At 62.6% G+C, this 230686-nt stretch carries 208 protein-coding genes, 2 tRNA genes, 4 pseudogenes and 3 riboswitches (2 of these 217 only partly in view); of the genes and pseudogenes, 93 read left to right on the top strand and 121 right to left on the bottom strand.

Translation table 11 applies throughout. The annotated features are described in order from the left end of the window. Positions 1-639: the 5' portion of an MBL fold metallo-hydrolase gene (locus MNR02_RS01330; RefSeq protein WP_241947812.1), read on the bottom strand. The gene continues 444 nt to the left of window position 1, outside the view; only the first 639 of its 1083 coding nucleotides appear in the window; its start codon is at positions 637-639; the stop codon falls past the left edge of the window. A gap of 306 nt (positions 640-945) precedes the next feature. Here MNR02_RS01330 and ffh point away from each other — a divergent pair, with 306 nt between their 5' ends. From ffh to trmD, 5 genes are all read left to right on the top strand, one after another. Continuing rightward, positions 946-2502 carry a signal recognition particle protein gene (ffh, locus tag MNR02_RS01325; RefSeq protein ID WP_241947811.1) on the top strand — a complete coding sequence of 519 codons (1557 nt, stop codon included), beginning with the start codon at positions 946-948 and terminating at the stop codon, positions 2500-2502. Between the two features lie 11 nt (positions 2503-2513). Then, positions 2514-2840, top strand: a complete 327-nt coding sequence (locus tag MNR02_RS01320) for a chorismate mutase (RefSeq protein ID WP_241601031.1) — start codon at positions 2514-2516, stop codon at positions 2838-2840. 36 nt (positions 2841-2876) lie between these two features. Next, positions 2877-3239 (top strand): 30S ribosomal protein S16, encoded by a 363-nt coding sequence (gene rpsP, locus MNR02_RS01315; RefSeq protein WP_241601030.1) that lies wholly within the window; start codon positions 2877-2879, stop codon positions 3237-3239. Between the two features lie 137 nt (positions 3240-3376). Further along, complete coding sequence (rimM, locus tag MNR02_RS01310; RefSeq protein ID WP_241947810.1) at positions 3377-3952, top strand: ribosome maturation factor RimM; 576 nt, start codon at positions 3377-3379, stop codon at positions 3950-3952. Position 3953: 1 nt separating this feature from the next. Next, complete coding sequence (trmD, locus tag MNR02_RS01305; protein ID WP_241601028.1) at positions 3954-4649, top strand: tRNA (guanosine(37)-N1)-methyltransferase TrmD; 696 nt, start codon at positions 3954-3956, stop codon at positions 4647-4649. Here trmD and MNR02_RS01300 read toward each other — a convergent pair. Beyond that, a complete protein-coding gene (locus MNR02_RS01300; RefSeq protein ID WP_241947809.1) occupies positions 4631-5377 on the bottom strand; it encodes a sulfite exporter TauE/SafE family protein in 747 nt (248 codons plus the stop codon). The genes trmD and MNR02_RS01300 overlap by 19 nt on opposite strands. Positions 5378-5664: 287 nt before the next feature. On the opposite strand from MNR02_RS01300, the gene rplS reads away from it, so the two are divergent. The 5 genes from rplS (at position 5665) to MNR02_RS01275 (ending at position 10196) form a co-directional block, all read left to right on the top strand. Beyond that, positions 5665-6201, top strand: a complete 537-nt coding sequence (gene rplS, locus MNR02_RS01295; RefSeq protein ID WP_241947808.1) for a 50S ribosomal protein L19 — start codon at positions 5665-5667, stop codon at positions 6199-6201. A gap of 149 nt (positions 6202-6350) precedes the next feature. After that, complete coding sequence (locus MNR02_RS01290) at positions 6351-7148, top strand: basic amino acid ABC transporter substrate-binding protein (RefSeq protein ID WP_241947807.1); 798 nt, start codon at positions 6351-6353, stop codon at positions 7146-7148. Between the two features lie 9 nt (positions 7149-7157). Next, positions 7158-7973 carry an amino acid ABC transporter permease gene (locus MNR02_RS01285; RefSeq protein WP_241601024.1) on the top strand — a complete coding sequence of 272 codons (816 nt, stop codon included), beginning with the start codon at positions 7158-7160 and terminating at the stop codon, positions 7971-7973. Positions 7974-8203: 230 nt separating this feature from the next. Beyond that, the gene (gene leuC, locus MNR02_RS01280; protein WP_241947806.1) at positions 8204-9613 is read left to right on the top strand and encodes a 3-isopropylmalate dehydratase large subunit; all 1410 of its coding nucleotides are present in this window, start codon (positions 8204-8206) and stop codon (positions 9611-9613) included. 70 nt (positions 9614-9683) lie between these two features. Then, on the top strand, positions 9684-10196 hold the full coding sequence (locus tag MNR02_RS01275; RefSeq protein WP_241947805.1) for a histidine phosphatase family protein: 513 nt from the start codon (positions 9684-9686) through the stop codon (positions 10194-10196). 113 nt (positions 10197-10309) lie between these two features. Here the strand turns inward: MNR02_RS01275 and MNR02_RS01270 are convergent, their stop codons facing one another. Then, complete coding sequence (locus MNR02_RS01270; RefSeq protein WP_241947804.1) at positions 10310-11140, bottom strand: aldo/keto reductase; 831 nt, start codon at positions 11138-11140, stop codon at positions 10310-10312. Positions 11141-11245: 105 nt separating this feature from the next. Next, the gene (locus MNR02_RS01265; RefSeq protein WP_241947803.1) at positions 11246-11791 is read right to left on the bottom strand and encodes a L,D-transpeptidase; all 546 of its coding nucleotides are present in this window, start codon (positions 11789-11791) and stop codon (positions 11246-11248) included. Between the two features lie 111 nt (positions 11792-11902). Between MNR02_RS01265 and MNR02_RS01260 the strand changes: the two genes are divergently transcribed. Together MNR02_RS01260 and MNR02_RS01255 are read left to right on the top strand one after the other, a co-directional pair. Next, positions 11903-12586, top strand: a complete 684-nt coding sequence (locus tag MNR02_RS01260) for a response regulator transcription factor (RefSeq protein ID WP_241601019.1) — start codon at positions 11903-11905, stop codon at positions 12584-12586. Between the two features lie 69 nt (positions 12587-12655). Further along, positions 12656-13111: a cyclic nucleotide-binding domain-containing protein gene (locus MNR02_RS01255; protein ID WP_241947802.1), complete on the top strand. Its 456-nt coding sequence runs from the start codon at positions 12656-12658 to the stop codon at positions 13109-13111. Between the two features lie 90 nt (positions 13112-13201). Here the strand turns inward: MNR02_RS01255 and MNR02_RS01250 are convergent, their stop codons facing one another. The 6 genes from MNR02_RS01250 to tesB form a co-directional block, all read right to left on the bottom strand. Beyond that, on the bottom strand, positions 13202-14008 hold the full coding sequence (locus MNR02_RS01250) for an exodeoxyribonuclease III (protein ID WP_241601017.1): 807 nt from the start codon (positions 14006-14008) through the stop codon (positions 13202-13204). A gap of 86 nt (positions 14009-14094) precedes the next feature. Beyond that, positions 14095-14769: an outer membrane lipoprotein carrier protein LolA gene (locus tag MNR02_RS01245; RefSeq protein WP_241947801.1), complete on the bottom strand. Its 675-nt coding sequence runs from the start codon at positions 14767-14769 to the stop codon at positions 14095-14097. 121 nt (positions 14770-14890) lie between these two features. Beyond that, on the bottom strand, positions 14891-17545 hold the full coding sequence (locus MNR02_RS01240) for a DNA translocase FtsK (RefSeq protein WP_241947800.1): 2655 nt from the start codon (positions 17543-17545) through the stop codon (positions 14891-14893). A gap of 241 nt (positions 17546-17786) precedes the next feature. Beyond that, entirely contained in the window at positions 17787-19142 is a 1356-nt protein-coding gene (locus MNR02_RS01235; RefSeq protein ID WP_241601014.1) for an ammonium transporter, read from the bottom strand. A 29-nt stretch (positions 19143-19171) separates the two neighbouring features. Beyond that, complete coding sequence (locus MNR02_RS01230; protein ID WP_160872107.1) at positions 19172-19522, bottom strand: P-II family nitrogen regulator; 351 nt, start codon at positions 19520-19522, stop codon at positions 19172-19174. A 218-nt stretch (positions 19523-19740) separates the two neighbouring features. Continuing rightward, positions 19741-20628, bottom strand: a complete 888-nt coding sequence (gene tesB / locus MNR02_RS01225; RefSeq protein ID WP_241947799.1) for an acyl-CoA thioesterase II — start codon at positions 20626-20628, stop codon at positions 19741-19743. 84 nt (positions 20629-20712) lie between these two features. Here tesB and MNR02_RS01220 point away from each other — a divergent pair, with 84 nt between their 5' ends. Continuing rightward, the gene (locus tag MNR02_RS01220) at positions 20713-21948 is read left to right on the top strand and encodes a ubiquinone biosynthesis hydroxylase (protein ID WP_241947798.1); all 1236 of its coding nucleotides are present in this window, start codon (positions 20713-20715) and stop codon (positions 21946-21948) included. 22 nt (positions 21949-21970) lie between these two features. On the opposite strand, the gene MNR02_RS01215 is transcribed toward MNR02_RS01220, so the two are convergent. The 4 genes from MNR02_RS01215 to MNR02_RS01200 all read right to left on the bottom strand — a co-directional run bounded on the left by MNR02_RS01215 (position 21971) and on the right by MNR02_RS01200 (position 24482). Further along, a complete protein-coding gene (locus MNR02_RS01215; RefSeq protein WP_134649258.1) occupies positions 21971-22159 on the bottom strand; it encodes a Trm112 family protein in 189 nt (62 codons plus the stop codon). A 9-nt stretch (positions 22160-22168) separates the two neighbouring features. Continuing rightward, positions 22169-22849, bottom strand: coding sequence for an LON peptidase substrate-binding domain-containing protein (locus MNR02_RS01210; RefSeq protein ID WP_241947797.1), 681 nt, complete (start codon positions 22847-22849; stop codon positions 22169-22171). Positions 22850-22956: 107 nt separating this feature from the next. Next, positions 22957-23916, bottom strand: a complete 960-nt coding sequence (gene trxA / locus MNR02_RS01205; RefSeq protein WP_241947796.1) for a thioredoxin — start codon at positions 23914-23916, stop codon at positions 22957-22959. 56 nt (positions 23917-23972) lie between these two features. After that, positions 23973-24482: a prolyl-tRNA synthetase associated domain-containing protein gene (locus MNR02_RS01200; RefSeq protein ID WP_241947795.1), complete on the bottom strand. Its 510-nt coding sequence runs from the start codon at positions 24480-24482 to the stop codon at positions 23973-23975. A 216-nt stretch (positions 24483-24698) separates the two neighbouring features. On the opposite strand from MNR02_RS01200, the gene MNR02_RS01195 reads away from it, so the two are divergent. Continuing rightward, positions 24699-24773, top strand: a tRNA-Gly gene (locus tag MNR02_RS01195). A gap of 265 nt (positions 24774-25038) precedes the next feature. Continuing rightward, the gene (locus MNR02_RS01190; protein ID WP_241947794.1) at positions 25039-26706 is read left to right on the top strand and encodes a hypothetical protein; all 1668 of its coding nucleotides are present in this window, start codon (positions 25039-25041) and stop codon (positions 26704-26706) included. A gap of 15 nt (positions 26707-26721) precedes the next feature. Here the strand turns inward: MNR02_RS01190 and MNR02_RS01185 are convergent, their stop codons facing one another. From MNR02_RS01185 to thiB, 10 genes are all read right to left on the bottom strand, one after another. Beyond that, positions 26722-27735, bottom strand: coding sequence for an aldose epimerase family protein (locus tag MNR02_RS01185; protein ID WP_241947793.1), 1014 nt, complete (start codon positions 27733-27735; stop codon positions 26722-26724). Positions 27736-27826: 91 nt separating this feature from the next. Continuing rightward, a complete protein-coding gene (locus tag MNR02_RS01180) occupies positions 27827-28279 on the bottom strand; it encodes a GNAT family N-acetyltransferase (RefSeq protein ID WP_241947792.1) in 453 nt (150 codons plus the stop codon). Between the two features lie 4 nt (positions 28280-28283). Continuing rightward, entirely contained in the window at positions 28284-29207 is a 924-nt protein-coding gene (gene metA / locus MNR02_RS01175; protein WP_241947791.1) for a homoserine O-succinyltransferase, read from the bottom strand. Positions 29208-29267: 60 nt separating this feature from the next. After that, a riboswitch (SAM riboswitch) is annotated at positions 29268-29345 on the bottom strand. A 102-nt stretch (positions 29346-29447) separates the two neighbouring features. Then, a complete protein-coding gene (locus tag MNR02_RS01170; RefSeq protein WP_241601002.1) occupies positions 29448-29663 on the bottom strand; it encodes a hypothetical protein in 216 nt (71 codons plus the stop codon). Between the two features lie 115 nt (positions 29664-29778). After that, positions 29779-31611 (bottom strand): ABC-F family ATP-binding cassette domain-containing protein, encoded by a 1833-nt coding sequence (locus MNR02_RS01165; protein WP_241947790.1) that lies wholly within the window; start codon positions 31609-31611, stop codon positions 29779-29781. Positions 31612-31614: 3 nt separating this feature from the next. Next, positions 31615-32274, bottom strand: coding sequence for a thiamine diphosphokinase (locus tag MNR02_RS01160; RefSeq protein ID WP_241948798.1), 660 nt, complete (start codon positions 32272-32274; stop codon positions 31615-31617). A 718-nt stretch (positions 32275-32992) separates the two neighbouring features. Then, complete coding sequence (locus MNR02_RS01155) at positions 32993-34414, bottom strand: M48 family metalloprotease (RefSeq protein ID WP_241948797.1); 1422 nt, start codon at positions 34412-34414, stop codon at positions 32993-32995. A gap of 297 nt (positions 34415-34711) precedes the next feature. Continuing rightward, complete coding sequence (thiQ, locus tag MNR02_RS01150; RefSeq protein WP_241947789.1) at positions 34712-35431, bottom strand: thiamine ABC transporter ATP-binding protein; 720 nt, start codon at positions 35429-35431, stop codon at positions 34712-34714. Then, positions 35424-37052 carry a thiamine/thiamine pyrophosphate ABC transporter permease gene (gene thiP, locus MNR02_RS01145; protein WP_241948796.1) on the bottom strand — a complete coding sequence of 543 codons (1629 nt, stop codon included), beginning with the start codon at positions 37050-37052 and terminating at the stop codon, positions 35424-35426. Before thiP ends, thiQ begins: the two co-directional genes overlap by 8 nt. Positions 37053-37069: 17 nt before the next feature. Further along, positions 37070-38077 (bottom strand): thiamine ABC transporter substrate binding subunit, encoded by a 1008-nt coding sequence (thiB, locus tag MNR02_RS01140; RefSeq protein ID WP_241947788.1) that lies wholly within the window; start codon positions 38075-38077, stop codon positions 37070-37072. Positions 38078-38115: 38 nt separating this feature from the next. After that, positions 38116-38228, bottom strand: a riboswitch (TPP riboswitch). A gap of 191 nt (positions 38229-38419) precedes the next feature. On the opposite strand from thiB, the gene MNR02_RS01135 reads away from it, so the two are divergent. Continuing rightward, on the top strand, positions 38420-38596 hold the full coding sequence (locus MNR02_RS01135) for a hypothetical protein (RefSeq protein WP_241947787.1): 177 nt from the start codon (positions 38420-38422) through the stop codon (positions 38594-38596). 123 nt (positions 38597-38719) lie between these two features. Here the strand turns inward: MNR02_RS01135 and MNR02_RS01130 are convergent, their stop codons facing one another. The 7 genes from MNR02_RS01130 to MNR02_RS01100 form a co-directional block, all read right to left on the bottom strand. After that, complete coding sequence (locus tag MNR02_RS01130; protein ID WP_241600997.1) at positions 38720-39580, bottom strand: RNA polymerase factor sigma-32; 861 nt, start codon at positions 39578-39580, stop codon at positions 38720-38722. A 231-nt stretch (positions 39581-39811) separates the two neighbouring features. Beyond that, positions 39812-40381, bottom strand: coding sequence for a CarD family transcriptional regulator (locus MNR02_RS01125; RefSeq protein ID WP_226921750.1), 570 nt, complete (start codon positions 40379-40381; stop codon positions 39812-39814). Positions 40382-40750: 369 nt separating this feature from the next. Further along, positions 40751-41089: a ferredoxin FdxA gene (fdxA, locus tag MNR02_RS01120; RefSeq protein ID WP_241600996.1), complete on the bottom strand. Its 339-nt coding sequence runs from the start codon at positions 41087-41089 to the stop codon at positions 40751-40753. A gap of 218 nt (positions 41090-41307) precedes the next feature. Then, positions 41308-41727, bottom strand: coding sequence for an RNA-binding S4 domain-containing protein (locus tag MNR02_RS01115; RefSeq protein WP_241600995.1), 420 nt, complete (start codon positions 41725-41727; stop codon positions 41308-41310). Between the two features lie 3 nt (positions 41728-41730). Further along, on the bottom strand, positions 41731-44802 hold the full coding sequence (locus tag MNR02_RS01110; RefSeq protein WP_241947786.1) for a helicase-related protein: 3072 nt from the start codon (positions 44800-44802) through the stop codon (positions 41731-41733). A gap of 275 nt (positions 44803-45077) precedes the next feature. Continuing rightward, positions 45078-45659 (bottom strand): RNA 2',3'-cyclic phosphodiesterase, encoded by a 582-nt coding sequence (gene thpR, locus MNR02_RS01105; protein WP_241947785.1) that lies wholly within the window; start codon positions 45657-45659, stop codon positions 45078-45080. Between the two features lie 82 nt (positions 45660-45741). Next, positions 45742-46386: an arylesterase gene (locus tag MNR02_RS01100; RefSeq protein WP_241947784.1), complete on the bottom strand. Its 645-nt coding sequence runs from the start codon at positions 46384-46386 to the stop codon at positions 45742-45744. Between the two features lie 59 nt (positions 46387-46445). On the opposite strand from MNR02_RS01100, the gene MNR02_RS01095 reads away from it, so the two are divergent. The 6 genes from MNR02_RS01095 (at position 46446) to ispG (ending at position 54189) form a co-directional block, all read left to right on the top strand. Further along, a complete protein-coding gene (locus tag MNR02_RS01095) occupies positions 46446-47159 on the top strand; it encodes an ABC transporter ATP-binding protein (RefSeq protein WP_241600991.1) in 714 nt (237 codons plus the stop codon). Next, positions 47156-49708, top strand: a complete 2553-nt coding sequence (locus MNR02_RS01090) for an ABC transporter permease (protein WP_241947783.1) — start codon at positions 47156-47158, stop codon at positions 49706-49708. The genes MNR02_RS01095 and MNR02_RS01090 overlap by 4 nt, the downstream gene beginning before the upstream one ends. Before the next feature lie 191 nt (positions 49709-49899). Then, the gene (locus MNR02_RS01085) at positions 49900-50643 is read left to right on the top strand and encodes a Bax inhibitor-1/YccA family protein (protein ID WP_241600989.1); all 744 of its coding nucleotides are present in this window, start codon (positions 49900-49902) and stop codon (positions 50641-50643) included. Positions 50644-50802: 159 nt separating this feature from the next. Next, positions 50803-51573, top strand: coding sequence for a DeoR/GlpR family DNA-binding transcription regulator (locus MNR02_RS01080; protein ID WP_241947782.1), 771 nt, complete (start codon positions 50803-50805; stop codon positions 51571-51573). Between the two features lie 30 nt (positions 51574-51603). Further along, a complete protein-coding gene (locus MNR02_RS01075; protein ID WP_241947781.1) occupies positions 51604-52797 on the top strand; it encodes an MFS transporter in 1194 nt (397 codons plus the stop codon). 138 nt (positions 52798-52935) lie between these two features. Then, positions 52936-54189 (top strand): flavodoxin-dependent (E)-4-hydroxy-3-methylbut-2-enyl-diphosphate synthase, encoded by a 1254-nt coding sequence (ispG, locus tag MNR02_RS01070; RefSeq protein WP_241600986.1) that lies wholly within the window; start codon positions 52936-52938, stop codon positions 54187-54189. A gap of 15 nt (positions 54190-54204) precedes the next feature. On the opposite strand, the gene MNR02_RS01065 is transcribed toward ispG, so the two are convergent. The 3 genes from MNR02_RS01065 to MNR02_RS01055 all read right to left on the bottom strand — a co-directional run bounded on the left by MNR02_RS01065 (position 54205) and on the right by MNR02_RS01055 (position 56975). Then, positions 54205-54849: a LysE family translocator gene (locus tag MNR02_RS01065; RefSeq protein ID WP_241947780.1), complete on the bottom strand. Its 645-nt coding sequence runs from the start codon at positions 54847-54849 to the stop codon at positions 54205-54207. A 148-nt stretch (positions 54850-54997) separates the two neighbouring features. Further along, positions 54998-56053 (bottom strand): histidinol-phosphate transaminase, encoded by a 1056-nt coding sequence (gene hisC, locus MNR02_RS01060; protein ID WP_241947779.1) that lies wholly within the window; start codon positions 56051-56053, stop codon positions 54998-55000. 4 nt (positions 56054-56057) lie between these two features. Continuing rightward, positions 56058-56975 carry a polyprenyl synthetase family protein gene (locus MNR02_RS01055; protein WP_241947778.1) on the bottom strand — a complete coding sequence of 306 codons (918 nt, stop codon included), beginning with the start codon at positions 56973-56975 and terminating at the stop codon, positions 56058-56060. Positions 56976-57111: 136 nt separating this feature from the next. On the opposite strand from MNR02_RS01055, the gene mtgA reads away from it, so the two are divergent. From mtgA to MNR02_RS01035, 4 genes are all read left to right on the top strand, one after another. Continuing rightward, positions 57112-57867 carry a monofunctional biosynthetic peptidoglycan transglycosylase gene (gene mtgA, locus MNR02_RS01050; protein ID WP_241947777.1) on the top strand — a complete coding sequence of 252 codons (756 nt, stop codon included), beginning with the start codon at positions 57112-57114 and terminating at the stop codon, positions 57865-57867. A 70-nt stretch (positions 57868-57937) separates the two neighbouring features. Continuing rightward, positions 57938-58585 (top strand): glutathione S-transferase family protein, encoded by a 648-nt coding sequence (locus MNR02_RS01045; protein WP_241947776.1) that lies wholly within the window; start codon positions 57938-57940, stop codon positions 58583-58585. A gap of 147 nt (positions 58586-58732) precedes the next feature. Further along, a complete protein-coding gene (gene rpmF, locus MNR02_RS01040; RefSeq protein ID WP_134648268.1) occupies positions 58733-58918 on the top strand; it encodes a 50S ribosomal protein L32 in 186 nt (61 codons plus the stop codon). A 172-nt stretch (positions 58919-59090) separates the two neighbouring features. Beyond that, a complete protein-coding gene (locus MNR02_RS01035; protein ID WP_241600980.1) occupies positions 59091-59498 on the top strand; it encodes a hypothetical protein in 408 nt (135 codons plus the stop codon). Positions 59499-59533: 35 nt separating this feature from the next. Here MNR02_RS01035 and phaR read toward each other — a convergent pair whose 3' ends face one another. Next, positions 59534-60112 (bottom strand): polyhydroxyalkanoate synthesis repressor PhaR, encoded by a 579-nt coding sequence (phaR, locus tag MNR02_RS01030; protein WP_241600979.1) that lies wholly within the window; start codon positions 60110-60112, stop codon positions 59534-59536. Positions 60113-60406: 294 nt separating this feature from the next. Here phaR and MNR02_RS01025 point away from each other — a divergent pair, with 294 nt between their 5' ends. The 5 genes from MNR02_RS01025 to MNR02_RS01005 all read left to right on the top strand — a co-directional run bounded on the left by MNR02_RS01025 (position 60407) and on the right by MNR02_RS01005 (position 64061). After that, positions 60407-61588 carry an acetyl-CoA C-acetyltransferase gene (locus MNR02_RS01025; RefSeq protein WP_241947775.1) on the top strand — a complete coding sequence of 394 codons (1182 nt, stop codon included), beginning with the start codon at positions 60407-60409 and terminating at the stop codon, positions 61586-61588. Positions 61589-61674: 86 nt separating this feature from the next. Beyond that, a complete protein-coding gene (locus MNR02_RS01020) occupies positions 61675-62400 on the top strand; it encodes a beta-ketoacyl-ACP reductase (protein ID WP_241947774.1) in 726 nt (241 codons plus the stop codon). Positions 62401-62472: 72 nt separating this feature from the next. Further along, positions 62473-62781 (top strand): 4a-hydroxytetrahydrobiopterin dehydratase, encoded by a 309-nt coding sequence (locus MNR02_RS01015; protein ID WP_241947773.1) that lies wholly within the window; start codon positions 62473-62475, stop codon positions 62779-62781. 71 nt (positions 62782-62852) lie between these two features. Next, positions 62853-63242 carry a YkvA family protein gene (locus MNR02_RS01010; RefSeq protein WP_241947772.1) on the top strand — a complete coding sequence of 130 codons (390 nt, stop codon included), beginning with the start codon at positions 62853-62855 and terminating at the stop codon, positions 63240-63242. A gap of 315 nt (positions 63243-63557) precedes the next feature. Further along, a complete protein-coding gene (locus tag MNR02_RS01005; protein ID WP_241947771.1) occupies positions 63558-64061 on the top strand; it encodes an invasion associated locus B family protein in 504 nt (167 codons plus the stop codon). Between the two features lie 53 nt (positions 64062-64114). Here the strand turns inward: MNR02_RS01005 and MNR02_RS01000 are convergent, their stop codons facing one another. Next, positions 64115-65509 carry an MFS transporter gene (locus MNR02_RS01000; RefSeq protein ID WP_241947770.1) on the bottom strand — a complete coding sequence of 465 codons (1395 nt, stop codon included), beginning with the start codon at positions 65507-65509 and terminating at the stop codon, positions 64115-64117. 126 nt (positions 65510-65635) lie between these two features. Between MNR02_RS01000 and MNR02_RS00995 the strand changes: the two genes are divergently transcribed. Then, positions 65636-66556 (top strand): LysR family transcriptional regulator, encoded by a 921-nt coding sequence (locus MNR02_RS00995; protein ID WP_241947769.1) that lies wholly within the window; start codon positions 65636-65638, stop codon positions 66554-66556. Positions 66557-66694: 138 nt separating this feature from the next. Then, positions 66695-67924 (top strand): 23S rRNA (adenine(2503)-C(2))-methyltransferase RlmN, encoded by a 1230-nt coding sequence (rlmN, locus tag MNR02_RS00990; RefSeq protein ID WP_371746725.1) that lies wholly within the window; start codon positions 66695-66697, stop codon positions 67922-67924. Between the two features lie 48 nt (positions 67925-67972). Here the strand turns inward: rlmN and MNR02_RS00985 are convergent, their stop codons facing one another. The 5 genes from MNR02_RS00985 to ccmA all read right to left on the bottom strand — a co-directional run bounded on the left by MNR02_RS00985 (position 67973) and on the right by ccmA (position 71089). Beyond that, entirely contained in the window at positions 67973-68587 is a 615-nt protein-coding gene (locus tag MNR02_RS00985; RefSeq protein WP_241947767.1) for a DsbE family thiol:disulfide interchange protein, read from the bottom strand. Further along, entirely contained in the window at positions 68584-68751 is a 168-nt protein-coding gene (gene ccmD / locus MNR02_RS00980) for a heme exporter protein CcmD (protein ID WP_241947766.1), read from the bottom strand. The genes MNR02_RS00985 and ccmD overlap by 4 nt, the downstream gene beginning before the upstream one ends. Next, positions 68748-69509 (bottom strand): heme ABC transporter permease, encoded by a 762-nt coding sequence (locus tag MNR02_RS00975; RefSeq protein ID WP_241947765.1) that lies wholly within the window; start codon positions 69507-69509, stop codon positions 68748-68750. The genes ccmD and MNR02_RS00975 overlap by 4 nt, the downstream gene beginning before the upstream one ends. A 73-nt stretch (positions 69510-69582) precedes the next feature. Continuing rightward, the gene (gene ccmB, locus MNR02_RS00970; protein WP_241600969.1) at positions 69583-70242 is read right to left on the bottom strand and encodes a heme exporter protein CcmB; all 660 of its coding nucleotides are present in this window, start codon (positions 70240-70242) and stop codon (positions 69583-69585) included. A 205-nt stretch (positions 70243-70447) separates the two neighbouring features. Further along, positions 70448-71089: a heme ABC exporter ATP-binding protein CcmA gene (gene ccmA / locus MNR02_RS00965; protein ID WP_241947764.1), complete on the bottom strand. Its 642-nt coding sequence runs from the start codon at positions 71087-71089 to the stop codon at positions 70448-70450. Between the two features lie 267 nt (positions 71090-71356). Between ccmA and acnA the strand changes: the two genes are divergently transcribed. From acnA to MNR02_RS00950, 3 genes are all read left to right on the top strand, one after another. Beyond that, on the top strand, positions 71357-74050 hold the full coding sequence (gene acnA / locus MNR02_RS00960; RefSeq protein WP_241947763.1) for an aconitate hydratase AcnA: 2694 nt from the start codon (positions 71357-71359) through the stop codon (positions 74048-74050). A 266-nt stretch (positions 74051-74316) separates the two neighbouring features. Continuing rightward, complete coding sequence (locus MNR02_RS00955; RefSeq protein ID WP_241948795.1) at positions 74317-75030, top strand: thioredoxin family protein; 714 nt, start codon at positions 74317-74319, stop codon at positions 75028-75030. Positions 75031-75359: 329 nt separating this feature from the next. Next, the gene (locus MNR02_RS00950; RefSeq protein WP_241947762.1) at positions 75360-75734 is read left to right on the top strand and encodes a DUF2794 domain-containing protein; all 375 of its coding nucleotides are present in this window, start codon (positions 75360-75362) and stop codon (positions 75732-75734) included. 27 nt (positions 75735-75761) lie between these two features. Here MNR02_RS00950 and MNR02_RS00945 read toward each other — a convergent pair whose 3' ends face one another. From MNR02_RS00945 to MNR02_RS00935, 3 genes are all read right to left on the bottom strand, one after another. Beyond that, positions 75762-76313: a GNAT family N-acetyltransferase gene (locus MNR02_RS00945; RefSeq protein ID WP_241947761.1), complete on the bottom strand. Its 552-nt coding sequence runs from the start codon at positions 76311-76313 to the stop codon at positions 75762-75764. 146 nt (positions 76314-76459) lie between these two features. Continuing rightward, positions 76460-79918 carry a pyruvate carboxylase gene (pyc, locus tag MNR02_RS00940; protein ID WP_241947760.1) on the bottom strand — a complete coding sequence of 1153 codons (3459 nt, stop codon included), beginning with the start codon at positions 79916-79918 and terminating at the stop codon, positions 76460-76462. 115 nt (positions 79919-80033) lie between these two features. After that, positions 80034-80774, bottom strand: a complete 741-nt coding sequence (locus MNR02_RS00935) for a LuxR family transcriptional regulator (RefSeq protein WP_241600963.1) — start codon at positions 80772-80774, stop codon at positions 80034-80036. 305 nt (positions 80775-81079) lie between these two features. On the opposite strand from MNR02_RS00935, the gene MNR02_RS00930 reads away from it, so the two are divergent. Further along, a complete protein-coding gene (locus MNR02_RS00930) occupies positions 81080-82840 on the top strand; it encodes a glucan ABC transporter ATP-binding protein/ permease (protein WP_241600962.1) in 1761 nt (586 codons plus the stop codon). A gap of 6 nt (positions 82841-82846) precedes the next feature. Here MNR02_RS00930 and MNR02_RS00925 read toward each other — a convergent pair whose 3' ends face one another. Both MNR02_RS00925 and MNR02_RS00920 read right to left on the bottom strand, forming a co-directional pair. Continuing rightward, entirely contained in the window at positions 82847-84016 is a 1170-nt protein-coding gene (locus MNR02_RS00925; RefSeq protein WP_241947759.1) for an OpgC family protein, read from the bottom strand. Positions 84017-84040: 24 nt separating this feature from the next. Next, a complete protein-coding gene (locus MNR02_RS00920; RefSeq protein WP_241947758.1) occupies positions 84041-92554 on the bottom strand; it encodes a GH36-type glycosyl hydrolase domain-containing protein in 8514 nt (2837 codons plus the stop codon). 405 nt (positions 92555-92959) lie between these two features. After that, a riboswitch (cobalamin riboswitch) is annotated at positions 92960-93188 on the top strand. Between the two features lie 95 nt (positions 93189-93283). Here MNR02_RS00920 and MNR02_RS00915 point away from each other — a divergent pair. Together MNR02_RS00915 and metH are read left to right on the top strand one after the other, a co-directional pair. Continuing rightward, the gene (locus MNR02_RS00915; protein WP_241947757.1) at positions 93284-93499 is read left to right on the top strand and encodes a hypothetical protein; all 216 of its coding nucleotides are present in this window, start codon (positions 93284-93286) and stop codon (positions 93497-93499) included. Between the two features lie 82 nt (positions 93500-93581). Next, complete coding sequence (gene metH, locus MNR02_RS00910) at positions 93582-97373, top strand: methionine synthase (protein WP_241947756.1); 3792 nt, start codon at positions 93582-93584, stop codon at positions 97371-97373. Between the two features lie 6 nt (positions 97374-97379). On the opposite strand, the gene MNR02_RS00905 is transcribed toward metH, so the two are convergent. Further along, positions 97380-98414 carry a YeiH family protein gene (locus MNR02_RS00905; RefSeq protein WP_241947755.1) on the bottom strand — a complete coding sequence of 345 codons (1035 nt, stop codon included), beginning with the start codon at positions 98412-98414 and terminating at the stop codon, positions 97380-97382. Between the two features lie 78 nt (positions 98415-98492). Between MNR02_RS00905 and MNR02_RS00900 the strand changes: the two genes are divergently transcribed. Then, positions 98493-99347: a LysR substrate-binding domain-containing protein gene (locus MNR02_RS00900; RefSeq protein ID WP_241948914.1), complete on the top strand. Its 855-nt coding sequence runs from the start codon at positions 98493-98495 to the stop codon at positions 99345-99347. On the opposite strand, the gene cobM is transcribed toward MNR02_RS00900, so the two are convergent. Then, positions 99344-100105, bottom strand: a complete 762-nt coding sequence (gene cobM / locus MNR02_RS00895; RefSeq protein ID WP_241600956.1) for a precorrin-4 C(11)-methyltransferase — start codon at positions 100103-100105, stop codon at positions 99344-99346. The two genes, MNR02_RS00900 and cobM, sit on opposite strands and share 4 nt — an antisense overlap. Then, entirely contained in the window at positions 100102-101373 is a 1272-nt protein-coding gene (gene cbiE, locus MNR02_RS00890; RefSeq protein ID WP_241947754.1) for a precorrin-6y C5,15-methyltransferase (decarboxylating) subunit CbiE, read from the bottom strand. Before cbiE ends, cobM begins: the two co-directional genes overlap by 4 nt. Between cbiE and MNR02_RS00885 the strand changes: the two genes are divergently transcribed. After that, positions 101357-102127, top strand: a complete 771-nt coding sequence (locus MNR02_RS00885) for a cobalt-precorrin-6A reductase (protein WP_241947753.1) — start codon at positions 101357-101359, stop codon at positions 102125-102127. The two genes, cbiE and MNR02_RS00885, sit on opposite strands and share 17 nt — an antisense overlap. Here MNR02_RS00885 and MNR02_RS00880 read toward each other — a convergent pair. The 6 genes from MNR02_RS00880 to MNR02_RS00855 form a co-directional block, all read right to left on the bottom strand. Beyond that, the gene (locus MNR02_RS00880; protein WP_241600953.1) at positions 102091-102855 is read right to left on the bottom strand and encodes a precorrin-3B C(17)-methyltransferase; all 765 of its coding nucleotides are present in this window, start codon (positions 102853-102855) and stop codon (positions 102091-102093) included. The two genes, MNR02_RS00885 and MNR02_RS00880, sit on opposite strands and share 37 nt — an antisense overlap. After that, positions 102852-103586, bottom strand: coding sequence for a precorrin-2 C(20)-methyltransferase (locus MNR02_RS00875; protein ID WP_241600952.1), 735 nt, complete (start codon positions 103584-103586; stop codon positions 102852-102854). The genes MNR02_RS00880 and MNR02_RS00875 overlap by 4 nt, the downstream gene beginning before the upstream one ends. Beyond that, on the bottom strand, positions 103583-104215 hold the full coding sequence (locus tag MNR02_RS00870; protein WP_241947752.1) for a precorrin-8X methylmutase: 633 nt from the start codon (positions 104213-104215) through the stop codon (positions 103583-103585). The genes MNR02_RS00875 and MNR02_RS00870 overlap by 4 nt, the downstream gene beginning before the upstream one ends. After that, positions 104212-105567, bottom strand: a complete 1356-nt coding sequence (cobG, locus tag MNR02_RS00865) for a precorrin-3B synthase (protein WP_241947751.1) — start codon at positions 105565-105567, stop codon at positions 104212-104214. The genes MNR02_RS00870 and cobG overlap by 4 nt, the downstream gene beginning before the upstream one ends. Continuing rightward, positions 105564-106343, bottom strand: a complete 780-nt coding sequence (cobF, locus tag MNR02_RS00860) for a precorrin-6A synthase (deacetylating) (RefSeq protein ID WP_241947750.1) — start codon at positions 106341-106343, stop codon at positions 105564-105566. Before cobF ends, cobG begins: the two co-directional genes overlap by 4 nt. Before the next feature lie 127 nt (positions 106344-106470). Further along, positions 106471-107292 carry a helix-turn-helix domain-containing protein gene (locus MNR02_RS00855; RefSeq protein WP_241600948.1) on the bottom strand — a complete coding sequence of 274 codons (822 nt, stop codon included), beginning with the start codon at positions 107290-107292 and terminating at the stop codon, positions 106471-106473. A gap of 108 nt (positions 107293-107400) precedes the next feature. On the opposite strand from MNR02_RS00855, the gene MNR02_RS00850 reads away from it, so the two are divergent. Further along, entirely contained in the window at positions 107401-108603 is a 1203-nt protein-coding gene (locus tag MNR02_RS00850) for an MFS transporter (RefSeq protein ID WP_241600947.1), read from the top strand. A 59-nt stretch (positions 108604-108662) separates the two neighbouring features. On the opposite strand, the gene MNR02_RS00845 is transcribed toward MNR02_RS00850, so the two are convergent. Continuing rightward, a complete protein-coding gene (locus MNR02_RS00845) occupies positions 108663-109946 on the bottom strand; it encodes an FAD-binding oxidoreductase (protein WP_241947749.1) in 1284 nt (427 codons plus the stop codon). Positions 109947-110062: 116 nt separating this feature from the next. Further along, a complete protein-coding gene (locus MNR02_RS00840) occupies positions 110063-110959 on the bottom strand; it encodes a LysR family transcriptional regulator (protein WP_160871780.1) in 897 nt (298 codons plus the stop codon). A 168-nt stretch (positions 110960-111127) separates the two neighbouring features. On the opposite strand from MNR02_RS00840, the gene MNR02_RS00835 reads away from it, so the two are divergent. Genes MNR02_RS00835 through MNR02_RS00820 form a run of 4 tightly spaced genes read left to right on the top strand, consistent with a single transcriptional unit; the run spans position 111128 to position 116738 of the window. After that, positions 111128-112525 carry a VOC family protein gene (locus MNR02_RS00835; protein WP_241947748.1) on the top strand — a complete coding sequence of 466 codons (1398 nt, stop codon included), beginning with the start codon at positions 111128-111130 and terminating at the stop codon, positions 112523-112525. Positions 112526-112536: 11 nt separating this feature from the next. After that, positions 112537-113955, top strand: a complete 1419-nt coding sequence (locus tag MNR02_RS00830) for an FAD-binding oxidoreductase (protein WP_241947747.1) — start codon at positions 112537-112539, stop codon at positions 113953-113955. Positions 113956-113975: 20 nt separating this feature from the next. Next, positions 113976-115499, top strand: a complete 1524-nt coding sequence (locus MNR02_RS00825; protein ID WP_241947746.1) for an aldehyde dehydrogenase family protein — start codon at positions 113976-113978, stop codon at positions 115497-115499. Between the two features lie 6 nt (positions 115500-115505). After that, a complete protein-coding gene (locus tag MNR02_RS00820) occupies positions 115506-116738 on the top strand; it encodes a pyridoxal phosphate-dependent aminotransferase (RefSeq protein ID WP_241947745.1) in 1233 nt (410 codons plus the stop codon). A 250-nt stretch (positions 116739-116988) separates the two neighbouring features. Here MNR02_RS00820 and MNR02_RS00815 read toward each other — a convergent pair whose 3' ends face one another. Continuing rightward, a complete protein-coding gene (locus MNR02_RS00815; RefSeq protein WP_241947744.1) occupies positions 116989-118089 on the bottom strand; it encodes a saccharopine dehydrogenase family protein in 1101 nt (366 codons plus the stop codon). A gap of 82 nt (positions 118090-118171) precedes the next feature. Between MNR02_RS00815 and MNR02_RS00810 the strand changes: the two genes are divergently transcribed. Then, entirely contained in the window at positions 118172-118642 is a 471-nt protein-coding gene (locus MNR02_RS00810; protein WP_241947743.1) for an Lrp/AsnC family transcriptional regulator, read from the top strand. A gap of 6 nt (positions 118643-118648) precedes the next feature. Here MNR02_RS00810 and MNR02_RS00805 read toward each other — a convergent pair whose 3' ends face one another. Further along, the gene (locus tag MNR02_RS00805; RefSeq protein ID WP_241947742.1) at positions 118649-119902 is read right to left on the bottom strand and encodes an FAD-binding oxidoreductase; all 1254 of its coding nucleotides are present in this window, start codon (positions 119900-119902) and stop codon (positions 118649-118651) included. Between the two features lie 38 nt (positions 119903-119940). Next, complete coding sequence (locus MNR02_RS00800; protein WP_134648363.1) at positions 119941-120636, bottom strand: GntR family transcriptional regulator; 696 nt, start codon at positions 120634-120636, stop codon at positions 119941-119943. Positions 120637-120774: 138 nt separating this feature from the next. On the opposite strand from MNR02_RS00800, the gene MNR02_RS00795 reads away from it, so the two are divergent. Continuing rightward, the gene (locus MNR02_RS00795; protein WP_241947741.1) at positions 120775-122124 is read left to right on the top strand and encodes a glutamine synthetase family protein; all 1350 of its coding nucleotides are present in this window, start codon (positions 120775-120777) and stop codon (positions 122122-122124) included. Continuing rightward, complete coding sequence (locus MNR02_RS00790; RefSeq protein WP_241947740.1) at positions 122124-123428, top strand: FAD-binding oxidoreductase; 1305 nt, start codon at positions 122124-122126, stop codon at positions 123426-123428. Before MNR02_RS00795 ends, MNR02_RS00790 begins: the two co-directional genes overlap by 1 nt. Before the next feature lie 53 nt (positions 123429-123481). Here the strand turns inward: MNR02_RS00790 and purU are convergent, their stop codons facing one another. After that, complete coding sequence (gene purU, locus MNR02_RS00785; protein ID WP_241947739.1) at positions 123482-124366, bottom strand: formyltetrahydrofolate deformylase; 885 nt, start codon at positions 124364-124366, stop codon at positions 123482-123484. Between the two features lie 212 nt (positions 124367-124578). Then, positions 124579-125814, bottom strand: a complete 1236-nt coding sequence (locus MNR02_RS00780; protein ID WP_241947738.1) for a TIGR03862 family flavoprotein — start codon at positions 125812-125814, stop codon at positions 124579-124581. A gap of 112 nt (positions 125815-125926) precedes the next feature. On the opposite strand from MNR02_RS00780, the gene MNR02_RS00775 reads away from it, so the two are divergent. After that, on the top strand, positions 125927-126331 hold the full coding sequence (locus MNR02_RS00775) for a cupin domain-containing protein (RefSeq protein WP_241947737.1): 405 nt from the start codon (positions 125927-125929) through the stop codon (positions 126329-126331). Between the two features lie 27 nt (positions 126332-126358). Here the strand turns inward: MNR02_RS00775 and MNR02_RS00770 are convergent, their stop codons facing one another. From MNR02_RS00770 to lsrA, 10 genes are all read right to left on the bottom strand, one after another. Next, positions 126359-127981 carry an ABC-F family ATP-binding cassette domain-containing protein gene (locus MNR02_RS00770; protein WP_241947736.1) on the bottom strand — a complete coding sequence of 541 codons (1623 nt, stop codon included), beginning with the start codon at positions 127979-127981 and terminating at the stop codon, positions 126359-126361. 98 nt (positions 127982-128079) lie between these two features. Further along, entirely contained in the window at positions 128080-128706 is a 627-nt protein-coding gene (locus MNR02_RS00765) for a class I SAM-dependent methyltransferase (RefSeq protein ID WP_241600930.1), read from the bottom strand. A gap of 10 nt (positions 128707-128716) precedes the next feature. Beyond that, positions 128717-129385: an RluA family pseudouridine synthase gene (locus tag MNR02_RS00760; protein WP_241947735.1), complete on the bottom strand. Its 669-nt coding sequence runs from the start codon at positions 129383-129385 to the stop codon at positions 128717-128719. 63 nt (positions 129386-129448) lie between these two features. Next, entirely contained in the window at positions 129449-129733 is a 285-nt protein-coding gene (locus tag MNR02_RS00755; protein ID WP_241947734.1) for a YciI family protein, read from the bottom strand. Positions 129734-129743: 10 nt separating this feature from the next. Beyond that, positions 129744-130334 (bottom strand): TetR/AcrR family transcriptional regulator, encoded by a 591-nt coding sequence (locus MNR02_RS00750; RefSeq protein ID WP_241947733.1) that lies wholly within the window; start codon positions 130332-130334, stop codon positions 129744-129746. Between the two features lie 133 nt (positions 130335-130467). After that, positions 130468-131721 (bottom strand): class II aldolase, encoded by a 1254-nt coding sequence (locus MNR02_RS00745; RefSeq protein WP_241947732.1) that lies wholly within the window; start codon positions 131719-131721, stop codon positions 130468-130470. A 66-nt stretch (positions 131722-131787) separates the two neighbouring features. Then, the gene (gene lsrB, locus MNR02_RS00740; protein ID WP_241600925.1) at positions 131788-132819 is read right to left on the bottom strand and encodes an autoinducer 2 ABC transporter substrate-binding protein LsrB; all 1032 of its coding nucleotides are present in this window, start codon (positions 132817-132819) and stop codon (positions 131788-131790) included. 2 nt (positions 132820-132821) lie between these two features. Next, entirely contained in the window at positions 132822-133835 is a 1014-nt protein-coding gene (locus MNR02_RS00735; protein ID WP_241947731.1) for an autoinducer 2 import system permease LsrD, read from the bottom strand. Continuing rightward, complete coding sequence (lsrC, locus tag MNR02_RS00730) at positions 133832-134863, bottom strand: autoinducer 2 ABC transporter permease LsrC (protein WP_241947730.1); 1032 nt, start codon at positions 134861-134863, stop codon at positions 133832-133834. Before lsrC ends, MNR02_RS00735 begins: the two co-directional genes overlap by 4 nt. Next, positions 134856-136358: an autoinducer 2 ABC transporter ATP-binding protein LsrA gene (lsrA, locus tag MNR02_RS00725; RefSeq protein WP_241947729.1), complete on the bottom strand. Its 1503-nt coding sequence runs from the start codon at positions 136356-136358 to the stop codon at positions 134856-134858. The genes lsrC and lsrA overlap by 8 nt, the downstream gene beginning before the upstream one ends. A 237-nt stretch (positions 136359-136595) precedes the next feature. Here lsrA and MNR02_RS00720 point away from each other — a divergent pair, with 237 nt between their 5' ends. From MNR02_RS00720 to MNR02_RS00710, 3 genes are read left to right on the top strand one after another with little or no spacing between them, the layout of a single operon-like run. Next, complete coding sequence (locus tag MNR02_RS00720; protein WP_241600921.1) at positions 136596-137543, top strand: sugar-binding transcriptional regulator; 948 nt, start codon at positions 136596-136598, stop codon at positions 137541-137543. Between the two features lie 3 nt (positions 137544-137546). Next, the gene (lsrK, locus tag MNR02_RS00715; RefSeq protein WP_241947728.1) at positions 137547-139109 is read left to right on the top strand and encodes an autoinducer-2 kinase; all 1563 of its coding nucleotides are present in this window, start codon (positions 137547-137549) and stop codon (positions 139107-139109) included. A 41-nt stretch (positions 139110-139150) separates the two neighbouring features. Then, positions 139151-139456: an antibiotic biosynthesis monooxygenase gene (locus tag MNR02_RS00710; RefSeq protein WP_241947727.1), complete on the top strand. Its 306-nt coding sequence runs from the start codon at positions 139151-139153 to the stop codon at positions 139454-139456. Between the two features lie 38 nt (positions 139457-139494). On the opposite strand, the gene MNR02_RS00705 is transcribed toward MNR02_RS00710, so the two are convergent. Further along, a complete protein-coding gene (locus MNR02_RS00705; RefSeq protein WP_241947726.1) occupies positions 139495-140139 on the bottom strand; it encodes an alpha/beta hydrolase in 645 nt (214 codons plus the stop codon). A 10-nt stretch (positions 140140-140149) separates the two neighbouring features. After that, positions 140150-141106, bottom strand: a complete 957-nt coding sequence (locus tag MNR02_RS00700) for a VOC family protein (RefSeq protein WP_241947725.1) — start codon at positions 141104-141106, stop codon at positions 140150-140152. Between the two features lie 164 nt (positions 141107-141270). Between MNR02_RS00700 and MNR02_RS00695 the strand changes: the two genes are divergently transcribed. Continuing rightward, entirely contained in the window at positions 141271-142263 is a 993-nt protein-coding gene (locus MNR02_RS00695; protein ID WP_241600916.1) for a LysR family transcriptional regulator, read from the top strand. Positions 142264-142334: 71 nt separating this feature from the next. On the opposite strand, the gene MNR02_RS00690 is transcribed toward MNR02_RS00695, so the two are convergent. The 9 genes from MNR02_RS00690 to MNR02_RS00650 are packed head-to-tail and all read right to left on the bottom strand — an operon-like array spanning position 142335 to position 151584. Beyond that, positions 142335-143219, bottom strand: a complete 885-nt coding sequence (locus MNR02_RS00690) for an intradiol ring-cleavage dioxygenase (RefSeq protein WP_241947724.1) — start codon at positions 143217-143219, stop codon at positions 142335-142337. A gap of 7 nt (positions 143220-143226) precedes the next feature. Further along, entirely contained in the window at positions 143227-144981 is a 1755-nt protein-coding gene (locus MNR02_RS00685) for an FAD-dependent monooxygenase (protein ID WP_241947723.1), read from the bottom strand. Next, the gene (locus MNR02_RS00680) at positions 144981-146066 is read right to left on the bottom strand and encodes a branched-chain amino acid ABC transporter permease (RefSeq protein WP_241947722.1); all 1086 of its coding nucleotides are present in this window, start codon (positions 146064-146066) and stop codon (positions 144981-144983) included. Before MNR02_RS00680 ends, MNR02_RS00685 begins: the two co-directional genes overlap by 1 nt. A gap of 1 nt (position 146067) precedes the next feature. Further along, positions 146068-146931, bottom strand: a complete 864-nt coding sequence (locus MNR02_RS00675; RefSeq protein ID WP_241947721.1) for a branched-chain amino acid ABC transporter permease — start codon at positions 146929-146931, stop codon at positions 146068-146070. Continuing rightward, on the bottom strand, positions 146928-147638 hold the full coding sequence (locus MNR02_RS00670) for an ABC transporter ATP-binding protein (RefSeq protein ID WP_241600911.1): 711 nt from the start codon (positions 147636-147638) through the stop codon (positions 146928-146930). Before MNR02_RS00670 ends, MNR02_RS00675 begins: the two co-directional genes overlap by 4 nt. Further along, entirely contained in the window at positions 147638-148357 is a 720-nt protein-coding gene (locus tag MNR02_RS00665) for an ABC transporter ATP-binding protein (protein WP_241947720.1), read from the bottom strand. Before MNR02_RS00665 ends, MNR02_RS00670 begins: the two co-directional genes overlap by 1 nt. A 3-nt stretch (positions 148358-148360) precedes the next feature. Then, positions 148361-149638: an ABC transporter substrate-binding protein gene (locus MNR02_RS00660; protein ID WP_241947719.1), complete on the bottom strand. Its 1278-nt coding sequence runs from the start codon at positions 149636-149638 to the stop codon at positions 148361-148363. A gap of 24 nt (positions 149639-149662) precedes the next feature. Continuing rightward, positions 149663-150727 (bottom strand): maleylacetate reductase, encoded by a 1065-nt coding sequence (locus MNR02_RS00655; RefSeq protein WP_241947718.1) that lies wholly within the window; start codon positions 150725-150727, stop codon positions 149663-149665. Further along, complete coding sequence (locus MNR02_RS00650; protein ID WP_241600907.1) at positions 150724-151584, bottom strand: dioxygenase; 861 nt, start codon at positions 151582-151584, stop codon at positions 150724-150726. Before MNR02_RS00650 ends, MNR02_RS00655 begins: the two co-directional genes overlap by 4 nt. An 80-nt stretch (positions 151585-151664) precedes the next feature. Between MNR02_RS00650 and MNR02_RS00645 the strand changes: the two genes are divergently transcribed. Then, positions 151665-152615, top strand: coding sequence for a LysR family transcriptional regulator (locus MNR02_RS00645; protein ID WP_241947717.1), 951 nt, complete (start codon positions 151665-151667; stop codon positions 152613-152615). Positions 152616-152650: 35 nt separating this feature from the next. On the opposite strand, the gene MNR02_RS00640 is transcribed toward MNR02_RS00645, so the two are convergent. The 12 genes and pseudogenes from MNR02_RS00640 to MNR02_RS00585 all read right to left on the bottom strand — a co-directional run bounded on the left by MNR02_RS00640 (position 152651) and on the right by MNR02_RS00585 (position 165120). After that, entirely contained in the window at positions 152651-153265 is a 615-nt protein-coding gene (locus MNR02_RS00640; protein WP_241947716.1) for a flavin reductase family protein, read from the bottom strand. Beyond that, positions 153262-154488 (bottom strand): acyl-CoA dehydrogenase family protein, encoded by a 1227-nt coding sequence (locus MNR02_RS00635; RefSeq protein WP_241947715.1) that lies wholly within the window; start codon positions 154486-154488, stop codon positions 153262-153264. The genes MNR02_RS00640 and MNR02_RS00635 overlap by 4 nt, the downstream gene beginning before the upstream one ends. A gap of 59 nt (positions 154489-154547) precedes the next feature. Beyond that, positions 154548-155327: an alpha/beta fold hydrolase gene (locus MNR02_RS00630; protein WP_241947714.1), complete on the bottom strand. Its 780-nt coding sequence runs from the start codon at positions 155325-155327 to the stop codon at positions 154548-154550. Between the two features lie 24 nt (positions 155328-155351). Then, positions 155352-156365 carry a zinc-binding dehydrogenase gene (locus MNR02_RS00625; RefSeq protein ID WP_241947713.1) on the bottom strand — a complete coding sequence of 338 codons (1014 nt, stop codon included), beginning with the start codon at positions 156363-156365 and terminating at the stop codon, positions 155352-155354. After that, complete coding sequence (locus MNR02_RS00620; RefSeq protein ID WP_241600901.1) at positions 156362-157405, bottom strand: branched-chain amino acid ABC transporter permease; 1044 nt, start codon at positions 157403-157405, stop codon at positions 156362-156364. The genes MNR02_RS00625 and MNR02_RS00620 overlap by 4 nt, the downstream gene beginning before the upstream one ends. 4 nt (positions 157406-157409) lie before the next feature. Then, on the bottom strand, positions 157410-158267 hold the full coding sequence (locus MNR02_RS00615) for a branched-chain amino acid ABC transporter permease (protein ID WP_241947712.1): 858 nt from the start codon (positions 158265-158267) through the stop codon (positions 157410-157412). Next, on the bottom strand, positions 158254-158985 hold the full coding sequence (locus MNR02_RS00610) for an ABC transporter ATP-binding protein (protein ID WP_241947711.1): 732 nt from the start codon (positions 158983-158985) through the stop codon (positions 158254-158256). Before MNR02_RS00610 ends, MNR02_RS00615 begins: the two co-directional genes overlap by 14 nt. Continuing rightward, the gene (locus MNR02_RS00605; RefSeq protein WP_241947710.1) at positions 158982-159677 is read right to left on the bottom strand and encodes an ABC transporter ATP-binding protein; all 696 of its coding nucleotides are present in this window, start codon (positions 159675-159677) and stop codon (positions 158982-158984) included. Before MNR02_RS00605 ends, MNR02_RS00610 begins: the two co-directional genes overlap by 4 nt. 157 nt (positions 159678-159834) lie before the next feature. After that, a complete protein-coding gene (locus tag MNR02_RS00600; RefSeq protein WP_241947709.1) occupies positions 159835-161133 on the bottom strand; it encodes an ABC transporter substrate-binding protein in 1299 nt (432 codons plus the stop codon). A 79-nt stretch (positions 161134-161212) separates the two neighbouring features. After that, entirely contained in the window at positions 161213-162031 is an 819-nt protein-coding gene (locus tag MNR02_RS00595; protein WP_241947708.1) for an SDR family NAD(P)-dependent oxidoreductase, read from the bottom strand. Positions 162032-162633: 602 nt separating this feature from the next. Further along, positions 162634-163781: pseudogene (locus MNR02_RS00590) on the bottom strand (IS3 family transposase). Between the two features lie 202 nt (positions 163782-163983). Next, entirely contained in the window at positions 163984-165120 is a 1137-nt protein-coding gene (locus tag MNR02_RS00585) for a sugar transferase (protein ID WP_241947707.1), read from the bottom strand. A 482-nt stretch (positions 165121-165602) separates the two neighbouring features. Here MNR02_RS00585 and MNR02_RS00580 point away from each other — a divergent pair, with 482 nt between their 5' ends. Both MNR02_RS00580 and galE read left to right on the top strand, forming a co-directional pair. Further along, entirely contained in the window at positions 165603-166931 is a 1329-nt protein-coding gene (locus MNR02_RS00580) for an O-antigen ligase (protein ID WP_241947706.1), read from the top strand. An 87-nt stretch (positions 166932-167018) separates the two neighbouring features. Next, positions 167019-168032, top strand: a complete 1014-nt coding sequence (gene galE / locus MNR02_RS00575) for a UDP-glucose 4-epimerase GalE (RefSeq protein WP_241947705.1) — start codon at positions 167019-167021, stop codon at positions 168030-168032. Between the two features lie 47 nt (positions 168033-168079). Here galE and MNR02_RS00570 read toward each other — a convergent pair whose 3' ends face one another. From MNR02_RS00570 to MNR02_RS00510, 13 genes and pseudogenes are all read right to left on the bottom strand, one after another. Continuing rightward, complete coding sequence (locus tag MNR02_RS00570; protein ID WP_241947704.1) at positions 168080-169231, bottom strand: glycosyltransferase; 1152 nt, start codon at positions 169229-169231, stop codon at positions 168080-168082. Beyond that, positions 169228-170313 carry an EpsG family protein gene (locus tag MNR02_RS00565; RefSeq protein WP_241947703.1) on the bottom strand — a complete coding sequence of 362 codons (1086 nt, stop codon included), beginning with the start codon at positions 170311-170313 and terminating at the stop codon, positions 169228-169230. The genes MNR02_RS00570 and MNR02_RS00565 overlap by 4 nt, the downstream gene beginning before the upstream one ends. Positions 170314-170335: 22 nt before the next feature. Continuing rightward, positions 170336-171409, bottom strand: a complete 1074-nt coding sequence (locus tag MNR02_RS00560; RefSeq protein ID WP_241947702.1) for a hypothetical protein — start codon at positions 171407-171409, stop codon at positions 170336-170338. 434 nt (positions 171410-171843) lie between these two features. Continuing rightward, positions 171844-172467, bottom strand: a pseudogene (locus MNR02_RS00555) (IS3 family transposase); the annotation flags it as partial. Between the two features lie 13 nt (positions 172468-172480). Continuing rightward, positions 172481-173623: an N-acetyl sugar amidotransferase gene (locus MNR02_RS00550; RefSeq protein ID WP_241947701.1), complete on the bottom strand. Its 1143-nt coding sequence runs from the start codon at positions 173621-173623 to the stop codon at positions 172481-172483. A 22-nt stretch (positions 173624-173645) separates the two neighbouring features. After that, positions 173646-174404: an AglZ/HisF2 family acetamidino modification protein gene (locus tag MNR02_RS00545; protein WP_241947700.1), complete on the bottom strand. Its 759-nt coding sequence runs from the start codon at positions 174402-174404 to the stop codon at positions 173646-173648. Beyond that, positions 174398-175060, bottom strand: a complete 663-nt coding sequence (gene hisH / locus MNR02_RS00540; protein ID WP_241947699.1) for an imidazole glycerol phosphate synthase subunit HisH — start codon at positions 175058-175060, stop codon at positions 174398-174400. The genes MNR02_RS00545 and hisH (MNR02_RS00540) overlap by 7 nt, the downstream gene beginning before the upstream one ends. Beyond that, positions 175053-176312 carry a hypothetical protein gene (locus MNR02_RS00535; RefSeq protein WP_241947698.1) on the bottom strand — a complete coding sequence of 420 codons (1260 nt, stop codon included), beginning with the start codon at positions 176310-176312 and terminating at the stop codon, positions 175053-175055. Before MNR02_RS00535 ends, hisH (MNR02_RS00540) begins: the two co-directional genes overlap by 8 nt. After that, on the bottom strand, positions 176309-177622 hold the full coding sequence (locus tag MNR02_RS00530; RefSeq protein ID WP_241947697.1) for a lipopolysaccharide biosynthesis protein: 1314 nt from the start codon (positions 177620-177622) through the stop codon (positions 176309-176311). The genes MNR02_RS00535 and MNR02_RS00530 overlap by 4 nt, the downstream gene beginning before the upstream one ends. Further along, the gene (locus MNR02_RS00525) at positions 177600-178706 is read right to left on the bottom strand and encodes a DegT/DnrJ/EryC1/StrS aminotransferase family protein (protein WP_305854507.1); all 1107 of its coding nucleotides are present in this window, start codon (positions 178704-178706) and stop codon (positions 177600-177602) included. Before MNR02_RS00525 ends, MNR02_RS00530 begins: the two co-directional genes overlap by 23 nt. Continuing rightward, positions 178690-179262: an acyltransferase gene (locus MNR02_RS00520; RefSeq protein ID WP_241947696.1), complete on the bottom strand. Its 573-nt coding sequence runs from the start codon at positions 179260-179262 to the stop codon at positions 178690-178692. The genes MNR02_RS00525 and MNR02_RS00520 overlap by 17 nt, the downstream gene beginning before the upstream one ends. 5 nt (positions 179263-179267) lie before the next feature. After that, a complete protein-coding gene (locus MNR02_RS00515) occupies positions 179268-180362 on the bottom strand; it encodes a Gfo/Idh/MocA family protein (protein ID WP_305854506.1) in 1095 nt (364 codons plus the stop codon). Continuing rightward, entirely contained in the window at positions 180331-181653 is a 1323-nt protein-coding gene (locus MNR02_RS00510) for a nucleotide sugar dehydrogenase (protein ID WP_241947695.1), read from the bottom strand. Before MNR02_RS00510 ends, MNR02_RS00515 begins: the two co-directional genes overlap by 32 nt. A 279-nt stretch (positions 181654-181932) precedes the next feature. Here MNR02_RS00510 and MNR02_RS00505 point away from each other — a divergent pair, with 279 nt between their 5' ends. The 9 genes from MNR02_RS00505 (at position 181933) to hisF (ending at position 191110) form a co-directional block, all read left to right on the top strand. After that, complete coding sequence (locus tag MNR02_RS00505; protein WP_241947694.1) at positions 181933-183081, top strand: glycosyltransferase family 4 protein; 1149 nt, start codon at positions 181933-181935, stop codon at positions 183079-183081. 321 nt (positions 183082-183402) lie between these two features. Beyond that, positions 183403-184446, top strand: a complete 1044-nt coding sequence (gene pseI / locus MNR02_RS00500; protein WP_241947693.1) for a pseudaminic acid synthase — start codon at positions 183403-183405, stop codon at positions 184444-184446. 539 nt (positions 184447-184985) lie between these two features. Beyond that, positions 184986-186017: a UDP-N-acetylglucosamine 4,6-dehydratase (inverting) gene (gene pseB, locus MNR02_RS00495; RefSeq protein ID WP_241947692.1), complete on the top strand. Its 1032-nt coding sequence runs from the start codon at positions 184986-184988 to the stop codon at positions 186015-186017. Positions 186018-186033: 16 nt separating this feature from the next. Further along, positions 186034-187188: a UDP-4-amino-4,6-dideoxy-N-acetyl-beta-L-altrosamine transaminase gene (gene pseC, locus MNR02_RS00490; RefSeq protein WP_241947691.1), complete on the top strand. Its 1155-nt coding sequence runs from the start codon at positions 186034-186036 to the stop codon at positions 187186-187188. Next, positions 187185-187883: a pseudaminic acid cytidylyltransferase gene (pseF, locus tag MNR02_RS00485; protein WP_241947690.1), complete on the top strand. Its 699-nt coding sequence runs from the start codon at positions 187185-187187 to the stop codon at positions 187881-187883. The genes pseC and pseF overlap by 4 nt, the downstream gene beginning before the upstream one ends. A 15-nt stretch (positions 187884-187898) precedes the next feature. Next, a complete protein-coding gene (locus MNR02_RS00480) occupies positions 187899-188549 on the top strand; it encodes a pseudaminic acid biosynthesis-associated methylase (protein WP_241947689.1) in 651 nt (216 codons plus the stop codon). A 26-nt stretch (positions 188550-188575) separates the two neighbouring features. Then, positions 188576-189700: an N-acetyl sugar amidotransferase gene (locus MNR02_RS00475; protein ID WP_241947688.1), complete on the top strand. Its 1125-nt coding sequence runs from the start codon at positions 188576-188578 to the stop codon at positions 189698-189700. Between the two features lie 7 nt (positions 189701-189707). Beyond that, a complete protein-coding gene (gene hisH / locus MNR02_RS00470; protein WP_241947687.1) occupies positions 189708-190337 on the top strand; it encodes an imidazole glycerol phosphate synthase subunit HisH in 630 nt (209 codons plus the stop codon). Positions 190338-190339: 2 nt separating this feature from the next. Continuing rightward, the gene (hisF, locus tag MNR02_RS00465) at positions 190340-191110 is read left to right on the top strand and encodes an imidazole glycerol phosphate synthase subunit HisF (RefSeq protein ID WP_241947686.1); all 771 of its coding nucleotides are present in this window, start codon (positions 190340-190342) and stop codon (positions 191108-191110) included. A 159-nt stretch (positions 191111-191269) separates the two neighbouring features. Here hisF and pseG read toward each other — a convergent pair whose 3' ends face one another. The 3 genes and pseudogenes from pseG to MNR02_RS00450 form a co-directional block, all read right to left on the bottom strand. After that, positions 191270-192757 (bottom strand): UDP-2,4-diacetamido-2,4,6-trideoxy-beta-L-altropyranose hydrolase, encoded by a 1488-nt coding sequence (gene pseG, locus MNR02_RS00460; protein ID WP_241948911.1) that lies wholly within the window; start codon positions 192755-192757, stop codon positions 191270-191272. 522 nt (positions 192758-193279) lie between these two features. Next, positions 193280-194427, bottom strand: a pseudogene (locus MNR02_RS00455) (IS3 family transposase). A 15-nt stretch (positions 194428-194442) separates the two neighbouring features. After that, entirely contained in the window at positions 194443-195462 is a 1020-nt protein-coding gene (locus MNR02_RS00450; protein ID WP_241947685.1) for a site-specific integrase, read from the bottom strand. 182 nt (positions 195463-195644) lie between these two features. Between MNR02_RS00450 and MNR02_RS00445 the strand changes: the two genes are divergently transcribed. The 3 genes from MNR02_RS00445 to MNR02_RS00435 all read left to right on the top strand — a co-directional run bounded on the left by MNR02_RS00445 (position 195645) and on the right by MNR02_RS00435 (position 198011). Next, the gene (locus MNR02_RS00445) at positions 195645-196928 is read left to right on the top strand and encodes a PAN domain-containing protein (RefSeq protein ID WP_241947684.1); all 1284 of its coding nucleotides are present in this window, start codon (positions 195645-195647) and stop codon (positions 196926-196928) included. Positions 196929-197122: 194 nt separating this feature from the next. Then, on the top strand, positions 197123-197662 hold the full coding sequence (locus tag MNR02_RS00440; RefSeq protein WP_241947683.1) for a Panacea domain-containing protein: 540 nt from the start codon (positions 197123-197125) through the stop codon (positions 197660-197662). Continuing rightward, complete coding sequence (locus tag MNR02_RS00435) at positions 197628-198011, top strand: hypothetical protein (protein WP_241947682.1); 384 nt, start codon at positions 197628-197630, stop codon at positions 198009-198011. The genes MNR02_RS00440 and MNR02_RS00435 overlap by 35 nt, the downstream gene beginning before the upstream one ends. A gap of 114 nt (positions 198012-198125) precedes the next feature. Here the strand turns inward: MNR02_RS00435 and MNR02_RS00430 are convergent. Continuing rightward, positions 198126-198215, bottom strand: a tRNA-Ser gene (locus MNR02_RS00430). A gap of 339 nt (positions 198216-198554) precedes the next feature. On the opposite strand from MNR02_RS00430, the pseudogene rplU reads away from it, so the two are divergent. The 4 genes and pseudogenes from rplU to MNR02_RS00410 all read left to right on the top strand — a co-directional run. Next, a pseudogene (gene rplU, locus MNR02_RS00425) lies at positions 198555-198866 on the top strand (50S ribosomal protein L21); the annotation flags it as partial. An 88-nt stretch (positions 198867-198954) separates the two neighbouring features. Beyond that, positions 198955-199224, top strand: coding sequence for a 50S ribosomal protein L27 (gene rpmA, locus MNR02_RS00420; RefSeq protein ID WP_134648437.1), 270 nt, complete (start codon positions 198955-198957; stop codon positions 199222-199224). 127 nt (positions 199225-199351) lie between these two features. Continuing rightward, on the top strand, positions 199352-199984 hold the full coding sequence (locus tag MNR02_RS00415) for a GNAT family N-acetyltransferase (RefSeq protein ID WP_241600895.1): 633 nt from the start codon (positions 199352-199354) through the stop codon (positions 199982-199984). After that, positions 199981-200571: a GNAT family N-acetyltransferase gene (locus MNR02_RS00410; protein ID WP_241947681.1), complete on the top strand. Its 591-nt coding sequence runs from the start codon at positions 199981-199983 to the stop codon at positions 200569-200571. Before MNR02_RS00415 ends, MNR02_RS00410 begins: the two co-directional genes overlap by 4 nt. Before the next feature lie 31 nt (positions 200572-200602). Here MNR02_RS00410 and MNR02_RS00405 read toward each other — a convergent pair whose 3' ends face one another. Continuing rightward, complete coding sequence (locus MNR02_RS00405) at positions 200603-201463, bottom strand: endonuclease/exonuclease/phosphatase family protein (RefSeq protein ID WP_241947680.1); 861 nt, start codon at positions 201461-201463, stop codon at positions 200603-200605. Between the two features lie 85 nt (positions 201464-201548). Here MNR02_RS00405 and obgE point away from each other — a divergent pair, with 85 nt between their 5' ends. The 10 genes from obgE to MNR02_RS00355 all read left to right on the top strand — a co-directional run bounded on the left by obgE (position 201549) and on the right by MNR02_RS00355 (position 211445). After that, entirely contained in the window at positions 201549-202559 is a 1011-nt protein-coding gene (gene obgE, locus MNR02_RS00400; RefSeq protein ID WP_241947679.1) for a GTPase ObgE, read from the top strand. Between the two features lies 1 nt (position 202560). After that, positions 202561-203733 carry a glutamate 5-kinase gene (gene proB, locus MNR02_RS00395; RefSeq protein ID WP_241947678.1) on the top strand — a complete coding sequence of 391 codons (1173 nt, stop codon included), beginning with the start codon at positions 202561-202563 and terminating at the stop codon, positions 203731-203733. Continuing rightward, positions 203726-205003, top strand: a complete 1278-nt coding sequence (locus tag MNR02_RS00390) for a glutamate-5-semialdehyde dehydrogenase (protein WP_241947677.1) — start codon at positions 203726-203728, stop codon at positions 205001-205003. Before proB ends, MNR02_RS00390 begins: the two co-directional genes overlap by 8 nt. A gap of 37 nt (positions 205004-205040) precedes the next feature. Then, on the top strand, positions 205041-205649 hold the full coding sequence (locus MNR02_RS00385) for a nicotinate-nucleotide adenylyltransferase (protein WP_241948910.1): 609 nt from the start codon (positions 205041-205043) through the stop codon (positions 205647-205649). Positions 205650-205672: 23 nt separating this feature from the next. Further along, positions 205673-206161, top strand: coding sequence for a ribosome silencing factor (gene rsfS, locus MNR02_RS00380; RefSeq protein WP_241947676.1), 489 nt, complete (start codon positions 205673-205675; stop codon positions 206159-206161). A 136-nt stretch (positions 206162-206297) separates the two neighbouring features. Beyond that, a complete protein-coding gene (rlmH, locus tag MNR02_RS00375) occupies positions 206298-206780 on the top strand; it encodes a 23S rRNA (pseudouridine(1915)-N(3))-methyltransferase RlmH (protein ID WP_241947675.1) in 483 nt (160 codons plus the stop codon). 167 nt (positions 206781-206947) lie between these two features. Beyond that, positions 206948-208333, top strand: coding sequence for a murein hydrolase activator EnvC (locus MNR02_RS00370; protein WP_371746759.1), 1386 nt, complete (start codon positions 206948-206950; stop codon positions 208331-208333). Next, complete coding sequence (locus tag MNR02_RS00365; RefSeq protein WP_241600887.1) at positions 208323-209645, top strand: S41 family peptidase; 1323 nt, start codon at positions 208323-208325, stop codon at positions 209643-209645. Before MNR02_RS00370 ends, MNR02_RS00365 begins: the two co-directional genes overlap by 11 nt. 69 nt (positions 209646-209714) lie before the next feature. After that, positions 209715-210908, top strand: a complete 1194-nt coding sequence (locus MNR02_RS00360) for a divergent polysaccharide deacetylase family protein (RefSeq protein WP_241947673.1) — start codon at positions 209715-209717, stop codon at positions 210906-210908. Between the two features lie 9 nt (positions 210909-210917). Beyond that, positions 210918-211445, top strand: a complete 528-nt coding sequence (locus tag MNR02_RS00355) for an RNA pyrophosphohydrolase (RefSeq protein WP_241947672.1) — start codon at positions 210918-210920, stop codon at positions 211443-211445. Between the two features lie 60 nt (positions 211446-211505). On the opposite strand, the gene bfr is transcribed toward MNR02_RS00355, so the two are convergent. Both bfr and MNR02_RS00345 read right to left on the bottom strand, forming a co-directional pair. Beyond that, positions 211506-211991 (bottom strand): bacterioferritin, encoded by a 486-nt coding sequence (gene bfr / locus MNR02_RS00350; protein ID WP_241600884.1) that lies wholly within the window; start codon positions 211989-211991, stop codon positions 211506-211508. Next, complete coding sequence (locus MNR02_RS00345) at positions 211957-212268, bottom strand: bacterioferritin-associated ferredoxin (RefSeq protein ID WP_241601200.1); 312 nt, start codon at positions 212266-212268, stop codon at positions 211957-211959. The genes bfr and MNR02_RS00345 overlap by 35 nt, the downstream gene beginning before the upstream one ends. A 366-nt stretch (positions 212269-212634) precedes the next feature. Here MNR02_RS00345 and MNR02_RS00340 point away from each other — a divergent pair, with 366 nt between their 5' ends. Continuing rightward, positions 212635-213078: a metallopeptidase family protein gene (locus tag MNR02_RS00340; protein ID WP_134648461.1), complete on the top strand. Its 444-nt coding sequence runs from the start codon at positions 212635-212637 to the stop codon at positions 213076-213078. A 93-nt stretch (positions 213079-213171) separates the two neighbouring features. Here MNR02_RS00340 and MNR02_RS00335 read toward each other — a convergent pair whose 3' ends face one another. Then, the gene (locus MNR02_RS00335; protein WP_241600883.1) at positions 213172-213378 is read right to left on the bottom strand and encodes a DUF1737 domain-containing protein; all 207 of its coding nucleotides are present in this window, start codon (positions 213376-213378) and stop codon (positions 213172-213174) included. Continuing rightward, the gene (locus tag MNR02_RS00330; RefSeq protein ID WP_241947671.1) at positions 213375-214283 is read right to left on the bottom strand and encodes a CoA ester lyase; all 909 of its coding nucleotides are present in this window, start codon (positions 214281-214283) and stop codon (positions 213375-213377) included. The genes MNR02_RS00335 and MNR02_RS00330 overlap by 4 nt, the downstream gene beginning before the upstream one ends. A 109-nt stretch (positions 214284-214392) precedes the next feature. On the opposite strand from MNR02_RS00330, the gene MNR02_RS00325 reads away from it, so the two are divergent. The 5 genes from MNR02_RS00325 to MNR02_RS00305 all read left to right on the top strand — a co-directional run bounded on the left by MNR02_RS00325 (position 214393) and on the right by MNR02_RS00305 (position 217839). Next, positions 214393-214647, top strand: a complete 255-nt coding sequence (locus MNR02_RS00325; RefSeq protein WP_241600881.1) for a hypothetical protein — start codon at positions 214393-214395, stop codon at positions 214645-214647. 150 nt (positions 214648-214797) lie between these two features. Beyond that, positions 214798-215403: a 3-isopropylmalate dehydratase small subunit gene (gene leuD, locus MNR02_RS00320; RefSeq protein WP_241600880.1), complete on the top strand. Its 606-nt coding sequence runs from the start codon at positions 214798-214800 to the stop codon at positions 215401-215403. Positions 215404-215407: 4 nt separating this feature from the next. Further along, positions 215408-215788, top strand: a complete 381-nt coding sequence (locus MNR02_RS00315) for a RidA family protein (protein WP_241600879.1) — start codon at positions 215408-215410, stop codon at positions 215786-215788. 108 nt (positions 215789-215896) lie between these two features. Beyond that, positions 215897-217006, top strand: a complete 1110-nt coding sequence (gene leuB / locus MNR02_RS00310) for a 3-isopropylmalate dehydrogenase (RefSeq protein ID WP_241947670.1) — start codon at positions 215897-215899, stop codon at positions 217004-217006. A gap of 137 nt (positions 217007-217143) precedes the next feature. Next, a complete protein-coding gene (locus MNR02_RS00305; protein WP_241947669.1) occupies positions 217144-217839 on the top strand; it encodes a phosphatase PAP2 family protein in 696 nt (231 codons plus the stop codon). Between the two features lie 59 nt (positions 217840-217898). Here MNR02_RS00305 and MNR02_RS00300 read toward each other — a convergent pair whose 3' ends face one another. Next, on the bottom strand, positions 217899-219788 hold the full coding sequence (locus tag MNR02_RS00300; RefSeq protein WP_241947668.1) for an MFS transporter: 1890 nt from the start codon (positions 219786-219788) through the stop codon (positions 217899-217901). A gap of 491 nt (positions 219789-220279) precedes the next feature. Between MNR02_RS00300 and MNR02_RS00295 the strand changes: the two genes are divergently transcribed. Further along, positions 220280-221314 carry an aspartate-semialdehyde dehydrogenase gene (locus tag MNR02_RS00295; RefSeq protein ID WP_241947667.1) on the top strand — a complete coding sequence of 345 codons (1035 nt, stop codon included), beginning with the start codon at positions 220280-220282 and terminating at the stop codon, positions 221312-221314. Between the two features lie 208 nt (positions 221315-221522). Then, positions 221523-222344: a lytic transglycosylase domain-containing protein gene (locus tag MNR02_RS00290; RefSeq protein ID WP_241948909.1), complete on the top strand. Its 822-nt coding sequence runs from the start codon at positions 221523-221525 to the stop codon at positions 222342-222344. A gap of 89 nt (positions 222345-222433) precedes the next feature. On the opposite strand, the gene MNR02_RS00285 is transcribed toward MNR02_RS00290, so the two are convergent. Together MNR02_RS00285 and pdxY are read right to left on the bottom strand one after the other, a co-directional pair. After that, positions 222434-223075, bottom strand: coding sequence for a carbonic anhydrase (locus MNR02_RS00285; protein ID WP_241947666.1), 642 nt, complete (start codon positions 223073-223075; stop codon positions 222434-222436). A 92-nt stretch (positions 223076-223167) separates the two neighbouring features. Further along, the gene (gene pdxY, locus MNR02_RS00280; protein ID WP_241947665.1) at positions 223168-224043 is read right to left on the bottom strand and encodes a pyridoxal kinase PdxY; all 876 of its coding nucleotides are present in this window, start codon (positions 224041-224043) and stop codon (positions 223168-223170) included. Positions 224044-224331: 288 nt separating this feature from the next. On the opposite strand from pdxY, the gene MNR02_RS00275 reads away from it, so the two are divergent. Together MNR02_RS00275 and MNR02_RS00270 are read left to right on the top strand one after the other, a co-directional pair. Further along, positions 224332-229101, top strand: coding sequence for an NAD-glutamate dehydrogenase (locus tag MNR02_RS00275; RefSeq protein ID WP_241947664.1), 4770 nt, complete (start codon positions 224332-224334; stop codon positions 229099-229101). A gap of 89 nt (positions 229102-229190) precedes the next feature. Continuing rightward, entirely contained in the window at positions 229191-230570 is a 1380-nt protein-coding gene (locus MNR02_RS00270) for an MFS transporter (protein ID WP_241947663.1), read from the top strand. Positions 230571-230627: 57 nt separating this feature from the next. Here the strand turns inward: MNR02_RS00270 and purH are convergent, their stop codons facing one another. After that, on the bottom strand, positions 230628-230686 hold the 3' portion of the coding sequence (gene purH / locus MNR02_RS00265; RefSeq protein ID WP_241947662.1) for a bifunctional phosphoribosylaminoimidazolecarboxamide formyltransferase/IMP cyclohydrolase. 1552 nt of this gene lie beyond the right edge of the window; the window shows 59 of its 1611 coding nt (coding positions 1553-1611); its start codon lies off the right edge, out of view; it ends in the stop codon at positions 230628-230630.

Genomic DNA, 230686 nt, shown 5'->3' with positions numbered 1-230686 from the left:
GAGCGTCACATCGGCCGTCAAGGGCGTACTGCCGCCCCAATCCATGGTCGTGACGCGCCCCTTGCCAGCGACCGGTCCGATGATCCTGTCATTGCCGAGCGGCGTGAAGATCAGGCAATCGTCCCGCCTGGCCAGCGTTTTCAGCGTTGCGAGGTCGAGATGGTCGTAGTGGTTGTGCGTGACGAGCACGATGTCGATCTTCGGCAGGTCGTCGAGCCGGATGCCCGGCGGATTGACGCGCTTGGGCCCGGCAAAGGGCAAGGGGCTCGCCCGGTCGCTCCAGACGGGGTCGGTCAGGATGTTGAGGCCAGCGGTCTGGATCAGAAGGGTGGCATGGCCCACCATGGTCACGACAAGGCGATCGTCCGCCACGCGCGCCTCCGGCACGGCCGGTGGAAAAGGGCTCGGCCAGTCGGTCGGCCAAGCCACGCGTCCGCCACCGAATTGCCAGCGCAGCAGCTCGACAAAATTGTTCGGCTCCTCGCCATCGGGATTGAAGAAGCGCGTTCCGTCGAAATGGTCGCTGACGGGGCCGTCATAATAACGGTTCGCCCCCCGGCCCGTGCCCGCAACTGCGCCGCCCGAAGGCATCGCGAGAGCGCCTATACCGGACCATTTGAGAAATTTGCGACGATTCATCGCCAGAAGATAGGTGCGCGCGCCTTTTGTCGCAACGGCCCGGCGCGGGCTCTCGCAAATGTGACGACGAGCCGGATTTGGCGATGTCCTTGACTTTCCAGCCCCGATGAGGTTAAAGCCGCGCCATCAGCGACAAGTGAGAATGCTTGAAGCCGCCGACCGGGACCCGCGAAGGTATAAAGAGATCCCGGAGGTCAACACCCGACAGCGCGATGCGCCCTCGGGTGCTTTTTGGCTTTGCGTCTTGTTTTCGTCGCCGATAGCACCGACGTTTCCGGCACAACTGGAAACAAGAAGGAAGACGTGATGTTTGAAACACTCCAGGACCGCCTTGGCTCCATTCTGAATGGACTGACAGGCCGTGGCGCGCTTTCCGAGGCCGATGTCTCGGCGGCACTGCGCGAGGTCCGCCGTGCGCTTCTGGAAGCGGACGTGGCGCTGGAAGTGGTGCGCTCCTTCACCGATGCGGTGCGCGAGAAGGCCGTCGGCGCGGAAATCCTGAAGTCGATCAAGCCCGGCCAGATGGTCGTCAAGCTCGTGCATGACGAGCTTGTGTCGATGCTCGGCTCCGAGGGCGTGTCGATCGATCTCAATGCGGCCGCTCCCGTCGTCATCATGATGGTCGGCCTCCAGGGCTCGGGCAAGACCACCACATCGGGCAAGATCGCCAACCGGCTGACCACGCGCGACAAAAAGAAGGTCTTGATGGCCTCGCTCGATACGCGCCGCCCGGCCGCGCAGGAGCAGCTTCGCCAGCTCGGCGTCCAGACCGGCATCGATACGCTGCCGATCATTGCCGGCCAGTCGCCCACCGATATCGCCGCGCGTGCCGTGCAGGCCGCCAAGCTCGGCGGCCATGACGTCGTCATCCTCGACACCGCTGGCCGCACCCATATCGACGAGCCGCTGATGATCGAGATGGCGGAGATCAAGCGGAAGTCCAATCCGCATGAAATCCTGCTCGTCGCCGATGCGCTGACCGGTCAGGATGCCGTCAACCTCGCCCGCAATTTCGACGAACGCGTCGGCATTACCGGCCTCGTGCTGACCCGCATGGACGGCGATGGCCGCGGCGGTGCTGCCCTTTCCATGCGCGCCGTCACCGGCAAGCCGATCAAGCTGATCGGCGTCGGCGAAAAGATGGGCGAACTGGAGGAATTCCACCCCCGCCGTGTCGCAGATCGCATCCTCGGCATGGGCGACATCGTCTCGCTCGTCGAGAAGGCAGCCGAGAATATCGACGCCGAAAAGGCGGCCGCCATGGCCGCCAAGATGGCCAAGGGCAAGTTCGACCTGAACGACCTTGCCGACCAGCTGGCCCAGATGCAGAAGATGGGCGGCATGGGCGGCATCATGGGGCTGATGCCCGGCATGGCCGGCATGAAGGACAAGATGTCCGCCGCCGGCCTCGACGACAAGCTGTTCGGCCGCCAGATCGCCATCATCAATTCGATGACCAAGGCCGAGCGCGCCAACCCCGACATTCTCAAGCATTCCCGCAAGAAGCGCATCGCCGCCGGCTCCGGCACCGATGCCTCCGACATCAACAAGCTTCTCAAGATGCATCGCCAGATGGCGGACATGATGAAGATGATGGGCGGCAAGAAGGGCGGCATGATGAAGCAGATGATGGGCGGCCTGGCCGGCAAGATGGGCCTCGGCGGCCTTGGCGGCGGCATGCCGGACCTGTCGAAGATGGACCCAAAGCAGCTCGAGGCGCTGGCCAAGCAGGCCGAGGCCGCCGGCATCAAGCCGGGCAGCATGCCGGGTCTGGGCGGCGGCGGTCTGCCGGGCCTTGGCGGCGGGCGCCTTCCCGGTCTCGGCGGCCTTCCGGGCCTGCCCGGCCTGCCGAAGAAGAAGTGAGGGGCTGAGGCATGAGCATCGATCCGAAAGTCCGCGAACAGCTGGGCGAGTACCGGCAGTCGATCGACAATATCGACGCTGCCCTCGTGCATATGCTCGCCGAGCGCTTCCGCTGCACCCAGGCAGTGGGCGTGCTCAAGGCGACGCATGAACTGCCGCCGGCCGATCCGGCGCGCGAAGAATACCAGATCGAACGCCTCCGCCGCCTGGCGAAGGACGCCAATCTGGATCCGGATTTCGCGGAGAAGTTCCTGAACTTCATCATCCGCGAGGTGATCCGGCATCATGAAGCCATTGCCGCTGAACACAGCGGTGCAAACCAGAATACCCCTGCGTAAACCAAGCGCAGGGTCACCACATCGAAGGAGAAAAACATGTCCCTGAAAATTCGTCTCGCCCGCGGTGGCTCCAAGAAGCGTCCGTACTACCAGATCGTCGTTGCAGACGCCCGTTCGCCCCGTGACGGCCGCTTCCTCGACCGCCTCGGCGCCTGGAACCCGATGCTCCCCAAGGACGACGCCAACCGCGTCCAGATCGACGCCGACCGCGCCAAGGAATGGATCGCCAAGGGCGCCCAGCCGACCGACCGCGTTGCCCGCTTCCTGGACGACGCTGGCGTTCTGAAGCGCGAAACCCGCAACAACCCGAACAAGGCAAAGCCGGGCAAGAAGGCTGTCGAGCGCGCCGCCGAGAAGAAGCAGAAGGAAGAGGACGCCGCTGCTGCTGCCGCCGAATAATCGACGGCACGTTCATTTCGAAGCGGGCGGCGTGTCTCATGCCGCCCGTTTTCGTTTGGAGCGTGGCGCGGAACGTCGTAAAGCGTCTTCGCCCGCCCTTGTCTGAAACCGGAACGATCGAACGCTCGGAAGCAACCATGGTGAAACTGGAAAATCCCGTCCTCATGGGCAGCATCGGCGCCGCGCAGGGCCTGCGTGGCGAGGTCCGCGTGAAATCCTACACCATCGACCCCACCGCCATCGGCGATTACGGCCACCTGCACACCGACGATGGCCGGTCCTTCGAGGTGCTGGAGGTGCGCGAGGCGAAGAACGTGGTCGTCGTGCGCTTCCGCGGCATCAACGACCGCAATGCCGCCGAAGCGCTGAACGGTCTCGATCTCTACATTGAGCGCGACAACCTGCCGGACGAGGAACTGGACGAGGACGAGTTCTTCTATGCCGACCTGGAGGGGCTGGAAGCGGTCGACGAACAAGGTCGCAGCCATGGCACGGTGACGGGCATCTTCGATTTCGGCGCCGGCGACCTCCTTGAACTCAAGGGGCCCGGCAAGCGGCCGGTGCTCATTCCCTTCTCCGAAGCCGCCGTGCTGGAAATCGACGTCGAGGGCGGAAGACTGCTCATCGACCCCGTCGCCGCCGGCCTGGTTGACGACGAGAAGGAAAACGGACCAGGTCGCCGCCGCCCGCCGCTTTCAGACGGCGGTGAATGACGTGGCTTTCCGCGCCACCGTCCTGACGCTCTACCCGGAAATGTTTCCGGGCCTGCTCGGCCAGTCGCTGTCCGGCAAAGCGCTTGCACGCGGCGACTGGGCGCTGGATTGCGTCCAGATCCGTGACTTCGCCACCGACCGCCACCGCTCCGTCGACGACACGCCGGCCGGCGGCGGCGCGGGCATGGTGCTGAAGCCCGACGTGCTGGCGCGGGCCATCGACCATGCCAGCGAAGGCGACGAGCGCCCCCGCTTGCTGATGAGCCCGCGTGGCCGGCCGCTCACCCAGAAGCGCGTGCGCGAACTTGCAGCCGGCGACGGCGCCATCATCGTCTGCGGCCGCTTCGAGGGCGTCGACCAGCGCGTCATCGACGGGCGCGGGCTGGAGGAAGTCTCCATCGGCGACTACATCCTCTCCGGCGGCGAGCCGGCGGCCATGATCCTGCTCGATGCAGTGGTTCGCATCCTGCCCGGCGTCATGGGCAATGCGCTATCGGGCGAACATGAAAGCTTCGAGGGCGGCCTGCTGGAGCACCCGCATTACACCCGCCCGCAGGTCTGGGAAGACCGGGAAATTCCCGCCGTATTGACATCCGGCAACCACGCGGCAATCGAGAAATGGCGCGGCGAGGAAGCCTTGAAGCTGACGCGCGAACGCCGGCCGGACCTTCTGGCCGCTCAGCCCATCACGAAATAATAGACGGTCAGCGCCAGCCCCACGGCAACGACAAGGCCGCGAATGACCGGCTGCGGCACGCGCCGCGCCGCCCAGACGCCGGCATAGCCGCCGACGGCCCCGGCCGGCACCATGATCGCGGCCTGCGGCCAGGCCACCACATCGCCGCTCGCGAAAACGACGATCGCCATGCCGGCGATGACGAGGGCCAGGAAATTCTTCAGCGCATTCAGCCGATGGTAGTCGCCGCCCTTGGTGAGGCCGAGTACCGCGAGCGTCATGATGCCCATGCCCGCGCCGAAGAACCCGCCATAGATCGAAGTCACGAACTGGCCCGCAAGCCCGGCCGGCGAGACCGGCTTTTCCGGCGAAAGCGTCTTCGGCCGCAGATAGGGCCCGGCCGCGAAGACCAGCGTCGCGCCGAGGATCAGCCAGGGAACGAGCACGCGGAAGGCCGCGTTCGACATCGACACAAGGATGAGCGCGCCGATCAGCCCGCCCACCAGCGACAGCGCCCCGAGAACCATGGCTTCGCGCTTGTCTGCGCGGATTTCGCGCGCATAGGCGAGCGTCGAGGTAACATAGCCGGGAAACTGCGTGATTGCGGAGGTGGCGCTGGCCACGATCGGCGGCAGGCCGGTCAGCGTCATCGCACCGAAGGTCAGGAAGGTGCCGCCGCCGGCAATGGCGTTCACCACGCCCGACAGGAAGCCGGCGACAAACAGGAAAACGGCATCGACGATCGTCATCTCACTCCCACGGGCCTGAAAAGGCCTCCCCTCGATTGCTGATAGCGGTCGACGCGGGGGCCGGCAAGGCGAGAAAATTCGCCCGCACAGCCCGATTCTTCCGGCATAAGGGATGACAAGGCGGCCCGATTGGTGTATTGGCCCGCTCGGATTTGGGATTATCCCGCCGACCTGCAATCAAAGAATGGCGAATCCGCTCCGTCCGGCAACGGACTACCAAAGGAGGCATGACCTCCGAGGGACCGTCGAGCGCTCTGGCTGTTTCAGAACAACCGAAGGTTAGACCGATGAGCATCATCAAGCAGCTCGAGGCCGAACAGGCCGCCAAGATTGAAGCCAAGCGCACCCTGCCGGAATTCTCCCCGGGTGACACCGTTCGCGTCAACGTACGCGTTACGGAAGGCACGCGTACCCGCGTTCAGGCCTATGAAGGCGTCTGCATCGCCCGTTCCGGCGGCGGCATCAACGAGAGCTTCACCGTCCGCAAGATCTCCTACGGCGAAGGCGTCGAGCGCGTATTCCCGGTTTACTCGCCGCTCGTCGAAGGCGTCGAAGTCGTCCGCCGCGGTAAGGTCCGCCGCGCCAAGCTCTACTACCTGCGCGATCGTCGCGGCAAGTCGGCCCGTATCGTCGAGAACGTCGGCACCCGCGCCCGCAAGCTGAACGACGCCGAGCGCCAGGCCATTGCCGAGGAAAAGGCACGTCTGGAAGCCGAGAAGGTCGCAGCCGCTCAGGCGCTTGCCGCTGAAAAGGCCGCAGCCGAAGCCGCCGAGAAGGCCGCTGCTGAAGAAGCAGCAAAGACTGCCGAAGGCGCCGCCGAATAATCGGCAGGCCCTTGGAAGAATTGAAGCCGTCGGCCCTGGCCGGCGGCTTTTTGTTTTACGCAAACGCCTTGCGGCGCACGCGTCGTGCTTGCCTCACCGCCTGAACCTGTGACAGTGTTTCACCGCCACAATTCCAGGAGTTCAACTCGATGTTTTCCCGCCGCACCGTCCTTGCAGGCCTCGCCGCCGCTGCCCTCATGCCCGCCGCCGCGCTCGCCTCGGACCTGCCCGATCTCGGTGGCAGGACCGTCGTCGTGGTCACCGAGAACGCCTACCCGCCGCTGCAGTTCGTCGATCCCAAGACCGGTGAGCAGATCGGCTGGGAATATGACGCGATGAACGAGATCGCCAAGCGGCTGAACGTCAAGGTCGAGTACCAGAACACCTCCTGGGACGCGATGATCCAAGCCGTTTCCGACAACCAGTACAACATCGGCATGACCGGCATCACCATCAAGGACGATCGCAAGGAGAAGGTCGATTTCTCCGATCCCTACATGCGCTCGCAGCAGTTCATGCTGGTGCGCGCCGATGAAAGCCGCTTCACGGACGCCAAATCCTTCGCCGCACTCGAGGATGGCCTGATCGCCGCCCAGCCCGGCACGTCGCCCTTCTACACCGCCGTCTACGAAATCCTCGACGGCAACGAGCAGAACCCGCGCATCAAGCTGTTCGAAACCTTTGGCGCCACGGTGCAGGCGCTCCAGGCCGGCGACGTGGATCTGGTGCTGACGGACAGCGTCGCGGCGAAAGGCTATGTCGATTCCTCGGGTGGCAAGCTCAAGGTGGTCGGCGAGCCGCTCGGCACGGAGGATTTCGGTTTCATCTTCCCCAAGGGCTCCGACCTCGTCGCGCCCGTCAACGCGGCGATCGCCGCGCTCAAGGCGGACGGAACGCTCGACGCGCTCAACAAGAAATGGTTCCTCGACTACAAGATGGGTGAGTGACGGGCCGACATGGCATCCGTTTCCCCCGGTGCTGACAAGGGTGACTACCCCTGGTGGCTGGTTGCCCTTGCCCTGATCGCGCTCACGCTTGCCGGCGTCATCGTCGCGAACGATCTCTACAGCCAGGTGTTCGGCGTCGTCCTGAAGGGGCTGTGGGTGACGATCTTCGTCACCCTCGTCGCCTTCCTGCTCGCCACCCTGCTCGGTCTCGGCATCGCCCTGATGGCCCTTTCCGAAAGCAAGGTGCTGCGCCAGATTGCGCGCTTCTATACGGAGGTCATCCGGGGCGTGCCGGTCCTCGTGCTGCTCTTCTACATCGCCTTCGTCGGCGCGCCGGCGCTGGTCGCGGTCATCAATTTCATCCTCAGTCCGTTTGTCTCCGCAGGCTTGATGGAGCCGATGCTGGTGCGCGACCTCTCGCTGATGTGGCGCGCGATCATCGCGCTGATGATCGGCTATTCCGCCTTCATCGCCGAAGTCTTCCGCGCCGGCATCCAGTCCGTCGACAAGGGCCAGATCGAGGCGGCCAAGGCGCTTGGCCTCTCCCGCGTCCAGCGTTTCCGGCTCGTGGTCTTTCCGCAGGCGATCCGCGTCATCCTGCCGCCGCTCGGCAACGATTTCGTGGCGATGGTGAAGGACAGTTCGCTGGTCTCGGTGCTCGGCGTCGCCGACATCACACAGATGGGCAAGGTCTATGCCTCCGGCTCCTTCCGCTTCTTCGAGACCTATTCCATCGTCGCCTATGTCTACCTCGTCCTCACCATAGGCCTGTCGCTGGCGCTGCGGGGGCTGGAAAGACGGCTGCGGCGCGGCCTGCATCCATGATTCTTCGTGGATTGCCGAAACCCGTAAAAATCGCTATATGCGGGATCATGGAATCCAAATTCGGATGCACGGAAAAGCATGTCGTCGTGCTGCAGGACCACAAGCGCCTGCCGGCACGCTTCTTTGCGCGTGTATTCGGGGCGCTCACCAGCCGCCTATCCTGATCCCTTGCGATCTGCAGCCTCGCGCTGCCTCTCCCTTATTTCCACATGCCAGACGGATGAAAAGCCATGAGCGCACCCCGTACCCTCTATGACAAGATTTTCGACGACCACATCGTCAGCCGCCAGGAAGATGGCACCTGTCTTCTCTACATCGACCGTCACCTCGTTCATGAAGTGACGTCGCCGCAGGCCTTCGAAGGTCTGCGCATGACCGGCCGCAAGGTGCGCGCGCCGGGCAAGACGCTCGCCGTCGTCGACCACAACGTTCCCACCTCGCCGGATCGTGCCCAGGGCATCAAGAACGAGGAAAGCCGCATCCAGGTCGAGGCGCTGGCCAACAATGCCGCGGAATTCGGCGTCGAATACTATTCGGAAAAGGATGTCCGACAGGGCATCGTGCACATCGTCGGCCCCGAGCAGGGCTTTACCCTGCCGGGCATGACCATCGTGTGCGGTGACAGCCACACCTCCACGCACGGCGCCTTTGGCGCGCTCGCGCACGGTATCGGCACGTCGGAAGTGGAACACGTTCTGGCCACCCAGACGCTGATCCAGAAGAAGGCCAAGAACATGCTGGTGCGCGTCGACGGCCAGCTGCCGGAAGGCGTGACCGCCAAGGACATCATCCTTGCCATCATCGGCGAGATCGGCACGGCCGGCGGCACCGGTCACGTCATCGAGTTCGCCGGCGAAGCGATCCGCTCGCTTTCGATGGAAGGCCGCATGACGGTCTGTAACATGACGATCGAAGGCGGCGCCCGCGCCGGCCTCATCGCGCCGGACGAGAAGACCTTCGAATACATCAAGGACAAGCCGCGCGCGCCCAAGGGCAAGGCGCTGGAAATGGCGCTCGACTACTGGAAGACGCTCCACACCGACGAAGGCGCGCATTTCGACCGCGTCGTCGTGCTGGATGCCGCCAACCTGCCGCCGATCGTTTCCTGGGGCTCCTCGCCGGAAGACGTCGTCTCCGTCGAAGGCGTCGTGCCGAACCCCGATGACATCGAAGACGAGACCAAGCGTTCCTCCAAGTGGCGCGCCCTCGATTACATGGGCCTGAAGCCGGGCACGAAGATCACCGACATCGCCGTCGACCGCGTCTTCATCGGCTCGTGCACCAACGGCCGCATCGAGGACCTGCGTGCCGTCGCCGCCGTCGTCGAAGGCCAGAAGGTAGCCTCCACCGTCAATGCCATGATCGTTCCGGGCTCCGGCCTCGTGAAGGAGCAGGCCGAGAAGGAAGGTCTCGACAAGATCTTCAAGGAAGCCGGTTTCGACTGGCGCGAGCCGGGCTGCTCCATGTGCCTTGCCATGAACGACGACCGTCTGAAGCCGGGCGAACGCTGCGCTTCCACCTCGAACCGCAACTTCGAGGGCCGCCAGGGCTTCAAGGGCCGGACGCATCTCGTGTCGCCCGCCATGGCTGCCGCCGCCGCCATCGCCGGCCACTTCGTCGATATCCGCGACTGGCAGTAATCCCGGCATCATCGCCATCTTGATAGAAGGCCGGGAGCATGCTCCCGGCCTTTTTGTTTAAGGAAATAGGATGAAACGCCTTCTCCTGCTGCGCCACGCCAAATCCGCCTGGCCCGATGGCGTCGAAGACCACGACCGCCCGCTGAGCGAGCGAGGCCGCCGGGACGCGCCGCGCATGGCCGCCTACATTGCCGCCGCCGGTCTCAGGCCGGATTTCGCGCTGGTGTCATCCGCACGACGCACGCAGGAGACCTGGGCTCTGGTCGCGCCGGCACTCGGCGGAGGATGCCCCTCCCGTACGGTGCCGTGGATCTACGAAGCGGAGCCGGAGGCGATTCTCAAGGCAATACAGGACGCGCCAGAGGAGAGCGAAACGCTGCTGGTCATCGGACACAATCCGGGCTTCGAGAATGTGGCCGCATTGCTCGCGCCGCACGGCGATCATGAAGCCCTCGCACGAATGAAAACCAAGTACCCGACGGCCGGTTTGGCGGTAATCGCAATCGACCGCCAGCGCTGGACTGACGTCGCGCCCGGCTCGGGCCGGCTTGAAACCTTCGTCACGCCGAAGACGTTGCCGTAACTGGTAAACGACGGCAGAGCCTGCGATATCCCCCTCATACGGCTCTTCGAGCCACCATCTCCCCGGCAGAGAGAAGGTGTCGGCAGGCGGATGAGGGGGCTCTCTTCAATCAATCAGAACGTCGCGGTCTTCGGATCCGGCCCGATACGCTTACCGTTCTTCTCCAGGCTGGCGAGGGTCGTGAGGTCATCGGCGTCCAGCTTGAAGTCGAAGACCTTGAAGTTTTCCGCGATGCGCGACGGCGTCACCGATTTCGGGATTACGACGAGCCCGTTGTCGATATGCCAGCGGATGATGACCTGCGCCGGCGTGCGGCCATGCTTTTGCGCGACCTGCCCTACGACAGGGTTTTCCAGAAGCTTGCCCTGACCGAGCGGGCTCCACGACTGGGTGACGATGCGGTGCTTGTCGTGCCAGATCCGCGCCTGCGTCTGCGGGAAATCGGGGTGCAGCTCGATCTGGTTGATCACGGGCGTGATGCCCGTCTCGTCGATCAGGCGCTGGAGGTGCTCGGGATAGAAGTTGGACACGCCGATGGACCGGGCCCGGCCCTCCTTCTGGATCTGGATGAAGGCCTTCCAGGTATCGACATACTGGTCGCGATTTGGCGCAGGCCAGTGGATGAGATAGAGGTCGACATAGTCGGTGCCGAGACGCTTCAGGCTGGCATCGAACGCTTTCAGCGTCGAATCGTAGCCCTGATCGGCGTTCCACAGCTTGGTCGTGAGGAAGATTTCCGAACGGTCGACGCCGGAGGCGCGGATGCCTTCGCCCACCCCCTGCTCGTTCTCGTAGATCGCCGCCGTATCGATATGGCGGTAGCCCTCCGAAAGGGCCGCCTTAACCGCTGTCACGGCCGTGTCGTTCGGGGTCTGCCAGACGCCGAGGCCGACCTGCGGAATGCTGTTGCCGTCATGAAACAGGATTGTTGGTTGATCGCTCATCAGAATATCTCCCTGAAATGAGGGTGCGCCCGAGCCATCGAGGGCTCTCCGTCGCCATGGACCGACGCCGGTGCGGCAACCGATATAGGGCCGCGATATGCACTTTTAAAGAACGCGCACCGTGGTGCCGCGGCGCAGATGCGGCAGGATGCGCAGCATGTCGCGTCTGGCCACGGCGATGCAGCCGGCGGTTGGCTCGTAGCCGGGGCGGGCAAGATGGAAGAAGATTGCCGAGCCGCAATGGCGCCGCCGCGACGTCACGTTCCAGTCGAGCACGAGGCAGATATCGTAGAGTTCGTCCGAGCGCTGCATCTCCTCGTGGCTCGGCCGGAACGGGGCTCTTACGAGCCGGTTATAGCTCGGATGGCCAGGTGCATCGCACCAGAGCATCGACGGCCGGATGCGTCTGAGCGAAAGTCCGCTCGCCGGTGCGCAGAGCCGGTCCCCGCGCAGGAAGCCGTAGAGCAGCGGCATGGCCGCAATCGGTGTTGCGCCGTCGCCCTCGCGCTTGCGGCTGGTGCGGCCCGAGCGGCCGAGGGCCGCCGGCAGGCGAAGGGGCCCGAGCTGCACGATCGCCCGGCTGCGGTTTCCCGCCACCGGCCGCACGACAATGGTCTTCACGCGATGTTCATCAGATGTGATCCCGCTCATTTTATTCCGCCATATTCGCGCCACGCCACGACTCTCTTGGCTAAGTCCATGGGCGGGCTTGCCAAAAGCGCCAGTTCCCTTACTTTCCAGAGGAATGCCGAGAGGTAAAGCATGACATCCCGCACCATCCTTCTTGTCGATGACGACAACGACCTCCGTGAGACGCTCGTCGAGCAGCTTTCGCTCTACGAGGAATTCTCCACGCTCGAGGAATCCACCGCCGGCAAGGGCATCCAGACCGCGCGTGCCAGCCAGATCGACCTCCTCATCATGGATGTCGGCCTGCCGGACATGGACGGCCGCGAGGCCGTGAAGCTCCTGCGCAAGGGCGGCTTCAAGGCGCCGATCATCATGCTCACCGGGCACGACACCGATTCGGACACCATTCTGGGGCTGGAAGCCGGCGCGAACGATTACGTCACCAAACCCTTCCGCTTCGCCGTGCTGCTCGCGCGCATCCGCGCCCAGCTACGCCAGCACGAGAGCAGCGAAGACGCCACCTTCACCGTCGGCCCCTACACGTTCAAGCCGGGCCAGAAGCTGCTGACGCTGGAAAACGGCCAGAAGATCCGCCTGACGGAAAAGGAAGCGGCGATCATCCGCTACCTCTACCGCGCCGATCAGAAGGTTGTGACGCGCGATGTGCTTCTGGAAGAGGTCTGGGGCTACAATTCCGGCGTCACGACCCACACGCTGGAGACCCATGTCTACCGGCTGCGCCAGAAGATCGAGCGGGACCCTTCCAATGCGGAGATTCTCGTGACAGAAAACGGCGGCTACAAGATCGTACCGTAACGTTTTTCGCGGCCGGCATGGCGCAGCTTCGTGCAGCGCCATCGACCGCAACACAAGGAGACGCCGAACGTGGCTCTCAGCGATGATATCGCCCTTCTTTCGCGCGTGCCGCTTTTCGCGGGCCTTGCCGATGACAAGCTGCGCCTGATGGCCTTCGGCGCCGAACGCCGGCGGCTGGTCGAGGGACAGACGCTGTTTCGCGAGGGCACCTCGGCCGATTGCGGCTTCGTCATCGCGGAAGGATCGTTCCAGCTCACCTCTACCCTCCGCGACGGTTCGGTGCGCGACGAGGGGACGGCCGGCGCCGGCACGCTTTTGTCGGAACTCGCGATGATCTCGGCCGTCGAGCGCAAATATACGGCACTGGCGATGGAAGACAGCGAGGTCATCCGCATCAACCGCCCGCTCTTCCGCCGCATGCTGGAGGAATATCCCGACGTCGCCGTCCTGGTCGATGCCCGCATCCGCGAAAACCTCGCCGCGATGATCGAGCAGATGCGCGGCCTCACCGGCCGCTTTGCCTGAAACAATGCCTGTAGAGAGTTGGGTCGCCCCTCACCCGCGGGGGCTATACTCGCTGGAACGACACCAGACCGAGAGCCTCCCCAAGCAACCTCAGAAATCGAATTCCGCGATAACAGGCACGTGGTCGGACGGCCGTTCCCAGCCGCGCGCCTCGCGGATGACGGCGATGTTGGAAAGATGCGGTTCGAGATCGGCGGATGACCAGATATGGTCGAGGCGGCGGCCCTTGTTGGCGGCCTGCCAGTCGGCCGAACGGTAGCTCCACCACGTATAGAGCTTCTCGGTAGCCGGCACCTTGCGCCGCATCAGATCGACCCAGGCACCCTTCGTCATTACGTCGGTCAGACCCTCGGTCTCGATCGGCGTGTGGCTGACGATTTTCAGGAGCTGCTTGTGCGACCACACATCATGCTCCAGCGGCGCGATATTGAGGTCACCGACGAGGATGGAGGAGATACCGGCTTCTGCCTCCGCATGCAGCAGCTTCATTTCCTCGATGAAATCGAGCTTGTGGCCGAATTTCACGTTGATGGTGCGGTCGGGCTCGTCGCCGCCGGCCGGCACATAGAAATTGTGCAGGCGGATCGACTTGCCCCGGTGATGAAACAGCACGGAGACATGGCGCGCATCGCCGACGCCGCAATAATCACGCCGCTCGACCAGCTCCGTCAGCGGCAGGCGCGAGACGGTGGCGACGCCGTGATAGCCCTTCTGGCCATGCATGACGATATGCTCGTAACCCAGCGCCTTCAGCGGCTTGGAGGGAAACTGGTCGTTCGGGCACTTGGTCTCCTGAAGGCACAGGATATCGGGCGAAAACGTCTTGAGGAAATGCTCGACGAGCGGCATGCGCAGCCGAACGGAGTTGATGTTCCACGTCGCAATCGAAAGTGCCATGCCCGTCCCCGAAAACTGTTCCGGCCCGTCAGGCGGGCCGGTCGGGGCGTCTTAGCGCATGTGCCGTGAAAACGGAAACGTCTTTGTCACCGGGCGCCGCGGTTGCGGATCTCGTCATAGGGGATGGCGAAGACCCGGTCGTCGAGCTTCATGCCGGTCTGCACGTTGAAGATCATGACCGACGTGTCCTTGCCCTGCGCATCGGTGATCGTCCACTGGCGCAGGTCGTAGGTCTTCGGGTCGAACATCATGGTGATGGTGGAATCGCCGAACATGTTCTTGTCGCCCAGCACGATCGTCGTCAGGTCCGCCTCTTCCTTCACGTTGCGCACCATCCGGGCCGAAAGGTCGATCTTGTTGCCGAGCAGCAGGTTCAGCGGCGTCTTGGACAGCGGATAGATGTCCCAGGTCTTGAGCTTGCGATTGCCGATAACCACCGACTTGCCGTCCGCGATGACGCGCATCGGCGAGGGGTCCTCGTAGTTGAAGCGGATGCGGCCGGGGCGGTCGATATAGAACTTGCCGCCGGTCTGCTCGCCGCGCGGGCCGAACTGCACGAACTCGCCCATCATCGTCTTCACCGATGCGAAGTGGTCGGCGATCTTCTGGGCGGCGGCACTTGCCTGCGCGGCGGCCTCACCGGGCGACAGCACCGAAAGGCCGGTCGCAAGCACAAGACCCATCAGACCGGTGAAACCACGACGGGTGAGAGAGGGGGCCACGCGGCCGGTTGCGGATCGGTTCATGTCGGTCTCCTTCATGCGTCTGTCATGCGGGCCAAACGCGGCGCCATAATGGCATCGGCCGGCGCACGGCTGTGCGCGGGGCTTGCCGGGCGAAACGCCGCAGCGGGCGGCGCGTTCCCGGTCACCGCCGCGAAATTTAGTCTTCCGTCGGCACCAGAATTTCCCGCTTGCCGGCATGGTTGGCGGGGCCGATCAGCCCCTCCTGCTCCATGCGCTCGATCAGCGAGGCGGCGCGGTTGTAGCCGATGCCGAGGCGGCGCTGGATATAGGAGGTCGATGCCTTGCCGTCGCGCAGGACCACGGCAACGGCCTGGTCGTAGGGATCGTCGGAATCCTCGAGATTGGCCGTGCCGGCCGGACCGTTACCGCCCTCGCCGTCCTCGTCATCATCCTCGGTGATCGCGTCAAGATATTGCGGGGCGCCCTGCGTCTTCAGATGCGCGACGACGGCCTCGACCTCGTGGTCGGAGACGAACGGGCCGTGCACGCGCTGGATGCGCCCGCCGCCGGCCATGTAGAGCATGTCGCCCATGCCGAGCAGCTGTTCCGCGCCCTGTTCGCCGAGAATGGTGCGGCTGTCGATCTTCGAGGTCACCTGGAAGGAAATGCGGGTCGGGAAGTTCGCCTTGATCGTGCCGGTAATGACATCGACCGACGGGCGCTGGGTCGCCATGATGACGTGAATGCCTGCCGCACGCGCCATCTGGGCAAGCCGCTGCACCGCGCCTTCGATATCCTTGCCGGCCACCATCATCAGGTCGGCCATTTCGTCGATGATCACCACGATGTAGGGCATCGGCTGGAGATCGAACTCCTCCGTCTCGTACATCGCCTCGCCGGTCTGGCGGTCGAAGCCGGTCTGCACCGTGCGGGTGATCTGCTCACCCTTGGCCAGCGCCTGCTCTACGCGGCTGTTGAAGCCGTCGATGTTGCGCACGCCGATCTTCGACATCTTCTTGTAGCGCTCTTCCATCTCGCGCACCGTCCACTTCAGCGCCACGACGGCCTTCTTCGGATCGGTGACGACGGGGGAAAGCAGATGCGGGATGCCGTCATAGACGGAAAGTTCCAGCATCTTCGGATCGATCATGATCAGGCGGCACTGCTCCGGCTTCATGCGGTAGAGCAGCGACAGGATCATGGTGTTGATGGCGACCGATTTACCCGAGCCGGTCGTGCCGGCCACGAGCAGATGCGGCATCTTGGCGATGTCGGTGATGACAGGCTCGCCGCCGATCGTCTTGCCGAGCGCCATGGCGAGGCGGGCCTTCGAAGTTTCGAAATCGCGGCTGGCGAGCAGTTCGCGCAGATAGACCGTCTCGCGGGTCGCGTTCGGCAGCTCGATGCCGATGGCGTTGCGGCCCGGCACGACCGCGACACGAGCGGCAATCGCACTCATCGAGCGGGCGATATCGTCGGCAAGGCCGATGACGCGCGAGGACTTGATGCCGGGCGCCGGCTCCAGTTCGTAGAGCGTCACGACGGGGCCGGGGCGCACATGGATGATCTCGCCCTTGACGCCGAAATCCTCCAGCACGCCTTCCAGCATGCGGGCGTTCTGCTCCAGCGCATCGGCCGAAAGCGTGGCATCGCGCACCTGGCCCTTCGCTTCGGCGAGCAGGTGCAGCGAGGGCAGCTGGAAGCCGTCCTGCCCGACGAAGGAGGTCTGGGCTTCGCGCTCGATCCGCTGGCCGGGCTTCGGCCGCGACGCAGGCGGCACGACGCGGGCACTGGCCGAAGGCAGCGGCGAGCGGGCCGGGGCGCGGCGCGGCGCCCAGTCGGCGGCGATGTCGTCGGAATCCTCGTCCGGAAGGATGCCGCTCGGATGCGACAGCGGACCGTCGTCGAAGGGCATGTCGTCGTCATCGTCGAGCGCGATGGACGGGGCCGATACGGCGCGGCGGCCCTCCATGGACGGCTCGACGCGCTCGGTCGAGCGGCTGGCACGCGCGCGCACCGGCTCGTTCAGCGTGCCGAACTCGTCCTCGTTGAAATCATAGGGCTGCTCGATGCCGCGCGCCCGGCGCCGCTGGTTCGACAGCCCGAACAGACGGCGCACGCGCGCCTGCGCGGTGTACCAGGCGTGGGTCATCGCACCGGCAAGAACCGTGAAGGGCCCGCTACGCTCCTCATCCTCGTTGTCATCGTCCTGCACCGCAGGACGGTTGCGGCTTGCGACCGGCACGGGGGCAAAGTCCTCTTCGTCATCGATCGAAACCGTGCCGATGAGGCCGGACGCAAACACCATGAGCCAGATCGCAGGAACGGCGATGATCGCGCCGACGATGCTGGCGAACATGCCGGTCGGATAGGCGCCGGTGAAGAGGGCGGGGAAGCGCAGGATCATGTCGCCGAACACGCCGCCGAGCCCCGTCGGCAGCGGCCAGGTCACCGGGCCGGGCACGCAGGCGAGTGCCGCGGACGCCAGGATGGCGCCGCCTAGCCAGGCGGCGGCCCGTTGCAGGATACGGTTGAAACGGCGCCCGCTGATCAGGCCGATGGCCCAGGCGACGACCGGCAGCAGCGCAATCACGCTGGCAAGCCCGAAGAACTGCATGAAGACGTCGGCGAAGATGGCGCCGGGATAACCGAGAATGTTCTTCGGCTCGCCACTCGAGGCATAGGACAGGCTCGGGTCGGACACGTTCCATGTCGAGAGTGCGGCGATGGCGAGCGCCAGAAACAGGAAGACGCAGAGGCCGATGAGGATCTGTACCTGTCGCCACACGAAGGCCGACAGCACGAAACGGTCGTGCCGATTGTCCAGTCCTGCCGAGATGCTTCTGCTCATGGTTCAGCCTGTGTCCGCTCAGGGAAGTTTGCACCGGCCCCGCATGATTCGCGCGCGGTGCCTCACTGCAAACCCTACGAAGGAAGCCTTAATGGCGTGTTAACCATGCATATTCGTCATTCGTTTATTATCGTGCCGCCGAAACGAAAAAGGCCCGGACACACGGTCCGGGCCAGGAACGGCATGGTTTCCCATGACCGCGACGGGATCGTGGCGGCGGCCTTGCGGCCGCCGCGAGCCCTTACGAGTGGTAGGCTGCTTCGCCGTGCGAGGACAGGTCGAGACCTTCGCGCTCGGCTTCGACCGGCACGCGCAGGCCGACGATGAGATCGACGATCTTGTAGAGGATCGCCGAGCCGATGCCGCACCACAGGATGGTGACGATGACCGACTTGATCTGGATCCAGACCTGCGCGCCCATCGTGATGCCTTCCGCATAACCGACGCCGCCCAGCGAGGTTGCGGCGAAGATGCCGGAGCCGATGGCGCCGACGATGCCGCCAACGCCGTGGACGCCGAAGACGTCTGCCGTGTCGTCATAGCCGAACTTGTTCTTCACGACGGATACGAAGAAGTAGCAAAGCGCCGAAGCGATCGCGCCGAGGAAGATGGCACCGATCGGGCCGACGGCACCGGCGGCCGGGGTGACGGCGACGAGGCCGGCGATGACGCCCGAGGCGGCACCGAGCATGGAAGCCTTACCGCGCGAGACGGTTTCAATGACGCACCAGGCGACGACGGCGCCGGCCGTTGCAGTGAAGGTGTTGATCATGGCGAGACCGGCAACACCGTTTGCAGCGGCAGCCGAACCGGCGTTGAAGCCGTACCAGCCAACCCACAGCATGGAGGCACCGACCATGGTCAGCGTCATGGAGTGCGGAGCCATCATGTCCTTGCCGAAGCCCGTACGCTTGCCGACCATGATCGCGCCGACCAGACCGGCAATACCGGCATTGATGTGAACGACGGTGCCGCCGGCGAAGTCGATCGCACCCCAGTCCCACATCAGGGCGCCGTCACCCGACCAGACCATGTGGGCCATCGGGAAATAGACGAAGGTGACCCAGAGAATGCAGAACAGCATGACGGCCGAGAACTTGATGCGCTCGGCGAAGGCGCCGACGATCAGGGCCGGCGTGATGCAGGCGAAGGTCATCTGGAAGGCGATGAAGACATATTCCGGAATGGAGCCGGAAACGCTGTCGGGCGTCACGCCGGCGAGGAACAGCTTTTCGAAGCCGCCGACGAAGGTGTTGAGGCCGCCGCCGTTGGTGAAGGCGAGGCTGTAACCGTAGACGACCCAGACGATCATGATGGCCGCAGAGACGACCAGGCACTGCATCAGGACCGACAGCATATTCTTGCTGCGCACCAGACCGCCGTAGAACAGCGCAAGACCCGGCAGGATCATGAAGAGAACGAGAACGGTGGAGGTCAGCATCCAGGCGGTATCGCCGGAGTTGATCGTTGCGGCGGCTTCCGGCGCCGCGGCTGTTGTTTCTGCTGCTTCCTGCGCAAAGGCCACGGCCGGTGCCAGCAGACCTGCTGCGGCGATACCGACGCGGGTAAGTGTGTTGATGATGGGGTTAGACGACATTGAACAATGCTCCCTGATAGGCCGTTTGCTTAGAGCGCTTCGGAATCGGTTTCGCCGGTGCGGATGCGCACGGCATGGTCGATGGCGTAGACGAAGATCTTGCCGTCACCGATCTGGCCGGTCTTGGCAGCGGATGCGATCGCTTCGACCGCGCGGTCGACGAGGTCGCCGGGCACGGCGATTTCGACCTTCAGTTTTGGCAGGAAGCTGACGGCATATTCCGTGCCGCGATAGATTTCCGTGTGCCCCTTCTGACGTCCGTACCCCTTCACCTCGGTAACGGTCAGGCCCTGGATACCAACGGCGGTGAGGGCTTCGCGCACCTCATCGAGTTTGAACGGCTTGATAATCGCCATTACGATTTTCATCTGGTTTCCCATCCTTCGTGCTTGTCCCCCAGCCGGGGCCATCTCTCCTCGCCGTTGGCAACGTCATGTCCGCAACGACTGGCGATATACATTCAAGGGGCGTGCCAGATTCAAACGCACTAAATAAGATATTGAAATAAAACGGATAAAAATGACAAAAGCGGCTAGGCGCAAAAAAACGCCACCGCTAATGGTGAAAAAATAGGCGCTATTGGGACAATGGGTAAAATTTAGTCAGTTGCCTTTTTCCGAATCAACCCTTCCTGGGCGACGGAGGCAATGAGGGTGCCGGAGCGGGTGAAAATCGCGCCACGCGTCATCCCGCGGCCGCCGAAGGCCGATGGGCTGTCCTGGCTGTAGAGCAGCCAGTCGTCGAGTACCGGCGGGCGGTGGAACCACATCGCATGGTCGAGGCTCGCAACCTGCAGCGACCGGTCGAGCACGGAGGTGCCGTGCGCGAAAAGCGATGTGTCAAGCAGCGTCATATCCGAGAGATAAGCCAGCACGGCGGCCTGCAGACGCCGCTCGGCCGGAACCGGTCCCGTCGTGCGCACCCAGATGTTCTGGCGCGGCGCCAGTTTATCGTTGGAGAGATAGTGCGCGAGCCCGACAGGCCGCAGTTCGATGGGGCGCGGACGCTCCCAGTAGGCGCGGATCGGCGGCGGCGCCTGCTGCATGAAGCGCACCTTCAATTCGGCCTCGCCGGGCAGGTCTTCCGGCTGCGGCACGTCAGGCATCGCCACCTGATGCTCGAAGCCGTCCTCGTCGTCCTGGAAGGACGCCGTCATGAAGAAGATCGGCTTGTCGTGCTGGATGGCGACGACGCGCCGCGTGGCGAAGGACCCGCCGTCTCTGATAATCTCGACTTCGTAGAGGATCGGCACGGACGGATCGCCCGGCCGCACGAAATAGGCGTGCAGCGAGTGCACGTAGCGCTGCTCCTGCGTGATCGTGCGCGTCGCAGCGACCAGCGCCTGGCCGATCACCTGCCCGCCGAACACCCGTTGCCAGCCGACCTGCGGGCTGCGCCCGCGAAACAGCCGCCCCTCCAGCCGTTCGAGATCCAGCGTATGGAGCAGCACATCCATGGCGGGGTTCGGGGCATTCTGGCGCGACATTTGGACGTGGCTCCCACGGTAGGAAACGGACTCTTCCTCCTCTATATAGAGCAAAGAAAGACCTCAAGCGTCCAGGAGGACACCATGCCCGAAGCCACATCGCTCGACGTTCTGGTCGCCGGCGGCGGTTATGTCGGCCTGTCGCTCGCAGTGGCGGTGAAGAAGGCGGCGCCGCATCTGGCCGTGGAAGTGGTCGATGGCGCGCCGGAGCATGCCTGGCAGAAGGAGGAGCGCGCCTCCGCCATCGTCGCGGCCGCCCGCAACCTGCTCGATGTCCTCGGCGTCTGGAGCGAGATCGCGGCGGACGCCGAGCCGATCCGCCGTATGGTCATCACCGATTCGCGCACGGCCGATCCGGTCCGCCCGGTCTTCCTCACCTTTGACGATGCGGCGTCCGACGAGGACGGCCAGCCCTTCGCCCACATGATCCCCAACCGCGCCATGATCGGAAGCCTGCTTCGTCAGGCTGACGCCCTCGGCATCCCGGTGCGCTGGTCGACATCCGCCACGGACTTCAAGACGGGCCAGCACTCAACGCAGGTCAGCCTTTCCGACGGATCGGAGGTCAGCACACGCCTCCTCGTCGCCTGCGACGGCGCCCGCTCGAAACTGCGCGACATGGCAGGCATCAAGACCGTGCGCTTCGATTACGGCCAGTCCGGCATCGTCACCACCGTGGAGCACGAACGCCCGCATGACGGCACGGCCGAGGAGCATTTCCTGCCCGCCGGCCCCTTCGCGACCTTGCCGCTCACCGGCAACCGCTCCTCGCTCGTCTGGAGCGAGCGCACGGAGGATGCAAAGCGCCTCGTGGAAGGCGACGATCTGGTCTTCGAGGAAGAGTTGGAACGCCGCTTCGGCCACAAGCTTGGCAGCCTCAGGGTCGTCGGCGGCCGCCGTGCTTTCCCGCTGGGTCTCACGCTCGCCCGCGCCTTCGTCGCCCCGCGCTTCGCGCTGGCAGGCGATGCCGCCCACGGCATCCACCCGATTTCCGGCCAGGGTCTCAATCTCGGCTTCAAGGATGTGGCGGCCTTGGCGGAAACCATCGTCGAGGCCGACCGGCTCGGTCTCGACATCGGCGCGCTTTCGGTGCTGGAGCGCTACGAGACATGGCGCCGCTTCGATACGGTGCGCATGGGTATCACCACGGATGTGCTGAACCGCCTGTTCTCCAACGACGTGACGCCGCTACGCGTGCTGCGCGATGTCGGCCTCGGCCTGGTCGATCGCCTGCCGGGCCTGAAGTCCTACTTCATCCGTCAGGCCAAGGGCACGGCGGGCAGCGGCCATCCGCGCATGCTCGTCGGTCAGCGCATCTAGACCGATCGCCACGCGAAAGGCGTCAGTCCTTGATCTCGCGTGCCTCGGAAATCAGCATGATCGGAATGCCGTCACGGATCGGATAGGCGAGCTTCGCCTTTTCGGAGACCAGCTCGCCCGCCGCCGCGTCATAGCTCAGGCGCCCCTTGGTGAGGGGACAGACGAGAAGTTCGAGCAGCTTGACATCCACTCCGCTTTTGCCGGCGCTCATCGTCCCCCCTTACTGCAGCCGCGTATCGACATCGCCATAGCTGCGCGCCAGAACGATCTCGGTGATGGCGATCAGCGTTTCGGCCCGGGTCTTCAGGTCGGGCGCCTCCAGCAGCGCCTGCTTTTCCGCCGGCCCGTAGGGCGACATCATCGCCATGGAATTGACCAGCGTCGCGTTGCTGGCGCGCTCCACGCTCTCCCAGTCCGCTTCCAGCTTGTTGGCGTCCAGATAGGCCCGGAAGGCTGACAGGAGCGCATCGCGGTCGACGCTCTGCTCGTCGTCGTGCGCCGTCAGATCGGCGATGAAGGGCGCGATGCGGAAGCTGCGATAGGCTTTCGTGCCCCGCACCTCTTCCATCAGCCGGTAGCGGCAGATGCCGGTGAGCGAAACGATATAGCGGCCGTCGCCGGTCTCGGCAAAGGAGGTGATGCGCCCGATGCAGCCGACCTGGCACAGCGCCGGGGTCTCGGCCTCGTCATCGTCCTTGCGCTCGCCGCCAAAAACGGGCTGCACCATGCCGATCAGCCGGTGCGAGGCAAGCGCATCGTCGAACATGGCAAGGTAGCGTGGCTCGAAGATATTGAGCGGCAGCTGGCCGCCGGGAAGAAGCAGCGCGCCCGTCAACGGAAAGACCGGAATGGTCTCCGGCAGGTCTGCCGGTTTCAGATAACGCGCGTTTCCCACTTGCATTGCAGTGCCTTCCATTCCGCGGCGCAGCCCGCAGCCTCGCGCCTTACCCCGAATGTGGGGTAGGCCCGGCGATTCTCAAGGGAGGCCGGGCCGCTGACCTGAAAAACTCAGGAGAACAGGATCGACGACATCTTGCGGCGGGCGGCAATTGTCGCCGGATCCATCGGGCCCCAGACCTCGAAGAACTGCAGAAGCTCGCGCCGCGCGCCGTCATCCTCGAAGGCACGGTCGCGCTTCATGATCAGTAGCAGGTGGTCGGCAGCAGCCTGCCGATCGCCCTCGACATTGCGGATCTTCGCAAGCTTCATGCGCGCGGCATGATCGTCCGGGTTGACGGCAAGCGCGTGTTCCAGCGCAGCCGGATCACCGAGTTTGCGGGCTTCCTCGATCTGGTCGAGCTTCTTCAGCACCGCGCTGACGGCAGGGTCGGCCGCCACCGCCTCGGGCAGGTTGGTGAGCGCCTGGCGGGCATTGTCATGCTGGCCGACGGCGATCATGCATTCGGCGATGCCGGCGAGCGCGCCGGCATTTTCCGGATCGGCCTGCAGCAATGCGCCGTAGAGATCGGCCGCACCCGCGACATCGCCGGCTTCGAACAGCGTCTTCGCCTCGGCAAGCAGCGCCTCGATCTGGGCCTTCTCATCGGCGTCGGCCGGACCGGCGATCTTGTCGATGAACTGGCGGATCTGGCTCTCCGGCACCGCACCCATGAAGCCATCCGCCGGGCGGCCGCCGACGAAGGCGACGACGGCCGGAATGGACTGGATGCCGAGCTGGCCGGGAATGGACGGATGGTCGTCGATGTTGAGCTTGACGAGCTTCACGCGGCCCGCACTTTCGCGCACGACCTTCTCGATAACAGGCTGCAACTGCTTGCAGGGCCCACACCAGGGCGCCCAGAAATCGACGAGCACCGGCTGATGACGCGAGGCCTCGAGCACATCGCGCGCGAAGTTCGCGGTCGTCGTGTCCTTGATCAGGTCGTCGGCCGCGGGCGCGCCGCCGCCATAGCTCGCGGAAACGTTCATCTGCCCGCCATAGGACGATGCATAGGGATTGTCGCTCATGGTGTCTCCTGTCGCGCGTCGCGCCCGAATATCGCTTCAGCGCCCAAAATCGTATGTCAGGCCGTGACTTTCAAGACAAGCGGCTCATGTCCCGTCGCTTCGATGAAGCGCATGAGGTCCTTGGCGCCAATCGAGGTCGTCGCATCGTTGCGCAGCGGATGGCAGTTGATCGTATCATACGCCATCAGATCCGCATCGATGATGATCTTCACCTTGCCCTCGGTGTCGTTGATCACGCCGAAGGCCGTGACGGCGCCGGGAATGACGCCGAGATATTCCATCAGCTTCTCCGGCTTGCCGAAGGACACGCGGCTTGCCGCACCGATGATGCTGTGCACCGTCTTCAGGTCCACCGTCGCATGCTCCTCGACCGTCATCAGGAAATAGTTGTCCTTCTTGTCCTTCACGAAAAGGTTCTTCGTGTGGCCGCCGGGAATTTCATCGCGCAACGAGACCGATTCGGCGACGGTGAAGACCGGCGCGTGTTCCTTGGTGCTGTGCGTGATTCCCAGTCCGTCGAGGAACGCGAAAAGCTCCTTGTCGGTCTTCGGCTGCATGTCCGTCATCTCTTTGGCTCCGGCCCGATTTGTCCTGTCCGCTGATAGGCCGTCACCCGTCTTCACGCAACCGCCCGGGAATCAGGGAGTTTGGGAGCGGACGCATTTTTTTCTGAAAAATCCTTCATTTCCCTGTTGCAATTGAAAAGGCCTTGGGTCATATAGCGCCCGTCGCCGCAACGCAGCGACCTTCGGCCAACCACTACCCCAGGCCGTCGACGATGAGCGGGTGTAGCTCAGGGGTAGAGCACAACCTTGCCAAGGTTGGGGTCGAGCGTTCGAATCGCTTCACCCGCTCCATTCTTTTCAAAGTTTCGAAGCCTCGGTTCGCAGGGGCTTTTGTGCTTTTTGGCCACGCCGTCGCTATTCTAGCGCGCTGCAATTACCAGAACCATCCGGCTCGAAGCGCCTTGAACGCCAGTTGTTCGCTTGCAAGCAAACGTCTGCAATCTGGCATTGTTTTTTACCGTTATAAATGAGACTTCTGGTATTGTTTTCCCAGCCCCCTAAGGCATGGCGTTTCGCCAACCGTATCGGGAATGCTCCGTGAGGAAATTCCAAGGCAATGCGCATAACGCCCTCATCACTCCCGATATCCCTTATTCTTTTTGTCGCGATCATTCCGATCTTGATAGTTTATTTTCTCGAGATCAGTTTTGCGGCCTTTCTCCTTATCATCGTCGGGCCTGCTCTGCTCGTGAACGCGGGCATGGTCGGTATCGGCGCAGAGGCACTCTTCGGGCGGGTATCGCGTTGGTGGTTGTTGGTTCCCCTTGTTTTTTACGGCTGCTACGGCGCAGTGGCCGTTCACGACCGCATCACGCTAAGCTCGCTCACCGCAGCTTATGACGCGGAAAATGCACGGATAACCATCCCGTTCGATCCGGCGGTTCATTCGCTGGCCGTCGATGACCATTCCGGCGAATGGCTCACACAGAATACCGACTTGCCCGTCGCTTACGCTGCCAATCCGAATTTCCCCGAAGGATATCTTTCGTATCGGGTAGCGGATAAAGCGGTCTGCGACAGAGTCCGCAGCGTCCGCGCCTTGCGAGCCGCCGCCATAAATAGCTTGGGATTCCACAATGAGGGCGTCACAACCGCGCAGCGGTTCGAAACCCGCTTCTGCCAACTTTCAATGCCCGAACGGCCGACGCTTTCTCTGGCGAGAGTCTCCCTTGCAACCGAAAATACACGAGTAGGATGGCTGCCCGTTCGGCGGTCCACTACAACCGTTACCATGCCGGACGGAAAACAATTCCATCTCCTCGGAGGTGATGCGTTTCCCCTGCGCTGGTTACCCATCCCGATGTTCGGATGCGGAGTGATCTCGACACGAGCGGATGGCAAATGTAGCGCATCCTTCTTGCGTGAGAGATACTGGCCTATCGTGTCAGGAGAGATGGAATACAACCGGGATAAAGTGGTCCTGGCGCGCGCCTTGGGACTGAACCTCGTAACGGCTGAGGATCGTAAGGGTGGAGACCCGACATTGGTCGTTGAAAAGATCGCAAGCGTGGAACAGGCGGCAGTTAAGCAAGAGTTGGCAGCGCTCGATATCCTGGCCGCCAACCCTGCGGAAAAAATCAAGGGCTTTGAGATCGATGATATTATCCATCGCCCTGATGCCCTGGCCTCGCGCGCAGAGGTTATCATGGCCGCGCTGGAGCGATCGGCAACCATCAGCGATCGGGATAGTGCAGCAGAGAACGGTGCGATCTTTGCGCGGCTGCTTGCAAGCCTCCCCCGCGATCATTTCAATGAATTTGGGCCTCGCATCCTCGCCCTTTACCATCACGCAGACGACAAGCATTGGCTGTGGAGTGTGGCCGCGCTGTTGGGACGACTCGGCGATCTGGGCCCGGATGCGCTACCTTACTTGCGCCGCGCGCAGGCATTGGCGCTTTCTCCTGACAGCGCCGTAATCGAAGGCCTTTGCCGCATCGGCCCGCCCGCTCGCGCTGTCGCGGAACCGATGCTGGTCGACTTCTGGTCGAAAGTACGTGACGGACGCGAGCGAGACCTCCCAGCCGCCATATATGTTGCCATGCGCCGTATCGGAGGCTCGGACAGGCTTCTTGTAGAAGGTGGGCTGAGTCAACTGAGCCTCCTGCAGTCAAAGTGGCCTGGGATCTCGCCACGTTCACCGTCTCGCGTCTGCAACATACCCGCCGAACGCCGAGCACGAGACGAGGAGAAGTCCGGCGGCAAGCGCCTCTCCAACCTTTATTGAGCGACGGGCTCCACCTCACCCCTTGCCGAACACGTAGTCCGTCTTCTGCCGCAGGGTCTCGCCGGGGCGCAGGATGGCGTTGGGGAAGGTCGGGTGGTTGATGGCGTCGGGCCAGATCTGGGTTTCGAGGCAGAGGCCGGAGAATGCGTCGTAGCGGCGGCCTTCGAGGCCCTCCAGCGGTTTGATATAGGCGCCGGTATAGAGTTGCAGGCCGGGCTCGGTGGTCACCACCTGGAGCGAGAGGCCGGAGGCGGGGCTGCGGACCTCAGCGACGAGGCGCGGGGCCTCGCGGCCATGCGACAGGCAGAAATTGTGATCGAAGACCACGCCGCCTGCCTCCATCTGGCGGCGGAGCGGCGTCCAGCCGCGCAGATCGAACGGCGTGCCGGCGACTGGGCGGATTTCGCCCGTCGGGATCAGGTTGTCATCGACAGGCAGATAGTGTTCCGCCTTGATGCGGATTTCATGATCGAAGATGTCCTCGCCGCCGTCGAGAATGAAATAGCTGTGCTGGCACAGATTGACCGGCGTTGGCGCATCCGTGGTTGCCTCGTAGGTGACGGAGAGGGTTCCGTTGCCGGATAGCGCATAGGTGCAGGCGATGGCGCAGGTGCCGGGATAGCCGGCACGGCCGGCAGGGTCGGTCAGCGTGAGGGTAACGAAGTCGGTGCCGCTCTCGGCGATGCGCCAGTTCTGCTGGCTGATGCCGTCATGGCCGCCGTGCAGGTGGTTCACGCCGCGCTCGTTGCATTCGAGCTGGTAATCCGCGCCGTCGATGGTGAAGCGGCCGCCGGCGATGCGGTTGGCGCAGCGCCCGGCTGACGCGCCGAAATAGGTGATGTGCGTGAGATAGCTTGCGAGATCGTCGAAACCCAGCACGAGCGGCGCATCATGCCCATCAAGGCGCAGGTCCTGAATGATCGCGCCGAAGGTCAGCACCTTTGCGGTGAGCCCGCCACCGCGGATCGTTACGCGCTCGACGACCTCGCCGGAGCCGAGCCGCCCGAAAATCTCCTGTCCTGCACCCATGGCCATCTCCTCCCGCTGCCTGATCATTGGCCGGCAAACTGCGGCAATTCCAGGCGATCCGCAATCGAAAAGTCATACTTTTCGATGTGTTTCAGAGGTTCTTCTGGTACACGATGAAGGGCGTCTTTTCAGCGATGCGGTCATAGAGCTGGCGTGCTGTGGCGTTGAATTCCTGCGTCATCCAGTAGACCTCCGGCGAACCCGCCTCCTTCGCCTTGGCATAGACGCCTTCGATCAGCGCCCGCCCGATGCCGGAGCCGCGCACATCGGGGTCGGCGAAGAGGTCCTGAAGGTAGCAGACATTGCCAGTCGTCCAGCAGGAGCGATGGAAGAGATAATGCGCAAGGCCCACCGGCTTGCCATCAAGCGTGGCGAGAAGGCCGCGATACTCGCCCCCTGCCGCCTCGCCCGTCAGCCGGGCGAAGGTGCTGGCATAGACCTCCTCGGACAACACCGTCTCGTAGAAGGCGAGATAGGCGGTCCACAGGCGGCGCCACGCGCCCTCGTCGTCCTTGTGCAGCGGGCGAATGACGACGCGGCTCATGGCATCAGGCTCCTGTTCCGATCTTCTCGAGGTCATAGGGCGTGGTCTGGTAGATTTCGTTGATCCAGTTGCCGAACAGCAGATGGGCGTGCCCGCGCCAGCGGTTCTGCGGCGGCAGGGCCGGATCGTTGTGCGGGAAGTAGTTCCGCGGCATCTTGATCGGCACGCCGGCCGAGACATCGCGGAAATATTCGTCTGCGAGCGAGGTCGAATCATATTCGACATGATTGAAGATGTAGAGGCGGTTGCCCGCCTTCTCCTGGACGAGGCAGACACCCATTTCGTCCGAATCGAGCAGGATTTCGAGGTCGGGCACGGCGCGGATATCCTCCGCGCGGATCTCCGTCCAGCGCGAGACCGGCACCTCGAAATCATCCGAGAAGCCGTTCAGGTAGATCGACGAGGGCTTGCGGTTGTGGTGACGGTAGACGCCGAAGGCCTTTTCATCGAGCGTGTATTTGGGCACGCCGTGGAAATGGTAGATCGCCGCCATCGCGCCCCAGCAGACATTGAGCGTCGAATGGACATTGGTCGTCGTCCAGTCGAAGATCTGCTTCATCTCGTCCCAATAGGTGACTTCCTCGTAGTCGAGGGTTTCGATCGGGGCGCCGGTGATGATGAAGCCATCGAACTTGCGGTGCTTCACCTCTTCCCAGGTGTCGTAGAAGGCGAGCAAGTGCTCCTCCGAGGTGTTCTTCGCGCGGTGGCCGCCGACGCGCACCAGCGACAGCTCGACCTGAAGCGGCGAGGCGCCGACGAGGCGCGCCATCTGCACTTCCGTCTTGATCTTGTTCGGCATGAGGTTGAGCAGCCCGATCTGCAGCGGGCGGATATCCTGCCGGATCGCCACCGTTTCGGTCATCACCCGCACGCCCTCGTTGACGAGGGTCTGGAAGGCGGGGAGCGTATCGGGAATCTTGATGGGCATGTCTCAACTCGATCCAAAACAAAAACCGGCCGCAACGATGTCGCAACCGGTCCACGTAAGGCTCTTCCTCGCGCGGCCCTTTAGCGACTTGTTTAACGTGGCTGCAAGCCGGCCGGCCAAATCACCACGGCCTCCTAGATAGCGCCTGTTTGCCGGCGAATCAATCCGCCGGTCTTCAAGTGTAAAGGGCCCGGATGCGGCGGGCATCCGGGCCTCGTCTTTTGCTGCGGCAAGCAGCGCTCAATAATAGCTGTAGTAGCGCTTGCCGACGACGATCCTCACGCCGTAGTGCCCGCCGTAATGACGCTTGGCATAGTGCTTCCTGTAACCGTGATGCTTGTAGCCATAATGCTTGTGGCCATGGCTCTTGTAGCCGTAGGAGCCGGCATGGGAGGGCGCGGCGAAGGAAATGGCAGCGACGGCGGCGACAAGGGCGGAGATGATGAATTTGCGCATGGGACTCTCCTGATCTCTTTCGGTTGCAGGATGAGGTCCTCTCATCCAATGACCGAACGATCGCATGCCCAGGCGGCGGCCGCTGTTTCGCGGGGAACAGGGCTTCGAGACCGTCTCAGCCCTCCAGCTCCTCCCGCAGCATTTCCAGCTCCAGCCATTCCTCTTCCATCTTCGTGAGCGAGGCGCGCAGCTTTTCCATTTCCGCGGCAAGCTTGTTGAAGGTGGCGGGGTCCTTGGTGAAGAGGTTGGGATCGGCCATCTTCGCCTCGCGGGCGGCGATTTCCTTTTCGGCCTTCTCCATTTCCTTCGGCAGGTTTTCCAGCGCGAATTTCTGCTTGTAGGAAAGCTTGCCCTTGGCCTTGCTGTCAGACGGCGCGGTGGCGGCGGGCGCGGCTTCCGCAGCCTTCGCCTTCTCGGCCTTCTCCGCCCGGCGCTTGTCTTCGATGACGCCGCGGCGCTGCGCCATCATGTCGGTATAACCGCCGGCATATTCGATCCAGCGCCCATCCGGATTTTCCGGATCGGCCGGCGCGATGGTGGAGGTGACGGTGCGGTCGAGGAAATCGCGGTCGTGGCTGACGAGCAGCACCGTGCCGGTGAAGCCGGCGACGATCTCCTGCAACAGGTCCAGCGTCTCGATGTCGAGGTCGTTGGTCGGCTCGTCGAGGATGAGCAGGTTGGTCGGCCGCGACAGGATGCGCGCCAGCATGAGGCGGGCACGCTCGCCGCCGGAGAGATTGCGGATCGGCGTGCGGGACTGCTCGGGCTGGAACAGGAATTCCTTCATGTAGCCGGTGACATGGCGCTGCTCGCCGTTGACCAGCAGCGTCTCGCCGCGCCCGTCGGTGAGGTAATGGGCGAGCGTGTCGTCGAGGTTCAGGTCCTCGCGGCGCTGGTCGAGCGTGGCGATCTCCAGATTGGTGCCGAGCTTCACCGTGCCGCTGTCGGGCGCGAGCTGGCCGGTCAGCATCTTGAGCAGCGTGGTCTTGCCCGCACCGTTCGGGCCGACGAGACCGATGCAATCGCCGCGATGCACGCGGATGGAGAACGGCGCGACGATGGTGCGGTCGCCATAGGCCTTGGTGATCTTGTCCGCCTCGATGACCAGTTTGCCGGATTCCTGCGCATCCGAAACGCTGGCCTGCACGGTGCCCTGCGGCCCCTTGTGGCCGCGGTAGCGGGCGCGCAGATCATGCAGCGCGCCGAGGCGGCGCATGTTGCGCTTGCGCCGCGCGGTCACGCCATAGCGCAACCAATGCTCCTCACGCTCGATGGCCTTACCGAGCTTGTGCTGTTCAAGCTCCTCGGCCTCCAGCACCTCATCGCGCCAGGCCTCGAAATGGCCAAAACCCCGGTTGAGCCGGCGCGACTGGCCGCGATCGAGCCACACGGTGGCGTTGGAGACCTTTTCCAGAAAGCGCCGGTCATGCGAGATGACGATCAGCGCCGAGCGGGTGGATTGCAGCTCGCCTTCCAGCCATTCGATGGTCGGCAGGTCGAGATGGTTCGTCGGCTCGTCGAGCAGAAGGATATCCGGCTCCGGCGCCATGACGCGGGCGAGCGCCGCACGGCGCGCCTCGCCGCCCGACAGGGACTTCGGATCTTCCGTGCCGTCGAGACCGAGATGTTCGAGCAGGTAGGTGACGCGGTAGGGGTCGTCGCTCGGGCCAAGACCCGCTTCGGCATAGGCCGCGACCGTGTCGTAGCCGTCGAAATCGGGCGCCTGATGCAGGTAGCGGATCGTGGCGGACGGGTGGCGGAAGACTTCGCCCGACTGCGGCTCGGCGAGGCCGGCGGCGATCTTCATCAGCGTCGACTTGCCCGAGCCGTTGCGACCGACGAGACAGATGCGGTCGCCGGGCTCAACCTGCAGGCTTGCGCCCGCAAGCAGCGGCGTGCCGCCGAAGCTGAGGAAGATATCATCGAGTTTGAGAATGGGCGGTGCCAAGGATCAGGCTCCTGAGAGATCATAGGGCCGGGCGATGAGGATCGCGCGGCCGGAGGCAAGCGAAACGCGGATAGGACCTTCCGCGACATTGGAGATGGTGCGCGACGAGCCGAAGGGCAGCGCGAAATCGGTGAGCGGGTAGCGCACGTTTTCGAGATAAAGCCCCGACAGCGGCGTGAGGCCGAGCACGGAAAACAGGCTGCCGGCGGGCAGGTCGATATCGCGGCGGCCCGGCAGGAGCGGCCACGCCTCCTCCTCGCCGGAGGTGAGCTTGATGGCGACGCCGGCTTCCGCAAGCGAGAGGGCGTGGATGAGATGCATCAGCGCATGGTCGCTGCGCTCGCCGCCGAGCGCGCCGGCAAGGAGGATGGAGCGGGCGCCGCGCCCGGTGGCAACGGACACGGCAAGCTCGCCATCCGTTTCGTTCTTGGCGGCCGGATAGGGCTGGCGCTCGACATCGGGCCATGCGGCCAGAAGCTCCGGCGGCGTCGAATCGAAATCGCCGACCCACAGATCCGGCGTCACGCCGAGGCTTTGCGCATGGCGCATGCCGCCATCTGCCGCGATGAAGCGCGCGCCGGCAATATCGGCCGCCAGACGCCTCGTCGCGACGAGCGCGCCCCCGAGGAGGACGACATAGGTTTCATCTGTCGAAGCCGGCATGGTCATGGCTGATGCCCTTAGCGCATGTTGCGGGGAAAGGGAAAGAATTTGGCGTTGGCGGGCGTGGGCCGGGCCGCCAGCACGACGATCCACGTGGCGGTTTCGCCCGTGGTTCCAAAAAGCATTCGGACGTGGCGCTGCAAGCTGCCTTATCTGAATGGTATGTAAATGGCACCTTTCAGCGCCCCGTTCAGCGGTTTTTGCCCGCGACTCCGGTCTCTCTGCAAAGGCGGGAAAGGAGGATGTTGACCGCCGGTTTCCGGGAAGGGCATGGCCGTTTGACAACCGGAGCGCACGCCTTGGCGATACGGCGGAAAGTGTTGCCACCTCCCGGCCTGTTTCCATCCCGGCGGACGATGCCGACGCATCCGCCAGTTCCGCCCCCTTGTGTGCCGCACAGGCACGCCCGACGCGCCGTTCGGGGCTTGAAACGGCAGGATCGGTCCGACATCCCGCCATTTCCCCCGTGTCGCCGGAGGGAGACCACTTTCCGCGAGCCCGGTGCATGAGGTTTCGCGTCATCCCCTCACGCCCCGCGCCGACCCCGCCTCGCCGCAACGCCTTGCGGTGTATCCGAGGGCGGGATGGGGGGATTGTAGGCACGGATGATGCGGGCGGGGAAAACGACGCCGAATTTTGCTGCGAAATCAGGGCGTGCGCTGGGTGTATGTCCTCGGGTCACGCCCAGGCGCCCACCACCACAAAGGGCGGGTGCGTGCTATTCGGCGATGATCTTGTACTTCTCGCCGGGGCGGACCGCGCTGCTGACGGTCATGGCGTTGATCAGGCGGAAGAGGTCGAGCTTGCGGTCGGTGCCGAGCATGCGGCCGGCCAGCGTGGCGACGGTATCGCCCGGGCGGGCGGTGACGACGCGCACGCGCAGCGGCTTCAGGCTCTCGACTTCCGCCGGCGTGAGCTTGCGGAACGAGTTGCGCAGGATGTTCGCCGTCGGGTCGAGTGCCGGCGAACCGGTCGGCACGGCCGTCAGGAAACGGTAGATCTTCTTGTCGATGCGCACGACGGTCACGTCGAACTCCCAGCGGTCGGCGGCAGCGCGCGCGGTTGCGGCCTCCAGCCCGTTGAGGCTGACGGAACGGATGGTATCGGGCCTCAAGCCCGTCACCCAGCCGCTGGAAATGTAGTTGACGAGGTTCTGGCCGCGGCTGTCGGCCACGCCGTCGAAACGGATGGCGACATCACCGGGGCCGGTCGCCAGCACGGCATCGGCCTTGTTGTCGATCTGGAATCCGGCCGGCACGTCGAAGCGGATGCCGAGCTTGCCGTGCAGGAATGTCTGCCCGCGCACATAACCCTCTTCCGGCGCATCGCCGTAGAGCAGCCCGTCGATGCCGGCGAGATAATAGTCGCGACCGCGATCACCCACCTGCCCTTCCGCACCGAAGGCACGGGCATGCATGCGCGCCAGCTCCACGCGCTGCGGCGCGTTGGGATGGCTCGACAGGAAGTCGAGGCTCTGGTCGGCATCGGGGTCGACCGCCGTGAAGCGGGCATAGGCCGCCATGGAATCGAGGAAGCGGGCAGCGGCATAGGGATCGTAGCCCGCCTCGCCCAGCATGCGCACGCCGATGACGTCGGCCTGGAGTTCCTGGTTGCGCGAGAAGGCTGCAAGGCGCAGCTTGCCGCGCGCCAGCGCCTGCTTGCCGGCGATGTTGCTCGACAGAACCTCGGCGACCACGCGGCTGGCGATGACCTCGGCCTCTTCCTTCTTCTGCCGCTCGATGCCGTGATTGGCGGTGACATGCGCCATTTCGTGCGACAGCACGGCGGCGACCTCGGAGGCATCGTCGGCAAGCGCCAGGAGGCCACGCGTCACGTAGAGATAGCCGCCCGGCAGCGCGAAGGCATTGATCGCGGGCGAATTGAGGATGGTGATGCGGTAGGACTGGTTCGGGTTTTCCGAGACCTGAGTCAGCGCGCCGGCGATGCGCGCGACGAGCCGCTCCGTCTTGGCGTCCTTGTACTCGCCGCCATAGCTCGCGACGATGCGCGGATGCTCGCGCGCGCCCATCTGGGCACGCGGATCGTTCTTCTGTACCTCGTCGACGATCTGCGGATTGGAGGACGGCGCGATCGTGGGCTCATAGCTCTGCTCGATCAGCGACTGACAGGACGTCAGCATCGTGGCGGCAAGCAAAAGGGCCGCGACAGGTCTCTTCACCCCGCGTCCGGATACGATTGCAGCTGCCTGCCTTGCCTTCGCCATGTCTCTTGCCCACGCCCCTTGATGGGTCCGCCCCTCGTCTGCAGTCAAAGGATGCAGACACGGCGCGGCTTGTGCGTTTGTGAATGCAGGAGATAGACGCGCCCCATACAGTCGGCAACTCCCCATTCAACAAACGGTTCCCATGTGGCTCCGGTGACACAGGGGGGCGACCAAATTGTGGCGCCGGGCGCGGCAAAAGCACCCCGGCTTTCGCTAAAGCACGGAATGGCCGAGGAATTTCGCGATGTCGGCGGGTTCGCGCCGCGCCAGGAAATCGCTGGCCGGCTCGTGGAAGCGGATCCTTCCATCCGTCACGTAGATCACCTGGTCTGCCAGCCGGCCGATATCCTCGGGCTGGTGGGTGATGAACAGCATGGTCGCCTTCGTCTCGGCGACGAGGTCGGCAAGCAGCGCCGCCATATCCGCGCGCATGGCTGGATCGAGCGCGGCGAAGGGTTCATCGAGCAGCAGGATCGGCCGGCGGCGCACCAGCGCGCGGGCAAGCGCCACACGCTGCCGCTCGCCGCCCGACAGCGAGCCGGGCAGGCGCTTCTCGTAACCGCCGAGGCCGACGCGGGCGAGCGCCTCGGACACAGTGCGCCGCGCAGCCGCATCCAGACGCAGCCCCGGATCAATACCGAGGCCGACATTGTCGGCGATGGTGAGGTGGGAAAACAGGTTGTTGTCCTGGAAGACGATGGAAACCGGCCGCTCGGCGGGATCGCGGCCCGCCATGTCCTCGCCAAGCAGGCGTACCGTACCGCTCGCAGGCGTCTGGAAACCGGCAATGACGTTAAACAGGGTCGACTTGCCCGCCCCCGACGGCCCGACCACGGCGATGGCGGAACCGGCTTTTATGGCGCAGTCGAAGGCGAGCGTCTTTTCGGCAAAGCGCACGGTGACATCGGAAAGGACGATGGCAGTCTCAGGCATCCGGGCCGGTCCTTTCGGTTGCGCGCTCGGGCGCGGTCGAGGGCAGCGTCAGGAGCAGGCAAAGCACGCCGAGGATGAGCGCGATGCCGGCCGCATCTGCCGTGCGGTAACTTGCCATGCGTGAGTAGAGCAGCCAGGGCAGCGTGACGAAACCCTCCGCACCGAAGATAGCGACGGCGCCGAGATCGCCGAGCGACAGCGCCATGGCGAAGGCGAAGGCGGTGAGGAACGGTTTCTTCAGCGCCGGCCAGTCGATCGTCATGAGGCGCCGGCGACCCGTGATGCCGAGGCTGAGCGCCAGGCGTGCGGTGCGCGCAAGATGCGTGCGGTAGGCAGGCTCCAGCACGCGCACCACGAAGGGCAGCGCCATCAGCGCATTGATGACGGTGACGATGGCCGGGGCGAAGCGGCCGGTCTCCCCGAACAGCCGCAGCATCAGGAACCAGCCCGTCGCCACGACGACCGGCGGCACGAGCAGGATGAGCGAGCCGACTGCCGGCAGCCCGACCGCCATGAGCCGCCGCGCCGGCCGCGACGCGCCGCTTTCGGCAAGCTGCGGCACCAGCACGACGGGCAACGCGATGGCGAGGCTGAGGCTGGCGGAAGCAAACGAGATGGCGAGGCTGGTGAGGAGTGCCCGGTGCAGCATCGGATCGAGCGCCAGCCTGCCGAAATCGGCGGCGAGGCCCGAAACGAGCGTCGCCAGCAGCGGGGCGGCGGTGAAGAGGGTGAAGGCGAGGATGACGAACCCGTCCGTGAGGCGCCGCCGGCGGCCGTCGAAGCGGCGGATGGCGCGGCCCGCCGTCACGCCCTCATCCTGCGGCCGGCCGAACAGCGAGAGGACGAAGAGCAGCAGCGCCGTGACCGCGATCTGCAGGAAGGCGAGCAGGACGGCGCGGGCGGGATCGAAATCGAAGCGCAGCGCCTGGTAGATCGCCACCTCGATGGTGGTGGCCGCCGGCCCGCCGCCAAGCGTGAGAACAAGGGTGAAGCTCGTGGCGCACAGCATGAAGACGAGGCCGGCAATGCCCGGCAGCACGCGCCGGATGACCGGCCATTCGATGAGCCGGAACACCGCCCCGCCGCCCATGCCGAGATTGGCCGAACTCAGCCAGTATTCCGGCGGGATGCGGTCGAGCGCGGCAACGAGGAAACGCACGGCAAGCGGCAGGTTGAAGAACACATGGGCAATGAGGATGCCCGTCAGTCCGTAGACGCTGACCGGGTTCTGCAGGCCCGCAAGCCGCAAGAGATCGTTGACGACGCCCTGCCGGCCCCAGATCTCGATGACCCCGAGAGCGGCAACCAGCGCCGGCAGGCCGAGCGGCACGGCTGACAGCCGCAGAATCCAGACACGGCCGAAAAAGGCGCGCTGGCGCGCCAGGGCACGCGCCACGGGAATGGCCAGCGCCACCGACAGGAGCGTGGAAAGGGTGGCCTGAAGAAAGGTGAAGCGCGCCACCCGCAGGATATAGGCATCGAACAGCGGCGCGTCCGCGCCGGACCCTGTGCCGGCATGACCGAGCAGCACGGCGGTCGCCGCGCCGACGAACGCCAGCACGCCGCCAAGCGCGAGCGCGCCGGCGATATCGAGCGTGCGTCTTTCGGCGCGGGCGAAGATCACGATGCTTATCCGGCTTACTTGGCGCTCATCACGGCGAGCCACTCGTCGATCCAGGCCTTGCGGTTGGCCGCAACCTCTTCCGGTGACATCAGGAAGGTCTTTTCCGGCTTGACCAGCGCATCGAAGGCGGCGGGCAGCGGATCGCGGGTTTTGGCGGCCGGCATCATCCAGTTGGTTTCCGGGATGATCGACTGGAAATCCGGGCCGGTCATGTAGGTGAGGAACTGGCGGGCGAGATCCTTGTCACCAGCGGTGCGGGTGAGACCGGCAACCTCGATCTGGATGTAATGGCCCTCAGAGAAGGCGGCCGCCTTGTAGCGCTCGCTCTTCTCCGCGATGACGTGATAGGCGGGCGAGGTCGTGTAGGACAGCACCATCGGCGCCTCGCCCTTGGTGAACAGGCCATAGGCTTCCGACCAGCCGGGCGTGACCGTGAGCACACGGCGCTTGAGCTTTTCCCAGGCCTCGGGCGCCTTGTCGCCATAGACCGACTTCACCCAGAGCAGCAGGCCGAGGCCCGGCGTGGAGGTGCGCGGATCCTCGATGACGATCTTCTCCGCGGGATCGCCCTCGACCAGTTCCTTGAGGCTGGTCGGCGGGTTCTTCAGGGTCTCGCTGTCATAGACGACGGCGAAATGGCCGTAGTCATAGGGCAGGAACGTATCGTCGGAGAAGCCGCCGGGCACCGTCAGGTCCTTGGGCGAGAGACCGTGCGTCTCGAACAGGCCCGTGGCCTTCGCCTCGGCGATGAGATTGGTGTCGAGACCGAGCACGATGTCGGCCTTGGTGCCCTCGCCCTCCAGCTTGAGGCGGGTCAGGAGTTCCACACCGTCTGCAACGCCGACCCATTCGACGTTGCAGCCGCAGGTCTTCTCGAACTCTTCCTTGACCTTGGGGCCCGGGCCCCATTCGGCGATGAAGCTCTCATAGGTGTAGACGGTGAGCGTCTTTTCCTGCGCGATGGCAGGAGCGGCAATGCACACGGCAAGCGCCGCAGCCAGAGTGGAAAATAGCGTGCGCATCCGCGCCTCCTTGTTTGTCACAAACGGGAATAGGGCGCTGGATTGAGCCGTCTAATCCCTCCGCCGGTACGAGCCGGATCAGGTTCTTCGGGTTGGCGGTACCGCCTCTCAGCCAGCAGACCGAAACCTGCGGGCACCCCGTTAGAGCAGAACAAGGCATAATCCGGCCTGCGACGGCGCGCAAGGGGCCGGTGGGGCAACAAGCCCTGACGGGCGGGAGTGGGCGGAAAATCGGCCTGTTCCGTAGGAAACAGCGGACAATGCCGCACGGTGCGATCTTCTCATCACCGGACGAGAACAGCTCGTCGCAAGCGAGGTCAGGCCAGACATCAGGAGAGCCCCATGCGCAAGACCATCGTTTCCGCCACTATTGCCCTCGTCGCCGCCGTTTCCGTCGCAGCGCCCTCGTATGCCTGCGACGACAGCTACGGCTACGAACCGCAGTGCTTCATCAAGAAGGTGAAGTCCTACGACTATTACGGCGATGTCGTGATCCGGAAGATCAAGGTCTGCAACTGAACCATATCGTCAACGACCTCCCGAAAGGCCCGGATGTCCCTGCATCCGGGTCATTTGCATTGGGGGGCGTGTGGGCCCTTGGGTCGGGCCCGAGGGCCCGTGAAGACCCGGCGCGACTACAGCTCAGGCGTAGGCGAAATCCGTAGTCTTGCTGACGAGCACGGCCTTCAGCTTTTCGAGCGCCCGGTTCTCGATCTGGCGGACGCGTTCCTTCGAGATGCCGAGCAGGACGCCGAGTTCCTCAAGCGTCGCGCCGTTTTCAGCGAGGCGGCGGGCGCGGATGATCTTCATCTCGCGTTCGTTGAGTTCGCCAAGCGCGGAATGGAGCCAGTGGTGACGGCGTTCGCCATCGATGGAGCCTTCGGCCTGCTCATCCGGCAGGGGGGCCTCGCTGGCGAGAAGATCGATGCGGCTGGCGCCTTCGCCCTCATTGGGCGAGATCGGCGCCTGCAGCGAGATATCCGACGAGGACAGGCGCGCATCCATGGTGCGCACGTCGGCGGTGCTGACACCGATGGCGGCGGCGATTTCCTGATGCATGGCCTCGGCGGTCAGGCGGGTATCGCCGCGGGCGAGCCGGGCGCGCAGGCGGCGCAGGTTGAAGAACAGCGCCTTCTGCGCCGAGCTGGTGCCACCGCGCACGATGGACCAGTTGCGCAGCACGTAATCCTGAACCGAGGCGCGGATCCACCAGCTGGCATAGGTGGAGAAGCGAACCTGCCGTTCCGGCTCGAAGCGGGCGGCGGCCTCCAGGAGACCGATATAGCCTTCCTGCACGAGATCGCTGAGCGGAAGGCCGAAATTGCGGAACTTGCCCGCCATCGAAACGACAAGGCGCATATGGGCCATGGCGATGCGGTTACGGGCTTCCTGATCTTGATTGTTCTTCCAGGCCTGGGCAAGAGCCTGTTCCTCGTCCCTCTCAAGGTAGGGCGCGGACATGGCAATCTTGATCATGCGGCGCTCTGCAGTCGTCGTAGCCATCAGTCTCTCCACGTGAACCGAAACGGCTCCGGGGAGGCACGCGCCGCCCGTTCGCCCATAGAGAAGACATTCCGGAGAGGCCAATGGATTGCCCGGCACGGCCGGGACAATGCCGCGGCACAACGCCCTTCGGTCATCCTCGGCCAGTCAAACGGGCATGCTGCAAAAAAGTTCCATAAAAAAACCCGGCTGTCGCCAGCCGGGCTTTAAATCGTGACGGAGCGCCCTAGATCAGGCGGCCTCGTCCTGGCTGTCATCTTCCTCGATGGCCTTGCCGCGCTTCGGACCCTTGGCGAGGTTCGTCTCCACGAGGCGAACGGCTTCGGTTTCCGACATCTTGTTGACGGCGGCGATTTCGCGGGCCATGCGGTCGAGAGCGGCTTCGTAAAGCTGGCGCTCGGAATAGGACTGCTCCGGCTGGTTCTCGGCGCGATAGAGGTCACGGACCACTTCGGCAATGGAGATCAGGTCGCCGGAATTGATCTTGGCATCGTATTCCTGCGCGCGGCGCGACCACATGGTGCGCTTCACGCGGGCCTTGCCCTGGACAACCTTCAGCGCGCGTTCGACGAAATCGGTCTCCGACAGTTTGCGCATGCCGATGGATACGGCCTTGGCAACCGGCACCTTGAGACGCATCTTGTCCTTTTCGAAATCGATGACAAAAAGCTCGAGCTTCATGCCGGCGACTTCCTGCTCCTCGATGGCCACGATCTGGCCGACACCGTGAGCGGGATAGACGATCGACTCGCCGGTCTTGAAGCCCTGGCGCGTGGAAGATTTCTTCTGCTGGGTCGTCATTCTGTTCAAATACTCCCTGTTACACTCCCCGATGAGGCCGGGGTGGGTCCGGGGACCCGGGAAAGACGGGGGGCACCCTGCGGTGTCACCACTCTGGTCCGTCCGCCATGCGCAAAGAGGTCCACTGCAACGCGATCACATGCGAGCAACCGAGGTTGCCTATGGGAGGTGAGCGACGGTGAGGGATCGTTTGCTTTCGTGGTGGTGTTCGGGCACGCAAAATGCCGCGATGTGGATCAGTATCAGGACCCTACCACAAAAAAGTGCCGAAATCAATAATTTGCTTCGCATGGGTCATCAAGCCTGCCCTATCGCCTTTTGGCGAGGACAAGCTTTTTTCCCCAGCTTCGGCGGCCGCGGTGCGACCGGTCAGTCGCCCTGGCCCGGATTCGGCGAGAAGTACTGCTCGTACTTGCCTTCCACGCCGTCCATTTCCTTGGCCTCGGGCATCGCATCGCGCTTGACGGTGATGTTGGGCCAGATCGACGCGAATTCCGTGTTGATCTTCAACCACTTGTCGAGGCCCGGCTCCGTATCGGGCTTGATCGCCTCGGCGGGACATTCCGGCTCGCAGACGCCGCAATCGATGCACTCGTCCGGGTGGATGACCAGGAAATTCTCGCCTTCGTAGAAGCAGTCGACAGGGCAGACTTCGACACAGTCCGTATATTTGCAGCGGATGCAGTTGTCGGTCACGACATACGTCATGATGAACTCCAGAAAAATCACTAGCAGGCGAACGGCGGAACCGTCCATCGCCGCAAAGCCTGTCACGCAATCGGCTGGCAGACAGCAGAAGATGCGAGAAGCAGGCTGTCCGGTGGCTGAGGTAAAGGCTTTACGGGCGCTTTGCAAGCGTAATACATGCGCGATTGGCGTCTTGCGAGGTATAGAATTCTAAAGCGCGGCCTCAGGCCTGACTGTGTTCAGTCGTCGCCCTCGCCCGGATAATCGTGCAGGCGGTCGATCTCGCGGCGCTCTCGCTTGGTGGGGCGGCCCGCGCCGCGCTCGCGCGTGGCCTGCGCGAAGAGATTGCGCTCCTCGCGCGGCGGCGGGGGCGGCGTCATGTCGCTGTAGAGAAGGCGGGCCTCCTCATAGGGGCCGCGGCGCTCGCCGGTCTGGAGCACCTTCACCACCATGTCGTGGCGCTCGAGCGAAAGCACGATGACATCGCCGGGACGCACGGCATAGGAGGGCTGGCGGATGGCGAGGTCGTTGACGCGCACATCGCCCGACTCGACGGACTTCGCCGCCAGCGAGCGCGACTTGCGCAGGCGCGCGAAGAACAGCCATTTGTCGATGCGCTGTCGCGCCTGACCTGCCGGCTGTTCCTCGTCGCGCGCCATGGCTTACTTCTTCAGCTGCTCCTTGAGCGCTGCGAGCTTTGCGAAGGGTGAATCCGGATCGATCGGCTTCTCCTTGCGGGGCGGACGGGCCTCGAACTTCGCCTGCTGCGGCTTTCCGCCGCGATCGTTGCGCTCGCCGCGCTGCTCGTTGCGATCGGGACGGTTGCCGCCCTGCGGCTTTCCGTCGCGGTTGCCGCGATTCTGGTCGGGACGGCCGCGGCCGCCTTCGCGACGCTCGCCGCGCTCACCGGCCTGCTGGCCGCGATTGCGGTCACCGCCACGGCGCTCGCCGCGTTCGGGACGCTCACCGCCCTGACGGTGGCCGCCCTGGCGCTGGTTGTCGTGACGCGAGCCCGGACGCCAGAGCAGCACGGGCTTGACCTCGACCGGCTCGGTGCCTTCGCCGGCAGCCTCGGGGGCTGCGGCTTCCGATGCAACTGGGGCTTCCGCCGTCTCGGCGGCCGGCGCCTCTTCAACAGGTGTTTCGGACGCAGGTGCTTCGGCAGCCGGAGCTTCGCCTGCCGTCTCTTCGGCAGCGTCGGCCTGTGCTTCGTCCGCCTCGGCATCCTGTTCGCCGGCGGTGTCCGCCGGAGCGGCAGCGCCCGCATCGGCCGGAGCCTGCGCGGCGAGGAAGGCGGCGGCCTCTTCGGCCGTCACGCTGTCGGCACGGTAACCAAGACCCTTGAGGATCTCTTCCATGTCGTCGGGCGTGGCACCGAGGATGGAGAGCATGGCGGTCGTCGCCGTGAAGCGGCGGCCGTCATAGGCGCCATCGGGACGCGGCGTGCCCGGCTTCCACTGCAAAAGCGGGCGGATGAGATCGGCGAGGCGCTCGAGAATGTCGATGCGCACGGCGCGCTTGCCGAGGAACCGGAAGCCGGCGAGCTTGTAGAAGGTGCGCTCGTAGCTCGGATCGGTGACGACCGAGGTGCGGCCGGCGGCCAGAACCGGAATGAGATCGCCATAGCCCGGCTTGTCGAGTCCGTCGTTCTTCAACGCCCAGAGCAGCGTGATGAGTTCGGCCGGTGCCGGCTTCAGGAGCGCGGGCATGAAGATGTGGTAGGCGCCGAAGCGGATGCCGTGCTTGCGCATGGAGGCGCGGCCGTCCTGATCGAGCGACTTCACGTCATCGGCCACATCACGGCGGAACAGCACGCCGAGGTTCTCGACGAGCTGGAAAGCCAGACCCTTGGCGAGACCCTGCAGGTCTTCGGCGCGCGACAGGTCGTCGAGCGGCTTCAGGACGGTGGCGATGTGATGGTTCACGAAACGCTCGATGCGGGCGGCGACATGATCGCGCGCATTGCCCGTCAGCTGCTCGTCGGAGAGCAGGATGACGCGCGGACGCATGATATGATCGGACGCGGCAAGACGCGCGACGGGATCGCCGAGCCAGCGCACGGTGCCGTCGGAGCCGAGCGCGAGATCGCCGTTGCCGGCCGCATGCAGGCGCGCGGCCCGGGCTTCGAACTCCAGGGCGAGCGCCTTCTGCGCAGCCGCCTGCACGGCCTTCGCATCGGGACCTTCCGTTCCGGAGACGAGCGTGAACCGGAAACCGGCCAACTGCCCGACATGATGTCCTTCCACGAAGACATCGCCATTCACACTGATTTCAGCTTCCAGCATCGCATTCTCTCTCAGGCGCTTCATGAGCACAGATGTCCTGCGATCAACAAAGCGTTTCGTCAACCGTTCATGTAACGCATCGGACAATCGGTCTTCGATTTCCCGCGTCTTTTCCTGCCAGTGTGTCGGATCGGCAAGCCAACCGGGCCGATTCGACACATAGGTCCACGTCCTTATCTGCGCGATTCGCGCCGAAAGCGTGTCGATCTCGCCATCCGTGCGATCCGCGCGGCGGACCTGATCGGCCATGAAGTCCTCATTGACCGTGCCACGACGGACGAGATCCGCATAGAGCGTCGAGATGAGGTCGGCATGCTGGGCCGGCGTGATGCGGCGATAGTCGGGCAGCGCGCAAGCCTCCCACAGCTTTTCGACACGCTGGGGCGTGGTCGCGAGTTCGCGGATATCGGGGTAGCGCGACAGATGCTCCAGCGCCTGTTGGTCGACCGCCGGAAGCGCGCGTGTCAGCCCGCCGATCGGCGGCACGGCCTCGAGCGACAGGCGAAGCGATTGCAGCGAGGAATAGTCGAAGCGGGTCGTGCGCCATTGCAGCACCTTCACCGGATCGAACTGGTGCGTCTCGATGCGCTCGACCAGCTCCTCGTCGAAGGGATCGACGCGGCCCGTGACGCCAAAGGTGCCGTCACGCAGGTGGCGGCCGGCGCGGCCGGCGATCTGGGCAAGCTCGGCCGGATTGAGATTGCGGAACTGGAAGCCGTCGAACTTGCGGTCCTGCGCAAAGGCGACGTGGTCGACATCGAGGTTGAGACCCATGCCGATCGCGTCCGTCGCGACGAGATATTCGACATCGCCCTCCTGGTAGAGCGCGACCTGCGCATTGCGGGTACGCGGCGAAAGCGCGCCCAGTACCACCGCCGCCCCGCCGCGCTGGCGGCGGATAAGTTCGGCGATGGCATAGACCTCGTCGGCCGAGAAGGCGACGATGGCCGTGCGCTGCGGCAGGCGGGTGATCTTCTTGGAGCCGGAATAGAACAGCTGGGAAAGCCGCGGGCGCTCGATGACATGGATGCCCGGCAGCATCTGTTCGAGGATCGGCTTCATGGTGCCCGCACCCAAAAGCAGCGTCTCGTCGCGCCCGCGCAGATGCAGCACCCGGTCGGTGAAGATGTGCCCGCGCTCCAGATCTCCGGCAAGCTGCACCTCGTCGATGGCGACGAAGGAGGCGCGCGTCTCGCGCGGCATGGCTTCCACCGTGCAGACCGAAAAGCGCGCCATATGCGGCGTGATCTTCTCCTCGCCGGTGATGAGCGCGACATTGTGCTGGCCGACCCGCTCAACGAGGCGCGTATAGACCTCGCGCGCCAGAAGGCGCAGAGGCAGGCCGATAATGCCCGTCTCATGTGCCACCATGCGTTCGATTGCGTAGTGGGTCTTGCCCGTATTGGTCGGGCCGAGCACCGCGGTGACCCCGCGGCCGCTCACAATCATGGGTGCTTGCGACAAGACATGCCCCGGCTGGTTCAGTTTCCGGCAACAGATGCCCATCACAGCCGCCGATGGCAAGGGGCAAGGCGAAATGCGGCGGATTTTCCGGTCTTTTGCCGGCTCGTGGAACAGCCGCGGAACGAAACGGAGACGAATCGCTGACTCGCCCGCATTCCGGGTTTGTTCACCGCAAGTCCTTGATCGGACTCACAATCCCGCCACAAGATGCTGAATCGGACCCACGACGATGCACGGTTTCCTGAAACCGAAAATGCCTCTCACACCGGATGATCGTACAGATCCGTACCGTCCCAGGCGCTTCCCGTGTCGTAGAGCGGGAAGACCTCTTCCGTGAGGTATGGCCCGCCGCCGACGGATTCCTTGGAGGACATCAGGACGAAGCGGTTCACCATGAAGGGGGCAGTGTGGAAGTTGCCGCGGCCGGTGAGGTAGCGCGCGACATCCTCGGTGCGGGCATTGCGCAGGCGCGCCAGCGTGACATGCGGCGTGAACTTGCGCGGATCGGCCGGCAGGCCGAGCCGCTGGCAGATGCGCTCGATTTCCGCCTGGAGCGCAAACATATCCGGCGCCGGCGTGACACCGGCGAAGACGGAATGCGGCTTCTTCGACCCGAAGGAGCCGATGCCGGACAGCGCAAGCTGGAATTCCGGCCGCTCGATGCGGTCGAGCCGGTCGACCACCTCGTCGGCCGTGCGACCGTCGATGTCACCGATGAAACGAAGGGTTATGTGGAAGTTCTCGACATCGATCCAGCGGGCTCCGGGAAGGCCGCCTCTCAAAAGCGAGAGGCTCATCGCGGCATTGCGCGGCACTTCGAGGGCGACGAAAAGTCTTGGCATGGTGACTTCTCCCTACTGGAATGTAACGTCAGCGAATCACGCAAAGCCGTTTCGCGCAACCCTAATTTCGCACCCGCGAAAATTACTCCCCGGCCTTGATGGAAGTCAGGAAACCTTCAACGGCCGGCAGCATCGCCTGCACCATCGCATCCACGCCGCGCGCATTGGGGTGCATGCCGTCCTCCAGCTGGAGATCGGCCTTGGTGACGACGCCTTCGAGGAAGAACGGATAGAGCGGCACGTCATGCTTGTCGGCAAGCTTCTGGTAGATGGCGTTGAAGCGCTCGCCGTATTCGGGGCCCATATTCGGCGGCGCGAGCATGCCGGCAAGCAGCACGGAAATGCCGCGCTCCTTCAGCCGCGTCAGCATCGTGTCGAGATTCTTTTCGGTCTCTTCCGGCGCAACGCCGCGCAGCGCATCGTTGGCACCGAGTTCGAGGATCACGCCCTGCGTGCCATCCGGCACCGACCAGTCGAGACGGGCAAGGCCGCCCGAGGTCGTATCGCCGGAAACGCCGGCATTGGCGATCTCCACCTCATGCCCCTTGGCGCGCAGGGCGGCTTCCAGCTTGACCGGGAAGGCATCGCCCGCCGGAAGCTGGTAGCCGGCCATCAGACTGTCGCCGAAGCCGACGAGCTTGACGGGCTCGGCGCGCGCAGCACCGACGGATAACAAAGCTGTGATCGCAAGGGCGGTTAAAAAACCGAGCTTCGCTTTAAACGCCATGGCGAGGTTCCTAGATTGCTGGCATTGCGGTTCTTCACAATCATATAGGGCAGAATTCCTTGGCCAAAAGCATCATCGATCTCAAAAAAGCCGATCTCACCCTGGGCCAGGCGGCCGCCTCGGTTCATGTGCTCAAGGGAATCGACCTTTCGATCGATGCGGGCGAATCGGTCGGCATCGTCGGCCCCTCGGGTTCCGGCAAGTCGACGCTGCTGATGGTTCTGGCCGGCCTGGAGCGGCTCGACAGCGGCGAAATCCACATCGACGGCGCCGGGCTGCACGGCATGAACGAAGACCAGGTGGCCGATTTCCGCGGCCGTAACATCGGCATCGTCTTCCAGTCCTTCCATCTCATTCCCAACATGACGGCGCTCGAAAATGTCGCGGTGCCGCTGGAACTGGCCAATACGCCCGGTGCCTTCGACATCGCCCGGCGCGAACTGACGGCCGTCGGGCTGGGCGAGCGCCTGTCGCACTATCCCGGCCAGCTTTCGGGCGGTGAACAGCAGCGCGTGGCGATCGCCCGGGCGCTCGCGCCCTCGCCGAAGCTGCTGATTGCCGACGAACCGACCGGCAACCTCGACACCGAGACCGGCCGGCAGATCGCCGACCTCTTGTTTGCGAAGCAGGCCGAGCGCGCCATGACGCTGGTGCTGGTGACGCACGATCCCGCCCTTGCCGCTCGATGCAGCCGGCAAGTCGCCATGCGCTCGGGCGAAATCGTCTCAGGTGCCGCACCCGCGGCAACCATTTCCGAGGCGGTGCCGGCATGAGGATCGGCACGGTCCTCAAACAGTTTCCGCTTGCCCTTCGCCTGGCGCTGCGCGAGATGCGCGGCGGCCTGAAGGGCTTCTACATCTTCCTCGCCTGTATCGCGCTCGGCACGGCGGCGATTGCCGGCGTCAATTCCGTCTCCAGCGCCATCACGCAGGCGATCGCCTCGCAGGGCCAGACGCTGCTGGCCGGCGACGTGCGCTTCGAGCTGCGCAACCGCATGGCGACGCCGGAGGAAATGGCCTATTTCCAGGGCCTCGGCGACGTCTCGTTGTCGACCGGACTGCGCTCCATGGCGCGCATGCCCGACGGGTCCGACCAGACGCTGGTGGAGGCGCGCGGCGTCGACGGCGCCTATCCGCTCTACGGCACGCTGGAAACCGTGCCGCAGCAGCCTTCCTCGGAGCTGCTCGGACGCAAGGGCGACGCCTGGGGCGCCATCGTCGCGCCGCTACTGCTCGACCGGCTCAACATCGCCGTGGGCGACGAGATCCTGCTCGGCAATGCCAAGATCAAGGTGACGGCCACCATGGCGCGCGAGCCCGATGCCGTTTCCGAAGGCTTCGGGCTGGCCCCGCGCCTGATGCTTTCGCAAGAGGCCTTGCAGGCCAGCGGGCTGATCCAGACCGGCAGCCTTGTCGAAAACGCCTACCGCATCCGCCTGACCAATCCCGACGCCTCCATCGCAACGATCCGGGACGATTCGGCAAAGGCGTTCCCGACCGCAGGATGGTCGATCCGCACCGCCGACAGCGCGGCCCCCTCGCTCACCGCCAATATCACCCGCTTCTCGCAGTTCCTGACGCTGGTCGGCCTCACGGCGCTGATCGTCGGCGGCGTGGGCGTGGCGAATGCGGTGCGGGCCTATCTCGATTCCAAGCGCTCGGTCATCGCCACCTTCAAGTGCCTGGGCGCGCCGGCCTCGCTGGTGGCGCTCGTCTATCTCACGCAGATCGCGCTGATTGCCGCCGTCGGCATTCTCATCGGCCTCGTCGCGGGCGCGCTGATGCCGCTCATTGCCATGCAGTTCCTCGAAGGCGTACTGCCGGTGCCGGCGGAGGCGCAGCTCTATCCGTCCGCCCTGCTGCTGGCCGCCGTCTTCGGCCTTCTGACGGCGCTCGCCTTCGCCATCATGCCGCTCGGCCATGCCCGCGAGGTGCCGGCAACCGCGCTGTTCCGCGAGCAGGGCTTTCAATCGTCACGCCTGCCGAGCTGGCCCTATGTGCTGGGCGCGGCCGCATTCCTCGCGGCGCTGGCGGGGCTGGCGATCTTCACCGCCTATGACCGCTACATCGCTTCGGTGTTCCTCGGCGCCATCGCCTTCGCCTTCGTGGTGCTGCGCGCCGTCGCCATGCTGATCACGGCGATCGCCAGGCGCAGCCCGCGCGTGAATTCGCCGTCGCTTCGGCTTGCCATCGGCAACATCCACCGGCCGGGCGCCCTTACATCGTCCGTCGTGCTGTCGCTCGGCCTTGGGCTGGCGCTGCTGGTGACGCTGACGCTGATCGACGGCAACCTGCGCCGTGAACTGACCGGCAGCCTGCCGGACCGCGCGCCGAATTTCTTCTTCGTCGACATCCAGGGCGGCGAGCTCGACGGCTTCCGCAGCGTGCTTTCCTCCAACATGCCCGAAGGCAAGATCATCGAAGTGCCGATGCTGCGCGGTCGCGTGATGGAGCTGAACGGCGTGGATGTCGCCAAGGTCGACGTGCCGCCGGAGGGCCAGTGGGTGCTGCGCGGCGACCGCGGCATCACCTATGCGAAGAACGTGCCGGAGAATTCGACGCTGAGCGCGGGCGAATGGTGGCCCGAGGACTATACGGGCGAACCGCTCGTCTCCTTCTCGACCGACGAGGGCCGCGAACTCGGCCTGAAACTCGGCGACACGGTGACGGTCAATGTGCTCGGCCGCAACATCACCGCGCGCATCGCCAACTTCCGCAATGTCGAGTGGGAATCGCTGTCGATCAACTTCGTGATGGTCTTCTCGCCCAACACCTTCGCCGGCGCGCCGCATGCCTGGCTCGCCACCGTGATCGATCCGGGCGCGACCGCCGCGCAGGAAGCCGCCACCTTGAAGGCGATCACTAACGCCTATCCGACCGTGACCAGCGTGCGCGTCAAGGATGCGCTCGACGTGGTGAACGAGCTGGTGGGCCAGCTGGCGACCGCCATCCGTGCCGCCGCCGCCGTGGCGCTGATCGCCTCCATCCTTGTGCTGGCCGGCGCACTGGCCGCCGGCAACCGGGCACGCGTGCACGATGCCGTCGTGCTGAAGACGCTGGGCGCCACCCGCGCCACGCTGATCCGTGCCTTCAGCTACGAATATCTGATGCTGGGACTGGCGACGGCGCTGTTTGCACTCTTTGCGGGCGGGGTATCGGCCTGGTTCGTGGTGGCCCGCATCATGAAGCTACCGTCGAGCTTCCTGCCCGACGTGGCCGTCATGACGGTGGTGACGGCTCTGATCATGACGGTCGGCATCGGCCTTGCGGGAACGTGGCGCATTCTGGGACAGAAGGCAGCACCGGTGTTGCGGGAGCTCTAAATCGGCATCCCTGCGGCTCTCCCTGATGTCGCAGGTCTTGTGCACAACGCAATTGATGCGCATATTTACATCAGGCAAGCTGGAGCCCCGCAGCGGCTGCCCGGACCCGCAAGAAGCGCTTCGAACCGTCGAAGCGAATAACCAGGCGCCCGACACCGTATAGACCATGGGGCTTGAACATAGAGGAAAACATGGCTGATCTCCGTAACTACCAGACTCGAACGGTGAATTCCGGCGCTCAGGCCGGCGCCGTCATCGACGAGGGCCTGCGCGCCTACATGCTTCGGGTCTACAACCTGATGGCACTGGGTCTCGCCATCACGGGTGTCGTCGCCTACTTCGCTTCGCAGGCTGCCTTTGCCGGCGGCCAGCTCACGAGCTTCGGCTACGCCATCTATGTGAGCCCGCTGAAGTGGGTCGTGATGCTCGCCCCGCTCGCCCTCGTCTTCTTCCTGAGCTTCCGCATTAACTCGATGAGCGTCGCTGCCGCGCAGACGACGTTCTGGATCTATGCGGGCCTGATGGGCCTGTCGCTCTCGTCGATCTTCCTGGTCTACACGGGCGCCAGCATCGCGCAGACCTTCTTCGTCTCGGCCGCCGCCTTCGGCGCCCTGTCGCTGTTCGGCTACACGACGAAGCGTGATCTCTCCGCGATGGGCTCGTTCCTGATCATGGGCCTGTTCGGCCTGATCATCGCCTCGCTCGTCAACCTGTTCCTGCAGTCTTCGGCTCTCGACTTCGCCATCTCCGCGATCGGCGTTCTTGTCTTCGCCGGCCTGACCGCCTGGGACACGCAGAAGATCAAGGAAATGTACTTCGAAGCCGACGACGTCGCCGTGGCCGGCCGCAAGGCCATCATGGGTGCGCTGACGCTCTACCTCGACTTCATCAACCTCTTCCTCTTCCTGCTGCGCTTCCTCGGTAACCGCGATTAAGCACGGCAGCCGAAGGGCTGGTCATGGAAACCCCGCTGGAAACGGCGGGGTTTTTGTTTGTCCGCATGGCAACCGGACCGGAACCAGATCGCTGCAACCATTGACGGCTTTGCCGAATCATGCATATTCTCACGCGATTATGCATGATTGGTAAAGATGATGTCGATACAAGACCTATTGCTGGGCGAGCGACAGGCGCTGATCCGGACACGGCTCGATCTGTCGGGGCGGGTGATCGCGGCGGATCTGGCTCAGGAACTTGGCGTGTCCGAAGACACGATCCGGCGGGACTTGCGCGAGATGGCATCCGCCGGGCTGTGCCGCCGCGTCTATGGCGGGGCGCTACGCCTCTCCCCGTCGACGACATCGATGAACGAGCGGATCGGCATTGCCGGTGAGAGCAAGGCCGCGCTGGCGCGCACGGCGGCGGGGCTGCTGCCCGCGGGCGCGACCGTCTTCCTTGATGCGGGCAGCACCAATCACGCGCTCGCGCGCGCCTTGCCGACGGGTGCAGACCTGACGGTCGCGACCAATGCGCCGGCCATCGCCGCCGCTTTGCTGGAGCGCGACATCGCCACGATCCAGCTCGGCGGCATGGTCGATGCGCGCGTCGGCGGCGTGATCGGCACCAGCGCGATCCGTGATGCAGAGGCGCTGAGGCTGGATATCCTCGTGCTCGGCGTATGCGGCATCGACCAGGACGCCGGCGTGACCTGCTATTCCTTCGAGGACGCTGAATTCAAGCGCTTCGTCGCCCAGCGCAGCAGGAGCGTGCTGATCTCGGTGACCAACGACAAGCTTTCCATTGCCGCGCCCTATTCGGTGCTGCCGCTGTCGCGCGTTTCGCGCGCGATCATCGAAGCGGATGCGGACGCAACGCAGGCGGCGGCGCTGGCCGCTGCCGGCATCGATATCCTGCGCGCCGTCTAGGCACGCACTTTCCACAATGATGGACCTTCCATGACGACGCCCGACCAAGCCCTTGCCGCCAGATCCTTCTTCGGCAGCTATTTCCCGCCAACCCGGCGCGCCATTTCCGGCCTCTTCCTGCTGAACGGGCTCTATGCGGGTGCCTGGGCGCCGAAGATCCCCGAATTCGCCGGCCGGCTCGACATTTCCGAAATGCAGCTCGGCCTGATGATCATGTGCTTCGGCATCGGCTCGCTGATCCTCATGCCGATTGCCGGCGTGCTGATCGCCCATTTCGGCTCGGCGCGCACGGTGAAGGGCGCGGCGCTGTTGTTTCTGCCGACGCTTCTCCTGCTGTCGCTGGCGCCGAACATCGCGCTCGGCGTCGCCGCGATCTCGCTGTTCGGGGGCCTGCTCGGCACGATGGACGTGGCCATGAACGGCAATGCCGTGGAGGTGGAGAAATCCATGCGCCGCGCGATCATGTCTTCCTGCCACGCCTTCTGGAGCCTCGGCGCTTTCATCGGCGCCACGACCGGCGGCTATCTCATCGAGACCATCGGCGTCATAGGCCACGCGGCCCTGCTCACCGTTTTCGCCGCCGTCGCGCTCGCCTTCATCTGGCCTTTCGTGCTGCGCGACGCGCCGCACCGGACCGAGGAGCGCAAGAAGGTGGGCCTTCCCGTCACGCCGCTGCCCTGGCTGATCGGCCTGATGGCATTGTTCTGCATGGTGCCGGAAGGCGCGATCCTCGACTGGAGCGCGCTCTACATGCGCAACGAGCTCGGCGCGCCGCTGGCACTCTCCGGCTTCGCCTTCGGCACCTTCTCTCTGACCATGGCGGCGATGCGCTTTGCCGGCGACCATGTGCGCGACCGCTTCGGCGCGGTGAAGACGTTGCGCTATTGCACGGTCATCGCAATGGCCGGCATGATCATCGCGGGCACCGCGCCGCACGGCTATGTGGCGGTGCTGGGCTTTGCGCTGTGCGGCGTGGGCATTTCCAACATGGTGCCCATCGCCTTTTCCGCCGCCGGCAACCTGCCGGGCTACGCGCAGGGCGTGGCGCTGTCGGTTGCGACCGTCATGGGCTATTCCGGCTCGCTCTTCGCACCTTCCGTCATCGGCTTTATCGCCGAGCATACGGGCTTTGCCATCATCTTCGCGCTGCTGCCGGTGCTTTTCATCGTCGTTCTTCTGCTCTCGCACCACGCGGTCCATGCGGATGTGCGCGAGCGGCACTGACAGCCATGGGCGGTAAGGGCGATCAAATCGTCGCGCCTGCCCGCGCCTGCGGTTGACAAGCCCCTTTTCCTGCGCCACCTGAGGGCAAAGGCCGCGCTGCAAGCCCCGCGCGGCCGCGTTCGCGCAAGAGGCCCCAAGATGTCCTTCTCCTTCGACTTTGAACCGAAGCCGCGGCGTCAGTCCGTCGGTGTCGATGTCGGCGGCGTGCTGGTGGGCGGCGGTGCGCCTGTCGTCGTCCAGTCGATGACCAATACAGACACGGCCGATATCGACGGTACCGTGGCGCAGGTCGCAGCCCTGCACCGCGCCGGTTCGGAAATCGTGCGCATCACCGTCGACCGCGACGAGAGTGCCGCCGCCGTGCCGAAGATCCGCGAGCGCCTGGAACGCCTCGGTCTGGACGTGCCGCTGGTCGGCGACTTCCACTATATCGGCCACAAGCTGCTGGCCGATCACCCGGCCTGCGCCGAAGCGCTGGCGAAATACCGCATCAATCCGGGCAATGTGGGCTTCAAGGACAAGAAGGACAAGCAGTTCTCGGCCATCGTTGAGACCGCCATCCGCTATGACAAGCCGGTGCGCATCGGCGTAAACTGGGGCTCGCTCGACCAGGAGCTCCTGACCCGGCTGATGGACGAGAACCAGGACAGGGGCTCGCCGCTCACCGCCCAGCAGGTGATGCGCGAGGCGATCTGCCAGTCGGCGCTGCTTTCGGCTGAGATGGCCGAGGAAATCGGCCTGCCGCGCAGCCGCATCATCCTCTCGGCCAAGGTGTCCGCCGTGCAGGATCTCATCGCCGTCTACGCCATGCTTTCCTCGCGCTCCGACCATGCGCTGCATCTCGGCCTCACCGAAGCCGGTATGGGCACCAAGGGTGTCGTCGCCTCCTCCGCCTCGCTCGGCATTCTCATGCAGCAGGGTATCGGCGACACGATCCGCATTTCGCTGACACCCGAGCCCGGCGGAGACCGCACCCGCGAGGTGCAGGTGGCGCAGGAACTGCTGCAGGTCATGGGCTTCCGTCAGTTCATTCCCGTCGTCGCCGCCTGTCCGGGATGCGGCCGCACCACCTCCACGGTGTTCCAGGAGCTCGCCCAGAAGATCCAGGACGACATCCGCAAGAACATGCCGGTGTGGCGCGAGAAATATCCCGGCGTCGAGGGCCTCAAGGTCGCCGTCATGGGCTGCATCGTCAACGGGCCGGGCGAAAGCAAGCATGCCGATATCGGCATCTCGCTTCCCGGCACCGGCGAACTGCCGATCGCGCCCGTCTATGTCGACGGCAAGAAGGCCATGACGTTGCGCGGCACCAACATCGCCGGCGAATTCGAGACGCTGGTCAACGATTACATCGAGAAACGCTACGGCCAGGGCCAGGCTGCGGCGGAATAGGCTTTCCGGCGCGGCTCAGAGCCGCGTCGTCAGGAGCTTGAAGCCGGCAAAGGCGAAGAAGGCGGCCATGACGCCTTCGATGGCGCGACGTGACTTGAGATAGGCGCGATGCACCGGGCCAAGCGAAAAGACCAGCGCGAAGCCAAGGAACACGCAAACGCCTATAATCATGCAGCCGGCGATGAAGGTTGCCATGACCCCGCCGGGCGCGCCCGGCGGCATGCCGAGCGATGTCAGCATGATCCATGCAAAGATCGCCTTGGGATTGGTCAGGTGGATGCCGAGGCCCTTGAGATACTGCCGCCGCAGCGACAGCGCCGGCATGGCGATCATGCGCGCACGGTGGCTCTCATCGCTCCGGCACGCGGAACGCCAAGCGTTCCAGGCAAGGTATAGCAGATAGCAGCCGCCGACGATCTTCAGCACGACGATCGCCTCGCCATAGGTGCGGATGAGGGCGGAAAGGCCCGACGCGGTGAGGATCGCCCAGATATACGAGCCGGTGAGGACGCCAAGCGCAAGTGCCACGCCCGCCTGCCGGCCGCGACTGACCGAGGTCGCGATGATGGCGAGAATCGCCGGTCCCGGCGAGGCCGTCGCGATGAAATAGGCCGTCCAGGCAACGGCAAGCTGCGGCAGATAGGGCGTAAGATCGGGCATGGGATTTCCGGATGAATCTCCGGAAACGATATCCGATCCTTTCGCCGTCTCACAGGTGGAGAATTGCACCACATGTCCCTGTCGGGCCGCGGTTGACGCATCCCCTCATCCGACTGCCGGCAGGCGGATGAGGGGGGCTCGCGAAAATTCAGAGGATCTCTTCGAGCGCCGCGATCAGGCGGTCGCATTCTTCCGGCGTGCCGATGGTGATGCGCAGGAAATCCGAGATGCGGGGCTTGGCGAAGTGGCGCACGAGCACCGCCCGCTCGCGCAGGCCGCTGGCGAGCGCCTCGCCGCTGTGATCGGGATGGCGGGCGAAGACGAAATTGGCCTGCGAGGGCAGCACCTCGAAGCCGCGCTGGCGCAGCGCGCCGGTCACGCGCTCGCGGCTCTCGATGACCTTGCCGCGCGTCTCGTCGAACCATGCGCGGTCGTCGATGGAGGCGGTCGCGCCGGCCTGGGCGATACGGTCGAGCGGATAGGAGTTGAAGCTGTCCTTGACGCGCTCGAGCGCATCGATCAGCGGGCGCTGGCCGATGGCATAGCCGACGCGCAGGCCGGCAAGCGAGCGCGACTTGGAAAGCGTGTGCACCACCAGCAGATTGTCGTATTTCTTCGTCAGCGGGATCGCGCTCTCGCCGCCGAAATCGATATAGGCCTCGTCGATCACGACCGGCTGGTCGGGATGGGCCACAACCAGCGCCTCGATGGCCGAAAGCGGCAGGCCGATGCCCGTGGGCGCGTTCGGATTGGCGATGATGATGGCGCCGCAGGGGCGCTCGTAATCCTTGAGGTCGACGGTGAAATCGTCCTTCAGCGCGATCTCTTTCGCCTCGATCCCGAACAGGCGGCAATAGGTCGGGTAGAAGCTGTAGGTGATGTCGGGGTAGAGGAGCGGCTTCTCGTGCTTGAGCAGGGCGGCGAAGACATGCGCCAGCACCTCGTCCGAGCCGTTGCCGACAAAGACCTCGTCCACCGCCACGCCATGGAAGCGGGCGATCGACTGGCGCAACGCCAGCGCGGACGGATCGGGATAGAGCTTCAGGCTGTCGGCGACGGCCGCCTGCATGGCGGCCATGGCCTTGGGCGACGGCCCGTAGGGATTTTCGTTGGTGTTGAGCTTGATGAGGTTTTGGATGCGCGGCTGTTCGCCAGCGACATAGGGCTTGAGCGTGGCGACGATCGGCGACCAGAATTTGCTCATGGCGTCAGTTCCTGCGATTGGCGATGAAGTGGGCGGTTTCGACGAGGATCCCGGCCCGATGGCTGAACGGCGCAAGAAGCGCCTCGGCCTCCTTCACAAGCGCCTGGAGGCGATCTTCCGCCCAGGCCTGGCCGCGGCGCGCCACCAGCGTCGCCTTGCCGCGCTCCGCATCCTTCCCGGTCGCCTTGCCCATGGTGGCGGCATCGGCTGTAAGATCGAGCAGGTCGTCGGCGATCTGGAACGCCAGACCGACGGTTTCGCCGTAGCGGCGCAGCGCCTCGCGATCGGCCGGCGACGCCCCCGCGATGATCGCGCCCGCTTCGCAGGCAAAGCGCAGGAGCGCGCCTGTTTTCATCGCCTGCAATGTGACGATGCCGGCCTCGTCGGGCGCCGCCTTTTCCGCATCGAGATCGAGCGCCTGGCCGCCGGCCATGCCGCCGATACCGGCCGCGCGCGAAAGTGCCAGTACAAGCGCAGTTTTCGTGGCGTCGGGCAGCCGCGTCTCGGGCGACGCCACGATATCGAAGGCGAGCGTCAGCAGGCTGTCGCCGGCAAGGATCGCGGCGGCTTCGTCGAAGGCGATGTGCACGGTGGGCTGGCCGCGGCGCAGGTCGTCGTCGTCCATGGCCGGCAGGTCGTCATGCACCAGCGAGTAGCAGTGGATGCATTCCAGCGCGGCGCCGACGCGCACGGCCGTCTCGCGCTCCACGCCGTCAAACAGCGCGGCCGCCTCGATGACGAGAAACGGGCGCAGGCGCTTGCCGCCGTTCAGCACGCCATGGCGCATGGCGGCGAGAAGCCGCGCCGGGCGCGCGATCTCGCCCGGCCGCACATCCACAGACAACAGCGTGGCCAGCACGGCCTCCACCGCCTCGCCATTGTTCTTCAAGAGGGACAGAAATTGCTGATGACGCTCGCTCATGGCCGCTCTTTGGCATGGCCCCCCGGCCGAAGCAACGGGAAGGACGGGATGGCGACAAAGAATCGCGGCGCAGTGCTGGTTTTTGGCGCGCCGGAACGGTATGAAGTCGCAACACTGGAAGGACGGGCGCCGACACTTGGACATCGTACCTGAGACGCGGGAAGACACGATCGAAAGAAAGGCTGAGCCCGATGCCAGGGATGGCTGGATGACCCGCCTCCGCAGAAACTGGCGTCGCCTCTGTCTGGCGCTCCTGGCCTTCATTGCCCTGCCCTATGTGCTGATCGTGCTCTACACCGTGGAATTCGTCCGCCCGGTTTCCACCCTCATGCTGCGCGACGTCGTGCTGCTGCGCGGCTACGACCGGCAATGGGTGGATTTCGAGGACATCTCGCCCAATGTGGTGCGCGCCGTGATGATGTCGGAAGACGGGCAATATTGCCGTCACGCCGGTGTCGACTGGGGTGCCATGCGCGAGGTCGTCAACGAGGCGCTGGCCGGCGAGCAGACGCGCGGCGCAAGCACCATTCCCATGCAGACCGCCAAGAACCTCTTCCTGTGGAACGGCCGCTCCTTCGTGCGCAAGGCGATGGAGGTGCCGCTCGCGGTGGTCGCCGATTTCGTCTGGAGCAAGCGCCGCCTGATGGAAATCTATCTCAACGTCGCCGAATGGGGGCCGGGCATCTACGGCATCGAGGCGGCGGCGCAGTACCATTTCAACGTTTCCGCTGCCAAGCTCTCGCGCCGCCAGGCAGCGCTGCTCGCGGTCTCGCTGCCCAATCCCTATACCCGCAATGCCGGCAAGCCCGGTCCCGGCCTGCAAAGCCTCGCACGGCTGATCGACCGGCGGGCCGGCCGCTCCGGCGATTACATCAAATGCCTTTATGACTGACGTCACGGCTTTTCATTGGTACCGGCACCGCTGAGCGCGTTACCATGCGGCCTCTCACGGAGCCCATGCCATGTCCGACCTCATCCTCTATATCGGCAACAAGAACTACTCGTCCTGGTCGCTACGGCCGTGGATCGCCATGCAAGCGGCCGGCGTGCCCTTCACCGACCATGTGATCCCCTTCGATTTCCCGGCGGGCAACCCGAAGTTCAAGCCGATTTCGCCGACGGGGCGCGTGCCGGTGCTGCATCACGGCGATGTGCGCGTGTGGGAATCGCTCGCCATCATCGAATATGTCGCCGAGCTGTTTCCCGATGCCGGCATCTGGCCCAGGGATGCGGGCGCCCGCGCCCAGGCCCGCGCGATTTCAATGGAAATGCTGTCCGGCTTCCGCGCGCTGCGCAATGCCTGCCCGATGAACATTCGCCGCCAACCGCGCGCCATTGCGCTTCCCGAAGGCGTGATGGACGACGTGGCGCGCATCGAGACGATCTGGAAGGAAACGCTGGCGCGCTCGGGCGGGCCGTTCCTGTTCGGCGCCTTCTCGGCGGCGGATGCGATGTATGCCCCCGTGGTCAACCGGCTGGAAACCTACCGCCTCACGCAGGACGATGCCGTGCTCGCCTATATCGCGCGCGTGAAGGCGCATCCGGCATGGCAGACGTGGCAGACGGCCGCGCTGGCCGAACCGTGGATCGTGCCGGAGGACGAGGCATAGGGGACTTATTCGAAAAAAACCGGCCGGGGACTGGTCAAGCAGGGTTTTGCTGTGTATAAGCCGGCCCAATTTCCGAGATAACGACATGTTCTTGTCAGCCATTCGGTGGCGCGAGGATGTGTTTGCCTGATAAGTGGAGTTAGTCAAATGGCTGTACCGAAAAGAAAAGTGAGCCCGTCCAAGCGCGGTATGCGCCGTTCGGCAGATGCTCTGAAGGGTTCGACCTACGTCGAAGACAAGAATTCGGGCGAACTGCGCCGTCCGCACCACATCGACCTGAAGACCGGCATGTACCGCGGTCGCCAGGTTCTGACGCCGAAGGAAAGCGCGTAATCCGCGTTTCCAGCGTCAGCTGAGATCAGGGGCCGGGCGACCGGCCCTTTTCTTTTGCCGGCTTTTTCCGGCCTGCCTGCCCCATTCCGGCACGTCGCCGTTCCCTTGCGGCCGATCTTCGGCTAAGAGGGCCCGGACGCCGCCATGACGCGCGGCCACCGGGAGTTTGCCGATGCTGCTGGCCATACCGCTGCTGATCCTGCCCTTCGCGCTCTACAACCTCGCCATGACGGGCCTGTTCGGCACCGGCGGCACCGCCGTTCTCGACAGCGAGGTCATATCGGTCAACATGCTCTCAGGCGCGACCTGGACGCTGGCCTTCGGCGACCTCATCATCCTCATCGCGCTGGCACTGCTGTTCGTGGAAATCCTGAAAGCCACGCGGCCCGGCTCGCGGGCGCTGCTCGATCACATGCTGTCGATGGTGCTGTTCGTCGTCGCACTCGTCGAGTTCCTGCTGGTGCAGGGCGCGGCGACGCAGATCTTCTTCATCCTGATGACCATCATCTTCATCGATGTGGTCGCCGGTTTCGCGGTTTCGATCCGCACGGCAAGCCGCGATCTTTCCATCGGGCTTTGACGGCGCGGGTCAGACCCGCGCCCTTCTCTTCTGCTTCAGCCGAGATTGTCGAGCTTCGTCTGGAGCGCGCGCAGCTGCTCCTTCAGCTCATCGATATCCTTGGCCTCGGCCTTGCGCGTTTCCTTGGCCGGCGCGGCATTGGCGAAGGGCGAGAACATCTTCATCGCCTGCTGGAACATCTCCGTGTTGCGCCGCACCGTCTCCTCGACGAGCGCTATCGGCACCTGAAGATTCTTGCCGAGCGGCGTATCGCCGAAGGTCTTGTTGATCTGCTCGCGCATTTGCACCTGCTGGTCGGTGAAGGCCTGCATGGAATGCTCGAGATAGCTCGGCACGACCATCTGCATCTGGTCGCCGTAATAGGAGATCAGCTGGCGGAGGAAGGAAATCGGCAGAAGCGTGTTGCCCGTCTTCGATTCCTGCTCGAAGATGATCTGCGTCAGCACCGAATGGGTGATGTCGTCACCCGACTTGGCGTCCTGCACGGTGAAGTCCTCGCCCTTCTTCACCATGACCGCGAGATCGTCGAGCGTCACATAGGTGCTCGTGCCCGTGTTGTAGAGCCGGCGGTTCGCATATTTCTTGATGACGATCTGACCGTCGTTTCTGGCCATTAGGGTCTCCTCATCCCCGTCTTCCCATTTTCTTTTTGGTCGTTTCGAGTATCGGCAAAAACACCTCGCCTGACAATCGAATTGTGCGATGCGGCGAGGAATGCTGCGCAACATGAATTTTCATGCAGCATGTCGTGCCGATGAAATTTTAGCGAGGCCGGATATCGGGTTTGACTCTCCCCCTCCGCTTTGCCAGTTTTGACATCGGGAGAACCGCCGGGCCTGCGTCCTTCGCGCGCTGGGGCCCGGTTCCAAGGCCGCAAGCCCGGTCGCAGACCTGAGGAAGAACACACCATGAGCACCTCGTCCATTGTCATCGCCAGTGCCGCCCGTACAGCGGTCGGTGCCTTCAACGGCGCCTTCGCCAACACGCCCGCCCACGAACTCGGAGCCGCGGCGATCTCGGCGGTGCTGGAGCGCGCGGGCGTGGAGGCCGGCGAGGTGAACGAAGTGATTCTCGGCCAGGTCCTGCCGGCCGGCGAAGGCCAGAACCCGGCCCGCCAGGCCGCCATGAAGGCCGGCATACCGCAGGAGGCGACCGCCTGGGGCCTGAACCAGCTCTGCGGCTCGGGCCTGCGCGCCGTCGCGCTCGGCATGCAGCAGATCGCCACCGGCGACGCCGACATCATCGTGGCCGGCGGCATGGAATCCATGTCCATGGCGCCGCACTGCGCGCATCTGCGCGGCGGCGTGAAGATGGGCGACTTCAAGATGATCGATACGATGATCAAGGACGGCCTGACCGACGCCTTCTACGGCTACCATATGGGCATCACGGCCGAGAACGTCGCCCGGCAGTGGCAGCTGTCGCGCGACGAGCAGGACGCCTTTGCCGTCGCCTCACAGAACAAGGCCGAGGCCGCCCAGACGCAAGGCCGTTTCAAGGACGAGATCGTTCCCTTCATCGTCAAGGGCCGCAAGGGCGACGTAACCGTCGATGCCGACGAATATATCCGCCATGGCGCCACGCTCGATTCCATGACGAAGCTGCGCCCCGCCTTCGACAAGGAAGGCACGGTGACGGCCGGCAACGCCTCCGGCATCAATGACGGCGCGGCCGCAGCACTGCTGATGAGCGAGGCGGAAGCCTCGCGTCGCGGCATCCAGCCGCTTGCCCGCATCGTTTCCTGGGCGACCGCCGGCGTCGACCCGAAGATCATGGGCACCGGACCCATCCCGGCCTCGCGCAAGGCGCTGGAGCGCGCCGGCTGGTCGACCGGCGACCTCGATCTCGTGGAGGCCAACGAGGCCTTCGCCGCCCAGGCCTGCGCGGTCAACAAGGACCTCGGCTGGGATCCCGCGATCGTCAACGTCAATGGCGGCGCCATCGCCATCGGTCATCCGATCGGCGCGTCGGGCGCCCGCATCCTCAACACGCTGCTCTTCGAAATGAAGCGCCGCGGCGCATCCAAGGGCCTTGCCACGCTCTGCATCGGCGGCGGCATGGGCGTGGCGATGTGCGTCGAGCGCCTGTAAGCGCCGGCTTGCACGCTGCTTTGCAATGACCCGCCGCCAGCGGGGCGTCGGGTCTCACTGAAAAAAACACAAGGGGAGTGAGCCAAATGAGCAGGGTAGCACTGGTAACGGGCGGATCGCGGGGCATCGGCGCGGCCATTTCGGTGGCGCTGAAGGCAGCCGGATACAGGGTGGCCGCCAACTATGCCGGCAATGACGAGGCTGCCGAAGTTTTCAAGGCCGAGACCGGGATTGCGGTCTACAAGTGGGACGTCTCGAGCTACGAGGCCTGCGTCGAGGGCATCGGCAGGGTAGAGGCGGACCTCGGCCCGGTCGACGTTCTCGTCAACAATGCGGGCATCACGCGCGATGCCATGTTCCACAAGATGACTCCGGAGCAATGGGGTTCGGTGATCGGCACCAACCTGACCGGCCTCTTCAACATGACCCATCCGATCTGGTCGGGCATGCGCGACCGCAATTTCGGCCGCGTCATCAACATCTCCTCGATCAATGGCCAGAAGGGCCAGATGGGCCAGGCGAACTATTCGGCCGCCAAGGCCGGCGATCTCGGCTTCACCAAGGCGCTGGCGCAGGAGGGGGCGGCAAAGGGCATTACCGTCAACGCCATCTGCCCCGGCTATATCGGCACGGAGATGGTGCGCGCCATCCCGGAAAAGGTGCTGAACGAGCGGATCATCCCGCTTATCCCCGTCGGGCGTCTTGGAGAACCCGAGGAGATCGCACGCGTGGTGGTCTTCCTCGCCTCCGACGATGCCGGCTTCATCACCGGCTCGACCATCTCGGCCAATGGCGGTCAGTTCTTCGTCTGACGCCGACACCATATGTAACGGAACACGGCGCCTTCCGGCGCCGTTCTCCATGGCGAGAGAAAGCGAGGGCCCATGAAACAGGAAAAACTCGACGAAACCGCCATCACCGAGGCGCTCAGTGGCGTGGAGGGCTGGGCCCGTTCAGACGACGGCATCGCCATCGAAAAGACCTTTCGGTTCAAGTCCTTCCGCGAGGCCTTCGGCTTCATGACCGAGGGCGCGCTCGCCGCGGAGAAATTCAACCATCACCCCGAATGGTTCAACGTTTATAACCGCGTGGACGTGCGGCTGACCAACCATGATGCGGGCGGCCTGACCGCGCTCGACTTCAAGCTGGCAGCGGCGATGGACGGTGCAGCGGCCCTGCGCACGAAGAGTTGAAGCGACGTGACTGCATTCCCATATGATGAACGCCGGACGATACCGGCATCGCCACCTGAAGGAGGCCGTGCATGGATGATGTGAAGATCGGCGAGATTCTTCTGCCGGGAGACGAAACCGAACAGGAGCGTCAGCGCGAGCGCGTGCAGAAGCGGTTCTGGCCGGTTCTCAAGCGTGCCGTACGGCAAATCCCGTTCTCGCGCGACCTGATCGCGTCCTACTATTGCGCGCTCGACCCCCGCACGCCGCTGCGTGTACGGGGCACGCTGCTCGGCGCTCTCGCCTATTTCGTGATGCCCGTGGACATCATCCCGGACTTCCTGGCGATGGTGGGTTTCACCGACGACATTGCCGTGCTGACGGCGGCATTCGCCGCGGTTCGCGGCCATGTGCGCGACGACCACTATGTCGCCGCAGACAAGGCGCTTGCGGACGAGCCGGACCTGCAACCGACGCGATAGGCCGCCGGTCACAGGGCTGACACGATCCGGGTCAAAATCTTGCCCTATTCCTTGTGCCTTTAAGGGGTTCGACGGGTTCTATCTCACCAAATGGGGACTGGGGACGCCCGCCTTTCTTCCAGAAGGCAGCGGCGCGGTTCGACGCAATCACGTCCCGGTGCGGCGCGGATGGCCTTCGTAAAATGCGTGCATGTTGACGGTTTGGTAACCTGAATTAAGTCAAAATAAATCAAATCGTCATCATGCATGGCCGACACCGGCAGGACAGGCATCGCCTTCGGCCGCAACCACTGGCAAGACAACCGGCAGGAAAACATGTTTGTAAGAAAGCTCGCAACCGCACTCGCCCTCGTTCTCACGACCGCCGGCGTTGCCTCGGCCCAGTCGCCGACGCGCATTCAGCAGTTCAATGCCTGGGGTGCCTATTCCTACCAGGCCAATGGCGGCAAGGTGTGCTACGTCCTATCCGTTCCCAAGGAGAAGAACCCGGCCGGCGTCGACCACGGCGACATCTTCTTCCTCGTCTCGCAGCGCCCGGGCCAGAACATCTCCTACGAGCCGCAGGCGATGATGGGCTATCCGCTGAAGGAAGGCTCGAAGGTCAACGTCAACATCGACGGCCGCAACTTCGTGATGTTCGTCAAGGGCAACTCGGCCTGGGTGGAGAACGCCGCCGAAGAGCCGGCTCTTGTCGCCGCCATGCGCAGCGGCCGCGACATGAAGGTTCAGGCCACCTCGCGCCGCGGCACCGGCACCAACTATGCCTATTCGCTCTCGGGCATCTCGGCGGCGCTGAAGCAGATCGAAACCTGCCGCTGAGGCACGCACCCCCAATCCAAGCAAAGGCCGGCATCACGCCGGCCTTTGTCGTTTCAGGCAGTGCCTGACCTGTTCGTCCTGAAACGGATGGCCATCAGCGCGAGGGCCCCAAGCAGAAGGGCGGCCGCCACGGCGAAGGTGACATGAAGGCCGGTCGCGACGGCCGCGCCCCCGGCATTGGCCACATCCCTGGTTCCGACCGCCAGCGTGAAGATCGCACCCATCAGGGAGGCCCCGGTGATCAGGCCGAGATTGCGCGACAGGTTCAGGAGCGCTGACGTGACGCCGCGCTCGTCCGACGGTACGCCGGACATGACGGCCGCATTGTTTGCCGCCTGGAAAAGCTGGTAGCCGGGCGTCAGCACGACGATGGCGGCGATATAGCCGGGAAGGCCGAACAGGCTGGAAAGCACGGGCAGTGCGCCGGCGCCGGCCGCCATGGTGGCAAGTCCAGCCAGCGTCATCCTGACGGCGCCGAAGCGATCGACCATGCGCCCCGCCAACACCCCGGTCAGCACGGAAACCAATGGACCCGTCGCCAGAACGAAGCCGACATGGGCAGGACCGAGGCCGAGCGTGCGCGACAGGTAGAAGGGCCCGACGACCAGCGTCACCATGATGACCGTCGCCACTTGCATGCTGGCGACGAGGCTGGCGGCAAAGCCCGGGCGGCGAAACGCCGCAGGGCGAATGAGCGGAAAGGCCGCCCTGCGCTGCCTGACAACGAAGAGCGTCGCTGCCACCACCGCCGCGGCCAGCAGGCCAGTGTTCCAGGCGTCGATTCCGCCCGCGCCCACCGTCATGGCCAGCGCATAGGCGCCGAGTGCTGCGGCAAGCAGCGTGGCCCCGGCAAGATCGAAGCGACCTGAACCTTTCACCCCCTGCCCGGCTGGCAGGAAGCGCCACACAAGGGCGAAGGCCAGGATGCCGAAGGGAACGGCAATAAGGAAGATCGACGGCCAGCCGAAGGTGGCAATGAGCAGACCGCCCAGCGACGGACCAAGCGCCGTGCCGACGGCGGAGGTTGTGCCGAAGAGACCCATGACACTGCCGATACGCTCCTTCGGCACGGTTTCGCTGACAAAGGCCATGGCAAGCGCCATCATGGCGGCGGCCCCCGCGCCCTGGAACGCGCGGGCGACAATCAGCACCGTCAGAGACGGTGCGGCAGCGGCAAACAGCGCAAGCCCGCACAGCAGCAGGAGACGCCGGCCGAGGAGATCGCCGAGACGGCCGATGCCGGCGATCAGCACCGTACTGGCCAGCAGATAGGCCAGCACGACCCACTGGACCTGCTGGAAGCTCGCCGAAAACACATGGCCGAGCGTCGGCAGGGCGACATTGGCGATACTGGTGCCGAGCGACGAGAGCAGAATGGCGAGCGACAGGCCCGCCAGCGCGCCCAGCGGGTGCGGTCTATCCGTTGCGATGACATGCATGTGGTTCATGGCCTTATCCTCTGGTTTCCACCGAGAGATAGGCCGGCAGAATATAGGGCGGAAGACGCAGCATTTGCACTTCATTCGTGCGTTTGGCGCAATATCATGTTTCCGCAAGCGTGCTAGATTGCCTTCATGGCCAGACCCGACCTCAACCTTCTCGTCACGCTTGACGTGCTGCTTGCCGAAGGCAATGTCGCGCGCGCCGCCCAACGCCTGAGGCTCAGCCCCTCCGCCATGAGCCGGGCACTGGCGCGCCTGCGCGATGTCACGGGCGATCCGCTGCTCGTGCGGGCCGGGCGCGGCCTCGTGCCGACACCGCGGGCGCTGGAACTACGCGGCATGGTGGGCCAGGTGGTCGAGGACGCCGAGGCCCTGCTGCGCCCGGCGCGCAGCCTCGATCTCAAAACGCTCGAGCGCACCTTCACGCTGCGCAACCGCGAGGGCTTCGTCGACACCTTCGGCCCTGCACTCGTTGCCCGCATCGCCAACGAAGCGCCAAAGGTTTCGCTGCGCTTCGTGGCGAAGCCCGACAAGGAAAGCACGCCGCTGCGCGACGGCACAGTGGATCTCGAAACCGGCGTGATCGGCGACACGACCGGGCCGGAGGTGCGCGCGCAGGCACTGTTTCGCGACCGGTTCATCGGCATTGTACGCGAGGGTCATCCGCTGCTCGACGGCCCCTTGGATGCGGCGCGCTATGCCGGGGGCAACCATATCCTTGTCTCGCGCGGACGCCGCGAGCGCGGGCCCGTCGACGAGGCGCTGGAGCGGATGGGGCTGAAGCGCCGCATCGCCGTGACGGTCGCTAGCTTTTCCGAAGCCGTGGCGCTTGCCCGCAGCTCCGACCTCATCGCGCAGGTTTCCGACCGTGCGACGGCCGCCTTCCGCGACGGCTTGGTAAGCTTCGCGCTACCGGTGGACCTGCCCGGCTTCACGATTTCCATGCTCTGGCATCCGCGTATGGATGCCGATCCGGCACATCGCTGGCTGCGGACCTGCTTCCGGGAGGTGTGCAGGGGCAAGACTGGTGACTTTCAGCCGGAACAGTGCTAAAGGGCCCGGCAACTGGGCCGCAAGCCGCACTCGCATACGCTGTTTGGCCCGTCGTAACTTCTGTCGAGCATGGACCGCTTGTGGCGCAACAGCCTGCGCCGGGGCAGCCTGTTCCTGGGGAATGACCCGATGGCAAGCATGGATTTTCTCAATACGGCCGAGCCGGTGAAGGCACCCGTCGTCCGCAATATCCCGGCCGCCGAAAAGCCGAGCCTGATCGGTCTTTCTCGCGAAGACATGGGCCGCGCGCTGGTCGACAAGGGCGTCAACGAGCGCCAGGTGAAGATGCGCGTCAGCCAGCTCTGGCACTGGCTCTATGTGCGCGGCGTCTCCGATTTCGACGACATGACCAATGTCTCCAAGGACATGCGCGAAATGCTCAAGACGCATTTCACCATTGCGCGCCCGGAGATCGTCGACGAGCAGATTTCCAGCGACGGCACCCGCAAATGGCTGCTGCGCTTTCCCGCGCGCGGCGCCGGCCGCCCCGTCGAAATCGAGACCGTCTACATTCCCGAGGAAGGCCGCGGGACGCTGTGCATTTCCAGCCAGGTCGGCTGCACGCTCACCTGCTCCTTCTGTCACACAGGCACGCAGAAGCTGGTGCGCAACCTGACGGCGGAGGAAATTCTCTCGCAGCTCCTGCTGGCCCGCGACCGGCTGGGCGACTTCCCGGACCGCGACACACCGGCCGGCATGATTGCGCCGGCCGAAGGCCGCAAAGTCTCCAACATCGTCATGATGGGCATGGGCGAGCCGCTCTATAATTTCGAGAGCGTCAAGACGGCCCTGCTGATCGCGACCGATGGCGACGGCCTGTCGCTTTCCAAGCGCCGCGTCACGCTGTCGACGTCGGGCATCGTGCCGGAAATCTACCGCACCGGCTCCGAGATCGGCGTCATGCTGGCGATCTCGCTGCATGCGGTGCGCGACGAACTGCGCGACATGCTGGTGCCGATCAACAAGAAGTATCCGCTGAAGGAACTGCTGGACGCCTGCCGCGCCTATCCGAGCCTGTCGAACGCCCGCCGCATTACCTTCGAATATGTGATGCTGAAGGACGTGAACGACAGTCTGGAAGACGCCAAGCTGCTCATCCAGCTGCTGAAGGGCATTCCGGCGAAGATCAACCTCATTCCCTTCAATCCCTGGCCGGGCACGAACTACCAGTGTTCGGACTGGGAGCAGATCGAGCGCTTTGCCGATTTCATCAACCAGGCAGGCTATGCCTCGCCGATCCGCACGCCGCGCGGCCGCGACATTCTCGCCGCCTGCGGCCAGCTGAAATCGGAATCCGAGCGCATGCGCAAGGTCGAACGCATGGCCTTCGAGGCCATGATGATCGTCGGCCATGGCGAAGACGACTGAGGCCTTCGCCTCAGTCACTGCCTGACATTTGAGGATGAGGATGGGCCGTCAGCCGGTCTGCGCCGGCGTACCCAATGCCTTTTCGATGGCCGGGAACAGCCCTTCCTTCAGGCTCTTGTCGTCGAACGGACCAACCCGCTTGTAGAGGATCGTGCCATCAGGGCCGACAAGGTAGCTTTCCGGAATGCCGTAGACGCCCCAATCGATCGCCATCTTGCCGACGGGATCGAGGCCGATGGCCGAGAAGGGATTGCCGAGTTCACCCAGGAAGCCGAGCGCACCCTCGGCGCGATCCTTGTAGTTGACGCCGACGACATTGAGCCGCGGGTCCTGCGACAAGGAAAGGATGATCGGGTGTTCCTGTCGGCAGGGCACGCACCAGGAAGCCCAGAAATTCACCAGCGTCAGCTTGCCCTTGCCGGTTTCGGTCGTGAGCGCCGGCACCGGCGCGCCGTTCCTGATCGCACCCGCCAGCGGCTCCAGATCACGATAAGGCGCCTTGGTGCCGATGAGCGCCGAAGGGATTTCGGACGTGCTGCGGCCGGAGGTAAGCTGCGTCCAGAAGATCAGCGCCAGCCCGACGAAGATCGCGAGCGGCAGGGCGGCCAGAATGACGCGCGTGCGCTTGCCGCCGGCTTCGGCATTACCCTCGGGTTCGCTCATTCGGCGTTCTCCTGGCGCGCGGAGCGACGGCGGATTCCGGCGGCTTCCAGACGCGCAAGCTCGCGATGGCGGCCGCGATGGTCGAGCCAGACCCACAGCGCGAGGCCGAAGACGACGCCGAAGGCGGCGCCATAGGATGCCGTGACGTAAAAAGCGTGGCTCATGCGGCCTCTCCGGCCGAACGGGCGGCGTGGCGGCGCAGCACGGCGATGCGGCGACGCAGGATCTCGTTGCGCATGGCAAGGACATGCAGCGTGAAGAACAGCATGGTGAAGGCGAAGGCCATGATCAGCAGCGGCCACAGAAAGGCCGGATCGATTGTCGGACCGTCCATGCGGATCACGCTCGCCGGCTGGTGCAGCGTGTTCCACCACTCGACCGAGAACTTGATGATCGGGATGTTGACGAAGCCGACCAGAATGAGGATGGCGCTAGCCTTGGCGGCGCGCGTCGGGTCGTCCATGGCGCGGTTGAGCGCGATGAGCCCGAGATACATCAGGAACAGCACGAAGACCGAGGTCAGCCGTGCATCCCACACCCACCAGGTGCCCCACATCGGCTTGCCCCACAGCGAGCCCGTGATGAGCGCGACGAGGGTGAAGCCGGCACCGAGCGGTGCTGCGGCCTTGGCCGAGACATCGGCCAGCGGATGACGCCAGACGAGCGTGCCGAGCGCCGACAGCGCCATGACCGTGTAGCACATCATCGACAGCCAGGCGGCCGGTACATGCACATACATGATGCGCACCGTCTGGCCCTGCTGATAATCATCCACCGAGGCGAAGGACAGGTAGAGCCCGACGGCGAACAGACAGACCGTCAGCCCGGCAAGCCACGGCCAGACGATGGCGACCAGCGCCAGAAACCGGGTCGGGTTGGCAAGGTCGCTGAATTTTCGGATGGCAAGGCTCGGTTCGCTCATGATGGTTCTTTAACGCGTCAGCCCCGTCTCTTCAATTGATCTGCCGCAATCACATTCCTGTCAATTCGGCGCGTCAATCGCTGGACAGGCGAAGCGCGGCGGCGGCGGCCACGGGGCCGATTACCGCGAAGAACAGGTTGAGCGCCACGAGGATGAGGAAGGGCGGCAGGAAGGGTGCGGGATCCTGGATCGCCGCATAGACGGCGGAGACGCCGAAGATCAGCACGGGAATGGCAAGCGGCAGCACCAGGATGGAGACGAGCAGCCCGCCGCGCGGCAACGCAACGGCGATGCCGGCCCCGGCCGCGCCGATGAAGGTTATGGCCGGCGTGCCGACCAGAAGCGTCAGCGTCGTCGCGCCGATCGCCACCTCGTCCATATTCATGAAGAGGCCAAGCAATGGCGAGGCGATGACCAGCGGCAGGCCGGTCGCGAGCCAGTGCGCCAGGCATTTGACGAAGACGGTGAGAACCAGCGGCGTCTCCTGCATGAGCAGAAGGTCGAGCGAACCATCCTCGCGTTCCGCCTGGAACAGCCGGTCGAGCCCGAGCAGCGAGGCGAGCAGCGCACCGATCCACAGAATGGCGGGGCCGATGCGGGCGAGAAGATTGAGGTCCGGCCCCACGCCGAAGGGAATGACGGCAACGACCGTCATGAAGAACAGCACGCCGATCAAGGCACCGCCACCGGCACGCATGGAGAGTTTCAGGTCGCGGGCGAGGAGGGCAATCATGCCGTGGTCTCCGGGCAAGGCGGGTGGGTGCTACTCCCCCCTGCCCTGCCGGGCATCTCGCCCACAAGGGGGGAGATCGAATCGCTGCCAAGTCTCGCCAAACGCAAACGATGGAGATGAGGCGGCGTCAGCGCCACCAGCCAATCTCCCCCCCTGTGGGGGAGATGCCCGGCAGGGCAGAGGGGGGTGGCCACAAGCTCGCCCATCACCACACAGTCTCCGCCGCGCCCGTAAACCCGGTCATTCGCAACTCCCTCAAACCTTCCAGCCCCAGCGGCTGGTGCGTTGCGGCGATCGCGATGCCGCCGCGGGACAGATGGGCCGTCACCAGCCCGGCAAACATGCGTTCGGCTGCCACGTCCAGCGCGGCCGTCGGCTCATCGAGGATCCAGACCGGGCGCCAGGCGACCAAAAGCTTGGCCATGGCCATGCGGCGCTGCTGGCCGGCGGAGAGATAGCCGAAGGGCAGATGGGCGATGCCGCCGAGCCCGACCGTATCGACCGCCTCGTCGACACAGACGCCCGCGCCGCCGGCGAAATCACCGAAGAAGGCTTTCCAGAAGGTCAGGTTCTCCTCGACGGTCAGTTCCCGCTTCATGGCATTGCGGTGGCCGAGATAGTGGGCGGCCTCACCGAGACGCTCCACCGGTTGCGTTGCAGCAAGAAGACGCACCGTGCCGGCCTCCGCAGCCAGCAGTCCGGCCAGCACGCGCAACAGCGTGGACTTGCCGGAGCCGTTCGCACCCTTGACGAGGAGCGCTTCGCCGCCGGCGATTTCGAAGGAAATATCCCGGAAAATCAGGTCTTCGCCGCGCCTGGCGCTCAATCCTTCGGCGACGAGCCGCATGGTGCTTCACTTTCCCTTTACGACCTCGGTCGCAATGCAAAAAAATTGTGCCGTTTTACCGTTCGGCGCTCTGGATCGTTCCTTAGAAATTATCTATAACGCCCGCAACACGCCAGCGGTCGGCGTGAATATCATCCAAGCGCCGAACACGGGAATGATTTCCGCGTACGGACAGCGGAAATGACCGCACCCGCATCCCATTCGCGCGTCACACGCGCACGGGCGTTCGTACGTCAGATTTCTGGCGCCAGACGAGACGGGGTATCAATGTCCAAATCCCTAGACAGTTTCAATTGTCGTTCGGTCCTTACGGTCAACGGCACCGACTATGTATATTACAGCCTCCCGAAGGCTGAAGCGAACGGCCTCGCCGGCATCTCCAAGCTGCCCTACTCCATGAAGGTGCTGCTGGAGAACCTGCTGCGCTTCGAGGACGGCCGCTCGGTTACCAAGGAGCAGATCCTCTCCGTCGTCGAATGGCTCAAGAACAAGGGCACGGTCGAAAACGAGATCGCCTATCGCCCCGCGCGCGTTCTGATGCAGGACTTCACCGGCGTTCCCGCCGTCGTCGACCTGGCAGCGATGCGCGACGCGATGGTTTCGCTGGGCGGCGACCCGGAAAAGATCAACCCGCTCGTTCCCGTCGACCTCGTCATCGACCACTCCGTCATCGTTGACGAATTCGGCACGCCGACCGCCTTCGCCCGCAACGTCGAGCTCGAATATGAGCGCAACGGCGAGCGTTACCGCTTCCTCAAGTGGGGTCAGCAGGCCTTCAAGAACTTCCGCGTCGTTCCTCCGGGCACGGGCATCTGTCATCAGGTCAATCTGGAATATCTGGGCCAGACGGTCTGGACCAAGGAAGAAGACGGCGAGATCGTCGCCTACCCGGATACCTGCGTCGGCACCGACAGCCACACGACCATGATCAACGGTCTCGGCGTTCTGGGCTGGGGTGTGGGCGGTATCGAAGCCGAAGCGGCCATGCTCGGCCAGCCGGTCTCCATGCTTCTGCCCGAGGTCATCGGTTTCAAGCTGACCGGCAAGCTCAAGGAAGGCGTCACCGCGACCGACCTCGTGCTGATGGTCGTGCAGATGCTGCGCAAGAAGGGCGTGGTCTCCAAGTTCGTCGAATTCTTCGGCCCCGGCCTCGACAACATGACGCTGGCCGACCGCGCGACAATCGGCAATATGGGCCCGGAATACGGCGCGACCTGCGGCTTCTTCCCGGTCGACAGCGAAACCGTCAACTACCTCACCATGTCCGGCCGCGAAGAACAGCGCATCGCGCTGGTCGAAGCCTATTCGAAGGCCCAGGGCATGTGGCGTGACGGCGACGGCGCCGACCTCGTCTTCACCGACACGCTCGAGCTCGACCTCGGCGACGTCGTTCCGGCCATGGCCGGCCCGAAGCGTCCGGAAGGCCGCATCCCGCTCGAAAACATCGCATCGGGCTTCGCCACGTCGCTTGAAAGCGACTACAAGAAGCCCGGCCAGCTTTCCACCCGCTATGCGGTCGAAGGCACCGACTACGATCTCGGCCATGGCGACGTCGCAATCGCGGCCATCACGTCGTGCACCAACACGTCCAACCCCTCGGTCCTCATCGCGGCCGGCCTGCTCGCCCGCAACGCCGTCGCCAAGGGCCTGAAGACCAAGCCGTGGGTGAAGACGTCGCTGGCACCCGGATCTCAGGTGGTCGGCGAATATCTCGCCAAGTCCGGCCTCCAGGCCGACCTCGACACGCTCGGCTTCAACCTCGTCGGCTTCGGCTGCACGACCTGCATCGGCAACTCCGGCCCGCTGCCGGCGCCGATCTCCAAGACGATCAACGACAAGGGCCTGATCGCCGCCGGCGTCCTGTCGGGCAACCGCAACTTCGAAGGCCGCATCTCGCCGGATGTGCAGGCGAACTACCTCGCCTCGCCGCCGCTCGTCGTGGCCTACGCGCTTGCCGGAACGGTCCAGAAGGACCTGACGACGGAGCCGCTCGGTGAAGACCGCGACGGCAACCCCGTCTACCTCAAGGATATCTGGCCGACCTCGCAGGAAATTCAGGAATTCATCCTGAAATACGTCACCCGCGCGCTCTATGCCACGAAGTATGCCGACGTCTTCAAGGGCGACGCCAACTGGCAGGCCGTTCAGGTGCCCGATGGACAGACCTATGCATGGGACGACCAGTCGACCTATGTGCAGAACCCGCCCTACTTCGTGGGTATGGGCAAGACCGGCTCGGGCCTGAAGAACATCAAGGGCGCCCGCATCCTGGGTCTCTTCGGCGACAAGATCACGACCGACCACATCTCGCCGGCCGGTTCGATCAAGGCGGCCTCGCCTGCCGGTGCGTATCTCACGGACAACGGCGTCGCCGTCGCGGACTTCAACCAGTACGGCACGCGCCGTGGCAACCATGAAGTCATGATGCGCGGCACCTTCGCCAACATCCGCATCCGCAACCACATGCTCGGCCCGAACGGCAAGGAAGGTGGCTACACCATCCACTACCCGACGAAGGAAGAGCTTTCGATCTATGATGCGGCCATGAAGTACAAGGCCGAGGGCGTTCCGCTCGTCATCTTTGCCGGCGTCGAATACGGCAACGGCTCGTCGCGCGACTGGGCGGCCAAGGGCACGAACCTGCTCGGCGTCAAGGCCGTGATCGCGCAGTCCTTCGAGCGTATCCACCGCTCCAACCTCGTTGGCATGGGCGTCGTGCCCTTCGTCTTCGAGGACGGCACGAGCTGGGCATCGCTCGATCTCAAGGGTGACGAGATCGTCACGATCGAGGGCCTGGAAGGCGACATCAAGCCGCGCGAGAAGAAGATCGCCAAGATCACCTACTCCGACGGCACGGTGAAGGACGTACCGCTGCTTTGCCGCATCGATACGGTCGACGAGGTCATGTACATGAACAACGGCGGCATCCTGCAGACCGTTCTTCGCGATCTCGCCGCCTGAGCGATTTCGAATTTAAAGGGAAAATGCCGGGGCCTTTGCCCCGGCATTTTTCGTTGTGGCAGCTGCTTTCGTGTCTTTTCGCAGTTCAGGACGCAGAACCGCTGCACATTTTCTGGAATTGCTTCCCAAAAATCTCACTCCATCGTGACTTCCTGTTGAAGCCGCAACGGCGTATGACGGGCTCGAAAAAGCCGGCCTGTGCCGGCTCTCCATTGGGAATGATCATGCCGAGACCGCATTTTCCGGAATGTCTGGCGATCCTGCTGATGCTCGCCGCCGGCGCCGCCCACGCGCAGGAGGCCGTCGCGCCCAAGGGTGTGGTCGAACTCTTCACCAGCCAGGGCTGCTCGTCCTGTCCGCCCGCCGACAAGGCGCTGGAAACGCTGGTGCGCGAAGGCGATGTCGTCGCGCTCGCCTATCATGTCGACTACTGGAACTATCTCGGCTGGGCCGACACGCTCGCCTCCAAGGACAATACGGACCGGCAATATGCCTATGCCCGCATGTTCGGACGCAACGGCGTCTACACGCCCCAGGCTGTGCTCAACGGCCGCGAACATATCAACGGCGCCAATATTTCCGGCATCCGTGACCGCATCGGCGCGCTCTCCACCGAGGGCAAGGGCCTGAAGGTGCCGGTCGACGTGGCCGTGACGAACGACGAGTTGCGCATTCGCGTCGGCGCCGGTGAAGGCAAGGCCAACATCGTCATCGCCTATTTCGAGCGCGAGCGGACGATCAACATCGACAAGGGCGAGAATCGCGGCAAGACGGTCAACTACTGGCACGCCGTGACGTCGATGGAAACGATCGGCATGTGGGAAGGCAAGGAAACCAATCTCGTGCTTCCGGCCGACATGCTGAAGAAGAAAAAGAAGGCCGGCGGCTGCGCCGTGCTGGTTCAGCGCATGAAGACCGCGGACACGCCCGGCGCCATTCTGGGCGCCACCGTGCTGACGGGCGAAAAGGCTTCCCGATAAGGTTTTGAGGGAGGTCCGGCCCGGCTTCCTCGAGGGGCTGGGGCTTGAGGGTTCGAAGAGAGACGGACCGGACCTGGACGAAGCTGCCGGCAACGGAATACAAGGCAGCTCCGAATGACGCACTCCGACCGAACCGCTTTCTGCACAAGGCAGCAGGCTGGCATGAGCTGCGACAGCGGGACTGTCTTCTCAAATTTGGGCGTCTGTTTGTCTGAAATGCGGCGGGACCTTTTTTTTGCGAAAAGGTAAGTCCCGGCGCTCCAGCTTGCATTTCAAGTCCACTCAGGCAAACTGTCACCGTGCCGTCATACAGCAGGTACGGAGATTCGATGACAGATCAGCCGGATTTGCACGCATCCAATGTCGTGGTCGACCTCAGGGAATACCGCAGCAGCAAGGACCCGCTGCCGGTGACATTCGATCGAAGGGAGCTCGACGCAATCCTCTGGGTCTATGGCCGCATGGTCGGCGAGGGCGCCTGGCGCGATTACGCAATCGACCATATGCGCGACAGGGCGGTGTTCTCCATCTTCAAGCGCTCCGGCGAAATGCCGCTCTACCGCATCGAGAAAGATCCCAAGCTCGCCGCCAAGCAGGGCGCCTACAGCGTCATCAACCAGCACGGCACGATCCTGAAGCGCGGCCATGAGTTGAAGCAGGTGCTGAAGATCTTCGACAAGGTGCTCCGCCTCGTCGAGACATAGAAAACCGCTCCGCGGATCCCTTACACTTTACCCCATCGTGCCCGGATAGTCCGTCGCCGACGGTTCGGTCTCCGCGCCGTCGCCGAGCGCGCGCTGCATGAACACCGTATCCAGCCAGCGGCCATGCTTGAAGCCGGTCGCCTTCATGTGGCCGTTGTGCTCGAAGCCTGCAGCGGCATGAACAGCAATGGAGGCAGGATGCGCTCCGCCGATGACGGCCACCATCTGGCGGAAACCAAGCGCCGTACAACGGCGGATAAGTTCTGCCAGAAGCGCTCTGCCGACACCCTTTCCGCGCGCCTCCGGCGCCAGATACACGGAATCCTCGACGAGCCAGCGATAGGCCGGGCGCGTGCGGAAGGCGGAAGCATAGGCATAGCCGAGGATGAGGCCGGTCTGCTCGACCGCCACGATATAAGGATAGCCTTTGCCCGTGATCGCCGCAAAGCGCGCCGCCATCTCGTCGGGCGAGGGTGGATCGATCTCGTAGCTCGCCACGCCGTTCAGAACGGATTCGCGATAGATCTCGGTGAAGGCGGCGATATCGCCGGAAACCGCGGTGCGGATGATGAAGTTCATGGGCGCCGGCATCTGTTGAATTATTCTTGTCGCCTTTTGCGTCCGGACCTGACGGAAATCAAGACGAAGACGGGGATGAGGTTAATCCTCATCCCCGCACCGGTTCATTGCCTTGGGACGCGCGGCGTCCCCGCCACAGATGGCGATCAGGCGCCGTAGACGATCAGGAGGTCCTTGGCGTCGATCTGGTCGCCGGCCTTGACCAGCACCTCGGAGATCGTGCCGTCCTTCTCGGCGTGCAGCGCCGTTTCCATCTTCATCGCCTCGATGGAGAGCAGGACGTCGCCGGCCTTGACCGCTTGGCCGGCCGAGACGGAAACCGTCGAGATGACGCCCGGCATCGGCGCACCCAGATGGGCGGCATTGCCGATATCCGCCTTGCGGCGCACGGCGGAGCTGGCCGCGCGGTTGCGGTCCGGCACCTTGATCAGGCGCGGCTGGCCGTTCAGCTCGAAGAACACCTTCACCATGCCCTGCGTATCCGGCTCGCTGGTCGCCTGATGCAGGATGACGAGGGAGACGCCCTTTTCCAGCTCCGGCTGAAGTTCTTCGCCGGCCGACAGGCCGTAGAAATAGGCCGGTGTCGGCAGCACGCTGACCGGACCGTACAGGTCGGCGGCCAGCGCATAGTCGGTGAAGACCTTCGGATACATCAGGTAGGAGGCGAATTCGAAATCGTCGACCTTGCGCTCCAGCTTATCCTCGATCGCCTTGCGCTCGGCATCCAGATCGGCAGGTGGCAGAAGCGAGCCCGGCACCTCGGTATAGGCGGCCTCGCCCTTCAGCGCCTTCTTCTGGAGACCTTCCGGCCAGCCGCCCGGAGGCTGGCCGAGATCACCGCGCAACATGGAGACGACCGATTCCGGGAAAGAAACGTCCTTGGCCGGGTTTTCGACATCGGCAACGGTGAGATCCTGGCTGACCATCATCAGCGCCATGTCGCCGACGACCTTGGAGGACGGCGTAACCTTCACGATATCGCCGAACATCTGGTTGGCATCGGCATAGGCCTGGGCGACCTTGTGCCACTTGGTCTCAAGCCCAAGCGAGCGGGCCTGTTCCTTCAGGTTGGTGAACTGGCCGCCCGGCATTTCATGCAGATAGACCTCGGAGGCAGGCCCCTTGAGGTCGCTTTCGAAGGCGGCGTACTGGAAGCGCACGGCCTCCCAGTAGAAGGAGATGCGGCGGATCCATTCGGGGTCGAGGCCCGGATCACGCTCCGACCCCTTCAGGGCCTCGACGATGGAGCCAAGGCAGGGCTGGGAGGTGTTGCCCGACAGCGCGTCCATTGCCGCATCGACGACGTCGACACCGGATTCGACGGCCGCGAGCACCGTGGCCGCAGCAATGCCAGACGTATCATGCGTGTGGAAATGGATCGGCAGGTCGGTCGCCTCGCGCAACGCCTTGAACAGAACGCGCGCGGCCGCCGGCTTCAGCAGGCCCGCCATGTCCTTGACCGCGATCATGTGCGCGCCGGCCTTTTCCAGGTCAGCGGCAAGGGCGGTGTAGTATTTCAGATCGTATTTCGGGCGCGCCGAGTTCAGGAGATCGCCGGTATAGCAGATCGCCGCTTCGCAGATGCGATTCTCTTCGACGACCGCATCCATCGAGACGCGCATGTTGTCGACCCAGTTCAGGCAGTCGAAGACGCGGAACACGTCGATGCCGCCCTTGGCCGCCTGGCGCACGAAATACTTCACGACATTGTCGGGGTAGTTCTTGTAGCCCACGCCGTTGGCGCCACGCAGTAGCATCTGCAAAAGCAGGTTCGGCGCGTCCTCGCGGATGCGGGCGAGACGATCCCACGGGTCTTCCGTCAGGAAGCGCATGGAGACGTCGAAGGTCGCCCCACCCCAGCATTCCAGCGAGAAGAGCTGCGGCAGCGCGCGCGCATAGGTGCCGGCGACGCGGGCGATATCATGGGTGCGCATGCGGGTGGCGAGCAGCGACTGATGGCCGTCGCGCATCGTCGTGTCCGTCATCAGCACACGCTTTTCACCGCGCACCCATTCGGCGAACTTCTTCGGACCGAGTTCATCCAGCTTCTGCTTGGTGCCAGAAAGGATGTCGCCCTCGATGAATGGCACGACGGGCTTGGCCGCATCGGCCGGCGGCTTCGGCCGGCCCTTCGCCTCGGGATGACCGTTGACCGTGACATCGGCGAGATAGGTGAGCAGCTTGGTGGCGCGGTCCTGACGCTTCACCTGCTGGAACAGCTCCGGCGTCGTGTCGATGAACCGGGTCGTATAGGTGTTGTTGCGGAATGCCTCGTGCGTGATGATCGCCTCAAGGAAGGTGAGATTGGTCGCCACGCCGCGAATACGGAATTCACGCAGCGCCCGGTCCATGCGGTCGATCGCCTCGACCGGGTTCGGCGCCCAGGCCGTGACCTTGACGAGCAGCGGATCGTAGAAGCGGGTGATGACCGCGCCCGGATAGGCCGTGCCGCCATCGAGGCGGATGCCGAAACCCGACGCCGAGCGGTAGCCGGTGATGCGGCCATAGTCCGGGATGAAGTTCTGCTCGGGGTCTTCGGTGGTGATGCGGCACTGCAGCGCGTGACCGTTGAGGCGGATGTCAGCCTGCGCGGGAACGCCGGATGCCGCCGTACCGATCGCTTCGCCGTCGAGAATGTGGATCTGCGCCTTCACGATGTCGATGCCGGTCACGACTTCCGTGACGGTATGCTCGACCTGGATGCGCGGATTGACCTCGATGAAGTAGAACTTGCCGCTGTCGGCATCCATCAGATACTCGACCGTGCCGGCGCCGATATAGTTCGTCGCGCGGGCGATCTTCAGCGAATAGTCGGCCAGTTCCTGGCGCTGCGCATCCGAAAGATAGGGCGCCGGTGCACGTTCCACGACCTTCTGGTTACGGCGCTGGATGGAGCAGTCGCGCTCGAAGAGATGCACGACATTGCCATGCGTATCGCCGAGGATCTGACTTTCGACGTGGCGGGCGCGCTCGACGAGCTTTTCCAGATAGACCTCGTCCTTGCCGAAGGCGGCCTTGGCCTCGCGCTTGGCCTCGCGCACCTCGCGGATCAAATCCTTGGGATCGCGGATGGCACGCATGCCGCGCCCGCCGCCGCCCCAAGAGGCCTTGAGCATGACGGGATAGCCGATCTCTTCGGCGAGGCGATGGATCTCGCCATCGTCATCCGGCAGAGGCTCGGTGGCGGGAACGACCGGCACGCCGACGGAAATGGCGAGATTGCGCGCGGCGACCTTGTTGCCGAGCTGGCGCATGGTCTGTGGCCGCGGGCCGATGAAGGTGATGCCGGCGGCGTCACAGGCATCGACGAATTCCGGGCTTTCCGACAAGAGGCCATAGCCGGGATGAATGGCATCGGCGCCCGAGAGCTTGGCGACGCGGATCACCTCCTCGATCGACAGATAGCTTTCGATCGGTCCGAGATCGCGCTCGAGATGCGGGCCCCGGCCGATCTGGTAGCTCTCGTCCGCCTTGAAACGATGCAGCGCGAGCTTGTCCTCTTCCGCCCAGATCGCGACCGTTTTTATGCCGAGCTCATTGGCTGCGCGGAACACGCGGATGGCGATTTCGGAACGGTTGGCGACAAGGATCTTGGAAATGGGCAAGTCGAACTCCTCAATGACTTGGAAGCGGGAAATGCTGCACCCGCGAAGAGAATTATTAGCGGCTAATTTGCAAAGTGCAATTTCGGACTCGTCATGAGACGCAAGATTTGCGTCGTCAGGAAATGAGCCCCAGCCGGAAGGCAAGCGCAATGGCATGGTGCCGGTTTCGCGCGCCGAGCTTCTCCTGGATACCGTTCATGTACCAGTCGACGGTATGGCTGGAAATACCCAGCTCGCGGGCGATCTCAGGTGAGGTCATGCCGGCGCCCAGCAATGTCAGCGCCTCCATTTCGCGGCGCGTTAGTTCGAAATCGACGGCGGCGGTGGAGCGCGCGGCCATTTCGGGATCGATCTCGTGGATCAGCTTCCAGAAAAGACGCCGGGCGATGCCGTCAAACAGGCTCATCTCGATTCTTTCGAGATCCACCGGCCTTCCGCCGAGGCTGAGGCTGCCAAGAAGGCCGCGCCGGCCGTGGACCGGAAAGATATAGCCATCCTCGAGCCCGTTCTGGCGGGCATCCACCATCATGCGCTCCATGCGCTTGCGGTGCGGGCTGGTGCGGTAGACGTCGAGCGTATCGCGCCAGCGGAACCCCTCCCGCGCATGACCGAGATATCTTACCGTCGGGTCGATCTGCATATAGCGCTTGCGCACATAAGTCTCGGGCCAGCCCTTCGGCCAGCGTCCTGCCAGCAAGAGCCCGTCCGGGCCTTCGACCGGCAGCGGCCTGCGGATCACGGCATAATAGTCGAAACCGTAGAATTCGAGCAGGCGCTGGAACTCGGATGTCGTCTCCGCGCGGCCGCGCATCTCCTCAAGCAGTGCAAGAAATTGCACCAGCAAACTGACTTTCATGTACCCCGCGCCGGAAGCGCCCCGTTCAAATTCCAAGCGATGCCTGACCTGTCCTCCAAGTCAGTCATGTCCCATTCATGTTGCCCCACATACAATTGGCAGGATCGAGTGATGAAAATCAATCGGATAAGGAACACACGCCATGCAAAAGAAAGTCATCGTGCAAGTTCTGAGTTGCATCATGAGATTCTTACAAGCGTGACGAACTTCGCACCCCCCTCTTGTGTTACCCGGACACAGGAGCGAAGGGATCGAGGTGCTACCACCGCACCGCACAACAGGTTTTGCCGGAAAGGCCCGAATTCGTGTCTTTGTTTCAGGTTTATGCAAGAGCTCTCAGCTACTTGAATGTCTACAAGCTGCGCGTCGGATCGGTCGTTGTCGCCAACGTCGTGCTCGCGGTCATCGCCATTGCCGAACCCATCCTGTTCGGTCGTATCATTGATGCCATTTCCAGCGCTGACGGGCATGTCACGCCCCTGCTGCTGATGTGGGCCGGCTTCGGCCTTTTCAACACCATCGCCTTCGTTCTCGTCGCCCGTGAGGCCGACCGGCTGGCCCATGGCCGCCGCGCGAGCCTGCTGACGGAAGCGTTCGGCCGCATCATTTCCATGCCGCTCGCCTGGCACAGCCAGCGCGGCACCTCCAATGCCCTGCACACGCTGCTGCGCGCCTGTGAAACACTTTTCGGCCTGTGGCTGGAATTCATGCGCACGCATCTGGCGACCGCGGTGGCCCTCGTCCTGCTCGTGCCCACTGCCTTCGCGATGGACTACCGCCTCTCGATGGTCCTCGTCGTGCTCGGCGCGCTCTATGTGCTGATCGGCAAGGTGGTGATGAACCGCACCCGCGAGGGCCAGGCCTCGGTGGAGAACCACTATCACACCGTGTTCTCCCACGTGTCGGATTCCATCAGCAACGTCTCGGTGGTGCACAGCTACAACCGCATCGAAGCCGAGACGCGCGAACTGAAGCGCTTTGCCGAACGCCTGATCAACGCCCAGTATCCCGTGCTCGACTGGTGGGCTCTGGCAAGCGCTCTCAACCGCATCGCCTCCACCCTCTCGATGATGGTCATTCTCGTCATCGGCACGGTTCTGGTGCAGCGCGGCGAAATCAGGGTGGGCGATGTCATTGCGTTCATCGGCTTTGCCGGCCTGCTGATCGGCCGTCTTGACCAGATGAAGGCCTTTGTCGAACAGATCTTCGAGGCCCGGGCCAAGCTGGAGGACTTCTTCACGCTGGAAGACGCCGTCAAGGATCGCGAGGAACCGAGCGACGCCGGCGACCTCGGCGACGTCAAGGGCAAGGTCGAATTCCGCGACATCACCTTCGACTTCGCCAACACGACGCAGGGCGTTCGCAACATCTCGTTCACCGTGGAAGCCGGCCAGACCGTCGCCATCGTCGGCCCGACCGGTGCGGGCAAGACGACGCTCGTCAACCTGCTCCAGCGGGTCTACGAGCCGCAGTCGGGCCAGATCCTCATTGACGGTGTCGATATCTCGAAGGTGACGCGCAAGTCGCTGCGCCGATCGATTGCCACCGTGTTCCAGGATGCGGGCCTGCTCAACCGCTCGATCTCCGACAATATCCGTCTCGGCCGCGAGGGCGCGACGGACGAAGAGATCATGGCGGCAGCCGAAGCGGCGGCAGCGAACGACTTCATCACCTCGCGCCAGAGCGGTTACGAAACCCATGTCGGAGAGCGCGGCAACCGTCTTTCGGGCGGCGAGCGCCAGCGTATCGCCATCGCCCGCGCAATCCTGAAGAACGCGCCGATCCTCGTGCTCGACGAGGCCACCAGCGCGCTCGACGTTGAAACGGAAGCCCGGGTGAAGGCCGCGATCGATTCGCTGCGCAAGAACCGCACGACCTTCATCATAGCGCACCGCCTCTCCACCGTGCGCGAGGCCGACAAGGTGATCTTCCTGGATCGTGGCCAGATCGCCGAGATGGGCACGTTCAACGAGCTCAGCCAGAGCAACGGCCGCTTTGCCGCCCTGCTGCGCGCCAGCGGCATCCTGACGGACGACGACGTGCGCAAGAGCCACACCGCCGCCTGATCGGCATCAGCGCTTCGGGCCGTCGCGCCCCTTCACCGGCAGGGCTCGCATGCCCTGCCGTTTTGCGTGGTCGGCAATCACCTCCGCCTGCCAGTCGAGATAGCGCGCATAGGCGAAATGCAGCGCGATGCCGGCGAGCACGTAGAGCGTGCCGAAGAACGGGTTCTTCCCCGTCACGAACATCAGGACCTGCCCTGCCATGGCCAGGATGGTGCCGAAGATGAAGATGGCCAGCGAATGGCGCCCGATCGCGACGAGCGGATGGGAGAGCGGTAGTGCCGCCCAGTTCGACAGGACCGGGATCGTGGCGATGAGATAGGCGCCCGCCAGCACATGCAGGAGGCGCGTTGCCGACAGGTAGGTCTTGTCGAAGCCGGTCAGAACCGCCGGCAGGCCGTAGGAAAAGTCGATGTGCCACCAGCCGAGCACGACCCAGAGCATCGAGACCGCCAGATAGATGGCGCTCAGCGCAAACAGCAGCGCATTGCGCGGGATGCCCTTCGACCTTGCCCGCAGCACCCCGACGAAACCGATGGCAAACAGGAACTGCCAGGACAGCGGATTGAGGAACCACTTGCCGTCGTCGAGGAAATTCGACGGGGCGATGCGCCAGATGCCGGCGCAAAGCCAGATCGTGCCCGAAACGGCGAGCAGCAGACGCGGCCCGCGCTGATAGAGCCAGAGGAAGCCGGGCAGCATGAGGAACAGCACGGCATACATCGACAGGATGTTGTTATAGCCGAACTGGTGGCCGAGCAGCACCATGCTGACCACACCCTGCTCCGTGCGGTCGACGACGGCACGCAGATTGATTTCCGACACGAGATCCGGCCGGCTGAACCATAGCGCCCCACCCGCGAAGATGGCGAAGGTGATGATGCTGGTCATGATGTGGGCGACATAGAGCGTCAGCGCGCGGCGCAGGATGCGCAGCGTGACGGCAAGCCGCTCCCCGACGGCAAAGCGCGAATAGGCAAGGCCCACCGACATGCCTGAGATCAGCACGAAGGCCTCCGCCGAATCCGAGAAGCCGAAATTCTTGTGCGTGAGATGTTCCAGATACTGGCCGGGAACGTGATTGACGAAGATCGTCAGGAGGGCGAGGGCCCGGAAGACGTCGAGGCGCGTGTCGCGTTGCCGCGGCACGGCGCCCACCGGTCCAGATTTATCTGTCATGGTACTCTGATCCACATGGGTGGGTCAGAGCAAATAGCCCTCTTTTGAAGATTTGATGACAGAGCCGTTTATTGTTGCCTGCCATCCGCCGTCATCCCCGCGATCCACACGCAGCGTCAGCTTGCGGCCATCGAGCACCAGCGTCGCGCTGTAGCCGTTCCAGGCTTCCGGCAGGACGGGTTCGACGAAGAGACGGCCGCCTTCCTTGCGGATGCCGAGAATGCCCTCGACGGCGGCACGGTAAAGCCAGCCGGCCGAGCCGGTGTACCAGGACCATCCGCCACGCCCCGCACGCTCGCCTTCGCCATAGACATCGGCGGCCACGACATAGGGCTCGACGCGGTAGCGTTCCGCCGCCTGTGCATCGAGCGCATGCTTGACCGGATTGAGCAGGTCGAGGCAGGCGAAGGCTTCATCCCCCCGGCCGAGACGCGCCAGCGCCATCACCACCCAGGTCGCCGCATGGGTATATTGCCCGCCATTCTCGCGCACGCCGGGCGGATAGGCCTTGATATAGCCCGGGTCTTCCGTGGTTTCGACAAGCGGCGGCGTGAACAGGCGGATAATCCCGTTCTGCCGGTCGACCAGTTCGGCCATGACCGCGTCCATCGCCTGCCGCGAGCGGTCGGCGTCCCCCTCGCCGGACAGAACGCTCCAGCTCTGCGCGATGGAATCGATGCGGCATTCGGCGCTGTCGGATGTGCCGAGCGGCGCGCCGTTGTCATAATAGCCGCGCCGGTAGTAGGCGCCGTCCCACCCTGCCGTTTCCAGTGCCTGCTTGAGGCGATCGAGGTGGATTTCCCAAGCCTCGGCATGAATGCCGTCGCCCCGTTCGCGCGCGAGCGGGATGAAGGCGCGCAGCGTGCCGGCAAGGAACCAGCCCAGCCAGACGCTCGTGCCGCGGCCGGCTTCGCCGACGCGGTTCATGCCGTCATTCCAGTCGCCGCCGAGAATGAGCGGCAGGCCGTTTTCGCCGGTTCGGGCAAGCGCCAGATCGAGCGCACGGGCGCAATGCTCGTAAAGCGATGCATCCTCGGCCGAACGGCCCGGTTTGAAGAAGGAATCGTGCTGTCCCTCGGCAAGCGGCGGGCCTTCGATGAAGGCAAGCCGTTCGTCCAGCACGCCACGGTCGCCGGTGACGCGGCAGTAATATTCGACCGCGTGAGCAAGCCAAACCACATCATCCGAGATCATGGTGCGTACACCCGCCCCGCTATCGGGCAGCCACCAGTGCTGCACGTCGCCCTCGACGAACTGGCGCGCGGCAGCGTTCAGGATCTGCGCACGCGCGAGGTCCGGCTGGTGCAGGATGAAGGCCAGCGTGTCCTGCAACTGATCACGGAAACCGTAGGCGCCGCTCGCCTGATAGAAGGCCGTGCGTGCCATGATGCGGCAGCCGAGCGCCTGGTAGGGCAGCCAGTCGTTGAGCATGCGATCGAGCGCCGGGTCGGGCGTCTTGACCTGCAGAGTGCCGGTGAAGCCTTCCCAGAACGAACGCACCGACGCCATGACGGCATCGAAATCGGCCTTGCGGCTCTTCCCGGCAAGCGCGCGGGCACCATCGGCATCGGCAGAATCGCCCAGCACGAAGAGCAGGTCGCGCTTTTCGCCGGGTTTCAGAACGAGATCGACGGAGAGCGCCGCGCATGGATCGCTAATGCCGTCGGCCGCACCCGACAGGGGTTGGCCGGTGAACAGCGCCGCCGGAGTCACAATGTCGCCGGTGCGGCCGATAAAGTCCCGCCGCCATGTCGTGAAGCCGGACAACGGCGCATCGACGCCGAAGAAGCTGGTCCGACCGGCGAAGTCGAGACTGTAGGGATTGGTCGCGAAGAGCGCGCCACTTTCCTCGTCATGGCTGGTCAGCACGAAGGGTGCGGTCTTGGTGGGGTTGTTACCCAGCACCCATTCGACATAGCCGTAGACGGAGAGGCGGCGTTCGGTCTCGTCGGTGTTCTTCACGACGAGGCGCGAATATTTCACCGGGTCTTCCGGGTCCACCGTCTGCACGAGGTCGAGTTCGATACCGTCCTCCCAGCTGCGGAAGGCGGTGTAGCCGAGGCCGTGCCAAGTCTCGAACTTGACCGACGTCTTGCGCGACAGCGCGGCGAACGGCGTCATCACCATGCCGCTGTCACGATCGCGCACGTAGAAGGCCTCGCCGGGACGGTTGATGACAGGATCGTTGGTCCAGGGCGTGAGCTGGTAGTCGCGCGAATTGCGGCTCCAGGTGAAACCACCGCCTTCAGCCGGAACATGGAAGCCGAATTCGCGGTTTGCAATCACGTTGATCCACGGTTGCGGCGTTGCCTCGCCGCCGCGCAGGCGCACGGCATATTCGCGGCGGTCGGCATTGAAGCCGCCGAAACCGTTCCAGAAGGACAGGCCGTTTCCATCGATCGCGACCGGAGCGGGGAGCGAAGCGGTAACGGCAGCCGGCGACGGCTTGGCCGTGGCCGGCAGAGCCTCGGTCTTCGTTTCGTCGTCGCCACGCGGGGGCGATGAGAAGAGGGAGACCGTGCGGGCAATCTGGTCGGCAAGCGAGCCGTTGCGGGCGTGGAAGACGGCGCGAGCCGCTGCCAGCAGGGCCTGCCAGGTCGTGACATCCATCAGGTCGCGGCGCACCGTGAAGACGTGCTGGCGCACGCCGTCCGACTGGCCGCGCATGCGCAGGTTCTCGCACATCTGATCGAGCGTGTGCTGCATGTCCTGCGCATAGGACGCCGCGCGCTCGTTGAGGATGACGAGGTCCGCCGTGACGCCGCGATGACGCAGATATTCCTGCGCGCGCAGCGCCTCGCGGGCGACATCGAGATCGATCTCGTCGTTGATGCGCAGCACGAAGATCGGGAAATCGCCCGAAATCGCCATGGGCCAGAGCGCCGACTGGGATGTCAGGCCGGTCTGGATCGTGCCGGTATCGGCACGCAGGTGCAGGTCGGGATAGGTGAGATAGCGGCCGAGCATCTGGAAGCTCGCCGCCTCCTGCGAGGTCACACCCACATGGCGCATATGCACCTGCGAGCGCGTCCAGGCATGGATCATTTCATGGTTGAAGCTATCCGGGTGACGATAACGGTCGATAGCCGCATCCACATCCGCGCGGGTCGGCGCAGCGATGGTCCAGAAGATGACCTTGACCTTCTTGCCGGCGGGAACGCGCACGACGCGGCGCAGCGCCATGATCGGATCGAGCGTGAAGCCATCCGTGCCGGACAGCTGCGCGCCGGCATCGAAGGCTGCCGCGGTCGCAAGCGAACGGCCACGACCGATGAAGCGTCGGCGATCCGTCTCGATCTCGGTGCGGCGCGAGGGGCCGGCATTGTCGACGATGAGATGGGCGATCGCCATGTCGGGCTCGTTGGGATGACGCTTCTGGCGCTCCGCGCGGATTGCGTCGCCGCGCTGGTCGATCTCGGTGCGGATGAACATCTTCGAAAAGAGCGGATGCGCGCTGTCGGCATCGTCGGTCGCAATGACCGGCTCCAGATAGGACGTTACCTCGATGAAGCGGTCCTCCGTACCCGTGTTGACGAGTGTCAGTCGGCGGCCTTCGGCATCATGCTCGGTGGCGACGATGACCTCGACCTCGCTGGTCAGCGTGCCGATGGTCTTGAGGAATTCCGCCTTGTCGTCGCCGAACTGGGTCTTCGTCTCCTCGTCCTCTACTCGTTTCGGTTCGGCGGTGGCAGACCACCACTCGTTCGTCGCGGTATCGCGAAGGAACAGGAAGGAGCCCCAGCGATCTTCCGTGGGATCGGGCTTCCAGCGCGTGACGGACTGGCCGTTCCAGCGCGAATAGCCGGCACCGGTTGCCGTCAGCATCACGGAGTAATGGCCGTTCGACAGGAAGACGGTCTCGCGCTCGCGATTGATCGGGTCCTTGAAGATGCGGATTTCCGGGCGAAGCAGGTCGGCCCGCGTGCTGCCGACGGTTTCCGGCTCGCGCTTGGCGTTGATGACGGGAATGTCGCGCGGCGCCTTCTCCTGCAGGAGCAGTTCGGCCGCCTCGATGACCGGATCGGCATGAAAACGTTCGCGCAGCGCGCCGTTGAAAACGACGTTGGCAACGGCGGCGATGGACATGCCGTGGTGGTGGGCCATGTAGTTGCGCACCACCGCGCAGGTCTTGCCCTCCGGCACGCGGGTCGGCGTGAAGTCCACGGCGTCGTGGAAACCGTAGATGCCGAGCGCGCCGAGCTTGCGCAGCCGCTCGAGGTTCTCGAGCGCTTCCTTCGGCGCATATTGCGCGGCGAGCAGCGAGGCATAGGGCGCGATGACGGCGTTCTGGCCGAGGCCGCGCTTCAGGCCGAGCGTCGGCACGCCGAAATTGGTGTACTGGTAGGTCAGTTCGTGGTCGCGGGCGTTGAAGGCCGCTTCCGAAATGCCCCAAGGCGTGCCCAGCCGGCGGCCGTGGTTCATCTGTTCGACCACGACGAGATTATTCGTCTGGTTGAGGATGCCGCCCTGGCGCTCCTGCATGACGAGCGGCGGCATCAGATATTCGAACATCGAGCCGGACCAGGAGATCAGCGCACCACGCGAACCGACCGGCACGACCGGACGGCCGAGCTTGTACCAGTGCTCGGTGGGCAGATCGCCCTTGGCAATAGCGAACAGGCTCGTGAGGCGTGCTTCCGAGGCGAGCAGGTCGTAGCAGGCCTCGTCCAGCTCGTTGGTCTCGACGCGGTAGCCGATCGACAGGAGACGCCGTTCCGGACGGAACAGGAAGCCGAAATCCATGGAGAACGCGATGTCGCGTGCGCGGTCGCGCAGAACGCCGAGCCGCGCACGCAGCGGCTCGATGCTGCCGAGGTCGAAGACGCTGTCGGCAATATGCGCTTCGCAGGTCGCGACCAACGCGCCCGCCCAATGCACCACCTCGCCGGTCTGCGGCGACTTTACCTCATGGTCGAGATTGACGATGAGCTTGTTGATGTCACGCGCCAGGACCGCGAGGTTGATGACGCGGATGGAAGCGAATTCGTGCTCGCGCTTGACGGCGGCGAGCGCGTTGTGGAAGCCGGCAATGCGCTCCTCCACGAGACGGCGCAGCGGGCGCACCGTCTTGCGGTCGTCAGGCAGCTGCTTGAGCGCCTCCGACAGGATGGCGGCGACATCGCCGATGCCGTCGAGGCTGCCCTGCAGATGCGCCGAGGGCGCCTCCGCCCATTCGCGGCACATGGAGGATACGGCAATGAGGTGGCCGGCAAGGTTGCCGCTGTCGACCGCCGAGACATACCGTGGTCCGAGCGTTTCCAGCGTGTTGGTGCGATACCAGTTGAACAGGTGCCCGCGGTATTTCGGCATGCCGTCGATGGTGGCGATGGTCTGCTCCATCCGGCGCACCGTTTCCTCGAAGCTGATCCAGCCGAAATCGCGCGCCGAAATCACCGAGAGCAGATAGACGCCGATATTGGTCGGCGAGGTGCGCTCGGCCAGGACCGGATTGGGCGTTTCCTGGAAATTGTCCGGCGGCAGGAAGTGCTGCTCGGCGGTGACGAAGGTCTCGAAATAGCGCCAGGTGCGCCGTGCGATCTTGCGCAGTTCGCTGGCGACATGATCGGACACGACGAGCTGGTCTTCCGTCTCCGCCGTCTGGCTGACGGACCAGGCGATCATCGGCGACAGCATCCAGACGAGGGCGAAGGGCACGCCGATAAAGGGCAGGCCAGTCTTGGAGATCATGGCAAGCGCGACGGAAACCACCGCCAGCGCCGGGGCCTGCCACATCGCCTTGTAGTGATCGAGGATACCGCCACGCGCCGCGCTGTCGGCCTGGGCGGCGGTGCGCCACTCCAGCATCATCTTGCGGCTGACGAAGGTACGGTAGAGCGAGCGCACGATGGCGTCGCCCATCAGTGCGGCGGAATGCGCGATAAAGGCGATGCGCAGCGCCACCTGCGCGTTGGCCGCGCGGATATCGGAGAACACGCGATGCACATGGGCGCGCGCCACGATATCGCTGCTGCGCGGCATGAGGCCCGAAATGAGCGAGAGCGTTGGTGCGACGAAGAGCAGGAAGATAAGCACCAGCTGCCAGATCAGCGCCTGGCGCGGCTCCATATAGTACCAGCCCATGACCGAGGCGACGAGCCAGGCGATGGGGATGAGGCTGCGCCGCAGGTTGTCGTACATCTTCCAGCGGCCGAGCATGGAAATGCCGCTCGACGGGCCGAAAAGATAGGGCAGGAGCTGCCAGTCGCCGCGGGCCCAGCGATGCTGGCGCGAGGTCTCCACGCCGTAGCGGGTCGGGAAGTCCTCGACGAGCTCCACGTCGGTCACCAGCGCACAGTGCGACAGCGAGCCTTCGAGCAGGTCGTGGCTGAGCACCGAGTTCTCCTCGATGCGGCCCTTCACGGCGGCCTCGAAGGCATCGACGTGGTAGAGCCCCTTGCCGGTGAACGTGCCTTCGCCGGCCAGATCCTGATAGACGTCGGAAACGGTGAAGACGTAGGGGTCGACGCCGCGGTCGGCGGAGAAGATGCGCTGGAAGGTCGAGGCTTCCTTGCCAGTCGTAAGCGACGGCGTGACGCGCGGCTGAAGGATCGAGTAGCCGGCGGTGATCTCGCCGGTCGCCTCGTCGATGACGGGACGGTTGATCGGGTGGTGCATCTTGCCGACGAGCTTGGTCACGGCATCGCGCATCAGGCGCGTGTCGGAATCGAGCGTCATGACATATTTCACGTCCGACGGCACGACATTGGCGCCCGGCAGGAAGGTCGTGTCGCCATCGCCGCGCAGCAGCAGGTTCAGCTCATGCAGCTTGCCGCGCTTGCGCTCCCAGCCCATCCACGCGCCTTCCGACGGATTGTAGAGGCGGCGGCGGTGCAGCAGGTAGAACCGGGTGCGCCCGTCAAAGGCGTAGCGCGCCGACAGTTCGGCGATCTCACGCTTGGCATATTCGAGAACATCGAGATCGGCAGGCGTTTCCTCGCTCTGGCTGTCGGCCCAGTCGCTGAGAAGCGCGAAATAAATCTCACCGCGCGGGTTGGCGAGGTAATGGACCTCGAGATTGCGCACGAGTTCATCGACATGGTCGCGTTTCGAGATAAGGCAGGGCACGACGAGCAGCGTGCGCGCATCCTCGGGTATGCCGTCCTTGAACTCGTAGCCGACCAGCCGTGACGGCGTGACGAAGAAGGTGACGAGCGTGTTGAACAGACCCGTCGCCCCCTCCGAGACCGGTAGCGCGAACAGGACGAGCATGATCAGCCAGGCACCGTTCGGGATGTCGAGCTGGTCGAGGAAATAATAGACCGCGATCATCGCCAGAAGCGTGAGGATGATGTTGGGACCGGCAATAGCGAGCCAGTCGAGCTTGCGTGTCACGCGGACAGTCCGTTGCACGAGCGTAGGACGGTACCCGATGCGCTTTTCGAGCAGCTTGCGCTTCTTGCCCACGAGAAACGCGCCGACATTGGCGCGATAATCGGGATCGCCCGCGTTTGCCGCGGCGTCTTCCTCGGTCATGGCGAGCGCGGTTTCGGTGACCTCCAGCTCGCTCTTGCCGGAACGGCGGGCAAAACGCTCGATTGTGTTGCGGTACTTGTTGCGCGAACCGAAATCGAGATCGCTATAGTCTGAGCGCTGGCGCAGCGCCTCGTCGAGGCGGCTGACGCTCTCGAACCAGACCGGCCACTCCGCATCGTCCACCGACCGCAGGCTTTTGATGAGCGAACTCATGGTCACGTTGCCGGAGGACAGGCGGTTGTTTTCCGCCACGATCAGTTCCTCGAGGTCGCTGCCCCGGCTCTCGATCTTCCGCTCCAGCCACTGGATGACCGCACCCGATGTCTGAAGGCCATCGCGCAGGCGGTAGAGAAGCTGGACGACGAAGGTGTTGTCCTCGGTCAGGCTCTCGATGGTGCGCAGATGCGCGATGGACTTCTCCGGATCGTTGAGACGCACCAGCTCGTCGGCCACGTCATTGGCCTTGAAGCGCATCTTGCGGGAGCGCTCGACGCGGCTGGAAATGCGCCGCAGGTTCTCCAGGAGCACGAAACGTACGAAGGACGGCAGCGCCCAGAGCTCGCCGATCTTCAGCGGATCGACCGACTGGAAGCCCTGCACGAAAGCGGTCAGGCTTTCCTGCGAGACACTGCTGTGCGTATGGGCGACATAAAGCCATGCCAGTGCCAGCGTACGCGGCAGCGACTGACCGTCGATCTCGACAGTCGGGAGCTGCCGGTAGAAGCGGCGGGGGAAGTCGCGGCGGACCTCCTGGATCGCTTCCTCGATCACATAGAAGTTGTCGAGCAGCCACTCGGCCGCCGGCGTGATCTGCGCGCCGGCCTCCACATCCTTGGCCGTGACCTGATAGACGCGGAAGATTTCCTTCTCGTTTTCCTTGTGCCGTGCACGGAAATCGAAGGGATGGAAGCCCGGAAGCACCGCCGCCTTGTCGCGGGCGAGCGCTTCGCCGCACGCGGCGAGCTCCTCCAGCGTCAGATAGGTGGCGCGGATCGAATCGTTATAATCGATCTGCCGGATATCGGTATCGCGCGAGGAGGCTTGCGGCGGAGTATGAAGGGACATGTTTCTGATTCTGGAACCGGCCATGTTGAGCCACCCGGCAACGGCCGTTGCGCCGGATTGTCTTTCGCGGGCGGGCTTCATTCTGCTGTCGCGATCAGCCATGGCACCCGACCTCGCCCTCATGGCGTTCCGAATGCGATTTTGGCTGAAGCGACACGCTGTTTAACATCCACGCCGCGTGGTGCATGAAAACGGCATTTTTTAGCCGTAAGGACAGAGACTTGCAACCTGTCAACAGGGCGGGATGGCGCAGCATGGACCCTCATTTGCGGTTTTGGTGAATCGCTCATCCTGAACATGAGGCGAGCCCGCGCGAGGTGCAGGCGGACCAACAATGCGCGGGGGATAAAAAAGGTTCCCGCCCGAATGCAAACCGCCCGCCATTGACTCGAGACCCGGGGAGCGCGAGGTTGCCGGCGTCAGGGTCTTCCGAATCGGGAACGGTCGGAGGCTAAGAGGGAAGCCGGTGCGAAGCCGCAGGGAACAAAGACCTGCGCATCAAGACCGGCGCTGCCCCCGCAACTGTGAACGGCGAGCGTCTGTCGCTCCGCGCCACTGGTGTCACGCACCGGGAAGGCCAGACAGACGCAACGACCCGCAAGCCAGGAGACCTGCCCTGATACCTGTAACGACCTGGGCGGGGTGTCCCAAGGGTGCGCTTGCAATGGCACACAGTGGCCACCAGCAGCGTGCGTCCGGCCATCCCCCAATTATCCGATTGGGGAAGACATGTTTCAACTCACCGAAAATCAGGCGTCGGGCACCGGCAAGCCGGAATCCGTGTTCATTTCCTGGCTTCTCTGGCAGCCGCGCGGCGCGGACCTCCCGGCCGAAGCGCTGAAGGAAGTGCAGAAACTCGCACGGCTGGACAATACCGATCCCGACATCGCACGGCTGAAGGCCTTGTTTACATCGCTGGCCGGCGCGGACGGACCGCTGCACTAGGCAAGCACACGAAACATATGTTGACATAAAGATATCTTTATGTGATCTCCGATACTGAATGAAAGTACCGGAGGGTTCTCCCATGGCCAATTCCCACCTGGACGACCTGTTCGGCCCTGAACAGCCGCCGCGCGACGGAAGCGAAGTCCTTGCTGCCCTCAAGGCTGCCGCCCGCGAGCGCATTCTCGTGCTCGACGGCGCGATGGGCACGGAAATCCAGACGCTGAAGCTGGTGGAAGATGATTTCCGCGGCGATCGCTTCGGCGACTGCGCCTGCCACCAGCAGGGCAACAACGACCTCCTGACGCTGACCCAGCCGGGTGCCATCGAGGACATCCATTACCGCTATGCGCTCGCCGGCGCCGATATTCTCGAGACCAACACGTTTTCCTCCACCACCATCGCCCAGGCCGATTATGGCATGGAGGACATGGTCTATGAGTTGAACCGCGACGGCGCCCGCCTCGCCCGCCGCGCGGGCCTGCGCGCCGAGCAGAAGGACGGCAAGCGCCGTTTCGTCGCCGGCGCGCTGGGGCCGACCAACCGTACAGCCTCGATCTCGCCCGACGTCAACAATCCCGGCTACCGCGCCGTGACCTTCGACGATCTGCGCATCGCCTATGCCGAGCAGGTGCGCGGCCTCATCGATGGCGGCGCCGACATCATCCTGATCGAGACGATCTTCGACACGCTGAACGCCAAGGCCGCGATCTTCGCCACCCGCGAGGTTTATGAGGAAAAGGGCATCCACCTGCCTGTCATGATATCGGGCACGATCACCGATCTTTCCGGCCGCACGCTCTCCGGCCAGACGCCGGAGGCCTTCTGGAACTCCGTGCGCCACGCCGATCCTTTCTCCATCGGCCTGAACTGCGCGCTCGGCGCCAATGCCATGCGCGCCCATCTCGCCGAGATTTCGGCCGTCGCGCAGACGTTTGTCTGCGCCTATCCCAATGCCGGCCTGCCCAACGCCTTCGGCCAGTATGACGAGACGCCGGAGGAAATGGCCGCGCAGATCGAAGGCTTCATGCGCGAAGGGCTGGTCAACATCGTCGGCGGCTGCTGCGGCTCGACGCCGGACCATATCCGCGCCATTGCCGCTGCCGCCGCGCGCCATGCGCCCCGCGAAATCCCGGATATCCCGCGTCATATGCGGCTGTCCGGCCTCGAACCGTTTACGCTGACCGAGGCCATCCCCTTCGTGAATGTCGGCGAGCGCACCAACGTCACCGGTTCGGCGAAATTCCGCAAGCTGATTACCGCCGGCGATTATGCGGCAGCACTCGACGTGGCGCGAGACCAGGTCGCGAACGGCGCGCAGATCATCGACATCAACATGGACGAGGGCCTGATCGATTCCGCCCGCGCCATGACGGAATATGTAAACCTCATCGCCGCCGAGCCGGATATCGCCCGCGTTCCACTGATGATCGACAGTTCGAAATGGGAGGTGATCGAGGCCGGCCTGAAATGCGTGCAGGGCAAGCCGCTGGTCAATTCCATTTCGCTGAAGGAAGGCGAGGAAGCCTTCCTGCACCACGCCAGGCTCGTGCGCGCCTATGGTGCGGCCGTCGTCGTGATGGCCTTCGACGAAACCGGACAGGCCGATACCAAGGCACGCAAGGTGGAAATCTGCACACGGGCCTATAAGCTGCTGACGGAGGTTGCCGGCCTCCCACCCGAGGATATCGTCTTCGACCCCAACATCTTCGCGGTGGCGACAGGCATCGAGGAGCACGACAACTACGGCGTCGACTTCATCGAGGCGACCGCCGAGATCACCCGCACGCTGCCCCATGTTCATATCTCGGGCGGCGTCTCCAACCTCTCCTTCTCGTTCCGCGGCAACGAGCCGGTGCGCGAAGCGATGCACGCGGTCTTCCTCTACCACGCCATCCAGGCGGGCATGGATATGGGCATCGTGAACGCCGGCCAGCTCGCCGTCTACGACACGATCGAAGCCGATCTGCGCGAAGCCTGCGAGGATGTGGTGCTGAACCGTCAGCCGAAGGCCGGCGGCACCGCCACCGAGCGGCTGCTCGACATCGCCGAACGTTTCAAGGGCGCGGCCGGCAAGGAAGCCAAGGAGCGCGATCTCGCCTGGCGCGAATGGCCGGTCGAGAAGCGGCTGGAACATGCGCTGGTCAACGGCATCACCGAATTCGTCGAAGAAGATACCGAAGAGGCGCGCCAGAATGCCGAGCGCCCGCTGCATGTCATTGAGGGCCCGCTGATGGCCGGCATGAACGTCGTCGGCGACCTGTTCGGCGCAGGCAAGATGTTCCTGCCACAGGTCGTGAAGTCCGCCCGGGTGATGAAGCAGGCCGTCGCCGTGCTGCTGCCGTACATGGAGGCCGAAAAGCTCGCAAACGGCGGCAGCGGCGAGCGCCAGAGCGCGGGCAAGATCCTGATGGCGACCGTCAAGGGCGATGTGCACGATATCGGCAAGAACATCGTCGGCGTCGTGCTCGCCTGCAACAATTACGAGATCATCGATCTCGGTGTCATGGTGCCCGCGACGAAGATCCTCGAGACGGCAAAGGCCGAGAAGGTCGATATCATCGGCCTCTCCGGCCTGATCACCCCCTCGCTCGACGAGATGGTGCATGTCGCCGCCGAAATGGAGCGCGAGGGCTTCGACATCCCCCTCCTTATCGGCGGGGCGACGACGAGCCGCGTGCACACCGCCGTCAAGATCCACCCGCGCTACGACCGCGGCCAGACCGTCTACGTCACCGATGCCAGCCGCGCCGTCGGTGTCGTCGGCAGCCTGCTCTCGGCCGACATGAAGCCGGGTTACGTCGAGACGCTGAAGGCGGAGTACCGCAAGGTCGCAGACGCCCATGCACGCAACGAAGCCGAAAAGCAGCGCCTGCCGATCGGCAAGGCGCGCGACAACGCCTTCAGGGCCGACTGGCCGGCCTACCAGCCAAAAACACCCTCCTTCCTCGGTACGCGCGTCTGGCAGGATTGGGACCTGGCGGACCTCGCCCGCTACATCGACTGGACGCCGTTCTTCCAGACCTGGGAGCTGAAGGGCGTCTATCCGAAAATCCTCGACGACGAGAAGCAGGGCCCGGCCGCCCGTCAGCTGTTTGCGGATGCGCAGGCGATGCTGGAAAAGATCATCGCTGAAAAGTGGTTCACGCCGAAGGCCGTCGTCGGCTTCTGGCCGGCCGGCACCGTGGGCGACGACATCAGGCTCTTCACGAACGAGGCGCGCGACGAGGAGCTCGCGACCTTCTTCACGCTGCGCCAGCAGCTTTCCAAGCGTGATGGCCGGCCGAACGTGGCGCTCTCCGATTTCGTCGCCCCCGTCGACAGCGGTAAGCCCGACTATCTCGGCGGCTTTGTCGTGACGGCCGGCATAGGTGAGATCGCCATTGCCGAGCGTTTCGAGCGGGCAAACGACGATTACAACTCGATCCTCGTCAAGGCGCTGGCCGACCGCTTTGCCGAAGCCTTCGCCGAGCGCATGCACGAGGTGGTGCGCAAGGAACTCTGGGGCTATGCGCCGGACGATACCTTTGCGCCCACGGACCTCATCGGCGAGCCCTATGCCGGCATCCGTCCGGCGCCGGGCTATCCCGCCCAGCCGGACCACACCGAAAAGACGACGCTCTTCCGCCTTCTCGATGCGGGAAAGCAGATCGGTGTCGAGCTGACGGAAAGCTACGCCATGTGGCCCGGCTCCTCCGTCTCGGGCCTCTACATCGCGTCGCCCGAAAGCTACTATTTCGGCGTCGCCAAGGTAGAGCGCGACCAGGTGGAGGACTACGCCCGCCGCAAGGACATGTCGGTTTCCGAGGTGGAACGCTGGCTTGGTCCGGTGCTGAACTACGTGCCGGTGGCTGCCCGCGAGAACGCGGCCTGAAACAGCTCAGGCCGTCGCGAGGTTCAGGAGAAGCACCATCACGTAGCTGGCAACAATCAGAACGGCGAGCGACAGGACGACCGCCGCCGTCACACGCGGTCCGGCGCGCATGACGCGCCGGAGATCGATGCCCAGCCCGAGTGCCGCCATGGACAGGATGGTCAACACGGTTGCGGCAAGACCCATGGCCTCTGCCAGCCCGGCACCGATGAAACCGAGGCTGCGGGCGGCCAGCATAGCCAGAAAACCCAGGATGAACCACGGCACCAGCCGGTGAACCGCCAGCCGCCCGCCCATCGCCCTGCCCACGGCGAGCGACAGCAGGAAAATGACGGGACCGAGCATCAGAACCCGCACGAGCTTGACGAAGGTGCCGATCTGGATGCTGAGCGCGGAAACCGGCGCCGTGGCGGCCAGCACCTGCGGCACGGCATAGACCGTCATGCCCGCCATCACGCCGTATCCGGTCGCCGACAGGCCGAGCAGCGGCACCAGCACGGGCAGCAGCAGCACCGTCACCATGCCGAGCACGGCGGTGAAGGCGATGGAGGAAGCGACCTCCTCGGCATCGGCCCGGATGACCGGCGCCGTCGCCGCGATGGCGGAATTACCGCAGATCGAGTTGCCGCAGGCGACCAGCAGCGCCACACGCTTGGGCAGCCCCAGCCCGCGGCCGATTCCATAGCTCGCGATCAACGCCACGCTCACAACGGCCGCGATGGCACCGATCAGCATCCATCCCATGCCGGCAATCGCAGCGGCACTGACACTTGCGCCGAGCAGCACGATGGCCACTTCAAGAAAATACTTCGCGGTAAAGGCAATGCCCGGTTCAAAAATATCCGGCCGGCGCAGAAAAAGACGACAGACTGCGCCGACCAGGATCGCCAGCACGAGCGCCTCGACCCAGGCTCCGCCCGTCAGCTGAAGTTCCACCCTCTCGGCAAGCACGGCAAGCGCCGACACGATGACAGACAACACCACGCCCGGCACGATCGTCTTTATTCCAATCCGTCGCCGTTTGTTGGGTATATTTTCCATGGTTGAACGATGCGCTTGCGCAAGCGTTCGATCCATCGATAAATATTGCATGTTTCATTCGATTGGATCGAACAGATGATGACGCTGGAGCAGCTGCGCATCTTCGTCGCCGTGGCGGAGCGCGAACATCTCACGCAGGCCGCCGAGGCGCTGCATCTGACGCCTTCGGCCGTCAGCTCGGCGATCCGCGGGCTGGAGGAGCGTTATGGCATCGGGCTGTTTCACCGGACCGGTCGGCGCATCGAGCTGACCGATACCGGCCGCACTTTTCTGCCGGAAGCGATCGACACGCTGGCGCGCGCCGAAAGCACGCAGCTTTTCCTGCGCGAGGTCGGCGAATTGAAGCGCGGCGCGCTCGCCTTGTCAGCCAGCCAGACGGTCGGCGGCTACTGGCTGCCGCCGATCCTGATGCGCTTCCACGCGACCTATCCGGCCATAGGCCTGCAGATCGGCAGCGGAAACACGCAGCAGGTGGCGGATGCGGTTCTCGACGGACGGGCGGAACTGGGCCTGATCGAAGGCGAGGTGGATCACCCCGCCCTCTCGCAGCGCATCGTGGCGCATGACCGGATGTTCATCGTCGCGCCGGCTGGGCATCCGCTCGCAGGCAAGGCCGTCGAAGCGGAGGATCTGGAAAAGGCCCGCTGGGTGCTGCGCGAACCCGGCTCCGGCACACGCAGCGCATTCACCTCCGTAATCGACGAGGCAGCACTCGATATAGCGCTGTCGCTTCCGTCCAACGAGGCGGTGCGCGCCGCCGTTCTGGCCGGCGGGGTGCTGACGGCGGTGTCGGAGTTCGTCGTGCAGGACGATCTGAGGGCGGGACGGCTCGTGCGTATCGCCTTCGACCTGCCCGGGCGCGCTTTCCGTCTTCTACGACACAAGGAGCGCTATCGCTCCAAGGCCTCCCTCGCCTTCGAGGCCATGCTTTAATCCCCGCGGCCGCGGAACCGGCGCTGGTAGGCCGGATCGTAGAGCGAACTTTCGCGGAAATCCTCCGCGCCGAGCGACCGGCCGACGAAGATGAGTGCCGTGCGTTCGATCGGTTCCTGCGCCACCTTGGCGGCGATGTCGGCAAGCGTGCCGCGCACCACGCGCTCATCCGGCCAGGAGGCCTTCACCACGATCGCCACCGGGCAATCGGCACCGTAGAGCGGCGTCAGTTCCGTCACCACCTGGTCGAGCGCGTGGATGGCAAGGTGAATGGCGAGTGTCGCGCCGGTCGCGCCGAAACCCTGCAACGTCTCGCGGTTCGGCATGGGCGATGCGCGGCCCGAAACGCGGGTGAGCACCAGGCTCTGGGCGACGGCGGGAATGGTGAGCTCGCGGCCGAGTGCAGCCGCAGCCGCCGCGAAGGACGGCACGCCGGGCGTCATCGTATAGGCAAGCCCGTGCTTCTCCAGCCGGCGGATCTGCTCGGCGACCGCGCTCCAGACCGAAAGGTCGCCGGAATGGAGCCGCGCCACGTCCTCACCGGCCTCCGCCGCCTTGAGATATTCCGCCTCGATCTCGTCCAGCGACATCGGTGCGGTATCGACGATGCGCGCGCCGGGCGGGCAGTATTGCAGCAGCTCCGGCGACACGATGGAGCCGGCATAGAGGCAAACAGGACATTTGCCGATGAGATCGCGGCCGCGCACGGTGATGAGGTCGGCGGCACCCGGTCCGGCGCCGATGAAGTGAACGGTCATCTCTGATCCTCGGATTGTTCGGCCGGTTTTACCCAGCGCCATTGCGTGACCGGCATGGCCGGCCGCCAGCCCGTCATCTGCCCGACGGGCGACGCGCGCGCGATATCGATGCGGATGAGCGATCCGCCGCGCCGGGCATGCTGCGCAAGCAGCACGGCCTCCATTTCCGTCGTCACCGCATTGGCGACAAGCCGCCCGCCCGGCTTCAGCCCTGCAATCGCCGCATCCATAACCCCGGCCTCACTGCCGCCGCCGCCGATGAAAACGGCATCCGGCGCGGTGAGCCCGGCCAGCGCATCCGGCGCCATGCCTTCGACGACGGTAAGCCCCGGCACGCCGAATTTTCCGGCGTTGCGACGGATGCGGGCGGCGCGCTCGGCATGGCCTTCAATGGCGATGGCGCGGAGCGACGGATCGGCCAGCATCCATTCGATGCCGATCGAGCCCGATCCTGCGCCGATATCCCACAGAAGTTCACCCCGGCGCGGCGCCAGCGCCGACAACGTCAGCGCGCGAACCTCATGCTTGGTGATCTGCCCGTCATGCTCGAAGAGCGCGTCGTCCAGCCCGGGCGTATAAGGCAGAATGCGCGCATCGCGGGCTGCCACGATTTCGACTGCGCAGACATTGAGCATATCCGCGCCCGCGAGCGCGAACTGCCCGGCCATGTGATGGCTGACACGTTCGCGCGTCCCGCCAAGCGCCTCCAGAACCGTGAATGTCGATCTGCCAAAGCCGCTCCCGGCAAGGAGGGCGGCCAGCGCAGCCGGCCCGTCGCTGTCCGACGTCAGCGCCAGGATGCGTGCGCCCGGATGCAGATGGGGGCGAATGAGGTCGACGGGGCGGCCGTGCAGGGAAACGCACACCGTGTCCTGCAAGGCCCAGCCCATGCGCGAGGCCGCCAGGCTGAAGGCGGAAGGCGCGGGGAAGACCCGCATTTCCGCGCGCGGAATGCGGCGCGACAGCGTGACGCCGACGCCGTAGAAGAAGGGATCGCCTGAAGCGAGCACGACGACCGGGCGGCCGCGCGCGGCAAGCACCGCCTCGACCGACCGTTCGAACGGGCTGAGCCAGCTCTGCCGCTCGCCGCTGATGGCGCTGCCGGCGAGTTCCAGATGCCGCGCACCGCCGAAAACCACTGTCGCGGTCGCGATGGCGGCCTTGGCCTCGTCGCCCAGACCCGCTAGACCATCCTCGCCGATCCCGACGATGGAAAGCCACGGGGCGGCCGTCGAAAGGGTCGGATCAGGCGTGGACAAGAGACGCATCCTCATACTGGGCGGAACGACCGAAGCCCGCGAGCTTGCGGCGCGCCTGGTAACACGCAACGATCTCGCCGTGACGCTCTCGCTTGCCGGCCGCACGATCGATCCCGCCCGGCAGCCCGTACCGGTGCGCAGCGGTGGCTTCGGCGGCGTTGCCGGCCTCATCGACTATCTCAGCGCGCAGGCGATCGATCTCCTGATCGACGCCACGCATCCCTTCGCCCGGCAGATTTCCGCCAATGCCCGCGCCGCAAGCCGCCAGACCGGCATTCCGCTGCTGCGTCTGGAGCGACGTGGCTGGGACGAAACGGACGGCGACCGATGGACGCGTGTCGCCACGATGGCGGACGCTGTCACCGCGCTCGGAAAAGACCCCCGCCGCGTGTTCCTCGCCATTGGACGGCAGGAAGCCAAGGTTTTCGATACCGCGCCGCAGCACCGCTATCTCGTGCGCAGCGTCGATCCCGTCGATCCGCCGCTCGATGCGCCGCAGGTCGAATACCTGCTGGCCCGCGGTCCTTTCGCGGTGGAAGACGAGGTCGCTCTTCTTCGCGAACACCGGATTGAGGTTATCGTCAGCAAGAATTCCGGCGGCGAGGCCACCCACGGCAAGATCGTCGCCGCGCGCATTCTGGGCCTGCCCGTCGTGCTCGTGGAGCGGGCGGCGGGCGATGACGGGCATCGCGCCGGAACGGCCGAGGAAGCGGAGCGGCTGGCCGATCATCTGCTCTCGTCCCTGAGGAAACGCGGCGTATAGACGAGATCAGGCAGGCCGGGACGGGCGATGACGCGCGTCTCCGGCGAGCCGATGACCACGCAGGTCGCCATGTCGGCGCGATCGGCCTCGGCTTCCCCCAGCGGCATGACCAGCATGCGCTCGTCGGGACGACCCGCCGCGCGGCCGAAGACGACGGGCGTTTCGGCCGGCAGCGTCTCGCGCAGGATTTCGAAGGCCTTGCCGAGCTGCCACGGCCGCGCCTTGCTGATCGGATTGTAGAGCGCGATGACGAGGCCCGCCTCACTGACCAGCCTGAGCCGCTTCTCGATAATCTCCCACGGCTTGAGATTGTCGGACAGCGAGATCGCACAGAAATCATGCCCGAGCGGCGCGCCGATGCGGGCGGCGACCGCCAGCATGGCCGTGACGCCGGGAACGACGACGAGGTCGACCGTCTTCCATTCCGCCGGCCCGGCATCGATCGCTTCGCAGACCGCCGCCGCCATGGCGAAGACGCCGGGATCGCCGCCGGAGACGACGCAGACATTCACGCCGTCGGCTGCCCGCATGAGCGCCGCCTGCGCGCGGTTCAGCTCCTCGCGGTTGTCGGACGCGACCTTGATCTGGTCTGGCCTGAGGTTCAGGCGGTCGATATACGGAAAATAACCGAAGAATTCACTGGAGGCCTCCACCGCTCGCAGCGCTTCCGGCGTCATCTGGTCGGGATTGCCAGGCCCCGTGCCGATCACGAAGAGCTTGCCTGTCATGCCCGGCCGCCCCAGCCGGGCACGAGCACCAGCGAAAAATAGGGCGCGGTGTCGTCGAGTTTTTCCGAAAGGCGAATGGACATGCTCGACGGCGTGGTGCCGCGCTCGACGTAGACGGCCTCGGCGAGGCGTCCGGCACTCGCCAGCGCGCGGCGGATTTTTGGGAGGTTTCGGCCGACCTTCATGATGACGGCGGCCTGCGTATCGACCAGCCGGCGCTCCAGCTCGCCCTCTGCCATCGTGCCCGGCAGAACGGACAGCACGTCGTCGCCCTGCACGATCGGCAGGCCGGACAGCGACCAGCAGCCGGACATGGCCGTGATGCCGGGAATGACCTCCGTCGGGAAACGATGGGCCAGCCGCACATGCAGATGCATGTAGGAGCCGTAGAACATCGGGTCACCCTCCGAGAGGATCGCGACCGTGCGGCCCGCCGCAAGATGCGTCGCCACCGCTTCGGCCGATGCATCGTAGAACCCGGTGATCTGGCCCTTGTAGTCGTCGTGGTCCTTGTGGATTTCCGTCGTCACGGGATAGTAGAGCGGCAGCTCCGTCATGCCCGGCTTCAGCATCCCCTCGACGATGGCGCGCCCGTTGCCGGACCGGCCGGCCTTGGCGAAATAGGCGAGAACATCCGCCTCGCCGATCGCCCGCACCGCTTTCAGCGTCAGCAGTTCCGGGTCACCCGGTCCCGTGCCCACGCCATACAGTCGTCCGGTCATGGTGCTCATAGGCCCGGCCTCGCCAGCGAATTGAGGGCGGCGGCCGTCATTGCGCTGCCGCCGAGGCGACCGCGCACGATGGCGAAGGGCACGCCGTAGGAGTTTTCAGCAAGCGCATCCTTCGATTCCGCCGCGCCGACGAAGCCGACCGGCATGCCGAGAATGGCCGCCGGTTTCGGCGCGCCGTCGCGCAGCAATTCCAGCAGGTAGAACAGCGCCGTGGGCGCATTGCCGATAGCAACGACCGAGCCGGCCATGCGGTCCAGCCAGAGCCGTATGGCGGCGGCCGAGCGGGTGTTGCCGGTCTCGCCTGCCAGTTCCGGCGTGCGCGGATCGCGAAGGGTGCAGATGACGTCGTTGCCGGCAGGCAGGCGGGCGGCGGTCACGCCGCGGGCCACCATTTCGGCATCGCAGAAGATCGGGGCGCCGGCCTGAAGGGCGGCCCGTGCGGAAGACACGAAATCCGGCGAAAAGACGAAATGCTGCGCCGCCTCGACGAGGCCGGCGGCATGGATCATGCGCACCGCGACATCGGCCTCCGCCTCGGAAAAGCGTGCAAGATCAGCCTCCGAACGGATGATCGCAAAGGATTTCTCATAGATGGCCGTGCCATCCTTGATGTAGTCATACTCAGTCATTGGTGGCCTTGATATGCGGAAACGATAGTATCGGGCGCCGTGCGATCGAGAAGGCTTTTTGCCGTCTCGCTTTCGGCACGGCGATTGCGCAACAGGGCGCCGAGACGCTGGATCGCCGGCACGAAGCCGTCAGCGGGAACGGTTGCCAGCGCCGGATCGGATGCCTTGCCGTTGAGGACAAGGCCGACGCCATCGGCCGTGCCGCACAGCGTGACGGCAGCGCGCGCCGGATGAGCGCAACCCTTGGGGCAGCCGGAAATATGGATATCGACGGAGCCATCGAGCAGGCCGGCGGCGTGGGCCACCACGGCATCGGCAGCGGCATGCGTATCGAAGCTTGCGGATGCGCAGCCCGCAGCTCCGGCGCAGATCGAGACGGAACGCCCCGGCGCCTTGTCCGTGCACCAGAAGCCTTCGCGCTCGGCCGCCCCTTGTGCAGCGGCCAGCCCTTCTTCCGAAAGCCCGCACACCAGAAGCGTGCGGTGCGGCGCAAGACAAAATTCCATGGCGCCGCAGGCCGAGAGGCTTTGGACAAGGGCGGCGAGGCGATCCGCATGCACCTGCCCATAGGCGGGCGCGACACCCAGAACCAGACGACCGCCGATATGGTGTTTGCCGACCGGATGCCGCGGGCCGGATTTGAACCAGGAAATCGCCTCCTGCCCCTTGTCCCCCTCGGAAAGATTGGCGCTCAGGGTCGGGACGTCCAGATCGCGGCCACGGGTCGCCGGACCGGCGGCAGCCAGCGCCGAAACGACGGCCATCGTGCCGTCGATAACGGCATCCGAAGGCAGAAGAGCAACAGAACGCGTCGTTTCGCGATCACCACCGATGGCCAGACGCCAGAGGGCGCCTTCATTTGTCTCGATAGCGTCGAGCCGGATATCGGCGACCATATCGGAAAGCGACAGCACGCCGCCGCCATCCACGACGATGGCAAGCTTGGGCGCAAGTGTGAGCGCAGCAGCCGCGATAGCGTTGCGCAAGGCATCCGCTATCGGCGTGGCATCGGCGATTTCGGACGGGTCCACGCCGGAAAGCGGCGGGACCTCAACGGCAACGCCGGTTCTGGTCTCTATACCGGCGGCAGCAAGATCGGCGGCAAGGCGCGGCACCGATGCATCGGTGAGGCCCCGCAACTGGATATTGCCCCGTGCCGTGATTTCGATAAGCCCGTTGCCATGCCGGCGGGCAATGTCCGCAAGCGCAAGAAGGTCCTGCGCGCTCAGCGCCGCTGAGACCGGGCGAAGGCGCACCAGAAGGCCGTCGCCGGTCTGCATGGGCGCGGTAATCGAGGGGCATGCACCGCGGCGCAACGTATTGGTGTCGATGCGGTGGGACGCTGCCGTCATGCTGCGTCCTCCCCGGCATCGGTCACCGGCCGGCGGATCAGGTAGGTATCCATGATCCAGCCGTGTTCGGCACGCGCCCTGGTCCTAGTCTGCGTGATCGTCTCGGCCATGTCGGCGAGCCGGCCTGACAGCAGGATCTCGTGCGGTGTGCCGAGATAGGCGCCCCACCAGATTTCCGCCTCGGGGTCGTTCACCGTGTTGAAGGCCTGCACACCATCCAGCATGACGAGCGCATCGCGCGTCGCCGCCGGCCAGCCCTCCGCCAGACGGCGGCCGGTGGTGATCTCGACGGGCAGGCCGATACGGTTGAGCGCGATGCCATGGCCGGCACAGAGCGCCTGCACGCTTGTGATGCCCGGAATGACCTCCATCTCGAAGGCGACGCGGCCGGAGGCGCGCACGTGATCGACGATGCGCAACGTGCTGTCGTAGAGCATTGGATCGCCCCAGACGAGCAGGCCGAGGGTCTCATCGTCGCCGAGTTCATTCAGGAGGGTGCGCTCGTAGATGGCGGCGATGGCTTGATGCCAGTCGCGCACGCCATCTTCATAGGCGCCGTCGGCATTGCGCACCGGTACGGCATAATCCAGGATGCGGCAGGCGGAATTGGTCAGGAAACGCGCGCAGATGTCGCGGCGCGCATCGGCCAGGAAGGCCTTCTCATCCCCCTTCAGCGGGATGAGCAACACATCTGCCCGGTTCAGCGTATTGATGGCCTGAATGGTCATGTGCTCGGGGTTGCCCGCGCCGATGCCGATGACCGATATCTTTTTCATTCACCGTCCCCCGTGCGGCCAGCGCTCCCGGTTTGCGGCCCGGTTTGGGTCCCGCAGCCCTTCCTAATCCCAAAAGCCGGCGGAAAACAGCCCCCCGATCACGTCCTTTGTCAGTCTTTTTGAGACGCTACGCCGCCTCGCGGCTCGTTAGATAAGCGCGGGGCGCGGCCCCCAGCATGCGCCTGAACATGGTGGTGAAGGCCGGCACGCTTTCATAGCCTGCATCGAGCGCCACCCGAGTTACCGGCTCGCCGGCGGCAAGGCGCGGCAGGCAGGCAAAAAGGCAGGCCTGCTGGCGCCAGGTCACGAAGCTTATGCCCATCTCCTGCCGGAAGAAGCGCGTGAAAGTGCGCCGGCTCATGTTGAGACGACGCGCCCAGTCGTCGATCTTGGCAGCGGGCGAGGGCTGCGTGACGAAATCGCGGCAAAGTCCGGCAAGCCGGCCGCTCGCCGGAAAAGGCAGGCCAAGCCGGCGTTCCTGAAGGCGCCCGATCTCATCGACCAGCAAGGCCATCACCAGTTCGCCCCGCCTGCGATCTTCCGCCACCGCCCCCTTGCGCAACGCTTCGGCGATGAGCTGGCGCGCAAGATCGGTCACCTCCAGCACGACGGGTTCGCGCGCCGCCGCGCGGCCCTCGGGCGAGTAGATGTAGACCGAGCGCATGCTGACATCCGAATACATCTCGACGGAATGCTCCAGCCCGCGCGGGATGAGCAGCGCATGGCCCGGCGGGATCATCCAGCGGCCGCGATCCGTCGCAACCAGCACGACACCCGAGAAGACGCACAGGAACTGCGTGCGGCGATGATGATGCGGCGGAACCGTGTAGCCCCCCGGAACATCGGTGCTATGCACCAGAACGTCCTCGTTCGACTGCTCCATGCGGGCAAGGTTGCGAACATGCTCTTCATGCAGCGTCTTGAGACGGGATTCCGTGAGTTTTTCCATCTTTGGCCCAATCGCGTAAGAAATGGACCTCAGCACGAAAGCAGGCCGCAGGCAATACTTGTAATTCAGCAAGAAAAAGCCTGTCCGGGTCGAAACTTCGAGGAAAAAATGTCGACTGTCGTCCCCGCGGCGCCCCGCAGCGTCGCCACCACGTCCTATTCCATCATCATTGCCGTCAGCGCCTGCCACATGCTGAACGACATCATGCAGTCGCTTCTGACGTCGCTCTACCCGCTCCTGAAGGCGAACTATGCGCTCGACTTCATGCAGATCGGCCTTCTGACGCTGGCCTTCCAGGTCACCGCCTCGCTCCTGCAGCCGGCCGTCGGGATCGTGACGGACCGCTGGCCGATGCCGTTCTCGCTGCCGGTCGGCATGGGCAGCACCTTTTGCGGCCTGATCATGCTGGCCTATGCGCATTCTTTCCCCGTGCTGGTCTTCGGCGCCTGCCTGATCGGGCTCGGTTCCGCGATCTTCCATCCGGAATCCTCGCGTGTCGCGCGCCTCGCATCGGGCGGTCGTCACGGATTGGCGCAGTCGATGTTCCAGGTCGGCGGCAATGCCGGCACAGCACTGGGCCCGTTGCTCGCCGCCTTCATCGTGCTGCCCTTCGGCCAGTCCAGCGTTGCGTGGTTTTCAGTCGTCGCCCTGCTCGGCATGGCGATCCTGACATGGGTCGGCAACTGGTATGCCGGGGAGCGCCGCCTTGCGGCGGGCCGTCCTGCCGCCAGCCGCGAACTGCCGCTGCCGCGCGGACGCGTCGCCTGGGCGCTTGCCGTCCTGGTGCTGCTGACCACCACTAAGAATGCCTATCTCGCCAGTATTTCGAGCTACTTCACCTTTTACACGATCGGCCGTTTCGGTCTCGACGTGCAGCAGGCGCAGCTGATGCTGTTCCTGTTCCTCGGTGCCTCTGCGCTGGGCGTCTTCATGGGCGGGCCGATCGGCGACCGCTTCGGCACGCGCTTCGTGATCTGGTTCTCGATCCTCGGCGTCATCCCCTTCGCGCTGATGCTGCCCTATGCCAATCTGTTCTGGACGGGCGCGCTGACGGTGCTGATCGGCCTGATCTTCTCCTCGGCCTTCTCCAACATCGTCGTCTTCGCGCAGGAACTGGTGCCGGGCCGCGTCGGCATGATCGCCGGCATCTTCTTCGGCTTCGCCTTCGGCGCCGGCGGCCTGGGTGCGGCTCTGCTCGGCGGCGTCGCCGACAGCCACGGCATCAACTTCGTCTACCAGATCTGCTCGTATCTGCCGCTTCTCGGCATCCTGACGATCTTCCTGCCGCGCCTTCCGGCAAAGCAGCACTGAGGCCAACTCAAGAATGCAAAACGCCCGGCTTCGGCCGGGCGTTTTGTCTTGAGGCGTCTCTAGAACCGTGCACTAGCAAAATGCGCAATCTGGGCGCCGAGTTCGTAATAACCCTCGCGCACTGACCGGAAGGACTGGGCCTGCGGGTCGGTGACCGGTAGCGGCAGGTCGGCCTCAGCAATGCGGCCGGACACGAGCTCGGCCAGCGTGCGGCCGAAAACGGTGCCCGGCGCGATGCCGCGGCCGTTATAACCGGAGAAGCCGACGACATTTTCGGCCAACCGGTGGAAGCGCGGCAGGTTGTCGGCGGTCATGCCGATCTTGCCGTACCACTCCGCCTCGAAGGCGACGTCACCGATGTCAGGAAACAGCTTCTTCAGCGACCGGCGCGCCCAAGCCTTGTGGATGCCGAGCCCGGTACCACGCAGTGCGCCGACGCTGCCGAAAACCAGGCGGCCGCGCTTGTCGAACCGGAAGGAGGAGAGCACCTCCTTGGTATCCCAGGCGCCCTGGCGCTCCGGCAGGATCTTCGCCTGCATTTCGGCTGACAGCGGCACCGTGGCGAAGTTGAAGTAGGGAAGATGCACGAGTTCCGTGCGCACGACGTTCCAGGGGGAGGCGGTGTAGGCATTGGTCGCCACGATCACCCAGTCAGCCGTCACGTCGCCGCGCGGCGTCTTCACCGTCCAGCGCGTGCCGTTGCGCTCCGCACCTGTCACCGGACTGCCGGTAAACACCTGCGCGCCGGCCGCGATGGCGGAGCGGGCGAGGCCGCGGGCATAGGCAAGCGGCTGGATCGTGCCCGCGCGCATGTCGAGCAGGGCGCCGGCATAGGCGCCGGTGCCGACCTTCGTCGCCGTCTCCGCCGCATCGAGCAGCCGCACCGGTGCGCCGCGCCGCGCCCATTGCTCGGCGCGCTGCTTCAGCTCGTCGAGGCCGGACTGGCCGACGGCACAGTGCAGCGTGCCGGCCGGATTGATCTCGCAGTCGATCCCATGCTTTTCGACGAGATCGAAAACCAGGCGCGGCGCGTTGCCGAGCACGTCCAGCAGGCGGCTGCCGTAGAGATCGCCGAGCACGCCCGGCAGCTCGTCGGGCATCACCCACATGCCGGCATTGACGAGGCCGACATTGCGGCCCGACCCACCATAACCGACCTCCGCGCCTTCCAGCAGGATGACCCGTGTGCCGCGTTCAGCGAGATGGAGTGCTGCGGAAAACCCGGTATAGCCGCCACCGACGATAACGACATCCGCTTCCGCCTTTCCCGAGAAGGCGACGGTGTCGGGGGCGGGCGGGGCGGTCATCTCCCAGAGGCCATGGGAGCGCGGATCATTGAGCATGGTGGTGTGTCTTTTCACAAGGAGGATTGTGCGCACAGCATCGACCATGCCGCTCCGCCACTAAAGCAAAAATTGCGAACCGGGTCATGCCCCCGCCGCATGATGCCGGCAGGGTTTCAGGCCGGCACTTGCCCGGCGATCCAGGCCCGGAAAGCCTGGCTGAGCGGGTTTTCCAGCTTGCCCTCCGGCACCACGAGATAATAGCTGTTCTCCGTCTCCATCGGCCGGTCGAAGACGACGGCGAGGCGGCCGCTCGCAAGCTCCTGCTCGATCAGGTATTTCGGCAGGAGCGCGAAGCCGAGGCCGGCCACGGCGGATTCGATGACCATCGAAAACTGGTCGAAGCGGTGGCCGCGATAGGCGGTGTCGGCCGATCCGCCGTTCAGTTCGAACCATTGCGCCCACAGCTTCGGCCGGGTGGCGAGATGCAGCAGCGGCGCCGTTTCCAGATCCTTCGGCTCCGACGGGGCCCAGGACTTCAGGAGATCCGGACTTGCCGCCGGCAGGATGATCTCGCTGCACAGATAGGAGCAGGAGGCGCGCGCCCAGACGGGCTGGCCGTAATGGATCGCGAGGTCGAAATTCTCCTCGTCGAAATCGAACGGCGCCGAGCGCGAGGCGATGTTGATGATTGTGCCGGGATGCTGGGCAAGGAAACCGGGAATGCGCGGCGTCAGCCAGCGGCTGCCGAAGGTGGGCAGGGTCGCGATGGCGAGGCTGTGTTCCGACGACGCAGACGCCATGGCGCGCAGCATGGTCTCTTCCGTCTGGTGGAGCAGCTTGCGCACTTCCGGCAGGAAGCGCCGCCCGTCATCCGACAGCACCACGCGCTGGCGCACGCGCTCGAAGAGCAGGACGCCGAGCTGCTCCTCCAAATCCTTGATCTGGCGGCTGACGGCGCTCTGCGTAAGGTTCAGCTCATGCGCGGCCTGCGTGAACGAGCCATGGCGCGCGGCACATTCGAACGCCTGCAGCGTGGTGACGTCAGGGATCAGCCTTCGACTGAGCTTCATTCATTCCTCGCATCAACATAGTCAGAACGGTCGCAATCACTCAAGGAAACGATCCGGTATGATCCGTTTTGAGAATGAACAGGGCCTCCCACCTTGTACAGCAATTCCAGGAAAAGTGTGAAACGGTTTTCCGTCCGGAATCGCGTCAAACAGATGAGACAGCTTCCCATGAAGGCAAATTCGATCCTTTCCGCGGACACGATCCGCTCGGACTTCTCCGCCGCCATGTCGGCCATGTATCGTGACGAGGTGCCGGCCTATGGCACGCTGATGGCGCTGGTCGCCAGGGTCAACGACGAGACGCTCGCCGCCGATCCGCATTTGAGGGATCGCCTGGAAGCGACCGATTCACTCGACCGCATCTCCGAGGAACGCCACGGCGCCATCCGCCTCGGTACGCCGGAAGAGCTTTCCATGATGCGCCGCGTCTTTGCCGTCATGGGCATGTTCCCGGTCGGCTACTACGACCTGTCGACGGCCGGCGTGCCGGTTCACTCCACCGCCTTCCGGCCGGTCGGCGCAGAAAGCCTGAGCCGCAATCCGTTCCGCGTCTTCACTTCGCTTCTGCGTCTCGACCTGATCGCCGACGAGGCCTTGCGCCGGGAAGCGGCCAACGTGCTCGCCGCGCGCAGGATTTTCACCGACGAAGCCGTCCGGCTGGTCGAAAAGGCCGAGCGTGACGGGGGCCTAGATACAGCCGACGCCGCTCGTTTCGTGGCTGAAGTGCTGGAAACCTTCCGCTGGCACGACCATGCCATCGTCAGCACCGACATGTACAAGCGGCTGCATGATGCGCATCGCCTGATCGCCGACGTCGTCTCCTTCAAGGGCCCGCATATCAATCACCTCACGCCGCGCACGCTGGATATCGACAAGGTACAGGCCCGCATGCCGCAAGAAGGCATCGCGCCCAAGGCCATCGTCGAGGGCCCGCCGACCCGCAACTGCTCGATCCTGCTGCGCCAGACTTCCTTCAAGGCGCTTGAAGAGGCCGTCTCCTTCATCGGCGCCGATGGCGGCTGGCAGGAGGGCTCGCACACCGCCCGCTTCGGCGAGATCGAACAGCGCGGCGTGGCGCTGACCCCGAAGGGCCGCGCGCTCTATGACAAGCTCCTGAACGACACCCGCGCCCGCGTGCGCCCGGCCGCCGACGGCTCCAATGCCGCCGAATACGAAGCTGCCCTTGCCGATGTCTTCAAGGCGTTCCCGGATACCTGGGACGGTATCCGCAAGGCCGGCCTCGGCTATTTCCGTTACGCGCTGACGAAGAAGGGCCAGTCCGTTACCGGCCGCAGCGCCGACCTAGAAACCGCGATCGAGGCGGGGCTTATCCAGTTCGATCCGATCGTTTACGAGGACTTCCTGCCGGTCAGCGCCGCGGGCATCTTCCAGTCCAACCTCGGCGACGACGCGACGCAGGATTTCGTCGCAAGCCCCAACCAGGTGATGTTCGAGCGCGATCTGGGCGCGACCGTCCTCGACGAGTTCGCACACTATGCCGGCATCGAGCGCGCCTCGCTTGAAAAGTGCCTCGGCATCGTCAACATGGCGGCCGCTGCGGAGTGACGGACACCAGCATGATCGAAGCACGCCATATCGAGGCCCTGACAAACCTGCTCGGCGAGAAGGGCCTTCTCACCGCGTCCGGCGACATGGCGGCCTATGAGACCGGCGCGCGCTACGACAAGGGACGCGCCGCCTTTGTCGCCCGCCCCGCCTCGACCGCCGAGACCTCCGCCGTGGTGGCCTATTGCGTGCAGAACGGCATCGCGCTTGTCCCGCAATCCGGCAATACCGGCCTTGTCTCCGGCTCGACACCCGATGACAGCGGCCGCCAGGGCGTGCTGAGCCTGGACCGCCTGACGGCACCCTTCGAGCTCGACCGGGTGAACCGTTCCGTAAAGGCAGGCGCGGGCCTTCGCCTCTCCGACCTCAACGGCAAGCTCGAGGACACCGGCCTGTTCTTCCCGATCGACCTCGGCGCCGATCCCCGCCTCGGCGGCATGATCGCGACGAATACCGGCGGCTCGCGTTTCCTGCGCTATGGCGACGTGCGCCGCAACACGCTCGGCCTAACCATCGTGCTCGCCGACGAGGCCGGCACCGTGCTCGACCTTTCATCAGACCTGCGCAAGAACAATACGGGCGTGGACTGGAAGCAGCTCTTCATCGGCACCTCGGGCGCCTTCGGCATTGTCACCGAATGCGTCTTGAACCTTGAGCCCGCGCCGAAGCAGTCGGCAACCGCCCTGCTGGTGCCCTCCTCGCGCGAGCAGGTCGCGACGCTGCTGGTGGCCATGGAAGACGCGCTCGGCGGCTACCTCTCGGCCTTCGAGGGCATGTCCGACAACGCGATCAGCGCGGCACTCGATCACGTCCCCTCGCTGCGCAATCCCTTCCAGGGCGGCATCGTACCGGATTTCGTGATCCTCGCTGAAATCTCCCGCTCAACCCCACCGCGCGAGGGCGAACAGCCGCTCGATGCGGTGCTGGAAGAGGTGCTTGCTACCATCTGGGAGCGCGACGACGCGCCGCTCGCAGATGCCTTTGTCGGCCCGCCACACGAAATATGGGCGTTGCGCCACGCGCTGTCGGAAGGTGTGAAACATAGCGGACGATTGATCGCCTTCGATCTGTCCTTCCGCCGGGGTGACATCATGCCGTTCCTTGCCCATATGAAGGTGCAAATGCCCGAGCATTTCGAGGACGTCACCATCTGCGATTTCGGCCATATCGGCGATGGCGGCGTGCACTTCAACCTCGTCGTCGCGAAGAACGATCCGCGGATTGCCGATCCCGATTTCGAGGCGGATTTGCGCGCCTGGGTCTTCTCAGTCGCTGTGGAGCAGTTCGGCGGCAGCTTCAGCGCGGAACACGCCATCGGCCGCAAGAACCAGGTATTTTACGACCAATACACCCCGGAAAAGATCCGCGAACTTGCGGCCGGTCTGAAAACAATCACCTCGCCGGCAACGCTCGGCGCTATCACCTTCTAAGAAACTCAGGGAGATACCCCATGACGACAGTCGACGTGAAAAAGGAAACCGAAGCCCTTCTCGACAAGCTGGGCGTTGCCCGTAGCGCCTGGCAGGGTGGCGACATGGCCTCCTACAGCCCGGTCAGCGGCGAAGAGATCGGCAAGCTGAAGACCGTTTCGGGCGCAGAGACCGACAAGGCCATCGACGCCGCCCACGAAGCCTTCAGGGAATGGCGCCTCGTGCCGGCCCCCAAGCGCGGCGAACTCGTGCGCCTGCTTGGCGAAGAGCTGCGCGCCGCCAAGGGCGACCTCGGCCGTCTCGTTTCCATCGAAGCCGGCAAGATCACGTCCGAAGGCCTCGGCGAAGTGCAGGAAATGATCGACATCTGCGATTTCGCCGTCGGTCTTTCCCGCCAGCTCTACGGTCTGACGATCGCCACCGAGCGCCCCGGCCATCGCATGATGGAAACCTGGCATCCGCTCGGCGTCGTCGGCATCATCTCGGCCTTCAATTTCCCGGTCGCTGTCTGGTCGTGGAACGCCGCTCTGGCGCTCGTCGCTGGCAACGCCATCGTCTGGAAGCCCTCTGAAAAGACTCCGCTGACGGCACTCGCCAGCCAGGCCATTCTGGAGCGCGCGCTCGCCCGCTTCGGTGATGCGCCGGCGAACCTCAGCCAGGTTCTCATCGGCGACCGCGCCATCGGTGAAGCCCTCGTCGACAACCACAAGGTCGCGCTCGTCTCGGCCACCGGCTCCACCCGCATGGGCAAGGAAGTCGGCCCCCGCCTCGCCAAGCGTTTTGCCCGCTCGATCCTCGAACTCGGCGGCAACAATGCCGGCATCGTCTGCCCCTCGGCCGATCTCGACATGGCGTTGCGCGCGATTGCCTTCGGTGCAATGGGCACCGCCGGCCAGCGCTGCACGACGCTGCGCCGCCTCTTCGTGCATGACAGCGTCTACGACCAGCTCGTGCCGCGTCTGAAGAAGGCCTATACGAGCGTTTCGGTCGGCAACCCGCTGGAAACCTCCGCCCTCGTCGGTCCGCTCGTCGACAAGCAGGCCTTCGACAACATGCAGAAGGCGCTGGAAGCGGCCAAGGCCGAAGGCGGTTCCGTTACCGGTGGTGAACGCGTTGCCGACGCCGGCAAGGACACGGCTTATTATGTGAAGCCCGCCATCGTCGAAATGCCCAAGCAGGCCGGCCCGGTTCTCGAAGAGACCTTCGCGCCGATCCTCTACGTCATGAAGTATTCCGACTTCGACGCCGTGCTGGATGACCACAACGCTGTCTCGGCCGGTCTCTCCTCGTCGATCTTCACGCTCAACGTCCAGGAAGCCGAACGCTTCCTCTCGGCCGACGGCTCGGATTGCGGCATCGCCAATGTCAATATCGGCACCTCGGGCGCCGAGATCGGCGGCGCATTCGGCGGCGAGAAGGAAACCGGCGGCGGCCGCGAATCCGGCTCGGACGCGTGGAAGGCCTATATGCGCCGCGCGACCAACACGGTGAACTATTCGAAGGCCCTGCCGCTCGCCCAGGGCGTCTCCTTCGATATCGAGTAAGCCGCCATGACCGTCGCAAGCAACATCGAGGAGGCGGGCTTTCAGCCCGCCTCGCGCATCGCCGCCATCGGCGTGTCGAAAATCCTGCAGATTGGCGCACGCGCCGCTGCCATGAAGAAGGAAGGCCTGCCGGTCATCATTCTCGGCGCCGGCGAGCCTGATTTCGATACGCCCGACAACGTCAAGGAAGCCGCCAAGGCCGCCATCGACCGTGGCGACACCAAATATACGGCGCTCGACGGCACGCCGGCGCTGAAGACGGCGATTTCCGAAAAATTCCGCCGCGAAAACAACGTCGACTACGCAATCGACGAAGTCACCGTCGCGACGGGCGCCAAGCAGATCCTGTTCAACGCCTTCATGGCGAGCGTCAATCCGGGCGACGAGGTGATCATCCCCACGCCCTATTGGACCTCCTATTCCGACATCGTGGAAATCTGCGGCGGCGTGCCGGTGCTGATCCCCTGCGACGCGGAAGCCGGCTTCCGCCTCAAGGCCGAACAGCTGGAAAAGGCCATCACCCCGAAGACCCGCTGGGTGCTGCTCAATTCGCCGTCGAACCCTTCGGGCGCCGCCTACAGCGAAGCCGACTACCGCCCGCTGCTCGACGTGCTCTTGAAGCACCCGCATGTCTGGCTGATGGTCGACGACATGTACGAACACATCGTCTACGATGGATTCAAATTCGTGACCCCCGTTGCCATCGTGCCGCGCCTGAAAAGCCGCACACTGACCATCAACGGCGTCTCGAAGGCCTATGCGATGACCGGCTGGCGCATCGGCTATGCCGGCGGCCCGAAGGCGCTGATCAAGGCCATGGCGGTGATCCAGAGCCAGGCGACCTCCTGCCCCTCCTCCGTCAGCCAGGCGGCTTCGGTGGAAGCGCTGAACGGCCCTCAAGCGTTTTTGAAGGACCGCCAGGCCAGCTTTAAGCACCGTCGTGACCTCGTCGTCTCGGCGCTGAACGCCATTCCCGGTCTCGCCTGCCGCACGCCCGAAGGCGCCTTCTACACCTTCTCCGGCTGCGCCGGCATGATCGGCAAGACGACGCCCAAGGGCAAGCGCATCGACGCCGACAGCGACTTCACGGATTACCTCCTCGAAGACGCAAACGTCGCCGTCGTGCCGGGCTCTGCCTTCGGTCTCTCCCCCTATTTCCGCATCTCTTACGCCACGTCGGAAGCGGAACTCAAGGAAGCCCTGAAACGCATCGCGGACGCCTGCGCACGTCTTTCCTGAATCGCATTCATCGACTTTCTGAGACCCGCCGCAGCCCGTCTGCGGCGGGTTTTTCGTGCCGGCAGACGCAGCTTGACCCGGCCCCAGGGGCCGGCCTCAGGACCTCTCCTTACGCACAAAGAAAAGGGCCTCGCGAGAGGCCCCATTTTTGTTGTTTCGCGCCTTTGCGGCGTCTCTCTTCCCCGCGGCCGAGCCACGATCGTGAAAACGCCCCGGCCTTTCGGTCGGGGCGCTCAATGGGTTTTACCGGTCAGGCCGCGCGGGCGCCGTGCTGCTCCTGCGCGTAATGATGGCCGAAGCGGTTGGCGAGGAAGGCGTCGAGTGCGATTTCTTCCTGGCGGACAAAGCCCTCGGCGCGCAACGTTCCGTCGGCGAGCATGTCGAGCACGGCGCAGATCGAACCGGCCGTGGTGATCTGGATGGCGGAATGCAGGACACCGGCGATGGGCGCGCTGTAGACCTTGTTGGCATAGGTTTCCTGGATCAGGCGGCCGCCCTTGCGGCCGGAAACCGTTACGAAGATGATGACGACATCCTGCGTGGTGGTCGGCAGTGCATTCTCGAAGATATCCTTGAGGACTTCGCGGCGGTGGCGCAGGCCGAGGTCGTTCAGGAGCGCCTTCATGATGGCGGCATGACCGGGATAGCGGATCGTCTTGTAGTTCAGCGTGCGCACCTTGCCCTTCAGCGTCTCGCAGAGCGTGCCCAGCCCGCCCGACGTGTTGAAGGCTTCGTAGGTCACGCCGTCGAGCGAGAATTCCTCGCGCTCTTCCAGCGCCGGAACTTCGATCAGCGCGCTTTCGACGATGGCCTCGCAGGGCTCGATATATTCGTTGATGACCCCGTCCGTGCTCCAGGTCAGGTTATAGTTCAGCGCGTTGGACGGGTATTGCGGCAGAGCGCCAACGCGCATGCGCACGCTTTCGAGCGTATCGAAGCGGCTGGCGAGATCGTTGGCGACGATGGAGATGAAGCCCGGCGCAAGACCACACTGCGGAATGAAGGCCGTCTTGGCGTTTTCGGCGATGCGCTTGACCTGGCGGGTGGATTCGACATCCTCGGTCAGGTCGAGATAGTGCACGCCGGCAGCGGCGGCAGCTTCGGCAATCGCGACCGTCAAGTGATAGGGCGCAGCCGAGAGAACGGCGAACTTGCCGGCCAGAAGGGCTTTCATGGCGGCCGCGTCGGCGATGTCGACAACGGCGGTCGATACGGAGGAATGGCGCTCGATGGCGGCAAGCTGCTCCTCGGACCGGTCCGCGACGGTAACGCGGTAATCTCCGCTATGAGCCAGCATGCGCGCGATGGTCGAGCCGATCTTGCCTGCGCCGATGACGACGATGTCCTTCATGTGATTTCCCTCCGGCATGAACTGATGCACGCATTTTGGAGGTGAGACCTGTCGATTTAAAGCGCCATACATGACATAATACATGACCAGTATCGGCAAAATGACGGTGAAGATGAGCATTTCGACGCTAGGCGCCAAGGACCGCGAACTCCTCGCCATCCTCAGCGAGAACGCCCGCGAGCAGACCGCGACCATCGCCCGCAGGCTCGGCCTTTCGCGCACCACCGTACAGGCGAAGATCGACCGCCTCGAACGGGACGGCGTGATCGCCGGCTATGGGGTTAAACTCTCCGACGCCTATGAGAGCGGCATGGTGAAGGCCCATGTGCTCATCACCATCGCGCCGAAGACGCTGGCGCGCATCACGACGGAACTGCACGCCATCTCGGCCGTGCGCACGTTGCACTCGGTCAGCGGCAGCTTCGACCTCATCGCCGTCGTGGAGGCGGCATCGATTGCCGAACTCGACCACCTGATCGACCGGATCGGTGAAATCGAGGGTGTGGAGCGCACGCTGTCGTCGATCATCCTGTCGACGCGGATCAGGCGGTAGGCACCCTCAGGCGATGAACCGCTCCGGCCGGTAGGGGCCGATATTGATGACCGTGCGCTCGCCCAGCATCTTCTCGGCCAGCACGCGGCCGGTAATCGGCCCCAGCGTCATGCCATGATGGGCGTGGCCGAAGGCGAACCACAGGCCGGAATGGCGCGGAGCCTTGCCGATGACGGGCATCATGTCGGGGGTGCAGGGACGCGAGCCCATCCACGGCTCCTCGTCGCGACGTTCGGCAAGCGGAAAGAACTCGCGCGCAACCTTTTCGGCCCGGCGCAGCTGCACCGGCGTCTTGCGCGTGTCACGCCGCGCGAATTCCGCACCCGTGGTGAGGCGAATGCCTTGGTTCATCGGCGCAAGGAAATAGCCGCGCTCGGCATCCAGCACCCAGTTGTTGAGCGTAGCCCCCTCCTGCGCGCCGTAATGCATGTGATAGCCACGCTTGACGGCGAGCGGGAAGCGATAGCCGAGCTTGCGTGTTACCGTATCGGCCCACGGGCCGAGCGCCACGACGACCTCCCTGCCCTCCAGAGGCCCGTCCGGTGTGGCGATGCGCCAGCCTTCGCCTTCCAGCACATGTTCGATGGTCGCGGCGTCGCCCGCCTTCAGCTGCCCGCCCAGCGACTGGAAATAGGCGAGATAGCGCTTCAGAAGAGCTTGCGGATCGAGGATCGACCATGGATCGGTCCAGCGCAGGCCGCCTGTGAGATCGGCGCGGATGGACGGTTCGGCCGCCGCCACTTCCGCCGTCGTCAGCTTCTGATGGTTGACGCCGAAATTCGCGGAGAGCTTTTCCGCATCCGCATAGGCCTTGTCGCGCTCCTTCTCCGAACGGAACACCTTCATCCAGCCATCCTTGCGGATGAGATCGTCCGCACCGGATGCGGCAATAAGGTCGGCATGTTCGGAAATCGAGTTCTCGATCAACGGCGCATAGAGATGGGCGATGCTCTGATGCTGGCGGAAGCCGGAATGCCACCAGTAACGGGCGAGAAACGGAATGATGCCCGGAATGGCCGAGAGATGGTAATGCGCGTCGATCGTGTTGTTCAGCGCATAGCGGAACAGCGCGCCGAAATCGTGCGGGAAGCCGTAGGGGAAAACACCCTCGCGCTGGATGAGCCCGGCATTGCCATAGGAGGTCTCTTCCGCCGCGCCGCGCCGGTCGACCAGCACCACGGACTTGCCGCGCCGCGCCAGATGGATCGCGGTCGAAATGCCGACCACGCCCGCACCGAGAACGATGACATCCGTCTTCATGCGTCAGCCCTTCTTAAGGATAGCCCCGATACAAATGCTCACTGCCCGGCAAGGCGAAGAAGGTTTTCGATCGCGGAACGCTCGAAACCGCCGATGCCCTCGGAAATATCCGCCTTGATGGCCGCAGCCACGCCGTCGGCGTCGCGCTTGCGCAGGGCCGCGATCGCCTCCTGATGACGATCGACGAAATAAAGCTGGGCGACATGCTCCATGGCGATGCCGAGGAAGGGGCCGAGTTGCAGCCAGACGCTTTCCACCATCGGCATGATCACCTGCTCGGGATTGGCCGTGTAGAGCGTGCGGTGGAATTCCTGATTAAGCAGCAGCGCGGTGCCGTTGTCCTTGCGGGCGATGGCCTCATCCTGTGCCTTGTCGATCTCCTCCAGCCGGTCGATGCGGCGTTCGGTGATATGCGGCACAGCGCGGCGGGCGGCATGCTGCTCGAGCACCGCGCGCAGCGAGACGAGTTCGCTGAACCGGTCCGCCGTCATGCGCGGCACCATGATGCGCCGGTTGTCGAGCACTCGCAACGCCCCCTCCGAGGACAGCCGGCGCAACGCCTCGCGCACCGGCGTGGGGCTCGATTCCATGGCCTCGGCGATGCCTCGTATCGTCAGCGATTCGCCGGGCCGGATGGAGCCGACCATGATCGCCTGGCGCAGGCGCCGGTGCGCATATTCATGCGTTGTCATGCCGTCCGGCCGGTCCAGCGGCTCAAGCGCCAAGTTGCCCAATCCATTCCTCCTGTGCCAGGCTGCCGGGTGCTGTTCGATCCCTTGTCACAGTTTCTAGCAGCTTGACCCGTGACAAGAAAGTGTGCATATTTTGGAAATGTGATCACAAAAATAATTATGTGATACGGAAGGGGAACCATGACCTTGAGCGAAGATTCCGCATGGCTGATCGATGCCGATGGCGTGGAGAGCATCCAGGCCGTCGTCTGCGACCTCAACGGCATTCTGCGCGGCAAGCGTGTTCCCGTCGGACAGGCCGAGAAGGTGCTGAAGGGCGGCATCCGCATGCCGCTGTCCATCGTCGGCGTCGATGTCTGGGGCGAGGATATCGTCGGCTCGAGCCACGTCTTCGCCTCGGGCGACATGGACGGCATCTGCGCGGCGACCGGCCGCGGCGCGCTGCCGGTGAGCTGGACGCTGAAACCGTCCGCCGTGGTACCGTTGTGGCTGTTCAAGGAAAACGGCGAGCCCTTCCTTGCCGATCCGCGCCAGGCGCTCGCCAATATCGTGCGCCAGTATCACGACCTGGGCCTCAAGCCCGTCGTCGCCTCCGAGATGGAATTCTACCTGATCGACGCCGAGCCCGACCACGCCGAGCCGCCGATCTCGCCCTATACCGGCAAGCGGCTCGATTCCGACGCGATCCTGTCCATCGACGAGCTCGACGATTTCGGCCAGTTCTTCTCGGACGTCTATGCGGAATGCGAACGGCAGAACGTGCCGGCGGATTCGGCCGTCGCCGAAAACGGCATCGGCCAGTTCGAGATCAACCTCATCCATTCCGACGATCCGCTGAAGGCAGCCGACGATGCGCTGTTCTTCAAGCGCATCATCAAGGGCGTGGCGCGCAAGCACGGCTTTGCCGCCACCTTCATGGCCAAGCCCTACGGCATGCGCTCGGGCAGCGGCATGCACATGCATTTCAGCCTTGTCGACGCCGAGGGCAACAACGTCTTCGACGACGGCACGCCCGAAGGCTCGGACATCATGAAACACGCCGTGGCGGGCCTGACGCGCGGCATGGCGGAATCGACGCTGCTCTTTGCGCCGCATTTCAACTCCTATCGCCGTCTTCGCCCCGACACGCATGCGCCGACCTCCATCTCCTGGGGCTACGAGAACCGCACCGCCGCCATCCGCATTCCCGGCGGCAACAACAAGGCGCGGCGCATCGAACACCGCGTGGCCGGCGCCGACGCCAATCCCTATCTCGTCATGGCCGGCATCCTTGGCGCCGCCCTCGTTGGCATCCGCAACAAGTGGGAGCCGCCGGCACCCGTCTCGGGCCGGGCCTACCAGTCCCAGCTGCCGCGCATTCCCTCCGAATGGGGTTCGGCCGTGACAGCCTTCGAGAATGGCTCGATCGTCTCGGAGATCTTCGACCAGGATCTCCGCTCCATGCTGATCGCCTGTAAGCGGCAGGAGATCGCCGGTTTCGCCGAACAGGTGACCGACTTCGAATTCAGCGCCTACCTGGAAATCGTCTGATGGCAAACACCGCGTCCTATGCCGGCAACGGCGCCTATCCCGACAGCTATTACGCCGCCTCGCGCAACATCATCCGCACACCCAAGGTGCTGGAAGGCGCCGTGACCGCGGACGTCGCCGTGCTCGGTGCGGGTTATTCCGGCCTGTCCACCGCCATCCACCTTGCGGAAAAAGGCTACAAGGTCGTGGTCGTGGAAGGTGCGGGCGTCGGCTGGGGCGCGTCCGGCCGCAACGGCGGCCAGATCGTCAACGGCCTGAATGCCAGCCTCGACACGATCAAGCGGCGCTACGGCGACGAGGCGGGCGCCTTCGTCGGCAGCCTCGTGCAGGAGGGCGGAAAGATCATCCGCCGGATCGTCTCGCAATACGGCATCGAGTGCGATCTGAAGGACGGCAATATCTACGCCGCCTACACGCCCGCCCACATGAAGGAGCTGGAGCACAAGAAGGCGCTGTGGGCGAGCTACGGGATGAACGATCACCAGATGCTCGACAAGGCGGCGATGCGCAAGCTCGTCAACACCGACGCCTATATCGGCGGCATGCTGGACACGACCGGCGGCCACATGCACCCGCTCAACCTCACGCTCGGCGAGGCGGCGGCACTGGAATCGCTCGGCGGCGTGATCTACGAGCAGTCGCCCGTCGTGCGCGTCGAGCACGAGGCGGAAAAGCCGGTCATCCATACGGCCAGGGGCAGCGTGACGGCCAACACCGCCGTGCTCTGCGGCAATGCCTATCTCGGCCATGTGGTGCCGAAGCTCGTCTCCCGCGTCATGCCGGTCTCGACCCAGATGATCGCCACCGAACCACTCGGCGAGCGCGCCGATGCGCTGATCCCCTCCGACATGTGCGTGGAGGACGTGCGCTACATCCTCGATTATTTCCGCCTGTCGGCCGACAAGCGCATGATCTTCGGCGGCGGCACCGTCTATGGCGGCACCGACCCCGCCGATGTGCGCGCAAAGATCCGCCCGAACCTGGAAAAGGTCTTCCCGTCGCTCAAGGGCGTGAAGATCGACTATGCCTGGAGCGGCAACTTCGCGCTGTCCTTCTCTCGCGTGCCGCAGATGGGCAAGATCGGCAAGAACACCTATTTCGCCCACGGCTATAGCGGCCACGGCGTCACCGGCTCGCATCTCTTCGGCAAGATCCTGAGCGAAGCGATCCATGGGGACCTGTCGCGCTTCAACCAGTTCGAGAAGCTGCCCTGGGTCCCCTTCCCCGGTGGGCGCATGTTCCGCGCGCAATATTCCACCATCGGTTCCTGGTGGTACCAGTTCAAGGACGCCTTCGGTCTTTAAACCAACAAAAAAGCCGGCGTTTCCGCCGGCTTTTTCGTGTTTGATGGTTTCGATCAACCCATGCGCTCGGAGGCGTAGGAACCGGGGCTCGGCGGGAAGACGATGGTCTTGTTGCCGTTCATGAAGACGCGGTGATGGATATGGGCGTGCACGGCGCGCGCCAGAACCTGGCTCTCCACGTCACGGCCGATCGAGACATAGTCCTCCGCCGACTGAGCGTGCGTGATGCGCGCGACGTCCTGCTCGATGATCGGACCTTCATCGAGATCCTCGGTGACGTAGTGCGCCGTCGCGCCGATCAGCTTCACGCCGCGCTCGAAGGCCTGCTTGTAGGGATTGGCGCCCTTGAACGACGGCAGGAACGAGTGGTGGATGTTGATGATGCGGCCCGACATCTTCTTGCAGACGGCATCCGACAGGACCTGCATGTAGCGGGCGAGAACGATGAGCTCGGCGCCGGACTGCTCGACCACTTCCATGAGGCGGGCTTCGGCCTGCGGCTTGTTCTCCTTCGTCACCTTGATGTGGTAGAAAGGCAGGTCGTGATTGACGATGACCTTCTGGTAATCGAAGTGGTTGGAGACGACGCCGACGATGTCGATCGGCAGCGCGCCGATCTTCCAGCGGTAGAGCAGGTCGTTGAGGCAGTGGCCGAAGCGCGAGACCATGAGCAGCACCTTCATGCGCTCCTCGCTCGAATGGAACTGGTAGTTCATGTCGAAGGGCTTTGCGACCGGCGCGAAGCCCGCCGTGATGTCTTCTTCCGTCGTATCGCCCTCGTTGGTGAAGGTGAGGCGCATGAAGAACAGGCCGGTCTCCAGGTCGTCGAACTGCGAACTGTCGACGATGTTGCATTCCTTCTCGGCGAGATAGCCGGTGATCGCAGCGACGATGCCGCGGGTCGATTGGCAGGAAACGGTCAGGACGTGGCTGGTCATCGGTTCTTTTCTCATGTTCGGCCGGCGCGCGAGGCCCCGGCAATCCCCTGTCTGAGGCCGCAACGACGGCTTGGCGCATATTTCAGGTGGTTGGCGATAGCGCAAGCCCCTGGAATGGCCAGAAGCTACGCCGCCTCCGTTCAGGAATCCCTCCGGTTCGCGACATCCAATGCGTCGAAATTGCCACGAAGCGTCCCGAAACCCTCCCGCTATCAGGCAGGAACACCCTCCGGCAAGGTCTGAAGGTCCGAAAGCCAGCGATCCAAGCCATTTGCCGCCGCACGCCCGCTTGCCAGGCAGGCGGTCAGCAGATAGCCGCCCGTCGGCGCCTCCCAGTCCAGCATCTCGCCTGCGACGAAAACACCCGGCAGCGCCCTGAGCATGAAGGCTGCGTCGATTGCATCGAATGCGACACCGCCGGCCGACGAGATCGCCTCGGCAATCGGGCGCGGCCGCACCAGCTTCACCGGCGCCGCCTTGATGGCGGCCGCCAGCGCGGCGGGCGGTAGCGTGGCGATATCGGCAAAGCCTTCGCGCAAAAGCGCGGCCTTCACGCCGTCCAGCCCCGCCGCCTTGCGCAACCGGCTGGAGAAGCTCGCCTTGGCGCCTTGCCGCGCGAGATCGCCCTCAAGCCGCTCAGCGCTGCGGCCGGGCGCCAGATCGAGCATCAGCGTTGCAGCCCCTGTCTCCTCCAGTGCATCGCGCAGCACCGCCGCATGGGCATAGATCAGGCTGCCCTCGACGCCCGTCTTCGAAATCACGAACTCACCCGGGATCGTGCCGGCCGCCGACTGCGCCGTCACGCCCTTGACCGGCGCACCGGCGAATTTCTCGGTGAAGAAGGCCGACCAGGCCACGTCGAAACCGCAATTGGCCGGGCGGAACGGCGCCATCGCCACGCCCTTCGCGGCAAGCATATCGACCCAGCCGGCATCCGAACCGAGCCGCGGCCAGCTTGCCCCGCCAAGTGCCAGAAGGACCGCATCGAAGGCCATGGCCCGCGGCCCCTCTGGTGTCTCGACCGAGAGGCCGCCTGGCGCGAAACCCGTCCAGCGATGGCGCACACGGATTGCAACGCCTTGCGCCTCCAGACGCGCGCGCCAGGCCCGCAGCAGCGGCGAGGCCTTCATCACGTTCGGAAAGACACGGCCGGACGTGCCCACGAAGGTTTCCGTGCCGAGATCCTGCGCCCAGACCCGCACGTCCTCAGGCGTAAAGCCATCGAGCGCCGGCCGTAGCCGCTCATTGGCGGCACCGAAACGGGTGGCGAAGCGATCGTAGGGCTCCGAATGGGTTAGGTTCAGGCCGGATTTACCGGCAAGCAGGAATTTGCGCCCGATGGTGGGCATGGCCTCCAGCACGGTGACGGCGTGGCCGCGCGCCGACAGCACCTCCGCCGCCATCAATCCGGCCGGCCCGCCGCCGACGATCCCGATCCGCTTGCCCATTGCACGCCCACCTCTAAACTGTCGCCGTCCTCATAGAGCCTCTGCGGCGACCGCGCCAGTGATCGCGAAACGTCGGGCCTGTAGGATCGCTGCAAACGAATCGGAGACGGTCATGGATATCAGACGCAACGGCACCAGCCCCTCGACATCGGGCCCGGCGGATTACTTCACCGGCAATGTGCGCCTCGACACGCCCTTCAAGGCGGAGGCGCCGGGCCGCACCGGCGGCGCGATCGTGACATTCGAACCCGGCGCGCGCACCGCCTGGCACACCCATCCCCTCGGCCAGCTCGTGATCGTTACCGCCGGCCTCGGCTGGGCGCAGCGCGAGGGCGGGCCCATCGAGGAAATCCGCCCGGGCGATGTCGTGTGGTTTCCGCCGGGTGAAAAACACTGGCACGGCGCCACAGACAGGACCGCCATGACCCACGTCGCCATCGCCGAAGCCGAGAACGGCTCGCCGGTGACATGGCTTGAGAAGGTGACGGACGAGCAGTATCACGGCAAGACCGCCTGAAAGGCAGGCGCGCCGCCAGCCGATGCCTCAGGCGTGCAAGCCCGGCGCCTCCTGCCCAGTCTGCGCGACATATTCCGTATAGCCGCCGGGATATTGATGCACGTGGTCGCCGTTGATTTCCAGAACACGGTTCGACAAAGCGCCGAGGAAGTGACGATCGTGCGAGACGAAGAGCATGGTGCCCTCATAGTCCGAGAGCGCCTTGATCAGCATTTCCTTCGTGTCGAGGTCCAGATGGTTGGTCGGCTCGTCGAGGATGAGGAAGTTCGGCGGATCGAACAGCATCGCCGCCATAACGAGGCGTGCTTTCTCGCCGCCTGACAGCACCCGGCACTTCTTTTCGACATCGTCACCGGAAAAGCCGAAGCAGCCGGCCAGCGTGCGCAACGGCCCCTGGCCTGCCCGCGGGAACTCCGCTTCCAGCCATTCGAACACCGTCAGCTCGCCATCGAGCAGATCCATCGCATGCTGTGCAAAATAGCCGACCTTGACGCTCGCGCCGACGGTCACGCTGCCGCTGTCAGGTTCGGCTGCGCCCGCGACGAGCTTGAGAAGCGTCGACTTGCCGGCTCCGTTGACGCCCATCACGCACCAGCGTTCGCGCCGGCGGATGAGAAAGCTGAAATCCCGGTAGATCGCCCGGCTGCCATAGCTCTTGTCGATGTTGCGGATATTGACGACGTCTTCACCTGAGCGCGGGGCCGGCTGGAACTCGAACATCACGGTCTGGCGCCGACGCGGCGGCTCCACGCGCTCGATCTTGTCGAGCTTCTTCACGCGGCTCTGCACCTGCGCGGCATGGGAAGCGCGCGCCTTGAAGCGCTCGATGAACTTGATTTCCTTGGCAAGCATTGCCTGCTGGCGCTCGAACTGCGCCTGCTGCTGCTTTTCGTTCTGCGCGCGCTGCTGTTCGTAGAAACCGTAATCGCCCGAATAGGTGTTGAGCGAGCCGGCATCGATCTCGATGATCTTTGTCACGATGCGGTTCATGAATTCGCGGTCGTGCGAGGTCATGAGAAGCGCGCCGTCGTAGTTTTTCAGGAACTGCTCCAGCCAGATCAGGCTTTCCAGATCGAGGTGGTTGCTCGGCTCGTCGAGCAGCATGACATCCGGCCGCATCAGAAGAATGCGGGCAAGCGCCACGCGCATCTTCCAGCCGCCGGAGAGCTTGCCGACATCGCCGTCCATCATCTCCTCGCTGAAGCTCAGGCCCGCCAGAACCTCGCGCGCCCGGCTTTCCAGCCCGTAGCCGTCGAGTTCCTCGTAACGCGCCTGCACCTCGCCGTAGCGCTCGATGATCGCGTCCATCTCGTCGAGCCGGTCAGGATCGACCATGGCGGCCTCGAGTTCGCGCAGTTCGGCGGCGACGGAACTGACCGGCCCTGCCCCGTCCATCACCTCAGTGACAGCGCTGCGCCCTGTCATCTCGCCGACATCCTGGCTGAAATAGCCGATAGAGACGTTCTTCTCGACAGAGACCTGCCCCTCGTCCGGCTGCTCCTGTCCGGTGATCATGCGAAATAGCGTCGTCTTGCCGGCGCCGTTCGGCCCGACAAGGCCGATTTTCTCTCCGCGATTGAGCGCGGCTGCGGCCTCGATGAACAGGATACGGTGGCTGTTGGACTTGCTGATATTCTCGATGCGGATCATGGAAACGGGCCTCGTCGTGTGTCAGCCCTATGCCATGACGCAGCGCAAAAAGTCCACGCATTCATCGCGGTGAACAGCACAATCCGGCCGAAGCCGACCTAGCCTGCCGGCGCGGCGATCTTCGCCTTGACGAACACGTCGTAGCGCGTGCTCTTTCCAATGATCTGGTGGGAGGGCTTGCGTATGCCCGCCATGGGCTCGGCCCGCAGGGGCCATTTCAGCACAACGCGGTTTTGCGCGGCTTCCAGCGCGGCCTGCATCAGCTCCACCGCATCGGGATCGGCACCGACGATATCGCGGATCAGCCGCATCTCTTTCTTCACCAGCGCCGTCTTGTCGCGCGGCGGATGCATCGGGTCGATCAGTACGACCTGCGGCGCAAGTCCCGCCAGCAATTCACGGGAATCGCCATGGATCAGCGTCATGCGCGCGACCGTTTCGGCATAGCGCCCGCCTTCCGCGCGCGCGCGCTCGATGCCCTCGGCAAGAAGGGCATGCATCTGTTCGGACCGCTCGATGAGGGTCACCCGCGCGCCGAGCGACGCCAGCAGAAACGCGTCCCGCCCCAGCCCCGCCGTCGCATCCACGATATCGGGCGTCACGCCGGCGGAAAAGCCCGCGGCCTTCGCCAGCCCCTGCCCGCGCCCCTCGCCTGAGCGGAAGCGGTGGCCGACGGCCCCACCCACAAAGTCGACAATCAATGGCGATTTTTCGAGTTTCTGCACGGTGTCGATCTCAGAAGGGAGCGGGAGCCCGGTAGGTGACCTCGGAACCATCGGGATGGCGGAAGCTCAGTTCCTCCGCGTGCAGATGCAAGCGGTTCACGCTCGAAAGCGCAAGACCGTCGGCATAGAATTCATCGCCGAGAATGACATGGCCGAGCGCTTTCATGTGCACGCGCAGCTGATGCGTGCGGCCGGTCAGCGGAAAAAGCCGCAGCCGCGTCGTGGTCTCGCCGCGCGCAATGACCTGCCAGCGCGTGCGGGCCGGCTTGCCGTTTTCGAAATCCACCCGGTGTCGCGGTTTGTTGTCAGGGTCGATCGCCAGCGGCAGGTCGATCTCGCCCGCCTCGTCCGCCACCCGCCCCCAGACAACAGCCACATAGGACTTGTGCGTGGTGCGCGCCTCGAATTGCGAAGCCACGAAGGCATGGGCCTTGCGGTTTCGCGAAAAGACGACGATGCCGGACGTGTCCTTGTCCAGCCGATGCACGATCAGCGCCTGCGGCGACGATGCCTGCACCCTTGTCAGCAGGCTGTCATGCAGCGCGGGATGCCGCCCGGGCACCGAAAGCAACCCGCTCGGCTTGTCATAGACAAGCAGATCGGCATCGCGGTGAAGCAACGACAGATAGGGCTCCAGCGGCGGGTGATAGACCGGCGCATCTTCCGAATACGAATTCATGGCGCGCCATTATCACACTTCGCATGCACGACGACACCTCATGGGATTATTCCCGTTCGGGTATCAGGCTTTCAGAAAGGCGAGCCGCTCATCAAGGCGACCGGGCGTAACCTCCAGGATTTCGGCCTGGACAACGCCTTCTGCAACGAATGGATCCTCCTGCACGCGGGTCTCGATCTCAGCCCGCGAGGCATTATGCGCGAGGATCGCGCCGCCCGCAGCCGGCTGGAGGCTGCCGACGAGCAGAAAGACGCCGTCGTCGAAGCCCCGGCTGATCCAGGCATTGTGGCTCTCCATCAGCTGCCCGGCCCTGGTCTTGTCGGCAAATCGAAGCGTTATGACAAACATGATGTCTCCATCAGTTGGAACGTGGGGCGGTGGCGGCCGGGCATTGCGCAAGCAGCCAGGCCTCCATGTCTGCGACCTCACGGCGGATGAAATTCTCGTCACGGAAAGCCGTGGCGAGTGCGGCGACCCCCTGGCTGCGCATCAGAAGGTGAAGGGCCAGCGCATCGGCATCCGCCGCGCGCCCGAGACCGGAGAACTGTCGAGCCAACCAGTCGCGGAACAGCGTGAAAAGTTCGGCGGCGTCGTCTTGTGCGGCGTGGTCGAGCTTTGCCAGTTCGATGCAGAGCGTGCCGACAGGGCATCCATGCTCCATGATCTTGGACCGGTTCGCGATGAGGATGTCGACGAAGCGAAGGATACGCTCCGCAGGCGCCTCCGAATCCTGCTCCCAATGCTCCAACAGGGTGCGCGTGTTCTCCATGCGCCGGCCGATCACGGCCTCGAGAATCTCGTCCTTGGTCCTGAAGTGATAATAGAAATTCCCCCGCGACAGGCCGACGTCCTCGGCGATATCGGCGAAGGACGTGGCCTCATAGCCCCGCTCGTAGAAGAGCCGATCGGCTGCGGCCACGATCAGACTGCGTGTTTCACCAGCCGTCAACGATCTTCCCTCCAGGCCATGCGCCATCGGGCAATTCCGAAAACGCATTAGGACAATCGACCTAATTATCTTTAGGTCGATTGCCCTAGAAGGTCAAGGCCATATGCGCAAAGCGTTCGACAGGCTTGCGATGTTACTTCGCGCCGACCATCAGCTTGGCCTGCTCCAGCGACCAGTACTCCATATCGAACAGGTCGGCCTCACCGATGGGGGTGAAGCGGCCATAGGCTTCGGCGGCATTGATGGCGCGTGTCGCCTGCTCGCAGAGATCGCCGCCGATCGCTGCGGCCTTGGCGCTGGCACCCAACGCGTAGACGCCCTCGCTCCTGATGAGGACAACGCGCGGAGTGACGTCGAGCATCTGCTTCGGCTCGCTGGTGCGGGTTGCGTTGCGCGCGAAATAGGCCTTGTAACGCTCGGCATAGGCGGCAAGAGCCGTTTCGATCGCGGCCGCGTCCGCATCGGCCTCGATGACCATCGGCCACGGTTTGATGCGGATGACGTGATCGGGCGTGACCGTGCCGCGCAGGCCGATCTGCTCCACGTCAGCCTTGCCGGCATGGGCGCGTATGGCGGCGGTGGAACGATAGTCGAGGAAGACGCCCTTGGCGAAGGGCGAGCCGTCGCGCGTGAGCGCCGTCTCCAGCCGTGCCCTCAGCGCCATGTCTTCCGGGCCGTCGCTCGGCTGCGGGCCGGTAAGGTCCACACCCTTCCGGGCAAGCTCCTGCTCGGCCATCGTGACGAATTCGATCATCAGTTCATAGGAGGCGCGGGCATCGTCGGCGAAGGTGAAGAGGCCGTGGTTCTCCAGCCAGAGGCCCTCGCAGCCGGGATGCTCGCGGTAGATGCGGTCGGCGACGATGGAAAGGTCGAAGCCCGGCATGACATAGGGCACATAGGCGAGCCGATCGCCATAGATGCGCCGGACCGTCTCGCGCATGTCCGGCTGGTCCGCCAGCGCCAGGATGGCCGTCGCGTGCGTATGGTCGACGAAGGCGAAGGGCAGGAACGCGTGCAGCAGCGCCTCGACGGAGGGGTTGGGCGCATCCGCATCGATCAGGCTGGCCCGCAGCAGCGATACCATGTCGGGATCCGACAGCTTGGGGCCGTTGCGGGTTTCCAGGAGCGGTTCGAGACGCACGGCCGGCAGTCCCGGCGCCTCGATCGTGTCAAGATCCCAGCCGCTGCCCTTGATATGCATCAGCGCCTCGCCCGTCGCCGACGCGACCTTGACGGAGGTGTTTCCGCCGCCGTGCAGCACGAGATCGGGATCGCCGCCGATGATTCGGGAGGTATAGATGCGAAGGCCGAGCGCCTCGCTCTGTCCTGCCGCCAGCGCGGCCTCCACGTAGCGGGCTGCGGTCTCGTCGTTCCAGCGGCTTTTCATGCGTATCGTCCTGTTTTTCAAAATGGATACGGCGGGCAGCCGGAGCCGCCCGCCGCTTAAGCGTGATCAGAAGTCGAAGTTGGCAATGTTGTCCTTCGTGAAGACCGTGCGCTCGGGAAGCAGGATGATGCCGTTGCCGTCGGCTTCGTGGTCATAGCCCTGCACCTTGTTGGCCGAGACTTCGACGGTGCCGACGCCAGGGATTTCCAGCTTGTCGCCGACCTTCATCGGGCCGTTCTTCAGGACGTGATCGGCGACATAGACCGAGATCTTGCCCTGCTGGGTGACATCCCACAGGCCGAAGCGCTGGATGGTGCCGCGCTCGATATAGGGACGCATGACGTTCGGCGTGGAGAAGCCGACGATGGTGACGCCTTCGGCACGCTTCAGGTTCTCCGCGGCCTGCGCGGCAGCCGGCAGGGCGTTGGCATCGGGCGCGATGATCGCGTCGAGATCCGGATAGGTCTGCAGGATGCTTTCGGCCGTCTGCAGCGACTTCTGCGCGTCGTTATAGCCGTACTGCGTCGTGACGATTTCCCAGCCCGGATGCTCCTTGGCGATCTTCGCCTTGGCGGCTTCGGCCCAGGCGTTCTGGTCGGTCACGGTCGGGCTGGAATAGAAGAAGGCGACCTTGGCCTTTTCCTTCGTCACGCCTTCGGCCGCCATATCGACCAGCAGGCCGCCCAGCTGCTCGGGCGTGCCCTGGTTGATGTAGTAGCTGCGGCACTCCGGGTTGACGTCGCTGTCCCAGGTCATGACGAGCACGCCGCGGTCCATGGCGCGCTTCAGCGCCGGGCACAGTCCGTCCGGCGAGACGGAGGAGACGATCAGCGCATTGTAGCCCTGGTTGACGAAGTTGTTGATGAACTGCACCTGGCCGGAAACGCTGGGTTCGGTCGGGCCGTCATAGGTGACCTTCACGCCAAGCTCCTCGCCGGCCTTCGTCGCGCCGGCGCCGCCGGAGGTGAAGAAGCCGACACCCACCAGCTTGGGGATGAAGGCGATCTGGTTTTCGGCATGGGCCGTGCCCGAGGCGAGCATGGTGCCGGCAACGAGAGCGGCGGCCAGAGCGCCGGATTTCAACATGGACTTGATCATTCTCATTCTCCTCCTGAAGTGACTGCCGCCCGGTTTTTTTTCTGTTGCCGGGCGACGGCGATGAAATCGGCCAGCATGGCGCTTCCGTGGCGCAATGCGACCGCGACAACCAGCAACCCTCCCGAAAGTGCGCTGGAAATCTGGCTGGGCACACCGGTGGCCTGCAGGCCCTGCTGCAGGTAGCCGATGACAAAGGTGGCAATCAGCGTGCCGAGGATGGACCCCTGGCCGCCATAGATGGAGGCGCCGCCGAGTACGGCGGCCGTCACCGCCGGCAAAAGCGTCGCCGAACCGAGATCGACGCGGGCCGAACCGAAATAGGCCGACATGACGAGGCCTGCGATGGCGGCCGAAACGCCGGTGATGACATAGGTGATGGTCTGCACGCGCCCGACCGGGATGCCGGCGAAGCGTGCCGCGCTTTCCGACTGGCCGGACAAGAAGACGGCACGGCCGAAACGCGTGAAATGCAAAAGCACGATCAGCACGAGCGCGAGCGCCAGGAATAGTTCCAGCGGAGCCGGCAGGCCGAGGACCTGGGCATAGCCGAAGGCATTGAAGACCTCCGGGAAGTTGCCGATGCCCTCGTAACCGCCCGCGCCGACAAGACCCGACGCGACCGTCGCGGTACCCTGGAAGAGATAGAGGCTGCCGAGCGTGACGACGAGCGGCTGAATCTTCGAAAGGTGGATGACGGTGGCGTTGAGAAGCCCGCACAGCGCACCGGCAACGAGCGCCAGCGCAATCGAGAGCGGCAGCGGCACGCCGTAGAAGGTGGCGACGCCGAAGATGATGGCAGCAAGGCCGATGACCGAGGCGAAGGACACATCGATGCCGCCAGCGATGATGACGAGGGTGAGTGGCAGGGCAACGATGCCGATCTGCACGAAATCCGACGTGCCGTAGATCAGGTTCGCGACATTGAGGAAACGAGGATTGATGATGCCGAAGATGACAAGTTCGGCGACCAGCATGGCAAGGAGCGCGGTCTCCCAGCGGAAGATCAGCTTTTTCATCGGCCCGCCTCCACGGTGTTCGCCGTTGTCTTTTCATCGGATGGGACCGGACCACGCTCGTGCACGGCATAGCGGCGCGCACGGATGCGCCGGTCGATGATCTGGCGGATGCGTCCGTCAAGCAGCAGCACCGAAAGCAGGATGGCGCCGGCAATGAAGTCGTTCCAGTAGGCCGGGATCTTCAGGAAGACGAGCGCGCTGTCGATGGAGGTGATGAAGATGACGGCGGAAAACACGCCCGCGACCGAACCGGTGCCGCCGAGCAGGCTGACACCCCCGAGCACGTTGACGGCGATCGCCTTCAGCTCGACGCCGTTGCCAGCCTGGTTGGGAATGAAGCCGATCTGCGCGGCAAAGACGAGGCCGGCAAGTGCGGCGCAAAGGCCCGTCGCGACGAAGGCGGTGAACTGAACGCGCCGCACCGGCACGCCGAGATGGTGCGCGGCGGCACGGTTATCGCCGACCGCATAGAAGTAGCGGCCGAAGCGTGTCTTGCGCAGGACATACCAGGCGAGCGCGACTAGAAGAAGCACGACGACGGTCAGCGCCGAGAAACCGAAGCCGAGATTCCCGGCGAGCGCCTTCAAGCCCTGCGGCAGGTCTTCGATCCACCGCCCGCCCGTCAGCACCAGCATGATGCCGCGATAGAGACCGAGCGTACCCAGCGTGGCGACGATGGAGGGTATGCCGAGATAGGCGACCATCAGCCCGTTGAAGGCGCCGGCGGCGGCCCCGGTCATCAGGCAGAACACGATGGCGAGCGGCAGGCCGGCACCGGCATTGAGCGAGAGGCCCAGCACGGCGGCGCTGAGGCCCAGCACCGAGCCGCTGGAGACATCGATATTGCGGGTCAAGATGACGATCATCGTGCCGAGCGAGATCAGCATCAGCACGAGGCTGTTGGAGATGACGACGGAGGCTGTGGCGCCCGAGAGGTAGCCGGGTGCGGCCGCGCCGATGGCCGCATAGGCGACGGCGAGAACGACGATGAGCGTTGCGACGCGGTTGCGCGCGAAAAGATCAAGCATGGCGGGCCTCCGAGGCGCCGAAGGCGAGGCGGGCGATGGCATCCACCGAAATATTGTCGGTGAGCTCGCCGCCGGACTGGCCGAAAGCCATGACCTCGACGAGGTCGGCAAGCTGCTCGATCTCGTCGAAATCCGAGGAGATGAGGATGATGGCGACGCCCTCGGCGGCAAGCTTGCGGATGAGGTCGTAGATATCGTTGCGCGCCGCCACGTCGACGCCGCGCGTCGGCTCATCGAGGATCAGCACCTTCGGCCGGGCCGACAGGCACTTCGCCAGCAGAACCTTCTGCTGGTTGCCGCCCGAAAGGCCGCGGGCTTCCTGGCCGGGGCCGGTGCACTTGATGCCCATCGAGGACCGGAACGTTTCGAACACCTTCCGCTCAGCGCCCGGGCGCAGGAAGAAGGGCAGGCGATGCACGAGATAGGAAGAGACGTTCCAGAACAGTGGCGCCTCGAGGAAGAGGCCGTGCTGCTGGCGGTCCTCCGGCAGATAGACAAGGCCGCGGTCGATGCAGATGCGCGGCGAGCGCTTCTTCATCTCCGCGCCGTCGAAGATAACGCTGCCCGCCGTCTGAGGACGCAGGCCGAAGAGCGTTTCGGCGAATTCCGTGCGGCCTGCGCCGACGACGCCGGCAAGGCCGAGGATCTCGCCCGCCCGGACATCGAGGCTGATATTGCGGAAGCCCTCGCCGCTCAGTCCCCGCACGCTGAGGCGCGGCTGGCCGATCTGCGAGACCTTGCGGCCGGTGCGGTCCTTGCCGGAGGCCTCGGTGATCTGCACCCGGCTCATAGCGTCGATGATTTCGGCATCGCTGTAGCTGTCGAGCGGGCCGGACAGCACGATGACACCGTCGCGCAGAACACTGATCGTGCGGCAGATTTCGCGGATTTCCCGCAGCTTGTGCGAAATGAAGAAGATGCCGACGCCCTGGGCCTGCAACTTGCGCACCCGCTGGAACAGCGCATTCGTCTCGAAAGGCGTCAGTGCCGAGGTGGGCTCGTCGAGGATCAGCACGCGCGCATCGCGTACGAGGCCGCGCAGGATTTCGACGATCTGCCGCTCGGCGATTTCGAGCGCTGCGGCCTGTGCGTCGAGATCAAGCGACACCGCAAGCTCGGCGACCAGCTGCTCGACGCGCGGGCGCAGCGCCCGCGGCGAGGCGGCAAGCCCAAGGCAGATGTTTTCCAGAACGCTCTGGTTGGGCAGGATATGCGCTTCCTGCGGCACCAGATAGAGGCCGAGCTCCTGCGCATGGGCTGGCGAGGCCTGGGTGAGCGGCCGCCCGTTGATTTCGATAGCGCCGGAATTGGCCGGAATGACGCCCGACATGATCTTCATGAGGCTCGACTTGCCCGCACCGTTGCCACCGAGAAGCGCATGCACCTCCCCTGCCTGCAAGGCGAGCGAAACGCCCTTCAGCACCGGTACGGCACCGTAGGACTTCCAGATATCCGTCAGCTGCGCGACCCTCCCGGTCGCCGCCTGATCCGTCATTCTGCACCTGTTCATATGTAATTTATGCCAATCATGTGATCACAGTGATTGGCTGCCGTCAATATGCTCACGAATGCCCACACCGCTCCGAATGCCCGATATTGCACTGCAAAATATGATTTATCGGCGAAAATCAATGCATTGCCGGCACAAAGAATTTTTCGCGGCGCGAATACGTTGACGTATCAAAAGTTTTTTTGCTATTCAAATGATCAGAAATGACCGAAGGGGCGCTTTATGGCGACGGATAACGGGGAATGGAGCTATGCCGATACGGACGAGGAAATCCTCACCCGCATCGCCTGGTATTATTACAACGACGGGCTGACGCAGAACGAGATCGGCGAAAAGCTGAACATGTCGCGCATCAAGGTGTCGCGCCTGCTCGAAAGCGGCCGTCGCTCGGGTATCATCCAGGTGCGCATCAACTCGCGTTATCAGGGCTGCCTCACCCTCGAGCGGCAGATCAAGGAACGCTACGGGCTGCTTGAGGCTTACGTGGTGCCACAGCTTCCCGATCAGGATCCGAGCGACCGGCTGGGACAGGCCGCCGCGCAGTTCCTGATGCAGCGCCTCCAGACCGATGACCTGCTGGCGGTCGGCTGGGGAGCAACCGTCTCCAACACCATCCAGCGCCTCGGCCATCTCGCCAACGAGCGCAACATCGGCCTGGTCAGCCTGACCGGCGGCGTCAGCACCTATGTCGACGGCATGCGTACGGCCAACTGGGGCAGCGGTGTGCATCTGGTGCCGGCACCCCTCGTCGTGCGCGACCCGGACGTGGCGCGCAACCTGTCCTCCGAGCCCGCCGTCGCGAACCTGCTCGACATGGCGCTCAACGCCACCTACCAGCTCGTCGGCATCGGCGAGCTTTCCGCCGCCTCGACGGTGGTGCGCGCCGGCTATGTCAGCCCCGACGAGGTGGAGCCGCTGCGCCGCAAGGGTGCTGTCGGCGACATCCTCTGCCAGTTCTACAACGAGCGCGGCGAGGCGCTCGACCTTCCCTTGCACGACCGGGTGATCGGCGTGAAGCTTGCAGCGTTGTCCCGCGCCGAAAAGGTCGTCGCGGCGGCCGGCGGCATCCAGAAGGTGCAGGCCATTCACGCCGCACTGCGCGGAAAGTTCGTCGGCATCCTCATCACGGACGAAACGACGGCCGCCGGCCTCATCGAGATCAAGGACTGAGCCATGACGACGACATATCTGCTGGCGGTCGACGCCGGCACCGGCAGCGGCCGGGCCGTGATCTTCGATGAAAACGGCAATCAGATCGCCAGCGCACAGCACGAATGGTGGCACAAGACCGATCCCAGGTTCCCCGGCTCGATGGATTTCGACGTCGAGGGCAACTGGGCGCTTCTTTCGCGCGCCATCCGGCAGGCGATCGCCGAGGCCGGCATAACGGCCGCCGATATCCGCGCCGTCAGCGCCACCAGCATGCGCGAGGCCATCGTCGCCTATGACCGCGGCGGCAAGGAAATCTGGGCCTGCGCCAATGTCGACAGCCGCGCCGTCAGCGAAGTACGTGACCTCAAGCGCGATTTTCCAGGCCTCGAACGCGAGCTCTATGCGCAAAGCGGCCAGACCTTCGCGCTCGGCGCACTGCCCCGCCTGCTCTGGCTCAAGCGCAATCTACCTGAGGTCTATGCCCGTATCGATCGGATCAGCATGCTGTCCGACTGGGTTCTGGCGCGCCTGTCCGGCGTCATTGCCAGCGATCCGTCCAACGCCGGAACGACCGGCCTCTACAGCCTTGCGAAACGCGACTGGCTGCCGGAAGCAATGGCCAGGGCCGGCATGCGCGACGATATCTTCCCCGAAAGCGTCGAGCCCGGCACGGTCATCGGCCACGTGACGGAAAGGGCGGCTGACGAGACCGGCCTTGCCCCCGGCACGCCCGTCGTCATGGGCGGTGGCGACTGCCAGAGCGGCGCTGCGGCCATCGGCGTCGTCAACGAGGGCGACTGCGCCGTGCTCGGCGGCACCTTCTGGCAACAGGTGGTCAATGTCGGCCCTGACGTCTCCGACCCGTCCATGGACCTGCGCATCAATCCGCATGTCGTGACCGGCCTCAACCAGGCCGAGGCGATCAGCTTTTTCGTCGGCATCGTCATGCGCTGGTTCCGCGACAGTTTCGGCGCCGAGGAAGTGGCGGCGGCCGGCCGCGGCGGCGATGCCTACCGTCTGCTGGAGGAAAAGGCGGCGAACGTACCCGTCGGCGCGCACGGCATCATCCCGGTCTTTTCCGACGTCATGCATTACGGCAACTGGTATCACGCAGCCCCTTCGCTGCTGAACCTGTCCATCGATCCGGAAAAATCCGGCAAGGCCGCCATCTTCCGCGCATTGCAGGAGAATGCGGCAATCGTCGCGGCGCGCAATCTCGCGGCCATCTTCAAGCTGTCGGGCAAGACGCCGGACAAGATCGTCTTTGCCGCCGGCGCTTCGAAATCCGCCCATTGGTCGCAGATCCTGTCGAGCGCCACCGGCCTTCCGGTCGTCACCCCCGTCGTGAAGGAAGCGACGGCGCTCGGCTGCGCGGCCGCCGCGGCCATCGGTATCGGCCTGCGCCGGAATTTCGTCGAGGTGGCGGACGGCTGGGTGCGCTGGGACAGGCACTTCGAGCCGGATTTCACGCACAAGGCCATCTACGACGAGGCAGGCGATCGCTGGGCAAGGGCCTATGCGCTGCAGCGCCAGCTCGTTGACGAAGGCGTCACCACCGCCATGTGGAAAGCGCCGGGCCTTTGACCCTTTCATCCAGGACTTCAACATATAACAGGGAATAAGACATGCTCATCCAGATGGTCAGCATCAACGTCAAGCCGGGCCATGCCGCGGAGTTTCTCGAGGCGTTCCGCATCAATTACGAGGGCACCCGGCAGGAGCCGGGCAATGTACGCTTCGACGTGCTTCGCAATCCTGAAGACGAAAACAGCTTCACGATCTACGAAGTGTTCACTTCGCCGGAAGCCGTCGACGAGCACCGCAAGACCGCACACTATCAGGAATGCGTGCGCCGCATTGACCCGATCCTCTCCGGCCCGCGCACCAAGACCTTCTATCAGGTCGAAATGGCGGATTTTCTGAGCGAATGAGCAAGGCACCGGGCGCAACCAGCGCCCGGTTCAAGCGCTTACCACCAGCTTTGGTGCGAAAGCCCGCGCAGCATCTTCTCGAACTGCGCGATCTCGGTCGCCGAGACCTCGTGCGACCTGTCGGGCAGAACATCGCAGTGAAGGCTCGCCCGCGCGCGGGCGAGCGCAGCAGCCGCCTGAGCAAAGGCATCGACCGGAATCCAGGGATCCTTGTCGGACCCGGTGAGATAGGCCGGCAGACGATCCAGATCGGCAAAGGGGCGGTCGCAATCCGGCGTGCCGACACGGCACCCCGTAAGGCTTGCAAGCGCACCGCTCCAGGGGCCGTGACGCATCGCATATTCGATCGCAAGGCACGCTCCCTGGCTGAAGCCGCCGATGAGAAGCGGCCTGGCGTGATCCCTTGTGCCGGGAAGATCGCCGACAAGCTGCCTGACATAGGCAACCGACTGCTCCAGCTGTTTGCGGGTGTGCTCCGTCAGCACGTCGGTCGCGCGCGCGTCATACCAGCTGTTGCCGCGGGCCCGCGGCAGCACGAAGGCAACGCCCGGCACATTGAGCTTGGAGATCACCTGCTCGACCATATCCTCCGGCGACTGGGTACGCCCGTGGATGAAGACGCAGTGCACCAGGGCCTCCCCGGGGCTCGCACCGAGGAGGAGTGGCGTGTCGTGGTTCGACATGGCGCCGGGCTCAGAATTTTGCGGGCTCGAGACCTGCAATCAGCTCCTGCCGGCGATCTTCGAACCATGGCGGGAAGACCAGCGTCGTGCCGATCTGATCGGCCGGCTCGTCCAGCGCCCAGCCACCTTCGACCGACCAGGCGATCTCGAACAGCGCGCCGCCGGGCGAGCGGACATAGCAGGACTTGAAGTAGTTGCGGTCCTTCTGATCCGACACGTCGGTGAAGCCGAGACCTTCCAGATGCGCCTTGAGTTTGAGCTGGTTTTCCTCGTTGCCGGTGTTGAGCGCGAGGTGGTGGATCGTGCCGCCGGCCAGCGTCCAGGTGCCCTGCGGGCCACTGGATTCATGCAGCACTTCGACGATGCTGTTCGGCCCGCCGGCATTCGGCACGGAGAACATCAGGCCCTCGTCGCTGTCGGCTTCCTTCGTCATCGACATGCCGACGCCGAGGAAATCGTCCATCGCGGTGCGGTCGAAGACGGCGATGGCCGCGCCATAGATGCCCTTGATGCCGTGCTCGGCCTTCACGCCCCGCGCCTCGTTGACGATCGACGGACGGTTGTCGGCCGGGCTTTCGACAAGCTCATGCGGAATGCCGCACGGATGCTTGAAGGCTACACGCGTGATGCCGAATCGCGACGTCTTGGCGGCTTCGACGCCCTTTTCGTTCAGCCGGTCGATCCAGTAATCGGCCGAGCCGACCGGAATGGCCTGCTGGATGATCTTCGACTGGTTGGTGCCGCGCTTGCCGAAAACCGCCGGCTTGCGGAAGGGGAAGGTGGTGATGATGGTCGAGGCATCGCCGTTCCGCGAGCCATAATAGAGGTGATAGACGGGGATGGTCCCGTCGAACAGCACGGTGCGCTTGACCGAATAGAGCCCGAGCACCTTCGTATAGAAGTCGTAATCCTCCTGCACGCCGTCGGTGCAGAGCGTCAGGTGATGATAGCCGCTGACAAGGGCCATGGTGTCCTCCTCCAAAGACATTGCAATTCCGGATGCGGTTCCTCCACCGCTTCGGGAACCACGGCTGGAGCCCGCCTGTCGCAAGCCGTCCGTGATTGTCCCCAATATAGCCAATCAAGCCCGCCGGTGATTGACTTTGTTCATACAAGCTATAGCAATTTGCTATGAAGATCGTCGAAGCCCACCTTGTTCAGCTTGCGGCCGTCATCGAGACAGGCGGCGTGACCGAAGCGGCCGCCATGCTCGGCATGACGCAGTCGGCGGTGTCGCGCACCCTTTCGATTCTGGAAAAGCGTATCGGCGAACCGCTCTTCGTGTCCGGCCGGCGGCCGATGCAGCCGACACCGCTCGGCGAGCAGCTCGGCCAGCAGGGCAAGGCCATTCTGGCATCGTCGCGCAAGGCGATGGAAATCGTCCGCAGCTTCAAGTCTGGCTCTTCGGGGCGGGTACGGATCGGCGGTGTGCCCTTCTTCATGGATGCGGTGGTGTCGCCGATGATCGCCTCGTTCCAGCGCGGCGAGCCGGGCATCATGGTCTACCAGTCCTACGGCAACTATCCCGACCTCGTGGCGGAACTGGATTCCGGCCAGATCGACCTTGCGGTGACCCCGACGGGTTCCGTCGACCTGCGCGCCGACCTGCATTTCGAGCCGATCCTGACGGCGCGCAACGTGCTGACCTGCGGCGCCGGCCATCCCCTGGTGCGTAAGCGCACCCTCGCGACCGAGGACATCGTCAACTATCCCTGGATCGCGCCGCTGCCGGGCTCGCCGCTGGTACTTGACCTGCACAATATCCTGCTGACGCTGGGGCTGGCGGAGGTGTCGCTGCGCTATGCCGGCGGCTCGCTCCTGAGTGTCGTGAATTATCTTGCCGGCACGGACGCGCTGGCGATCCTGCCGCATTCCGTCGTCCACGCCTTCCGCGGCGAAAACAAGATCAGCATCATCCCGCTCGATATTCCCCAGCCCGAGCGCGTGCTCGGCGTCATGACGCGCAAGAAACCCTACTCAAACCCCGCCGGCCGCAAGTTTCTCGGCCATATGCGCCGGGAGTTCGCCGAACTTCGCCGCGCGGTGGAGAAGCACGAAAAGACGATCCAGTGGGTGCAGGGACCGTTCATGGGCGAGCGCGAGCGCATCCATTCGGGGGAATGACAACGGCAGAACGAAAACGGGGGCGAATGCAACCCGCGCATCCGCCCCCGCTTCCTGCAAAAATGCCTTTGTCAGGCGTGGTCGCGCGCCAGCACGAAGTCGTGTTTGACTTCCCAGAATTCGCCGTCGAATTCGTAGGCCTTCGCGCGTGCCGGGTCATTCACCCGGTCGAATTTCGCCAGCAGGCTTTCCTTGACCCCGAACACCGCATCCGAGTGGATATAGGGGTCATCGGGATCGAAGATATGTGTCGTCAGCGTCTCGAAACCATCGGCGCTGATGATGTAGTGCAGATGCGCCGGGCGGTAGGGGTGGCGGCCGAGATGGCCGAGCAGCTGCCCGACGGGCCCGTCATCGGGGATCGGATAGTATTTCGGCTTCACGGCACGGAACCAGTAATGTCCGTCCGGACCCGTGCGGAAGATGCCGCGCAGATTGAAATCGGGCTGGATGCCCTTCTGCTGCACGTCGTAAAAGCCCTCGTCATTGGCCTGCCAGACATCGATGACGGCATTGGCGATCGGCTTGCCCTCGGTATCGAGGATACGCCCCTCGATGACCATGTCCTCGCCCTTGCTGTCGAGGCAGATATTGGCGCCCATCGGCAGTTCCGGGGCGTCGGCGACGTGGAACGGGCCAAGCACCGTGCTCTCCGACGCACCGGAGGGCTTGCGGTTGTTGATCGCGTCCACCAGCATCGACACACCCAGCACGTCCGACAGCAGGATAAACTCCTGCCGCCATTCGTTGCACATCTGTCCGGTGCGGGTGAGGAAGAGGATCGCCTCCATCCACTCCTCCTGCGTCGGCTCCAGTTCCTTCACCGCCTCATGCAGCTTGCGGGTGATGACTTCCATCACCTCCTTCAGGCGCGCGTCCTTGGCGCCGGCATTGCGGCCGGTCACGACCTCGACGGAGTTCTCTTCGGTGAAATAACCCTTCTCATGCGCTTCCATCGTCGCCTCACAGATCCAGAATTGTCTTCAGTACACGGCGCAGTTCGCCAGCGGGGTCAGCCGCCAACCCTTCCGAGCGCCATGCGACGTGATGATCGGGCCGGACCAGCACCACGCCGGCATCGCCCACCTCGCGGGCCCGCGCCCAGTCGCCGTAATGATCCTGCCAGGTCTGCCGCGGCCCGATGACGTGGGCCACAAGCGGCAGGCCGAGTTCCGCCGACAGTATCTCGGCCGCATCGACCCACGCCTGCCCGCCGATACCGGTCAGGAGCGTAAACTTCCCATGGCCGCACAGATCGAGCGTGGAGGCCTTGCGGTTGCCCTCGCCGAACAACCAGGCATGCGGCAGCCGCGCACCCGGCCAGGTGGTCTGTTCGAAATGCAGTTCCGGATTGCGGGTGAACGCCGGCTCGGGCTGGCCGTCGGTCTCAACGCCTGCCGATTTGTAACGGTGGTTCATTTCCACGCCATGGGCGTCGAACTCATAGACCTTGAAGGCAATGGCCTCGCGCAACGCCGCACGCTGATTTTCGGCAGCGCTTCCGTCGTCACAGCGGCGATCCATGTTCTCCTGCATCTTCACCGGATCGATGGAATCGAGCAGACCGAGCGCGCCGAAGATCGGCCCGAACTCCTCGATCGACTGGTTGGCGCGCGTGACGATCTGCTTGGCGATGGGCGCGCGCTCCTCGCTATACGTTTCAAGCAGGCCGGGGCCGGCTTGGCCCTTCAGCACCATGGCGAGCTTCCAGGCGAGGTTGAAACCGTCCTGGATCGAAGTGTTGGAACCGAGCCCGTTCGACGGCGGATGACGGTGGATCGCATCGCCCATGCAGAAGACGCGGCCCTTCTGTGTGCGCGTGGCGTAACAGTTGTTGACCGTCCAGGTGGAGACCGAGGTGATCTCGATGTCGATATCGGGATCGCCGATCAGGTCGCGGGCCACGCCCTCGGCAAAGGCATTGTCGACATCGGGCACGCCCTGGCTGATGTCATAGCCCCAGTTGATGAGCCACTCGTTCCATGGACGGATCATGCGCACCAGACCCATGCCGATGCCGCCGACATTCGAGCCCGGCTGCAGCACCCAGTAGAGTACCGAGGGGCGATGGGCGACGTAGCGGGCGAGATCGGCCTTGAACAGGATGTTCATCGAGCCGGCGACACCCATCTTGCCCTCGAAGGGCAGGCCGAGATGCTGCGCCACCAGGGAATTGCCGCCGTCGGCACCGACAAGATATTTCGAGCGGACGGTGAAGTCCTTACCGGTCAGCCGGTCGCGGCAGGTGGTCGTCACGCCCTCGGCATCCTGCACGTGGCTGATATATTCCATCGACATGCGCGCCTGCGTGCCACGCGCGCACGCCGTCTTGAAGAGAAGCGGCTCCATGAAGGTCTGCGGCAGGTCGTTCATCTCGCTCGGCGAGGAGAGCAGATGCTCGGCCTTCGACGTCGGATGCGTGCCCCAGGTCTTGAGACGGCCGAGTTCTTCGCCGGCGATCGCGGTGCAGAACACATTCTCGCCCATGATTTCCTGCGGGCTGGCGTGGAGGTAGCCTTCCGCCTCGACCTCGCGGCCGAGGTCGCGCAGCACCTCCATCGTGCGCTGGTTTGTAATGTGGGCGCGCGGCGTATTGGCCAGCCAGCGGTAGCGGTTGATCGCCATGTTCTCGACGCCGTAGCTCGCAAGCAGCGCGGCGGTCGCCGAGCCGGCGGGGCCGGTTCCAATGATCAGGACGTCGGTTTCGATATCGGCCATCAGTCACTCCCTCTGATGTCTTTGGGTTTGGGCTGGCCCGCCAGGATGCGGCGGACGGGAAAGAGCTGGATTCCGGTGCGGTCGGTAAACAGGCCCCACAGGCCACGCGGCGCAAACAGCATGACCAGGATGCCGATGAGGCCGAGAATCAGCAGATACCAGGAGCCGTAATCGGCCAGCAGGTTCTGCAGGATGTAGAACACGATCACGCCGATGATCGGTCCCTCTATCGTGCCGATGCCGCCGATCACCACGATGAAGATCACATAGGCGGTCCAGTCGGGAACGGAGAAGGCGGCATCCGGCGAAATACGCGCCTTCTGCACATAGATCAGCGCACCGGCGAGCCCGGTGGCAAGCGCCGCCACCAGATAGACGAAGGATTTCGTCCAGGTCGGGTCGACGCCGACGGAGCGCGCCGCCTCGCGGTTGTCGCGCACTGCGGCAAGCCCCAGGCCCTGCTTCGAGCGCAGCAGCTTGTAGATCGAACCGATGGTAACGACCGCCAGAAGCAGCGCCAGCCAGTAGCAGACGATATCGGTGGCCTGCGGCCCGCGCACGCCAAGCAGATCCGCGACCAAGCGCACGCCGATCATGTCGCGGGTCGCGCCCGACGGCAGCGAGGTTCCTGTGCCGCCGCCGAGCGCCTTCCACTGCGCCAGCGAAAGCCGCACGATCTCGGCGATGACCCAGGTGCCGATGGCGAAATAGGCGCCCTGCAGGCGGAAAACGAAGAAGGCCGTGGGCACCGACAGTGCCAGCGCCGCGAGCCCGCCGAGCAGGATGGCGGCCATCGGGTCCATGCCGAGCAGGCTGACGCCGGCAAACATCGCATAGGCGCCGAAGCCGACAAAGGCCTGCTGGCCGACGGAAACCAGTCCTGCATAACCCGCAAGCAGGTTCCAGCATTGCGCCAGCACCAGCATGGTCAGGATGAAAAACAGGTCCTGCACCACCGAACGCGAGACGAACAGCGGGGCGGTAAAGGCGAGCGCCACAAGCGCGAGGATCGCCAGCATAGAAAAGGCGGAGCCGCGCGTGCGGGTCGAAACGGTCCAGGAGGATGAGGAAATATGATCGCTCATGTCAGTCCACCGCCCGTGGGAAAAGGCCGCGCGGCCTAACCAGCAGCACCAGCAGGAAGGCGATATGGCCCGCAAGAATCTGCCATTCCGGATTGATCGTCGCGCCCACGGTCTGTGCCACGCCGATGATGATGCCGCCGGCGAGCGTGCCCCAGAAGGAGCCGAGCCCGCCGATGATGACGGCCTCGAAGGCATAGATCAGCCGGGCCGGTCCCATGGTCGGATCGAAATTGGCGCGCGTGCCGAGATAGAGTGCTGCAATCGTCACCACCATCATGGCAAGGCCGGTAGCGGTGGCGAAGATGCGCTCGGCGCGGATGCCCATCAGGCCGGCCGTTGCGCTGTCATCCGAGGTGGCGCGGAAGGCCCGGCCAAGCGACGTGCGATAGAAGATGAGGTTGAGCGCGACGATGACGCCCACCGCCGACAGGAAGGTCAGAAGCGGCATGGTGCCGATGCTGATAGGGCCGATCTGGAGCGACGCCGTTTCCAGAGCGCCTGCCGAGATCCGGCGGCTATCGGCCGAAAAGCCCTCGAGCAGGCCGTTCTGGATCACCACCGAAAGGCCGAAGGTCACCAGCAGTGGCGGCAGGATGTCGTTGCCGAGCGTGCGGTTGAGCACGAGGAATTGCATCGCCCAGCCGAGCACGAACATCACCGGCAGCGCGGCCGCGGTGGCAATGAAAGGATTGAGGCCGAGCGCCGAAACCAGCAAAAGGATCAGGAAGGCGGCAAGCACGATGAGGTCGCCATGCGCGAGATTGACCAGCCGCATGATGCCGAAGACAAGGGCGAGGCCCGCCGCAAAGAGCGCATACAGGCCGCCGAGCAGAATGCCCTGAATGATGGTGTCGATCCAGTTCATCGCGCATGAGCTCCGAAATAGGCGGCGTGGATATCCTCGCGGCTCAGCGTTGCCGGCGTGCCCGAAAGCGTCACCCGTCCCTCCATCATGCAATAGACCCGATCGGCAACCTTCAGTGCCTGGCCGATGTCCTGTTCGATGATGACGATGGATGCGCCGGTCGCGCGGATTTTCGGAAAAGCCGCGTAGATGTCCCGGACGACCACCGGGGCAAGGCCCAGGCTTACCTCGTCGCAGAGCAGCACACGCGGATTGGACATCAGTCCGCGGCCGATCGCTACCATCTGCTGCTGCCCGCCCGAGAGAGCCGTGCCGGGCTGGTGGCGGCGCTCCTTCAGCACGGGAAAGAGGTCATAAATTGCATCGAGCGACCACGCGCCGTTGCCGACGCGGCCGTATCTGCCGATCAGCAGGTTTTCCTCGACGGAGAGCGACGGAAAGAGCCGGCGCCCTTCCGGCACCATGGCGATACCCAGTTGGAGGACATCGGGTGCGGCAAGCCCGCCGATCTCCCGGCCATCGAAACGGATTTGCCCGGGCACATTGCGGATGAGGCCGGAAATCGACCGCAGCAGGGTCGACTTGCCCGCACCGTTGGCGCCGATCACGGCGACCGTTTCGCCTTCGTCGAGCGCGATATCGACGCCGAACAACGCCTGGAAGTCGCCATAAAAGGCCGTCAGGCCACGGGTCTCGAGCAGCGCCATCACACATCGATCCCGAGATAGATTTCGCGTACGTCCTTCGATGCCATGATCGTCTCGGTATCGCCGTCGCCGATCACCCGGCCGAAATGCAGGACAACAAGACGGCTGACCACCGAATTCAGCGCATGCAGCACATGCTCGACCCAGATGATGGAAACGCCGCGCCGGTGGATGTTGCGGATCGTTTCCACCAGTTCCTGGCATTCCCCTTCGGTCAAGCCGCCGGCGATCTCGTCGAGCAGCAGGATTTTCGGGTCGGTCGCAAGTGCCCGGGCAAGCTCAAGACGCTTGCGCTGCAACAGCCCTAGGCTTCCGGCGAGCTGGTTTGCCTTGGGGTAGAGCCCGGTCTCGACGAGAATATCGGCGCAGCGCTCACCGACATCCTTCTCGGTCTTGCGCGACCCGAAGGCGCCGCCAACCAGCAGGTTCTCGAACACCGTCAGCTGTTCGAAGGGCTGCGGAATCTGGAACGTCCGCCCGACCCCGGCCAGGCACCGCGCCATCGGCGGCTGGCGCGTCACATCCTCGCCGTCGAAGCGGATCGTGCCAGCATCGACGCGGATATTGCCGGTAATGAGATTGAACAGTGTCGACTTGCCCGCACCGTTCGGCCCGATGACGCCCAGCGCCTCGCCCTTTTCCAGCGCAAACGAAATCTGGTCGGCGACCTTGAGGGCGCCGAAGCTTTTCGAGACCTGGTCGAGGGCGAGGATGGGCATGGCTCAGCCGATCGCTTCCATCTTGCCGCCGGTCGGAATGTTCGGCGCCGTCTGGTTGTCGACGATGACGAGGTCGTAGCCCCCGCCGTCCTTGAGGCGCCACTGACCGCCGACCAGCGGGGTCTTGGCGACATTCTTGGCGGCGAAGGGCGGCAGATTGGCGCCATCCCAGGCCACCTTGCCGACGATCGTCTCGATATTGGAGGCGGCGATGGCGGCAATCACCGCTTCGCTATCGGTCGGATCGGCGCGTTTCATCACGTCGGCGGCGACCTCGAACAACGCATGGACGAAGCCGATGGGCTGGGTCCAGGGGCGGCCGGTGGCCTTGGTGAAGCCCTCGGCGAGCTCGCCGGCGCTCTGGCCGGTCAGCGACGACTTGAAGGGATGGCTTGCCGACCACCAGACTTCGCAGGACAGGTTGTGGCCGTTCTTTCCGAGCGCCTCGACCGCCTGCGGAAACAGGATCGCCTTGCCGATGGACGCGACCTTGGGCTTGAAGCCCTGCTGCTGCGCCTGGTTCCAGAAGGTGGTGAAGTCGGGCGGGATCATCACACCGGTGATGATGTCGCTGCCATCGGACTTGAAGGCATTGATCTGGGCGGAAAAGTCGTCGGTCAGATTCTGGTAGCGGCCGGGATCATTGAGGCTGAAGCCCAGCTTCTCCAGAACCGGCGGGAAGCCCACGGCCTTGTCGCCCCAGGCATTGCCGTCGCCGTCGTTCGGAAACAGACCGCCGACCTTCTTGTTGGTCTCCAGCTGGCCCCACATGTTGGTGTAAACAGCGATGACGTCTTCCAGCCCCCAGAAGAAGTGGAAGGCACTGTTGAACGGCTTCCACGACGCCGGATCGCCCGGATTGGACTGCTGGCCGATGAACCAGGGCTGCCAGGGCGCCGCCGTCGAGATGCAGGGCACCTCCTCCGCCTCGCAGGTCGTGGCCACGGGGTTGGTCGTCTCGGGCGTAGAGGCCACGAGGACGAGATTGACCTCGTCGCTGACGATCAGCTCCTTGGCGACTTCGGCGGCGCGGTTCGGGTTGGACTGGCTGTCCTTCACCACCACTTCGTAGTTCAGCCCGGCCGCCTTGGTGGCGGACATGAAGCCATCGATGATGAACTTGTCGGCCTCGGCGAAAGCGGCAAGCGGGCCGGTCTGCGGGCTGACATAGCCGAGCTTGATCGGCGCGCCCTGGGCGACGGCCGGCATGGCAAGGCCGGATGTCGCAGCCAATGCGCCCGTTGCGGCTGCGGATTTCAGCAAGTCCCGTCTCGTAAGCATATTCATTCCTCCTCCCAAAAGAATTCAATATGGCGGTCGTGTTCCGCTCCAGGCGTCCTGTAACAGTGCGCGGATCGCCGTACGGTCGATCGGGCGCGGATTGGAATAGGGGTTCCTGGTGGCGATATCGGCGGCCCGGTCGAGATCGGCCTCGCTAAGGCCGAAATCCTTCAGCGCCATCGGCGAACCGATCGATTTGGCAAAATCGTAAAGCGCCTGTCCGGGTGTGGCGCCACCGAAAATATCGGAGATCGGCGTCATCAGCTCCGGCACCGCCGAGGCGTTGAAGCCGATCGTGTGCGGCAGCATGATGGAATGGGTCTCGGCATGGGGCGTGTCGAAGCTGCCGCCCAGCGTGTGGCAGATCTTGTGATGCAGCGACATCGAGATCTGGCCCAGCACCGTGCCGCAAAGCCATGCACCGTAAAGCGCCTTTTCACGCGCCGCGCCGTCGCGCGGGCTGTCGATCAGGGCCGGCAGAGCCTCCTTCAGCGCACGAATGCCGTCGATGCTCATCATCGTCGTAATGGGATTGCGGTCGGGCGCGTAAAGCCCTTCGGCCGCATGCGCGATGGCGTTCAGGCCGCTGGTGACGCTCATGCCAACAGGCAGGCCGAGCGTCAGCTGCGGATCGTAGATCACCACTTCCGGCGTGATTTTCGGGCTGCGGACGGTGGCTTTGACGCCGTTTTCCGTCTGGCCAAGGATCGGCGTGACTTCGGAGCCGGCATAGGTGGTGGGTATCACGATCTGCTGGATGTCCGTGCGATAGGCCATGGCCTTGCCGAGCCCCGTCGTCGAGCCGCCACCGAGCGAGACAACGCAATCCGCGCCGAGCTCGGCCGCACGCGCGACGGCACGCTCGGTCACATCGACGGGCGTATGCATGGTGGCCTCGGTGAAGGTTCCGACCGAAAGCGGCCCGAGCCGCTTCGACAGGGCCTCCGCATCGGCCGCCTGATGCGGCGTCGACAGCACGAGCGCACGCCGGCACTCCAGTGCCTCCACCCATTTACCGACTTCGCCGCTCGCCCCGTTGCTGAAGACGATGCGTGCCGCACTTGCCTGATAGGTAAAGTCGAGTGTCATGTCGTGCCGCGTCCCTTCTTCGCCCGAACCATGGTGAAGGTGAAGTCGAGCGTCGACGCATCCCCCTTCCCGGTCGGCGTGAATTCCCCGATCAGCTCGTCCTTCACGCCGAACAGCGCGTCCTGACCGAGATGCGGATCGCTGCCGTCGTAGACATGCGTGCTGATCGTCTCGAAGCCATCCGCCTTGATCAGGAAGTGAAGATGGGCCGGACGGCGCATGGCAAAGCCCAGCCCGCCCAGCATCTGCCCGACAGGGCCGTCGCTGGGAACGGCATAGCCGCCCGGACGCACGGTCTTGTAACGGAAGCACCCCTGGCCGTCGGTCGTGAAGATGCCGCGAAGGTTGAATTCCGGCTGCTGGTCCGGCTGCTGGTTCTCGTAGAAGCCCTCGCTGTTAGCCTGCCAGGTCTCGACCGTGGCGCTGGCAATGGGCTTGCCGTCGAGATCCCGCACATGGCCGCTGACGGACAGCACGGGACCTACACCGTCGAGCGATATGCTGGCATCAAGCGGCAGCCGGGGCGCATCGGCCCGGTAGAAGGGGCCGCGCACCGTGTTGGGCGTCGCGCCCTTCGGCCGGTTCGTGTTGATCTCCTCGACCAACGCGGTCACGCCGAGCAGGTCGGACAGCAGCACCCATTCCTGCCGGCGACCATCGCTGGCATGGCCGACATCCGTCAGGAATTCCATCGCGCGCCGCCAGTCGGCCTGCGAGGGACGTGTCTCCCTGATCAGCTTGTGCAGGTGCTCGATGAAGGGAACCATGAAGGCTTGCAGCGGTCCGGCGGCGTGCTTGTCGAGCCGCTCGGCAACGCGCTGCGCAGAGGTGCGCTCACTGAACGATATGTCTGGCATGACTTCTCCCATAACGAGAACCTAACAGGCCGAAACTGCGTGCTTGATAATTTTTTCGGCGATTTATATTTGTTATTGTTATGAAGATTGACGAAAGGCACCTTGCGCAGCTTGCAGCGGTCGTCCAGGCGGGCGGCGTGACCGAGGGGGCGACCATGCTCGGCCTTAGCCAGCCGGCCGTATCGCGCACGCTTGCAATGCTGGAAAAGCGCCTCGGCGAGCCGCTTTTCCTGAAGGGACGCCGGCCGCTGCAACCCACGCCGCTTGGCCGCGCGCTGGCCGATCACGGCCAGGCCATCCTGACCTCCGCCCGCAAGGCTTCGAGCCTGGTGGAAGGTTTTCGCCATGGCCGCACCGGGCTGGTGCGCGTCGGTGGCACGCCCTTCTTCATGGATGCGCTGATCGCCGGCATGGTCGCGGGCTTTCAGAATGCCTCCCCCGACGTGCGCGTCGAGCAGAGCTACGGCTATCTCTCGGAACTGCGCGCCGCAATCGTCGCCGACCGGATCGATCTCGCGATCTGCCCGATCGACATGCTCGAGGAGGGCTCGGGCATGCATTTCCAGGAGCTGCTGCCCGGCCGCAACGTCGTCGCGTGCCGCGTCACGCATCCGCTGCTGCTCAAACGCAAGCTGTCCGGCCCCGAACTGCTCGACTTTCCATGGATCGCGCCGCCACCCGGCAGTCCGCTGCTGGCCGATCTTCGCAGCCTCGTCCTCTCGCTCGGCGCCACCGAGACGAAGATCCGCTATGCCGGCGGTTCGCTGACCAGCGCGATCAACTACATGAAGGAAAGCGACGCGTTGACGATCCTGCCGCACAGCGTCGTCTTCGCCTATCGCAACGACCGGGCGATCACCGCGCTGCCGATCGAAATCCCGCATCCGGAACGGGCGCTTGGCCTGCTCCGGCGCTCGGGCGATCTCGGGGCACCCGCCATCGAGGCGTTTTCGGCGCATTTGCGCAAGAGTTTCGAGAATCTGCGGCATCTCATCAAGCGCCACGAACAGTCCGTTATTTGGGGCATGTAGGGGAAAGCCGGCGGCATATCTCGCCGGCTCTTGACTCAGAAGGTCGCGGAATCGTCCGGCCACAACAGAACCGGCGCCGAGGCCGTATCGACCACCGGTCCCAGCGCGTGCCAGGCACGGTTGGAATAGACCAGCGCCTCGGCCTGCCGTGTCGCGTGCGCTCCGGAGGAAACGGATGTCAGCTCCGCGGTCACAAGGCAGGCGCCCGGCGTTTCCAGCCGGCCGCGCAGCTCTGCGCGAAACCACAGCTCGACCTGCGGATAGTAGGGCTCACCGCTGTCGAGCCGTGACCAGCGCACATCCGGCCCGAAGCGATCCTTGCCTGATGTGGCGCAGAGCCGGGCAAGCTGCATGTCGGCGCGGCGCACGAAATGCACGACGACGGATGCGGCACGCTCGACCACCTTCGCGCTGGAGGACGATGCCGAGAGCGAGAAGGCGACCATGGGTGGAGACGCACTGATCGAGATCAGCGAGCTCACCGTCAGCGCGACAGGCCCCTCCGCCCCTTCCGCCGTGATGATGGCGACGCCGGATGGGTGATGCCTGAAGGCGGCGAGAAACGCCTCTGTGAGGCGGGAGCCAGCGGAGGCGGCGCCCGTTTCAGGCACAGCCCCCTTGCCCGGCATGTCTTTCGCCGGGGCGCTCATTTCTTCTCGATCAGGTCGTAGAACTGCCATGTGCGGTCGCTCCACAGGCCGGCAAGGTCGCGGCCGGCGGCACCGACGATGTTCGGGTTGATCGTGAAGTGGTTTGCTGCCGTCAGCATCTCGCGATAGATCCGCTGCATCACGCCGTAGCGCAGCGAGGCCCCGCCGAGCGAGCGATAGACGAAATGGCAGGCGTCGACGCCGGCCTCATGCACTTCGGATTTGGCGAGATGCACAAGGCTGATCTGGCGCGTGGTCATGCGATTGCCGGCCTCGATGGAGGACTCGACGTCGCGCCAGACCTCGAACAGGAAAGCGCGGGCGGCGCGGACACGAGCCTCCGCCCGGCCGAAATCGTACCAGAACTTGTCGCTCTCGCCGAGCAGCCCTGCGCGGCCCGTCTTGGTCTTGGCATATTTCGCGGCCTCGTCGAGTATGCGGCGCGAGGCACCGATGGCCCAGCCGGAATGGCCGATGGCGGCAAGCCCCACCACGCCAAGGCTGAAGAATTCCTGCATGCGCTGCGGCTCGGCCGTCAGGATCGGGAAGACCATGTCGTCAGGAATGAAGACGTCGTTGGCGGCGTAATCGATGCTGCCGGTGGCCTGAAGGCCAAGGACGTTCCAGTTGCCGAGCAGTTCGTGCTCGTCTACCGGCGCATGGGCGCAAAGAACGATCACATCGCCATTCTCGTCCTTGGCCGGCTGGCCGTTGCCATCGTCGAGCAGGGCGGCGGTGTGCGTGTAGGTCGCGTGGTAGATGCCGCTCGCATAGGCCCACTTGCCGTTCAGGCGATAACCGCCATCGACCTTCTTTAGCATGCCGGTTGGCGTGCCCTGACCGGAGAACCGGTTGTCGGTCTTGCCGTCATAGAGACGGCTGATGGCCGTGTCGGGCAGGAAGGCCGCCGACATCGCGCCGATGCAGGCGTGGACCATCGACACCCAGCCGGCCGCGCCGCTGTGATAGGTGATGGCCTCGATGAGCTGCAGGCCCTGCGTCGGCGAGAGCTGCGCGCCGCCGATATCCTCGCCGGCGAAGATATGGCTCATGCGGACAGGCTTGAGCGCCTCGAAGGTCTCCTCGTTGAGGCGGCCGAGTTTTTCATTCGCCTCAGAATTCCTGTCGAGGATCGGGCCGACCTTCTCGATATGCGCCATGAGGGATGCGAAGTCCGTCTTCGTACCCCAGTAACCGGATGCATGCTTGAGTGGTGCGTTCATGACAATTCCTCCTTGATGGTCCTGTCGTCGCGGATCGCTGGAAGCGCCGCGCTCGGGTTTCACGTGGCCAGGAAGTCGCCGATGGCCGTGACGGTGCGCGGATCTTCCTGCATGGCGAAATGGCCGGCCTCCTCGATGATCAGCGTCCGGGCATTGGGAATGGCGGCCTGCCAGAGCGGCGCCTGCGAGGCGGGCAGCATGCGGTCCCTGTCGCCCCAGACGATCAGCGTCTCGTTGGGAATCCGGCTCAGCCAACGGCCGAGATTGGGGTGGCCCATGCCGTGCACCTTGAGAATGTTGCCCAGTGCCGACCCCTCCTTCTCGCGGGCCGCCACGAAGGCTTCTGCCGAAGGGCACTCCGAACCACCGGGAAAGTAGCGCGCCGCGACCGCGACATTGTGCGCGAGATAGGCGGGAAACTCTTGCGGCGGGATCTGGCTCAGGTCGGCGCCGGGGTGATCGGGATGATTGAGCCCGGCCGGCGCATTCAGCACCAGCCTGCCGAAACGCTCGCCGGCAACGGCAGCGATCTCCGCCGCCATCCAGCCCCCCATGGAATGACCGACGAGATGCGGACGCTCGAGGCCGAGCGCGTCAACGAGACGGAGATTGTGGACCACCATGTCCTGCATGCCGGCAATATGTGGCGCTTCGGCGCTCTCGCCGAAACCGGGATGGAAGGGCAGGTAGACACGGAAGCGGTCGGCAAGGCCCCGCGCCCAGTCGTAACCCTCGATTGTTGCCGCGCCATGCAGGGCGATCACAGCCGGTCCATTGCCGATCGCCTTGACGACCGTGCGCACACCGTCGATCTCCTCAGTCAGCGTTTCGAATTCCATAACCTGCCCTCCTCGTCCATTTGCTCACGCCGCATCGGCGGCAATCAGCACCTTGCATTGCGTTGTCCGGCGCCTGAGCCCCTCGAAGGTCTCGGGCACTTCGTCGAAACCGATCCGCCCCGTGATCAGCGCCTGCGGGCGGTAGCGGCCGGGACCGAGAGCGCCCAGCGACGTCTCGAATTCGGCCATGTTGAAGAACACCGCGAAAACGAGCCGGATTTCCTTCGACAGGGCCGCGAAGGGATCCCACTCGTCACCGCCCACGCAGAGCCCGACGCCGACCACCGTTCCGTGGGTACGCACGAGCCTGCAGGCGAAGTCGATGAGCCCGCGCTTGCCGACGCATTCGAAGACGATATCGGGTTGACCGCCCGACCGGGCCTGAAAGTCCTCGGCAAGGCCGGGACCGGAAAGGGCAAAGCCGGTCGCACCGACGGCGCTCACGCGCTCCTCCTGATGCCGGTTGATATCGGCGACGATGACATCGCGCGCACCATGGCGCCGCGCCCAGAAGGCGACCAGCAGGCCGATCGGCCCGGCGCCGAGGATCAGAACGCGATCGCCCGGCTTCAGCCCTGATCGCATGACGCAATGCAGCGCCACGGCGACCGGCTCAGCCAACGCGCCTTCCTCGATGGGCAGGTCGTCGGGCAGGATGCGGCATTGACGGGCGCCAACGGTGGTAAACTCGGCATAGCCGCCGCCGATCAGTCGCATCTCGGCGCACCAGGCCGGTTCTCCCTTGCGGCAACTCTCACAGGCGCCGCAGCCGCGCATCGGGGCAACCGCCACGCGGTCACCCGGCTTGAGCCCTAAGACGGCGCTGCCGCAGCGGATAATCTCGCCGGCGAATTCGTGGCCAAGCACATCGTGACGGTTGAGCCCGAAGGTCTTCGGGTCTTCGGTCATGTGCAGATCGGACCCGCAGATGCCGCAGGCGGCGACCCTCAGCAGGACTTCATCCTCCGCCGGCTCCGGGATAGGGCGCTTGCCCACCGTCAACGGCAGTCCGACGGCATCGAACAGAACGGCCTTCATGTCGGGTCCTCCATCAATCGCCGGCGTGTCGGGAACCAGGGGGCATCGACGACCTTGCAGATCAGGCCCCAGAGGCCGCCGCGCGCGAAAAGCGCCATGAAAACAGTGAGCAGACCGAGCACCACCATGTATGTCGCGCCATATTCACCGAACCAGCGCTCGGCGAAGAAGTAGATCAGCGCCCCGATCAGCACACCCTCCAGCGAGCCCAGCCCGCCGACCATGACGATGAAGATCGCGATATTGGCCCAGCTCGGATCATAGGCGGAGGGCGGCGTGATGCGCAGTTGCGCCATGAAGTAGATGGCGCCGGCAAGGCCCGTGCCGACCGCTGCCGCGACCCAGATGAGGAAGCGCAGCCGGCCGACATTGACACCCTGGCTGGCGGCGGCAACCGGATTGTCCCGCATGGCGATGAGCGCCAGCCCATAGCGCGAGCGCAGGAGCCAGTAACTGCCGCCGACCGTGACGAGCAGCATCAGCGCGCAGAGCAGCGAGACGCCGATGGCGCGCTCCATGGGCGAATATCCGGTCATGACGCGCAGGCTCATACCCGCCCCGCCGTTGACATAGCCGAAGACCGATGTCCCAAGCCGCAGCACCTCGGCGATGACCCAGGTGCCGATCGCGAAATAGGGACCGTCGAGCCGGTGCAGCAGGCCATAGGTGGGAATGGCGAGCAGGGCCGGCGCGATCATCGCGAGCACCACGGCGATGAACGGATTGATACCCCACAGCTGCGCCATCACGAACATCATGTAGGCGGACACACCGATAAACGCCTGCTGGCCGACCGATACCAGCCCCGCATAGCCCGCAAGCAAGTTCCACATCTGCGCGACGGCGATGTAGCAGCAGAGCTCGACAACATCGCGGATCAGGCCCTGGCTCGCCCAGAACGGCATCGAGGCGATGGCGATGAGCGCGACGACGCCGAGCCCCATGGCGACGACGCCGGATAGGGTCTGGCGCTGAACGCGCACCGGCGGGAAATCCATGGTACCGGCTGGTCCTGATACGGTTGCGAACGCTTGGGTCACGGTCTCAGCCCTTTCCGAGAATGCCCTGCGGCCGCAGTGCGAGAATGGTGAGGAAGACGAGGTGGCCGGCAAGGATGCCGAAGCCGGGATCGATGCGGAACCCGATCGACTGGCTGATGCCGAGCACCATGGCCCCGATGAAGGCACCCCAGATCGAGCCCATGCCGCCGATGATGACGGCCTCGAAGGCATAGATGAGCTGGAAGGCACCATCGGCCGGCGAAACCGTGGAGCGCATCGACTGGAAGACCGCGGCAAAGCCCAGGATGCCGACGGCAAGCGCCGTGGCGCCGGCATAGACGGCCTTGGGATCGATGCCGGTCATCGCAGCCGCCTCGACATCGGCGGCGGCCGCACGCAGCGAACGCCCGAACCGGGTATACTGCATGGTGGCTGCAAGCGCCGCCGTCAGCACGGTGGCGGTGATCAGCACGATCACCGGCAGCACGCCGACGAAGAGCGGGCCGAGCTGGAAGGAGGCCTGGGCGAGGCCGTCGCTCGGCAGCGAGCGCGTATCGGCCGACCAGACCTGCAGCATCGCGTTCTGCAGCGCGATCGACAGGCCGAACGTGGCGATCAGCGACGGCAGCGGATCGGCACCGACGACGCGGTTGAGGATCAGCCGCTGCAGGATGATGCCGATGATGCCGCCGAGCGCGACCAGCACCACCAGCACCGACCAGGGGCCGAGGCTGAAGGTGGAAGCAAGGCTGATGCCGACCAGCGCCAGCAGGATCATCAGGTCGCCATGGGTGATGTTGACGACACGCATCACCCCGAACATCAGCGCCATGCCGAGAGCATATTGTGCATAGAGGCCGCCCAGAAGAACGCCCTGGACCAGTCCGTCAAGCCACTGCATGGGATGCTCCGAAATAGGCTTCGCCGATCGCCTCGCGTGACAGTTCCGCGGAGCGGCCGGTCAAGGTCATCCGACCCTCCAGCATGCAGTAGAGCCGGTCCGAGGCGGACTTGGCGAGGCCGACATCCTGCTCCACCAGCACGATGGCCGTGCCGTTCGCCGAAATCGACGGAATGGATTGATAGATTTCCTTGACCACCTTCGGCGCCAGACCGAGGCTGATCTCGTCGCACAAAAGCAGGCGTGGCTGGTTGAGTAGCGCGCGGCCGATCGCCACCATCTGCTGCTGGCCGCCGGAGAGCGACTGGACCGGCACCGCCTGCTTTTCCTTCAGGATCGGAAACAGCGCATGGATGCGCTCGATCGTCCAGGCATCGCCACGGCCGGGTGCGGCATGGTCGACGGCGACGCGCAGATTGTCGAGCACCGACATGCCGGCAAACAGCCGACGCCCCTCGGGTACGATCGCCACGCCGTCGGCCACCATTTGGTGCGGCTTGCTGCCGCCCACCGGCCGGCCGTCGAGACGCACCATGTCGGCCCCGACCCTGATCAGGCCCATGATCGACTTCAGCAGCGTGGATTTGCCCGCACCGTTGGCACCAATCAGGGCGACCACCTCGCCCTCCGCAATGTCGAGATCGACGCCGTAAAGGGCCTGAAAATCACCGTAGCGGGCCTTGAGGTCGTGGGTGGAGAGAAGCGTCTTCGCCGTCATGCCTCGATCCCCATATAGACGCGCCGGACTTCCGGGTCCTTGATGACGTCATCCGGCTGGCCTTCGGCAATCTTCTCGCCGAAGTTCAGCACCATGATCCGGTCGGCCACCGCCAGCAGGGCGTGCAGCACATGCTCGATCCACACGATTGTCACGCCACGATCGCGGATGCGGCGGATCAGCTGCACGAGCGCCTTGCCTTCCTCATCCGTCAGCCCGCCGGCGATTTCGTCGAGCAGCAGCAGGCTCGGGCCGGACGCCAGCGCGCGGGCCAGTTCCAGCCGCTTGCGATCGAGCAGCGTCAGCGATCCGGCCGAGCGATTGGCCTTGTCCGCCAGTTCGCAGTCGCGCAGGATCTCGGCGCAGAACGCATAGCTCTGCGCCTCCGTGCGCCCGCCCCCGAAGGTGGCCGCCACGAGCAGGTTCTCGAAGGTTGACATGCCCACATAGGGCCGGGGGATCTGGTAGGTCCGGCCAATGCCGATCTTGCAGCGCGCATAGGGCGGCTGGCCGACGAGCCGTTCGCCCGCGAAGACAAGCTCGCCGGCATCATTGTGCAGGTCGCCGCTGATCAGGTTGAAAAGCGTGGTCTTGCCGGCGCCGTTGGGGCCGAGAATACCCAGCACCTCGCCGCGCCGGACATCGAAACTGATGTCATGCAGGACGCGGAGCGCACCGAAGGATTTGCTCAATCCTCTCGCTTCTAGCAATACGCCGTTCAATCAATCCTCCGCTCCGGGCCGCGGCAGGCGTTTTCAAACGCCGCCCGCCCGGTCCTCCTGCACTCGGATGGTTCTGTCTGTAGCCGGGCGAATTGCCGCCCGGCAGCCATGTCCAGCATGCCCGGGCTCAGTCCGCCCAGGGGAGCACCTTCATCTTCTGCTCGGGTTCGAACAGCGTGTTGACGGTGTTGTCGACGATCTTCAGGTCGTAGGGCCACTTCTCGCCCTTCACCCACTGGCCGCCGAAGATCGGCGTCGTCGAGACATTCTTGTGCGGCCCGCTGGAGAAATCGACCTTGCCGATCAGCGTCTCCATCTTGGTTTCGACCATCGCGTCACGGATCGAGGTGCGGTCGAGCGGGTTGGAGGCGCGCTTGAGGATATCGAGCGCCACTTCCCAGATCGCGTGACTGTAGCCGAGCGGTTGCGTCCACTGCTTCTTGGTCTCGCTCTCCCACTGATCGGCGATCTCGCGGCTCACCTGGCCCGTCAGCGTCGACTTGAACGGGAAGGCGGGCGTCCACCAGACCTCCGAGGACATGCCGTCGCCAAGTGGCCCGAGCGCCTGCACGCCGCCCGGGAAGAGCAGCGCTGCCGCGACCGTGACGGCCTTGGGCTTGTAGCCCTGCTGGGCGCACTGGTTGACGAAGGTCTTGAGGTCGTCGGGATAGGTAATGCCGCCGACGATTTCGCAGCCGGCATTCTTGAAGGCGGCGATCTGCGCCGAATAGTCATTGGTGCGTGGCTGGAAGAAGCCGGGAACGGTAATCTCGAAGCCGGCCTTCTGCGTCGGTGCGGGCAGGCCGTAGTCGTTGTTGCCCCAGGTCTCGCCGTCGGCGTTCTGCGGAAACAGCATGCCGACCTTGCGGTTCGTGTCGAGCGTGTTCCACAGACCGACGAAGGTGTTCAGCGCCTCGTCGAGACCCCAGAAGAAGTGATAGGTCCAGTTGAAGGGCTCGTTCTGGCCGCCGCGCGGAAAGATGACGGCCTGCCAGGGCGCGCCGGTCGACAGGCACGGGCATTCGTTGAGTTCCGCCTGGTCGGCAGCCGGGCTGACGGTATCGGTCGTCGAGGCCGGCAGAAGCAGATGCACGCCGTCATTGAGGATAAGGTCGCCGGCGACTTCTGCGGCACGGTTCGGGTCGGACTGGCTGTCGCGGATCAGGATCTCGACATCGAACTTGCCGGCTGCGGTCTCCAGCCCGTCCTTCAGCATCTCCTTGACCTTCTGGGCCGCCCAGCCGTCAGTCTCGCCAAAAAGCGCGAGCGGGCCGGTGGTGGGCGTCACGAAGCCGAGCTTGATCGTGCCGGCCGATTGCGCCCGTGCGATCATCGGCGCGCCGAGCGTGGCGGCGGCAAGGCCGGCACCCATGCCTTTCAGCACGGTGCGGCGGGATGGCTGCGCAAATTTCGTCTTCAGGTCCACCTTGGTCTCCTCCCTCTGGTGTTCTTGTCGTCTTGACGCGCATGCAGTGGCGGTCGGCCCTCCCAGACCGGCAATCGCCTCACTTGATGCGGTTCATCGAACCGCCGTCGATTACGATCTGGCTGCCTGTGACATAGGATGAGCAAGGCGATGCGAGATAGAGCGCCAGCCCCTTGATATCCTCGGTGTCGCCGATCCTGCCGATCAGCGACTGCTCCTCGAAGGCCTTGCGGTCGGCGGGGATCTTCAGCCGGCCGCCGGCAATATTGGTCATGAAGGGACCGGGCGAGATGCAGTTGACCAGGATGCCGAACATGCCCAGCTCCATCGCCATCTGACGGACGAAATGATCAACGCCCGCCTTCGCGGGCATATAGGGCGTGCCGACGATCGCTTCGTTGATCTGCGCGGCGATGGAGGACGTGACGATGATGCGGCCGCCGCCCGTCGCCTTCATGTGGCGCGCCGAATGTTTCACGGTCGTATAGACGGATGAGAGATTGACCTCGATGACCCGGTCCCAATGGTGGTCGTCGAGCACGTCGATCGCCCCATCGGGGATGCGCTCGCCCGTCGTCGACAGGAAACCCGGCCCGGCATCGATGCCCGCATTGGCGAAGACCACGTCGATCCGGCCATGGCGCTCGGCCACCGCATCGAAGGCTTCCTTCATGCGGGCACGGTCCGCCACGTCGACCACCTGCCCCCAGACGTCGCCGCCGCCCGCCTTGAGTTCGGCCACGACGCAGTCGAGCTGCGTTGGATTGAGATCAAAAATACAGACCCGCGCGCCGTTATCCGCCATGACCTCGGCGTAAGCACGCCCGATACCACTGGCGCCGCCGGTAACAATGACCGACTTGCCGCGAACGTCGAACATCTCCTGCAATGTCGCCATTCTTCTCCTCCCGATTACAAGGAGGCTAACAGCGGCCAACACCCGTTTTGATGATTTTTTTCAACTTTAATATGCCGGATCGTTATATTCGAAGGCGCTTTGCTGGCGATATGGCCAATGGCGATCCACTTGTGCGAAATCCAGTCTAGTAGCCGCAGCTCAACGGGTAGAGTGGAAATCGGGAGCCTAAGGAAACACATTCGGCAGATGCGTTAGAGGACGCATTCCAACTCACTGTCATCGATAGGATTTCGAGGCAAACAGGAAATGGCGGAGAGGGTGGGACTCCCGCCACGGTCGCTTTCAACGCCTGGAAACCTCGGGATTTCGATCCGTCGATTTTGTGCCGTGTGTACCAATGTTGTGACCTGCATTCGACTGCAGTATTTCAAAATAAATGTCAACACTTGGCTGAGATGCACCTACCATAAATCCGGTCGCATTTTGAACAGGTTTGCGTCACCTGGAAATTTGAGGCCGAGCGTAGTAACCGCGTGCAAGTATCATCGACAATTGCAGGGGCCTAGCGGGCGAACGGCACACCAAACCAAGCCAGGAAAATAACGAAGACCTGGCCTGCTGCCGGTTTTTCGGACACCGAGTTAGGCTAATCCTACCTTGTTTTCAAATTCCATAGGGCTGAGATAGCCCAGTGTCGAATGGCGACGCTTTGGGTTGTAGAAGCGCTCGATGTAGTCGAACACGTCCGCCTTTGCATCGTCCCTGGTCCTGTAGACGTTGCGAGCTGTCCTTTCCGTTTTGAGTGATGAGAAGAAGCTTTCCATCGCGGCATTGTCCCAGACATTGCCGGATCGGCTCATCGAGCAGGTGATTCCATGATCAGCCATGAGACGCTGGAACTGCTCGCTCGTGTATTGGCTGCCCTGGTCCGAATGGTGGAGAAGCGCATCCGGCTTGCCTCTGCGCCAGATGGCCATGATCAGCGCATCTGTGACGAGCTGGGCCGTCATGTTGGCATTCATCGACCAGCCAACGACACGGCGCGAGAACAGGTCGATGACGGCAGCCACATAGAGCCAGCCCTCAGCCGTCCAAAGATATGCAAAATCGGCCACCCACTTCTGGTTCGGTCTTGCTGCCGCGAACTATCGGTCTAGCACATTCGGCATGATGACCGGGCGCTCGCCGTCGTCTCTCGGCAAGCCTCGCCGTCTCGGTCTTGCTCTCAATGCATTGGCGCGCATGAGACGCTCGACACGATGCAGACCACAGGAGAGACCTTCGGCAAGGAGGTCGTGCCAGACACGCCGCGCGCCGTAGGTGCGGTCGCTATCCTTGAAGCTGTCCTTGATCTTGTCGAGCAGAGCCTCATCATACCGGGCATGCTGGCTCGGAGACCGGTTTAACCAGGCGTGAAAGCCGGAACGCGATACACCCAGCGCTTCGCAGAGCCATGCCACCGGCCAGATCGAACGGTGCTTTGCAATGAACGCGAACTTCATATCACGTCCTTCGCAAAGTAGGCGGCGGCCTTTTTTAAGATATCACGCTCCGCCTTCAGCTTGGCCACCTCTTTCCGAAGCCTCTCGATCTCAAGCTGCTCAGGCTTCATCTGTCCCTGACCAGGAAAAGCCTGTGCGGGGTCCGAACCATATTCCCTGACCCACTTGCGCAGGACATTCTCATGAACATCCAGATCGCGAGATGCCTGCGCAACGCCGACCCCACGCTCTCGAACCAATCTCACCGCCTCAAGCTTGTACTCGCGGCTGAACTTCCTTCGTTGCATCCATGCGCTCCAGTTTCATTGGAAACACCTTAACTCGGTGTCCAAGAAACCGGCAGCAGGCCAGGATGCGGACTTCCGTCAGCGTATCAAATGCCGCATCATGGATGCAAAACCTACGCTCAGAACATGGCAGACTGTGGCATCCGAAGTTCTGGAACGCTTGAAGCCAATTGATCCAGCGGTCTGATGACGAGCGGTTGCTTTATCTGGCGCCCGTCCCAAACACCACGGTCCTGATAGTTTTGAACAGGACTATGAGATCCAGATCAAACGATAGGTTTTTGATATAGTAAAGATCGTACGAGAGCTTTTCAATCTCTTCCTCCGTAGTCGACGCATAGCCGGATGTTACCTGCGCCCAACCTGTAATCCCCGGCAGAACCAGAGATCTGAGCGCGTATTTGGGCTCGACACGCTCGCTGGCTTTGGCGACATACTCAGCTACTGGTCGAGGTCCAATGAGGCTCATATCGCCCCTCAGTATGTTAAAAAGTTGAGGTAGCTCATCCAAACGGAGCTTTCGCAACATGTTGCAGCCAGGCATGATGCGCGCATCACCAGCAATGGTTGACCCGCCTCCGGTACCTTTATACATAGTCCTAAACTTATACATCCGGAAACGCTGCCCGCCGTAACCGCGCCTTACCTGGACGAAAAGCACCGGCCCTTTATCCAGCGCGTAAAGATAGGCGGCCACCAAACCGGCAAGCGGTAGCGTGAGAGGCAACGATAGCAGTACAGCACATACATCCAAGGCTCGCTTGCAGCGAGCGTAGAGTATCTGACTGGGGGTGTAATTGAGGTGAGTGATTTCGAAGCTTGAGACCTCGATACGCCCCTGCCGAATTTCGAGATAACGGGTCCAAGGCATCACCTCAACACCTCCAAGGTAACACCGTGCCAAGAATGATGACCAAACGCTCGTGTGGTGCTCGTCAGGATCAATCAGTATGATCTCGACGTCCTCGAGACTCGCCTCCGGGTTCGGCAAAATTCTGAGCTTATCTAAGTAAGCCTGTATCATCGCTAATCTTGCGGAAGAGAGGAGCGCGACCCGTGCGTTGACGGCGCGGTGAAGCCGCAAATTTGCATAGATGAGAGCAAACAGAAGTACTGGGTAACATAGAAGCAGCGCCTGGAAGCTTAGCGAAATTCGAAGCCCAGCGAGAATACTTATTGCAACGCAGAATAACGCCGTCACCACGATTGCGCCGGATATGACGGGAGCGGAATGCCTTTTGAAGCCAGAAAACATAGCGCAGGCTGCTAAGGGCACAAACGCCAGAACGGCTAATGCCGATGTGATGTTGTTCCAATCGTCACGTCCGTTACTGATCATAACGCCCGCATAGATGGCAGACTGAAGAGAAACAGCGAGCAACAACGGAGGCAAAATGGTTCGCAACTCTCGGAGGTATTGATGCTTCCGTATCCGTGCGCCCTGAGCGGTAACGTACGATAAGTCTCTCGCTGGCGTTTCCTTCAAGGACCTTGGCCGCCGTTTATTTACCCGCATTGCCATTTTCAAACCTGTTCACGGCGGCCGCTCAAACTCTCGGTTCTGCACCAGACATGGCCGTTTTGACAATCAAGACGAGAATGTCAACAGCGACCGGCTTCCAATAGCTCATCAGCAGCAACACTCCCCCAAAAACGGGGTTCATCTGCAGCTGCTCGGATCGCGAAAAGCTTGTATCCCGTCGAGGAGCATGTATTAGAACCGATCATACAAACAGCGGGCTTAAGATCTCGCGCATGAAGCAAACGTGCGCGTATCGTGGGCCGAGAACCGAGCGACTAGTGTCGATGCAAAGTGAGGACATGAAGAAAGCCCCGTCTTCACAAAACTGGACTGGAAAAAGCAGTATCTTTTCAAGCCTAGCATGGTTAGCGATGGCTTCGGCCATGATTGTGGAAAGCGATTCCTATCGATACGCGACACTTTTCTTTGTAGCACTAGCTGGAACCGCGTTCAGGGAGAGAGCAAAAAGCATCTCGGCCCACTGGCTGGTGATACTGTGCTACATCTGGGCAGCTTACGTGTTCGTGCGTTTTATCTATGGAATCCTGGGACATGATGAAAGAGGAACGTCGGAGTGGCTCTATGTCTTCCCTATATTTTTTCCTCTCGTCGGCATCGCTCTTCACGCAACTCGAAATGTCATTTATGCGGCGGCCACAGCTTTGATTGTCGCCGGCTTATTCAGCCTAATTGTGACACTTGATTTCGAGACTTTGCTATCAGGTGCGCGTGCAGCACCACTATGGCACAACAACCCGATACATGCCGGCGTTGGCAGTGGGATGATTTTTTTGTGCTCGGTGTTTTGGGCGCTATACAGTGTCGAAGTCCAGAAGCTCCGGGGTCGTTCGATGTGGCTCACCATAGGGCTTGGTGTAGCGACCGCAGTGCTGGGCCTCTTAGGCGTACTCGGGTCCCAATCGAAAGGCGTTTGGCTGGCGCTTGCAGCTACCACGGTTTTTAGCGGCCTACTATGCCTGCTTTTTTATAGCGGTAGATGGCGCGTATTCTCGCTCGCCACCGCAACCGTCACGGCCGGCTTCGCCACCATATTTGCGTATCCCTACGTGCAAAAGGTGGCGGGACCTACAATCGATGCCATTGCTGAACTCTTTAGAGTAGCGATATCAGAGCGTTCCGCATCTATAGCGCTTCAAAGACTGATTGATGATCCGGCGACGCCTTCCTCGATGGGCGAGCGTCTGAAGCTGATTTCCAACGCGATCGAGGTCTACCAGAGTTCCCCCTGGATCGGGTCGGGAAATGTGTGGTTAACCAAGTGGAAACATACAACTTATGGCGACGTTCCTCACACGATAATCCATAACGGCTACCTAGAGATTATCGTACGCCATGGACTGTTAGGGATGACGATGCTCGCAGTCTTCGTGTTCGCAGGGATCAAGATCGTGAACGATGCACATAAAAAGGGCCACCTATCTACTAGCCTCACAGGCTTCATTTATTGCATGAACTTCTTTTTCTTTTGCACTGTTGCAACGAATTCCAATAATCGCCTCGCTCTGGGAGAGTCGTTCTTCATCTTCATGGGGGGAGTAGTTTTTGCTCTACTGATCCGCCCACAGACCGTCAGGACACAACCACTTCCGGACGATGATCGGAGGTAATAGGACTGAATGGTCTGTGGTTCGAACCACGATCAAATGGCTGATGAGCCAAAGAACAAGCTCAAGTGAGAGATAGACGAGGCATCAATGAACAAAAAGATTCTCCTAACGGGCGGGACTGGTTACATCGGTAGCCACGCAGCAGTCGAACTTTCGACAAGGGGATATGATGTTGTTCTATACGACAACCTGCAGAACAGTTCCGCCGCAGTGGTTGACCAGATAGAACTGATCTCAAACAGAAAATGCGAGTTCATTCAAGGCGACATCAGGGATACAGCGCTTCTGTCCGACACGCTAAGCAGGCTCAAGATCAATGCGGTAATGCATTTCGCTGGGCTGAAGGCGGTAGCGGAATCGATAGAAGAACCGCTTAATTACTACTCCACAAACGTGTTAGGCACGCTGTCGCTTCTGGATGCTATGTTGCATGCGCAAGTCTTTAACCTTGTGTTCAGTAGTAGCGCGACAGTCTATGGCGTCCCTGCGTATTTGCCGATCGACGAGCTCCACCCTACCGGACCAGTTAACCCGTACGGGCGGAGTAAGCTACACGCTGAGCGAATCCTATCAGACCTGGCAGTCAGTTCTACAAATTGGTCGATCATTTCTCTGCGCTATTTTAATCCTACTGGGGCTCACGAGAGCGGTCTACTCGGCGAACGCCCAACCTCTCGTCCGAACAATCTCATGCCGATTATATCGGAAGTGGCGCTGAATTCTCGTGACAGACTTCAAGTATTTGGAGACGACTACGATACGCCCGATGGCACTGGAGTCCGAGACTTCATCCATGTAATGGATTTAGCGGAAGGGCACCGAAAGGCGCTGGAGTACATCGGCAAGGAAAAAGGCTTTGAGATCTTCAACCTCGGTACAGGCGCAGGATACAGTGTGCTTGAAATGGTCGAAGCGTACAAAGTTGCATCCGGCCAAGCTATTCCTGTAGAAATCATGACCAGACGACCGGGTGATGTGGGTGCTTGCTACGCTGATGCGTTGAAAGCGGACACTGTTCTCGGATGGCAGGCGAAACGCTCGCTTAAAGATATGTGTGAGAGTTCGTGGAGGTTCTATACAAATTCCTCCAATCGCGGCTGATAGCACTCATAATGAAGCCATGCCGCCAGATACAATAATCTTAGAGGCTAGCTGCGTGCTAAAGATCCACATTCATCCCAAACGTCCTGATAGCCTTGGACCATAGCTTCAATTGAAAATTGGGACACAATCCGTTGTCTTGCTTGCCGACGGCGCTCCGACCACAAGCTTGGCCGACTTGACCATTCCTCCAAGGCATCGACGATCGCAGCGGCCAACAACTGCGAATTCTCGACAGGCACGCACCAGCCAGTGGCGCCAACGATCTCTGACGCGTCACCAACTGCGGTGACGACACATGGCGTTTCACATGCCATAGCTTCGGCAACCACGTTCGGAAACGCCTCGCTCCGCGACGACAGGACATGAAGATCAAGTGCACACATCAACCTGGGAACGTCACTGCGAGCGCCAAGCAAACAGACACTTTTGGCGATCCCAGCTCGCTCTAGAAGTGACACAAGTTCACTGTTCTCGGGTATACACCCCTTCCCTACTAACATAACGCGCAAATCCGCGCGATTATGGCGAACCAAGGCGATTGCTGAAACGAGATTAGAGTGATCCTTAAGCGGGTCCCAGCGTGCGACAAAACCAATTAGAGGGCAACTATCAGGTATCCCGAGCTCCGTCCTTATATCTTGCCTTGCGTCTTCTGATCGGCACCATCTGTTTATGTCGTAACCATTCGCTACGACTTTGACTTTTCGTTGGTCATAGCCCTTCCCCACATGGACGTCCTCAGCTGCCTTTGCGCAAGCGATGATTTTCGTGGGGACAAAGTTCGATATACGGGCGCACAGCCAATCTATTGCCCGCGTGCTACGACTCGCCATGCCGGGAACTAGATGAGTATGATGAATACCCCATACAACGGTTGGAAGCCTTGCCACCTTCGCGCAAATGCCGCCTAAAAAATTGGCGTGATACATCCACGTTTGAACCACATCAGGTTGCTCCTTTCGCATGAAAGCTACCAGTTGGCGCAGGGCGCCGATACTAGCGCGGCCCCTTTGCATACCAAGACATAAAACTCGGGTACCTTGCGCTTCTAACAACGCCCCATACTTGCCGGCATCGGTAAGCGACACGACGACATGCTCGGTTTTGTCCGGCACCGCAGAGACAAGACGAAAAAGCACGGCCTCAGCGCCACCATCATCAAGACCAGTTATGACATGCAGCACTTTAAAAGTCATTGTTGTAGCAGAGCCCAGTTGTAAGGAACCCAGTAACGACTATGGGTGCCGTAACCGAGCCATACCCACAATGACCCCGCACTTACAAGGAATAAGCCTACAGCAGCAAATTTTTCCAGTTTTGGCCCAAGTAACCCTGGAGCTACGCTGTAAACATACATGCTCAATGGGATGAAATAGAGGCCAATCCGATCAGCGATCGTCGATCGACTAAAGGAGAGAACTAACAATGTCAAAACGGCTGCCGCCGCGATACCCCAGACCCCCGGCTCCTCACCTTGTCGCCCCAGTCTCTTCCAAAAGATAACTACAATAGCCCCAAACAAAGAGAGTTGAAGCAGGCGAAATACCGCACCAGTAGAAGCCCACTTCTGATTATCAGCAAAGTTCTCTGACGAGGCCCCGGCTTGCGCAGCAAGTACATAATCGCCGAGCAAATTTCCGAAAGAATTGACAAACAGAAGAAACGTTAGGCAGATAGCATAGACGGTCATCCCCCCAGCCTTAAAGAAAGAATCGGGGCCCAGTGGAAACCTATAAATCGCTGGCGCGAATACAAACAGGACAACCGCCGACTTATGGAAAAGGGCGGCTATGGTGACCAACACAACGAACGGGATAGTCGACTGCTTTTGTGCAGCTATAATTGCCAGCATGCCCAAACCGATGGCGACACTTTGCCGAGTATAACCCGTATACACTACGACCATCAGATAGGGCACTGCCGCAACTAGCGCCAATCCAGGCCGGTTCTGATGTGCAGAGAACACAACAAGGCAACCCACAGCAATCGCCGCACATACCGTGTTGACCAGATATATGCCACCTCCCAAATTTGCCCCCACCCAATTAAGTAAGGAATATCCAAGATCTGTCCTAAAATCAGTGATTGGTGCACCAACTGCCGCATCGAGCCAAGCAATGTAGACGTCCCAGTCCCCACCAACATCTCGTCGCAGTCCTATAAGCACGATTGCTATCAGCGCAAAAACTGGGAGACCAAGCTTCACATACGCGGTGCGGTCGATGGGAACCAGCGCAGCAGCGGCGATCAACATCAGCCAGTAGGCCCAACCAGTCATCGAACAGCTCCCTGATCGCCGTTCACAGGCCGTCCAAAGCCATTAGGCGCTCATAGCAGCCACGCAGCAAGATCGTCTTGTCGATATATGGCCGCGACGTTTTCCTCACATCCTCTCGCGAAACGAATCTCATATTTTTTGCAAAATCGACCATATCACTCAAGTTGCAGCTGCCCACTTTAAAATAAGGAAAGCTCCGCGGGAAGACGTCTAGATGCGTTGCATAGACAGGAACCCCATGGCTCAAATATTGCCGAACTTTCAAAGTGCACGCCTGCTTCATGTTCTTCCGATCTAAAGCAAATGAAGAGAGTGCCAGCCAGCTCTTCGATAGCATCGCTGCAACACGCTTGTTATCGAGCGCACCGTGAAAAACAAACCGGGCATCCCCAAACGCGGCGCGCGCATCATTGTCATGAACATCACCCACGACATCTACAACAAAGTCCTCTTCAAACGACCTAGCAGAGTAGATAACTCTATCAAGACCTTGCCAAGGGTGGAAGTATGACGAAACAAATATCAACCGAGGCACAGCTCCTGTACGACCATCCTCATGCGCTATTGAACCGTCCATCCTAATCCCGTTCGGGTATACGATAGACTTATTCATAGGAAATCCGGAACGCTGAATCTGATACTGCGCTATCTCTTCAGTTACAGATACAATTCCGTACGCCTGCCGAATACACTGCGGCGCGACTACCGCTTCTATTGCAGCCTTTGCCAAGGACTTCACATTTAGCGACCCAATCAGTTCTGGGACTTCCAATGTGTGGTGCATAAGAAGTACGGGGATCTTTGATCTTTTGAGGAAGCAAAATTCTCCATAGTCCGCAGGCAAGTGCCGAAGGAGAACAATATCATAGTCCTCCGACATTCGCGTTAACCAGCTATAGAAATCGCTTTTGGCTGCTCCATCAGAACTTAGATCTCGGCACACTACATCGGTTGAGACATGGCTCTCGGAAGTAAAGAGGCGACTATGCCAAACAATACCAAGTTCGTCAGCGGCTTGCTGCTCCTGATACATTTGAGCGGAAATGCCGGGAGAAAAATATCTTTGATAGGCTGCATGAAGCACTCTTTTAGACAACGCCGATCTCCCTTCGCCTAAACGGACTCGTAAAGCTACTTGATGTGTTCATCTGCCCGTCGTGGCCTGCAGTCGCCTTGCTATCGACTGCTCACAACATGATTGTCAAGTACGGTGATCCTTCCCGTTTTAACGAGTTTCAGCCGTAATTCACGCGGCCATTTTCAGTTTCTGAGCGGGTGCGATGGCCCCAATGCTCATGATGGGCCGTTCGCGGTCATGCGTCCAAAAAAATTCCGGGGGAAACCCTTGCGCCTGCCCGTGTAGCCGGTCACCAGCAGACCTTCACAGCAGCAAAAACCAGGATCATACCGAGCCAGCACACAATCGAGAATGCGGCCAAGTGCGTCCGTGTCGATGTCGCTGCGGGCGCGGACCGACAACCGGCCCACATCCGGCAATGCCCCATTCTCAACGGGGCTCCGCAGTAGAATTCACGCGGCCATTTTCAGTTCTGCGCGGGCGTTATACCGCCGATGCCCATATTGGGCCGTTCGTTGTTAATAGGTCCATAGCCACTGCGTGGCGAATTCCTGCGCCTCCTCGATACTTTCGATGATGTATTGGTCGACCCATTCGTGTCGGACTGTGCGGCTGTAGCGCTCGACATAGGCATTCTGTTGCGGCTTTCCGGGCTGGATGTGGCTCAACGCAATTCCTTGCGTTGCCGCCCATTCCATCAGCTTGCCATCACTGACATACTCAGGACCGTTGTCCACACGAATGGCGAATGGTCTGCCTCATCATTCAATGATCTGGTTCAAACTGCGGATGACACGTTCAACAGGCAGCGAAAAGTCCACCTCAATGCCCAGTCCCTCGCGATTGAAGTCGTCCACACCGTTCAACAGCCGGAATTGCCTGCCGTCTTCCAAACGATCCACCATGAAATCCATTGACCAGACCAGGTTCGGAGCATCAGGCACAGTCAGAGCGTCGGACTTGTCCCGCTTCAAACGCTTGCGTGGCTTGATCCTGAGGTTCAACTCCAGCTCACGATAGATGCGATATACGCGCTTATAGTTCCAGCGATGTCCTCGGACATTCCGGAGGTAAAGTTCAGTGTATCTATTAGCTTGTAGGCCCCAAGAAACCCCTCAGCGCCTGCTTTGCCGACACCATCAAGTCCCACACCCATTTCTCCGATGTATAATGGTCATGTGAGACCTCCGGTCGGTTTAGATACGTTGTCAAAACAGCAGGTGTCCACCCCATCTTCTTCAGGAAGTACTGCCTATCAGCATCAAGATCCTCTTTAAAGGGATATGGCGATTGCTCAATCAACTCTAAAGCCCTAGTCCGGCTTAATTGGCCAGACATGATTAGTGTCGACAAGTGCAGCTTACGCTTATCGACGCCGAATTTCTCAGGCAGAATATAACCTTGATAAAAGCGAGTAAATATAGACTCGTAGTGCTTATAGGGATATCGCTTATAACGGTAATTCTTCTCAAGCGACTCTAAAGATTTCTCCTTATCAAAATCCAAGAAGTCCAAAAAAGAAATCCATTTAGTTTTACGGACATACTCATAATATACATATTCCAACGAACCAATAGAAGGAAATGTTTGCAGCCGGACGTTTGCAAAAGTCTTAGCGATGCCCTTGATGTTAGCTTTGTCACGCTTGAACCAATTCCAATTTCGCGGGATGCTCATTCCTTCTGTAGCAGAATTGCTACCAGAGAGAATATGTTTAAGACCATACTTTCGGGCCTGGTGGTAATTTACGGCCAGCATTGCGTTATCATAAAGCAATTCGATATCGATGACATCTGCATCAAAGAATGCCTGCATTAAGGCGCGATACTCTGGCCAATTAATCACATGAGTGTAGAGGTCCACACCAAGTCCACGGACGAGATTAGCAATGTTGTTCTGAGCCAGTTCGGAGTTCCAGCCGTTGTCCATGTGAACGGCCAATGGCCGCAGACCGAGTTCTACCGCGTTTACCAGCGCCCAGGAACTATCAACACCGCCAGACACTCCAATTATGCAATCATATCGCTTGCCCCTGCCTGCCCGCTTGACATTCTCGAGCAGCAAGGCGAGGCGGCTACTGCGGCTCGACTCATCTTCAAAAACGATGCCTGCTGCGTTGGCCTCGAACTCTGAGCAATAGTTGCACACGCCATCAGCGTTGAAAGTGATCCCGCCAGCGGTGGTGTCCATGATGCAACGAGAGCAGCGGCGGTAGCGGTCGATCTGCAGCAAAATCTTAGTGTCCCTTATAAACCTATCCGCGTAGCGTCTCTAACTCGCCATGACTCGGGTATGTTATAAGAACGGCGCGGTGCGGACCGTTAAAGACGAAAAAAGCGCCTGCTGCAACCGCATGGGCGCCAGCATTTATCGAATTTCTCATATCATCTAACGATGCTATTCCACCACAAGCAACCATGGGAACGTTTACCGTCTTTGATAAGTTGTTGATCAACTCAAGGTCTGGGCCAGCTAACGTTCCATCCCGATCAACTGCATTAAGCAATATTTCGCCAGCCCCTGCGTCCGCAGCATGGCGAGCGAACTCTAGCCAGTTGCTCGTAAGGATCTTCCCGTTCCGCGAAGAGTAAAGCCGCGGACGCCCCAGGAAGTCCCGTTTTACATCGACGGAAACAGTTATGGCTTGCGACCCAAAATGGCTCGCGAGGAGCGGAATTATTGATTGGTCTTCCAGCACTGAACTCTGCATACACAGTTTTTCCACACCCAAGCGGAATAATTGCTCAGCCTGTCTCAAACAATGTATGCCGCCGCCGTAAGCAAGCGGCATAAAGCACTCACTTGCCAACGCCTCGATCATTTCATAATCGGGTTCGTGACCCATCCGGCTCGCATCGATATCAAGTACTATGAGTTCGTCCACCTCCTTGTCGTTAAAGATCCGGATGGCGTTGATCGGGTCTCCGATGTACTTGGCGTTTCGGAACTTCGTCGTCTTGACCACCCCTCTTTCTCGCAAAAGCAAAATCGGAATGACTCGGCTTTTCAGCATGTTCGCAACTCCACGTATCGCCTTAGTAGCGCCAGTCCAAATCGGTGACTCTTTTCTGGGTGGAACTGCATGCCAAAGACATTGCCGCGCTGCACACTGGCGGTGATTGTGCCCCCATATTGTGTGGTAGCGATTACGTCTTCAGCATCACGACAGACCGCATGATAAGAGTGGACAAAGTAAAAGCAGGGATGACGGCCGTCAGCTTCACGCCTGGCAACAAGCACATTCTCACGTATCACGTCCAATTCGTTCCAGCCCATGTGGGGGACCTTCAGCATCTCAGGGTTCGGCCTTATCCGCCGCACCTCACCCGACATGAGCCCTAGTCCGCGAAGCTGCCCCTCTTCACTGCCGTCGAAAAGCAGCTGCATACCGAGGCATATCCCTAGAAGAACAACTTTCTCCTGCGTGACGAAATCCAGCAGAGCGGAGGAGAAACCACTTTGGTTCAACAGCCGCATACCACTATCAAAATGACCTACGCCAGGTAGAATTATTTTTCGCACTGACATAAGGTCCTCTGGCCGAACTAGACGGGTGCCAAGTCCTCCTGCCTTTTCGATCATTCGCATGACACTGCCGGTGTTGCCTAAACCGGCGTCAATTACACCTATCGTTCGCTCGCTTATCGAGTTGTTGCAGTCATTAGCCATCGATCAATTCTTTTAGCACGCTGTCCAAATCCCTACTTCCGCGCTGCCAACTCGCGGATTTCAACGTCCGGGGTATGTTGTCCAGCCATTTGCGAAACGAATCAGTGGACCAGTTCGCCTTGGTGACATACCCTTCATCAACGAGGTCGGAGAACATGTCTCGATACTTTCCATCTCCACGAAGGGTTGGACAAAGAGCAAGAGACGGCACATGCATCGCAGCAGCATCGTAGCAGCTCATGCTGGACATGGTTACAACTCCGCTAACATTTTGCAACGCCACAGGCAGAGGAACTTGACTACCCCAATTCCATTCTGTGTTCTCATGGGTATGGCAGAAGGCATTCAACCGCTCGATCAATTGGCCGTACTTGTTCCGATCTCGTAATTGCACAGGATGCAACCGGAAGCACCAAAAGACAGAACTCGAGGTTTCTTCGATCATTTGTCGCACAACATCTGGGAAGAGCCCGTTGTCCAAGATACCTGCGAGAGCGGTATCCGTACCATGATCGCCTGCATAGCCCCAACTGAGGGCCACAAGAACCCGCTTCGCATAAGCGTTTGAGACCGATGGCACTGCTACACGCCACTCCTCGGGCATAGCCTTTGGAACACTGTCCAAGAAGCGCTCTAGAAAAGGGTGCGGTATTTGGTGGATCATCACCCCCTTGCCTACTAGGGCCCCAAAGACTTCAGTGGATTTACCATCAAGCGTCAAGAGATCCGTGGGCAACGCCTCTGTAGGAAAATTGTCCCAGCCCCAAGGAACAAAGGTGTAACCCATACCATGCATTAATTCTGCATGTCGCACCCCCTTCTGGTGGCATGCCATCGCTAGTTCAAATGTCGAACCAATAGAAATGACGAGGCGCGGCCTCACCCTATCCAAAATACGCAGATGGAGATTTGTTATCGGGCGACGCCAGTCTGCGTGAGTACCAAGTTGCCGGTTCAAATGTGATAGGATCGTGGCGACCAAGTAACTTCTGTTAAGAGCATGGGGGGAACCGTGCGCTCGATGACCGGTCAGCCTGGAAAATTGCCAGGCAACGACGCAACTGCTGCGACCGGCCTGCTCAAGCCGCTCCCTGACACTGTCTAAAAGGGGCGAGTATGCCTTACCGCCAATCGTCAACCCTCGGTCTGCGTCATGACAGACCAGCAGCACATCAGCGTTAGTGAGACGACTCAGATCGTCATCGAAATTTATCCGCTTTAGCCGATTAGCAGCAGCATGGAAGAGCCTCATGGCAAGCAACGCCTCATCAGATCAATGAAATTCATCCGTAATATTTTCCAGCCCGCAGCCATTGGCACCTTGTTGATTTTCTGCGACAGCAAGAAAACAGCCAGCGTCTGACCTATACTCACCAAAGAGTACACAGCCGCAAGCCCGAGTCCACCGTAAACTCCGGCAATACTCCAACCTGCGAGCGCGTAGACGAGCGCTCCGGAAAAGGTGACCGCAGCCAGCAACTCGGTGCGTCCCGCATAGAAAAGCGGGTTGACTACCGCGAAATAAACGCTCGCAGCAACAGCACCTGGAAGCAATAGGTAGACATACATCAAAGCATCATGAAACGCGTCACCCAATAGATAATCAAAGCTCAAAGACAGCACTGCCACATAGAGACATGATCCCCCAATGCAGAGGAACACAAAGGATAGCTGAACCGCGGCCACGTGAGAGTGAAATCTCTGTTTGAGGCGTCTAAATATCCACGGTGACAGGGCTCGGTTGATGGCATCTGCAACCATTATGAGCGGCAACATTAACTGCATTGCAACCGAATAGACCCCTGCATCATGATAACCCAAACGCTGGCCTATGATAAATCGATCGCCCTGCGCCAAAGCGATACCTGCAACTGCATGAGGAAGAAGTGGTAAACCGAACCTCAATGCACGGCTCACGTCCTCCCAACCAACCCTGCCCGCCGCCCTGCCACTGAGTATCAACCACCCAACGGCCAATACACCGAACAGGGTTACTGGCGCAGTCAAGCCAATTATTCTCCCATCTGCACCGGCCTCAAACGTCACTACAAGCAAAACTGAAATCACTGCATTCGCAACAACCTGGGCAAACTGAAAAGCTATGTAAGGCAGTGGGCGCTCGGCGGCCTGCCAAAGCACGAGCAATATGGACGAACCGCCGCTTGCTATAGCACTAACCGCGCACCAAAATATCCATTCTTTGCTGAGCTCCAAGAAATCCAAATAAGGAGCCAAAATCTGCAACAAGGAAATGGCGATTGTACCCGCCGCTATCAAAATTACCAGACAGGCCGCGACGTAGCTTGGAAACGCAGCGCTGTGACCTTTGAAGTATTCAACCGAAATTGAGCCGTGCAGGTTGAGCGACGTGAAAGCGACCAGAACTGCAAAAAGCAATTGAAAATTAACAACGAGACCTAGTTCAGCGGGCGAAAGGTAGCGTGTAAGTATCGGCAACAGCAGAAAAGGCACAAGGCCATTCATGATGTTGCCTATCAGATAGAGCAACGAATTCTGAAACAATTTCAGTGCAGCCACCTTACGCCACGCGCGCCAACGCATCGACGATCCTGAATTGTGTCGACTCATCAAGACTGGGATGCATAGGCAAGCTCACGACACGGCTAGCTAGCATGTCTGCCACTGGGCTTGGGCCGCCCTTTGAAAGGGGTGCATAGGCCTCTTGCCGATTGAGCGGAATGGGATAGTGGACGGCAGTCGGGATACCCTCACGCGTCAACTGCGCCACGACCTTCTCTCGATCATCAACGAGAACCGTGTACTGGGCATAAACACTCGTGCGATCCGACCTTTGCTTAATGCGATCAACACCTCGGGCGTCAAGCATAGCATTGTAGCGGGTGCCAATTGCGATGCGCTGTTCGATTTCCCAGTCGAAGCGGGTCAGCTTCCCCAACACGACCGCACACTGGATCGTGTCCATTCGACCACCAACTCCGATACGAGAATGCACATATCGCTGCGACTGTCCATGCACACGAATTTCCCGAACAATCTGAGCCAAGTAGGTATTATTGGTAAAAATTGCGCCACCATCGCCATAACAACCGAGCGGCTTTGACGGGAAAAAACTTGCGCAGCCAAAGGTCGATAGATTACAGCTTTTCCTATTGCGATACTGAGCTCCAAAGCTCTGCGCGGCGTCCTCGATGACAATGATACCATGCTCGGTAGCAATGGCGTTGATGTCGTCCATATCCGCCGGCTGGCCATATAGCGAAACCGGAATGATGGCCCGGGTGCGGTCAGTAATGGCAGCGCGGATGAGGGACGCATCCATGTTGGCCGTTTCGGGCTCAATATCGACAAAAACCGGCGTGGCACCGGCCAGCACGATGACCTCAGCGGTTGCAGCGAAAGTAAATGGCGTGGTGATTACCTCATCGCCTGGCTTGAGTCCCAGCGACATAAGGGAGATCAGAAGCGCTTCGGTACCGCTAGAAACAGTGACACAATGGTCGGCGCCTGACCAGGCCTGCAACTTTTGCTCCAGCTCCTGGACCTCCGGCCCCATAATGTATTGGCCGTGGTCAAGTACACGCTGGATTCGCGCATCAATGTCACCCTTGAGCGCAGCATACTGTCCCTTCAGGTCGATAAAGGGAATGTCATGGCTCGATGACATCAAGAACTCCGTTCTTAAGTACGTAACGTTCCCCAGAGTGGGGACATTCAGTGACACCGGTTCCCGCAACCGGCAAATCAAGACGTTCGCCGAAGCGGCTCATCCAACCAATCTGCCGCCCCGGAACTCCGACTACAAGCGCATGCGCAGGCACGTCCCGGTTAACTACCGATCCTGCACCGACGAAAGCATAGCGGCCTATCGTTGTACCGCACACGATGGTTGCATTGGCGCCAATGGTAGCACCTTTCTGGACCAGGGTGTGGCGATACTCACCCTTCCGCACTACAGCCGAGCGTGGGTTATAGACGTTGGTGAAGACCATCGAAGGCCCACAAAAGACGTCGTCCTCCAAGGTTACTGCGTCATAGACTGAAACGTTGTTCTGAATCTTCACGTTATTGCCGATGGTCACGTCATTGCCTATGAAAACACCCTGGCCGAGCGAGCATCGCTCACCGACTACAGCGCCTGCACATACATGAACCCAATGCCAGATGCGCGTCTGCGCTCCGATCGTTGCACCTTCATCGATGATCGCTGTTGTATGAATCATGTCCCTCAGTATTCTAGCGGCAGTTGGATACGCTTTCCATCGCGCGCTGACTTATAGATAGCAACGAGAGTTTCAAGGCTTCTAAGGCCTTCCCGCCCATCCGTCTCTGGCTCGCATTCACCACGCATCACGCGGATAACGTTGTCGTAATAGAGGGGGTGTCCGAAGCCATAGACCGAGGTGGTTTCATAACTTGCGGTGGCGACTTTCTCATCGTCCTCGTGCTGTTCAGCAAATTCCCAATGCTGGATCTCGTTAACAGCTACTCCTCCAACGCGAACGGTACCCTTCTCACCGATGATTGTGATGCTACCTTCAAGATTTTTGGGGTAGGTCAGCATAGTCACATTCATTGATCCCATGGCACCGGAACGCCATCTGACGCTGATCACGCCTGTGTCCTCAACTTCGATATTGCGTGCCAAAGTACCTGTGTACGCATGCAGGCTTTCAATCGGACCGATCAGCCAGTCGAGTAGATCGACGTAATGACTCGCCTGGTTCATGAACGCGCCACCGTCAAATTCCCACGTGCCGCGCCAGCTAGCAGCGTCATAGTACTCTTGCGGACGAGTCCAAAAAACATTTACATTGACCATGTAGATTCGACCGAAACGCTTCTGCTCGATCGCTCGTTTAAGCAGCTGCAGCGTCGCATTGCGCCGGTTCTGCTTGACTACGAAAAGGCGTACAGCTGCATCGTCACAGGCCTTGACCATATCGAGGCCGTCGCGCCAGCGCGTTGACATCGGCTTTTCAGTCACCACGCTGCGACCTGAGGCTGCAACCTGCTGGGCTTGAGCGCTGTGCAATCCGCTCGGCGTAGTCAGCACGACCACATCAGCAGACGTTTTGGAAAGCAGCTCATCAAGACTGCTGTGCCCGGTCGCCCCTGTTTTTGAGACTGCACTCTCCAGCGCAGCGGGATTAATGTCACAAACATCAACCAAGTCAGCCCGGTCGCTGTGCTGAGCAATCGCGGCGAAATGGTTCTGGGCGATTCGGCCAGCCCCGACCAAGGCAAAGCGTATGTTTCGATCGGTTATTGGAGCAGGAAAGTGACGCATATCAGGCCTTAACAACAGATTTCGCTGGCTCAAGATAGCGCCCGCGCGTGTCAACGATCATATGGGCATTAACGCGAATGAGTTCATAGTCGTATTCATCATGGTCGGTGGCGAGCAGCACACAGTCGTAGCTCGCTACACTCTCCGCAGTCAGAGGCACGCTCGACAAATCAAAATGCGCATGGCCGCGAAGCTTCGGAAACACTGGCACATAGGGATCATTGTAGCTCACTTGGGCACCCAGAGCCCGAAGCTTCTCCATCAGGACGACTGACGGCGATTCGCGCATGTCATCAACGTTCTTCTTGTAGGCAATACCCAAGATCAGTATGGTCGAGCCATTGACGGACTTGCGAAGACGATTGAGCGCGTCAGTTACTTTTGCAATCACATAGTCGGGCATACTTGCATTTATCTCGCCCGCAAGCTCTATGAAGCGCGTGGAAACGCCATATTCCCGCGCCTTCCATGTGAGATAGAAAGGATCGATCGGTATGCAATGGCCCCCGAGGCCCGGACCGGGATAGTATGGCACGAAACCAAAGGGCTTCGTTGCCGCGGCGCGGATCACCTCATGAATGTCGATCTCCATCCGGTCGGCCACAATCTTCATCTCATTCACTAGACCGATGTTAACCGCACGGTGAATGTTCTCGAGCAGTTTGGTCATTTCAGCTGCACGTGTGGACGACACGGGCACCAATTGATCGATCACTTTGCTATAGAGCGCAAGCCCAACATCAAGGCAAGTTGACGAATAGCCTCCACATACCTTTGGAATACTACTTGTTGTGAAATTATTATTACCTGGATCTTCGCGCTCGGGCGAATAGACCAAGAAGAAATCTTCCCCGACTTTGAGACCAGCGGATTCAATTCGCGGAAAAAGCTCCTCGTCCGTCGTGCCTGGATAGGTGGTACTCTCCAGCGACATAACTTGACCTTCGCGCAAATACGGCAGCAGCGAGTCAACAGTACCTACAACGAAACTAAGGTCCGGTTCTCTGTGATCGTCAAGAGGCGTTGGCACGCACAGAATCAGTGCGTCAACTTCGCGGGAGCGACTAAAGTCTGTCGTCGCTTCAAAATTTTTGCTAAGGGCAGACTCCAGTCGCGCACGAGAAATATGCCTGATGTAACTCTCGCCAGCAGCAAGCTTCATCACCTTGGTAGGATCAATGTCGAAGCCAATTACCTTGTAGCCGACTTCGGCATAGCGCAACACCAAGGGTAAACCAACGTAACCTAGCCCGACAATACCAATGACAGCTTCTTTCGACTCAAGTTTCCGAACTAGGCTAACGCTCAATCTTACACTATTCATTTTTAAACCCGTTGTTAGCGAATTTCGACAGAATGTTCCGTGAGTCGGTCGGACCACTATCACCCACAGACGCGAATCGCTAGCCGCGAAGCGGGAATTTCGCGGTGGTCGAGCCTCCGCGTAAATGCTTCTGACCTGATGTGCTATTCTGATCTTGGGTCCGATCTGGATTAAGATCCGTGGCACGGTCGCTGCCATCCGACTACGTGCCTAGCTTCAACATCACAATCTGCTACCCCATCTCTTCATTGGAAATTCGAGCTCAAACGGAAAATTGAAATGACTGTGATCACCATTGTCGGAAATCAGGCCTTTTCGATGATAAACTTTCGCGGGACTCTAATTGAAGCTCTGGTGGCAAAGGGGATGACGGTTTACGCTTTGGTCCCAGAACTCGATGAAGATTCGGAAAGTGCCATACGTAAACTCGGAGCTGTTCCTGTCGCGATATCGTTGTCTCGCACTGGAACCAATCCGTTGGCCGATTTGAAGAGCCTGATCTCGATTGTCAGATGTATGATACGGCTCAAGCCAGATCTTATCCTGGCCTATGCGGCAAAGCCGGTGATTTACGGCATTGTCGCCGCTTGGATCGCAGGCGTTCCTAAACGCTTCTCGATGATTGAGGGGCTGGGTTATGTGTTTATCTCCAATCCGCGCGACGGTGTTTTCAAAACTGCCGTGCGTTGGTTGGTGAAACACCTCTATCGCTTTTCATTCAAGCGTTCAAATCGGGTGTTCTTCCTAAACGATGATGACATCTCCGACTTTGTACACATGAGACTGCTTTCGCAGTCTAAGCCGGTAAAAATTGGCGGCATTGGAGTCGACCTATCTCAGTGGCGCCCAGCGCCGCCTCAGTTAACACCGATAACATTCACAATGGTGGCGCGGTTATTGCGTGACAAAGGCGTTATTGAGTTCGTAGAAGCCGCGCGTATCATAAAGAGCGAAAATCCTGGAGTTCGTTTTGTGCTGGTAGGTGGTCGCGACAAAAATCCTGAGTCAGTGACGGAAACTCAGCTATCGGACTGGGTCAATGCTGGTCTGGTTGAGTGGACGGGGCACGTCCCTGTTGGCCCACACTTGGAGCATACCAGCGTCTTCGTTCTTCCATCATATCGCGAAGGCGTCCCTCGGAGCACACAGGAAGCAATGGCAATGGGACGTGCTGTAATTACTACCGACGTTCCTGGTTGTCGCGAAACAGTAATTGATGGGCAAAACGGCTTCTTGATAGAGCCTCGCGACACGAATGCCCTTGCTGCCGCAATGCATAAGTTCATTCAAAAACCTGAGTTGATCGCGACTATGGGTCGGCGAAGCCGAGAACTTGCCGAAGAGCGATTTGATGCAACTAAAGTCAACGAGACAATCATTAGAGTACTGGAATTGAAATATTATTCAGACAGGACTCTAATAGCTTGAGAGCAGCTTCTTCCGCCTGGCGTTCTCGTCCTCGATCGCCTTCAGCTTGCGGGCATCCGACACGTCCATGGCACACAACCTGCTCTCTCTTTTTCGTAAGGCCAATCATGCGGCCGCGATCATTACCACACACACCAAATTACACCAGGTTTTCGAACGCCATCGCGCGGACAACCCGCCAAAATCTGCTCGGAGCTTGCGTCTCGCCGCTCCGCAGTGTGGCGAGTTTAAACTTTCGGCAATCCGCGAGAGTTGCCAAAGCAACGATGGACAGCAAACGGGAGCCATGTTAACGCGGACGCAAAATGGAACTAAAAGCTCATGAAGATCGGTAATCGCAGCATTGGACTTGGCCATCGGCCGTATCTTATTGCAGAGATGTCGGGCAACCATAATCAGTCGCTGGAACGGGCCCTGGAGATTGTTGAAGCCGCGGCCAGATCTGGCGCCGATGCGGTCAAACTGCAGACATACACCGCCGACACAATTACTCTAGACTCTTCCAGACCTGATTTTGTGATCAACGATTCAGAGAGCCTTTGGAACGGCTACAGGCTTTACGACCTCTATGATGAGGCACATACCCCTTGGGAATGGCACAAGCCAATTATGGACCACGCCAAGGCTCTTGGTATGGACTGCTTCAGCTCCGCGTTTGACGATACGTCGGTGGATTTTCTTGAGACTTTAGGGGTGACCGCCTACAAAATCGCCTCCTTCGAATGCACCGATCTTCCCTTGATCGCAAAAGTGGCACGCACAGGAAAGCCGATGATCATTTCCACCGGCATGGCAACCGTGGGGGAAATCGATGCGGCGGTTCAGACCGCACGCGAAAACGGCTGCGGCGACCTGGCGATCCTGAAATGCACCAGCACATATCCGGCGACACCGGAAAACACCAATGTCCGCACCATCTCCAATATGCGCGACACCTTCGACTGTGAAGTAGGGCTTTCGGATCACACGATGGGTTGCGGCGTGTCCGTGGTGGCCGTGGCCTTCGGCGCCAGCCTCATCGAGAAGCACTTCACCCTGCGGCGGGCCGACGGCGGCGTCGATTCGAAATTTTCCCTCGAGCCTGATGAGTTCGCTCAGCTCCGGGTCGAGACCGAAAGGGCCTGGCAATCGCTGGGGCAAATCGTCTATGGCGGCACCAAGGCCGAGTCAGGCTCCCGTGCTTTCAGGCGCTCTCTCTATGTCGCCCAGGACATGAAGTCGGGCGACATGTTCACGAGCGAGACCCTGCGGATCGTGCGCCCCGGCTACGGCCTCGATCCAAAGTTTTACGAGATCGTGCTGGGCAAGCCGGTCACGCGCGACGTAGCCAAGGGCGAGCGGGTCAGTTGGGACATGATCGCATGAGACGAAAGGCAGCAGTCGCAAGGCCTGACCTGCCGGTTGTACTTGTCTTCGGTCGTGCCCACATCTCCCAGCGATCCCAAGACAATGCGTGCGCCCTGAATAACGAGTTCGATTATCGCATTGTGTGCGAGGGAAGGAAGCTGGGCACCGAAGACAGCCGCGCGCGGCTCTGTTGCCACTGGGGCGACCAAGCGGAGTCGTCCGGTTTAAGCCAGGCGCAAAACGAGGACGTGATCCGCCGCTGCCGGTTGCTTCGGAACATGCACTCGTCCGATGCGCTCCGCATGCTTCACTCCATGGCGCGTATGCTCCATGAGTATATCGAAGCCAACCAACCCGATCTTGTCCCGTCCCATTGACGAATACATCACCCATCTAGTGTCCGTTTTCGCCGGCCGGCGCAGAATACTCTACATTGGCTAGATCTCTTCCTACTTCAGCGGCTATGCGCAAGTGCTGCGCCCCGATTGACCCCCCGCCGGCCGAATGGCATTGCAGTGACGCACTTTAAGAAGCCCTTGAGTTGAGAAAGCAAGATGATGACGCTTAAGACCTATGACGCGACGCTCATCACGGAAGACATGTCCATTTTCGTGACGGGCGGCACCGGTTCCTTTGGCCAGGCATTCGTGAAGAGGGTGCTCGACCAATGTCCGAATATCCGTCGTCTTGTGGTATTCTCGCGTGACGAACTCAAGCAATTCGAGATGCAGCAGCGCTTTCCGGACCACAAGTATCCTGGCCTGCGCTACATGCTTGGGGACGTACGGGACCGGAGTCGGCTTGTCAGGGCTCTGGAAGGGATAGATATCGTGGTCCACGCCGCTGCCCTCAAGCAAGTGGTTGCCGCAGAATACAACCCGATGGAATATATCAACACCAATGTGCTCGGCGCGGAAAACCTCATCGAGGCCTGCCTGTCCAACAAGGTCAAGGTCGTCATCGCCCTATCGACCGATAAAGCCGCCGCACCCATCAATCTCTATGGCGCGACCAAGCTGTGCTCAGACAAGCTATTCGTCGCCGCCAACAACATCCGCGGATCCAGGGATCTTCGCTTTTCCGTCGTCCGCTATGGCAATGTGATGGGAAGCCGCGGATCGGTAATCCCCTTCTTCCTAAACGCTAAGGCTTCAGGAGTGCTGCCCATTACCGACCAGCGCATGACCCGGTTCAACATCACGCTCGAAGAGGGCGTAAATATGGTGCTCTGGTCGATCAAGAACGCCCAGGGTGCGGAAATTCTCGTTCCCAAAATCCCGTCCTACCGCATTTTGGATGTCGCTGAAGCGATCGGTCCCGAGTGTGAAAAACCGGTCGTGGGCATCAGGCCGGGCGAGAAGATCCACGAGGAGATGATCACGGTCAGCGACAGCCTCAACACGGTCGATATTGGCGATTACTATGCGATCCTCCCAGTGAGCGCCGACAATGTCGTCGACCAGTATCTCGCCAAGACCGGCGGCCGTCGCGTCGAAATGGACTTCAGCTATAATAGCGGCACTAATGAAGACTTCCTCACAATTGAACAGTTGCGCGCGTTGATCGCCGATCATGTGGTAAAGTGCTAACAACGGAAGCCCAGCCATGATCCCCTACGGCCGCCAGGACATCTCACAGGATGACATCGACGCTGTCATTGCGACGCTCACCTCCGATTTTCTGACCCAGGGGCCTGCCGTCCCTGCGTTTGAGGCGGTGGTCGCCGACCATTGCGGCGTGCGCCATGCGGTAGCTGTGAACAGCGCCACAAGCGCCCTACACATCGCCTGCTTGGCGCTAGGCGTCGGGCCGGGCGATGTGGTTTGGACGTCGCCGATCACGTTCGTGGCAAGCGCCAACTGCGCGCTCTACTGCGGCGCTGATGTAGATTTCGTCGACATTGACGATCGCACATGGAACATGTGCCCACAGAAGCTAGCAGCGAAGCTAGAACAGGCCAAGGGAATAGGCAAGTTGCCCAAGGTCGTTGTTCCTGTTCACCTGTGCGGTCAGTCCTGCGACATGGCGGCGATTGGAACCCTTGCCAAAACCTATGGCTTTAAGATCATCGAGGATGCCTCTCACGCAATCGGCGCTGAGTATGCTGGTGCGCCCGTGGGCAAATGCACCCACAGCGACATTGCCGTGTTCAGCTTCCATCCGGTGAAGATTATCACGACAGCAGAGGGCGGGCTTTGCACCACGAACGATGCCGCCTTGGCGCGCAGCATGCAGCTTTTCCGCAGTCACGGCATAACCAGAGACGGGAGCGAGATGACGCACGCCTCAGACGGGCCATGGTACTATCAGCAGGTGGCGCTCGGCCTGAATTACCGGATAACGGATATCCAGGCGGCCCTTGGGCTCAGCCAGATGTCCCGGCTCGGGCAATTCGTGGCGCGCCGACGCGAGATCGCGGCACGCTACGAGGACAAACTCAAGGACAGCGGATTACAGCTGCCCACGCTGATCGAGGACGCCGCCTCCTCGTGGCATCTCTATGTAATTCGCGTCCAGTCCGAACTGCGCCGCAGACTATTCGAGGGCCTACGCAAGGCCGACATCGGCGTCAACGTGCACTACATACCGGTACCCAGCCAGCCCCATTACCGCAATCTTGGGCACGATCCCGCGCTCTATCCCGCGGCAGCGAAGTACTACGCGGAAGCGATCTCGATTCCAGTGTATGCTTCGATGACTGAGAAGGATGTCGACTATGTTGCGGCGCAGATTCTCCGTTTGTTGGACCAACTCAGATGACAACGGCAGTCATTCCCGCGCGCGGTGGGAGCAAACGCATTGAGCGGAAAAACATCCGCAGTTTCGGCGGAAAGCCGTTAATCGTGTGGAGCATCGAGGCGGCCGCCGCAAGCCGGCACATCCACAGAATCATTGTGTCAACAGATGACGCGGAGATTGCCGAGGTGGCGCGTGCCCATGGCGCCGAGACCCCATTCATCCGGCCGGCCGAACTTGCCGATGACTTCGCTACAACCGGCGCGGTGATGAAGCACGTGGTCAACTGGATGTCAGACCAAGACGGGCAGGAGGAGCCGGTCTGCTGCATCTATGCCACCGCGCCCTTCGTGCGGCAGAGCGACATTGACGATGCCCTGGAAGTATTCAGGACCACGGACGTCGACTACGTCTTTTCCGCCACTAGCTTCGCGTTTCCGATCCAGAGGGCGCTCCGGCTAGATGACCAAAACCATGTTCAGATGTTCTATCCCGAACACCAAACCACACGATCCCAAGATCTTGTCCACGCCTATCATGACGCTGGCCAGTTCTACTGGGGTTCCCGGGCCGCTTGGCGAGAGAACAGACCCATCTTTTGCGAGCGTTCAACTGCATTTCTGTTGCCGCGGTATCGGGTCCAAGATATGGATACGCCAGAAGATTGGGAACGTGCAGAATGGATGTTCAGGCAGTTGCGTGAAATGAGCACAACCTAATCCACGAGGATGATTATGAATAAAGATCACTACGCTACGGAACAAGAGGCATTCTGGGCGGGCGATTTCGGGAATGACTATATCGGGCGAAATCAGGGCGACCAGCTACTCGCGTCAAACCTGCAGTTTTTCAGCAAGGCGCTTGCGCAAACAGTCCGTTGCGAAAGCTGCATCGAGTTCGGAGCCAATATCGGGATGAACATCCGGGCGTTGAAACTCCTGCATCCCGACATGAAGTTCAACGCAATAGAAATCAACTCCCAGGCCGCTGAAGAGCTGGGCAAAGTGATCGGCCCGGGGAATGTGCATTGCCAGTCGATTACGGAATTCTCCCCGACCGGGCAGTGGGACATCGCCCTCATCAAGGGCGTTCTCATCCACATCAATCCCGATGTCCTCGACCAAGTATACAGCCGTCTTGTCCAGTCGACATCCCGCTACATGCTAGTGTGCGAGTATTACAACCCGGAGCCGGTTGCGATACCTTACCGTGGCCATTCCGATCGTCTATTCAAGCGTGATTTCGCGGGCGAGATTATGGAAAGGCATCCAGAGATGAAGCTCGTGGACTATGGCTTCACCTATCGCCGAGATCCCAAGTTCCCGCAGGACGACATCACCTGGTTCCTGATGGAAAAGGCGGCAACTGTCGGGGCCAATCGCTGATGCTGATCTATTGCCGAAATTGTATCATGCCCGACACGAAGCCGGACCTTCGTCTCGATGAAGAATTCGTGTGCAACGCGTGCCGGAGTTATGAGAATCGTAAGACGGTGGATTGGGACAAGCGGCGCAATGAACTCACCGAGGTTCTGGGCCGGTACCGCTGCACAGACGGATCCAACTGGGATTGCATCGTGCCAGTCAGCGGCGGCAAGGATAGCACCTATCAAGTGGTGAAGATGCTGCAACTCGGCCTCAATCCGCTCTGCATCACATCTACCACCTGCGACCTTTCCGGCATCGGTCGCAAGAACATCGATAATATCAAGCGATTGGGCGTCGATTACATTGAGGTTTCGCCCAACCCGCTCGTTCGCGCCAAGCTCAACCGCATAGGCCTGACGCAGGTCGGCGATATATCGTGGCCCGAGCATGTTGGCATTTTTACAATTCCAGTTCGCGCCGCCGTCCAGTTCAACGTTCCGCTGATTATATGGGGAGAAAACTCGCAGAATGAGTATGGCGGCCCCGCAACAGCGGCGGAAAATAATGTACTTAATCGGCGATGGCTTGAGGAATTTGGCGGCCTGCTCGGCATGCGCGTCACCGACATAATTGGGCAGCACGGTATCCAGGCTAAGGATCTGATCAACTACAGCTATCCCAGCGACGAGGAACTGGCCCGAGTGGGCGTGACGGGTCTGTTTTTGGGCCACTATCTGCCATGGGACGGGTTGAGCAATACGCTCGTTTCAGTCGCAAACGGATTCACCAGCTTTCACAAGGCGGTGGAGGGTTCAATCGTCAATTATGAGAACCTGGACAACTATCAGACCGGAATTCACGACTATTTCAAATTCCTCAAGTTTGGATTCGGACGGGCAACTGATCTGGCTTGCCTCCATATCAGGAGGGGAAGGTTGACGCGCCAGGATGGCTTGGATGTCGTAAAGAACCACGACGGCAAATTCCCTTGGGTCTATCTAGACAAGCCACTGGAGGAGATTCTCGCACCTCTAGACATCTCAGTCGAGGAATTCATTAAGATCTGCGACCGCTTTACGAACAAGAGAATATTTAAGCGCCACCCCGATGGTAGCCTAATCAAAGACAAGCATGGCAACTTGACCAAGATAAACTACGATAACGTTTGAAACCGCGATGAACATCGGGATTATTGACTACGGGGTGGGGAACATTGGGTCCATCGAGCGCGCGCTTGAGGAACTGGCTGTAACCGGAAAGTTACTGACAGACCCTTCCCAGATTATGGGTGTGGAAAAGATCGTCCTGCCCGGGGTCGGCAGCTATACAGAGTGTATGATGCGCCTTCATGCCGGAGGATGGGTCGATGCTCTCCAAGAGAGTGTCACCGAAAAACGAATACCATTACTGGGCGTTTGCGTGGGAATGCAGCTTCTCTCGGACTTCGGGGCGGAGGGCGCAGCGGACGAAAAGGGCACTCCCGGGCTGGGCTTCGTGCCTGGGACCGTCCTCAGGATGCCAGCTTCGGAACAAAAGCTCAGGCTTCCGCATGTCGGCTGGAACGAAGTTTACCACCGGAGCTCCGGCGACACTCTGTTTTCGGGAATACCCAACGGTTCCGACTTCTATTTTGTTCACAGCTATGCCTTCATTGCTGAGAACCAAGACCATGTCGCGGCTGTCTCTTTCTACGGAACCGAATTTGTGGCCGCAGTGCACAACAGGAATGTCTGGGGCACGCAGTTCCATCCTGAGAAGAGCTCGCGTGCCGGATTCGCAGTTCTCAAGAATTTCGCGAGTATCTGATAATGTTAAAAACTCGCGTCATACCGACCCTTTTGTGGAAGCAATTTGGCCTTGTGAAAGGTGTAGGTTTCGACAGTTGGCGTCGGGTGGGACCGGTGCTACCAGCGATCAAGGTCTACAATCAACGCGAGGTCGACGAATTGATTCTCGTCGACATCACTGCTGTGATCAACAATAGCGACCCGGATTATGAGTCCATCAATGATTTCGGCAGGGACTGCTTCATTCCGCTGACGTTCGGCGGCGGGATCAGGCATATCGACCAGGTCCAGGTGCTATTGCGCGCTGGCGTCGACAAAGTCAGTCTAAACACGTCCCTTTATGAAAAGCCCGATCTTGTGACCCAAATCGCTAAGCGGCACGGGACGCAGTGTGTTGTCGCAAGCCTGGATGTTCGAAGCGAGGGGTCGGGCTGGAAATGCTTCAGCCGGTCAGGAACACTCGACACCGGCAAAGACGTGATTGCCTGGGCAAAAGAGGTGGAGGACAGGGGCGCGGGCGAGATTCTTCTCACCTCGATTGAACGGGATGGGACGTTCCAAGGGTACGATCTCAAGCTTGTTGAAGCCGTCGTTAGCGCGGTCTCGATCCCCGTGATCGCGTCAGGCGGCGCGGGAAACTACCAGCACATGGTTGAGGCTGTCCGAGACGCCGGTGCTTCAGCCGTTGCCGCAGCCAGCATATTTCACTTCACCGAACTGACTCCGGCAGGCGCAAAGCAGGCCTTGGCGGAGGCAAAGATCTTGGTGCGCAAAGCCTATAAACCTGCTTAGAGATCGTGTCCCGCCGCGTGGAGAAGCTCCGGCTAGCGTGTATGAGAATAGAACCCGGATTTACTAGCTTCCTGCTTCCGCTGCGTGCGTAGCGAAGGCCGCTCGGCGCTAGAGCCAGTAGACAGACCAGTTATAACTTCACTAAGCCTGCTATTGTTGCTAGCTCCCGCCGCGCAGAGGGAGCTCGTAGCGTATGGCCTCCGAGTGGTCCTGTTGTGCCGACGGCTGAAAGCCGAGCCCTTCAAAGACCTTTATTGAGGCCCGGTTTATGGGTTTCACGTATCCCGAGATGAGCTCTCGGGCGGGATCCGAGCGAAGCCATCGAATGGCCATGTCCAGCATTGGGCGTGCAATTTGGCGCCCTCGAAACAGCGGGGCAACTAGATAGGAAACCTCCCAGCTCTGGTCGGGCTGACGCTCAAATCGGACCTGGCCAACAGGGATACAGCTGCGTGTTTCAGCCAGAAGGAAGACGACGTCTGGTGACGACAAGCGACGCTGATACCAAGCCTGATGCTCCCGAACAGAGATCGGGCGAGGGTTAAACGCGTTCCTTCTCGTAACCGGGTCGTTAGCCCAACCGAGGATGACGTCGCTATCCGAGGATCTGGCAAGCCGCAGCTCAAGACCTTCTCCTCCCACATGCATCAGGATATCGGCAACCCGCTCCGCTCCGAGGGCGTCCACCAGCGACATCATCCGGCCGGAGGCGGCGGGATCAAGCGGCGCAGCAAGGGATTGTCGAAGACCGCGCACAAGGGAGTCGAGGGTGATCGTTTCACTGCGCCCCAACCAGGTGATGAAACCCCGTCGTTCCAGTTCCCGAGAAAGTAGCTCCTGGTTATCGGCAAGAGTGACGACCGCGGCGGGGAGGCCAAGTGCTAGTCTTTCCCAGCTGGTGGTCCCAGACGCGCCGACGAATAGGTCCGCATCCGCCATTGCCTGCGCTAGATCAGGAAGCTGACCCGAGAGCACAAGGCGCCGATCAGCGGCGCAGACTACTTCTACTTGGTCAAACTGAAGATTGGCCTGATCGAGAATAACGCGAGCGGCAAAGTCAGACGAAAGGCGAGACAAGGCTTCCGCCGTCATCAACGTCATCTCCTTGTCGGCTCCCCCAAAATAGACAAGGATGGACCGGATTGTCTTGCCGACGCGGGTAACCTCCTTCCTCAGCGAACTATAACGGTCCGCGATCAATGCATAGGCCGGGCCAAGCAGCGTAACGCAATCCGCTGGGACGAGCCCCTTATATCTATCCTGATAATTGGCAACGAGGTTCTGATCGAGAAGCACATCAGCATCGTGAACTCGGTTGGCGAGATCATCGATGGCCAGAATGCGCGGCGCAACGGAACGGATTCGCTGTTCCCACGCCTGTCCTAAGCTGTAATGGTCCACGATGACCCACGTATTTGAGGCCCCGGGCCGTTCCTTGAGAGCAGAGCCTCGTTGAATCGCATCAATGCAAAGTTCCGCATCATCCTTCTCCGTAAGGTTTGCGCTTCCTTGGAGTTGCCCGATTTCCACAACCGAGAAACCGTCCTCCCTGACGCGCGCCATCAGATTGCCGCTTAGCGGTCGCATTAGGAAAACCACCGTGGCGCCTCGCAACCGCAGTCGTCGTGCCAAGGTCAGGCACCTCATCACGTGGCCTGTGCCGATCACCGATGAGGCGTCTGTCCGGATTATAACTCTCATGTGTTCTGCACCATTCAGTCTCTGCGATGCGATCCTTGTAGCTCTTTTTAAGGCAGATTCGTTGACCTACCAACCAGGTGCGTTCTGAGTAGCCTCCAGATCAGTATACGGCTTTTCTGACCTGAGACCCAACTTCCCTTCGAATTTCAGGAGAGTCTTGGGTTTGCTCGCTATGGGACCAAACCTTGGACCGCCGGGAACTAGAATTTTCCGGCTGTTGCTCTGGCGTCGATCAAGAACAGAAAAATTAACCATACCTGAGCTCTTCGTTCCGGATGCGTTCTATTCTCCTTGTCGGCGAGCGATCTCCGGGCTAAGTCTGGACGTGCCGGATAGTCAAACGATCCCTGGCACTTAAGCGGCCCTCGCTGGTGGTGGAACACCAAACGAGGGCCTGACCCGCAACCTTGCTTGAGAAGGAATTGGGCTATGAAGACCTGGCCTGCTGCCGGTTTTTCGGACACCGAGTTAGGCTAATCCTACCTTGTTTTCAAATTCCATAGGGCTGAGATAGCCCAGTGTCGAATGGCGACGCTTTGGGTTGTAGAAGCGCTCGATGTAGTCGAACACGTCCGCCTTTGCATCGTCCCTGGTCCTGTAGACGTTGCGAGCTGTCCTTTCCGTTTTGAGTGATGAGAAGAAGCTTTCCATCGCGGCATTGTCCCAGACATTGCCGGATCGGCTCATCGAGCAGGTGATTCCATGATCAGCCATGAGACGCTGGAACTGCTCGCTCGTGTATTGGCTGCCCTGGTCCGAATGGTGGAGAAGCGCATCCGGCTTGCCTCTGCGCCAGATGGCCATGATCAGCGCATCTGTGACGAGCTGGGCCGTCATGTTGGCATTCATCGACCAGCCAACGACACGGCGCGAGAACAGGTCGATGACGGCAGCCACATAGAGCCAGCCCTCAGCCGTCCAAAGATATGCAAAATCGGCCACCCACTTCTGGTTCGGTCTTGCTGCCGCGAACTATCGGTCTAGCACATTCGGCATGATGACCGGGCGCTCGCCGTCGTCTCTCGGCAAGCCTCGCCGTCTCGGTCTTGCTCTCAATGCATTGGCGCGCATGAGACGCTCGACACGATGCAGACCACAGGAGAGACCTTCGGCAAGGAGGTCGTGCCAGACACGCCGCGCGCCGTAGGTGCGGTCGCTATCCTTGAAGCTGTCCTTGATCTTGTCGAGCAGAGCCTCATCATACCGGGCATGCTGGCTCGGAGACCGGTTTAACCAGGCGTGAAAGCCGGAACGCGATACACCCAGCGCTTCGCAGAGCCATGCCACCGGCCAGATCGAACGGTGCTTTGCAATGAACGCGAACTTCATATCACGTCCTTCGCAAAGTAGGCGGCGGCCTTTTTTAAGATATCACGCTCCGCCTTCAGCTTGGCCACCTCTTTCCGAAGCCTCTCGATCTCAAGCTGCTCAGGCTTCATCTGTCCCTGACCAGGAAAAGCCTGTGCGGGGTCCGAACCATATTCCCTGACCCACTTGCGCAGGACATTCTCATGAACATCCAGATCGCGAGATGCCTGCGCAACGCCGACCCCACGCTCTCGAACCAATCTCACCGCCTCAAGCTTGTACTCGCGGCTGAACTTCCTTCGTTGCATCCATGCGCTCCAGTTTCATTGGAAACACCTTAACTCGGTGTCCAAGAAACCGGCAGCAGGCCAGCAGGCCACGGCGAGATGCGTATAGCGCTTGAGCATCCGTAGTTCCTTGTGACCTGAGATGCTGCTTACTTCGATAACATTCAAGCCGCGCTCGAACATTCGGCTTACACCCTCGTGACGAAGGTCGTGGAAGCGCAAAGCCTTGACGTTCGAGCGGACAAGCAGACGACGCCAAGCTTGTTCGAGCGCGCCTGGCTTCATTGGGAAGATGAGAGATTGATCTACTTCTGCTCGATCTCTCCATTCTGTCAGTGCGTCAAAGGCACGCTGAGACAGAGGGACCTCTCTCCCGGATCCGTTCTTCGTCATCATCAGGGTGATCACCCGGCGATTGTGAGAGAAGTCCTTCCACTCAAGACCCAGGATCTCCCCTCGGCGCATCCCGGTCTCGATCGCCAGAATGATCAGCGTTTTGAGATGGGGAACCAACCCGGCGTTACAGCCATCGAGAAGGCGCTGCTCCTCATCGCCCGTCAGGCGTCGGCTGCGCTCATTTCGAATGACCGGACGGCGCACGAGCTTCACCACGTTCTTCGCGAGCGGCATTCCCCAATCACGCATCGCAACCTCAACAGCATGACTGAGGATCGCCATCTCTCTCACAGCGGTAGATGGAGCTACCGACTGCAGGCGCTCATCGCGGAACGACGCAACGTCCTGCTGGCTCAACCCGATCAGCGTTCGGTGCGAGAGATCATGACGCCGAAGAACATCGATACGCTGTCCTTCCTGCACCGCTCCGCGCTTGGTAGGCGTGATCTCCCGCTGATATCGCTCTAGGAGCGCACCGAGCGTCGTGGTCTCGAGGATCTTTGTGTCCGGGGCTGCCCCGAAGCGGTCGACCTGCGTTTCCAGATCTCGCGCCCACTTCTCGGCGTCTGCTTTGCTGTCGAAGCTCTTCGCGCGTGGCTTCATCCCGCGACGACGCACCTGAGCTTGCCAGCGCCCTCTGAGCTTTCTGATAGTTGCCATTTCGATCTCCTGTTGTAATGGAGATCATGCGTAGGATGCCCCGCCAGGGGCGCCAAGGGACATTCCGGCGCCGATAAACTCGACGATTAACTGCACTCCCAGGTAGATTGAGCCGATTCCATCCAACTCTTGCTCAGTAGCGATCGATGTAGTTTGATGAGCACGGGTAAGGGTATGTTGTTATGCGTAATCATTTTTGGGCTGCGCTCGCTAGCATTCTGCTGTCGGTCGCCTCTGTTCTTGATGCAACCGCCGGAGAGAAAGCTTTTGGCCCCTTCAGCGTTGACGATTCCACGCCGGGCGTCATCACGCTAAATGGTGAGATTGACATCAATTCCGGCCTGAATTTTCGCCGCGCACTTCAAGCGGCACCGGAAGCAAAGCTAGTTATTCTCAACAGTCCCGGCGGTAACGTTCAAATCGGTCTGCTCATCGCAGACGACATCCATCAACGTAAGTTGGCCACGTATATCCCGAGTGGCAGCAAATGCTTCTCGGCATGCGCCTTCGTCTTTCTTGCTGGTGCTGAACGAAAGGCCGATGGCGACCTGGGCGTCCACCAGATCTCCTCCGGCTCGTCTGATCTCGTCGGCGCACAGCTGGCGATCTCCGACATTATTGAAGTGCTGAACCGCTTCGGCACGCCGATCGACGTGATGCACGTCATGTTCAAGACTCCGCCTGATGACATGCACGTATTTAGTCAAGACGAGATTCGACGTTACGGGTTGAACCGAAACGCGAGCCAGCGATCGGATGAATTGGCCGCATCCAGTCACGAGCCGCAAACCACAACCAAGCCTATCGATGGAAGTGAATCGTCCGACAAGCAATCTTCAACCTCTGATCAGCCAACACCCGACTCTCACCAAGCCAGCCTGCCTCGAGATACGGCACTTTCCCCGATCGAAGAGTTCACCAAGCGACCAAACCGAATAGCCATCTACACCGGCCTCGATCTGTTCGGTGACGACATCTCCTCCATTCGTGTCAACGATCCTGCGGCATGCGCTAGTAGCTGCCTGGTCATGAACGGTCAGTGCAAGGCGTTCACCTTTAATACGAATCCAAGGCTCAGGAAGGGGCCGAACTGCTTTTTGAAATCGAGTGCCGGCCGAGCCGATGGAAACAGCGTAGCTTTCTCAGGGCGCTTCCTGAGCGGAGCCGAGGAAGATCCATCAGCTTTCACAATGAGCGTAAACGATCCTCAAACCGCGCTGTTTGACAATGTCGATCTGCCGGGCGGTGATCTTTCACGACGTCCTCATCAGTCGGCGAAAACGCCGCTCGCCTGTCGATTGGCCTGCGTAGACGAAGCTCTTTGCATCGCGTTCACATATATCAAGGCTAAACGAGAGTGCTGGTTAAAGGGCTCGATCGGCTCGCCCGTCTTCGGCAAGGAAATGGTATCCGGCGTAAAGAAGCTTGAGACCTTCTCGCCAGCTAAGGTCATTAGTCTGGATTAAATTCATGTCAGTCCGCCCGCTCTAACTGTTGTGATACGATCCCGGGCTTAACTGTTCTCCACAACTGATTCTCAGCGAGTCAACCCCTAGGCTCTAGCAAACACACAAGAATCAACCTATATTCAACTGGAAAATCAGCGCGGGGGCCGAGGCTCCGGCGCTGTCTTTGTGATTCGCAGAAGGGAGGCACTCGCATGGTAGACACTACAGCGGAAGGTGCTCGGACTACTGCGGCAGCGGTAGCTAACGCTTTTCTCGACATCCAGGCAAACGATCGTTCGCAATTTCCGCTGATCGATCAGATGAAGCTACAGAAGCTTGTCTTCTACGCTCATGCTTGGTGGCTTGCTCACACGGGGCAGCCCCTGTTCGGTGACGACATTGAAGCTTGGCCCTGGGGTCCGGTTGTCGGTGACATATACGGAAGTTTCAAAGAGTTCGGCAGAAAGCCCATCCAGGGGAAAAAAGCCAACGTTCTGACGCGATCAGGAAATGGTCCGTTTATGAAATTTGAGCTTCCAGATCCCCCAGATCCTGAAGTGCTCTCATTTCTGAAGAACGTCTGGGAAACCCATAAAGGCATGTCTGGCGTGCAGCTTTCAAATGCAACGCACGCACCAGGGGAACCTTGGACAATTGTTAAGGAAAGCTACGGGACGCTGGACTCTAAGCCTAGAATTCCTAATACATTGATCCGTGATGTCTTCCGATCAAAGCTCGACGCCACAAACTGACCAGGGGAAATCGCCGGGGCAATGGAAGATCCCATCGCCTCCGGCCCAGATTCCTGATCAGCCAGATACCGCTACTCGCAAAGATCCATGCTTCACAGACGGACATGCACCGAACCAGGTATTCCACTTTTCGAAGTGGGGCTTTGCTTATGGCACCGATGACAAAGGTCATGCTGCCGCCTTGACGCTTTCATTCGCCATACTAGCCTTAATACTGCTGATCGTGATCGTCGGCGCACTCGTCACCGAACGCGAGTGGCTAGCCGACATATTGAAGGTTCTCGGCAGCGCGTTCCTAATCGTCGCCGGCATTGCTGTAGGAAAATCTACCGGGAAGTCGGAAGAGTGAGTTTAGTCGCCCGATCGTGCCCAGAGTGTGGCCCCCGCTAAATTTGCGTCGGCCTCTTAAATAACGAGATACTATCAGGCTTGTCGGAAAAACCTTGTAGCCCAAGGTCCGTGATGGCGGAGAGGGTGGGATTCGAACCCACGATACCCTTGCAGGTATGCCGCATTTCGAGTGCGGTGCATTCGACCACTCTGCCACCTCTCCGGATGTCGGTCGGCACCTTTGAGGCGCGGGCGGTACATAGCGGGTGTGGCGCGGGCTTGCAAGAGGGCTTGGGCGTTGAAAGTTCATCTATTTGTCATGGTGACGGAAATTCCCTTGACAGTTTTCCGCGCCTCACCTATTGCGCAAGGTGCAGTGGCATGGGTCTTACCTGTGCCGCGACACTGGTTCTTTGTGCCGAGCGGCCTGAATTTTCGGCGCCGCACCTTGCAGGAACCACCCGAGCCGGCGATGCGCCAATGCATCGCCATCCCTGTCGACTGATAAAAAGACGGCCGTGCCCCAGGGCGCAGAGCCGGCACGAACATGAAAGGATACAAAATGTTCGCAGTCATCAAGACCGGCGGTAAGCAGTACCGCGTGGCCGCCAACGACGTTCTGACAATCGAAAAGCTGTCGGGCGACGCTGGTGCAAAGATCGAATTCACCGAAGTGCTGATGGTCGGCGTCGGCGCCGATGCGACGATCGGTGCGCCCTTCGTCGAAGGCGCGATCGTTACCGCAGAAGTCGTCGAGCACGGCCGCGCCAAGAAGGTCATCGCCTTCAAGAAGCGTCGTCGCCAGAACTCGAAGCGTTCGCGCGGTCATCGTCAGCACAACACGACTGTCCGTATCATCGACATCGCAGCCGCCGGCGGCAAGGCAAAGAAGGCTTCCAAGAAGTCTGAAGCCGAAACCGTTGCAGCAGCCGAATAACCCGGACAGGTAAAGGAGAACTCCCATGGCACACAAAAAAGCTGGCGGTTCCTCGCGCAACGGTCGCGATTCCGAGTCCAAGCGTCTTGGCGTGAAGAAGTTCGGCGGCGAAGCCGTCCTCGCAGGCAACATTATCGTGCGTCAGCGCGGTACGCAGTGGCATCCCGGTGCCAATGTCGGTCTCGGCAAGGATCACACGATCTTCGCTCTTACGGCTGGCAATGTGAATTTCCGTACGAAGGCCAACGGTCGCGTTTACGTGTCTGTGGCCCCGAAAGCGGAAGCAGCGGAATAAGCCGGTAGCGCTCTAAAACAGCCGGCGTCTCATCGACCCGGCTGGCGCGACAGGTTTCAGGCCTGAAGAAGAAAAAGGGAGATGAGGCAAGACCTTATCTCCCTTTTTTCGTTCTGGAGGACTGAACATGCAAACCGAATTGTTGCGGGAAGACCAATCAAGGTCTCCCCAGGAAAGGCCAAGGCCTGAACGGTCGAGGACCGATTGCCCGATCTTGCTGTCGCCGCGGCTCGTCATGAGAGCTCCGCACGAAGACGACATCGACGCCCTTGCCCATCTCGCCAACAACGCCAATATCGCCAACATGGTCGCCCGCATGCCGCACCCCTACACGGTTGCGGATGCCGCCGATTTTGTGCGACGCACGCGCGACGGCGCGATTGGCAAGTGCGTCTATGCCATTACGAAAGCCGACAACGGCGCCTTCCTCGGTTGCTGCGGTATCGAGCCGCATGAGGACGGACGCACGGTCGAACTGGGCTACTGGCTGGGCGAGCCCTACTGGAACCAGGGCTATGTCACGGAAGCGGCCCATGCGCTGATCGACATGGTCTTCCGCACCCGCGATATCGAGCAGATCGATGCGCGCTGCCGGGTCATGAACATCCCCTCGCGGCGGGTCATCCAGAAGTGCGGCTTCCAGTTCCAGGCGACCGGCATGGTACAGAGCCTTGCCGTCGGCGGCATGGTTCCCGTCGAATGGTATAGGCTCGACCGCAAGACCTGGGTTTCGCTGAAGAGCTGGGGGGGCATGCGATGAACGCCATGCAGAACTCGGTCGAACGGGCCTGCATCACCGGTCCCGGCCCCTGCCCGACCATCACGACGGCGCGTCTGACGCTGCGTCCGCACCGCATGTCCGATGCGGACGCCATCGCCCAGTCGCTTGCCGATTTCCAGGTCTCGCGCATGCTGGCGCGGGTTCCCGCCCCCTATGATCGCCAGGACGCCAGCGAGTGGCTTGCCGTCGCGACCACGGACCTCAACGACGGCTGGGCCTTCGCCATCACCGCCGGCGACGACGTGCATATTGGATGCGTTTCGTTCGAGAGGCGGTCCAGCGGCTGGGAAATCGGCTATTGGCTGAACCGCTTCTACTGGCGGCGAGGCTATATGAGCGAGGCCGTGCATGCGGCCATTTCCCGCTTCCTGATGCGCATGCCGGGCACGGAAATCCACTCCGGCATCTTCGCCGACAACCTCGCATCTCTTCGCGTGCAGGAAAAGGCGGGATTCCGCATCACCGGCTGCAGCGAGGTCTTCAGCGTCGCGCGCGCCGCCATGGTGCCGCATCTCGAGACCGTACTGGCGCCGGGCGATTTTCGCCCGGCCTCACCGCGGCACTGACATCGACCGGGGCGGAGCGATCCGCCCCGGTCTACGACAATTCGAACCAGACGGGCATGTGGTCGGAGCCGAAGGCCGTCTCGTCGACCCAGGCATCCGTCAGGCGCTCCACGAGGCCGTGGCTGAGAAAACAGTAATCGAGGAACATGCGGTCGGCATGGTCCTGGGGATTGATCCAGCTGAAGCTCGCGGCATGGCGCTTGCCAAGGCCGGCGATCGCGTCGACCGGATTGCCGGCGCGGATCTGGCGGCCGTAAAGGGGATCGACGCCGCCGACCATTTCGCAATATTCGGGCGATTCCGGCACCATGTTGAAATCGCCCATCAGGACATAGTCCTCGGGCACCGGCGGTTCGGGCAGGCCGAGTTCATGGGCGCCGGAAATCGCGCCGCCCTCGAAGCCGTAGAGTTGGGCGCGGTCCTTGAGATACCGGATCTGGGCGATGCGCTCGTCGCGGTGCACATGGTCGAGATGAACGGAATAGAGGCGGAGCGCGCCACCCGGTGTGGCGATGACCGCTTCGGTGGCACCGCGTTGCAGGTTCAGCTTGTCCAGCGTGCGGGTGCGCGGCAGCGGGAGGAGACGACTGGAGAGGATCGGCCAGCGAGAGAAGATCATGTTGCCGAACTGGAAGCGGCGATTGACCACGCGGCCCTTTTCGATCGCCGATCCGGCATCGAGGTCGCAGGCCGGCCAGAAGACGGAGTAGTGGTTCGCCAGCAGCGTCTGCAATTCGGCGACCATGTCGATGCCGCCATTGCGGTGGAAGTTGCGCGTCACTTCCTGCAACGCGATGATGTCGGCGCCATGGATCGAGGAGACGATGCGCGGCAGGTCGAGGCGATCGTCGAGACCGATCCCGTACTGGATGTTATAGCTGACGAATTTCACGATAGTCTTTGACCTCTGCGGGAAGCGGCTATATCGAAGACGGCAAAATGACCATATTGATCAGAGTAAAGCGAACGGCGAGCCGATGAAGTTCCTGGACGAAGCAAAAGTCTATATCCGGTCCGGCGACGGCGGGGCAGGGGCTGTCTCGTTCCGCCGCGAAAAATTCATCGAATTCGGCGGCCCCGATGGCGGCGACGGCGGACGCGGCGGCGACGTGTGGGTGGAGGCCGTCAACGGCCTCAACACGCTGATCGACTTCCGTTACCAGCAGCACTTCAAGGCGACGATCGGCACGCATGGCATGGGCCGCAACCGCACCGGCGCGAACGGCGCGAGCGTGACGTTGAAGGTGCCCGTCGGCACGCAGATCTTCGAGGAAGACAACGAGACGCTGATCGTGGATCTCGTGCAGGAAGGACAGCGCTTCAAGCTGGCCAGCGGCGGCAATGGCGGCTTCGGCAACGCGCATTTCAAATCCTCGACCAACCAGGCGCCGAACTGGGCCAATCCCGGCCTGGAAGGCGAAGAAAAGACCATCTGGCTGCGGCTGAAGCTGATTGCCGATGCCGGCCTCGTCGGCCTGCCCAATGCCGGCAAGTCGACCTTCCTCGCGACCTGCACGCGCGCTCGGCCGAAGATCGCCAACTATCCGTTCACGACCCTGCATCCCAATCTGGGCGTGGCCACCATCGACGGCGGCGAGTTCATTCTGGCGGACATTCCCGGCCTCATCGAAGGCGCCCATGACGGCGTGGGCCTTGGCGATCGTTTCCTTGGCCATGTCGAACGCACACGCGTGTTGCTGCACCTCGTCTCCGCGCAGGAGGAGGATGTTGCCAAGGCCTACAAGACGGTGAAGCACGAGCTTGAAGCCTATGGCGGCGGCATCACCGATAAGCCGGAAATTGTGGCACTCTCGCAGATCGACCTGCTCGACGAGGACGAGCTGAAGAAGAAGTCCAAGGCGCTGCAGAAGGCCTGCGGCCAGCCCGTTCTGCAGCTTTCCGCCGTCGCCAATGTCGGCATGGTCGGCACGCTGCGCGCCCTTCGCGACGTCATCGTTCAATCGAAGAATGCCGGATCCGACGACTGAGATGACCAGAAACCGCAAACCGCTCGGGAAGTACCGCCGGATTGTGATCAAGATCGGCTCGGCGCTGCTTGTCGACCGCGCGAGCGGCCTCAAGAAGGCCTGGCTCGATGCGATGTGCGCGGATATCGCCGCGCTCAAGTCCGGCGGCACCGAGGTTCTCGTCGTCTCCTCCGGCGCCATCGCGCTCGGCCGCTCCGTGCTGAAAGTGCCGGCCGGCGCCCTGAAGCTGGAGGAAAGCCAGGCCGCCGCCGCCGTGGGCCAGATCGCGCTGGCCCGCGCATGGTCGCAAAGCCTGTCGGCCGACGATATCGTCGCCGGCCAGATCCTGTTGACGCTCGGCGATACCGAGGAGCGCCGCCGCTATCTCAATGCGCGCGCGACGATCAACCAGCTCCTGAAACTGGGTGCCGTGCCGATCATCAATGAGAACGACACGGTCGCCACGACGGAAATCCGCTATGGTGACAACGACCGGCTGGCCGCGCGCGTCGCCACCATGGCGGGCGCCGACCTGCTGGTGCTGCTGTCGGACATCGACGGGCTCTATACGGCGCCTCCGCATCTCGATCCAGACGCGCGTTTCCTCGAGACGATCCCTGCCATCACGCCCGAAATCGAGGCGATGGCCGGTGGCGCGGCCTCGGAACTGTCGCGCGGCGGAATGCGCACCAAGATCGACGCCGGCAAGATTGCGACGGGCGCAGGCTGCGCCATGATCATCGCGTCGGGCAAGGTCGACCATCCGCTGCGCGCCATCGAGGACGGTGCGCGGTCCTCATGGTTTGCGCCGTCGGGTTCGCCCGTCACCGCACGGAAAACCTGGATTGCCGGGCAGTTGCAGCCGGCTGGCCGGCTTGAGATCGATGCGGGTGCCGAAACCGCGCTGAGTGCCGGCAAAAGCCTGCTGCCCGCCGGTGTGCGCGGCGTGTGGGGTTCGTTTTCGCGCGGCGATACGGTTTCGATCTACGGGACGAACGGTCGCGAGATCGCCCGCGGCCTCGCGGGCTACGATGCCGACGAGGCGCGGCTGATCGTCGGCAAGAAATCGGCGGATATCGCCGCCATTCTGGGCTATGCCGGCCGCACCGCCATGGTGCACCGGGACGATCTCGTTGTGACCGGCCTTGCCGCGCCGGCCGCCGCCGAGACAGGGAAGGATTTGAGCCATGCTTGATCAGGTCAAGACCGATATCGATGCGCTGATGGACACGATCGGCCGCAACGCCCGCGCCGCCGCCCGTCCGCTTTCCATCGCCAGCGCGGAACAGAAGAACCGCGCGCTCGAGGCCATGGCCGCCGAAATCCTGGCAAACAGCGACGCGATCCTCGCCGCCAATGCGCTCGACCTTGCCAATGCGAAGGAAAGCGGCGTCGCCGCATCCTTCCTCGACCGGCTGACATTGACGCCTGAGCGCATCGAGGGAATCGCCTCTGCCATCCGCGATATCGCCGGCCTCAAGGATCCGGTGGGCGACGTCATTGCGGAATGGGACCGCCCGAATGGCCTGCATATAGAACGCGTGCGTACGCCGCTCGGCGTCATCGGCGTGATCTACGAGAGCCGCCCGAACGTGACGGCCGATGCCGGCGCGCTGTGCCTGAAAGCCGGCAATGCGGTGATCCTGCGCGGCGGGTCGGACAGCGTGAATTCATCGCAGGCTATCCATTCCTGCCTGGTGGCCGGCCTCAAGGCCGCCGGCCTGCCGGAGCATGCCATCCAGTACGTGCCGGTCACGGATCGCGCAGCCGTCGGCGCCATGCTTTCGGGCCTCGGCGGCGCCATCGACGTCATCGTGCCGCGCGGCGGCAAGAGCCTCGTCGCGCGCGTGCAGAGCGAGGCCCGCGTGCCCGTCTTCGCTCATCTCGAAGGACTCTGCCACATCTATGTCGACAGGTCGGCCGATCTGGAGATGGCGAAGAAAATCGTCGTCAACGCCAAGATGCGCCGTACAGGCATCTGCGGCGCTGCCGAAACGCTGCTGGTCGACCGCGCCGTCGCCGATACCCATCTTGCGCCGCTTGTCGAGGGCCTGCTGGCCGCCGGCTGCGAAGTCCGCGCCACGGACGAGATCCGCGCCCGCATTCCCGATCTTGTACCGGCAACCGACGCGGACTGGTCGACCGAATATCTCGACGCGATCATCGCTGTTTCGCTGGTAGACGGTATCTCGGGCGCCATCGACCATATCAACCGATGGTCGTCTGCCCATACGGAAGCCGTCATCGCCGAAGACCCCGACGTCGTCGCACGCTTCTTTAACGAGATCGATTCGGCGATCCTCGTGCATAATGCTTCCACGCAGTTCGCCGATGGCGGAGAATTCGGCATGGGCGGCGAGATCGGCATCGCCACGGGCAAGATGCATGCGCGCGGCCCCGTCGGTGTCGAGCAGCTCACCTCCTTCAAGTACCGAGTGCGCGGCACCGGACAGGTGCGGCCCTGAGGTGACGTCGGACAGGGTCGAAGAGCGCTATCTGAGAATGCCCCATGTCGAGAAAGGCATGGCGGTCGGCCTGTTCGGCGGCTCGTTCAATCCGCCGCACCAGGGCCATGCTCTCGTGGCCGAAACGGCGCTGCGCCGCCTTGGGCTCGACCAGCTCTGGTGGATGGTGACGCCCGGCAACCCGCTCAAGGACCACAAGCAGCTCGCACCGCTCGCAGAACGCATCCGCATGAGCGAGGCCATCGCGCCCGGACCGCGCATAAAGGTGACGGCCTTCGAGAAACGGCTCGGCCAGAGCTATACCGCCAAAACGCTGGAGCGCGTGCAGGCGCTGAACCGTGGTGTGAACTTCGTCTGGATCATGGGCGCTGACAATCTGGCGACGTTCCACAAATGGCAGAACTGGCAGAAGATCGCCTGCACCTTCCCCATCGCCGTTATCGACCGGCCGGGCTCGACCCTCGCCTATCTCTCCTCGCGCATGGCCAAGACCTTCGACTATGCCCGCGTCGACGAGGAAGACGCCATGACCCTGCCGGGGCGGCGCGCACCCGCCTGGACCTTCATTCACGGGCCGCGCTCGGCGCTCAGTTCCACGGCCCTGCGCACGCGCACGGACCTAGATAAAACCATCCCTCAGAAGTGACGTCTTGAAACTGGTACCCATTGGTGCCTACATTCGGTAGGTATCGGCGCGCTTTTGCCGATACGGGACGTGCTGTTCTGATCCAGAAAGGAACGAACCTGACAACAGTGCACGCAAAGGGGAACGTCTACGGCGTTTTCTCCAAGAGCGCGGGACGCAGCGACGATGCAGCCGACCGTGCCCTTCAACTGGTCCTCGCCAGCCTCGAGGACTCGAAAGCAGAAGATATCGTCTCCATCAACATTGCCGGGAAATCGGTGCTGGGCGACTACATGGTGGTCGTGTCCGGACGCTCGAACCGTCATGTGATGGCGATTGCCGATCACCTCATCTCCGATCTCAAGGACGAAGGCCTGGGCAATGCCCGCGTCGAGGGCCTTGAAGCCGGCGACTGGGTGCTGATCGACACGGGCGATATCATCATCCATGTGTTCCGGCCGGAGATCCGGGAGTTCTACAACATCGAAAGGATGTGGGCGGCTCCCGAAATCGAGGACGGCACGGTTCACTGAGCGGATCCGGCAAGACCGCGACGCGGGTTTGCGTGAGGAGCTGCGCTTTGACAAAACGCCGGGCACCTGTCCGGCGAGGATAAGGGGTGCGTGCGCCGAGATCGCCGCGCCACGACAAACGGACAGGGCTTAGGCGATGCGGGTGGGACTTTTTGCGGTTGGACGGCTCAAGGCCGGCCCTGAGAAGGATCTTGCGGCCCGCTATATCGACCGTTTCGCCAAGGCCGGTCCCGCCATCGGCCTCGAACTCGGCAAGATGACGGAGGTCGGCGAAAGCCGCGCCGGCAACGCCGATACGCGCAAGCGCGAGGAAGCGGCCATGCTGGAGAAGGCGCTCCCCGACAGCGCCGTGCTGATCCTGCTCGACGAGCGCGGCAAGTCGCTCGATTCTCCTGGCTTCGCCAATCTTCTCGGCGGCTTCCGCGATGCCGGAAAACGCGAGCTGATGATTGCGATCGGCGGCGCCGATGGGCTCGATCCCGCCCTCTACGACCGCGCGGATGCCACGCTCTGCCTCGGCAAGATGACCTGGCCGCACCAACTCGTGCGTATCCTTTTGGCCGAACAGCTCTACCGAGCCGTCACCATTCTCTCGGGCCACCCCTATCACCGCAGCTGACACGCGCGCCATGGCCGCGCAAGCCTGAGCGTGCACTCTGACGCCAGCCCTATTTTTGGCGCTCTTTCTTGGCGAAGTCCGCAAATCAGCATAGAGCGAAGGGAACGGATGTTCGGAAGACGATGAGGAAAACCGGCACAGCCCATTCCGGTGAAGGTGTCAGCCGCCTGTTGCGGCCGGCAATGCTGTCGGCCGCGCTCTTCGTGGCCGCACTAACCCATCCTGTCTTCGCTGAACCCGACGAAACGGTGGTCACGACCGAAAAGACCGGTTCGCTGCCCCGTGTCGAGGCGGATCCCGCCGCAGCCCTTGCCCTTCGCCGCGACAGCACGCGCCGGGAACTCGAATCGCTCTCCCAATCCATCAGCGTTTCCGAGGAGAAGACGAAAGAGCTGGAGGCGGAAATTGCCCGGCTCGACAAGTCCCGCCAGACGCTGCGCGACGCCATCGTCCAGTCCGCCGCCCTGCGCAAGCAGATGGAAGAAAAGATTCTCGCCGGCGAAAAGCGTCTGGAAGGCATGCGCGAGCAGGAAGCGGGCGTGCGCGCCTCGCTGCACGAGCGGCGCGGCGTACTGGCCGAGGTGCTCGCCGCCCTTCAGCGCATGGGCCGCAATCCTCCGCCCGCCCTGCTGGTAACGCCCGACGACGCGCTGGGCTCGGTGCGCAGCGCCATCCTGCTCGGCGCCGTCGTGCCCGGTATCCGCAAGGAAACCGATGCGCTGATCGACGATCTGGCCGCGCTGATGGACATCAAGAGCGACATCGATCGCGAAAAGACCGAGCTGACCGACGCCATGCAGATCCGCCTGGACGAGGAGAAGCGCTCGGAATTGCTGGTCGCCCAGAACGAGGCCCTGACGGAAACGAGCAGCCGCACCCTTGCCGCCGAACGGCGGCGCGCGGAGGAACTCGCCGGCCGCGCAACAAGCCTGGAGGGCCTGATCGGAAGCCTGGAGAAGGAGATCGGTTCGGTGCGTGACGCCGCCGCACTCGCCCGCGCCAAGGAAGAAGAACGGCGCGGCCAGAGCGAGGCCGAACGCGAGAAGGCGAGGGCGCTGGCGCGCGACAGCGTGCCCGACAAAAACCGCATTGCTCCCGCATATGAATTCTCGCAGTTGCAGGCAAAACTCGATTATCCCGTGGCAGGCGACCCGCTGCGCCAGTTCGGCGACGCAGACGGAACCGGCCACGATTCCCAGGGACTGACGCTCGCCACCAATCCCGGCGCGCTCGTCACAGCCCCTGCCGACGGATGGATCGTCTTTGCCGGAACGTTTCGCAGTTACGGACGCATGATCATTCTGAACGCGGGGGAGGGCTACCACCTCGTCCTGTCCGGCATGGACAAGGTGAACGTGCGCGAAGGTCAGTTCGTCGTGGCTGGAGAGCCGCTCGCCGTGATGGGCGAAAAGAGGATCGCAAGTGTGAACGCTTTGACGCTGGAAACGGACAAGCCGACACTTTACATTGAATTTCGAAAGAACGGAAAACCGGTTGATTCCCGGCCGTGGTGGTCCGCCAAAATTTCTGGAAAGGCACGCAATGATACGTAGGGCTTCACTTGTTATCGTCGGTGCACTCATGGGTGCCACGGCCATGAGCGTCATCAACACGGTTACGCTGCCCGCGGAAGCCGCCGGCTCGTCAACCTATCGCGAGCTTTCCATTTTCGGGGATGTCTTCGAACGCGTGCGCGCCCAGTATGTGACGCCGCCGAAGGAAGACCAGCTCATCGAAAATGCCATCAATGGCATGCTGACCTCGCTCGACCCGCATTCGTCCTACATGAATGCCAAGGATGCCGAGGACATGCGCACCCAGACCAAGGGTGAATTCGGCGGCCTTGGTATCGAGGTCACGATGGAGGACGAACTCGTCAAGGTCATCACGCCGATCGACGACACACCGGCTTCGCGTGCGGGCGTTCTGGCCGGCGACTTCATTTCCAAGATCGACGGACAGGACGTGCGCGGCCTCAAGCTCGAGGAAGCGGTCGAGAAGATGCGCGGCGCGGTCAACACGCCGATCAAGCTCACGCTGATCCGCAAGGGCGCCGACAAGCCGATCGAACTGACGATCAAGCGCGACATCATCGCTGTCAGGGCCGTCAAGTCGCGTGTCGAGGACAATGTCGGCTATCTGCGCGTCATCTCCTTCACCGAGAAGACCTATGACGATCTCGAAGCCGCGATCACCAAGATCAAGGAAGAGGTTCCGGCCGACAAGCTGAAGGGTTACGTGCTCGACCTGCGCCTCAACCCGGGCGGCCTGCTCGATCAGGCGATCAACGTCTCCGACGCCTTCCTGGAGCGCGGCGAGGTCGTTTCGACGCGCGGCCGTAACGATGACGAGACCCGCCGCTTCAATGCGACCCCGGGCGACATCACCGATGGCAAGCCGGTCGTCGTGCTGATCAACGGCGGCTCGGCCTCGGCTTCCGAAATCGTCGCCGGCGCGCTGCAGGACCTGCGCCGCGCAACCGTCCTCGGCACGCGTTCGTTCGGCAAGGGCTCGGTCCAGACCATCATCCCGATGGGCGAAGCCGGTGCGTTGCGTCTGACGACCGCGCTCTACTACACGCCGTCGGGCAAATCGATCCAGGGCACGGGCATCACGCCCGACATCACCGTCGAGCAGCCGCTGCCGCCCGAGTTGCAGGGTAAGATCGAGAACGCGGCCGAATCCAGCCTGCGCGGCCATATCCAGGGCCAGAGCGAGACGGAAGCGGGCTCCGGCTCCTCCGCCTATGTGCCGCCGGAAGCCAAGGACGACGTTCAGCTTCAATACGCACTCGAACTGCTGCGTGGCCAGAAGTCCGACCCGTCCTTCCCGGCAAATCCGGAAAAGGCCGAGCTGAAGCAGTAAGACGCATCCGCAGGGCCCGTCACCGCACGGGCCCTGTTTTACGCACCTTCCGGCCAGCGCGGACTGACCTTGGGCACAGACATTCACGCACCTCTCGGCCAGGACCGCAAGGCAAGGCCAGGACGGACGGGACCGTCACGGTTCTCCGCCGGCAAGGTCGTGTCTACCCTGGCCGTCGTCGGCCTGATCGGACTGTCCGGCTGGACGGCGCTGGCGCCAAGCGGCCTGCGCACCGAACCATTCCCCACCGCGGCTGAAACCGTCGAAACCGCAGACGCCAGACCCGATCAAAAGGCCGCGGAAGCTGGCGACGGCGTACGCCGGGCCAACGGCCTTTCCGGCGCACGCGTCGAAGAAACCGTCAACGACGACGGAAGCGTAGTGCGCAAATATGCGCCCGGCGCGCGCGACGGCACCGGCCCCGTCATTCTCGAGGCAAACCGCGTCGGCCAGGATGCACGCACGGCGGCTTTTCCGAACGAAGATCTCCTGGAAGACACCTCAGACGGCAAGATCCCGATCATCGGTCTCGACGGGACGCGCCCGATGGACCAGTATGCCCGTCCGTGGTCCGGTGCACGCGGCACACGCATCGCCATCGTGGTGGGTGGCCTCGGCCTCAGCCAGACGGGCACACAGCGCGCCATTCGCGAACTGCCAGGAGAGGTGACGTTGGCCTTTGCCGCGAGCGGCAACAGCCTTGAGCGCTGGATGCAGGAGGCGCGGCGCGCCGGACACGAGATCCTGTTGCAATTGCCGCTCGAACCCTTCGACTATCCGCAGAACGACCCGGGCCCCTATACGCTGCGCACCGACATGAGCGAGGCGCAGAACCTCGCTGAACTGCACCGCGCCATGGCGCGGATCACCAACTATACCGGCGTCGTGAACTTCATGGGCGGCCGCTTCCTCTCCAGTGCCGACGCGCTGGAGCCGGTCATGCGCGACGTGGCGAGCCGCGGCCTGCTTTTCCTGGACGACGCCAGCTCCGCCCAGTCGCTTTCGGGCACCATTGCCGGCGCGGTCTCCGCTCCGCATGCCTTTGCCGACCTCCAGCTCGACGCCGATCTCTCGCGCACAGCGGTGCTCAAGAAGCTCGATGAGCTGGAACGCATTGCGCGGCGCAACGGCACCGCAATCGGCATCGCCTCGGCCTTCGACGAAAGTGTGGACGCCATCCGCGAATGGTGCGAGGAAGCCAGCACACGCGGCATCGAGATCGTCGGCGTCGCATCGCTCGCAGACATTCCCGCCAAACGATAGGAACTCCCGATGGGCAAGGAAAAGGACAAGATGGTCAGGGCCGAGGACCTGCCCTACCGCCCCTGTGTCGGCATCATGGTGCTGAACGCCGAAAACAAGGTCTGGGCCGGCCATCGGCTCGCGGTCGGCAATTCGGAATATGACGGCTCGCCGCAGCTCTGGCAAATGCCGCAAGGCGGCATCGACAAGGGCGAGGACCCGCTGGAAGCCGCCTATCGCGAACTCTACGAAGAGACCGGCATGAAAAGCGTGTCGCTGATCGCAGATGCGGGCCGCTGGATCAATTATGACCTGCCGGCGCATCTGATCGGCATCGGTCTGAAAGGCAAATATCGCGGCCAGACGCAGCGCTGGTTCGCCTTCCGCTTCGAAGGTGATGAAAGCGAGATCGCCATCAACCCGCCGCCGGGCGGCCATACGGCGGAATTCGACGAATGGGCGTGGAAACCCATGCGCGAACTGCCTGATCTCATCGTGCCTTTCAAGCGCAAGGTTTACGAGGAGGTCGTGGCGACCTTCGCCCATCTCGCGCCCTGACAAACAAAAATCCCCGGCAAGGCCGGGGATTTTCGTATTCGTGATGGTGGAACGACCGCCTTATTCGGCTTCGTTTGCCGGCGCTGCGTTCAGCTGGCCGTACTTTTCCTCGCCCAGCTTGCCGAGCAGCTCCAGCTGGGTCTCCAGGAAGTCGATATGGCCTTCCTCGTCGATCAGCAGCTCTTCGAACAGCTTCATGGTGACGTAGTCACCGGCGTCGTGACAGATGTCACGCGACTTCTTGTAAGCCGTGCGGGCATCGTATTCACCAGCAAGGTCGGCTTCCAGAACTTCCTTGACGTTCTGGCCGATGCGCAGCGGTGCGACGGTCTGCAGGTTCGGGTGGCCTTCAAGGAAGATGATGCGGGCGACGAGCTTGTCGGCGTGTTGCATTTCTTCGATGGACTCGGCACGTTCCTTCTTGGCGAGAAGCGTGTAACCCCAGTCCTCGAGAAGGCGGTAGTGGAGCCAGTACTGGTTGACAGCACCCAGCTCGAGATAGAGCGCTTCGTTAAGCTGCTCGATGACTCTTTTGTCGCCTTTCAAGATCCGCTCTCCTGTTTTCTTCATGGAATTGTTTGAGGCGGGTCATGAAATCAAAAATCTCGGCATCCGTCGAGTCACCGCGGGCGTGGTATTGCTCCGTCGTGCGGATGATGATGTCCACGACGTTCGGAAAACAGCCGCAGCAACGGCCACGCTTCTGCATCGCGTGATAGACTTTCGCAGGCACGATGAGCTGCCAACAGTCCTCGTCGAGGAGGCCGTTGATCACGTCCACGATGTCTTTTTCGGTGATGAAATTGCAGCTGCAAACCAGCATTTCGACTTGCCCGTCATACGCAAAGCACTGAGTTTCCGGGATTAAGCAAAAGAGGACATTGACTGTCAAGAATGATTGCGTCGTTCGCCGCCGCCAGAAAACTTAGAGTCATTCTAATCTTGATTAAAAGTATCGTCTTTTCATGTGCTTATGATGCAAAGAGGCAGACGAAATTGACGATAAAGTGCGACAAACTGACCGATCACGTTTTATTGCATAACTGGCGTTTTGGCGCCTTCGTCTTGTGCATGACGACATGAATCGACCTGCCCGCCATCGAGAAACGCCGGGCGCGCATGCCCGGCCTGCAAATTCAGCCCTCGAAAACCGCTGGAAATCGTCTATATGACGATCAAAGGAGACTACATGGCCCGAATTGACCAGACCGAGGATTGGCGCAACCGCCACGCCCCGACCATCAGCACATTTGAATCCCTTGCGCTGGAGGCCTATGGCCACCTGCCGGAGGAGTTCCGTGCGCTGACGGGCAACCTGATCATCGAGATCTCCGAATTCCCCAGCGACGATGTCTTCGAGGACATGGCGCTGGAAACGCCCTTCGACCTGCTCGGCCTCTTCGAGGGCCGCGGCATCACGGAGCGTTTTACGGTCGAGACAGGCGAGATGCCGAACCGCATCACGCTCTATCGCCGCCCGATTCTCGATTACTGGGCGGAGAACGAGGAAACGCTGGGCGACATCGTCACCCATGTCCTCATCCACGAGATCGGCCACCATTTCGGCCTGTCCGACGACGATATGGAACGCATCGAGGCGAGCGCGGAGATCGCGGCGGAGCAATCCTCCTGAAGCACATCGGTCAAGCCCGATGCATGACCACAGGCATGTCTTCGGGCTTGAAAGGAGTCCACGGTGTGCGGACCCGCCGCTTTTATACTGCGCTCACTGCTCGGAGAGCTTGATGTCGGGGGTGTAGTCCTTGCCGGGCACATCCTTCACCACGGCCTGACCGCAATGCATCAGCCTGGCTTCGCCGTTATAGGCGTAGGTCGGCGAGCCATGCAGCTCCCATCCCTTGTTCAGCGCCAGCGTGACCTTGTGGCAGAAGGAAGCGTCATCAGGGCCGGTGAGGAATCGATAGACTTTCATGTTTTCTTTCTCTCGTTGATCAGATCGGCCTTGTTCAGGAGACGCTCTGCCTGATCGGCATGCAGCTTCTCCACCATGCGGCCGGCAATATTGACGACAGCCTTGCCGGCATTTTCGGGCGCCGAAAAGGCAGCGACGATGGCAATGGCCTCGGCGGCTTCCGCCTCTGTCACGCCGAAGGCGTCATTGGCGGCGGCTATCTGCGCGGGATGGATCAGCATCTTGCCGTCGAACCCCATCTGGCGGCCCTGACGGCATTCGGCGGCAAGGCCGTCGCTGTCGGCAAAATCGTTGAAGACGCTGTCGACGACATCGAGGCCGCAGGCACGTGCGGCAACGACCACCTGAAGCAGCAGGGGTACGAGAAAGGGCCGGCCGGCGATATCGGCGATCCCCGTTTCCTTGCGCAGATCGTTCAGCCCGACGACGAAGCAATCCAGCCGTCCGCCCTGCGTACGGCCGGTCTCGGCGATGGAGGAAATGTTGAGAAGCGCGGCGGCCGTCTCGATCATTGCCCAGAGGCGCGGCCCGTCATCGGCGCCGGCTTCGGAAAACCAGTCGGCGGCCGTGAGAATATCCTGCGGCCCTGAGACCTTTGGCAAAAGCACGGCATCGGGCATGCACTGAAGCGCGGCCTCCAGATCGCGCAGGCCGTCCGGCCCGTCGGGCGGATTGATCCGCATCACGTGCTCGCGCCCGTCGCTGCGGTCGAGCGCGGCGAAATGCGCAATGAGCGCGGCGCGCGCCTCGGCCTTCTTCTCCGGCAGGACCGAGTCTTCGAGATCATAGATGATCGCGTCGCAATCGAGCGTCGCGGATTTCGCGAGTGCCCGCGCATTGACCGCCGGAACGCTCAACAGGGAGCGGCGCAGGCGAAGCGGATGGTGATGCGGTGTCCTGTTCATCTTCCCTTTGTGACGCGCTTTGTCGCAACCCGCAAGCACGACGAGATTCGGCCTTGCAATGGACAAATTCGCCCCCCACATTGTTCATCAGAGAAAAGGGCAAATCAAAATGCAGCGCATTCGCTCCATCATCTTCACCGTCTTCGCCATGCTTGTTGCCGGCGCAACGCTCGTGTTCGCCGCGTCGGTCGGCCTTGCCATCGTCGGCATTACCGCCGTGCTGATGCTCGGCTCCCTGCTTGCTGCGAAATTCCAGCCGACTCCGGTTCGTGCAACCGCGCGTGCCCGCAACGAGCGCGCGGCCACAGGCCAGCGCGAGCCGCGCATCTGGAACGACGGCCGCGGCACGATCATCGACCTCTGACAGAGGCTACCTCCCGAGAGAGGATATCCGGGCGCCTGCCTCCGCGCCCGGTGCCTTCCTTGCGGCTCGAGCAAGATTTTCCTTCAAATCCCGGGAAAACTGATTTAAACGCTTGGCGAAATCGACTTCACGTATTCCGAGGGTTTCCGCATGGACAAGTTCGTCAAGCTGACCGGCGTCGCCGCGCCGCTCCCCGTCGTCAATATCGACACGGACATGATCATTCCGAAGGACTACCTCAAGACCATCAAGCGCACCGGCCTGGGCAAGGGCCTCTTCGCCGAAGCGCGCTACAATGAGGACGGCAGCCTCAACGAAACGTTCGTGCTGAACAAGCCCGCCTATCAGAACGCCTCGATCCTCGTCGCTGGGGACAATTTCGGTTGCGGCTCCTCGCGCGAGCATGCGCCGTGGGCCCTGCTCGACTTCGGTATCCGCTGCGTCATCTCCACGAGCTTCGCCGACATCTTCTATAACAACTGTTTCAAGAACGGCATTCTGCCGATCGTCGTCAGCCAGGAAGACTTGGACAAGCTGATGGACGACGCCAGCCGCGGCTCCAACGCTATCCTGACCGTCGACCTGGAAGCTCAGGAAATTACCGGTCCCGACGGCGGCCGCATCGGCTTCGAAATCGACGCCTTCCGCCGCCACTGCCTGCTGAACGGCCTGGATGACATCGGCCTCACGCTGGAAAAGGCGACGGCGATCGACAGCTACGAGAAGCAGACCGCGTCTTCGCGCCCCTGGGCGTGATGCGATGCGCCGGCTGATCTCGTCCGGCTCCCCATTCGAAGCGACGGCGGGCTATTCGCGCGCCGTCGTGCAGGGCGACTGGTGCTTCGTGTCCGGCACGACCGGTTACGACTACGCCACCATGATCATGCCCGACAGCGTCGAGGACCAGACGCGCAACTGCCTTGCGACGATTGGCAGGGTCCTGACTGAGTCCGGCTTTTCCTTCGAAGATGTCGTGCGCTGCCACTATTATGTGACGGACGCCGCCTTTGCCGACCGCGTCTTCCCCATTCTCGGCGAAACCTTCGGCACGATCCGGCCCGCCGCGACCATGGTCGTCTGCGATCTGATCAGGCCCGAAATGCTGATCGAGATCGAAGTGACGGCGCTGCGCCGGACCTAGCCGAAAGGCCGAGGCAATCGCGCAAAATTCTTTCTTTTCGGCGATTTTCCTTGAACGGAAGTTGCGCTAAGAAGCGCGCGACCATTCCGTGACATCAAGGACAATCCCATGACAGCGCGTAACCTCCTCCTTCTGCCCGGCGACGGCATCGGCCCGGAAGCCATGGCGGAAGTCCGCAAGATCATCGCCTATATGAACGCTGAACTCGGCGCAGGCTTCACCACCGACGAAGGCCTCGTCGGCGGCTGCGCCTACGACGCCCATGGCGCGGCGATCTCGGAAGGCGACATGGAGAAGGCGCTTGCGGCCGACGCCGTTCTGTTCGGCGCCGTGGGCGGCCCGAAGTGGGATGCCGTGCCCTATGAAGTCCGCCCCGAAGCCGGCCTTCTGCGCCTGCGCAAGGACCTCCAGCTCTTCGCGAACCTGCGCCCGGCCATCTGCTACCCGGCGCTTGCCAATGCCTCCTCGCTGAAACCCGAGCTGGTGGAAGGCCTCGACATTCTCATCGTGCGCGAACTGACCGGTGGCGTCTATTTCGGCGAGCCGAAGGAAATCGTCGATCTCGGCAACGGCCAGAAGCGCGGCATCGATACGCAGGTCTACGACACCTACGAAATCGAGCGCATCGCGGGCGTCGCCTTCGAACTGGCCCGCACACGCAACAATCGCGTCTGCTCGATGGAAAAGCGCAACGTCATGAAGTCCGGCGTTCTGTGGAACCAGGTGGTCACGGAAACGCACAAGCGCAGCTATTCCGACGTGCAGCTGGAACACATGCTGGCCGATGCCGGCGGCATGCAGCTGGTGCGTGCCCCCAAGCAGTTCGACGTCATCGTGACGGACAACCTGTTCGGCGACATGCTCTCCGACGTCGCCGCCATGCTGACCGGCTCGCTCGGCATGCTGCCGTCGGCCTCGCTCGGCGCACCTGACGTCAAGGGCCAGCGCAAGGCGCTCTATGAGCCGGTCCACGGCTCGGCACCTGACATTGCCGGCAAGGGCATTGCCAATCCGATCGCCATGATCGCCTCGTTCGCGATGTGCCTGCGCTATTCGTTCAACATGGTTGCCGAGGCCGACAATCTCGAGAAGGCCATCGCCGAGGTCCTCGACAGCGGCGTGCGCACCGGTGACATCATGGCCGAAGGCTGCCGCCAGGTCGGCACCGTCGAAATGGGCGACGCCATCCTCGCCGCCTTCAAGACGCTCTCGGCCTGAGAACACTCAGCCGGCATCGCCGGCTGGCCCAAGGAATGGCTCCCGTCGCCAGCGCGCCGGGAGCTTTTTCGTTTGCATCCCTTGAAAAGCCACAACCGGCGAACACATGCAGACGACGCGTGTTGCAAAGGACCATCATGAACCGATCGCTTGCGACCTCCTCGCTCTGGATTTTCGCCGCCACCGCCGTCCTCGTCGTGGCGCTGCTTCCCTTGGATCCGCTGATTTCACAACACGCGCAGGGGCTTCCGGACGCCATCGTCACCTTCAACCGGCACATCACGGATTTCGGCACCTTCCGCTGGATGATCTACGGCTCCGGGCTGGTCGTGATCCTCGCCTACATTCTCGGGCGCGTGAGCTGGAACCATGGGCTGGGAGAGCGGGCAACGGCGGGAGGATGGCTGGCGCTCTATTTCTTCGTGACCATCGGCGCGACAAGCGCGCTGGTGCATCTCTTCAAGCTGATCGTCGGACGGGCACGGCCGGAACTGTTTGCCGACCACGGCGCCTACAGCCTGACACCATTCGCTTATGACGATCTCTATTCCAGCTTCCCGTCCGGCCATTCGGCGGCCGTCGGGGCCTTCTTCGGGGCCTTTTCCATGCTGGCGCCGCGGCTGCGGCCGCTTTTTCTGCTGGGTGCACTCGTCATCGGCGTCTCGCGTGTCATCGTCGGCGCGCATTATCCCAGCGACGTTGCCGCAGGCCTCCTGCTCGGCCTCTGGACGGCGGTGGCGACCGCCTTTTTCTTCGCCAGCCGGCAATGGCTCTTTCGCACCGGCGAAAACGGCTGGCCCCGGCTCACAACCCTTCTTCCACCCTCAAAATGAAAAAACCCGGCCCGTGTTGCCACGAGCCGGGTCGCCATGGGCGGATCGGAAGGGGGTGATCAATCCATGGCGTGGATGTCGCGGTCCTTCGTTTCCGGCAGGAACAGAAGGCCGATGACCAGCGTGATGCCTGCGAAGATGATCGGATACCAGAGGCCGTAGTAGATATCGCCCTGGGCCGCGCTCATCGCGAAGGCCGTTGCCGGCAGCAGGCCGCCGAACCAGCCGTTACCGATATGGTAGGGCAGCGACATGCCGGTGTAGCGGATGCGGGTCGGGAACAGTTCGACCAGCAGCGCAGCGATCGGCCCGTAGACCATCGTGACATAGATCACGAGGACGGTCAGGACCGCGATGGTGCCGATCCAGTTCACGTTTGCCGGGTCGGCGACCATGGTGAAGGCGCCGCCATTGGCAATCGTGTAGACATCCATCTCGGTGGCACCGGCAGCCTCTTCGGCCGTCAGCAGCTTGGCCGTGACCAGATCGGCGACCGGCGTGGGCGCCTTCTCGCCGGCACGGATCGCCGTTGCATCGAGCGCAAGTTCCGGGTTGGCGGCTACAAAAGCATCGAGCTTGGAGTCCGGAACCTTGGCCGCGCCGCGCACCAGCGGATAGCCGGCGTCGTGAAGAGCGATGTTCGTCTGCTTCTGGAAGGCGCCGTCAAGGGCCTTGGCCTGGTCGCCGGCAGCGATCGCGTCATAGCTCGAGATCGTCTGCTCGCCGATCTTCACCGTGGCCGGCGTGCCGGCGGGCGCCGTCGTGACGACGTCATAGGGCACCGAGTTGCGGGTGAGGAACGAGGTTGCGATATCGCACGATGTCGTGAACTTCGCCGTGCCCGTCGGGTTGAACTGGAACTTGCAATCCCCGGGAGCGGCGGTGACGGTCGCGCGGATCGTCGCCTGCGCCTCTGCGAGTGCCGGGTTACCTGCCCAGGTCAGCGCCTTGAAGAGCGGGAAGTAGGTCAGCATTGCCAGAAGCAGGCCGGCCATGATGATGGGCTTGCGGCCGATCTTGTCGGACAGCCAGCCGAACAGGACGAAGAAACCCGTGCCGATGAGAAGCGAACAGGCGACCATGATATTGGCTGACTGACCGTCCACCTTCAGCACGCCCGTCAGGAAGAACAGCGCATAGAACTGGCCGGAATACCAGACGACGGCCTGGCCGACGACGGCGCCGAACAGCGCGAGCAGCGCGATCTTGGCATTGCGCCACTGGCCGAAGGCTTCCGTAAGCGGTGCCTTGGAACCCTTGCCCTCTTCCTTCATCTTCTTGAAGGCCGGCGACTCGTTCATCTTGAGGCGGATCCAGACGGAAACGCCGAGCAGAATGACCGAAAGCAGGAACGGAATGCGCCAGCCCCATTCGGCGAAGGCTTCCTTGCCGACGATGAACTGCACCGAGAGGATGACCACCAGCGACAGGAACAAGCCGAGCGTCGCCGTCGTCTGGATCCATGACGTGAAGTAGCCGCGCCGGCCCTGCGGCGCATGTTCGGCAACATAGGTTGCGGCACCGCCGTATTCGCCACCGAGCGCCAGGCCCTGGAGCATGCGCAGGAGGATCAGGATGATCGGAGCGGCGATACCGATGGTGGCGGCACCGGGCAGAAGGCCCACCACGAAGGTCGAGACGCCCATGATCAGGATGGTCACGAGGAAGGTGTATTTGCGCCCGACGAGATCGCCGAGACGGCCGAACACCAGCGCGCCGAAGGGACGCACCAGGAAGCCGGCGGCGAACGCCAGAAGCGCAAAGATGTTGCGGGTCGTTTCCGGGTACTGGCTGAAGAAGGTCGCGCCAATATAGATGGCCAGCGAACCGTAAAGATAGAAGTCGTACCACTCGAAGACGGTGCCGAGCGAAGAGGCGAAGATCACCTTCTTCTGCTCGCCCGTCATGGGCGCGGCCTTGGCGCCGGCCACGGTCGAAACATTTGCCATTTCATTGTCCTCCACAAAAACGGCGTGTCGGGGCAGCCCGTGAAAGGCCCCATGTTCCTCCCGAGAACACAAGGCAGGGTGCGCCTGATGAAAGGATGACAGAAAACAGATTGTGACATCACCGCTGCTTTCGGCTTATGACTTTTGGCGTAAGACTTAAGTGGAAGGCGGGGCAGGCGACGGAATGCCGCCGGCCGTGAAGGAAGACTTGACTCTTCACCAGATGAGCGTATTCAGCACGCACGCAAAAGGAACCGCCATGTTTCGCCTTGGACACTCCATCGCTCGCATGATCGCTCCGGCCTTCAACGCCGGACGGGTTCCTCATTGCGTATCGATTTCCAAAACAGCGGCCAAAACGACGACGAAAACCGTCTGACGTCTCTGGCCACCGCTCTCTCCCCGGTATGGCCGGGGACTGAAACCCGCGTCATGGCTGACGGGTTTCCCCTCCTGACCCCGCGGAGAGACAGAGAAAGAGAGCTTTAGACATGGGTTTTAAGATCGCAGTCGCCGGCGCGACCGGCAATGTCGGCCGTGAAATGCTGAACATCCTTTCCGAGCGCGGTTTTCCGGCCGATGAGGTCGTGGCGCTCGCGTCCGCCCGTTCGCAGGGCACCGAGGTCTCCTTCGGCGACAAGACACTGAAGGTTCAGAACCTCGAGAACTACGATTTTTCCGACACGGATATCTGCCTGATGTCGGCCGGCGGCACCGTTTCGCAGAAGTATTCTCCGAAGATCGGCGCCCAGGGCTGCGTCGTCATCGACAACTCCTCGGCCTGGCGCTACGATTCCGAGGTTCCGCTGATCGTTCCCGAAGTGAACCCGGACGCGATTGCAGGCTTCCGCAAGAAGAACATCATCGCCAACCCGAATTGCTCGACCGCCCAGCTCGTCGTCGCGCTGAAGCCGCTGCATGACCGCGCCACCATCAAGCGCGTCGTCGTCTCGACCTACCAGTCGGTCTCCGGCGCCGGCAAGGAAGGCATGGACGAACTCTTCCAGCAGACCCGCGCCGTCTTCGTCGCCGATCCCGTCGAATCGAAGAAGTTCACCAAGCGCATCGCCTTCAACGTCATCCCGCACATCGATAGCTTCATGGAAGACGGCTACACGAAGGAAGAGTGGAAGGTTCTGGCCGAAACCAAGAAGATGCTCGACCCGAAGATCAAGGTGACCTGCACGGCCGTGCGCGTTCCCGTCTTCATCGGCCATTCGGAATCGGTCAACATCGAGTTCGAGAAGGAAATCACCGCCGACGAGGCCCGCGAGATCCTGCGCGAGGCGCCGGGTTGCCAGGTGATCGACAAGCACGAAAACGGCGGCTACATCACGCCTTACGAGTCTGCCGGCGAAGATGCCACCTACATCTCGCGCATCCGCGAGGACGCAACGGTCGAAAACGGCCTGAACATCTGGGTCGTTTCCGACAACCTGCGCAAGGGTGCTGCCCTCAATGCCATCCAGATCGCGGAACTCCTCGTGGCCCGCGGCCTGATCAAGGCAAAGAAGCAGGCCGCCTGATAAGGTACAGGGAACGCATCTGCCGGCTTTCTCAAAAAATGGCAACGTTCTCTTAATGATGTTTCAATAAAAGTCCCGGTTGTTCCGTTAAAGAACAGTCGGGGCTTTGTTTTGAGGCCGTCGGCCGGTTCACGCCGAGTTGCGATGACAGGAACAGGGGAGCATGGCATGCTCCCGCAGCGGTATTGACGAGATCACGGGGTTCTTGATGGGCATGAAAAAGAGCGCGGGCAAGGTTCTGGCCGCAATGATCGCCATCGCGGCGATGCCGGCGGCGGCACACGCTGCCAAGTGTGGCAACGACGCGGGCGGTTTCCCCGCCTGGATCGAAGCCTTCAAGGGCGAGGCGGCAAGCCGCGGCATCAGCCGTTCGACGCTGGACAAGGCCTTCTCCAATGTCAGCTACGCCCGCGCAACGATCCGCGCGGACCGCGGACAGAAGAGCTTCAAGCTTTCCCTCGAACAGTTCATGCAGAAGCGCGGCGGCCAGGCGATCATTCGCCGCGGCAAGAGCCTGAAGCAGCAGAACGCGGCCCTCTTCAACCGCATCGAAGCCCGCTACGGCGTTCCCGCCGGCCCGCTTCTCGCGATCTGGGGCATGGAAACCGGCTTCGGCAGCTTCCTCGGCAAGGAACACACCATCTCCGCCGTCGCGACGCTCGCCTATGACTGCCGTCGCTCGGAATACTTCACCAACCAGCTCTACGCCACGCTGCAGCTCGTGCAGAACGGTACGCTTTCCACCACGGCCCGCGGCGCGGCGCATGGCGAGATCGGCCAGACGCAGTTCCTGCCGGCGAACGTCCTGAAATACGGCGTCGACGGCGACGGCAACGGCCGCATCGACCTCGTCGGCTCAAAGGCCGATGCGCTTGCCTCGACAGCCAACTTCCTGCGCGGCCACGGCTGGAGCGCGGGCGCAGGCTACCAGCCCGGCCAGCCGAATTTCGGCGCGCTGCAGGGCTGGAACGCCGCAAGCGTCTACCAGCGCGCGATCGCCATCATTGCCGCGGAAATCGACGGGAACTGAGGAAAGTCTTGCGGCGCGTCGCATGGCGCCGCGGCTGGGCTACGAACTCATTCGAAATGAGACCGGCGTGGTTGCCCACGCCGGTTTTTTCATGCGCTCGGGCGCCTGAAATCGCCGGTGGCCGCGTCCATGATCCACAGTTCACCCGTCGAGATATCGAACCAGGCGCCATGCAGCTGGAGGCGACCCTTTTCCTCAAGGATGCGCACACAGGGGAAGGTCCTGAGATTGGCGATGGAATTGCGGATGGAAACGCGCTCCAGGGCACGCTGGCGTTCGCCTTGCGTGAGCATCCCCGCGCCCTGGATCTGCTCGGCGACCGGCTTGAGCATGCCCATCCACTTGCCGATGAAATCGCCTGGCGACAGCGGTTCGGCTTCCGGATCGAGCGCAGCCGAGATACCGCCACAGCGGCCATGGCCCATGACGAGGATGTCTGTGACCTTCAACGACTGAACCGCGAATTCGAGCGCGGCCGACGTAGCATGAAACTGCCCGTCCGGCTCGTAGGGTGGCACGAGATTGGCCACGTTGCGCACGACGAAGAGTTCACCCGGGCCGCTGTCGAAGATCGTCTCCGGTGCGGCGCGGGAGTCGCAACAGGCGACCACGAGCGTCTTGGGTTTCTGGCCAGTCTCGGCCAGAGCGCGGTAACGCGCCGACTGCTCGGCATAACGCCCGGACATGAAATTGCGGTAGCCGTTCAGGAGGCGATCGGGAAAGCGGTTCATGGTGTCGGAATACCCCGTGTGCGATCTGGCGGATGGCCTCATCCGGTTTTGCATAAACCATCCTGCAGGCCACCGCGCAAGGCCAGATCGCGTCAGGTCTTGCGTGTCTGCGCCGGATGCATCAGGCGGCGCATGTGCACCATCGCCATCGGCGTGGAGATGCTGGACGCATCCTGCTCCAGCGTGAGCTCGTCGGCACCGCGCTTGGCCGTGCGCGCAACGATCTCGAAGACGCTGGCCGTCGCCGTCATCAGGCGCCGCTCCTCCGTCAGATCCTCCATAAGGCGCGACAGGAAGATGGCGGCCAGCAGGTCGCCGGTGCCGTTCGGCGGGTTCGGCACGAGCCGGTGCTCGGCCAAAAGTGCGTTGCGACCTGACAGATAGAGATTGCCCGTGCTGCCGGCCATCAGCGGCATCGCCGAGGTGACCAGCATGCGCGACGGACCGAGCGCCAGAGCCGCCTCCATGATCTGCCCATTCGTCTCCAGCGGCGCGCCGGCGAGCCAGGCAAGTTCGAACCGGTTGGGTGTCGCGATCGATGCCAGCGGGATGAGGCTGTCGCGAATGGCGACCGCCGTCTCTTCGGCGATGTAGAGACCCTTCTCGTCGCCGCAGACCGGATCGCACATATAAAGCAGATCAGGATTGTCGCCCCTGAGGCTTTCGACCAGGCGCGCCACGGAGCGAACCTGCGCGGCACTGCCGAGATAGCCGGTCAGGACGGCCTTGATCTCACCGCGCCAGGGCGCGTGGATCAGGTCGAAGATCATCGCGTCGAAGTCCTCCGGCGACAGCACCACCCGTGTGGATTTTCCATGGCCGGGGTGCCACGGCAAAATGACCGTCGGCAGCGCCCAGACTGGATGGCCAAGCGTCTCCAGCGCGAACACGGCCGCACGATTGCCCACCGTGCCGCGCACGACATGGCTCGAAATGACGATGACGGCGCCCTTGTCGCTCTCACCCATTGCCTGGTCCCCTTCTGCGCAAAAGTGATGGCAAACAGCGCCACACCCTGTCAACGCCGGTGCGTCCCAAAGCCACCGCGCAGACCGACGTCCGACACCAGTTGTGTCGGCTTGTTGCGACATTTCGACGAAAATCCATGAATTTCCCGCCAAAAAGACAGTATAACTGACCTATTCTGGACAAAATCGATTGAATTTTCTCAAGAAAACACAAATTTCATCGCGCCGTTTTTTTCTTCTGGTAACGTCCCGGCATCGGATTCGAGGGTAATTTCCAGGGGTTCCAGGATGAGCATGAAAAGAGAGAAGCATATCGAGGCCGCCAAGGCCGCTGCCGCAGCCCTCGGCGCGAAAACACTGAACCCGGACATCCTTTTTGGACGCGCCAGCAAGGACGATCTTGACCACTATACCGGCGCGATGCTGGCCGTTGCTTCCGCCCATGCCATGGGCGAGCTGGAAGCCTGGGACGGCACTGCCCCGCGCGTGACCGTCACCACCTTGCCGGACGTGAAGCCGCAGGGCCAGCCGGTTTCCGTTCTTGCCGTCACAGACCGCAACCAGCCGTTCCTGTACGATTCGGTGATGGGCGAGGTGACCAGCAGCTATCGCGACATTCTTCTGGCGATCCACCCCATTCTCGTTGTGGCACCCGGTGCCGCGCCGAAGCTGTTTTCACCGGACGAGCCGAGCGAGCCCGGCCAGCGCGTCAGCCATATCGAGATTCACCTGCCGGAAATGTCGCCGGCGGAAGCCGCGGCCCTTACAGAGCGGGTGAGGCATGTTCTCAATCAGGTTCACCTCGCCGTGGACGACTGGCCGGCCATGCTGGAAAAGCTCGACGGCATGAGAAGCGATCTGGAGCGCTTTGCCAGGGAAAAACCCGGAAAGAGCGAAGCGCTCGCTTTCCTCGACTGGCTGCGCGGCAACAACTTCACCTTCCTCGGCATGCGGGAATACAGCTATTCCGGCAAGGGTGCGGATGCGACCGTGGAGCGGGGCGGCGAAGGCCTCGGCATTCTGGCCGATCCCGATGTGCGCGTGCTGCGCCTCGGCAAGGATGCCGTGACGACGACACCGGAGATCCTCGAATTCCTCGAAGGACCGGACTTCCTCATCGTCACCAAGGCCAACGCCAAGTCCGTCGTGCACCGGCGCGCCTACATGGACTATATCGGGCTCAAGCGCTTCGATGAGAAGGGCAAGGTCATCGGCGAATTGCGTATCGTCGGCCTGTTCACCTCCACCGCCTATACCCACGCCGCCAGCCAGATCCCGCTGCTGCGCTCCAAGGTGGAACATGTCGTTGAGCATTTCGGCTACGACCCGAAGAGCCATTCCGGCAAGATGCTGATGAACACGCTGGAATCCTATCCGCGCGACGATCTCTTCCAGATCGATACCGGCCTGCTCGCCACCTTCTGCGAACAGATCAACGAACTGTCCGACCGGCCGCGCATCCGCGTCCTGCCGCGCATCGACCGCTTCGACCGCTTCGTCTCCGTCATCGTCTATGTGCCGCGCGAGCAATATGATTCGGATGTGCGCGAGAAGATCGGCAACTACCTGAAGTCGGCCTACGATGGCCGCGTCTCCGCCTATTATCCGGCCTTCCCGGAAGGCGGCCTCGCGCGCGTGCATTTCATCATCGGCCGCTCCGGCGGCAAGACGCCGCGCATCGCGCAGAACAAGCTCGAACAGGCCGTGCGCGAGATCGCGACGCGCTGGACGGACCGCTTCGAGGCGCTGTCCAACAGGGACGGTCTCAGGCTGATTGCCGATCGCGGCTATCAGGAGGACTTCACACCCGCCGAAGCCCATGCGGACCTCGCGCTCATCACAACCGCGACCGCCGACAACCCGATCAGCATCGCCTTCTACCGCAAGGCCTGGAACACCAATCTCAGCTCCGTCGAGCTGAAGATCTTCCATGCCGACGAGCCGGTCTCGCTCTCCCGTCGCGTGCCGCTGCTTGAAAATCTCGGTTTCAACGTCATCAGCGAGCAGACCCATGACCTGACCGTCGTCGGTCTCGACGGTGAGCAGCGGCGCGTGCTGCTGCATGACATGGAGCTGAAGCACCGCGACGGCATCGAGATCAATCTCGCCAAGCTGCGCCCGATGCTGGAGGAGGCCTTCCTCGCCGCCTGGCACGGCGAGGTGGACGACGACGCGTTGAACCGCCTCATCATCACCGCCGGTCTTTCCGCCCGCGAAATCATGGCGCTCCGGACCTATTCGCGCTACCTGCGCCAGACGGGCATCGCCTATTCGCAGGGCTACATTGCCGATACGCTCAACAAGTATCCGGCAATCGCCGCGGGCCTCTTCCGCCTGTTCGACGCGCGTCTCGACCCGAAACTTTCCGAACGCCAGCGCGACAAGAAATCCACGGACGCCGCAGCGACAATCGAGGATGCGTTGGCCAACGTGCCGAGCCTCGACGAGGACCGGATCCTGCGCCGCTACGTCAACGCGCTGCAGGCGACGCTGCGCACCAACTACTTCCAGCACGATGCGGACGGAAAGCCGCGCAAGACCCTGGCGATCAAACTCGATCCGAAGGCGCTTGACGGCCTGCCGGAACCGCGGCCCTTCCGCGAAATCTTCGTCTATGGTGCCGAGGTCGAAGGCGTGCATCTGCGCTTCGGCAAGGTCGCCCGTGGCGGCCTGCGCTGGTCCGACCGCGCGCAGGATTACCGCACCGAAGTGCTGGGCCTCGTTAAGGCACAGCAAGTGAAAAATGCTGTCATCGTGCCCGTTGGCGCCAAGGGCGGCTTCTATCCCAAGCAGCTTCCGGCCGGCGGCAGCCGTGATGCGGTCTTCAAGGCCGGCACCGAGGCTTACAAGACCTATATCCGTACGCTGCTCTCCGTCACCGACAACATTGTTGGTCAGGACGTCGTGCCCCCGGCCGATACTGTCCGTCTCGATGGAGACGATCCCTATTTCGTCGTCGCGGCCGACAAGGGTACGGCCACCTTCTCAGACACGGCCAACGGCCTTGCCCAGGAAGCCGGCTTCTGGCTCGACGATGCCTTTGCCTCCGGCGGTTCTGCCGGCTACGACCACAAGAAGATGGGCATCACCGCACGCGGCGCCTGGGAAACCGTCAAGCGCCACTTCCGCGAGATGAACATCGACATCCAGAAGACGCCGTTCACGGTGGCCGGCGTCGGCGATATGTCGGGCGACGTTTTCGGCAACGGCATGCTGCTGTCGCGCAAGATCCGCCTCGTCGCGGCCTTCGATCATCGCGACATCTTCATCGATCCGAACCCGGATACCGATACGTCCTTCGCCGAGCGGCGCCGCATGTTCAACCTGCCGCGCTCCAGCTGGCAGGATTACGACCGCTCCGTGCTCTCCAAGGGCGCGATGATCATTCCGCGCACGGAAAAATCCGTGACCCTGACCCCGGAGGCCATGGCGGTCATCGGTATCGACAAGGCCAAGGCGACGCCGTTCGAGATCATGACGGCGATCCTGAAAGCCCCCGTAGACCTCCTGTGGTTTGGCGGCATCGGCACCTATATCCGCGGCCAGAACGAGACGGATGCGGAAGTTGGCGACCGCGCCAACGACGCTATCCGTATCGTGGGCGAGGATGTACGCGCCAAGGTGATCGGCGAGGGCGCCAATCTCGGCGTCACCCAGCGCGGCCGCATCGCCTTCGGCCTGAAGGGTGGGCGCAGCAACTCCGACGCCATCGACAACTCCGCGGGCGTCAACTCCTCCGACGTGGAGGTCAACATCAAGATCGCGCTCGCCTCGGCCATGCGTGACGAACGGCTCGCACGCGCCAAGCGCAACGTGCTGCTCGCCTCGATGACCGACGAGGTCGCCGAACTCGTCCTGCGCAACAACTACCTGCAATCGCTGGCGATCTCGCTCACGGAACGGCAGGGTACAGCCAACCGCGCGTCGCTGACCCGCCTGATGGACCGTCTGGAGGCCGCCGGCCATCTCAACCGCAAGGTCGAGACGCTGCCGGACGACCGAACACTGGCCGAACGCTACCAGGCCGGCAAGCCGCTGACGCGGCCGGAGATCGGCGTGCTGCTTTCCTATGCAAAGCTGGTGCTGTTCGACGAACTCATCCATACCGGCCTGCCGGACGATCCCTATTTCGAGCCGACACTGGCGGGCTACTTCCCCGCCAAGATGCAGAAGGCCTATGCCGACGACATCCGCTCGCACCGGCTGCGCCGCGAGATCGTCGCAACCATACTCGCGAACGAGGTGATCAACCGCGGCGGCCCGGCCTTCATCAACGGCCTCACTGACGGCACCGGCTTCGGCCCGGCTGATGCGGTCAAGGCCGCCGTCATCGCGCGCGACGGTTACGGCCTCCCCGCGCTCTATGCCGGCGTGGACGCCCTGGATAACCAGGTTTCGGGGGAAGTCCAGAACGAGCTCTATGAGGAGATCGGCCGCATCTATGCGACGCTCACCAGCCTGCTCCTGACCACCGGTGCCGTGTCCGGCCCGCTCGACCAGGCGATCCACAAGCTCAAGCAGGCGCTGAAGCAGCTGCGGCCGCATCTCTCCACGCTGGTGTCGGATGCCGCCGGCGACGAGGCCCGTCGCAGGGCCCATGCCTACGAGGACGAAGGCGTGCCGGCAGACCTGGCCGCCGAGATCACGGCGCTCTCGATGCTGACCTTCGTGCCAGAGGTCATGCTGATCGCAACGGCGACCGGCGATACGCTGAGCAAGACGGCGCAGGCCTTCGCGGGTATCAGCGGCACGCTGAACATCGGCCGGCTGCTGGCCGCAGCAGGTCGCATACCGACCGGTGATCTCTACGAGGCTCTGGCCCTCCAGCGCAGCCTTACGGATATCGCCAATGCCCGCCGCGACCTGACAAGCGCCGTGCTGACGCGCCACAAGGGCGACAAGGCTCCGCTTGCCGCGTGGCAGCAAAGCGAGAAGGAGCGGCTTTCCCGCGTGACCGCCAATCTCTCGGCGCTGACGGAGACCGGCGAGGCGACCCTCGCCAAGGTCAGCGTGGCCGCCGGCATCCTGAGCGACCTTGCGCAGGAAAGGGTGAAATGACACAGTCCCGTGCCGGCTGGCGGACGAGGCTCCGTTAGCCGGCTTGAGGACGGGCGCATCATCGCCCCGGCATAGGAGGGGCGATGAGCATGGACACGAAAGCCGCGGCGCCACGCGCAAGCCGTCTGGGCATTACGGGCTGGATGCTGTTCGATTGGGCGGCGCAGCCGTTCTTCACGGTCATCACCACTTTCATCTTCGGTCCCTATCTCGTCGCGCGCCTGACGGACGATCCGGTCGCGGGACAGGCGGCCTGGAGCTACACACTGACCATTGCGGGCATTGTGATCGCCCTGCTGGCGCCCGTCATGGGCTCGATCGCGGATGCGTCCCGTGCACGAAAACCCTGGATCGCCGCCTTTGCAGTGGTGAAGATCCTGGCGCTCATGGGGCTCTGGTATGCCACGCCGGGCAGCAGTCTGGTCTTCGCCATGGCGATGATCGTGCTTGCCACCGTCGCGGCGGAATTTTCCATCGTCTTCAACGATTCGATGATGCCGCGGCTGGTGAGCCCGGCCGATACCGGACGCATCTCCAACATTGCCTGGGGCCTCGGCTATCTCGGCGGCATGATCGTGCTGATCGCCGTCGTGGCGCTTCTTGCCGCCAACCCGCAGACCGGCAAGACCGCCATCGGCATCAGCCCGCTTTTCGGGCTTGATCCGGCAACGGGCGAGGATGCCCGCATCACCGGGCCGATCTCTGCGATCTGGTATCTTGTCTTCATCCTGCCGATGTTCTTCTTCACCCCCGACCAGAGCAAGGGCCTGCCCATCGCACAGGCCGTTCGCGCAGGCTTCGCGGATCTTTCCGCAGCCTTGCGCGATCTTCACGGCAAGCCGGGCATCATGCGTTTTCTCATCGCGCGCATGGTCTACCAGGACGGCGTCAACGGTCTCATCGCGCTCGGCGGCACCTTCGCGGCCGGCATGTTCGCCTGGCAGACCTTCGAGCTCGGCATCTACGGTATCATCCTCAATGTCGTGGCCATCGGCGGCTGCCTTTATGCCAGCCGGCTGGATAAGCGCCTCGGCTCGAAGGCGGTCGTCGTCGGAAGCCTCGTCTGCCTGACCATCGCCACTATCGGCATCGTCTCGACGGGACCGGGCTTCACCCTCTTCGGCCTCATCCTGTTGCCGGGGGAGGATACCGGGGCCCTGTTCGGCACTGCCGCTGAAAAGGCCTACATTCTCTATGGCCTGCTGATCGGCCTTGCGTTCGGTCCCGTGCAGGCCTCCGCGCGCTCCTACCTTGCCCAGAGCATCCACCCGGACGAGGCAGGCCGCTATTTCGGGCTCTATGCACTTTCGGGCCGCGCCACATCCTTCCTGGCGCCGCTCTCCGTGGCCCTCGTCACCACGGCGACGGGCTCGGCGCGCCTGGGCATGATGGCGCTGATCGTCTTCCTGGTTGTCGGTTTCCTGCTTTTGCTGCGGACACCTTATCCCGCTGCCAAAGTCACCCGCTGAAACGCAAAACGCCCCGCAAGCGGAGCGTTTCTATAAGCGCAAGAATCCGGGTAAGGATCAGTGGCGGAAGTGTCGCATGCCGGTGAACACCATGGCGACGCCCGCCTCGTCGGCCG

This window comes from Shinella sp. H4-D48, from assembly GCF_022637395.1.
Classification (GTDB): domain Bacteria; phylum Pseudomonadota; class Alphaproteobacteria; order Rhizobiales; family Rhizobiaceae; genus Shinella; species Shinella sedimenti.
Note: the sequence above shows the minus strand (reverse complement) of the source record. Positions and strands in the feature narration are given on the sequence as shown.

Coding starts and splice junctions, on each gene's coding strand:
- MNR02_RS01170 (WP_241601002.1), bottom strand. CDS start 29,663: ATGCGCAAATTCATCATCTCCGCCCTTGTCGCCGCCGTCGCTGCCATT.
- MNR02_RS00635 (WP_241947715.1), bottom strand. CDS start 154,488: ATGAACGCACCACTCAAGCATGCATCCGGTTACTGGGGTACGAAGACG.
- ccmB (WP_241600969.1), bottom strand. CDS start 70,242: ATGATTGCCCTCCTCGCCCGCGACCTGAAACTCTCCATGCGTGCCGGT.
- MNR02_RS01235 (WP_241601014.1), bottom strand. CDS start 19,142: ATGTCGTCTAACCCCATCATCAACACACTTACCCGCGTCGGTATCGCC.
- MNR02_RS01025 (WP_241947775.1), top strand. CDS start 60,407: ATGAGCACCTCGTCCATTGTCATCGCCAGTGCCGCCCGTACAGCGGTC.
- phaR (WP_241600979.1), bottom strand. CDS start 60,112: ATGGCCAGAAACGACGGTCAGATCGTCATCAAGAAATATGCGAACCGC.
- MNR02_RS00385 (WP_241948910.1), top strand. CDS start 205,041: ATGCCCCATGTCGAGAAAGGCATGGCGGTCGGCCTGTTCGGCGGCTCG.
- MNR02_RS00820 (WP_241947745.1), top strand. CDS start 115,506: ATGACCGTCGCAAGCAACATCGAGGAGGCGGGCTTTCAGCCCGCCTCG.
- rlmN (WP_371746725.1), top strand. CDS start 66,695: ATGGATTTTCTCAATACGGCCGAGCCGGTGAAGGCACCCGTCGTCCGC.
- MNR02_RS00655 (WP_241947718.1), bottom strand. CDS start 150,727: ATGACACTCGACTTTACCTATCAGGCAAGTGCGGCACGCATCGTCTTC.
- MNR02_RS00900 (WP_241948914.1), top strand. CDS start 98,493: ATGACGCTGGAGCAGCTGCGCATCTTCGTCGCCGTGGCGGAGCGCGAA.
- MNR02_RS01080 (WP_241947782.1), top strand. CDS start 50,803: ATGTCGATACAAGACCTATTGCTGGGCGAGCGACAGGCGCTGATCCGG.
- MNR02_RS00845 (WP_241947749.1), bottom strand. CDS start 109,946: ATGCTCAATGATCCGCGCTCCCATGGCCTCTGGGAGATGACCGCCCCG.
- MNR02_RS01290 (WP_241947807.1), top strand. CDS start 6,351: ATGTTTTCCCGCCGCACCGTCCTTGCAGGCCTCGCCGCCGCTGCCCTC.
- MNR02_RS00905 (WP_241947755.1), bottom strand. CDS start 98,414: ATGGAAAATATACCCAACAAACGGCGACGGATTGGAATAAAGACGATC.
- MNR02_RS00565 (WP_241947703.1), bottom strand. CDS start 170,313: ATGACTGGTTGGGCCTACTGGCTGATGTTGATCGCCGCTGCTGCGCTG.
- MNR02_RS01275 (WP_241947805.1), top strand. CDS start 9,684: ATGAAACGCCTTCTCCTGCTGCGCCACGCCAAATCCGCCTGGCCCGAT.
- leuD (WP_241600880.1), top strand. CDS start 214,798: ATGGACAAGTTCGTCAAGCTGACCGGCGTCGCCGCGCCGCTCCCCGTC.
- MNR02_RS01130 (WP_241600997.1), bottom strand. CDS start 39,580: ATGGCTACGACGACTGCAGAGCGCCGCATGATCAAGATTGCCATGTCC.
- MNR02_RS00595 (WP_241947708.1), bottom strand. CDS start 162,031: ATGGCGACATTGCAGGAGATGTTCGACGTTCGCGGCAAGTCGGTCATT.
- MNR02_RS01250 (WP_241601017.1), bottom strand. CDS start 14,008: ATGGCACTTTCGATTGCGACGTGGAACATCAACTCCGTTCGGCTGCGC.
- lsrC (WP_241947730.1), bottom strand. CDS start 134,863: ATGCTTGATCTTTTCGCGCGCAACCGCGTCGCAACGCTCATCGTCGTT.
- MNR02_RS00275 (WP_241947664.1), top strand. CDS start 224,332: ATGAGCATGAAAAGAGAGAAGCATATCGAGGCCGCCAAGGCCGCTGCC.
- MNR02_RS00525 (WP_305854507.1), bottom strand. CDS start 178,706: ATGTCATCGAGCCATGACATTCCCTTTATCGACCTGAAGGGACAGTAT.
- rlmH (WP_241947675.1), top strand. CDS start 206,298: ATGCGGGTGGGACTTTTTGCGGTTGGACGGCTCAAGGCCGGCCCTGAG.
- MNR02_RS00440 (WP_241947683.1), top strand. CDS start 197,123: ATGGTAGACACTACAGCGGAAGGTGCTCGGACTACTGCGGCAGCGGTA.
- MNR02_RS00835 (WP_241947748.1), top strand. CDS start 111,128: ATGAAGGCAAATTCGATCCTTTCCGCGGACACGATCCGCTCGGACTTC.
- cobM (WP_241600956.1), bottom strand. CDS start 100,105: ATGACCGTTCACTTCATCGGCGCCGGACCGGGTGCCGCCGACCTCATC.
- MNR02_RS01155 (WP_241948797.1), bottom strand. CDS start 34,414: ATGCTGACGTCCTGTCAGTCGCTGATCGAGCAGAGCTATGAGCCCACG.
- MNR02_RS00285 (WP_241947666.1), bottom strand. CDS start 223,075: ATGAACCGCTTTCCCGATCGCCTCCTGAACGGCTACCGCAATTTCATG.
- hisH (WP_241947699.1), bottom strand. CDS start 175,060: ATGGCTAATGACTGCAACAACTCGATAAGCGAGCGAACGATAGGTGTA.
- MNR02_RS01055 (WP_241947778.1), bottom strand. CDS start 56,975: ATGAGCGAGCGTCATCAGCAATTTCTGTCCCTCTTGAAGAACAATGGC.
- MNR02_RS00975 (WP_241947765.1), bottom strand. CDS start 69,509: ATGAGCGAACCGAGCCTTGCCATCCGAAAATTCAGCGACCTTGCCAAC.
- obgE (WP_241947679.1), top strand. CDS start 201,549: ATGAAGTTCCTGGACGAAGCAAAAGTCTATATCCGGTCCGGCGACGGC.
- MNR02_RS00950 (WP_241947762.1), top strand. CDS start 75,360: ATGACAGATCAGCCGGATTTGCACGCATCCAATGTCGTGGTCGACCTC.
- MNR02_RS00415 (WP_241600895.1), top strand. CDS start 199,352: ATGCAAACCGAATTGTTGCGGGAAGACCAATCAAGGTCTCCCCAGGAA.
- MNR02_RS01320 (WP_241601031.1), top strand. CDS start 2,514: ATGAGCATCGATCCGAAAGTCCGCGAACAGCTGGGCGAGTACCGGCAG.
- MNR02_RS01215 (WP_134649258.1), bottom strand. CDS start 22,159: ATGAGCGCCGGCAAAAGCGGAGTGGATGTCAAGCTGCTCGAACTTCTC.
- MNR02_RS00880 (WP_241600953.1), bottom strand. CDS start 102,855: ATGACAGGCAAGCTCTTCGTGATCGGCACGGGGCCTGGCAATCCCGAC.
- MNR02_RS00870 (WP_241947752.1), bottom strand. CDS start 104,215: ATGACTGAGTATGACTACATCAAGGATGGCACGGCCATCTATGAGAAA.
- MNR02_RS00535 (WP_241947698.1), bottom strand. CDS start 176,312: ATGAGGCTCTTCCATGCTGCTGCTAATCGGCTAAAGCGGATAAATTTC.
- MNR02_RS00650 (WP_241600907.1), bottom strand. CDS start 151,584: ATGCCAGACATATCGTTCAGTGAGCGCACCTCTGCGCAGCGCGTTGCC.
- rpmA (WP_134648437.1), top strand. CDS start 198,955: ATGGCACACAAAAAAGCTGGCGGTTCCTCGCGCAACGGTCGCGATTCC.
- MNR02_RS00925 (WP_241947759.1), bottom strand. CDS start 84,016: ATGACAGATAAATCTGGACCGGTGGGCGCCGTGCCGCGGCAACGCGAC.
- MNR02_RS00855 (WP_241600948.1), bottom strand. CDS start 107,292: ATGGAAAAACTCACGGAATCCCGTCTCAAGACGCTGCATGAAGAGCAT.
- MNR02_RS00630 (WP_241947714.1), bottom strand. CDS start 155,327: ATGGAATTCGAAACGCTGACTGAGGAGATCGACGGTGTGCGCACGGTC.
- MNR02_RS00670 (WP_241600911.1), bottom strand. CDS start 147,638: ATGGCGCTGCTCGAGACCCGTGGCCTGACGGCCTTTTATGGCGACTTC.
- trxA (WP_241947796.1), bottom strand. CDS start 23,916: ATGAGCGACAATCCCTATGCATCGTCCTATGGCGGGCAGATGAACGTT.
- pseC (WP_241947691.1), top strand. CDS start 186,034: ATGATCCCCTACGGCCGCCAGGACATCTCACAGGATGACATCGACGCT.
- MNR02_RS01020 (WP_241947774.1), top strand. CDS start 61,675: ATGAGCAGGGTAGCACTGGTAACGGGCGGATCGCGGGGCATCGGCGCG.
- MNR02_RS00680 (WP_241947722.1), bottom strand. CDS start 146,066: ATGAGCGATCATATTTCCTCATCCTCCTGGACCGTTTCGACCCGCACG.
- MNR02_RS00710 (WP_241947727.1), top strand. CDS start 139,151: ATGCTCATCCAGATGGTCAGCATCAACGTCAAGCCGGGCCATGCCGCG.
- pdxY (WP_241947665.1), bottom strand. CDS start 224,043: ATGGGTGAGAGCGACAAGGGCGCCGTCATCGTCATTTCGAGCCATGTC.
- MNR02_RS01090 (WP_241947783.1), top strand. CDS start 47,156: ATGAGGATCGGCACGGTCCTCAAACAGTTTCCGCTTGCCCTTCGCCTG.
- ispG (WP_241600986.1), top strand. CDS start 52,936: ATGTCCTTCTCCTTCGACTTTGAACCGAAGCCGCGGCGTCAGTCCGTC.
- MNR02_RS00410 (WP_241947681.1), top strand. CDS start 199,981: ATGAACGCCATGCAGAACTCGGTCGAACGGGCCTGCATCACCGGTCCC.
- hisH (WP_241947687.1), top strand. CDS start 189,708: ATGAACATCGGGATTATTGACTACGGGGTGGGGAACATTGGGTCCATC.
- MNR02_RS01160 (WP_241948798.1), bottom strand. CDS start 32,274: ATGCCGGCTTCGACAGATGAAACCTATGTCGTCCTCCTCGGGGGCGCG.
- MNR02_RS00585 (WP_241947707.1), bottom strand. CDS start 165,120: ATGATCAGTAACGGACGTGACGATTGGAACAACATCACATCGGCATTA.
- hisF (WP_241947686.1), top strand. CDS start 190,340: ATGTTAAAAACTCGCGTCATACCGACCCTTTTGTGGAAGCAATTTGGC.
- MNR02_RS01185 (WP_241947793.1), bottom strand. CDS start 27,735: ATGGGTGCAGGACAGGAGATTTTCGGGCGGCTCGGCTCCGGCGAGGTC.
- pseI (WP_241947693.1), top strand. CDS start 183,403: ATGAAGATCGGTAATCGCAGCATTGGACTTGGCCATCGGCCGTATCTT.
- pseG (WP_241948911.1), bottom strand. CDS start 192,757: ATGAGGTGCCTGACCTTGGCACGACGACTGCGGTTGCGAGGCGCCACG.
- MNR02_RS00720 (WP_241600921.1), top strand. CDS start 136,596: ATGGCGACGGATAACGGGGAATGGAGCTATGCCGATACGGACGAGGAA.
- MNR02_RS00850 (WP_241600947.1), top strand. CDS start 107,401: ATGTCGACTGTCGTCCCCGCGGCGCCCCGCAGCGTCGCCACCACGTCC.
- MNR02_RS00325 (WP_241600881.1), top strand. CDS start 214,393: ATGCAGCGCATTCGCTCCATCATCTTCACCGTCTTCGCCATGCTTGTT.
- MNR02_RS00830 (WP_241947747.1), top strand. CDS start 112,537: ATGATCGAAGCACGCCATATCGAGGCCCTGACAAACCTGCTCGGCGAG.
- MNR02_RS00695 (WP_241600916.1), top strand. CDS start 141,271: ATGAAGATCGTCGAAGCCCACCTTGTTCAGCTTGCGGCCGTCATCGAG.
- MNR02_RS00780 (WP_241947738.1), bottom strand. CDS start 125,814: ATGGGCAAGCGGATCGGGATCGTCGGCGGCGGGCCGGCCGGATTGATG.
- metA (WP_241947791.1), bottom strand. CDS start 29,207: ATGCCCATCAAGATTCCCGATACGCTCCCCGCCTTCCAGACCCTCGTC.
- MNR02_RS00520 (WP_241947696.1), bottom strand. CDS start 179,262: ATGATTCATACAACAGCGATCATCGATGAAGGTGCAACGATCGGAGCG.
- MNR02_RS01200 (WP_241947795.1), bottom strand. CDS start 24,482: ATGACGGACATGCAGCCGAAGACCGACAAGGAGCTTTTCGCGTTCCTC.
- rpmF (WP_134648268.1), top strand. CDS start 58,733: ATGGCTGTACCGAAAAGAAAAGTGAGCCCGTCCAAGCGCGGTATGCGC.
- MNR02_RS00745 (WP_241947732.1), bottom strand. CDS start 131,721: ATGAAAAGCCGCTGGAACGACGAGACCGCAGCCCGCTACGTGGAGGCC.
- MNR02_RS00545 (WP_241947700.1), bottom strand. CDS start 174,404: ATGCTGAAAAGCCGAGTCATTCCGATTTTGCTTTTGCGAGAAAGAGGG.
- MNR02_RS00475 (WP_241947688.1), top strand. CDS start 188,576: ATGCCCGACACGAAGCCGGACCTTCGTCTCGATGAAGAATTCGTGTGC.
- MNR02_RS00945 (WP_241947761.1), bottom strand. CDS start 76,313: ATGAACTTCATCATCCGCACCGCGGTTTCCGGCGATATCGCCGCCTTC.
- MNR02_RS00445 (WP_241947684.1), top strand. CDS start 195,645: ATGCGTAATCATTTTTGGGCTGCGCTCGCTAGCATTCTGCTGTCGGTC.
- MNR02_RS00665 (WP_241947720.1), bottom strand. CDS start 148,357: ATGCCCATCCTCGCCCTCGACCAGGTCTCGAAAAGCTTCGGCGCCCTC.
- MNR02_RS00935 (WP_241600963.1), bottom strand. CDS start 80,774: ATGAAAGTCAGTTTGCTGGTGCAATTTCTTGCACTGCTTGAGGAGATG.
- MNR02_RS01005 (WP_241947771.1), top strand. CDS start 63,558: ATGTTTGTAAGAAAGCTCGCAACCGCACTCGCCCTCGTTCTCACGACC.
- MNR02_RS00315 (WP_241600879.1), top strand. CDS start 215,408: ATGCGCCGGCTGATCTCGTCCGGCTCCCCATTCGAAGCGACGGCGGGC.
- MNR02_RS01125 (WP_226921750.1), bottom strand. CDS start 40,381: ATGACGACCCAGCAGAAGAAATCTTCCACGCGCCAGGGCTTCAAGACC.
- MNR02_RS00305 (WP_241947669.1), top strand. CDS start 217,144: ATGAACCGATCGCTTGCGACCTCCTCGCTCTGGATTTTCGCCGCCACC.
- MNR02_RS00570 (WP_241947704.1), bottom strand. CDS start 169,231: ATGACTTTTAAAGTGCTGCATGTCATAACTGGTCTTGATGATGGTGGC.
- MNR02_RS00640 (WP_241947716.1), bottom strand. CDS start 153,265: ATGAGCGCCCCGGCGAAAGACATGCCGGGCAAGGGGGCTGTGCCTGAA.
- hisC (WP_241947779.1), bottom strand. CDS start 56,053: ATGAGCAAATTCTGGTCGCCGATCGTCGCCACGCTCAAGCCCTATGTC.
- tesB (WP_241947799.1), bottom strand. CDS start 20,628: ATGTCGCGCCAGAATGCCCCGAACCCCGCCATGGATGTGCTGCTCCAT.
- MNR02_RS00390 (WP_241947677.1), top strand. CDS start 203,726: ATGCTTGATCAGGTCAAGACCGATATCGATGCGCTGATGGACACGATC.
- cobF (WP_241947750.1), bottom strand. CDS start 106,343: ATGAAAAAGATATCGGTCATCGGCATCGGCGCGGGCAACCCCGAGCAC.
- MNR02_RS00775 (WP_241947737.1), top strand. CDS start 125,927: ATGGATATCAGACGCAACGGCACCAGCCCCTCGACATCGGGCCCGGCG.
- MNR02_RS01110 (WP_241947786.1), bottom strand. CDS start 44,802: ATGATTGTGAGCGGCCGCGGGGTCACCGCGGTGCTCGGCCCGACCAAT.
- MNR02_RS00645 (WP_241947717.1), top strand. CDS start 151,665: ATGAAGATTGACGAAAGGCACCTTGCGCAGCTTGCAGCGGTCGTCCAG.
- MNR02_RS00955 (WP_241948795.1), top strand. CDS start 74,317: ATGCTCGCCGCCGGCGCCGCCCACGCGCAGGAGGCCGTCGCGCCCAAG.
- MNR02_RS01300 (WP_241947809.1), bottom strand. CDS start 5,377: ATGACGATCGTCGATGCCGTTTTCCTGTTTGTCGCCGGCTTCCTGTCG.
- MNR02_RS00795 (WP_241947741.1), top strand. CDS start 120,775: ATGACCTTGAGCGAAGATTCCGCATGGCTGATCGATGCCGATGGCGTG.
- MNR02_RS00530 (WP_241947697.1), bottom strand. CDS start 177,622: ATGCGTTGGCGCGCGTGGCGTAAGGTGGCTGCACTGAAATTGTTTCAG.
- rimM (WP_241947810.1), top strand. CDS start 3,377: ATGGTGAAACTGGAAAATCCCGTCCTCATGGGCAGCATCGGCGCCGCG.
- leuB (WP_241947670.1), top strand. CDS start 215,897: ATGACAGCGCGTAACCTCCTCCTTCTGCCCGGCGACGGCATCGGCCCG.
- pseF (WP_241947690.1), top strand. CDS start 187,185: ATGACAACGGCAGTCATTCCCGCGCGCGGTGGGAGCAAACGCATTGAG.
- MNR02_RS01045 (WP_241947776.1), top strand. CDS start 57,938: ATGTCCGACCTCATCCTCTATATCGGCAACAAGAACTACTCGTCCTGG.
- MNR02_RS00450 (WP_241947685.1), bottom strand. CDS start 195,462: ATGGCAACTATCAGAAAGCTCAGAGGGCGCTGGCAAGCTCAGGTGCGT.
- lsrB (WP_241600925.1), bottom strand. CDS start 132,819: ATGATCAAGTCCATGTTGAAATCCGGCGCTCTGGCCGCCGCTCTCGTT.
- MNR02_RS00760 (WP_241947735.1), bottom strand. CDS start 129,385: ATGAATTCGTATTCGGAAGATGCGCCGGTCTATCACCCGCCGCTGGAG.
- MNR02_RS00810 (WP_241947743.1), top strand. CDS start 118,172: ATGACCAGTATCGGCAAAATGACGGTGAAGATGAGCATTTCGACGCTA.
- MNR02_RS01230 (WP_160872107.1), bottom strand. CDS start 19,522: ATGGGAAACCAGATGAAAATCGTAATGGCGATTATCAAGCCGTTCAAA.
- MNR02_RS00770 (WP_241947736.1), bottom strand. CDS start 127,981: ATGATCCGCATCGAGAATATCAGCAAGTCCAACAGCCACCGTATCCTG.
- MNR02_RS01065 (WP_241947780.1), bottom strand. CDS start 54,849: ATGCCCGATCTTACGCCCTATCTGCCGCAGCTTGCCGTTGCCTGGACG.
- lsrK (WP_241947728.1), top strand. CDS start 137,547: ATGACGACGACATATCTGCTGGCGGTCGACGCCGGCACCGGCAGCGGC.
- MNR02_RS00435 (WP_241947682.1), top strand. CDS start 197,628: ATGTCTTCCGATCAAAGCTCGACGCCACAAACTGACCAGGGGAAATCG.
- ccmA (WP_241947764.1), bottom strand. CDS start 71,089: ATGCGGCTCGTCGCCGAAGGATTGAGCGCCAGGCGCGGCGAAGACCTG.
- MNR02_RS00815 (WP_241947744.1), bottom strand. CDS start 118,089: ATGAAGGACATCGTCGTCATCGGCGCAGGCAAGATCGGCTCGACCATC.
- lsrA (WP_241947729.1), bottom strand. CDS start 136,358: ATGACGGATCAGGCGGCGACCGGGAGGGTCGCGCAGCTGACGGATATC.
- proB (WP_241947678.1), top strand. CDS start 202,561: ATGACCAGAAACCGCAAACCGCTCGGGAAGTACCGCCGGATTGTGATC.
- MNR02_RS01135 (WP_241947787.1), top strand. CDS start 38,420: ATGCGCAAGACCATCGTTTCCGCCACTATTGCCCTCGTCGCCGCCGTT.
- MNR02_RS01220 (WP_241947798.1), top strand. CDS start 20,713: ATGCCCGAAGCCACATCGCTCGACGTTCTGGTCGCCGGCGGCGGTTAT.
- MNR02_RS01075 (WP_241947781.1), top strand. CDS start 51,604: ATGACGACGCCCGACCAAGCCCTTGCCGCCAGATCCTTCTTCGGCAGC.
- MNR02_RS01000 (WP_241947770.1), bottom strand. CDS start 65,509: ATGAACCACATGCATGTCATCGCAACGGATAGACCGCACCCGCTGGGC.
- MNR02_RS00675 (WP_241947721.1), bottom strand. CDS start 146,931: ATGAACTGGATCGACACCATCATTCAGGGCATTCTGCTCGGCGGCCTG.
- MNR02_RS00790 (WP_241947740.1), top strand. CDS start 122,124: ATGGCAAACACCGCGTCCTATGCCGGCAACGGCGCCTATCCCGACAGC.
- MNR02_RS01260 (WP_241601019.1), top strand. CDS start 11,903: ATGACATCCCGCACCATCCTTCTTGTCGATGACGACAACGACCTCCGT.
- MNR02_RS01010 (WP_241947772.1), top strand. CDS start 62,853: ATGGATGATGTGAAGATCGGCGAGATTCTTCTGCCGGGAGACGAAACC.
- MNR02_RS01085 (WP_241600989.1), top strand. CDS start 49,900: ATGGCTGATCTCCGTAACTACCAGACTCGAACGGTGAATTCCGGCGCT.
- pseB (WP_241947692.1), top strand. CDS start 184,986: ATGACGCTTAAGACCTATGACGCGACGCTCATCACGGAAGACATGTCC.
- MNR02_RS00610 (WP_241947711.1), bottom strand. CDS start 158,985: ATGACGGCGAAGACGCTTCTCTCCACCCACGACCTCAAGGCCCGCTAC.
- MNR02_RS00290 (WP_241948909.1), top strand. CDS start 221,523: ATGGGCATGAAAAAGAGCGCGGGCAAGGTTCTGGCCGCAATGATCGCC.
- MNR02_RS00805 (WP_241947742.1), bottom strand. CDS start 119,902: ATGAAGACGGATGTCATCGTTCTCGGTGCGGGCGTGGTCGGCATTTCG.
- MNR02_RS01265 (WP_241947803.1), bottom strand. CDS start 11,791: ATGAGCGGGATCACATCTGATGAACATCGCGTGAAGACCATTGTCGTG.
- MNR02_RS00660 (WP_241947719.1), bottom strand. CDS start 149,638: ATGCTTACGAGACGGGACTTGCTGAAATCCGCAGCCGCAACGGGCGCA.
- MNR02_RS00330 (WP_241947671.1), bottom strand. CDS start 214,283: ATGAACAGGACACCGCATCACCATCCGCTTCGCCTGCGCCGCTCCCTG.
- cobG (WP_241947751.1), bottom strand. CDS start 105,567: ATGACGGCAGCGTCCCACCGCATCGACACCAATACGTTGCGCCGCGGT.
- MNR02_RS01240 (WP_241947800.1), bottom strand. CDS start 17,545: ATGAGCAGAAGCATCTCGGCAGGACTGGACAATCGGCACGACCGTTTC.
- MNR02_RS00995 (WP_241947769.1), top strand. CDS start 65,636: ATGGCCAGACCCGACCTCAACCTTCTCGTCACGCTTGACGTGCTGCTT.
- acnA (WP_241947763.1), top strand. CDS start 71,357: ATGTCCAAATCCCTAGACAGTTTCAATTGTCGTTCGGTCCTTACGGTC.
- MNR02_RS01245 (WP_241947801.1), bottom strand. CDS start 14,769: ATGAAGGAGACCGACATGAACCGATCCGCAACCGGCCGCGTGGCCCCC.
- rpsP (WP_241601030.1), top strand. CDS start 2,877: ATGTCCCTGAAAATTCGTCTCGCCCGCGGTGGCTCCAAGAAGCGTCCG.
- MNR02_RS01115 (WP_241600995.1), bottom strand. CDS start 41,727: ATGGCGCGCGACGAGGAACAGCCGGCAGGTCAGGCGCGACAGCGCATC.
- MNR02_RS00755 (WP_241947734.1), bottom strand. CDS start 129,733: ATGTTTGTCATAACGCTTCGATTTGCCGACAAGACCAGGGCCGGGCAG.
- MNR02_RS00825 (WP_241947746.1), top strand. CDS start 113,976: ATGACGACAGTCGACGTGAAAAAGGAAACCGAAGCCCTTCTCGACAAG.
- galE (WP_241947705.1), top strand. CDS start 167,019: ATGAACAAAAAGATTCTCCTAACGGGCGGGACTGGTTACATCGGTAGC.
- MNR02_RS01270 (WP_241947804.1), bottom strand. CDS start 11,140: ATGAGCGATCAACCAACAATCCTGTTTCATGACGGCAACAGCATTCCG.
- MNR02_RS00480 (WP_241947689.1), top strand. CDS start 187,899: ATGAATAAAGATCACTACGCTACGGAACAAGAGGCATTCTGGGCGGGC.
- MNR02_RS00615 (WP_241947712.1), bottom strand. CDS start 158,267: ATGCAGTGGCTTGACGGACTGGTCCAGGGCGTTCTTCTGGGCGGCCTC.
- MNR02_RS00340 (WP_134648461.1), top strand. CDS start 212,635: ATGGCCCGAATTGACCAGACCGAGGATTGGCGCAACCGCCACGCCCCG.
- metH (WP_241947756.1), top strand. CDS start 93,582: ATGGCCAATTCCCACCTGGACGACCTGTTCGGCCCTGAACAGCCGCCG.
- leuC (WP_241947806.1), top strand. CDS start 8,204: ATGAGCGCACCCCGTACCCTCTATGACAAGATTTTCGACGACCACATC.
- MNR02_RS01285 (WP_241601024.1), top strand. CDS start 7,158: ATGGCATCCGTTTCCCCCGGTGCTGACAAGGGTGACTACCCCTGGTGG.
- MNR02_RS00580 (WP_241947706.1), top strand. CDS start 165,603: ATGAAGAAAGCCCCGTCTTCACAAAACTGGACTGGAAAAAGCAGTATC.
- MNR02_RS00295 (WP_241947667.1), top strand. CDS start 220,280: ATGGGTTTTAAGATCGCAGTCGCCGGCGCGACCGGCAATGTCGGCCGT.
- MNR02_RS00700 (WP_241947725.1), bottom strand. CDS start 141,106: ATGGCCCTTGTCAGCGGCTATCATCACCTGACGCTCTGCACCGACGGC.
- MNR02_RS00735 (WP_241947731.1), bottom strand. CDS start 133,835: ATGAAAAAGCTGATCTTCCGCTGGGAGACCGCGCTCCTTGCCATGCTG.
- thiB (WP_241947788.1), bottom strand. CDS start 38,077: ATGCGCACGCTATTTTCCACTCTGGCTGCGGCGCTTGCCGTGTGCATT.
- thiQ (WP_241947789.1), bottom strand. CDS start 35,431: ATGCCTGAGACTGCCATCGTCCTTTCCGATGTCACCGTGCGCTTTGCC.
- cbiE (WP_241947754.1), bottom strand. CDS start 101,373: ATGCGTCTCTTGTCCACGCCTGATCCGACCCTTTCGACGGCCGCCCCG.
- ccmD (WP_241947766.1), bottom strand. CDS start 68,751: ATGAGCCACGCTTTTTACGTCACGGCATCCTATGGCGCCGCCTTCGGC.
- MNR02_RS00355 (WP_241947672.1), top strand. CDS start 210,918: ATGGGCAAGGAAAAGGACAAGATGGTCAGGGCCGAGGACCTGCCCTAC.
- MNR02_RS00685 (WP_241947723.1), bottom strand. CDS start 144,981: ATGGCCGATATCGAAACCGACGTCCTGATCATTGGAACCGGCCCCGCC.
- MNR02_RS00920 (WP_241947758.1), bottom strand. CDS start 92,554: ATGTCCCTTCATACTCCGCCGCAAGCCTCCTCGCGCGATACCGATATC.
- MNR02_RS01180 (WP_241947792.1), bottom strand. CDS start 28,279: ATGAGCCGCGTCGTCATTCGCCCGCTGCACAAGGACGACGAGGGCGCG.
- thpR (WP_241947785.1), bottom strand. CDS start 45,659: ATGCCAAGACTTTTCGTCGCCCTCGAAGTGCCGCGCAATGCCGCGATG.
- MNR02_RS00840 (WP_160871780.1), bottom strand. CDS start 110,959: ATGAAGCTCAGTCGAAGGCTGATCCCTGACGTCACCACGCTGCAGGCG.
- MNR02_RS00270 (WP_241947663.1), top strand. CDS start 229,191: ATGGACACGAAAGCCGCGGCGCCACGCGCAAGCCGTCTGGGCATTACG.
- MNR02_RS00985 (WP_241947767.1), bottom strand. CDS start 68,587: ATGAGCGAACCCGAGGGTAATGCCGAAGCCGGCGGCAAGCGCACGCGC.
- MNR02_RS01100 (WP_241947784.1), bottom strand. CDS start 46,386: ATGGCGTTTAAAGCGAAGCTCGGTTTTTTAACCGCCCTTGCGATCACA.
- MNR02_RS00625 (WP_241947713.1), bottom strand. CDS start 156,365: ATGAAGGCCGTTCTGTTCGATGCCGTCGGACTGCCGTTGACGGTGGGC.
- MNR02_RS01190 (WP_241947794.1), top strand. CDS start 25,039: ATGCGCATAACGCCCTCATCACTCCCGATATCCCTTATTCTTTTTGTC.
- MNR02_RS01210 (WP_241947797.1), bottom strand. CDS start 22,849: ATGCAAGTGGGAAACGCGCGTTATCTGAAACCGGCAGACCTGCCGGAG.
- purU (WP_241947739.1), bottom strand. CDS start 124,366: ATGACCAGCCACGTCCTGACCGTTTCCTGCCAATCGACCCGCGGCATC.
- MNR02_RS00335 (WP_241600883.1), bottom strand. CDS start 213,378: ATGAAAGTCTATCGATTCCTCACCGGCCCTGATGACGCTTCCTTCTGC.
- MNR02_RS00915 (WP_241947757.1), top strand. CDS start 93,284: ATGTTTCAACTCACCGAAAATCAGGCGTCGGGCACCGGCAAGCCGGAA.
- MNR02_RS00300 (WP_241947668.1), bottom strand. CDS start 219,788: ATGGCAAATGTTTCGACCGTGGCCGGCGCCAAGGCCGCGCCCATGACG.
- MNR02_RS01015 (WP_241947773.1), top strand. CDS start 62,473: ATGAAACAGGAAAAACTCGACGAAACCGCCATCACCGAGGCGCTCAGT.
- MNR02_RS00365 (WP_241600887.1), top strand. CDS start 208,323: ATGATACGTAGGGCTTCACTTGTTATCGTCGGTGCACTCATGGGTGCC.
- MNR02_RS00510 (WP_241947695.1), bottom strand. CDS start 181,653: ATGAATAGTGTAAGATTGAGCGTTAGCCTAGTTCGGAAACTTGAGTCG.
- MNR02_RS01035 (WP_241600980.1), top strand. CDS start 59,091: ATGCTGCTGGCCATACCGCTGCTGATCCTGCCCTTCGCGCTCTACAAC.
- fdxA (WP_241600996.1), bottom strand. CDS start 41,089: ATGACGTATGTCGTGACCGACAACTGCATCCGCTGCAAATATACGGAC.
- rplS (WP_241947808.1), top strand. CDS start 5,665: ATGAGCATCATCAAGCAGCTCGAGGCCGAACAGGCCGCCAAGATTGAA.
- MNR02_RS00705 (WP_241947726.1), bottom strand. CDS start 140,139: ATGTCGAACCACGACACGCCACTCCTCCTCGGTGCGAGCCCCGGGGAG.
- ffh (WP_241947811.1), top strand. CDS start 946: ATGTTTGAAACACTCCAGGACCGCCTTGGCTCCATTCTGAATGGACTG.
- MNR02_RS00690 (WP_241947724.1), bottom strand. CDS start 143,219: ATGGAAGCGCATGAGAAGGGTTATTTCACCGAAGAGAACTCCGTCGAG.
- MNR02_RS00345 (WP_241601200.1), bottom strand. CDS start 212,268: ATGCTGGTTTGCAGCTGCAATTTCATCACCGAAAAAGACATCGTGGAC.
- MNR02_RS00505 (WP_241947694.1), top strand. CDS start 181,933: ATGACTGTGATCACCATTGTCGGAAATCAGGCCTTTTCGATGATAAAC.
- MNR02_RS00875 (WP_241600952.1), bottom strand. CDS start 103,586: ATGAGCACCATGACCGGACGACTGTATGGCGTGGGCACGGGACCGGGT.